202 protein-coding genes, 2 tRNA genes, 3 rRNA genes, 3 pseudogenes and 1 riboswitch (1 of these 211 only partly in view) are annotated in these 230,686 nt (G+C 59.4%); of the genes and pseudogenes, 101 read left to right on the top strand and 109 right to left on the bottom strand.

All coding sequences use genetic code 11. From position 1 onward, the window contains the following. The 3 genes from QMK58_RS12165 to QMK58_RS12155 all read right to left on the bottom strand — a co-directional run bounded on the left by QMK58_RS12165 (position 1) and on the right by QMK58_RS12155 (position 6,013). Positions 1-4,398, bottom strand: a complete 4,398-nt coding sequence (locus tag QMK58_RS12165; protein ID WP_320396354.1) for a response regulator — start codon at positions 4,396-4,398, stop codon at positions 1-3. Positions 4,399-4,455: 57 nt separating this feature from the next. Continuing rightward, positions 4,456-5,613: a two-component system response regulator gene (locus QMK58_RS12160; RefSeq protein WP_320396353.1), complete on the bottom strand. Its 1,158-nt coding sequence runs from the start codon at positions 5,611-5,613 to the stop codon at positions 4,456-4,458. Positions 5,614-5,746: 133 nt separating this feature from the next. Then, a complete protein-coding gene (locus QMK58_RS12155; protein WP_053160264.1) occupies positions 5,747-6,013 on the bottom strand; it encodes a hypothetical protein in 267 nt (88 codons plus the stop codon). Between the two features lie 233 nt (positions 6,014-6,246). On the opposite strand from QMK58_RS12155, the gene QMK58_RS12150 reads away from it, so the two are divergent. From QMK58_RS12150 to QMK58_RS12135, 4 genes are all read left to right on the top strand, one after another. Then, the gene (locus tag QMK58_RS12150; protein ID WP_320396352.1) at positions 6,247-7,521 is read left to right on the top strand and encodes a flavohemoglobin expression-modulating QEGLA motif protein; all 1,275 of its coding nucleotides are present in this window, start codon (positions 6,247-6,249) and stop codon (positions 7,519-7,521) included. Positions 7,522-7,619: 98 nt separating this feature from the next. Further along, a riboswitch (cobalamin riboswitch) is annotated at positions 7,620-7,814 on the top strand. Between the two features lie 143 nt (positions 7,815-7,957). Continuing rightward, positions 7,958-8,971 (top strand): ABC transporter substrate-binding protein, encoded by a 1,014-nt coding sequence (locus QMK58_RS12145; protein WP_320396351.1) that lies wholly within the window; start codon positions 7,958-7,960, stop codon positions 8,969-8,971. Continuing rightward, positions 8,968-9,984 (top strand): FecCD family ABC transporter permease, encoded by a 1,017-nt coding sequence (locus QMK58_RS12140; protein WP_053160269.1) that lies wholly within the window; start codon positions 8,968-8,970, stop codon positions 9,982-9,984. Before QMK58_RS12145 ends, QMK58_RS12140 begins: the two co-directional genes overlap by 4 nt. Continuing rightward, positions 9,981-10,754: an ABC transporter ATP-binding protein gene (locus QMK58_RS12135; RefSeq protein ID WP_053160271.1), complete on the top strand. Its 774-nt coding sequence runs from the start codon at positions 9,981-9,983 to the stop codon at positions 10,752-10,754. Before QMK58_RS12140 ends, QMK58_RS12135 begins: the two co-directional genes overlap by 4 nt. 57 nt (positions 10,755-10,811) lie before the next feature. On the opposite strand, the gene QMK58_RS12130 is transcribed toward QMK58_RS12135, so the two are convergent. Further along, positions 10,812-11,585, bottom strand: a complete 774-nt coding sequence (locus QMK58_RS12130; protein ID WP_156322353.1) for a transporter — start codon at positions 11,583-11,585, stop codon at positions 10,812-10,814. Positions 11,586-11,781: 196 nt separating this feature from the next. Continuing rightward, entirely contained in the window at positions 11,782-12,555 is a 774-nt protein-coding gene (locus QMK58_RS12125; RefSeq protein WP_053160274.1) for a ParA family protein, read from the bottom strand. A gap of 172 nt (positions 12,556-12,727) precedes the next feature. Here QMK58_RS12125 and QMK58_RS12120 point away from each other — a divergent pair, with 172 nt between their 5' ends. The 6 genes from QMK58_RS12120 to QMK58_RS12095 all read left to right on the top strand — a co-directional run bounded on the left by QMK58_RS12120 (position 12,728) and on the right by QMK58_RS12095 (position 20,949). After that, a complete protein-coding gene (locus tag QMK58_RS12120; protein ID WP_320396350.1) occupies positions 12,728-13,003 on the top strand; it encodes a hypothetical protein in 276 nt (91 codons plus the stop codon). A gap of 105 nt (positions 13,004-13,108) precedes the next feature. Continuing rightward, entirely contained in the window at positions 13,109-14,407 is a 1,299-nt protein-coding gene (locus QMK58_RS12115) for a sialidase family protein (RefSeq protein ID WP_172681828.1), read from the top strand. Then, positions 14,404-15,015, top strand: coding sequence for a hypothetical protein (locus QMK58_RS12110; protein ID WP_320396349.1), 612 nt, complete (start codon positions 14,404-14,406; stop codon positions 15,013-15,015). The genes QMK58_RS12115 and QMK58_RS12110 overlap by 4 nt, the downstream gene beginning before the upstream one ends. Positions 15,016-15,045: 30 nt before the next feature. Continuing rightward, entirely contained in the window at positions 15,046-17,082 is a 2,037-nt protein-coding gene (locus QMK58_RS12105; protein ID WP_053160281.1) for an LTA synthase family protein, read from the top strand. Positions 17,083-17,354: 272 nt separating this feature from the next. Then, on the top strand, positions 17,355-19,601 hold the full coding sequence (locus QMK58_RS12100; protein ID WP_053160283.1) for a TonB-dependent siderophore receptor: 2,247 nt from the start codon (positions 17,355-17,357) through the stop codon (positions 19,599-19,601). 175 nt (positions 19,602-19,776) lie between these two features. Beyond that, complete coding sequence (locus tag QMK58_RS12095; RefSeq protein ID WP_053160286.1) at positions 19,777-20,949, top strand: DUF1624 domain-containing protein; 1,173 nt, start codon at positions 19,777-19,779, stop codon at positions 20,947-20,949. A gap of 113 nt (positions 20,950-21,062) precedes the next feature. Here the strand turns inward: QMK58_RS12095 and QMK58_RS12090 are convergent, their stop codons facing one another. Continuing rightward, positions 21,063-21,710, bottom strand: coding sequence for a hypothetical protein (locus QMK58_RS12090; protein WP_053160288.1), 648 nt, complete (start codon positions 21,708-21,710; stop codon positions 21,063-21,065). Between the two features lie 579 nt (positions 21,711-22,289). Here QMK58_RS12090 and QMK58_RS12085 point away from each other — a divergent pair. From QMK58_RS12085 to QMK58_RS12075, 3 genes are all read left to right on the top strand, one after another. Further along, positions 22,290-22,961: a class I SAM-dependent methyltransferase gene (locus QMK58_RS12085; protein ID WP_053160428.1), complete on the top strand. Its 672-nt coding sequence runs from the start codon at positions 22,290-22,292 to the stop codon at positions 22,959-22,961. A gap of 173 nt (positions 22,962-23,134) precedes the next feature. Then, on the top strand, positions 23,135-25,822 hold the full coding sequence (locus QMK58_RS12080) for a hypothetical protein (RefSeq protein ID WP_320396348.1): 2,688 nt from the start codon (positions 23,135-23,137) through the stop codon (positions 25,820-25,822). Positions 25,823-26,270: 448 nt separating this feature from the next. Further along, positions 26,271-27,008 carry a hypothetical protein gene (locus QMK58_RS12075; protein ID WP_320396347.1) on the top strand — a complete coding sequence of 246 codons (738 nt, stop codon included), beginning with the start codon at positions 26,271-26,273 and terminating at the stop codon, positions 27,006-27,008. A gap of 271 nt (positions 27,009-27,279) precedes the next feature. Here QMK58_RS12075 and QMK58_RS12070 read toward each other — a convergent pair whose 3' ends face one another. From QMK58_RS12070 to QMK58_RS12060, 3 genes are all read right to left on the bottom strand, one after another. After that, positions 27,280-29,568, bottom strand: a complete 2,289-nt coding sequence (locus QMK58_RS12070; protein ID WP_053160292.1) for an autotransporter outer membrane beta-barrel domain-containing protein — start codon at positions 29,566-29,568, stop codon at positions 27,280-27,282. A 234-nt stretch (positions 29,569-29,802) separates the two neighbouring features. After that, complete coding sequence (locus QMK58_RS12065; protein ID WP_320396346.1) at positions 29,803-31,746, bottom strand: hypothetical protein; 1,944 nt, start codon at positions 31,744-31,746, stop codon at positions 29,803-29,805. A 228-nt stretch (positions 31,747-31,974) separates the two neighbouring features. After that, positions 31,975-33,948 (bottom strand): hypothetical protein, encoded by a 1,974-nt coding sequence (locus QMK58_RS12060; protein ID WP_320396345.1) that lies wholly within the window; start codon positions 33,946-33,948, stop codon positions 31,975-31,977. Between the two features lie 131 nt (positions 33,949-34,079). Between QMK58_RS12060 and QMK58_RS12055 the strand changes: the two genes are divergently transcribed. The 7 genes from QMK58_RS12055 (at position 34,080) to QMK58_RS12025 (ending at position 39,392) form a co-directional block, all read left to right on the top strand. Continuing rightward, a complete protein-coding gene (locus QMK58_RS12055; RefSeq protein WP_320396531.1) occupies positions 34,080-34,382 on the top strand; it encodes a ChuX/HutX family heme-like substrate-binding protein in 303 nt (100 codons plus the stop codon). A gap of 12 nt (positions 34,383-34,394) precedes the next feature. Next, positions 34,395-35,279, top strand: a complete 885-nt coding sequence (locus tag QMK58_RS12050; protein ID WP_320396344.1) for a heme/hemin ABC transporter substrate-binding protein — start codon at positions 34,395-34,397, stop codon at positions 35,277-35,279. A 50-nt stretch (positions 35,280-35,329) separates the two neighbouring features. Further along, positions 35,330-36,313 carry an iron ABC transporter permease gene (locus tag QMK58_RS12045; protein ID WP_320396530.1) on the top strand — a complete coding sequence of 328 codons (984 nt, stop codon included), beginning with the start codon at positions 35,330-35,332 and terminating at the stop codon, positions 36,311-36,313. After that, on the top strand, positions 36,313-37,080 hold the full coding sequence (locus QMK58_RS12040; RefSeq protein WP_053160297.1) for a heme ABC transporter ATP-binding protein: 768 nt from the start codon (positions 36,313-36,315) through the stop codon (positions 37,078-37,080). The genes QMK58_RS12045 and QMK58_RS12040 overlap by 1 nt, the downstream gene beginning before the upstream one ends. A 54-nt stretch (positions 37,081-37,134) precedes the next feature. After that, positions 37,135-38,019 carry a ChaN family lipoprotein gene (locus QMK58_RS12035; RefSeq protein WP_320396343.1) on the top strand — a complete coding sequence of 295 codons (885 nt, stop codon included), beginning with the start codon at positions 37,135-37,137 and terminating at the stop codon, positions 38,017-38,019. Between the two features lie 256 nt (positions 38,020-38,275). Next, positions 38,276-38,881, top strand: a complete 606-nt coding sequence (locus QMK58_RS12030) for an SCO family protein (RefSeq protein WP_053160301.1) — start codon at positions 38,276-38,278, stop codon at positions 38,879-38,881. Position 38,882: 1 nt separating this feature from the next. Beyond that, positions 38,883-39,392 (top strand): copper chaperone PCu(A)C, encoded by a 510-nt coding sequence (locus QMK58_RS12025; RefSeq protein WP_320396342.1) that lies wholly within the window; start codon positions 38,883-38,885, stop codon positions 39,390-39,392. 101 nt (positions 39,393-39,493) lie between these two features. Here the strand turns inward: QMK58_RS12025 and QMK58_RS12020 are convergent, their stop codons facing one another. Further along, entirely contained in the window at positions 39,494-39,910 is a 417-nt protein-coding gene (locus QMK58_RS12020) for an organic hydroperoxide resistance protein (protein WP_053160305.1), read from the bottom strand. 116 nt (positions 39,911-40,026) lie between these two features. Beyond that, on the bottom strand, positions 40,027-40,356 hold the full coding sequence (locus QMK58_RS12015) for a hypothetical protein (protein WP_320396341.1): 330 nt from the start codon (positions 40,354-40,356) through the stop codon (positions 40,027-40,029). A gap of 183 nt (positions 40,357-40,539) precedes the next feature. On the opposite strand from QMK58_RS12015, the gene potE reads away from it, so the two are divergent. The 5 genes from potE (at position 40,540) to QMK58_RS11990 (ending at position 46,998) form a co-directional block, all read left to right on the top strand. Beyond that, complete coding sequence (gene potE / locus QMK58_RS12010) at positions 40,540-41,949, top strand: putrescine-ornithine antiporter (RefSeq protein ID WP_053160308.1); 1,410 nt, start codon at positions 40,540-40,542, stop codon at positions 41,947-41,949. Then, positions 41,946-44,231 (top strand): Orn/Lys/Arg decarboxylase N-terminal domain-containing protein, encoded by a 2,286-nt coding sequence (locus tag QMK58_RS12005; RefSeq protein ID WP_053160310.1) that lies wholly within the window; start codon positions 41,946-41,948, stop codon positions 44,229-44,231. Before potE ends, QMK58_RS12005 begins: the two co-directional genes overlap by 4 nt. Before the next feature lie 171 nt (positions 44,232-44,402). Beyond that, a complete protein-coding gene (locus QMK58_RS12000) occupies positions 44,403-44,804 on the top strand; it encodes a hypothetical protein (RefSeq protein ID WP_053160312.1) in 402 nt (133 codons plus the stop codon). A gap of 183 nt (positions 44,805-44,987) precedes the next feature. Continuing rightward, positions 44,988-46,256 carry an OmpP1/FadL family transporter gene (locus QMK58_RS11995; RefSeq protein WP_053160315.1) on the top strand — a complete coding sequence of 423 codons (1,269 nt, stop codon included), beginning with the start codon at positions 44,988-44,990 and terminating at the stop codon, positions 46,254-46,256. Between the two features lie 67 nt (positions 46,257-46,323). Beyond that, on the top strand, positions 46,324-46,998 hold the full coding sequence (locus QMK58_RS11990; protein WP_053160317.1) for a DUF3313 domain-containing protein: 675 nt from the start codon (positions 46,324-46,326) through the stop codon (positions 46,996-46,998). Positions 46,999-47,037: 39 nt separating this feature from the next. Here QMK58_RS11990 and ligD read toward each other — a convergent pair whose 3' ends face one another. Continuing rightward, positions 47,038-49,623, bottom strand: coding sequence for a DNA ligase D (gene ligD, locus QMK58_RS11985; RefSeq protein WP_320396340.1), 2,586 nt, complete (start codon positions 49,621-49,623; stop codon positions 47,038-47,040). A gap of 252 nt (positions 49,624-49,875) precedes the next feature. Here ligD and QMK58_RS11980 point away from each other — a divergent pair, with 252 nt between their 5' ends. After that, positions 49,876-54,396 (top strand): Ig-like domain repeat protein, encoded by a 4,521-nt coding sequence (locus tag QMK58_RS11980; protein ID WP_320396339.1) that lies wholly within the window; start codon positions 49,876-49,878, stop codon positions 54,394-54,396. A 147-nt stretch (positions 54,397-54,543) separates the two neighbouring features. On the opposite strand, the gene QMK58_RS11975 is transcribed toward QMK58_RS11980, so the two are convergent. Then, positions 54,544-55,275 (bottom strand): tellurite resistance TerB family protein, encoded by a 732-nt coding sequence (locus QMK58_RS11975; protein WP_053160322.1) that lies wholly within the window; start codon positions 55,273-55,275, stop codon positions 54,544-54,546. Between the two features lie 222 nt (positions 55,276-55,497). Between QMK58_RS11975 and pcsA the strand changes: the two genes are divergently transcribed. Beyond that, positions 55,498-56,220, top strand: coding sequence for a phosphatidylcholine synthase (gene pcsA, locus QMK58_RS11970; protein ID WP_320396338.1), 723 nt, complete (start codon positions 55,498-55,500; stop codon positions 56,218-56,220). Between the two features lie 152 nt (positions 56,221-56,372). Here pcsA and QMK58_RS11965 read toward each other — a convergent pair whose 3' ends face one another. Together QMK58_RS11965 and QMK58_RS11960 are read right to left on the bottom strand one after the other, a co-directional pair. Then, positions 56,373-57,185: a class I SAM-dependent methyltransferase gene (locus tag QMK58_RS11965; RefSeq protein ID WP_320396337.1), complete on the bottom strand. Its 813-nt coding sequence runs from the start codon at positions 57,183-57,185 to the stop codon at positions 56,373-56,375. A gap of 43 nt (positions 57,186-57,228) precedes the next feature. After that, positions 57,229-57,498, bottom strand: coding sequence for a DUF4242 domain-containing protein (locus QMK58_RS11960; protein ID WP_053160327.1), 270 nt, complete (start codon positions 57,496-57,498; stop codon positions 57,229-57,231). A gap of 179 nt (positions 57,499-57,677) precedes the next feature. On the opposite strand from QMK58_RS11960, the gene QMK58_RS11955 reads away from it, so the two are divergent. Further along, positions 57,678-58,670: an AraC family transcriptional regulator gene (locus tag QMK58_RS11955; RefSeq protein WP_053160330.1), complete on the top strand. Its 993-nt coding sequence runs from the start codon at positions 57,678-57,680 to the stop codon at positions 58,668-58,670. A gap of 9 nt (positions 58,671-58,679) precedes the next feature. Here the strand turns inward: QMK58_RS11955 and QMK58_RS11950 are convergent, their stop codons facing one another. From QMK58_RS11950 to QMK58_RS11940, 3 genes are all read right to left on the bottom strand, one after another. After that, positions 58,680-59,894 (bottom strand): cytochrome c biogenesis protein DipZ, encoded by a 1,215-nt coding sequence (locus tag QMK58_RS11950; protein WP_320396336.1) that lies wholly within the window; start codon positions 59,892-59,894, stop codon positions 58,680-58,682. A gap of 167 nt (positions 59,895-60,061) precedes the next feature. After that, the gene (locus QMK58_RS11945) at positions 60,062-60,274 is read right to left on the bottom strand and encodes a hypothetical protein (protein WP_053160335.1); all 213 of its coding nucleotides are present in this window, start codon (positions 60,272-60,274) and stop codon (positions 60,062-60,064) included. 39 nt (positions 60,275-60,313) lie between these two features. After that, positions 60,314-60,577, bottom strand: a complete 264-nt coding sequence (locus QMK58_RS11940) for a DUF2790 domain-containing protein (protein WP_053160336.1) — start codon at positions 60,575-60,577, stop codon at positions 60,314-60,316. 303 nt (positions 60,578-60,880) lie between these two features. Between QMK58_RS11940 and QMK58_RS11935 the strand changes: the two genes are divergently transcribed. Beyond that, entirely contained in the window at positions 60,881-61,621 is a 741-nt protein-coding gene (locus QMK58_RS11935) for a response regulator (RefSeq protein WP_053160338.1), read from the top strand. Next, positions 61,618-62,943, top strand: coding sequence for an ATP-binding protein (locus QMK58_RS11930; RefSeq protein WP_320396335.1), 1,326 nt, complete (start codon positions 61,618-61,620; stop codon positions 62,941-62,943). The genes QMK58_RS11935 and QMK58_RS11930 overlap by 4 nt, the downstream gene beginning before the upstream one ends. A 93-nt stretch (positions 62,944-63,036) precedes the next feature. On the opposite strand, the gene QMK58_RS11925 is transcribed toward QMK58_RS11930, so the two are convergent. Together QMK58_RS11925 and QMK58_RS11920 are read right to left on the bottom strand one after the other, a co-directional pair. Then, positions 63,037-63,792 carry a DUF2063 domain-containing protein gene (locus tag QMK58_RS11925; RefSeq protein ID WP_156322351.1) on the bottom strand — a complete coding sequence of 252 codons (756 nt, stop codon included), beginning with the start codon at positions 63,790-63,792 and terminating at the stop codon, positions 63,037-63,039. Positions 63,793-63,795: 3 nt separating this feature from the next. Then, a complete protein-coding gene (locus QMK58_RS11920; RefSeq protein WP_320396334.1) occupies positions 63,796-64,620 on the bottom strand; it encodes a DUF692 domain-containing protein in 825 nt (274 codons plus the stop codon). A gap of 638 nt (positions 64,621-65,258) precedes the next feature. Between QMK58_RS11920 and QMK58_RS11915 the strand changes: the two genes are divergently transcribed. Together QMK58_RS11915 and QMK58_RS11910 are read left to right on the top strand one after the other, a co-directional pair. Continuing rightward, positions 65,259-66,305 carry a class I SAM-dependent methyltransferase gene (locus QMK58_RS11915; protein ID WP_053160345.1) on the top strand — a complete coding sequence of 349 codons (1,047 nt, stop codon included), beginning with the start codon at positions 65,259-65,261 and terminating at the stop codon, positions 66,303-66,305. Positions 66,306-66,572: 267 nt separating this feature from the next. Beyond that, on the top strand, positions 66,573-67,415 hold the full coding sequence (locus tag QMK58_RS11910; protein ID WP_320396333.1) for an NAD-dependent protein deacetylase: 843 nt from the start codon (positions 66,573-66,575) through the stop codon (positions 67,413-67,415). A 165-nt stretch (positions 67,416-67,580) separates the two neighbouring features. Here QMK58_RS11910 and QMK58_RS11905 read toward each other — a convergent pair whose 3' ends face one another. Continuing rightward, positions 67,581-68,489 carry a LysR family transcriptional regulator gene (locus QMK58_RS11905; RefSeq protein WP_053160349.1) on the bottom strand — a complete coding sequence of 303 codons (909 nt, stop codon included), beginning with the start codon at positions 68,487-68,489 and terminating at the stop codon, positions 67,581-67,583. 50 nt (positions 68,490-68,539) lie between these two features. Between QMK58_RS11905 and QMK58_RS11900 the strand changes: the two genes are divergently transcribed. The 7 genes from QMK58_RS11900 (at position 68,540) to QMK58_RS11870 (ending at position 73,815) form a co-directional block, all read left to right on the top strand. After that, on the top strand, positions 68,540-68,686 hold the full coding sequence (locus QMK58_RS11900; RefSeq protein WP_156322352.1) for a hypothetical protein: 147 nt from the start codon (positions 68,540-68,542) through the stop codon (positions 68,684-68,686). Positions 68,687-68,753: 67 nt separating this feature from the next. Continuing rightward, entirely contained in the window at positions 68,754-69,452 is a 699-nt protein-coding gene (locus QMK58_RS11895; RefSeq protein ID WP_053160351.1) for a CoA transferase subunit A, read from the top strand. A gap of 36 nt (positions 69,453-69,488) precedes the next feature. Beyond that, positions 69,489-70,154 carry a CoA transferase subunit B gene (locus tag QMK58_RS11890; protein WP_053160353.1) on the top strand — a complete coding sequence of 222 codons (666 nt, stop codon included), beginning with the start codon at positions 69,489-69,491 and terminating at the stop codon, positions 70,152-70,154. Between the two features lie 11 nt (positions 70,155-70,165). Continuing rightward, on the top strand, positions 70,166-71,347 hold the full coding sequence (locus QMK58_RS11885; protein WP_320396332.1) for an acetyl-CoA C-acetyltransferase: 1,182 nt from the start codon (positions 70,166-70,168) through the stop codon (positions 71,345-71,347). 255 nt (positions 71,348-71,602) lie between these two features. Further along, positions 71,603-72,385, top strand: a complete 783-nt coding sequence (locus QMK58_RS11880; RefSeq protein WP_053160357.1) for a hypothetical protein — start codon at positions 71,603-71,605, stop codon at positions 72,383-72,385. 82 nt (positions 72,386-72,467) lie between these two features. Further along, a complete protein-coding gene (locus QMK58_RS11875; protein ID WP_053160359.1) occupies positions 72,468-73,139 on the top strand; it encodes a glutathione S-transferase family protein in 672 nt (223 codons plus the stop codon). 109 nt (positions 73,140-73,248) lie between these two features. After that, positions 73,249-73,815, top strand: coding sequence for a hypothetical protein (locus tag QMK58_RS11870; RefSeq protein WP_053160361.1), 567 nt, complete (start codon positions 73,249-73,251; stop codon positions 73,813-73,815). A gap of 3 nt (positions 73,816-73,818) precedes the next feature. Here the strand turns inward: QMK58_RS11870 and QMK58_RS11865 are convergent, their stop codons facing one another. From QMK58_RS11865 to QMK58_RS11850, 4 genes are all read right to left on the bottom strand, one after another. After that, positions 73,819-74,535, bottom strand: coding sequence for an alpha/beta hydrolase (locus QMK58_RS11865; protein WP_053160363.1), 717 nt, complete (start codon positions 74,533-74,535; stop codon positions 73,819-73,821). Between the two features lie 77 nt (positions 74,536-74,612). Continuing rightward, positions 74,613-75,725, bottom strand: a complete 1,113-nt coding sequence (locus QMK58_RS11860) for a succinylglutamate desuccinylase/aspartoacylase family protein (RefSeq protein ID WP_053160365.1) — start codon at positions 75,723-75,725, stop codon at positions 74,613-74,615. A 194-nt stretch (positions 75,726-75,919) separates the two neighbouring features. After that, positions 75,920-76,699: an ABC transporter substrate-binding protein gene (locus QMK58_RS11855; protein ID WP_053160368.1), complete on the bottom strand. Its 780-nt coding sequence runs from the start codon at positions 76,697-76,699 to the stop codon at positions 75,920-75,922. Between the two features lie 265 nt (positions 76,700-76,964). After that, positions 76,965-77,399 carry a rhodanese-like domain-containing protein gene (locus QMK58_RS11850; RefSeq protein ID WP_053160370.1) on the bottom strand — a complete coding sequence of 145 codons (435 nt, stop codon included), beginning with the start codon at positions 77,397-77,399 and terminating at the stop codon, positions 76,965-76,967. A gap of 101 nt (positions 77,400-77,500) precedes the next feature. Here QMK58_RS11850 and ftrA point away from each other — a divergent pair, with 101 nt between their 5' ends. Then, complete coding sequence (gene ftrA / locus QMK58_RS11845; RefSeq protein WP_053160372.1) at positions 77,501-78,475, top strand: transcriptional regulator FtrA; 975 nt, start codon at positions 77,501-77,503, stop codon at positions 78,473-78,475. A 13-nt stretch (positions 78,476-78,488) separates the two neighbouring features. Here the strand turns inward: ftrA and cobF are convergent, their stop codons facing one another. Further along, positions 78,489-79,250, bottom strand: a complete 762-nt coding sequence (cobF, locus tag QMK58_RS11840; RefSeq protein ID WP_053160374.1) for a precorrin-6A synthase (deacetylating) — start codon at positions 79,248-79,250, stop codon at positions 78,489-78,491. Continuing rightward, positions 79,250-79,822, bottom strand: coding sequence for a histidine phosphatase family protein (locus QMK58_RS11835; protein WP_320396331.1), 573 nt, complete (start codon positions 79,820-79,822; stop codon positions 79,250-79,252). The genes cobF and QMK58_RS11835 overlap by 1 nt, the downstream gene beginning before the upstream one ends. A 548-nt stretch (positions 79,823-80,370) precedes the next feature. On the opposite strand from QMK58_RS11835, the gene QMK58_RS11830 reads away from it, so the two are divergent. The 3 genes from QMK58_RS11830 to QMK58_RS11820 all read left to right on the top strand — a co-directional run bounded on the left by QMK58_RS11830 (position 80,371) and on the right by QMK58_RS11820 (position 83,485). Beyond that, entirely contained in the window at positions 80,371-81,387 is a 1,017-nt protein-coding gene (locus QMK58_RS11830) for an arginine N-succinyltransferase (RefSeq protein ID WP_320396330.1), read from the top strand. Between the two features lie 48 nt (positions 81,388-81,435). Then, positions 81,436-82,470, top strand: coding sequence for an arginine N-succinyltransferase (gene astA / locus QMK58_RS11825; RefSeq protein WP_320396329.1), 1,035 nt, complete (start codon positions 81,436-81,438; stop codon positions 82,468-82,470). A 145-nt stretch (positions 82,471-82,615) separates the two neighbouring features. Further along, positions 82,616-83,485, top strand: a complete 870-nt coding sequence (locus QMK58_RS11820) for an isocitrate lyase/PEP mutase family protein (RefSeq protein ID WP_053160381.1) — start codon at positions 82,616-82,618, stop codon at positions 83,483-83,485. Positions 83,486-83,512: 27 nt separating this feature from the next. On the opposite strand, the gene QMK58_RS11815 is transcribed toward QMK58_RS11820, so the two are convergent. Beyond that, positions 83,513-84,586 carry a diguanylate cyclase gene (locus tag QMK58_RS11815; RefSeq protein ID WP_320396328.1) on the bottom strand — a complete coding sequence of 358 codons (1,074 nt, stop codon included), beginning with the start codon at positions 84,584-84,586 and terminating at the stop codon, positions 83,513-83,515. 198 nt (positions 84,587-84,784) lie between these two features. Between QMK58_RS11815 and QMK58_RS11810 the strand changes: the two genes are divergently transcribed. The 3 genes from QMK58_RS11810 to QMK58_RS11800 all read left to right on the top strand — a co-directional run bounded on the left by QMK58_RS11810 (position 84,785) and on the right by QMK58_RS11800 (position 88,715). Continuing rightward, positions 84,785-86,239: a flavin-containing monooxygenase gene (locus QMK58_RS11810; RefSeq protein WP_053160385.1), complete on the top strand. Its 1,455-nt coding sequence runs from the start codon at positions 84,785-84,787 to the stop codon at positions 86,237-86,239. Positions 86,240-86,261: 22 nt separating this feature from the next. Then, the gene (locus QMK58_RS11805) at positions 86,262-87,218 is read left to right on the top strand and encodes an alpha/beta fold hydrolase (RefSeq protein WP_320396327.1); all 957 of its coding nucleotides are present in this window, start codon (positions 86,262-86,264) and stop codon (positions 87,216-87,218) included. Positions 87,219-87,329: 111 nt separating this feature from the next. After that, positions 87,330-88,715, top strand: a complete 1,386-nt coding sequence (locus QMK58_RS11800; protein ID WP_320396326.1) for a VOC family protein — start codon at positions 87,330-87,332, stop codon at positions 88,713-88,715. A 493-nt stretch (positions 88,716-89,208) separates the two neighbouring features. Here the strand turns inward: QMK58_RS11800 and QMK58_RS11795 are convergent, their stop codons facing one another. From QMK58_RS11795 to QMK58_RS11775, 5 genes are all read right to left on the bottom strand, one after another. Then, positions 89,209-89,787 (bottom strand): hypothetical protein, encoded by a 579-nt coding sequence (locus QMK58_RS11795; RefSeq protein WP_053160391.1) that lies wholly within the window; start codon positions 89,785-89,787, stop codon positions 89,209-89,211. A 202-nt stretch (positions 89,788-89,989) separates the two neighbouring features. Next, on the bottom strand, positions 89,990-90,232 hold the full coding sequence (locus tag QMK58_RS11790; RefSeq protein WP_053160393.1) for a hypothetical protein: 243 nt from the start codon (positions 90,230-90,232) through the stop codon (positions 89,990-89,992). Between the two features lie 65 nt (positions 90,233-90,297). After that, entirely contained in the window at positions 90,298-91,371 is a 1,074-nt protein-coding gene (locus tag QMK58_RS11785) for a lipocalin-like domain-containing protein (protein WP_320396325.1), read from the bottom strand. After that, positions 91,361-93,832, bottom strand: a complete 2,472-nt coding sequence (locus QMK58_RS11780) for an ABC transporter permease (RefSeq protein ID WP_320396324.1) — start codon at positions 93,830-93,832, stop codon at positions 91,361-91,363. Before QMK58_RS11780 ends, QMK58_RS11785 begins: the two co-directional genes overlap by 11 nt. A gap of 1 nt (position 93,833) precedes the next feature. Continuing rightward, positions 93,834-94,502, bottom strand: coding sequence for an ABC transporter ATP-binding protein (locus QMK58_RS11775; protein WP_053160398.1), 669 nt, complete (start codon positions 94,500-94,502; stop codon positions 93,834-93,836). Positions 94,503-94,639: 137 nt separating this feature from the next. Here QMK58_RS11775 and QMK58_RS11770 point away from each other — a divergent pair, with 137 nt between their 5' ends. After that, a complete protein-coding gene (locus QMK58_RS11770) occupies positions 94,640-96,613 on the top strand; it encodes an alkyl/aryl-sulfatase (RefSeq protein ID WP_320396323.1) in 1,974 nt (657 codons plus the stop codon). A 245-nt stretch (positions 96,614-96,858) separates the two neighbouring features. On the opposite strand, the gene QMK58_RS11765 is transcribed toward QMK58_RS11770, so the two are convergent. The 5 genes from QMK58_RS11765 to QMK58_RS11745 all read right to left on the bottom strand — a co-directional run bounded on the left by QMK58_RS11765 (position 96,859) and on the right by QMK58_RS11745 (position 104,018). After that, the gene (locus QMK58_RS11765) at positions 96,859-98,238 is read right to left on the bottom strand and encodes a DUF1254 domain-containing protein (protein WP_320396322.1); all 1,380 of its coding nucleotides are present in this window, start codon (positions 98,236-98,238) and stop codon (positions 96,859-96,861) included. Continuing rightward, on the bottom strand, positions 98,235-99,584 hold the full coding sequence (locus tag QMK58_RS11760; protein WP_320396321.1) for a DUF1254 domain-containing protein: 1,350 nt from the start codon (positions 99,582-99,584) through the stop codon (positions 98,235-98,237). The genes QMK58_RS11765 and QMK58_RS11760 overlap by 4 nt, the downstream gene beginning before the upstream one ends. Positions 99,585-99,726: 142 nt before the next feature. Continuing rightward, positions 99,727-101,064: a DUF1329 domain-containing protein gene (locus QMK58_RS11755; RefSeq protein ID WP_053158314.1), complete on the bottom strand. Its 1,338-nt coding sequence runs from the start codon at positions 101,062-101,064 to the stop codon at positions 99,727-99,729. 11 nt (positions 101,065-101,075) lie between these two features. Beyond that, positions 101,076-102,902 carry a DUF1302 domain-containing protein gene (locus QMK58_RS11750; protein ID WP_053158311.1) on the bottom strand — a complete coding sequence of 609 codons (1,827 nt, stop codon included), beginning with the start codon at positions 102,900-102,902 and terminating at the stop codon, positions 101,076-101,078. Between the two features lie 270 nt (positions 102,903-103,172). Then, positions 103,173-104,018 carry an AraC family transcriptional regulator gene (locus tag QMK58_RS11745; protein ID WP_053158308.1) on the bottom strand — a complete coding sequence of 282 codons (846 nt, stop codon included), beginning with the start codon at positions 104,016-104,018 and terminating at the stop codon, positions 103,173-103,175. A gap of 97 nt (positions 104,019-104,115) precedes the next feature. Here QMK58_RS11745 and QMK58_RS11740 point away from each other — a divergent pair, with 97 nt between their 5' ends. Beyond that, entirely contained in the window at positions 104,116-105,033 is a 918-nt protein-coding gene (locus QMK58_RS11740; protein ID WP_053158304.1) for a LysR family transcriptional regulator, read from the top strand. A 66-nt stretch (positions 105,034-105,099) separates the two neighbouring features. Here QMK58_RS11740 and QMK58_RS11735 read toward each other — a convergent pair whose 3' ends face one another. Then, positions 105,100-106,014: a LysR family transcriptional regulator gene (locus tag QMK58_RS11735; RefSeq protein ID WP_053158301.1), complete on the bottom strand. Its 915-nt coding sequence runs from the start codon at positions 106,012-106,014 to the stop codon at positions 105,100-105,102. A 71-nt stretch (positions 106,015-106,085) separates the two neighbouring features. On the opposite strand from QMK58_RS11735, the gene QMK58_RS11730 reads away from it, so the two are divergent. From QMK58_RS11730 to QMK58_RS11640, 19 genes are all read left to right on the top strand, one after another. After that, the gene (locus QMK58_RS11730; protein WP_053158298.1) at positions 106,086-107,126 is read left to right on the top strand and encodes a helix-turn-helix transcriptional regulator; all 1,041 of its coding nucleotides are present in this window, start codon (positions 106,086-106,088) and stop codon (positions 107,124-107,126) included. 152 nt (positions 107,127-107,278) lie between these two features. After that, entirely contained in the window at positions 107,279-109,219 is a 1,941-nt protein-coding gene (locus QMK58_RS11725; protein WP_320396320.1) for an acyltransferase family protein, read from the top strand. A 553-nt stretch (positions 109,220-109,772) separates the two neighbouring features. Next, complete coding sequence (locus QMK58_RS11720; protein ID WP_053158292.1) at positions 109,773-111,125, top strand: UDP-glucose dehydrogenase family protein; 1,353 nt, start codon at positions 109,773-109,775, stop codon at positions 111,123-111,125. Then, a complete protein-coding gene (locus QMK58_RS11715; protein WP_320396319.1) occupies positions 111,122-112,126 on the top strand; it encodes an NAD-dependent epimerase in 1,005 nt (334 codons plus the stop codon). Before QMK58_RS11720 ends, QMK58_RS11715 begins: the two co-directional genes overlap by 4 nt. A gap of 47 nt (positions 112,127-112,173) precedes the next feature. After that, positions 112,174-112,920 carry a sugar transferase gene (locus QMK58_RS11710; protein ID WP_053158286.1) on the top strand — a complete coding sequence of 249 codons (747 nt, stop codon included), beginning with the start codon at positions 112,174-112,176 and terminating at the stop codon, positions 112,918-112,920. Beyond that, the gene (locus tag QMK58_RS11705) at positions 112,921-113,568 is read left to right on the top strand and encodes a CpsD/CapB family tyrosine-protein kinase (RefSeq protein ID WP_320396318.1); all 648 of its coding nucleotides are present in this window, start codon (positions 112,921-112,923) and stop codon (positions 113,566-113,568) included. A 22-nt stretch (positions 113,569-113,590) separates the two neighbouring features. Continuing rightward, positions 113,591-114,616: a polysaccharide biosynthesis/export family protein gene (locus QMK58_RS11700; RefSeq protein WP_053158280.1), complete on the top strand. Its 1,026-nt coding sequence runs from the start codon at positions 113,591-113,593 to the stop codon at positions 114,614-114,616. A gap of 16 nt (positions 114,617-114,632) precedes the next feature. Further along, complete coding sequence (locus tag QMK58_RS11695; RefSeq protein WP_053158276.1) at positions 114,633-116,225, top strand: GumC family protein; 1,593 nt, start codon at positions 114,633-114,635, stop codon at positions 116,223-116,225. Further along, entirely contained in the window at positions 116,222-117,316 is a 1,095-nt protein-coding gene (locus tag QMK58_RS11690) for a glycosyltransferase family 4 protein (protein ID WP_053158323.1), read from the top strand. The genes QMK58_RS11695 and QMK58_RS11690 overlap by 4 nt, the downstream gene beginning before the upstream one ends. Beyond that, complete coding sequence (locus QMK58_RS11685) at positions 117,313-118,680, top strand: O-antigen ligase family protein (RefSeq protein WP_320396317.1); 1,368 nt, start codon at positions 117,313-117,315, stop codon at positions 118,678-118,680. Before QMK58_RS11690 ends, QMK58_RS11685 begins: the two co-directional genes overlap by 4 nt. After that, positions 118,677-119,645: a glycosyltransferase gene (locus tag QMK58_RS11680; RefSeq protein WP_053158270.1), complete on the top strand. Its 969-nt coding sequence runs from the start codon at positions 118,677-118,679 to the stop codon at positions 119,643-119,645. Before QMK58_RS11685 ends, QMK58_RS11680 begins: the two co-directional genes overlap by 4 nt. Continuing rightward, entirely contained in the window at positions 119,638-120,774 is a 1,137-nt protein-coding gene (locus QMK58_RS11675; RefSeq protein ID WP_053158267.1) for a glycosyltransferase, read from the top strand. Before QMK58_RS11680 ends, QMK58_RS11675 begins: the two co-directional genes overlap by 8 nt. A gap of 13 nt (positions 120,775-120,787) precedes the next feature. Further along, entirely contained in the window at positions 120,788-121,789 is a 1,002-nt protein-coding gene (locus tag QMK58_RS11670) for a polysaccharide deacetylase family protein (protein WP_053158264.1), read from the top strand. Then, positions 121,786-123,090 (top strand): lipopolysaccharide biosynthesis protein, encoded by a 1,305-nt coding sequence (locus tag QMK58_RS11665; protein WP_053158260.1) that lies wholly within the window; start codon positions 121,786-121,788, stop codon positions 123,088-123,090. Before QMK58_RS11670 ends, QMK58_RS11665 begins: the two co-directional genes overlap by 4 nt. Next, positions 123,087-125,006 carry a hypothetical protein gene (locus QMK58_RS11660; protein ID WP_053158257.1) on the top strand — a complete coding sequence of 640 codons (1,920 nt, stop codon included), beginning with the start codon at positions 123,087-123,089 and terminating at the stop codon, positions 125,004-125,006. The genes QMK58_RS11665 and QMK58_RS11660 overlap by 4 nt, the downstream gene beginning before the upstream one ends. Positions 125,007-125,089: 83 nt before the next feature. After that, on the top strand, positions 125,090-125,776 hold the full coding sequence (locus QMK58_RS11655; protein WP_053158254.1) for a hypothetical protein: 687 nt from the start codon (positions 125,090-125,092) through the stop codon (positions 125,774-125,776). A gap of 4 nt (positions 125,777-125,780) precedes the next feature. Beyond that, the gene (locus QMK58_RS11650; RefSeq protein WP_320396316.1) at positions 125,781-127,040 is read left to right on the top strand and encodes a GNAT family N-acetyltransferase; all 1,260 of its coding nucleotides are present in this window, start codon (positions 125,781-125,783) and stop codon (positions 127,038-127,040) included. Further along, positions 127,012-127,806, top strand: a complete 795-nt coding sequence (locus QMK58_RS11645) for a ChbG/HpnK family deacetylase (RefSeq protein WP_053158248.1) — start codon at positions 127,012-127,014, stop codon at positions 127,804-127,806. The genes QMK58_RS11650 and QMK58_RS11645 overlap by 29 nt, the downstream gene beginning before the upstream one ends. A 205-nt stretch (positions 127,807-128,011) precedes the next feature. After that, positions 128,012-128,704 (top strand): GNAT family N-acetyltransferase, encoded by a 693-nt coding sequence (locus QMK58_RS11640; protein ID WP_053158245.1) that lies wholly within the window; start codon positions 128,012-128,014, stop codon positions 128,702-128,704. Positions 128,705-128,835: 131 nt separating this feature from the next. On the opposite strand, the gene QMK58_RS11635 is transcribed toward QMK58_RS11640, so the two are convergent. The 5 genes from QMK58_RS11635 to QMK58_RS11615 form a co-directional block, all read right to left on the bottom strand. Beyond that, positions 128,836-129,936, bottom strand: coding sequence for a polyamine ABC transporter substrate-binding protein (locus QMK58_RS11635; RefSeq protein WP_320396315.1), 1,101 nt, complete (start codon positions 129,934-129,936; stop codon positions 128,836-128,838). A 306-nt stretch (positions 129,937-130,242) separates the two neighbouring features. Further along, complete coding sequence (locus QMK58_RS11630; RefSeq protein WP_053158239.1) at positions 130,243-131,484, bottom strand: thiolase family protein; 1,242 nt, start codon at positions 131,482-131,484, stop codon at positions 130,243-130,245. Beyond that, a complete protein-coding gene (locus QMK58_RS11625) occupies positions 131,481-133,364 on the bottom strand; it encodes a feruloyl-CoA synthase (RefSeq protein ID WP_320396314.1) in 1,884 nt (627 codons plus the stop codon). Before QMK58_RS11625 ends, QMK58_RS11630 begins: the two co-directional genes overlap by 4 nt. A gap of 91 nt (positions 133,365-133,455) precedes the next feature. Beyond that, a complete protein-coding gene (locus QMK58_RS11620) occupies positions 133,456-134,904 on the bottom strand; it encodes an aldehyde dehydrogenase (RefSeq protein WP_053158233.1) in 1,449 nt (482 codons plus the stop codon). Between the two features lie 83 nt (positions 134,905-134,987). Continuing rightward, the gene (locus QMK58_RS11615; protein WP_053158231.1) at positions 134,988-135,818 is read right to left on the bottom strand and encodes a p-hydroxycinnamoyl CoA hydratase/lyase; all 831 of its coding nucleotides are present in this window, start codon (positions 135,816-135,818) and stop codon (positions 134,988-134,990) included. 213 nt (positions 135,819-136,031) lie between these two features. On the opposite strand from QMK58_RS11615, the gene QMK58_RS11610 reads away from it, so the two are divergent. After that, positions 136,032-136,520, top strand: coding sequence for a MarR family winged helix-turn-helix transcriptional regulator (locus QMK58_RS11610; protein ID WP_053158228.1), 489 nt, complete (start codon positions 136,032-136,034; stop codon positions 136,518-136,520). Between the two features lie 60 nt (positions 136,521-136,580). Here the strand turns inward: QMK58_RS11610 and QMK58_RS11605 are convergent, their stop codons facing one another. Continuing rightward, the gene (locus QMK58_RS11605; protein ID WP_082344451.1) at positions 136,581-137,903 is read right to left on the bottom strand and encodes an OprD family porin; all 1,323 of its coding nucleotides are present in this window, start codon (positions 137,901-137,903) and stop codon (positions 136,581-136,583) included. Between the two features lie 331 nt (positions 137,904-138,234). Between QMK58_RS11605 and mhpT the strand changes: the two genes are divergently transcribed. Continuing rightward, a complete protein-coding gene (gene mhpT, locus QMK58_RS11600) occupies positions 138,235-139,452 on the top strand; it encodes a 3-(3-hydroxy-phenyl)propionate transporter MhpT (protein WP_053158209.1) in 1,218 nt (405 codons plus the stop codon). Between the two features lie 99 nt (positions 139,453-139,551). Here mhpT and QMK58_RS11595 read toward each other — a convergent pair whose 3' ends face one another. Continuing rightward, a complete protein-coding gene (locus tag QMK58_RS11595) occupies positions 139,552-140,958 on the bottom strand; it encodes a purine-cytosine permease family protein (RefSeq protein WP_053158206.1) in 1,407 nt (468 codons plus the stop codon). Positions 140,959-141,282: 324 nt separating this feature from the next. On the opposite strand from QMK58_RS11595, the gene QMK58_RS11590 reads away from it, so the two are divergent. From QMK58_RS11590 to QMK58_RS11580, 3 genes are all read left to right on the top strand, one after another. After that, entirely contained in the window at positions 141,283-141,768 is a 486-nt protein-coding gene (locus QMK58_RS11590; RefSeq protein WP_053158203.1) for a flavin reductase family protein, read from the top strand. A gap of 160 nt (positions 141,769-141,928) precedes the next feature. Then, the gene (locus QMK58_RS11585) at positions 141,929-142,972 is read left to right on the top strand and encodes an LLM class flavin-dependent oxidoreductase (protein WP_053158200.1); all 1,044 of its coding nucleotides are present in this window, start codon (positions 141,929-141,931) and stop codon (positions 142,970-142,972) included. Between the two features lie 138 nt (positions 142,973-143,110). Continuing rightward, the gene (locus QMK58_RS11580) at positions 143,111-143,464 is read left to right on the top strand and encodes a hypothetical protein (protein WP_320396313.1); all 354 of its coding nucleotides are present in this window, start codon (positions 143,111-143,113) and stop codon (positions 143,462-143,464) included. Between the two features lie 122 nt (positions 143,465-143,586). Here the strand turns inward: QMK58_RS11580 and QMK58_RS11575 are convergent, their stop codons facing one another. The 4 genes from QMK58_RS11575 to QMK58_RS11560 form a co-directional block, all read right to left on the bottom strand. Further along, a complete protein-coding gene (locus QMK58_RS11575) occupies positions 143,587-144,933 on the bottom strand; it encodes a glutamine synthetase family protein (protein WP_320396312.1) in 1,347 nt (448 codons plus the stop codon). 20 nt (positions 144,934-144,953) lie between these two features. Continuing rightward, entirely contained in the window at positions 144,954-145,508 is a 555-nt protein-coding gene (locus QMK58_RS11570) for a helix-turn-helix domain-containing protein (RefSeq protein ID WP_053158190.1), read from the bottom strand. Between the two features lie 25 nt (positions 145,509-145,533). Continuing rightward, on the bottom strand, positions 145,534-146,823 hold the full coding sequence (locus QMK58_RS11565) for an NAD(P)/FAD-dependent oxidoreductase (RefSeq protein WP_053158186.1): 1,290 nt from the start codon (positions 146,821-146,823) through the stop codon (positions 145,534-145,536). A 130-nt stretch (positions 146,824-146,953) separates the two neighbouring features. Beyond that, entirely contained in the window at positions 146,954-148,156 is a 1,203-nt protein-coding gene (locus QMK58_RS11560; RefSeq protein ID WP_320396311.1) for an NAD(P)/FAD-dependent oxidoreductase, read from the bottom strand. 315 nt (positions 148,157-148,471) lie between these two features. On the opposite strand from QMK58_RS11560, the gene QMK58_RS11555 reads away from it, so the two are divergent. Beyond that, positions 148,472-149,029, top strand: coding sequence for an RrF2 family transcriptional regulator (locus QMK58_RS11555; RefSeq protein ID WP_053158180.1), 558 nt, complete (start codon positions 148,472-148,474; stop codon positions 149,027-149,029). Positions 149,030-149,032: 3 nt separating this feature from the next. Here QMK58_RS11555 and QMK58_RS11550 read toward each other — a convergent pair whose 3' ends face one another. Both QMK58_RS11550 and QMK58_RS11545 read right to left on the bottom strand, forming a co-directional pair. Continuing rightward, positions 149,033-149,368 (bottom strand): hypothetical protein, encoded by a 336-nt coding sequence (locus QMK58_RS11550; RefSeq protein ID WP_053158177.1) that lies wholly within the window; start codon positions 149,366-149,368, stop codon positions 149,033-149,035. A 103-nt stretch (positions 149,369-149,471) separates the two neighbouring features. Continuing rightward, a complete protein-coding gene (locus tag QMK58_RS11545; RefSeq protein ID WP_053158174.1) occupies positions 149,472-149,657 on the bottom strand; it encodes a hypothetical protein in 186 nt (61 codons plus the stop codon). Between the two features lie 168 nt (positions 149,658-149,825). On the opposite strand from QMK58_RS11545, the gene QMK58_RS11540 reads away from it, so the two are divergent. Then, positions 149,826-150,089 carry a hypothetical protein gene (locus QMK58_RS11540; protein ID WP_320396529.1) on the top strand — a complete coding sequence of 88 codons (264 nt, stop codon included), beginning with the start codon at positions 149,826-149,828 and terminating at the stop codon, positions 150,087-150,089. A 36-nt stretch (positions 150,090-150,125) separates the two neighbouring features. On the opposite strand, the gene QMK58_RS11535 is transcribed toward QMK58_RS11540, so the two are convergent. Further along, positions 150,126-150,326, bottom strand: coding sequence for an SPOR domain-containing protein (locus QMK58_RS11535; protein ID WP_053158168.1), 201 nt, complete (start codon positions 150,324-150,326; stop codon positions 150,126-150,128). Positions 150,327-150,544: 218 nt separating this feature from the next. Here QMK58_RS11535 and QMK58_RS11530 point away from each other — a divergent pair, with 218 nt between their 5' ends. Further along, the gene (locus QMK58_RS11530; RefSeq protein ID WP_053158165.1) at positions 150,545-150,907 is read left to right on the top strand and encodes an NUDIX hydrolase; all 363 of its coding nucleotides are present in this window, start codon (positions 150,545-150,547) and stop codon (positions 150,905-150,907) included. Here QMK58_RS11530 and QMK58_RS11525 read toward each other — a convergent pair. From QMK58_RS11525 to QMK58_RS11490, 8 genes are all read right to left on the bottom strand, one after another. Then, a complete protein-coding gene (locus QMK58_RS11525; RefSeq protein WP_053158163.1) occupies positions 150,904-151,677 on the bottom strand; it encodes a 1,6-dihydroxycyclohexa-2,4-diene-1-carboxylate dehydrogenase in 774 nt (257 codons plus the stop codon). The genes QMK58_RS11530 and QMK58_RS11525 overlap by 4 nt on opposite strands. A 147-nt stretch (positions 151,678-151,824) precedes the next feature. Continuing rightward, on the bottom strand, positions 151,825-152,838 hold the full coding sequence (gene benC / locus QMK58_RS11520) for a benzoate 1,2-dioxygenase electron transfer component BenC (RefSeq protein WP_053158160.1): 1,014 nt from the start codon (positions 152,836-152,838) through the stop codon (positions 151,825-151,827). Between the two features lie 10 nt (positions 152,839-152,848). After that, positions 152,849-153,337: a benzoate 1,2-dioxygenase small subunit gene (benB, locus tag QMK58_RS11515; RefSeq protein WP_053158154.1), complete on the bottom strand. Its 489-nt coding sequence runs from the start codon at positions 153,335-153,337 to the stop codon at positions 152,849-152,851. Then, entirely contained in the window at positions 153,334-154,698 is a 1,365-nt protein-coding gene (gene benA, locus QMK58_RS11510; protein WP_053158151.1) for a benzoate 1,2-dioxygenase large subunit, read from the bottom strand. The genes benB and benA overlap by 4 nt, the downstream gene beginning before the upstream one ends. Before the next feature lie 218 nt (positions 154,699-154,916). Further along, positions 154,917-155,876 (bottom strand): AraC family transcriptional regulator, encoded by a 960-nt coding sequence (locus QMK58_RS11505; RefSeq protein WP_053158147.1) that lies wholly within the window; start codon positions 155,874-155,876, stop codon positions 154,917-154,919. A 168-nt stretch (positions 155,877-156,044) separates the two neighbouring features. Next, positions 156,045-156,974, bottom strand: coding sequence for a catechol 1,2-dioxygenase (gene catA / locus QMK58_RS11500; protein WP_053158144.1), 930 nt, complete (start codon positions 156,972-156,974; stop codon positions 156,045-156,047). A gap of 53 nt (positions 156,975-157,027) precedes the next feature. Beyond that, the gene (catC, locus tag QMK58_RS11495; RefSeq protein ID WP_008053771.1) at positions 157,028-157,318 is read right to left on the bottom strand and encodes a muconolactone Delta-isomerase; all 291 of its coding nucleotides are present in this window, start codon (positions 157,316-157,318) and stop codon (positions 157,028-157,030) included. A gap of 10 nt (positions 157,319-157,328) precedes the next feature. Further along, positions 157,329-158,477: a muconate cycloisomerase family protein gene (locus tag QMK58_RS11490; protein ID WP_053158142.1), complete on the bottom strand. Its 1,149-nt coding sequence runs from the start codon at positions 158,475-158,477 to the stop codon at positions 157,329-157,331. Between the two features lie 127 nt (positions 158,478-158,604). On the opposite strand from QMK58_RS11490, the gene QMK58_RS11485 reads away from it, so the two are divergent. After that, a complete protein-coding gene (locus tag QMK58_RS11485; RefSeq protein WP_053158139.1) occupies positions 158,605-159,492 on the top strand; it encodes a LysR family transcriptional regulator in 888 nt (295 codons plus the stop codon). Between the two features lie 25 nt (positions 159,493-159,517). Here the strand turns inward: QMK58_RS11485 and QMK58_RS11480 are convergent, their stop codons facing one another. Both QMK58_RS11480 and QMK58_RS11475 read right to left on the bottom strand, forming a co-directional pair. Then, a complete protein-coding gene (locus QMK58_RS11480) occupies positions 159,518-159,745 on the bottom strand; it encodes a DUF1652 domain-containing protein (protein WP_053158136.1) in 228 nt (75 codons plus the stop codon). Between the two features lie 116 nt (positions 159,746-159,861). Then, positions 159,862-160,761, bottom strand: coding sequence for a polysaccharide deacetylase family protein (locus tag QMK58_RS11475; protein WP_053158134.1), 900 nt, complete (start codon positions 160,759-160,761; stop codon positions 159,862-159,864). A 137-nt stretch (positions 160,762-160,898) separates the two neighbouring features. Between QMK58_RS11475 and QMK58_RS11470 the strand changes: the two genes are divergently transcribed. Both QMK58_RS11470 and QMK58_RS11465 read left to right on the top strand, forming a co-directional pair. Continuing rightward, entirely contained in the window at positions 160,899-161,579 is a 681-nt protein-coding gene (locus QMK58_RS11470) for an SOS response-associated peptidase family protein (RefSeq protein WP_053158131.1), read from the top strand. Between the two features lie 262 nt (positions 161,580-161,841). Further along, complete coding sequence (locus tag QMK58_RS11465; RefSeq protein ID WP_082344449.1) at positions 161,842-162,117, top strand: hypothetical protein; 276 nt, start codon at positions 161,842-161,844, stop codon at positions 162,115-162,117. A 46-nt stretch (positions 162,118-162,163) separates the two neighbouring features. On the opposite strand, the gene QMK58_RS11460 is transcribed toward QMK58_RS11465, so the two are convergent. The 3 genes from QMK58_RS11460 to QMK58_RS11450 all read right to left on the bottom strand — a co-directional run bounded on the left by QMK58_RS11460 (position 162,164) and on the right by QMK58_RS11450 (position 163,386). Beyond that, positions 162,164-162,310 (bottom strand): hypothetical protein, encoded by a 147-nt coding sequence (locus tag QMK58_RS11460; protein ID WP_172681818.1) that lies wholly within the window; start codon positions 162,308-162,310, stop codon positions 162,164-162,166. A 66-nt stretch (positions 162,311-162,376) separates the two neighbouring features. Then, a complete protein-coding gene (locus QMK58_RS11455) occupies positions 162,377-162,688 on the bottom strand; it encodes an AzlD domain-containing protein (RefSeq protein ID WP_156322326.1) in 312 nt (103 codons plus the stop codon). Continuing rightward, on the bottom strand, positions 162,688-163,386 hold the full coding sequence (locus QMK58_RS11450) for an AzlC family ABC transporter permease (protein WP_053158122.1): 699 nt from the start codon (positions 163,384-163,386) through the stop codon (positions 162,688-162,690). The genes QMK58_RS11455 and QMK58_RS11450 overlap by 1 nt, the downstream gene beginning before the upstream one ends. A 168-nt stretch (positions 163,387-163,554) precedes the next feature. On the opposite strand from QMK58_RS11450, the gene QMK58_RS11445 reads away from it, so the two are divergent. The 3 genes from QMK58_RS11445 to QMK58_RS11435 all read left to right on the top strand — a co-directional run bounded on the left by QMK58_RS11445 (position 163,555) and on the right by QMK58_RS11435 (position 165,930). Continuing rightward, positions 163,555-164,490, top strand: coding sequence for a sensor domain-containing diguanylate cyclase (locus QMK58_RS11445; RefSeq protein ID WP_053158119.1), 936 nt, complete (start codon positions 163,555-163,557; stop codon positions 164,488-164,490). A 57-nt stretch (positions 164,491-164,547) separates the two neighbouring features. After that, positions 164,548-164,910 carry a DUF2784 domain-containing protein gene (locus QMK58_RS11440; protein ID WP_053158226.1) on the top strand — a complete coding sequence of 121 codons (363 nt, stop codon included), beginning with the start codon at positions 164,548-164,550 and terminating at the stop codon, positions 164,908-164,910. A gap of 102 nt (positions 164,911-165,012) precedes the next feature. Beyond that, entirely contained in the window at positions 165,013-165,930 is a 918-nt protein-coding gene (locus QMK58_RS11435; RefSeq protein WP_320396310.1) for a LysR family transcriptional regulator, read from the top strand. 11 nt (positions 165,931-165,941) lie between these two features. Here the strand turns inward: QMK58_RS11435 and QMK58_RS11430 are convergent, their stop codons facing one another. Together QMK58_RS11430 and QMK58_RS11425 are read right to left on the bottom strand one after the other, a co-directional pair. Next, positions 165,942-167,486 carry a sensor domain-containing diguanylate cyclase gene (locus tag QMK58_RS11430; protein ID WP_053158113.1) on the bottom strand — a complete coding sequence of 515 codons (1,545 nt, stop codon included), beginning with the start codon at positions 167,484-167,486 and terminating at the stop codon, positions 165,942-165,944. 55 nt (positions 167,487-167,541) lie between these two features. Further along, positions 167,542-168,069: a DUF3087 domain-containing protein gene (locus QMK58_RS11425; protein WP_053158110.1), complete on the bottom strand. Its 528-nt coding sequence runs from the start codon at positions 168,067-168,069 to the stop codon at positions 167,542-167,544. A 216-nt stretch (positions 168,070-168,285) separates the two neighbouring features. Here QMK58_RS11425 and ppnN point away from each other — a divergent pair, with 216 nt between their 5' ends. Beyond that, the gene (ppnN, locus tag QMK58_RS11420; RefSeq protein WP_053158108.1) at positions 168,286-169,659 is read left to right on the top strand and encodes a nucleotide 5'-monophosphate nucleosidase PpnN; all 1,374 of its coding nucleotides are present in this window, start codon (positions 168,286-168,288) and stop codon (positions 169,657-169,659) included. A gap of 73 nt (positions 169,660-169,732) precedes the next feature. Beyond that, positions 169,733-170,173: pseudogene (locus QMK58_RS11415) on the top strand (NUDIX hydrolase); the annotation flags it as partial. Between the two features lie 134 nt (positions 170,174-170,307). On the opposite strand, the gene QMK58_RS11410 reads toward QMK58_RS11415, so the two are convergent. The 20 genes from QMK58_RS11410 to QMK58_RS11315 all read right to left on the bottom strand — a co-directional run bounded on the left by QMK58_RS11410 (position 170,308) and on the right by QMK58_RS11315 (position 192,725). Continuing rightward, positions 170,308-171,171, bottom strand: a complete 864-nt coding sequence (locus QMK58_RS11410) for a CsgG/HfaB family protein (protein WP_053158105.1) — start codon at positions 171,169-171,171, stop codon at positions 170,308-170,310. 30 nt (positions 171,172-171,201) lie between these two features. Further along, positions 171,202-171,621, bottom strand: coding sequence for a curli assembly protein CsgF (locus QMK58_RS11405; RefSeq protein ID WP_053158102.1), 420 nt, complete (start codon positions 171,619-171,621; stop codon positions 171,202-171,204). Beyond that, positions 171,618-172,010 (bottom strand): curli production assembly/transport protein CsgE, encoded by a 393-nt coding sequence (csgE, locus tag QMK58_RS11400; protein WP_053158099.1) that lies wholly within the window; start codon positions 172,008-172,010, stop codon positions 171,618-171,620. Before csgE ends, QMK58_RS11405 begins: the two co-directional genes overlap by 4 nt. Then, positions 172,007-172,546, bottom strand: coding sequence for a type II secretion system protein (locus tag QMK58_RS11395; RefSeq protein ID WP_053158096.1), 540 nt, complete (start codon positions 172,544-172,546; stop codon positions 172,007-172,009). The genes csgE and QMK58_RS11395 overlap by 4 nt, the downstream gene beginning before the upstream one ends. Beyond that, positions 172,521-172,895, bottom strand: a complete 375-nt coding sequence (locus QMK58_RS11390) for a type II secretion system protein (RefSeq protein WP_053158094.1) — start codon at positions 172,893-172,895, stop codon at positions 172,521-172,523. Before QMK58_RS11390 ends, QMK58_RS11395 begins: the two co-directional genes overlap by 26 nt. A gap of 4 nt (positions 172,896-172,899) precedes the next feature. Beyond that, positions 172,900-173,373: a type II secretion system protein gene (locus QMK58_RS11385; RefSeq protein WP_053158091.1), complete on the bottom strand. Its 474-nt coding sequence runs from the start codon at positions 173,371-173,373 to the stop codon at positions 172,900-172,902. A gap of 2 nt (positions 173,374-173,375) precedes the next feature. Next, positions 173,376-175,205 carry a secretin N-terminal domain-containing protein gene (locus tag QMK58_RS11380; RefSeq protein WP_053158089.1) on the bottom strand — a complete coding sequence of 610 codons (1,830 nt, stop codon included), beginning with the start codon at positions 175,203-175,205 and terminating at the stop codon, positions 173,376-173,378. Continuing rightward, entirely contained in the window at positions 175,202-175,717 is a 516-nt protein-coding gene (locus tag QMK58_RS11375; protein WP_053158086.1) for a hypothetical protein, read from the bottom strand. Before QMK58_RS11375 ends, QMK58_RS11380 begins: the two co-directional genes overlap by 4 nt. Next, positions 175,717-176,265 carry a GspMb/PilO family protein gene (locus tag QMK58_RS11370; RefSeq protein ID WP_053158223.1) on the bottom strand — a complete coding sequence of 183 codons (549 nt, stop codon included), beginning with the start codon at positions 176,263-176,265 and terminating at the stop codon, positions 175,717-175,719. Before QMK58_RS11370 ends, QMK58_RS11375 begins: the two co-directional genes overlap by 1 nt. Beyond that, positions 176,252-176,803 carry a pilus assembly protein gene (locus tag QMK58_RS11365; RefSeq protein WP_053158083.1) on the bottom strand — a complete coding sequence of 184 codons (552 nt, stop codon included), beginning with the start codon at positions 176,801-176,803 and terminating at the stop codon, positions 176,252-176,254. Before QMK58_RS11365 ends, QMK58_RS11370 begins: the two co-directional genes overlap by 14 nt. Before the next feature lies 1 nt (position 176,804). Then, positions 176,805-177,608 (bottom strand): hypothetical protein, encoded by an 804-nt coding sequence (locus tag QMK58_RS11360; RefSeq protein WP_053158080.1) that lies wholly within the window; start codon positions 177,606-177,608, stop codon positions 176,805-176,807. Continuing rightward, entirely contained in the window at positions 177,589-179,295 is a 1,707-nt protein-coding gene (locus QMK58_RS11355) for a GspE/PulE family protein (protein ID WP_053158076.1), read from the bottom strand. Before QMK58_RS11355 ends, QMK58_RS11360 begins: the two co-directional genes overlap by 20 nt. 84 nt (positions 179,296-179,379) lie before the next feature. Next, positions 179,380-179,913 (bottom strand): response regulator, encoded by a 534-nt coding sequence (locus tag QMK58_RS11350; RefSeq protein ID WP_053158073.1) that lies wholly within the window; start codon positions 179,911-179,913, stop codon positions 179,380-179,382. A gap of 223 nt (positions 179,914-180,136) precedes the next feature. Next, the gene (locus tag QMK58_RS11345; protein ID WP_053158069.1) at positions 180,137-181,090 is read right to left on the bottom strand and encodes a peptidylprolyl isomerase; all 954 of its coding nucleotides are present in this window, start codon (positions 181,088-181,090) and stop codon (positions 180,137-180,139) included. A 13-nt stretch (positions 181,091-181,103) separates the two neighbouring features. Next, positions 181,104-182,654, bottom strand: a complete 1,551-nt coding sequence (locus tag QMK58_RS11340; RefSeq protein WP_053158066.1) for an ABC transporter substrate-binding protein — start codon at positions 182,652-182,654, stop codon at positions 181,104-181,106. Between the two features lie 9 nt (positions 182,655-182,663). Beyond that, positions 182,664-183,296, bottom strand: coding sequence for an SCO family protein (locus tag QMK58_RS11335; RefSeq protein ID WP_320396309.1), 633 nt, complete (start codon positions 183,294-183,296; stop codon positions 182,664-182,666). Further along, positions 183,293-183,949, bottom strand: coding sequence for an SCO family protein (locus QMK58_RS11330; RefSeq protein WP_053158061.1), 657 nt, complete (start codon positions 183,947-183,949; stop codon positions 183,293-183,295). Before QMK58_RS11330 ends, QMK58_RS11335 begins: the two co-directional genes overlap by 4 nt. An 11-nt stretch (positions 183,950-183,960) precedes the next feature. Beyond that, positions 183,961-185,913: a YncE family protein gene (locus QMK58_RS11325; protein WP_053158058.1), complete on the bottom strand. Its 1,953-nt coding sequence runs from the start codon at positions 185,911-185,913 to the stop codon at positions 183,961-183,963. A 160-nt stretch (positions 185,914-186,073) separates the two neighbouring features. Further along, positions 186,074-191,911, bottom strand: coding sequence for a manganese-oxidizing multicopper oxidase MnxG (mnxG, locus tag QMK58_RS11320; protein WP_320396308.1), 5,838 nt, complete (start codon positions 191,909-191,911; stop codon positions 186,074-186,076). A gap of 205 nt (positions 191,912-192,116) precedes the next feature. Further along, a complete protein-coding gene (locus QMK58_RS11315) occupies positions 192,117-192,725 on the bottom strand; it encodes a lytic transglycosylase domain-containing protein (protein WP_053158054.1) in 609 nt (202 codons plus the stop codon). Between the two features lie 195 nt (positions 192,726-192,920). Between QMK58_RS11315 and gspG the strand changes: the two genes are divergently transcribed. From gspG to QMK58_RS11300, 3 genes are all read left to right on the top strand, one after another. Continuing rightward, positions 192,921-193,355 carry a type II secretion system major pseudopilin GspG gene (gene gspG / locus QMK58_RS11310; protein ID WP_053158052.1) on the top strand — a complete coding sequence of 145 codons (435 nt, stop codon included), beginning with the start codon at positions 192,921-192,923 and terminating at the stop codon, positions 193,353-193,355. A gap of 15 nt (positions 193,356-193,370) precedes the next feature. Continuing rightward, a complete protein-coding gene (locus QMK58_RS11305; protein WP_053158050.1) occupies positions 193,371-194,558 on the top strand; it encodes a type II secretion system F family protein in 1,188 nt (395 codons plus the stop codon). 76 nt (positions 194,559-194,634) lie between these two features. Then, positions 194,635-195,378: a hypothetical protein gene (locus QMK58_RS11300; protein ID WP_320396307.1), complete on the top strand. Its 744-nt coding sequence runs from the start codon at positions 194,635-194,637 to the stop codon at positions 195,376-195,378. Between the two features lie 149 nt (positions 195,379-195,527). On the opposite strand, the gene QMK58_RS11295 is transcribed toward QMK58_RS11300, so the two are convergent. The 5 genes from QMK58_RS11295 to QMK58_RS11275 all read right to left on the bottom strand — a co-directional run bounded on the left by QMK58_RS11295 (position 195,528) and on the right by QMK58_RS11275 (position 200,906). Continuing rightward, on the bottom strand, positions 195,528-196,424 hold the full coding sequence (locus QMK58_RS11295; RefSeq protein ID WP_053158048.1) for a LysR family transcriptional regulator: 897 nt from the start codon (positions 196,422-196,424) through the stop codon (positions 195,528-195,530). Between the two features lie 312 nt (positions 196,425-196,736). Further along, positions 196,737-197,363, bottom strand: a complete 627-nt coding sequence (gene ycaC, locus QMK58_RS11290) for an isochorismate family cysteine hydrolase YcaC (RefSeq protein ID WP_053158046.1) — start codon at positions 197,361-197,363, stop codon at positions 196,737-196,739. A gap of 69 nt (positions 197,364-197,432) precedes the next feature. Beyond that, positions 197,433-199,271 carry an amidohydrolase gene (locus QMK58_RS11285; RefSeq protein ID WP_053158043.1) on the bottom strand — a complete coding sequence of 613 codons (1,839 nt, stop codon included), beginning with the start codon at positions 199,269-199,271 and terminating at the stop codon, positions 197,433-197,435. Further along, on the bottom strand, positions 199,271-199,882 hold the full coding sequence (locus QMK58_RS11280) for an antibiotic biosynthesis monooxygenase (RefSeq protein WP_053158041.1): 612 nt from the start codon (positions 199,880-199,882) through the stop codon (positions 199,271-199,273). Before QMK58_RS11280 ends, QMK58_RS11285 begins: the two co-directional genes overlap by 1 nt. Positions 199,883-199,988: 106 nt before the next feature. Continuing rightward, positions 199,989-200,906 carry a LysR family transcriptional regulator gene (locus QMK58_RS11275; RefSeq protein WP_053158039.1) on the bottom strand — a complete coding sequence of 306 codons (918 nt, stop codon included), beginning with the start codon at positions 200,904-200,906 and terminating at the stop codon, positions 199,989-199,991. Between the two features lie 161 nt (positions 200,907-201,067). Here QMK58_RS11275 and QMK58_RS11270 point away from each other — a divergent pair, with 161 nt between their 5' ends. After that, positions 201,068-201,514 (top strand): helix-turn-helix domain-containing protein, encoded by a 447-nt coding sequence (locus QMK58_RS11270; protein ID WP_053158036.1) that lies wholly within the window; start codon positions 201,068-201,070, stop codon positions 201,512-201,514. Positions 201,515-201,527: 13 nt separating this feature from the next. On the opposite strand, the gene QMK58_RS11265 is transcribed toward QMK58_RS11270, so the two are convergent. Beyond that, a complete protein-coding gene (locus QMK58_RS11265; RefSeq protein ID WP_053158033.1) occupies positions 201,528-202,352 on the bottom strand; it encodes an alpha/beta fold hydrolase in 825 nt (274 codons plus the stop codon). A 33-nt stretch (positions 202,353-202,385) separates the two neighbouring features. Continuing rightward, a complete protein-coding gene (locus QMK58_RS11260; protein WP_053158030.1) occupies positions 202,386-202,961 on the bottom strand; it encodes a flavodoxin family protein in 576 nt (191 codons plus the stop codon). Positions 202,962-203,303: 342 nt separating this feature from the next. Here QMK58_RS11260 and QMK58_RS11255 point away from each other — a divergent pair, with 342 nt between their 5' ends. Then, entirely contained in the window at positions 203,304-206,108 is a 2,805-nt protein-coding gene (locus QMK58_RS11255; RefSeq protein WP_320396528.1) for an ATP-binding protein, read from the top strand. Here QMK58_RS11255 and QMK58_RS11250 read toward each other — a convergent pair. After that, entirely contained in the window at positions 206,085-207,557 is a 1,473-nt protein-coding gene (locus tag QMK58_RS11250) for an ATP-binding protein (RefSeq protein ID WP_320396306.1), read from the bottom strand. The genes QMK58_RS11255 and QMK58_RS11250 overlap by 24 nt on opposite strands. 162 nt (positions 207,558-207,719) lie before the next feature. After that, the gene (locus QMK58_RS11245; RefSeq protein WP_053158028.1) at positions 207,720-208,670 is read right to left on the bottom strand and encodes a GlxA family transcriptional regulator; all 951 of its coding nucleotides are present in this window, start codon (positions 208,668-208,670) and stop codon (positions 207,720-207,722) included. Positions 208,671-208,891: 221 nt separating this feature from the next. Between QMK58_RS11245 and QMK58_RS11240 the strand changes: the two genes are divergently transcribed. Then, the gene (locus tag QMK58_RS11240; protein ID WP_320396305.1) at positions 208,892-209,614 is read left to right on the top strand and encodes a pirin family protein; all 723 of its coding nucleotides are present in this window, start codon (positions 208,892-208,894) and stop codon (positions 209,612-209,614) included. A 178-nt stretch (positions 209,615-209,792) separates the two neighbouring features. Here the strand turns inward: QMK58_RS11240 and QMK58_RS11235 are convergent, their stop codons facing one another. Beyond that, entirely contained in the window at positions 209,793-210,920 is a 1,128-nt protein-coding gene (locus QMK58_RS11235; RefSeq protein WP_320396304.1) for a hypothetical protein, read from the bottom strand. Between the two features lie 141 nt (positions 210,921-211,061). Further along, positions 211,062-212,072 carry an AraC family transcriptional regulator gene (locus tag QMK58_RS11230; RefSeq protein WP_320396303.1) on the bottom strand — a complete coding sequence of 337 codons (1,011 nt, stop codon included), beginning with the start codon at positions 212,070-212,072 and terminating at the stop codon, positions 211,062-211,064. 163 nt (positions 212,073-212,235) lie between these two features. On the opposite strand from QMK58_RS11230, the gene QMK58_RS11225 reads away from it, so the two are divergent. The 3 genes from QMK58_RS11225 to QMK58_RS11215 all read left to right on the top strand — a co-directional run bounded on the left by QMK58_RS11225 (position 212,236) and on the right by QMK58_RS11215 (position 214,235). Then, positions 212,236-213,087 (top strand): 3-hydroxybutyryl-CoA dehydrogenase, encoded by an 852-nt coding sequence (locus QMK58_RS11225; RefSeq protein WP_053158016.1) that lies wholly within the window; start codon positions 212,236-212,238, stop codon positions 213,085-213,087. Then, complete coding sequence (locus QMK58_RS11220; protein WP_053158013.1) at positions 213,074-213,733, top strand: TetR/AcrR family transcriptional regulator; 660 nt, start codon at positions 213,074-213,076, stop codon at positions 213,731-213,733. The genes QMK58_RS11225 and QMK58_RS11220 overlap by 14 nt, the downstream gene beginning before the upstream one ends. 88 nt (positions 213,734-213,821) lie before the next feature. After that, positions 213,822-214,235, top strand: a complete 414-nt coding sequence (locus QMK58_RS11215) for a VOC family protein (RefSeq protein ID WP_320396302.1) — start codon at positions 213,822-213,824, stop codon at positions 214,233-214,235. A 196-nt stretch (positions 214,236-214,431) separates the two neighbouring features. Here QMK58_RS11215 and rrf read toward each other — a convergent pair. The 5 genes from rrf to QMK58_RS11190 all read right to left on the bottom strand — a co-directional run bounded on the left by rrf (position 214,432) and on the right by QMK58_RS11190 (position 219,646). Continuing rightward, positions 214,432-214,547: ribosomal RNA gene (rrf, locus tag QMK58_RS11210) — 5S ribosomal RNA — on the bottom strand. Positions 214,548-214,698: 151 nt separating this feature from the next. Further along, positions 214,699-217,590, bottom strand: a 23S ribosomal RNA gene (locus QMK58_RS11205). A gap of 234 nt (positions 217,591-217,824) precedes the next feature. Continuing rightward, positions 217,825-217,900, bottom strand: a tRNA-Ala gene (locus QMK58_RS11200). A 10-nt stretch (positions 217,901-217,910) separates the two neighbouring features. Continuing rightward, positions 217,911-217,987: transfer RNA gene (locus QMK58_RS11195), tRNA-Ile, on the bottom strand. A gap of 122 nt (positions 217,988-218,109) precedes the next feature. After that, positions 218,110-219,646: ribosomal RNA gene (locus QMK58_RS11190) — 16S ribosomal RNA — on the bottom strand. Together the 16S, 23S and 5S rRNA genes with 2 tRNA genes alongside form the textbook arrangement of a ribosomal RNA operon. A gap of 1,484 nt (positions 219,647-221,130) precedes the next feature. Between QMK58_RS11190 and QMK58_RS11185 the strand changes: the two genes are divergently transcribed. From QMK58_RS11185 to QMK58_RS11175, 3 genes are all read left to right on the top strand, one after another. Then, positions 221,131-222,281, top strand: a protein-coding gene (locus QMK58_RS11185; RefSeq protein WP_320394926.1) for an IS3 family transposase whose coding sequence is annotated in 2 segments (ribosomal slippage) — positions 221,131-221,365 and positions 221,365-222,281 — 1,152 coding nt in all. Because the reading frame shifts where the segments join, the coding sequence is not laid out codon by codon here. 181 nt (positions 222,282-222,462) lie between these two features. After that, a complete protein-coding gene (locus QMK58_RS11180; RefSeq protein WP_053161325.1) occupies positions 222,463-222,666 on the top strand; it encodes a hypothetical protein in 204 nt (67 codons plus the stop codon). 157 nt (positions 222,667-222,823) lie between these two features. Then, positions 222,824-223,981: a hypothetical protein gene (locus tag QMK58_RS11175; protein WP_320396301.1), complete on the top strand. Its 1,158-nt coding sequence runs from the start codon at positions 222,824-222,826 to the stop codon at positions 223,979-223,981. Positions 223,982-224,023: 42 nt separating this feature from the next. On the opposite strand, the gene QMK58_RS11170 is transcribed toward QMK58_RS11175, so the two are convergent. Both QMK58_RS11170 and QMK58_RS11165 read right to left on the bottom strand, forming a co-directional pair. Beyond that, positions 224,024-224,203: a hypothetical protein gene (locus tag QMK58_RS11170; protein ID WP_320396300.1), complete on the bottom strand. Its 180-nt coding sequence runs from the start codon at positions 224,201-224,203 to the stop codon at positions 224,024-224,026. A gap of 405 nt (positions 224,204-224,608) precedes the next feature. Beyond that, a pseudogene (locus QMK58_RS11165) lies at positions 224,609-224,698 on the bottom strand (NIPSNAP family protein); the annotation flags it as partial. 209 nt (positions 224,699-224,907) lie between these two features. On the opposite strand from QMK58_RS11165, the gene QMK58_RS11160 reads away from it, so the two are divergent. After that, positions 224,908-225,330: a type II toxin-antitoxin system HicB family antitoxin gene (locus tag QMK58_RS11160; protein WP_320396299.1), complete on the top strand. Its 423-nt coding sequence runs from the start codon at positions 224,908-224,910 to the stop codon at positions 225,328-225,330. A 244-nt stretch (positions 225,331-225,574) separates the two neighbouring features. On the opposite strand, the gene QMK58_RS11155 is transcribed toward QMK58_RS11160, so the two are convergent. Further along, entirely contained in the window at positions 225,575-225,793 is a 219-nt protein-coding gene (locus tag QMK58_RS11155) for a hypothetical protein (RefSeq protein ID WP_082344525.1), read from the bottom strand. Between the two features lie 455 nt (positions 225,794-226,248). Here QMK58_RS11155 and QMK58_RS11150 point away from each other — a divergent pair, with 455 nt between their 5' ends. From QMK58_RS11150 to QMK58_RS11135, 4 genes and pseudogenes are all read left to right on the top strand, one after another. Beyond that, positions 226,249-226,563: a hypothetical protein gene (locus QMK58_RS11150; RefSeq protein ID WP_320396527.1), complete on the top strand. Its 315-nt coding sequence runs from the start codon at positions 226,249-226,251 to the stop codon at positions 226,561-226,563. Positions 226,564-226,797: 234 nt separating this feature from the next. Beyond that, complete coding sequence (locus tag QMK58_RS11145; protein ID WP_053161315.1) at positions 226,798-227,091, top strand: hypothetical protein; 294 nt, start codon at positions 226,798-226,800, stop codon at positions 227,089-227,091. A 213-nt stretch (positions 227,092-227,304) separates the two neighbouring features. Then, on the top strand, positions 227,305-227,598 hold the full coding sequence (locus QMK58_RS11140) for a hypothetical protein (protein ID WP_053161315.1): 294 nt from the start codon (positions 227,305-227,307) through the stop codon (positions 227,596-227,598). Positions 227,599-227,694: 96 nt separating this feature from the next. Then, positions 227,695-228,158, top strand: a pseudogene (locus QMK58_RS11135) (tyrosine-type recombinase/integrase); the annotation flags it as partial. A 13-nt stretch (positions 228,159-228,171) separates the two neighbouring features. Here the strand turns inward: QMK58_RS11135 and QMK58_RS11130 are convergent. After that, entirely contained in the window at positions 228,172-229,365 is a 1,194-nt protein-coding gene (locus tag QMK58_RS11130; RefSeq protein WP_320396298.1) for an XdhC family protein, read from the bottom strand. Between the two features lie 282 nt (positions 229,366-229,647). Between QMK58_RS11130 and QMK58_RS11125 the strand changes: the two genes are divergently transcribed. Further along, on the top strand, positions 229,648-230,331 hold the full coding sequence (locus QMK58_RS11125; protein ID WP_172681839.1) for a TetR/AcrR family transcriptional regulator: 684 nt from the start codon (positions 229,648-229,650) through the stop codon (positions 230,329-230,331). Between the two features lie 8 nt (positions 230,332-230,339). Here the strand turns inward: QMK58_RS11125 and QMK58_RS11120 are convergent, their stop codons facing one another. Next, positions 230,340-230,686, bottom strand: partial view of a molybdopterin cofactor-binding domain-containing protein gene (locus tag QMK58_RS11120; protein WP_053161386.1) — the end only. 3,223 nt of this gene lie beyond the right edge of the window; only the last 347 of its 3,570 coding nucleotides appear in the window; its start codon lies off the right edge, out of view; the stop codon is at positions 230,340-230,342.

The following is a 230,686-nucleotide window of genomic DNA, read 5'->3' as shown; positions in this document are numbered from 1 at the left end:
TCAGGACAGGTTTTCGAGCAACTCCAGCGCCTGATCGAAATCGAAGCTCTCCGCTTGCTGGACCACCCGGTGCAACTGCTCGACGAGCCGAGGGCCTGATGCCAGCCCCTGCAGTTGGTGCAGGGCGGTCAGCGCCAGCGTGTCGCTCTCGGCCAGCAGATGCCGGACGTGGGCCAATTGCGTCTGCCATTCGCTATTGAAAGGTGCGGTGACGGCGTCTATGGGTGCTGTCGGTTCGGTCAGCATCGACAATCCTGCCAGCACGATGGCCAGGCAGCGTTCGACCTCCACCAGCGAATCTGTCAGGTCCTGCCCTGCTCCACCGCTCAGGCACGCCTGTTCCAGGATGCCGGCGGCGTCCGCCAGATCAATAGCACCGATGTTGCCGGCCGTCCCGCGCAAGGTGTGGGCCAATCTGATTGCCATCTGCGGATCGCTGTCAGCCCGGGCCGCCAGGAACTCGGCGCTAAAAGACTGCTGGCTGGTGCGAAACTTGCGAAGCAGGCGCAGGTAGAGCTCGACCTTGCCCATACACGTGCTCAGGCCTGAACTCAATTCAATACCGGGAAGGTTGGCCGGCAGCACGTCTGTAGACTCTGTCGTGAGCGGTGAAATGACCACAACAGGAGCGCCGCGACCCGGTCCCGGATGTATCCACCTGGCCAACGTGGCGAACATGTCATCGACGTTCAAGGGTTTGGAGATGTGATCGTTCATGCCGCAGGCAAGCGCCCGCTCGCGGTCCCCCGCCATGGCGTCGGCCGTCATGGCGATCACCGGCAGCTTCGCCCAACGAGGCTGCTCGCGTATTTTGCGGGTTGCGGTATACCCGTCCATCACTGGCATCTGGCAGTCCATCAACACACCATCGAAGTGCGGGTCCCGCTCCAAGTGGTCGAGCGCTTCCTTGCCATGATTGGCCAGCAACAGCTCGATGCCCGCGCTTTCCAGCAATTCACACGCCAGCTCACGGTTCAGCTCATTGTCTTCCACCAGCAACAATCGCGCGCCACGCAGGCTGGCCATGGCGCTGGCGCTCTGGTCGGTGCGCTTGTTGGCCCGGGTATCGACGTGAGGAATTTTGCCCAGTACTGTGCCCAGCGCCTCCAGCAACGTCGACGGCGTCACCGGTTTGGTCAGTACCACCGGAAATTGAAGGCCGTGCCGACTGGCTTCTTCGCGGACCTCTTCGCGACCGAACGCGGTGACCATGATCACCGACGGCGTTTTCATCAGTTTGGCAGCCTGCATCTGCCGCACCGTCTCCACGCCATCCATGCCGGGCATACGCCAATCCATCAGCACCAGGTCATAGGGCAGCGTCCTGGTTTCGGCTTCCACCAACATGGCCAATGCGGCTCGGCCACTTTGCGCGACGTCCACTTCGACGCCAAAACTGCGCGCCATGTCGGACAGAATCTCGCGCGCCGTGGCGTTGTCGTCGACAACCAGCACACGGCTGCCCACCAATTCGTCGGCGGTCAACATGCGGCGCAGATGGCCGTCGCGCTGCACGCCCACGCTTACCTCGAAATGAAAAGTAGACCCTATGCCCGGCTCGCTCTCCACCCAGATTGTCCCGCCCATCAGTTCCACCAGATGCTTGGAGATGGCCAGCCCCAACCCGGTGCCGCCGTATTTACGCGTGGTGGAACTGTCGGCCTGGCTGAACGGTTGAAACATGCGCGAGCATTGTTCGGCGCTCATGCCGATCCCGCTGTCGCGCATCCAGAAATGCAACTGCGCCTGCTCACCTTCGGCGCTTCGCAGTTCTGCACCGAGCACAATCTCGCCCTGCTCGGTGAACTTCGTCGCATTGTTGCCCAGGTTGATCAGCACCTGGCCCAGGCGCAACGGATCGCCGACTAACGCAGTCGGCAGTTCAGGCGCCGTGTTGAACAGTAATTCCAGGCCTTTGTCCTCGGCTTTCAGGCCAATCATGCTGGCGAAGCCGTCGAGCACGTCCTCGAGATGGAAAGGGATGTGTTCGAGGTTCATCTTGCCGGCCTCGATCCTGGAGAAATCGAGGATATCGTTGATGATGCCCAGCAGGCTTTCGGCCGAGCGATGGACCTTTTCGATGTAGTTGCGCTGGCGGTGGTCGAGTTCGGTGCGCAACGCCAGATGGCTCATGCCGATGATGGCGTTCATCGGTGTGCGGATTTCGTGGCTCATGGTGGCCAGGAAGTCGCTCTTGGCCCGGGTCGCCTCCTCCGCAGCCTCGCGCGCGCGCTGCACCTCGGCCTCGGCGGTCTTGCGATCGGTGATGTCAAAGTACCAATTGGCATCCATGCCCCGCTCGCCCAGTGTCATCGAGACAGCCGACACCAGTACGTCGAAGCGTTCACCACCGGCTCGCTGCATCGTGGTCTCGAAATTCAGCACCTGACCTTGAGAGGCCGCAGCGAGAAAGCGCTGGCGTGCCTGCGGATCGACCCAGAACTGCGCCGGATCCGTCCCCTCAAGTTCAGCCAGACGGGTTCCGAACAAACTGTTGAACTGCGGATTGCAGTAGCTCGGACGCCCATCGAAGTCTCTGATCACCATGGCCACCGGGCTGCTGTCGAGCACGGCGCGCAACTGCGACTCACTGGCCTTGAGCGCCGCTTGCAACTGACGGCGCTCACTGACATCGCGCACCGAAGCGCACACGCAGGTTTCACCCCCGTCCAGACTCGGCAGATGCGACAGGCTGATCTCTGCCGAAAAGTGGCTGCCGTCCTTGCGCACCCCTTGCAGGTCATCCAGATAGCTTCCCATCTGGCGAGTGTCGCCGTGGGCCACGAAGTCCTTGCGCAGCCCCACGTGGCGCTCTCGACTGGCGACCGGCACCAGACGTTCGATTTTCTCGCCAAGCAACTCACCGGCCGCGTAACCGAACAGTTGATCCAGTTGGCGATTGGTTCGCAGGATCTTTCCGTCGGCATCCACCACCAGCATGCCGTCCGGGGCCGCTTCGATGATCCCGCGATACCACGCCTCGGTCGCACGCAAGGCCGACTGCTGGGTTTCGAGCGCCTTGGCCTGTTCTTCCAGTTGCAGCGCCTGTTCCGCCATTTCATTGGCCTGGCGACGGGTTTCTGCCAACAGCGTCTTGACCGCCTGGTTACGCTCCAGGATCGCCATCGCGGCAGCCAGGCGTGGCGTGGCCTCGTGCAACAGCTGTAATTCGCGCTCGCCCAACGGCTCCAGCCCGGCCAGTTCGAGTACGCCCAACAGCCGCTCGCTGCGCACGATGGGTTGCAGCAGCAAACAACTGGCCGTCATCTCACCAAGCGGCGAATGCAAACGCCATTGATGCTCCGGCAGCGCCTGAAACTGACGGGGCTGGCGATCCACCGCGCACTGCCCCAACAGGCCATCGCCGAACAAGACTTTTGCCTGCGGTGGCCGCTCGGCATCGGTGGCATAACGGCCCATCAGCAACAGCGTTCCAGCATCCTCGTTCGCGCTGTAAAGCACCCCTTGGCAGATTCCGTGCAGGCTGGCCATGCATTGCAGAAACACCTGCGCCAACTCGGCGGGCGTTTCAGCCTGTTGCAGATCAACCTGCAACTGGGCGGTATGCGACTTGATCCAGCGCTGGTGCTCAAGCTGTTGCGACTCGCTCTGCAGTTTGGCGATGGCCCGTGCCAGGTCACCCGTTTCGTTATTCATGTCGGTGTGAGGGATCGGCTGGTCAAGCTGCCCGGCGGCCAACTGGTCCACGGCCACCCGCACCCGGTTGAGCGGATTGCGAATCGACTGGCTGACCAGCCAGGACAACAGCAGCGCCAGCGACAGGCCTCCGAACAACAATATGTAGGTCAGCAGAGTGCTGCGTTCGGCATAGTCGGCAATGTCCTTGGCCGTATCGCGAATCGAGGCTTCCTTGATCTGGGCGATCGCGTACAAAAGGGTGTCGGCCTGCTGAGCCAGTTGCTGGAACTCACTGCTATTGAGCAGCACCAACGCCTGACTCTGCTGGCCCTGATCGATCAATTGAAAGGCGTGATCGCCATGGCGCTGCAACTGTTGCAGCAGCAGGTCGAACTCGGCGAGACGCGCCAGATTCTCCGCCCGCCGCAGGGTCACTTTGGCCTGGGCCAGCGAAAGCTGCAGCCGATTCTGGATGTCATGCAACTGCTGCAGGGATTCGACGCGGATCGATGCGCTGTCGGTGCCCACCGCACGCTGCAGTGCTTGCATCATATGGGGCAGTTGCACCCGCGCTTCATGCAAGTACTCCATGCCCACCAGTTCCTGGAGGTAGAGGTTCTGCATGTCCTGCTCCAGCGAATGCTGGGTCCGCAGGCTTTGTACACCGAGCACCAGCACCAACAGCAGTAGCGCGGCAAACCCCAGGATCAGTTTGTGCAGAAGCGCAAGGCGCTCAAGCAGGGTGCGCAATCCGGCCATGGCCTGTCCTCGTGATCCTGATAAAAATACGGGTGAAGGGAGTGGGAAGTACCGGGCTCAAAGCGACTGGCCGCTACGTTCCAGGGCGGCCTGTTTGGCTGCCATGTCCTGATTGGTGTCGGCGAAACGCTCGGCAACAGCCCGAAACTGTTCAACGCAGGCCAGGAAGGCGTCGCAGATGTCCGGGTCAAAGTGGCTGCCTCGCCCCTGCCGGATAATCTCGACGGCTTGCTCGTGGGGCATTCCGGATTTATAGACCCGCCGGCTGATCAGCGCGTCATAGACATCGGCCACCGCCATCAACCGGGCGCTGATGGGAATGTCGTCAGCCGCCAGCCCCTGCGGGTACCCGCTGCCGTCCCATTTCTCCTGGTGACTGTAGGCAATCTCCTTGGCCAGATTGAGGAAGTCGACGCGAATGCCCAGCGCATCCTCGGCATGCTGGATGGCGTCACGCCCCAGCGTTGTATGAGTTTTCATGATCTCGAACTCTTCCTCAGTGAAGCGTCCCGGCTTGAGGAGGATATGGTCGGGAATGCCGATCTTGCCGATGTCATGCAGCGGCGCCGACTTGAAGAGCAGCTCGATGGTCTCCTCGCTGAGGAAGAGACTGAAACGCGGATGTTCACGCAGATGCTCGGCCAGCACCTTGATGTAATGCTGGGTCCGGCGGATATGGTTGCCGGTTTCGTTATCACGCGTCTCGGCCAGTGAAGCCATGGCCTGGATGGCCACGTCCTGGATCGCAATCACTTCGCGAGTCCGGCGCTGCACTTCCTTTTCCAGATAGTCGTTTTGATCGCGCAGGAAGTCTTTAGCGGCCTTGAGCTTGAGCTGGGTATCGACCCGCGCCAGTACCAGCGCCGGCCTGATCGGTTTGGTGATGTAGTCGACCGCCCCCAGCTCCAGGCCATGGATCTCATCGTCGGTCCCGGCCATGGCGGTCAGGAAGATGATCGGAATGTCGCGGGTGCGCGGGTCGCGCTTGAGCCGCTGCGCCACTTCATGGCCGGACATCCCGGGCATCATGATGTCGAGCAGGATCAAGTCCGGGAGCGTATCGCCCTGCAATACCCGCAACGCCTTCTCACCGCTGTTGGCGGCCTTGACCCGGTATCGATCCTTGAGCAGATCGGTCATCAGCATCAGGTTATCGGGCGTGTCATCGACCACCAGGAGGGTCGGCGCAGTGTAATGACGCTGTTCGACGCTCATGGCGGGCGACTCCCTTGTCAGATATCGGCATTCCAAGGCAACAATTGCACCCCGGCGAAGCAAAGCTTAGCGGTCATACCAGCCTGTCGCCTGGCTGCGCGCATCATGATCCAGGCAATCGGTCGCCCGAGGATCAGTATTTGATGTCCCGGGCCTCGCGACGGGTATCCTGCTTGGTGCTGCGCTTTTCCTGGCGGCAATCGACGTTGGTCTTGTCGTTGCTCTTTCTGCAATCCTGCTTGGTTTGCCGTGCCGTGGAGCGCCCATCCTGGCGGGTATCGCGCGCGTCACGCCGCTGTTCACCCTGCTCGGTCGCGTAGACTGGTAGCGATATCCACTGCGCGCCAGCGACAACGATGAACGCTGCTGCCAGAGCCTTCAAACTGTGCGTGCGAATCATGATCGTTCTCCAATTCGAAATCTTCCGGTCGCGTCTCAGGCTCACCGGCGATGTTCAGGGAAATGTGCCTGACATTGTTCGCTCAAAACCCACAAAACTGCTTTGTGGCACATGAGATCTGACGATAGGGCTCCAAGGGCAGTCCCGCAAGGAGCGTTATGTGCAAAGTTCGCAAAATGCCCCCGGGCAGCGACTAAACTTTGGCGATGAACGCTTGCTGCAAGGAGATATCCATGAGCGCCTCGCTGCCCGAACTCGATGCTGCACTGCCCCGACTGGCCTGCAAGATCCGCGTACTGGACGCCCTGGCCTGGCCGGACGGGGTGGAGGAAGACTTCCTGGAGCATTGGCGTGGCGGTAAAGCCCGATTACCTCGCGTCGAACTGCCGCCGCGTGATCACAGTGCCGACATCGCCGCTCTGGAAACGTTTGCTGGCCGCTGCGATCAGCAGCATCCGGCCGGGCATCACCTGGCCGTGACAGCGCGCAGCTATGCCATGGCCGGGCGGATGCTCGGCGCCATAGGCACCCCTGCGTTCACTCAATATTCCTCAGCGTTGTACCGGCGACCGGATTTCGATTACCCGCGCCTGAAACTGACCATGCTGGACGCGGCGCGTTTTTTCCTCGAGACCACCGATGCATTGCTCGGCGGCAGCCGAATTGCGCCGAGCGAAGCCGATATCCCGGCCCAGACCTTCGCCGACTGGATGCAACCGGAACTGGACAATTTTTTCGGTCCGGGTCGAATTTCAGTCATTCTCGATCCCACCCTGGCAGCCAAGGCGATCGCCGGCTCAACGCGCATTCGCTTGCGCGCCAGCGCACTGTTCTCGGAACTGGACAAAAACCAGTTATTGCAACATGAGGCCTTCGTGCATGTGGCGACGGCACAAAACGGCGCACGCCAACCCAATCTGAAGAGTCTCGGTCTGGGAGCTCCCCGCACGACCCAGACTCAAGAGGGCATCGCCACCCTCGCCGAGCTCTTCACCGGCAGCATGGACATCAACCGCCTGCGGCGCCTGGCGCTGCGCGTACTGGGGGTTCAACAGGCGCTGAACGGGGCCGACTTCATTCAGGTGTTTGAAGGGTTTGTGGCGGCCGGTCAGTCACCAGAGGAGTCCTTTCGCTCAACCCAGCGGATATTCCGTGGCGCCGACCTGCGGGGTGGTTCGGCCTTTACCAAGGATGCCGCGTACCTCACCGGCCTGCTTGGCGTGCATACCCTGTTGCGCATCGCGATCCGCGATAATCGCCCGGAACTGGTCAACCATCTGTTTGCCGGACGCCTCAGCCTGGGAGACACCCTGCGCCTGGCGCCACTGTTCGACTCCGGCTGGCTCCAGGGCCCGGTTTATCTTCCGGCCTGGGCCAGCGATCTGCGTCGGCTCGCCGCGAACCTGGCCTTTTCTGCCTTCATTTCCCGGATCCCGCTGGATATCCTCGATCTGGACGTGTTCATGGCATTCGCTGACGAACACGAGGCCGATGCCAGCGCCCTGTGATCAGGGCATCACGCGACGGTTTGCGCGGTATCCACCACCTCTGCCCGCCGCACATGCAGGTTTTTTGTGTGCACTGAATTAGCCCTGCCCGGCATGATCGACTACTATACCGCGCCGGTTTCCAAACGGGATTAATAGGGAATCCGAGATGCGCCTGTCGCATCGAACGGAACTGCCCCCGCAACTGTAGATGCCGAGCCTGCTTCTTTATTGCCACTGGATCGAATCCGGGAAGGCTGGAGCATGGCGATGACGCATCAGTCAGGAGACCTGCCGGCACAGAACATCACTAACCGGCGGGGTGTCCGGAAGGGACATCCTTGCCGCGTGTTTTTTGCCTGAACCCGGCCTTGCTCTGCTCCAGCGGCAGCGTTTGATTGTGTGTTTCCAGACCGTACTCCCCTGCTCCGTGTACGGTACAAATGGAGATTGCATCATGCTGCTGCACCGCGTTGTCGCCCTCATCACCGGTTGGGTCCTGTGCTCGCAGGCCTTTGCAACCTCGACTCACTATCCGTTGACGCTAAAGAACTGCGGCAGCACGCTGACCTTCCAGCACGCCCCGACGCGTACCGTGACCATCGGCCAGGCCGGCACCGAAATGCTCTATGCCCTGGGGCTCGGCGACAAGGTCACGGGGACTTCCCTGTGGTTCAACGAGGTGCTGGGCCAGTACAAGACGCAGAACGACAGGATCGAGCGCCTGGCCGATAACGAACCGAGCTTCGAAGCCGTCATCGGCAAGCGGCCGGAACTGGTCGCGGTGGAACTTGAGTGGATGGTCGGCCCGCAAGGCGCTGTGGGTACCCGCGAACAATTTCACGAACTGAACATTCCAACCTACCTCCTGCCGTCCGATTGCGAAGCCAAGGACAACCTGGTCGGTGCCGACGGCACACGCCTGCAGCCCTTTCGCATCGACAGTATCTACAAGAGCGTCAGCCAGCTGGCAGAGATTTTCGATGTGCCCGAGCGCGGCCATCAACTCAATGCCGAACTCAAGGCCGGCCTTGCCCGGTCCGTCGCGTCAGTACAAAAAAAGGATTTGCGGCACACCAGCGCACTGGTCTGGTTCTCCAGCGCGGATATGGGCCTCGATCCCTATGTGGCCGGCCACAAGGGCATTGCCGATTTCATGCTCAAGTCCCTGGGCGTGCGCAATGTGGTGCAGTCCGATGAAGAATGGCCAACCGTAGGCTGGGAAACCATAGCCAAGGCCAACCCGACGTTTTTAGTGATTGCACGCATGGATCGCCGCCGTTTTCCGGCTGACGACTATCAAAAGAAGCTGGCGTTTTTGCGCAGCGATCCCGTCACCCGCAACATGGACGCGGTGAAAAACGACCGCATCATCATCCTTGATGCCCTGGCCCTGCAGGCCAGTGTCAGGATGTTCGATGGCGTCGAGCAATTGGCCAACGCCATCAACGGCTACGACTTGTCGAAATGACGGCGATCACAATTCGGGTCCTGTTGGCATTCGCCACGCTATTGATAGCAGTGATCGCCGGTGTGGCCATCGGTGAAACGGCAATAGCCCCAGGCGTGGTGTTTGAGGTATTGGCCAACAAGCTGTGGGCGGCGGGATACGTGCTTGATCCGATCGATGAAGGCATTGTCTGGAATTATCGCCTGACCCGTGCACTGGTAGCGGCCGCCTGCGGCGCAGGGCTTGCGACCTGCGGAGTGATCTTGCAATCGCTGCTGCGCAACCCCCTGGCGGACCCCTATCTATTGGGCATTTGTGCGGGCGCCTCGACCGGAGCGGTGCTGGTGGCACTGCTCGGCGTGGGCGCCGGAATGGTTTCGTTATCCGCGGGCGCCTTCAGCGGAGCCGTGACCGCTTTCGCCCTGGTCATATTACTGGCTCGGGTCAGCGGGCGTTCCAGCGGTACTGGCCAGATCATTCTGGCGGGCATCGCCGGTTCGCAGTTGTTCAACGCGCTGACGGCCTTTCTGATCACCAAGTCAGCCAGTTCCGAACAGGCGCGCGGGATCATGTTCTGGCTGCTCGGCAATCTGAGCGGTGTGCGTTGGCCGTCGGTAGGGCTGGCGGTGCCGGTTGCCGTGGCAGGTCTGGTGGTGTGCCTGTGGCACCGTCGGGCTCTGGATGCCTTCACCTTTGGCGTTGACTCGGCCGCATCGCTCGGCATACCGGTGCGTCGGGTGCAATTTCTGCTGATCGGCTGCGCCGCATTGGTGACCGCCGTGATCGTCTCGATTGTCGGCTCCATCGGGTTTGTCGGCCTGGTCATTCCCCACGCTGCGCGCCTGCTGCTGGGGACCGGACATGCTCGTCTGTTGCCCGCCAGTGCCCTGGGAGGGGCCGTGTTCCTGATCGCGGCCGATGTGCTGTCGCGCACCCTGATCAAGGGCCAGGTCATTCCCGTCGGCGTGATCACCGCATTGGTTGGCGCGCCGGTTTTCGCCCTGATCCTGATTGGCCGGAGAAACGCCCGATGAGTGCCACCTGCGTACTGAGCTGTAGCGGTCTGAGTTTCAAGGTGCGCGACGCCGGGTTACTGAGCGATATCGGCCTGGATGTCCACCAGGGTGAAACCCTGGGCATCGTCGGGCCGAACGGCTCGGGCAAATCCACCCTGCTGAAACTGCTCGCCGGTGTACGCCAACCCACCGCCGGCGAAGTTCGGCTGGCTGGCCAACGCCTGGGCGAACTGTCGCGTCGAAGCATCGCGCAAAGCCTGGCGGTGGTTGAGCAGCAGGCCGACACCGACGACGCGATCAGCGTGTTCGACGCCGTCGCGCTGGGGCGCACGCCCTGGTTGTCAGCCTTGACACCCTGGTCGAACGAAGACGCTGCCATCGTCCTGCAAGCCTTGCACGACGTCGATGCCATGCACCTGCGCACGCGCATTTGGGGCAGTCTCTCGGGGGGTGAACGCCAGCGTGTGCACATCGCCCGGGCACTGGCTCAGCGCCCCCGGATCCTGCTGCTCGACGAACCGACCAATCACCTCGACATCCAGCATCAGTTGATCATTTTGAAGGTGGTTCAATCGTTGCCGGTGACCACGTTGGTCGCGCTGCATGACCTGAACCAGGCGCTGACGTGTGATCGTTTGGCGGTGCTTGAGCGAGGGCGCCTGGTAGCGCTGGGCAAACCGCTCGACGTCCTGACCCCGCAACGCTTGCTGGACACCTTTGGGGTACACGCGCACTACCTGACGGACCCTTTCGATGGCGCGCAGATCCTGCGTTTGCGTTCTACCTGACTTTTATGGATTGCCGGCCCGGTCCACCTGGCTTTGACTTGGGCTCGAAGGTTGCCCTCACCGAGGAAACAGCAGCGTAATGGCGAACCGCCCTCCCCAGCCTTGCGCACCATCCTCAGGGGTGTCGAGCCAGTAACGCGGCCCTGCTTGCACCGTCAAGGGCTGGCCACCGATTTTCAACAACTGCGTCACAGTCAAATTGACCGGGACCGACCATTCGCGAGTTTGCCAGTTATAGGTCGACTCGGTGTTCACGCCGAACGTGGTCAGGGTGCTGGTGGTGTAGGAAAGGAAGGGTTGCAGGAAAGTCTGGTTGACCTTGTCCTTGCCATCGGGCGGGCTGCCGTCCAGGCCCCAGACATGATTGGCCAGAATCCCGTGTGTCCAGCCGTTGGCCTGCTTCAGGGCGACCGCCGTCGGGCCGATCCCCCATTGCTCATTGCCGAGCAACTCGTCGCTGCCGGTCGGAATCAAAACCGCCGGGCCGGCACCGAGTATCCAGCCGCTCTCCGTCGGCTGTTTCGGCGAGAAGAAAAAGCTCTGGGTGATGTCACCCACACCGGATCTGTCCGCCGCGCCATCAGGTGCCAGGCCGTGCTGGTCGATCACCGGCAAAATGGTGCGGGAAATGAGGTTCCACTCATCATTGAGAGTGAAAGGCAGCACCGGCTGGATATTGGTGACGCTGTGCATGCCGTCACCGGTCGGGCCGATTTTCTGATCCCAGTTGTACTGCACCGGCAGGCTGTACATCGCGGCCACCGGGTTGAGTGCTTTCCTGGCCAGTTCCGCCGAGTCCTCGGCATGGGCAGCGGGCATGAACCAAAGCATTAGCGCCAAAGTTGCACCGATGCCCTTGGATTGCTTGTCATTCCCCATGCCTGGTCACCTTGAGGTCAAGAGCACACCGCCGCCCCACAGGCTGTAGCGTTAGAGCTTGCCTGGATAGGACTGTGAACGTGCAAAGCGTAGGCAAAAGTCAGGGAAGTGCAATTTTCTGCAGGAAACCCGAGCAGTCATCCTGCGATCAACTGGCACGTTCCAGGGTGGAAAACAGGCTGACAAACTCCAATGAAAGCTTATGGCGAGGCGCCAGATGGATCATGGGCACCGACACTGCATGGGATTCACGCATTTTCACCGTGCTGCTCAGGTAATCCGGTAACACCGGCAAGCCTTCTGCCACCAACTCGTCGATCAGCGTCTGATGCAGGCTGGCTCGCGCCACGAACTGGTTGACCACCACCCCTTCCACGATCAACGACTCGTTATGGTCGGCGCGCAACTCGGCCACTTGCGCGATGACACTGTAGAGCCCCTGACGAGAAAAGCTGTCGCAATCGAATGGAATCAACACGCGCTCGGCGGCGATCAATGCGCTGAACGTATAGAAATTCAAGGACGGCGGCGTATCGATATAAATGCGCTCGTAATCTTCGCTAAGTTCTACCAGCAAACGACGCAGCTTGTTGATCTTGAATTTTGACTCCAGCTTCGACTGCAGGTCAGCAAGCTCGCGACTGGCCGTGACCAGATGCAGATTGTCATAGCGGGTCTCGGTGATGGCCACCCGATTCCTTTTGCTGGCCGGGCCACTGGACAGGGTTTGCTTGAAGAAGTCGGCGATCCCCATGGGGATGTCATCCCCGGTCAGCCCCGTCAGGTAGTGGGTCGAGTTTGCCTGTGGATCGAGATCCACCAGCAGCGTCCTGTAGCCTTCGGCAGCACTGACAGCCGCCAGATTGCAGGCGATGCTGGATTTGCCAACCCCGCCTTTTTGATTGAACACAGCTCGACGCATGAGACAGGCAGCCTGAGAAAAATCCTACATGGATCATAGGATTGAAATATTTCAGTAATATTTCTGCGCGACAATTTTGTTTCACTTTTAAGACAGCGGATGCCGGATCTGACCGCTGCGCCACAGCAGTTAACAAGCGACTTGCCTATATGGCAAAACAAGGAGGTCAACGATGCACTGTTCACTGGCTGAGATACGGCATCAGATTCTGGATGCCGAGTCCGTGTTGAAACGACTCGATATCGAGATGGAAGGGATCGAGTTTGATCCGCTGATACCCTCAAGCGTTACGGCTGCCTATGCCAAAGTCGATCGGGTGATTGAGCATCTGTTGGCGCGGTTCAAGGCGAACCCTATCCTGGGGCCTTTAATCAAAGAGCTGAAATCCCAGTACTCAGAAGCGATCCAGACCAGGGTAGCGGACGCCCTCAGGAGCGAGCAATGGTGAACAGCAACATTTACTTACAATTTCTCTATTTGCCAAAAACCTGCTTTGCAACTATAGATGATAGGTTACGCTCCTCGACCGGGCCAAGAGATGCCTAGCCTAAAAATGCGCATCAAATTTCCCGGTATTCCCGCCCTCGGTGCTTATGTTGCACTGGCTTGCCTCTTTGCGGTCGCATGGTTCATCAACCCTGCCCACACGCACTCATCCTTTGCATTGATGAGTCCAGTGAAGGCGGTGGCCAATCAAGTGGCCAAACCCATTTATACCAGCCGTTTCGCCTCCTCCGGGCTCGTGGACTTCGTGCATTCCTCGGCGGTCACGGCCTTGCCTGACGGAAGCTTGATGACCGTGTGGTTTGCCGGTTCTCGCGAAGGCGCCGCCGATGTGCAGGTGCGTTCGGCCCGTTTCGACGTGAAAACCGGCGAATGGGGCGCCGAACAGGTGTTGGCGACTCGGGAGTCAACCCAGCAGGGAACCCAACGCTATATCCGCAAACTGGGCAATCCGGTGATAGCACTCGCGCCGGATAATCGCCTGTGGTTGTTCTACGTTTCCGTGTCCATGGGCGGCTGGGCCGGCAGCGCGGTGAACGTGATGGTCTCCGACGACTTCGGCGAGCATTGGTCCGCTCCGCGCCAACTGATCACCTCGCCCTTTCTGAACATCAGTACCCTGGTGCGCTCGGCGCCGGTGTTTCATGCCGACGGCTCCATCGGCTTACCGGTCTACCACGAGTTTCTGGGCAAGTTTGCCGAGTATCTCTACCTGAGTGCAGACGGTGATGTGATCGACAAATATCGCATCAGCCACGGCAAAAACTCGTTGCAACCCACGGTAGTTCCGCTGGATGGGCAGCGCGGTATTGCCTTGCTGCGTTATGCCGGCAACACCCATCACCGCGTTCTGGCAACCCGCACCGAAGATGCCGGGCAAACCTGGAGCGAGCCTTATCCGCTCAACCCATGGAACCCCAATTCCTCGCTGGCGGCTGTTGCAACCCCCGAACACGGATTGTTGGTGGCGCTCAATGATTTGCAGGAGGGGCGTTACAAGCTCAGCCTTTATGGTACCGACGCGAAAATGGACGATTGGCGCTCGTTAGGTGATCTGGACAAGTCGCCTGATCCCGAAGGGGACCCGGTTTCACCCAAAGCCTACAAGGAAATCATGGGCAATGAGTTCCGCGGTTCCAGTGGTGCGCTTCGCCAACCGCTGGAGGCGCAGTTCCTGAAAAATCTCGACACCCGTGGCTGCAAGGTCCGGGGGTGCGAGTTTGAATATGAATACCCCTACTTCATCCGCAGTCCAGACGGCATGTATCACCTGGTCTATTCCTGGAACAACACTTTCATCAAGCACGTCACCTTCAACGAGGCGTGGCTTTCCGAGCGTCTCAAATGATCAGCCTTTGGCAAGCCCACCTCAGCTTCGCAATGATCGCCTTCCTCCTGCTGCCGGCGTTTGGCCTGAACCGGGCCTGGCGCATCGCATTACTGTTCGCCTTGCTGGGCGCCAGTTTCATACCCGTGGACGGATTGTCGCTGGCCACGTACCTGCGCAGCCATATCGATGACCTGGCGATCACCTCAATGGTGTTGATGGCCTGGTTCTGCTTGCGTCGGTTGGGCTTTTTGCCAGCGGCCCGGCAAGGGAAAACCTGCGTACTGATCCTGTTCGCCATCATGGCCCTGGTGCTGTACCCGGCAACCATGGGCCTGAGTGACCTGGACCCTTATCGGTTCGGCTACAGCCCGCGCCCGATGCTGATTTTCTTCGCCCTGCTCACCCTGGGCCTGTTTTACCTGCGCAACGGTCTTGCGGTCGTGATGCTGGCCACCGCGACGCTGGCCTTTATCGTCGGGATAAAACCTTCGCAGAACTATTGGGATTACCTGATCGATCCGTTGCTGGGTCTGTATTGCTGCGCCTCCCTGCTGATGCTTGCCACGCGCTGGGCATATGGTTTGCTGAGTAAAAAGCGCACTTCAGTGCCGAATCGACCCGCTTGATTCAACGACATTTTTAACAGGGGAACATTGATGGGTTGGCTGCATTCGAGACGGTTGCATTATTGGCTGGGCGCAACCGCGTGCCTGTTTGCGTTGTTCGCGTTGCTGCGGGTGGTGTTCTTCTTCGGCTTTTCCGGCTTCGACGTCAAAGCCCTGATCGGCGACGATGCCGTCCTTGAGACCCTGGGCATCGGCTTTCGTTTCGATCTGCGCCTGGCCATCCTGGTGACGCTACCGCTGGCGATACTGGCCTGGATTCCTCGCTGGAACCTGATCACCAGCCGCTTGCTGCGCCGAGTCGCGCGCCTGTATATCGTCATCGCCCTGAGCGCCCTGCTGCTGATCTACATCATCGATTTCGGGCACTACGCGTACCTGGGCATGAGGATCAACGCCACCGTCCTGCGTTTCCTCGAAGATGCGCAGATTTCCCGCGACATGGTCTGGCAAACCTACCCGGTTATCTGGATCTCCCTGGGTTGGCTGGCAACCGTCGCGTTGGTGACCTGGATTCTGGTACGCCTGGAACGCGTGACACTGGACCGTCGCAGCAGACCGATTCACCCGCTCTCCGCCACATGGGGGAGCGCATTGATGGTGATCCTGGTGTTGCTGGGCATTTTGGGTCGTGTCGAGAACATGAACCTGGAAAACCCTGTGCCGTTGCGCTGGAGCGATGCCTTTTTCTCGGGCAATAACCAGGTGGCTGCACTGGGGCTGAACCCGGTCATTTTCCTTTACGACACGCTTAAAGTCGGCCAGTCGCGCTATGACGAAGCGCAGGTGCGCGAGCATTACCCGGTCATGGCCAACTATCTGGGCGTCGACCAGCCCGACCCGAACACCCTCAATTTCGTCCGCCACCAGGCACCACAGCCCTACAAAGTACCGGGATCACGACCGCCGAACGTGATGTTCGTCATGCTTGAATCCCTGGGCACCAGCGCCGTCGGGGCCTACGGCAACCCGATCAATCCGACGCCCAATATCGATCGCCTGGCCACGCAGAGCTGGTTCTTCGAGCACTTCTATGTGCCGGTAACAGGTACTGCAAAAACCGTATGGGCGAGTATTACCGGAGTTCCTGACGTCACGCGTCAGGAGACTGCGACACGTAACCCGTTGATCACCCGGCAGCACTCACTGGTCAATGCCTTCACCGGTTACGAGAAGATCTACACCATCGGCGGCAACTCCGGCTGGGCCAACATGAATGCGTTGATTCGCCAAAGCATCGACGGCATTCATCTCTATGAAGAGCGCGACTGGAAATCCCCTGTGGTGGATGTCTGGGGCATTTCGGATCTGGACCTGTTCAAGGAAACCGACCGGATCCTGCAAGCGCTGCCCAAGGACAAGCCCTTCTTTGCGTACGTACAGACGGCCGGTAACCATCGTCCGTTCACGATTCCCAAGACCAACGACGGGTTTGAGGTCAAGCACCCTACCCTCGAGGAAGTCCAGGCCGCAGGATCGCGCAGCGTCGAGCAATACAATGCCGTGCGCCTGCTGGACTTCAACATCGGCCGCCTGATGGAGATCGCCAAGGCCGGCGGCTATTACGACAACACGATTTTCGTGCTGTTTGGCGACCACAACACCCGCATCGCGCAGATCCCTTTCCTGGCGCCGGCTTATGAGCAGCTGGGCCTGGAAAGCAACGCAGTACCGATGATCATCCACGCCCCGGGCTTGCTCGGCACACGCAAGGTCGAGGAAGCGGTTGGCCTGGTGGACTTGCTGCCCACCGTGGCGGGCATGGCCGGGCTTGAGTTCCGCAACAGCGGCATGGGCCGTGACATCCAGCAGCCCGCACCCGAAGGTGAACGCGTGGTGCCGCTGGTATTGCGTGAAGGAACCTTCCCGTTGATCGCCGGTGTGACTCAACATTACATGGTGCAGATGGAACACGACGGCAGCTCGCCAACGCTCCACGACCTGGCTTCGAAAACGCCGCTGGACAACGTGGCAGCGCAAAATCCGGAAGAGTTCAAACGCCTGTCGGAATTGACCCGCGCCATGCATGAAACCTCACGGCTGATGCTGTACCAGAACGTGCGTCAGTAACTTCCCGCGACACCGCGCCCAGGGTTCTCCCAGGCGCGGCCCTCCTTGCCCTCCCCAAAAAAACTTGAAGGCCATCGCCTGCACCGAGGATTTCAATCCTCGGCGTCAGCCTGCGCCCCGCGCTTGAACACTCTCGAACCGGACCATCCGGACATTTGCCGACAGCACGCGTTTGTTAAAGCTTCCCATTTGAGTTCGATTCGTATTCCCAGCCAGAATACATATGCGTATGATAGCGATTCTCAAATAACACAAATTAAATGTGAGTTCGCATGTCCGCCACCGCCCTTCCGTGTTCACAAATCGCCGTTACCCCGCGCTCGCCTTTGGTCATGCGCCCTCTGGCTCTGGCAGTACACATGCTTGCAGCCGGCGTCGCTTTTTCTGCGCCCACTGTGCAGGCAGCGGAACAGACCGAGAACGGAAGCTCGGTGGTTCTCAACCCTATCGCGATCACCGAGACGGCCACCGCCGGGCAAGTCGGCGTTACCGAGGGCACCAACTCTTACACGACGGACGCCGCGCGCACGGCCACCCCGTTGAGCATGTCGCTGCGCGAAACACCGCAGTCAGTCAGCGTCGTCACCCAGCAGCGCATTCAAGACCAGGATCTGAAAACCATCCTCGACGTGGTCAACAATGCCACGGGCGTGTCGGTCAACCGCTACGAGACCAGCCGGGCACAGTTCAACGCCCGTGGCTTTGAGCTCAACTCTTTGATGATCGACGGTGTACCTACCATCTATGAACAGCCCTGGAGCTCGGGGGAGATTTTCAGCAGCCTGGCCATGTACGACCGCGTTGAAGTGGTCCGTGGCGCCAACGGCTTGATGACCGGTGCCGGCGATCCTTCCGCGTCCCTCAACATGGTGCGCAAGCGCGCCTACAGCACAGACCTTAAGGGTTCGCTCGAACTGAGCGCCGGTACCTGGGACACCTACGGCGTCGAAGCCGATGTGTCCACGGCGCTGAACTCCGAAGGCACCGTTCGTGCGCGACTGGTCGGGGAGACCAACGAGGGCGATACCTGGATCGACATGAACTCGAACAAGCGCCAGACCCTCTACGGCACCATGGACATTGACCTGACGCCCGACACCACATTGTGGTTCGGCTTGAGCCATCAGGAAAGCAACGCCGACTCGCCAATGTGGGGTGGCCTGCCCGTCTGGTACGCAGACGGCAGCCGCACCAACTGGAGCCGCTCGAAGACAACCTCCGCCAAGTGGAGCAAGTGGGACACCACCTACGACACCTACTTCGTCAATCTCGACCACACCTTCGCCAACAACTGGCAGGTCAACCTCAGCTACAACCGTGGCGAGCGCACTGGCGACTCGTCCTTGCTGTACCTCTCTGGCAATCCCGGCCAGAACGGCAGCTCCGGGATGTTTTCGTTCCCGGCGACCTACAAGACCGAGACCACCCAGGACGACTACGGTATCCGCTTCAACGGCCCGTTCTCGCTGTTGGGCCGTGAGCACGAAGTGGCCTTCGGTTACGTGGACAGCAAGCAGAAATTCGATGCCGATGCACTCAACGCGCAAACCGGCTTTGACGGTGTGGCCGACTTCGATGCCTACAAGGGTAATTTCCCGGAACCGATCTGGGGCCCGCGGACCGACTACGGCTATAGCGAAACCCGGCAGAAAGGGCTGTATGCGGCGACCCGCCTGAACGTCACCGATGATTTGAAAGTGATACTGGGTGCACGTGAGAGCTGGTACGAAAAGACCGCCGATGACGTCTTCTCGCAAGTGAGCAAGACCGATGTCGATCACGAACTGACCCCTTATGCAGGCGTCGTCTATGACCTCAACGACAACCTCTCGGCCTATGCCAGCTACACCGAAATCTTCCTGCCGCAGTCGGTACGCGACAGCAACGGGCAGGAACTGGACCCTATCGTTGGCCAGAGCAGTGAAATCGGCCTCAAGGGTGAATACTTCGATGGCCGCTTGAACGCCTCCGCTGCGATTTTCCAGATCAAGCAGGATAACCTGGGGCAGAATACTGGCGAGCTGATCGACCCTGAAAACCCGGTCGGCGGCTTCGCGTACGAGGCAAGCGAAGGTGCGACCAGTAAAGGTTTTGAGTTGGAAGTCTCGGGCGAACTCGCGACCGACTGGAATGCAACCGTGGGTTACACCCAGTTCACCGCCGACGATGCCAACGGCGATGACGTCAACACCCTGTACCCGACGAAGTTGTTGCGTACCTTCACCACTTACCGTCTGCCAGGTGTTTTCAACAAGTTGACGATCGGCGGCGGGGTCAACTGGCAAGACTCGATTTACACCTATGCCATCAATCCGGCCGGGAATTCAGAGAAGATCCAGCAGGATGCCTATGCGCTGGTCAACCTGATGGCGCGCTACGAGATTACCGAAAACCTCTCGGCTCAGGTCAACGCGGATAACGTCACCGACGAGAAGTACTTCGACATCTTCGATGCTTACGGCGCCCTCACCTACGGTGCACCGCGCAGCATTACGGCGTCGGCGAAGTATCGTTTCTAAGCCCCTAAGCGCAAACAATACACAAACACAACACCGGCCTTGCGCCGGTGTTGTGCTTTGTGCTGATCGGAGTTTTTGCGCGTCAGTGAGAATCAGGCAACTTTGGATGTTATACTATATCAATTAAGTGCCCGATTAATCGGGGTTGATCTGCTCTCCTGCCAGCGACTTCTGAATGACTACCCACCAACGCCCTTCAACCAAAGCAAAATCAAGCCAGCGACTGTTGTCCATCGATGCCCTTCGGGGTCTGGTCATTCTTTTCATGTTGCTGGACCACGTGCGGGAGACGTTTTTCCTGCATCGCCAGGTTTCTGATCCAATGAACATCGATGCCACCGAGCCAACGTTGTTTTTCAGCCGGACCCTGGCCCATCTGTGCGCCCCGGTCTTCGTGCTGCTCACAGGCCTGTCCGCTTACCTGTTCGCAGAAAAGCACCAGGGTAAAAACGATGTGGCAGCCTTCCTGTTCAAACGCGGCCTGGTGCTGGTGCTACTGGAACTCACCCTGGTGAACTTTGCCTGGACGTTCCAGCTCCCTCCCACTGTGATCTATCTGCAGGTGATCTGGGCAATCGGTATCAGCATGATCGCGCTCGCCGTGCTGGTAAGGCTGCCTCGTTCGATTCTGTTTGCGATCGCGGTGATCATTATTGCCGGACACAACCTTCTCGACGCGTTGCACGTTGCGCAGGGTTCGCCGATGCATGGGGTTTGGGCGATTCTGCATGATCGCGGCTGGATCGAACTCTCGGACAGTGTCCGCCTGAGAACGTCGTATCCGGTATTGCCGTGGATCGGTGTAATCGCCTTGGGCTACTGCATTGGCCCTTGGTTCACCGACTCCGCCTCCCCTGAACAACGCCAGCGAAAACTATGGCTGGCAGGTGTTGGCGCCCTGCTCGGTTTCTTCGCACTGCGTTTGCTCAATGGTTATGGCGAAGCGCACTGGATGAGTTACGACAACACCACACTCACGCTGATGAGCTTTTTCAACATCACCAAATACCCGCCTTCGCTGCTGTTCCTCGCCCTGACCCTGGGAATGGGCCTGTTGCTGCTCCTGAGTTTCGAGCGCAGTCGCCAGCGACAGTGGATCAGCGTTCTGGCCGTGTTCGGTGCCGCGCCGATGTTCTTTTACATCCTGCACTTGTATGTACTTAAAGTGCTGTACCTGGCCTGCGTAGCGACATTCGGTTTGAATCAGGGCAGCTACTGCGGCTTTGATGGAATCCGGGGAGTCTGGTTGATGGCTGTAATACTCGCCTTGGCGCTTTATTGGCCGGTGCGCTGGTTTGCTGCACTGAAGGCGCGCCGTCGCGACATCACCTGGCTCAAGTACTTCTAAAGAGCGCAGAAAGCAAAAGCGACCTTTCTGATACAGGCCTGTGTCACCTGCACAAAAAGGTCGCCAATGATCAAACGCTGAGCAAACCCGCAAGGCTTACCCGCAGAACCGCCTTAGCAGGCGCCAGCGACTGCGCCCTGAGCAGTAACAGAGGTGCCCTGTTGTTTCGCCCGCTGCGTCAATGCCAGCATCGTCAGGAAACCGAACACAATCAGTACCGGATAGGCCATCAACAGTTCCGAAAGGGAATACTTCCATGCCAGAGGACGCCCCACACCCAGCATGGCGGCATACATCCAGGACACTGCCGACAAAGAACCGCAGGCCAATGCCAGCATCCGTGCGCTGAATCCGAGATCGAGCAAAGAGCCTGCCTTTTGCAGTGCCGGCAATACCAGGCGATGCAGCAACACGCCGTTGTAGCTCAGTAGCGCGACAATAATCACCTTGGCTTGAAGCTTGGGATTGGCAAAGTAATCGATGCCTTTTTCCAGGTAATCAATACCAATAATAGCGATGCCCGTTACCCACAGCGTGATCAGTGCAACGATGACAGATTTCTGAAGACTCTCCATGTGTGCATTATCATGTTCAGTCAACAACTTCCGTTTCAACAGGTCTCGCACCATCGCGATATCACTGGTCAATACCAAACCGATGGCAACACAACACGCCAGCAAATGAGCGTAAACAACGCCCAGGCGTACAAACTCCATCAATTCTTTATTTTCGAGCAGGCTCATAATTGTATTTATCGCCACGGTATTTTCTCCACCTTATTGCACAGTACAGATCGATAGCTAACAGGTTTTTTATTAATTAATACCTGCACGACCTTACTTATATAAGATAAGCCAAATCATGGATTTGACACGGTTAGTACCGTTGATTTGCCTGCAAAATCAACGATAGACGGGTCACTGCCTCCTGAATTTCAGATAAAAAACGCCCATCTGCAACTCAATGCCTATGCGGTTCAATTTCCACTTTTAGTCGCAACTGCTGGGGCAAGCCATGGATGACCTGCTGCTGAATCAGAGGCCACAATCGCAGCTTTGTTCATTTTCTGATCAGGCGACCGACAAACGGTGGAAAGATTCAATCTATCTGCAACGAAACTAACGATCCAACTTTTCCGCAAACCCTTATGACCACTGGGCTGCTTGCTTACATGAACTTCAACATTGACTTCATTGGATCCATTAGTTGATGTTCGGCAGACAGGATTCGAAATAGCGAGCAGCGCCCCATTCGCTTCGACCCCATTAAATAATCATACTATTCATCTTGAGGGTTGGTTGTTCTATCCTTGCATCGAACCCACAACGCCGGACATCGAGATGCCTGACCCGCAAACCACCCTCCTCCAAACCTGGCACCACAACGCCCACGCCTGGATCGAAGCGATCCGCAGCGGCGCCATCGCCAGCCGCCAGCAAGTCACCGACCAGGCCATTGTGTTTGCAGTGCTGGGCTGTCAACCCGAGCGTGTACTTGACCTGGGGTGCGGCGAAGGTTGGCTGTTGCGTGCGCTGGCTGAACGGGGTTTTACAGTCGTCGGTGTGGACGGTGACGCGACACTGGTCGAGGCGGCGCGCATGGCGGGTTCTTCTGCGGTGCACCTGGCAAGCTATGAAGCCCTGGTCGAGACGACAGTGGATATCGGTCGCGACTACGACCTGATCTGTGCCAACTTTGCCCTGCTGCATCAGGACATCATTGCGCTACTCGCCGCGATGAATGCCCTCCTTGTTCCCGGCGGCACGTTGCTGATCCAGACATTGCATCCGTGGACCGTTGCAGCGGGCGACTATCAGGACGGTTGGCGGGAAGAAACCTTCGCCGGGTTCGCGGGCCAGTGGCAACCGATGCCCTGGTACTTTCGCAGTTTGTCGAGTTGGCTCAATGCGCTGGACATGGCCGGATTTCAGCTGACCGCTTTGCAGGAGCCGCAGCATCCGCAAAGCCCGATGCCGCAGTCATTGTTGCTAAAGGCCGAACGACGGGGTTGAGTGCTGCAGACAAGCCGCCTGCAGTCACATCTACGACAGCCGGCGCCCCCCCCTCCCACCGTCCATCGGAAAAGCCCCTCAACCTGTTATTTCTGACAGTAGCCAGCCCACGCCCTGCACGCCTTAAATACCTCCACTCGCGCCCCTCTTCCTTCGCGACAGGAGTTCCCGCCATGCTCGTTCAACCGTCGAAAACCCCCGCCCCTCTGGCCCTGCGTGATCCGAACATCCCCGGTCGCACCGAACCGCAATGGCCTTCCGGCGAATGGGGCATCAACCGCGCCGCCGCCCAGGACAACTACCCCGGCAAGGGTTTGAAGGTGGAAATTCTGGAGTGGTCCACCCAAGGCCTGGGCGACAAGGTCGAATTGTTGCTCAACGGCACGACTGTGGTCGACCAACACACCCTGACGGACGCTACGGAAATCGGCCAACCTGTCATCCTGTGGGTCGCGTCGCATCGTTGGCAAACCGGCTCTCACACGTTGAGCTACCGGGTGACCCGGCTCAATCAACAGGCCGAAACCCTAACCCCGCCCGTCAAGCTCTACGTCAAATTCGAACTGCCCGGCGGCCAGGACCTCGACCCGGGGTACGGCCATTCCGAGTTGTTCATGTACATCCCGCAGGAGATCGTCGACGGCGGCGTGGACAAGGAAACCGCTGAGCAGGGCGTGCCCATTGTCATTCGCGCCGAATCCGGCAACGGCAGCCCTTACCCCGACGCCGCCGTGGGGGATGTGATCAAAGTGAGTTGGGGCGGGAAGTACCAGTATTCCGACCCGCTGACGGCACTACAGATCAGCGACCCGGCCAACAACCCGATTTTGATTACCATCACCAAAGACACCATCGAGGCGGCAGGCGACTCCGACAGTGCGGGCCTGGCCGTGAGCTTCATCGTGCACGACCTGGTGAACAACGAGGCAGAGGACTGGTGCAAGGAAACCCGCATCGTTGTTGCCACCGATATCAGCCTGCTGCCCGCCGCGATCGTCGAGGAGACGCAGAACAACGTACTTGATCTTGAGAAACTGGGTGACGCCGACGTCACGGTTCAGGTGTGGGGCACTTCACCGCCTTTTGAGTCGAACGATGAAGTCGTTGTGAAGTTGCGTGGCACCACCCTCGAAGGCGAGGCTGTCGAAGTCACCACCGACCCGCAAACCGTCAACAACCTGCCGCACGTTTACGAGTTCGAAGTCGACAATGCGCAGGTGCGCAAACTGGCGAAAACCCAGGCCATCTTCTCTTATCAAGTGACCCGCGCCGGCAGCCCCGAACCACTGCGCTCCAAAGGGCGGTTTGTCCAGATCGTGGGCGAGGCCACCCGCCTGGCCGCGCCGATTGCCGACGATGCACAGCATGGCAGCCTCGACCCCGATCTGACCAACATCCGCATCCGCATTCCGTTTGATCCGCTGATTGTGCTCGGTTCGGCGATCGAACTCATCTGGTTCGGCACCCGTCCCGATAACAGCAGCTATCAACCGGCCCTGGAGTGGTTCTTTCCGAACAAAGAGGAGGCCGAAGACCCGGCGGGTTTTACCATCCTCGTCGAGGGCAAACACCTCAAGACCCTCGAAGGGGGCAAGCTGGACCTTTCGTACAACCTGCTGATTGACGAGGACGGCGAGATCGTCCGCCGTGGTTCACGGCCCGCCGCCCAGTTGCTCGTCGGCGAGCCGCAATTCGAGCTGGTCAAACCCATTGTCCTCGGCGAAAAGGACGGTGCCCTGGAGCCTGCCGACCTGGCCAACGGCACCAGCCAACTGACCGCCCCGCGTCCCACCGCAACGCCGACCAAATCCGGCGACAAGGTAACCTACACCTGGGTCGGCGAGGTCAGCGGCAAGACCGAAGACACGATTGACATCAATGCGCTGAACGCCGACAAGAATGTGCCCTTCAACCTGAGCGCCGCCTTTGTCGCCCAGCACATCGAAGCCAACCGCGGCAAGAACATCACCGCCAGCTATCGCATCTGGCGCAAGGAGAGCGATACAACCAGTTATTCAAATCCGTTGAAATTTTTGGTCGGTCAGGCGTTCAAGCTGGAAACCCCGCCCGGCATCAAACAAGCCGAAGCCGATGGGAAAACCTTGCAGCCCCTCAAGGCCAAGGACGCACTGACCGCCGTCATTCCTCAGGCGGGTCTGCTGCCCAGCGACCTGCTGAGCGTGACCTGGAAGGGCGCGGCGGGCACCGCGGCGGGCGGTTCGCACACCACTCAAGCCAAGCCGGTCAGCGAAACCGGCTTTGAAGTCGCCTTGCCGGTCAGCGTGCTTGCCTTCAACCTGAGCAAAACAGTCACCCTCACCTTCACCATCACCCGCAACGGCAAGGCCCACCCGTCCCCGGCCCTGTTGCTGAACGTCGGCACCTTGCCGCTGACCTCGCTGAACTCGCCGAAAATCACCGACGCCGATGCCAATGATGTGCTGGATCTCTCAACGCTGGGCAGCAAAAACGTCATGATCCATGCACTGCTCTGGGATTTGATCGCGGCCGGTCAGCAGGTGTGGATGAGCCTGGCCGGGTTCAAGGCCGGCGGTGTAGCCCATGACAAGGTGATCTACGCTGGAGGCGGCGCTATGACCAACGCCACATGGATCACGCAAGGGTTCTGGCCAGCAGATGTAGCCAACAGCTACTTCAAGGAACTGGCCCATGACAGCAAACTGACGCTGAGCTTCAAGGCCGCGCTGGATAAAAGCAACAAAGTGGAAAATGCGCTGACGTTTAAGGATCAGGTGTACACGATCAAGTCTGTCGCGATTGTGACCCCGACCATTACCGAGGTGAAAGACCCCAAAGGCAAACCGAAAAGCCTCACGGCGGGGGGAAACCAGCGACCCTGAGCGGGCGAGCAAAGGCTGGAGTGTGGAGATTTCGATGGCACTCTCAAGCGCGCCCTTCCTCGCGGGAATGACTGCGGTACCGGCTCCTCCTCGGCCATTTTCTCCGCTTTCGCGCGGCGCCTCTCCTCCACCTCGTATCCGTTTTCCCTCATCAGTGCCCAGCTACGACGGTGGAAACCAGCGTGACCCTGAGCGGCTTGGCGAGCAAAGGGCTGGAGGTGGAGATCTTCGATGGCACCGCTACCAAAGGCAAGGCGCCCGTTGACCCGGTGACGGGAATATGGAGCCGGACGGTAACCGCCGGTCCCTGGCCCCCTTTCCCCTGCCCCCCGGCCCCACTGGAGGATACCCCCCCCGGGGGCTCTTTTTCACTCCAGTCGGGCACAGTTTTACCGCCAAGGCGTTATACGGCGCGGGCGCCTCGTCAGCTGCACGAACCTTGACGGTAGTGCCGGTTGTTACCCCGACCATTACCGAGGTGAAAGATCTCAAAGGCAAACCGGTGCCTCACGGCAGTACGACGGTGGAAACCAGCGTGACCCTGAGCGGCTTGGCGAGCAAAGGGCTGGAGGTGGAGATCTTCGATGGCACCGCGACCAAAGGCAAGGCGCCCGTTGACCCGGTGACGGGAATATGGAGCCGAGAGGTGACCGGGCTCAGCGTGTCAGAGCACCGTTTTACCGCCAAGGCCAACTATGGCGCGTCGCCCGTGTCGGAGCCTTGGGTGTTGAACGTAATCGCTGCTGGATTACCAACTGAAGACTTTGAAAGTGGCTTTAGTGGCGACGAGGGGGGCCATATAAGACCGGGTGCTTCAAGGAATTTCCCGACCTTGGTGGTGTTAAATGTAAGTGCTGCTAGTGTGAGTTTTATGAACTTTCATGAACAACTCGAACCTTATTCGAGTGGCAGGCCTTTGTCAGTTATAGGAGGCCTTGTAAAACTTACGTTAAAAATATCCGTAAAGCGTATTAAGTTTGGGGCCGTGGACCAAAGCGCCTACACCGAAGCAAAAGTATCATATTTTGACGAACAGGGTGCAATTGTTCATCAGACACCTATTCAATTTCGCGCTTGGAATGAATACACAGCTCCTGATCTAAAACGAATCAAAACCATAGAAATAGAACACACGCTTGACAAAGGCCAGCATGTGTTCTTTGACAAGTTCACATTCACCTACTGATCTTATCGTAAAGTCATTCATATCCTTTAAGAAAGCTGACTGATTATTAAAGTTCATTGGCGCTCCCTCGGGAGCGCTTTTTTTGCGACTAGAGATAGCCGCCGAGATCCACTGCTACTCACCAAGAAATCCATCCGCACCTGTCATGCCTGACAGGAAAATTTTGGCTTACGCAAATGGCCATTAGGCAGAAGATTCAAACCGCCATCAACCCCATAAAAAAACGCCTCGCACATCGCGAGGCGTTTTTTTTACCTGTCCCCCCAAACATTCAAAACGCCCAGCGCACCCCCAGATTCAACCCGTACGGTTTCTCGATATGCTCGCCCTTGCTGTAGTCGACATCGGCATGCACTTGAAGGTCCTTGGTCACCGCCAGTGCAATGCCCGCCCCCAGCACCCCACGCGAGCCGGACAAGTCGTTGTTGAACTGGTTGTCATGGTTGACCGTGACGCGGTTATTGTTGATGAATTCCTGTTGCAACGCGGCACGCACGTAAGGTTGCGCTTTCATGCCGTTGTCCATGTCGAAGGTTCGGCCGGCGGTGGCGCCGGCCTCGCCGAGCACCGAGCGGGCGCGATCGCCGTCGGCGTTCATGCCGTTGTCCAGGTCGTAGTCTTGCCCTTTGATCACCGCGGTCGACAACTTGGCGTAAGGCTCGACGAAGTAACCCTGGTCCAGTGCGATGTGGCGCCCGAACTCGGCGGAGGCGCTGATACCGGAGCTGCGGTAATCGCCTTTGGCGCGGGTGCCGTCACTCATGCTGACCTTGGCGTCATTGTGATAACGATTGAACTTGAGCGTGGCGTCAAAGTAGTAACCGCTCGCGGCATCCAGCCAGCTCACGTAGGGCCCCAGGTAGTAGCTGTTGATGGTCCCGGAGGTGCCCTGCTCGACGTTCAGGTCGGAGTCGCTGTAACCGGTCATCACCCCCGCCAGCCATTGGCTGTCACCCAGACGGGCATCCGCACCGAGGGACAAGCCTTGCTGGGTTTGCTTATAGGCCAGACCGGACCCGGAAGACACGTTGTATTTGTTGCCGTAGCCGCGCATCCAGAAGCCGGTCTTGCCGCCATTGAAACGCAGTTCGCCCATGCGGCTGCGCAGCGAGGCATCTTCGGCGTACGCGATGGTGATCGGAGCGTAGAACAAGGCCAGCACCGAGGCGGCGCCGGGGCTGATGGTTTTGGTGGTCGGGTCGAGAAACCATTCGGTCTCGCCATTTTCAAAGCTGCGCCGGGTCAGTTCGTAAGACCAGGTCCCCAGGTCGACCGCGCCGCCTTGCAGCGCAAAATTCGCATCGCCGGCGGCGGTGTGCACCAGGGTCAACGCCTGGGGCGATACCGCGTCCAGTCCGGATGCCGTAACGGCCAGACCGAAGTTCCCCGTCGCCACACCAGTGACATTGAGGAAGTCGTGGTCACCATTGGCAAAATCGCCCTTCATGGCAAAGACACCGGTGCCGGCCAGCGTCCCGACGTTCAACTGATAGTAGGTCGCCGGAGCACCGGCAGCGCCAAAGTTCACACGACCGTCATTCATCGCCAGCGTACCGACGCTGTCGTTGCCGGCAAGCGTCCAGCTCGAACCGCTGTTGATCGTCACTCCGTTGGCCTTGTCGAGGCGGCCGGTGAGGGTCGAGCCGTTTTGCAGGGTGACGCTGGTGGTCGAGGCATCGTCGACCTTCACCACATCACCCACCATGTGGCCCGCATCGAACGTCAGGTTCGCGGTACTGCCGCCGGTGGCATTGACGTTACCTTTAAGGGTGCTGTTGGCGACGGTCATGTTGGCGGTGGAGGCGCCTTGCACCAGCAGAAGCTGGTTGTCTTTGCCTTGCAGTGTGGAGTTGTTCAGCACGTCGATCTTCGCGCTGATGCCGGTATCTACCACGATCGCCGCCCCGTTACGGCCTTCCACCGTGGCGTTGTCCAGCGTCAGTGAATTGTTGCCCAAAGCAGAAGGGTCGCGAGCCATGCGTACCCCCGCCCGGTCACCGCTGATGCGAGTATCCGCCGTTGCGCGCACGTCACCACCCAGAATACTCAAGCCAACGCTGTTCACGCCTGTTCCGGTAATTTCGGTATTGATGAGCGTAAGGGTACTCATGCCTGTGACTTGAGCGCCAGCCTCTCCCCCCCGGTAAAAACCACCGGTGGCGGTTACCGTGGAGCCTTGGGTTGATGAGCTCAACCGGTTGACCGCCAAGGCGAGGGTGTCACTGGTGACGTTCGCCTGGTTGAGCGTCCCTCGACTGTTGGTAATGGTGATCCCTTCGATACCGTCTCTTGCGGTAATGGTTGCGCCGTTGATATTCAGCGTCGACCCGCTGGTCGCGGTAATTTCCCGGGTACTTGCACCCGTGACGTTGAGCACACCCTCGTTACGCACCAGATAGTCGATGGCTGGCGTCGTTGCATCAATGTCCAGCGTGGTGTTATCGACAATGGTCGCTGCCAGTACGGCAGGACTCAGAATAAAAAATGCCGGTATCGCTACCAGCATCTGGAATGGGCCTGCGAAGGCAGGTTTTTGCGACGTGTTAATGCCGATATTCATAAAATGGCTCCGATTGTTCAAGGCCTCACGTCTTCCATGAAAAAGACCTAAAGACCAAAAGAGGCGCAAACAATACCCAGTAAATGCAGGATCGAATGTAGGAGTAATCCTTTATTAACCATGAGCAATTCCAGGGTTCATCAGGATTACTCCCGCACAAAAAAATCGCTCAATAGAACACGGTGAAAAGCGGAAGGCGCTTTACGCGCCCTCCACCTGGGCTATCAAATGGCTTTAACGTCGAGTGATCTTGCAAGTACCTCCATCACCCGGGTCGACCATATAAACTCTCACCAGATGGCGTACGGACGGCACTGGAAAACCATCAATAACAGCCGTGTATTGAATGTCTCCCCAGCCATTTTTGGTGAGCTGAATAGGGGCATAAGGGATTTTCACGATAAACCCGTCGACGGCTTCTTGAGCGGTGGGTTTATAGGGAACATCAAGATCCGTTCCGGTTATCTTGACCGTACCTGCAGAGTCGGAATAACCCTGATATTTGAACATCAGGTCCTGGCCTGCAAGTTGAGGTTCGCCCCCCGGGACAAACACTTCGACAACGGTGCCTTTCCCAAGATCCTGACGCAATGAGCCGCAATTCATCCAGTCAGGAAAGTCCGGATCAAGGTTCTGAAATGTAGCCTGTGGGACAACACCGGGAACAATCTGGACATCTACTAACTGGTCAGGCGAGATATCTTTGTTACCGTTCACATCCGGGTGTGAGATTTCGTAGTAGACCGGCGTTTGCTTGCCGTTTTGCCCGGCGGCGATAACTGTCCACTCAACGGTCCAGGTAATTGTGGCTGGAACCGTAGCCGGTACTTTATACACACCGCCATCGGCTTCCAGTACGGGAACGCCCTTCCAGACAAGTTGAACCACGTCTTTTTCTTTGGCCCCAGTGTAAATGACGACCGATACTTCAACAGTCTGATCCTTGTCAGCATCTGTCAACACGTTTGGACCATTACCGCCCTGCCCCTGAACCGTCACCAGATCAAGATCAGGGTTAACAGGGTCCGGCTTACCAGGATCAATCCCGCCACCCGGTTTCCTCATGTCTACATCCACATCCACAGACAACGGCGTTAATGGAAACCGAAGGGTACCGCGCTGCACTTGATACTCAACCTTGACGGTTTTTGCCCCAGGGTCATTATTGAAAACATCCCGAAACGGCACATCAACATAAACGGGAAACCCGACAATCGATTTGGGTGCTTGTGGAATATTGTCCCACGTCACCAGCAACTGATCATTGCTCAGAAAGTTTGTGTACTCAGCCTTGATCCCTACACCTACTGGCGTCTGTGCATCCGCCAGATCGATCAGGCCGTCGACGTACAACGGAATATCCGGATCCACTAGTCCTTCCGGCGGGTCGGTCAGCATGACGGGCAGTTGTTTGAACAGCGAGATGGCACTCATGTATCCTTTACGATTGGTGATGTAGTAAAAGATTGCATGCTGCCCTTCCTTCTCACCCACCACAAGGGCAGTCAACTTGTCGGAAGTTATCGGAACAGTCGTATCGCTTCGAGTAATTGCATCAAATTTTCTGGCCGTTGGTAAGCTCTCGCCAAACCAGAGCTCGATGACATCGCCGATTTTTTTGCCTGCATATTCAGGTACGGTTACCAGCACAAAACCATTGTCGTCCAGGTACTTCTTGGTAATACCGTCACGGTCCACGTCCGGCGGGACTATCGCCTCGCCATTAGTTTCCGGGTGGTGCGTATCAACATTAATATCCAGTGGCGTCACATCAGTGGGGTTGCCCCCTTGTGCCAGGTAGTAACCTAATTTGTTCGTTCCGGGTTGACTGCTTAAATTCTCCGGCAGATCCAGATCAATGAGAAGGATAAGGGGATCCATCGGTGTGGTGTAGATATAGGCTTGCCCTACCCGAGTTCCATTCCATGTCAGTTGAATTATTCCCGAAACAATATTCGGATCGCCCGCCTCGGGAGGCCTTGGCACTTGAACTTTTAGCGCCACCCCTTGATACATGCGATGCAGTTGATTAGGCAAGTCATCAGGGGTATCCGGCAGCAACGGATTATCTGCATGCAGATTAGGTGGTCCAGCAACAACTTTCGGGCTTGCGAGGCGAATTTTTCGATAGTCCGCCCGAGCGAGTTGAGCAGACGTCATTTTTTCCAAACTGGTCATTTCGTATCTCCTGATACAATATATGGGCTTTACCTGCCCCAGGCATTGCAACTTTCACAACCCTATTTAAAACATCACACTGCAGGCACAACACCTCGACAGGCGCAGCAAGCAGCGCGTTCAAACAATAGCTATCTAATTTTTCGTGCCAGACGCACTGCACACAGCAATCATCGCTCCAACAACCACAACATCAACAACAACCCGGATATCCGATATTGCAAGCGATTATTTATTGCAGGGCTCCAGGCAAGTTTCATTCGTGGGTGAACACACTTCACCACTGGGCATAGTTCTGTTGATAATGACAAAATCTTTTTTTGAAACACCCGCCCCGCCATTGAATTTTTTCAAATCGTAATAGCAAAGTGCGGAACCATTGTTCGCCATCGGCGCAATCAACTTTTCATAATCGGCGACATGAACTTCAAAACCATTTCTCGCCTGGTCCAGCGTCAACGTGGTGGGGAATGCATCAACGACGCCGGGAATGGGCGATGTGCCGTTCATGCCTGCGCACCCCTGCCAATGCAGGGTCACTAGATCTTTTTCAGCGAAGTCCGGATTGCCCTCCACTTTTACCCAGACCCCCTTCCAGAGCCTTGGACATGCGCAACAATTGAGCACGCCGAATTTGTCCGCATGGGAAAACGATGGCTCTTTAAGGTCTTCGATCACCACAATCGATACCCGTACCGGGGTGATTCGCGCTTGCTGCTGATTGACACCGTTGCTGGTGGTGTAATAGACCGGCAACGCCAGGTTATCCCGGTCCTGATCTATTGCAGACCAGGGGATTTTGACCGGCACTCTTTTCCCCGCCGAGTCCGTGTCCTGAACGATGTATTGCACAACCGGCGCGCTGATTGCGCCCCAGTACACGTCTATCGTCTGTCCACGTTTCGGATCGTCATGCAAGGTCAAATAAGCATCGGCATCTTCACCAAAGTCTTCGGATAGCAAGGTGTCCAAGGTCAGGGATTTGGCGCCATAGATTTCAAGCAAGGCGAGCGTAGTGTTCAGCAGCGCTGGCGCATTGGCATGATCCTGCCCGGCCACGGTCAAATCCATCGGCACACGTGCTTCAAGCGATGGTGGCGTGTCCACACCGCCGCGCTGCACCTTGTAACTGATGCGCGCAGTCATTGGGCCCAGGCCATTGGCCCGAAGTTTCGACCAAGGCACCGGCGCCTGGAGCGGGAACTGTGCGGGGTCGACATCCAGCGGATCCAGAGGCGTTCCATCCCAATCGATCAGCACCCGATCAGTCGCGTCCGGATTGTCATAGGCATCGATTTCAACCGTTACCGCACCTTGGTTGACCGCACCTTCACGAGCATGCTGACGGTCAATCAAGCCCCTGACTGACAATGGCACGCGGGGAGGCTTGAGATTGCCCGGCGCAGGCAACAGATCGACGGTCACGGGCAAAAAGGTCGAGCGCGGTCCGCGATTGCCGGCCCAGTCCCGCAGCCGGTAATAGATATAACGGGCCCCGTGGCCGCGAGCGCGTATATCTACTTCGTACATCGTGATGATCAGTTGATCATTGTCGATATCTTGCTGACTGAAGGCCTGCTCGCGAATTTCAGCTTCCGACTCCGGTGGATTCGATTCGTCCGTCCAGTAATAAATCGCCCGGTCCCGAACCTGCACGTCTATGTAAAGCGATACCTTGAAGCGCACCTGGCCATGTTGCTTCAAATAGTCGTCCGTGATGTTGCCCACAAGATCCAGCATCTGTACCGCCGACGGTTGCTGGCCGTCGTCGGGCGCAACCCGGTCTACCGTGATTTTTTTGATCTCGGATTCAGCGGGGTTGCCCCCGATGATGAGTTTGTACGACAAGCCATAGACCCCGTGCTCCAACTTATCCCGTGGTACCGATACGATCTTGTCCCCTGGATCAATGGGAATGGGAAAGCGAGATCTGTTGACCTCAACAAAGTCTTGCCCTACCGGCCTCCAGCCAACGGCAACGATGTCTGCCACAAAATTCGGATCGGTGGAAAAGCTCCAGGCCGGTACCGTGACCTGCAGATCACTGTTCAACACACTGCGCGGCAGCTGTCCATCCGCGCTCTCATTGCCGTCTTCATCTTTGAGAATCGCCGGGACGATTGGCGACGGCAGAGCCAAATCTTGCCCGTCGGGGCCAAGGGCATGTCGTTCGGGGTCTTTCGGATATGTCGCGGACGGCATGGCGGATACTCCAAGGCAATAAAAAAGTGCTATGCGCCTGGGCCGTGAGTCACGTGCAACGCTGCCTTCACGGTCATCACATCGGCGCATCTGATGGGCTTAATTAAATGCCTGTCTGAAAAACCTGCCTACTGTCAGAAATAACAGGTATCGCTACCGTTCATCGCACAGATGGCGTTGAACAAGTCGACATTGATCGACACTTGCTGCGTCACTTGCCATCAGGTCTGTTCAACCTGCACCTGAAAACCACCGGTGTGACGCAGCTGTGGCGTGTGCGTAAGCCGAGCGTCGATGGCATCATCACCAGCTATGAAGGTTTCGATGCCGAAGGCGAACTGGTCATCCAGTTGTTCGGCGTGCGCAAGCCAGGCATCCCTGAGCGTGACGACTGGCGTGCCCTGGCTGAAATCGCCACTCCCCTGATCGGCTAAGGAATAGTCCCGATGCGTATGAAAACACTGCTGGCCTGTGCCAGCGTGCTCGTCAGCCAGATGGCCGTCGCCGACGCCCTGCCCCAGCGCTGGATCAGTGCCGGCGGCGCGTTCAGCGAATGGGTGGTCGCCCTCGGTGGCGAAAGCAAACTGGTGGGTGTCGACAGCACCAGCCAGTACCCGCAATCGCTGCACAGCCTGCCCGGCGTCGGCTATCAGCGTGCGCTGGCGGCCGAAGGCATTCTGGCGTTGAAACCGGACATTCTGGTGGGCAGCGTCGAAATGGGGCCACCGCCGGTGCTGGAGCAACTCAAGGCGGCCGGCGTGCGTATTGAGTTGCTGTCGGCCAAGCCTGAGGTGCCGGCGCTGCAACACAACCTGACCGAACTCGGGGAACTGCTGGGTAAAGAGGCCGAGGCGCAAGCGTTGATGGGCGGTTACCTCAAGCGCCTGCAAACCCAGGCCGACTGGGTCAGGCAGGCGCAGCAACAAGCGCCGGCACCGCGGGTGCTGATGCTGCTCAGCCATTCCGGCGGCAACCTGCAAGTGGCCGGCAAAGACACGCTGGCCGCGTGGATGATCCAACAAGCCGGCGGCAACAGCCTGGGCGAGCACAACGGCTACAAGCCGGTTTCCAACGAAGCCATGCTGGCGCTTGATCCGCAGGTGATCATCTTTGCCGGTGGTCGTCTGGAAGGTGAAGCGGCGCGCAAGGCCCTCCTGGAGCAGAACCCGATCCTGGCGCAAACCCGGGCCGGGCGTGACGGCCGGGTGCTGGTGATCGATCCGACATTGCTGGTGGGCGGCCTCGGTCCTCGCGTGCCGGATGCGTTGAACCGTCTCGCCAGCGCGTTCTACCCGGACGTCAACGTACAGACAGCCGAGATCAGCCAATGACGGCGATTTTTCGGCCGCGTCCGACCTTGATCTGTTTGCTGCTGTTGCTGATGCTGGTGTTCTGGTTGTCCCTGGCCCTCGGGCCGGTCAGCCTGCCGCTGGGCGATACGCTACTGGCCGGAATGCGTCTGCTCGGCTTGCCGCTTGAAGGCGGCGACACGCAACAGGCGGAGCTGATCCTCGGTCAGATTCGCCTGCCGCGCAGTCTGCTCGGCATTGCCGTCGGATCGGTACTGGCGCTGTCAGGCGTGGCGATGCAAGGGTTGTTTCGCAATCCCCTGGCGGATCCGGGCCTGGTCGGCGTCTCCGGGGGAGCCGCGCTGGGTGCCGCTTTCGCCATCGTCGGCGGCAGCATGCTCGGTGGAATGCCACCCGCCATGGAGCCCTATCTGCTGTCGGTGAGTGCCTTCGTCGGTGGCTTGATCGTGACGGCGGTGGTGTATCGCTTCGGCCGCCGCAACGGGCAAACCGACGTCGCGACCATGCTGTTGGCGGGCGTGGCGATGACGGCCATGGCCGGTGCCGGCGTCGGTCTGTTCACTTATCTGGCGGACGATGCCACCTTGCGGACCCTGACGTTCTGGAACCTGGGCAGCCTTAACGGCGCCAGTTACCCGCGCCTGTGGCCGTTGTTGATCGTCACCGTCGGCGTGGCGTTGTGGTTGCCACGGCGCGCAGCGGCACTCAATGCGATGCTGCTGGGCGAGTCGGAAGCCCGTCACCTGGGCTTCGACATCGAGCGGATCAAGATGGAACTGGTGCTGTGCACGGCCCTGGGCGTGGGTGCCGCCGTCGCGGCAGCCGGGTTGATCGGCTTTATCGGCCTGGTGGTGCCGCACTTGATGCGCCTGCTGGTCGGGCCGGATCACCGGGTCTTGTTGCCGGCGTCGTTGCTTGCCGGTGCCAGTCTGTTGCTGCTTGCCGATCTGGCGGCGCGCCTGCTGTTGGCGCCAGCCGAATTGCCGATCGGCATCGTCACGGCACTCATTGGTGCGCCGTTCTTTCTTTACTTGCTGGTACGAGGGCGTTCCTGATGCTGCGGGCAAACGACTTGCTGGTACGCCGGGGCAGCCGCACGGTACTGGCGAATATCGATATTCAATTGCGCCCCGGTGAAGTGCTCGGGGTGTTGGGGCCCAATGGCGCCGGCAAAAGCACCCTGCTCGCCGCGTTGTGCGGGGAGCTGGCGGCCAGCGAAGGCAAGGTCAGCCTGGATGAACGCCCACTCGCTGACTGGCCGGGTCAGGAGCGGGCGAAACGGCTGGCAGTCCTGCCGCAAAGTTCCAGCCTGAACTTTGCGTTTTCGGTCAATGAAGTGGTCGGCATGGGGCGCCTGCCCTACGCCAGTGGCCGCGTGCGCGATGCCGCAATCGTCGCCGAGGCGCTGCGTGCCGCCGATGCCCTGCACCTGGCCGGGCGCAGCTATCTGGCCCTGTCCGGTGGCGAACGCCAGCGTGTGCATCTGGCGCGGGTGCTCGCTCAGCTTTGGCCCGGCGCCGAGGGGCAAACCCTGCTGCTCGACGAGCCGACTTCAATGCTCGATCCGCTGCACCAGCACACCATTTTGCAAGCGGTGCGCGACTTCGCCGAACGCGGTGCAGCGGTGCTGGTGATTTTGCATGACCTGAATCTGGCCGCCCGTTATTGCGATCATCTGCTGCTGTTGCAACAAGGTCTGCCCCACGCTTACGGAACACCGGCAGAGGTGCTGACCGCCGAGGCACTCGCGGCGGTGTATGGATTGGAAGTGCTGATTCACCAGCATCCGGAACGCGGCCACCCGTTGATCATTGCGCGTTGATACCCGTCCCCTCCTCTGCGGATCGAGGGGGCCATTGGCTAATAAGGAAATCCCATGCGCTTTCTGTTGCTCTGTGCATTCAGCCTGCTGGCTGCCTGCCAAACCCATCACCTCGCGCCACTGCCGGCATCGATCGCCCCGCAAGGACGTGATCACACCGACCTCGGCGTCATCCGCGAACTTGCCACCGGGCGCACGCTGACCCCGCAAGAACTGGTCGAACGACTGGCCAACGCACCTCGCGTGCTGGTCGGTGAACAGCACGACAATCCGGATCACCACGCCCTGCAATTGTGGCTGCTGCGCGAACTGGCTGCCCAGCGCCCGCAAGGCAGCTTGCTGATGGAAATGCTCAACCCCGATCAGCAGGCCAAAATCGATGCGGCACAAGCCGCCACGCGTGCCGGTGAGCCACCGGCCGACCCGTTCACGGCGCTGGGCTGGCAGGCTAATTGGGACTGGAGCGTCTATGGCGCGCTGGTCACCTACGCGCTGCGTCAGCCGTATCCGCTGATGTCGGCCAACCTCGACCGTGCGCAGATCATGCAGATCTACAAACAGCGACCGGTACTGCAAGGTGAAGCGTCCACCACGCAACAGGTGCAGGTGACGTTACTCGATGACATTCGCCAATCCCATTGCGGCTTGTTGCCCGAAGCGCAGATGCCGGCGATGCTCGCCGTGCAGCAACAGCGCGACCGGCGCATGGCTGAACGCTTGATGGCCGCACCAACGCCTGCGCTGTTGCTGGCCGGGGCTTTCCATGTGCGCAAGGATCTGGGGGTGCCGCTGCACCTGAAGGATTTGGGTGCAGGCGAAGGTAATGCGGTGCTGGTGCTGGCCGAAGTGGGCAAGACCGTGACGGCTCAAAGCGCGGATTACGTGTGGTACACCGCTGCGCAACCCGAGCAGGATCACTGCGCAAAGCTGCGTCGTTAAGCCCCTGTAGGAGCTGCCGCAGGCTGCGATCTTTTGATCTTTTCGCACCCGACATCAAAAGATCGCAGCCTTCGGCAGCTCCTGCAATTGATTATCAAGTCCCTTTCCGGCGCGACACTATGTCACGCCTCACCACCGGTCCAATGGTCGAATCCGATCCTCCAGCACCGGCACAGTTTGCTACCATCCTCGCGATTTTTTCTTCTGTACAGTCATCACGCTGTCATTTCAGCCTGTTCAACAGGATGCTTTTTTCATGAGTACTTTGTATTCCCGCCGAACTGTCCTGCAAGGCATGGGCCTTTTGAGCCTTGGTCTGCTCGCCGGTTGCGACGACAGCAGCAAGCTGTCGTTCAAGTACGGCAAGGACCTCAGCGACAAGATCATGGGGCGTAATTTCAAACTCAAGGACGCCCAGGGCGAAACGCGGATGCTGGGCAGCTATCGTGGCCTGATGCCGATGATTTTCTTCGGGTTCACCCAATGTCCGGCGGTGTGCCCGACCACGCTGGCCCGTGCGGCACAAGCGAAGAAGCTGATGGGACGCGATGGCGAAAGGTTGCAGGTGATCTTCATCACCCTCGACCCTGAGCGTGACACGCCAGAGATGCTCGACACCTATGTGAAGGCCTTCGACCCGAGTTTCGAAGCGCTCTACGGCACACTGGAAGAAACCGCTGCCACCGCCAAGGAGTTCGGCGTGTTCTTCGAAAAAGTCCCGAGCGGCGATACCTATACCCTGTCCCACACCGCGACCAGTTTTGTCTTCGACTCCCGAGGCAATCTGCGCCTGGGCCTGTCCGCGTCCCTGACTGCACAAGAGTGCGCAGACGATCTGCTCACCGTGATGGAGGTTTGCTGAGATGAATTCCCCGTTGGCTACAAGCCGTTTTGCGCAACGTTGCAAGCAACTGGCGCTGGGCGTCGCCCTGATCGGTGTGGCGTTTCAAGTGTCGGCACAAACACGCGTTGATGATGCCTGGGTGCGGGCCACCGTGGCTGGCCAGCCTTCGAGTGGTGCATTCATGACGCTGACCGCGAGCAGCGACAGCAAACTGCTAAGCGTGCAATCGCCTGTCGCCAAGGTGGTGCAGATTCATCAATCGAGCATGAAAGACGATGTGATGAAGATGCAGCAGGTCGACTCTGTCGCGCTGCCGGCGGGCAAGGCGGTGAGCTTTGATCCCCACGGCTACCACATCATGCTGATGGACCTGACGGGCCAGATCAAGGAAGGCGATCACGTACCGCTGACCCTGACCCTCGAAGACGCCAAGGGTGAGAAAGAGACCATTGAGGTCCAGGCCGTCGCCAAGTCGATCGGCACCATGGATCACAGCAAGATGATGCATGATCACAGCAAGATGAACTGATCCGGGCGTCAACGTAATTCCCGGCCGGCACCAGGGATTTCGCGGCCGCCTCCCCCCTGTAGGAGTCGGCTTGCCGGCGAAGGCGCCTCAAGCATCCCGGTTCAAACAAGCTTGAGTTCGACGTTGATGTTATTGCGCGTGGCTTTCGAATACGGGCAATACTGGTGCCCGGTGTCGACGATTTTCTGTGCGGTTTCGCGGTCCAGTCCGGGCAAGCTGACATTGAGCCGTGCCTGGAGCAGGTAACCCCCTTCATTGGTGCCCAGGTCGACTTCGGCATCAACGGCTACATCCTTGGGCAGCGCCACTTTCATTTCCCTGGCCGCGACCTGCATGGCGCCGATAAAACAGGCAGACCAACCGGCGGCAAACAATTGCTCCGGATTGGTGCCTGCGCCTCCGGCGCCCGGGGATGAAAGTTTGACATCAAGAATTCCGTCAGAGCTGCGGGCTGCGCCGTCACGACCGCCCGTGGTGTGGGTCTGCGCGGTGTAGAGCACTTTGTCGATCTGGTTCATGATGACCTCCTGATTGAATGCTGATAAGACCTTTTCAAGCCGGTTTACCGGGGTGGGCACTCAATATAGTCGTCATGGAACCTCACCGTGCTCGAACCGACAAAGTGATGCTGATATCACTTGCGCGCCACTTTGTACCTGACGCAATCCTCATAAAAAATCTTGCGCACCGCTTGCGGTTTCAGCCGTGAAGGGCTGTCATACGTTTGCTCGGTGATCCCCATAGCCATCATGCGCATCCATGTTTTTGCGAACTTGTAGGTCTGGATTTTCTGCCGTGCCGCATATAGCGAAACGCCTGAAAGCTTGAGTTCCTGTGCTCTGGCGGCAGTTCCACCGCCCCAACTGCACATGTAATGGTCATTGGGTTTCAATTCCTTGCCCTGTACTGAAACTGTAATAGTCGCAAAAACCAGTGAACACAACATTATCCCTTTCTTGCGCATATCGACCTGTTTAACCACTTGAAAATAAAGTAATTTTGAAGAGGACTTTCAAAGTTAGGGGCCAGCATCGTGCCTTTTTTTGAAAATTAACGGAAAAGCTAAAAGGATGAGCTCAATTTCTTGCGAGTTTTCAAACCTTTGCTATAGCTAAGTCTCTATCTCGCCAACTAGTGAGGCAACGAAATGTCAGTCGCAAAAAAAATGAGTGTGGGGCAACTGACAATGTTGACCGCCGTCAACATGTTGGGCTCAGGCATTGTGCTACTACCGACGAAACTCGCGGAGGTCGGTGCAATTTCGATTCTTTCCTGGCTGGTGACAGCCACCGGCTCACTCGCTCTGGCTTACGCCTTTGCGCGATGCGGGATGCTGAGCCGCAAGACCGGTGGCATGGGTGGTTATGCGGAGTACACCTTCGGTAAAGCGGGCAACTACATCACCAACTACACCTACGGTCTGTCGCTGTTGATTGCCAACGTCGCGATCAGTATTACCGCCGTGGGTTATATCCAGGTGTTGTTCGGGATAAAACTTGATTCTCTGCAAGTAGGCCTGGCAACCATCGCGCTGTTGTGGATCACCACCTTCGCCAACTTTGGCGGTGCCAGCATTACCGGCCGAATCGGTGCGGTAACGGTTTGGGGTGTGATTGCGCCAGTAGTACTGGTCTCCACCATTGGCTGGTTCTGGTTCGACAGCAGCGTTTACGCCGCCGGCTGGAACCCACATGACAAGGGCTGGTTCGAAGCGGCGGGGGCTTCGGTGGCAATCACGTTGTGGGCTTTCCTTGGTCTGGAATCGGCTTGCGCCAACACCGATGCGGTAGAAAACCCTGAGCGTAACGTGCCGATCGCGGTGCTGGGTGGCACCCTGGGGGCAGCGGTGATCTACATCGTTTCCACCAACGTCATCTTCGGCATCGTCGGCAACGCTGAACTGGTCGAGTCCACCGCGCCTTTCGGTCTGGTGTTCGCCCACATGTTCAATCCCATGGTCGGGAATATCGTGATGGCGGCGATGGTGCTCGCCTGTATCGGTTCGCTGCTGGGTTGGCAGTTCACCATCGCCCAGGTGTACAAAAGCTCCGCCGACACCGGTTACTTCCTGGCGATCTTCGCCAAGGGCAACAAGGCCGGTACGCCGATCATCGGCATGCTGGTCCTGCTGGCGGCACAGACTGCACTGGCCCTGCTCACCATCAGTCCTGACCTGAGCAAACAGTTCGACACCCTGGTCAACCTCGCGGTGGTCACCAACCTGGTGCCGTACATCCTCTCCATGGCCGCTTTGATGACCATGCAGAAAGTCTCCAACGTACCGGAAAGCAAGGCTCTGGCGACCAACGTCATCGCCTTGATCGCAGCGGCTTACAGTTACCTGGCACTGTACAGTTCCGGCGAGCAGGCAATGATGCTCGGCGGTGTGGCAACCATCTTCGGTTACACCCTGTTCGGCTTCGTCAACAACCGTCTGATCCGCCTTGAAGCACTCAACAACAGCGTACCGACGCAAACCGTCAGCGCGCAGCACCTCACGACTGAACCCGTGCCGGTGAACAACTTGAATACAGCCACTATGGGAGCTCAACAATGACGGAATATAAACACTCGCTCGGGATGCTCGCGCTACTGGTCAGCAGCCCGGCGGACAAACGCACCGTATTCGGTCGCGCCCTGGATCAACTGATCCACGACGTGGAGAGCCGTGGCGTCAGCGTACTGGCTTCGGAAAGCCTGACCGACGCCGCGTCGATCCTGCGCTCGGACCCTGCCATCCAATGTGTGATCATCCGATGGGAAATGGACACCAGCGAAGACCACGCCGACTGCACCAAGTTGCTGGTCAAGCTGCGCGAGCGCAACACACGCGTACCGGTGTTCCTGGTCAGCGACCGTACCACCGCGTCGACCATTCCGCTGTTGGTCATGCAGCACGCCGACGACTTCATCTGGCTGCCGGAAGACACCTCGCGCTTCCTCAGCGGGCGCATCCTGGCGGCCATCGAGCGCTATCGTCAGGCCGCACTGCCGCCGATGTTCGGCGCGCTGGTGAAGTTTGCCCGCAACTATGAATACTCGTGGCACACCCCCGGCCATGCCGGCGGTACAGCGTTCCTGAAGAGCACCGCAGGCCGTGCGTTCTACGAGTTCTTCGGTGAGAACCTGCTGCGTTCCGACCTGTCGATCTCGGTGGGTGAACTGGGCTCGCTGCTCGATCACAGTGGCCCGATCGGTCAAGGCGAGCGCTATGCCGCCAAGGTCTTCGGGGCCCACCGCACCTACTACGTGACCAACGGCTCGTCGATGTCCAACCGCGTCATCCTCATGGCCAGCGTCACGCGCAACCAGATCGCCCTGTGCGACCGAAATTGCCACAAGTCCGCTGAGCATGCGATGACCCTGTCCGGCGCGATTCCGACCTACCTGGTGCCGACCCGCAACCGCTACGGCATCATCGGCCCGATCCTGCCGCAAACCCTGAGCGCCGAAGGCGTGAAAGCGGCCATCGCCAGCAACCCGCTGGTCAAGAAAGGCATCGACCCGACGCCTGTGCACGCGATTGTCACCAACTCCACCTACGACGGCCTGACCTACAACGTCACCCGCGTTGAAGAACTGTTGGGCGAGAGCGTCGACCGCCTGCACTTCGACGAAGCCTGGTATGGCTATGCGCGTTTCAACCCGCTGTACAGCGGCCGCCATGCCATGCACGGCGACCCGGCCGATCACGACAAGTCCGGGCCGACCGTGTTCGCGACCCAGTCGACCCACAAGTTGCTGGCCGCCCTGTCCCAGGCTTCGATGATCCACGTGCGCGACGGCCGCAATCCGATCGAGCATGCACGCTTCAACGAGTCGTACATGATGCACGCCTCGACCTCGCCGAACTACGCGATCATGGCGTCCTGCGACGTCAGCTCGGCGATGATGGAAGCACCGAGCGGGCAGATCCTGACCACCGAATCGATCGAAGAAGCGATCAGCTTCCGTCAGGTTCTGTCGCGCATGCACAATGAGATGCAGAGCAAGAACGACTGGTTCTTCACCTGCTGGCAGCCGCCGACCGTGCAAGTGGGCGCAGCGACCGTGCCGTTCCATGAGGTCGATCCGGCTACGCTTAAAACCGATCCGAACTGTTGGGTCCTGCACCCCAATGCGGTATGGCATGGCTTCGGCGACATCGAAGAAGGCTACTGCATGCTCGACCCGATCAAGGTCTCGGTGCTCAGCCCGGGCATGGGCGACGATGGCAACCTGCTTGCCACCGGTATTCCTGCCTGCGTGATCACCGCGTACCTGGGACGTCAGGGCATCGTCGTCGAGAAAACCACCGACTTCACCATCCTGTTCCTGTTCTCCATCGGCATCACCAAAGGCAAGTGGGGCACGCTGCTCAACGCCCTGCTCGACTTCAAGCGTGACTATGACGACAACGCCGAACTCGAGCTGTGCCTGCCGGACCTGTACAACGCCAATTCGCAACGTTACGCCGGTATGGGCCTCAAGGATCTGGCCGACGAAATCTTCGCCGCCATGAAGAAACACAAGACCACCGCCAACATGTCCCAGGCTTTCGGCACCCTGCCCCAGGCCGAGTTCAGCCCGGTGGAGGCTTACGAAAAACTGGTGCGCAACGAGATCGAACTGGTCACCCTCGACCAGGCGGCGGGCCGTCTTGCCGCCACCGGGATCGTGCCGTATCCGCCAGGCATTCCGTTGCTGATGCCAGGTGAAAACGCGGGGCCGATCGATGGCGCGCTGCTGGCGTATCTCAAGGCACTGGAAGCCTTCGACCTATCCTTCCCCGGCTTCACCCATGACACCCACGGGATCGAAGTCGAGGACGGGGTTTATCGGATGCTGGTATTGAAGTGAGTTAAACGAGACCTGTAGGAGCAAGCTTGCTCGCGAAAGCGATCTTTCAGCCAACATTGATGTTGTCTGACACGACGCCTTCGCGAGCAAGCTCGCTCCTACAGTGGATCGCACGTCCCCTCCATAAAGCCTATGGGCAAATTCAATCACCGCGCTCTATGATTGAACCCCATGACCACCCAAGTATCGATCCGCCAACCCTGCCCACCCGGCGCCTGCGACTGCGGGCGTGACCCGTTGCTGGAAACACCGGGGGCCGACCTGCGCATCCTGTTTCTGACCCGCGCCGAAGAAAAACGCCTGATCGAACGCCTGGAGAACCTCCAGAGTCTGAGCGATCTTGCGCACGTGCAACGGCGCATGTTCGAGCAGTTGGGCATTCGCCTGGACATCGCTCCCGGATTCAACGAAGTGCGCACCATGCGCGGCATCGGTATCCGCATCGACGATCTGCCGGGGTTATGCCGAAAAACCCGCGCTGCCATCCCCGCCGCCATTCGCCGAGCCATGGAAAAACGGCCGGAGATTGCCTACGACCTGCTAAACGCCAACGACCTGCTGCGCGATGCCTGAAGGGCAAAAGAAGAAATCTGTTCCTGTCCAAAACTGCGTAATGCAAAATGAATGCAATAACGCGAAAAAACTACCACTCATCGGCAAAATCGACTGGCTATTCTCTGGTTAAAACCTACGCTCTCTGCGGGGGACAACACATTTGTTGCGTTGTCGGTAACTGGTCCGCGGGGAACAGACACCATGCTCAAAAAAACCAGCGCTGTGCCCGCCGCCATTCTGTTCGCCCTGTACGGCCAACATGCCTGGGCGGGCGGCATCATGCTGTACGAAATCGGCACAGATAACGCCGGCCTGGCCAACGCCGGAGCCGCTGCCCGCGCGCAAGGCCCCTCCACCATCGCCAGCAACCCGGCGGGCATGAGCTACCTGCCTGGCACGCAAATCACCGCGGGCTTGCAGGTGCTGTACGGCGACCTGTCGTTCGATAGCGATTCCGCCACCAACGTCAACGGCAGCAACAGTGGCAATGCTTTGGACCCGATACCCGGTGGCAGCTTTTTCATCAGCCATGAACTGGACGATCACTGGAGCGTCGGTTTCGGCCAGTACGGTGACTTCGGGCTGGCGGTCAATTACGACAACGATTGGTCCGGCCGTTACTTCGCGCAGAATTCCAGCCTGCTCGGTTTGTCCCTGGTGCCCAGCGTGGCTTACCGCTTCAACGAACAATGGTCGGTCGGCGTGGGCGTCAAGGCCATGTACGGCATGCTCCAGGCGCAGACCGCTATCGATCGCTCGCCCTTCGGTTTCACCGATCGCGGCGACGGCCAGTACAAGTACAAGGATGGCGCCTGGGGTTTGGGCGCCAACGTCGGAGTGATCTACGCACCGCAACCCGGCACCCGAATCGGTCTGGCCTACACCAGCCAGGTCGACCTGGATTTCGAAGACAGGCTCGACGTCAAGGGCGATGGCCGATTGCTGGAGCGCGTGAACAGCACCAATACCGAACTTGACACAAAGGTGCCGCAGACTGTCACCCTCAGCCTGTTCCACCAGCTGGATCGGCAATGGGCGCTGCTGGCCTCGGCCAACTGGCAGGACTGGTCGGCATTCGGCGACATCGGCGTTCAAGTCGACACTACGGCGTTTGGTTCGCAATCGAGATCGGTCGATGCCGGGTTCAAGGACACCTGGCATCTGTCCCTTGGCGCGCAGTACCAGGCCACCGAACAACTGTTGTGGAACGTCGGTATGGCTTACGACAGCAGCGCGGTTTCGGACAGCGACCGCAGCGTGATCGTGCCGATGAATGAATCCTGGCGCATTGCCACCGGGGCCACCTATGCTCTGAACCAGGACACTGACGTCAACGTCAGCTGGGCCATGGTCTGGCTTGGCGACATGGCGGTGCAACAAACCAAGGCGACATCGGGCAACCAGCTTTCCGGCCAGTTTGACAATGCATGGATTCAAGCTTTGACAGGAAACATGACCTGGCGATTCTGACGCACTAAAAAAACTAAAAAACTAAAAAACTAAAAAAGACGATTTCAACCAAGGAGTAAACACCACTATGATCCTGTCCCGAAAACTGCTGGTCGGCGCCACAATGGCCGGGCTATTGCTTGGCGGTTGCACCTCGAAAGTCACTGAAACCGAGCAATACTCGGGCTATCTGTCCAACTACAACAACCTGCAGAAAGTCGAAACGCCGAGCGGTGGCACAGCGATGCGCTGGGTCAGCCCGTCGTGGAATCCGAATGCCTACGACACGGTGGTGTTCAACAAACTGGAGCTTTATCCAGCGCCCAAGCCGGATGAGCGGGTCAACCAGCAGACGCTGACCGACCTGCAGAACTACATGACCACCAAGGCCAAAGGCACGCTGGGCCAGAAATACCGCGTGGTCTCCAACACCTCCGCCGCACCGGCGGGTTCCAAGCCCCTGCTCATGCGTGCGGCGATCACTGGGGTGAATGCCGAAAACGAAGGCATGAAGTGGTACGAAGTGGTACCGATCGCCGCCGTGGTCGGGGCAACTCAGGCCGCCACCGGCCACCGCGATCAGGACAGCACCTTGTTCATCGAAGCCGAGTTTATTGACGCCAGGACCAACCAGACGGTCGCCAAGGTCGTGCGTAAAGTGTTTGGTTCGACGCTGGAGAACGAAAGCCAGAAAATCACCGCGCAGGACTTCAAAGCGGCTATCGACAAGCTGGGCGTCGACTTCCAGGCGTTCATCAAGTAACCACACTGTAGGAGCTGCCTTCGGCAGCTCCTACAGGTATCAACCGTTTTTCATGCCGATGCGCCGGCGCATCTCGGCGGTGATCGACTGGCGCGTCTTGCGCAGGTCCGCCCAAGGTGCATCCCCCACCTCTGCCAGCCGTTCATGCACGTTGTGCACGTTCCATTGATTACCACCCTTGAGTTCCTCCACTTCCTCCCGAAAGATCGGCACCGACACTGGCAACCCCTCGCGGGTGCGCACGGCGTACGCGCAAATGGTGGTCGCGCCCAACCCGTTGCGCAGGTAATCGATGAAAATGCGCCCTACCCGATTCTTGGGCCCGGACACCGCCGAAAATCGTTCCGGCAGCAACTTGGCCATGTGACGGACAATCGCGTGGCTGAACGCCTTGACCTCGTCCCATCCCAACTTGCGGGTCAGTGGCACCACGATGTGAATGCCCTTGCCGCCACTGGTTTTCAAAAAGGCCTTGAGCCCCAATTCATCGAGCACCGACAGCGTCAACTGAGTCGCTTCAACCATGCGCTTCCATGGCAATGCGGGGTCCGGGTCGAGGTCGAGGACAAAGCGGTCCGGCTTGTCGAGGTTGTCCGCGGTCGCATTCCAGGTGTGCAATTCCACAGTGCTCATCTGCACCGCACCGATCAGCGCTTCGGCGCTGTTGATGATCATGATCGGCTGGCCAGTGAGGTCTTTGTCCAGGGTGGTAATACCGGGAATCGCGAGGCGCTCGGCGTTTTTCTGAAAAAACAGTTCGCCGGCGATGCCGTCCGGTGCCCGGACCAGCGCCACCGGGCGGTCCTTGAGCTCGGGCAGAATCCATTCGGCGACACTGGCGTAATACTGCGCCAGTTGAACTTTGGTGGTGCCGCTGCTGGCGTCGATCACCCGGTCTGGATGAGTGATGCGCACCTTGCCTTCATCGAGTCCGATTTGTGACGGTGCGGGTTCGACTTTACGGGCAGCGGCAGCTGGTTTCGCGGCGCCGCTTTTTTTCGCGGAGGACGTTTTCACGGTTTTTGGACGCTCCTCGGTGACATCTTTGGCGGGTTTGTCATCGCGCAAACCATGGAATACCGCATGGCGCACCGAACCGTCCCTGGTCATTTCGGCGAAGGCCACTTCGGCCAGTAGTGTGGGCTTTAGCCAGTGCACATCCTTGGCCTCGAACCCACTCGGCGGGTTGACCACTGTCGGTTTTTTCGTCTGTAGCGGCTTGAGTTGTCGATGAATGCTTTGCAGGGTCGTCTCGTTGAAACCGGTGCCAACCTTCCCCGCATAGCGCAACTCACCGCTGTCGCGGTCGTGCAGCCCCAACAGCAGCGCCCCAAAGGCATTGCGCGAACCTTTTGGATCAGTGAATCCGACGATGACGAACTCTTGTCGATGCTTGCACTTGAGCTTGATCCAGTCGCTGCTGCGCCGGGACACGTAAGCCGATCCCAGCCGCTTGCCGATCAGGCCTTCCATGCGCATCTGACAGGCACTGTTGAGTAAGGCCTGTGGCTCTTCGGCAAAAGACTCGGAGAAGCGCAGCAACGGATCGTCACAGGGCTTGAGGACCGTCGCCAACGCTGCCCGGCGTTCTTCGACGGGCACTTCGCGCAGGTCCACGCCATTGAGGTAAGGCAGGTCAAACAGGTAGTAGACGATGTTGCCGCTGCGGCCGGAATCGAAGGCGTTTTGCAGGGCCTGGAAGTCGGGCACGCCGTGCTCGTCCGCCACCACCATCTCGCCGTCGAGCCAGGCCGATTCGAGGCCCAGCGCGGCCAACGCCTCGGCTTGTCTGGGCAGCTTGTGGGTCCAGTCGTGGCCATTGCGCGTGATGAGTTTGACCTGGTCATGCTCAATGCGAGCCATGATCCGGTAGCCGTCGAACTTGATCTCATAGCTCCATGAACCGTCCGGGACTTTTTCAACGAGCGTCGCCAGTTCAGGCTTGATCTGAGCCGGCAGTCTGGCCTTGTGCGCCCCGGACAGCTGTGGCGATTTTTCCTTGGTAACGCTCGCCTTTGGTTTCTTGATCGACTTGGGTTTGCCCGCCGCTTTCGGTTGTTTGCTGATGAGGGTGCGATCACTGAGCACGCTGTCGGGCTCGGCAACCAGCACGTCATAGTCACTGTGCGGCTTGGCGGCAGCGTCCTGATGCTTGATCAGAAACCACTGTTCTTTCTTGCCCGGCATGTGCGTGCGCACCAGGTTCCACAGGCCGCCGAGTTTCTCCCCCTGCAGTTCGAATTTGAGCCGTCCTTTGGCATAGGCTTCGGCGGGATCGTCCTGGGGAATCCAGACACCACGGTCCCAGACGATCACATCGCCCGCGCCGTAATGGCCTTCGGGAATGCTGCCCTCGAAAGTCGCGTACTCCAGGGGATGATCTTCGACATGCACGGCCAGGCGCTTGACCTTGGGATCCAGCGACGGCCCCTTGGGCACCGCCCAGCTCTTCAAAGCGCCATCGAGTTCCAGGCGAAAGTCGTAATGCAGGTGCGATGCGTCATGCTTCTGGATGCAGAACTGCAACGCATGGGCCGATTTCTTGCCTTTGCGCTTGACGGCGGCGGGCTCGGACGTCGCCGAGAAGTCGCGCATGCGGTTGTAGTCATCGAGGTTTAGGGTCATGGCTCACCTGCTGCTGGCGCCAAGACGTTGAATCAGAACGTCTCTCTAAAACAGCAGAGCAAACCCCGGGAAGAATAATTCCATCGACATTGAAAGCGCCCGGACGGACGGGCCGACACCCTCTACCATTCGTCGAAAAAACCACTCCACCTGTCATTTGTGACAGTAGTCAATTTCGCCGCCGTCATGCCCAATCGTCTCCATGAACCTGGCGTCTGAAGCCGCCAAATCTTGCCGAACAAGGAGCTCACCATGACCGCTTTTCGCCCTTACCTGTATTTTTCCTTCGATGATGCCCAGGGCACGCTGGCACTGGGTGCCCTGACAATCGCGGGCATGACCAGACCGATCGTCGACGGTGATGGCGGCATCAGCAAGGCAGTGGTCGAAGACAGCGAGAATGGGGTGATATGCGCCATCAATCCGTGGCTTGGCATGCAGGAAGACGACACCGTCACCGTCTTTCTGGACGCTGTAACAGTATTCGACCACACCGTGTTGGCAGACGAAGTCGATAAGCGACTTTTCTTCTTTGTGGAGGCCGAGCGGTTCGTGCCTGGCTGGATCGAGGAGTGCTATTACCTGTTGCACCGCAAGGGTGAAACGGCACCTGACGACCCATCGGTGAAACTGCGTTTACGGGTCAAATTCGATCTGCCGGGCGGTCCCGACAAAGAACCGCACTTGCCGTGGCACTCGGAACTGGGGATCGTACAGCTGCCCGATGAGGTGATAGAGCAGGGAGTCGATGCCGAGTGGGCGGCCAAAGGCGTGCCCATGACGATCGCGCGCTACCCCGCCATCGCCCTGCGCGATACGGTCCAGGTAAAATGGGGCAGTGTGTTTCTCAAACCTTTTGTGCTTGAGCAGGAGCACGTCGACGGCACAGTGCCCATCGTGGTTCGCGCCGAGCAGGCTGACATTCTGGCCGCTGGCGACAGCAATGGGCTGCCGGTGCATTACGAGCTGTATGACGAGGTCTGGAACCTCTCGGAAAAATGGTCCGAGAGAACCACCGTAGGCGTCGATGCCGGCGCCTGGCGCCTGGACGCTCCGATTATCAAGCAGTCGGTCAACGGTGTGATCGATCTCAAAGAGTTGAACCAACAGGACGTCATCGTTCAGATCAAGGTGCAAGCCCCGGACTTCCAGCTCGACGATACCGTCACCCTGACCTGGATCGGCACGCCGCAAACCGGCAAACCCCTGATTAACACCCAGTCGGAGGACATCAAGAATGTGCCCAGCATCATGGAGTTTGAAATTCCGTACGCGCAAGTCCGCGCTCTGGCCATGGGGTCGGCCGATGCCTCTTATGTGCTGACCAAGAAAGACGGCAGTCCGCCCCTCTCATCCAAACGTGAATTCGCCGATGTCATCGGCGATGTGTATGCGCATCCTGCTCCGACGATTCGCGAGGTGCTGGGCGATATCCTCGAACCCGACAACCTGTACGCCACCGTGGATCTCACCTACCCGGGCATGCGCAGCGGTGACCTTGTCGAACTGATCTGGCAAGGTACCCGGTCCAACGGCACGCCCTATCTTCATACCGAGCCTTACACCGTCAGCAAAAACGACGCCGAGGACAAACGCATCACCATTTACGTACTCGGCGAACACATCAGCGTGCTCGCCAATGGTGGTCTCGATCTTTGGTATCGAGTTTCCAATGATGAGGCGGCGATCTACGGGGTGAGCGAGTCCGAACACCTGCTGGTCAAGGTCAAGGCAATAGCGGCGACGCTGCCGGCGCCCAAGGTGCCAGAGGCAGGACCAGACGATGTGCTGGACCCTTCAAAGGTGTTCGATCACGTCACGGTGCGAGTCGAGTATCTGGGAACGGTCAAAGACGACATCCTGAGGTACTACTGGACCGCCATCAGTTCGTCCATCAGCACCAGCGACTGGCTTCCCATCACGAGTGTCAGCGCAGGCAAACCGGTCCCTTTCCGGGTCGATGCCCGTTTTGTCACCCCAAGCATCGGGCAGTACGTCAAGGTGAGATACACCCTCAAACACGCCAGTACCGGCTTGTACAGCTACTCGCAGACGTTGAATTTGCTGATTGGTGAACTGGTCGGTGAATTGCCACCACCTAAGGTGATCCAGGCCACGGGGGCAGATCTGGACCCCATCAAGGCAATCAATGGCGTGGATGTAGTGGTTGAATACGCGAAGATGAATCCGGAGCTGGATACTGTTGCCTTGAAATGGCGCGGAACCCCAGGCGCTGGCACATCGGATGATCTGGAACTGCCGGCGCATGAAAGCGGTAGTGTGTCGTTCCCTCTACCCGCCTCTGTCGTGGGAGCCAACATCGGCAAACCGGTCATGATTACCTACGACGTCAAGCGTTACAACTTCTGGACGGAGTCCGACTCTCTGCCCCTGAATGTACTGACGTTCCAGGACCCGGAAAACGAACTGCCACGCCCTGACGTGCCCGAGGCGGTCAATCAGGTGCTCGACCTGATGGAGTTCGCCGGTAATGCTCAGGTCATTGTCGACAAGTGGCCGTTCATTGCCCTGGGGCAACGCCTGTGGTTACGACTGGAAGGAAAGACCACCGCCGGGGCCTCTCACACCATCGTGTTGCTCGACGGTGCACTGATCAACCAATCGCAGGTCGAGAACGGGCTCAAGGAAAGCCTGTTGCGCACCGAACTGCTCAAACTGGGCCATGCCTCGCCGGCCACGGTGCGCTGCAAAGTGACCTTTGACGGCGCCAGCGAAGAGTCCATGGCGGTCGAATTCCCGTTATTGCCGCTGACCGTCAGAACCCGCTATGACTATCTGACGCCGGTCATCACCAAGGTCGAGGGCATTCGCGGGGACGTGCCTGACGGGGGCATGACCCGCGATGACGAAGTCACGGTCACGGGCACCGCGACACGGGGCGAAACCATCGAACTGTTCGACGCAGATTCCGCATCGATGGGCACGGCCCCCGTCGGCGACAACGGCGTCTGGAGCCGTCTGATCGGCAAACTCACGGAGAAGCTCTACCGCATCACGGCCAAGGCCAAATACGACGCCGACCCGGTGTCGAGCAATGAATGGAGTTTCACCGTCGATTTTGCGATGACCCCCGTCATCCGTTCGGTAACCGACTCCAAGGGGCCGCTGGCAGAAGGTGAGATGACCTATGACAACAGCGTGTTCATTGAAGGCGATGCCAGTGCAGGCGAGAAGGTTCAACTGCTGGACGGCACCACGCCGATCATCACCCTCGACGTTGACGGTAAAGGCATGTGGGAATTCCGCTACAACAGCCTGACGGTCAAGACTTACCGCCTGACGGCAAAAGCCCTGTACGACGTCGACCCCATTTCCAGCCCGCTACGCACCTTCGTCGTGGCGCAGGCAGTGACCCCGACCATTTCCAGGGTCACCGACATCAGAGGCGATGTGGCCAACGGCGCAACGACGTATTACCGCAGCGTGACCCTGAGCGGAAAAGCCAGCAAAAATGAAGAGATCGAGCTGAGGGACGACAGCGCTTTACTGATCAAGCGCCCCGTCGATGCCAACGGTGATTGGACCTGGGACTTCAACAATCTGACGTTGAAATCATACAAACTGACGGCCAAGGGATTGTATGGCAACGAGCCTGTCTCTGGTGAGCGCGTCTTTTCCGTCGCGGCGCATGTTTCACCGACCATCACTGAAATCACCGACTCCCAGGGCCGCCCGGTATCGGGGACCATTTATGACAGAACGGTGAATCTCAAAGGCCGTGCCACCCCTCGCGAAAAAGTTCGGATTCACGACAATGGCTCACCCATCGGCTCGGAGGTCAATGTCGCGGCCAGCGGTGAATGGAGTAGCAGCGCGAGCGGTCTGGCAGTCGGTCCACACAGCATGACGGCCAAAGCACTGTACGAGGTCAGCCCGATCGAGAGCGCGCCAAGAACCTTTACCATTGCTGAACAGGTTGCGCCCACCCTTACCTCTGTGAGAGGCGACGAAGGCGAAGTGCAAAACGGTGGGCAAACCAAAAGCACCACGGTCAGCCTGACGGGCAGCGTTACGTCCGGTCATCAGGTGCAGATTTACGATTTCAGCACGCCCAAACATACAGTTGCCGCCAGCGGCACCACCTGGAGCACGACACTTGCCGTTGCCCTTGGGGACCACTCTATAACGGCGAGAGCAGTCACGACCGGGCAGGTTTCAAATACTCGCGTGTTCAAGGTTGTATCGCCGATACCGCCACTGCAATTCAATACCAATCCGGTGACGCTGAGTGGAAAGATCTACCTCATTCCTGGAAACCCCGAGGTACTTCCAAATTTTGGTCCGGGAACATCCGTGCATCATCGGGCGTCAGGCGGTCAACCGAACTACAGCTATTTCTCCAGTCATCCGGCGGTTGCCGTTGTGGATGGAACAGGACTGGTCACGGTCAGAGGCAGAGGAACCGCAACCATTACGGTGAGGGATGCGGCCAACCAGTCCTTGAGTTACCAGGTGACAGTGACGGGGGTGATTCATTGCATAGGACTCTCGAGCGGCAACTGGGCAGGTATCAATGCAACAGCCAGCCAGGCTGGATGCCGACTCCCCAGTTACGAGGAACTGTATGAAATTTACCAGACCTATAGCTCGCGCTGGCCGATGCCTAATCACCTCTATTGGTCGACGACTCCCAGTAATGCCTTCTGGCCACTTCAAGGCAGAAAAACGATGAACCCTGTGACCAGCGCCAATAGCTCCGCCTCCATAGCCCCATTGTCCAATCATCACGCCTACGGAGTTGGGCTTCGGTAAATATTCAATGGCTGGAGAGCCAGGCGCAAATGATCGCAACCTGCGCAGAATATCAATCTGCGCAGGATCTGCCGCAGGCTGCGATCCTTTGATTCTGATTCTTTGCTCAACGTACCCTGTGGAACAAGGCAAGCATCAAAACGGCATCTACACCGGCTTGCCCTTGGCCTGTTGCTCAAGATGCACTTGCAGGTCCGGCTCGATGCCCAACGCGGCCGCCAACTCATCCAGATAACCGCGCTCGGCGTCCTGCTGGTCATCTACCAACATGACGCTGGCCAGGTACATTTCCGCGGCCATGCCTGAATCCGTCGCCGACTGCGCGACCTCAGCGGGGTCCAGTGGTTTGGCGCATTCATCGTCGAGCCATTGCTGCAATTGCGGGTCATCGGTGTGGCGTGCGATTTCGGCATTGATCATCTGCTTCTCGGCATCATCAAATCGACCATCGGCTTTAGCCGCGCCGATCAAGGCCCGCAGGATCGCATGGCTATGTTCTTCGACTTGCGGACCGGCCAACAGGTCAACGGTGCGCGGCGCCTCTTGTGGCGCCGATGCCTGACTGCGCTGCCAGGCCTGATACGCCTGGAACGCCATCATCCCCAGAGACGCCAGCGCCGCATAATTGGTGCCGCTACCGGAGCGGGTTTGCGCTGCCCCGCCCATCGGTGAACCGCCACCGAGCAAACCGCCGAGCAAGTCGCCCAGGCCAGCGCCGCTGCCGCCGGGAGCACCAGCGCCGCCACCCAACAGCCCGCCGAGCAACCCACCCAAATCGCCGAGCCCACCTTGAGCCGACGCGCCACCGCCGCCTTGTTGTGCCATGGAGCCCTGGCCGGCTCCTCGCAGTAATTGTTCGAGCAGATCACTGGTGTTCATGACCTCGTCCTCTTTGAAGGGTTGGATCCAGTCAGCCAACAATAGTCCTCGTCGGCAAATGTGCCACCACCGTTTGGCTGACTCGCCCTGTAGCCAGGGTTCACAGCAGGTGAACCTTATCCCCGGATTTCCGGTCGATACCTGCAACCCGACCCGGTTTGCCGTCGCCTGCGCTTATAAAGGCTGATGACTGGCCGGCTGCATTTTCTGGAGAATGCCCCTGTGATTTCGACTCTACACATCGCCAGGCTCAAAGCCTGGGGCGCCCATGGTTTCACCGCCACGGGCGTGGTCACGGCCTTCCTCGCGACCCTGGCTCTACTCGACAATCAGCCGACCCATTGCCTGTTGTGGCTGGGCGTTGCGCTGATCGTCGACGGACTGGACGGAGCCCTGGCGCGCAAGGTCAATGTGCAGTCGGTGTTGCCGAGTTTCGATGGATCGATCCTCGATCTGGTGATCGACTACCTGACGTACGTGTTCATCCCCGCGCTGTTCATCTACCGTTATATCCCGCTGCCGGATTACACCCTGCTGCTGACCGTGTCGTTGATTCTGGTGTCGTCGCTGTTCTGCTTCTGCAACGTCAACATGAAAAGCCAGGACAACTATTTCCAGGGTTTCCCCGCGGCCTGGAATGTCGTTGCCCTGAGCCTGTACATCATCGAACCGACACCGTGGATCACCTTTCTCAGCGTCATTGGCCTGGCCCTGCTGACGGTCACCCGAATGAAGTTTCTGCACCCGTTTCGCGTGCGCCGCTTCATGCCGATCAACATTGCCGTGACCGCCGTCTGGCTGTTGTGCAGCTTGTCACTGGTGATCAACCATCCGCTCATCAACCCGCTGGTGATGGGGCTCTGGCTGTTGATGTCGGCCTATTTCCTGGGGATTTGCGTCTGGCGCACGGCACTGGAATGGTTTGACCAATCGCCGAAGACCTAGCCTCGAGGCGCGCAGATTAATTAGCGTACTTTTACAGTGCAGGAGCGAGCTTGCTCGCGATGGTCGTTAACGATAACGCGCGTTTACTGGCTCAACGCGGCGTTCTTGAGTCCATCGCGAGCACGCTCGCTCCTACAGGGATTTTCGCCTCATCAACGCCGGGTAATCACCACCTCCAGGTATTCACTGGGCACCACCAGTGACTTGTCGCCCACCCGGTTCTGATGGTTCAACAACTGCGTCATATCCGCTTCCAGTGCCTTGCCGCCCTCGGGTGGCAGTGCCGCGAAGGCCTTGTGCACCGGACCGTACCAGCTGCGAAAAGTGTCGATGAAATGCGCGGCCGAACGATAGCGAAAATTGAAGGTGCGGCGGGTGACCTGAAGCAAAAATGCGCGCTCGTCGAAATGCTCGTGCAGCCAGGCCTCGGTGCCCCATCGCGAGGGCGGTTGTGCGCCGGGGGGTGGCGGCAGGTGCTGGCCAAGGATCTTGAACATCTGACCGACAAAGCCGTCCGGTGTCCAGTTGGCCAGACCGATCCGGCCTCCCGGCCGACAGACTCGCGCCAGCTCCGACGCGGCCTTGGCCTGATCAGGCGTAAACATCACGCCGAAAGTGGACAGCACAGCATCGAAACTGCCGTCCTCGAAGGGCAAGGCTTCGGCATCAGCCACTTGAAAGCTGACATTCAGATGCTCTGCGCGGGCGCGGTCTTCACCCCGTTCAAGCAAGGCACCGACATAATCGGTGGACGTGACCCGGCAACCGCGACGCGCAGCGGCGAGTGTGGCGTTACCGTTGCCCGCCGCGACGTCCAGCACGCGCTCGTCGCACAACAGGTCGCAGGCTTCGGCCAGTTGTTCGCCGACAATCTGCAAGGTGGTACCGATCACGGCATAGTCGCCGCTGGCCCAGGAGGCCATCTGGCGGTTTTTCAGGGCAGTGAGATCAATGGGTGTACTCATGAAAACGGTCTCTGCGTGGACACATGAATCGAGTGACGAGGGACTATTCCGCCGTCGTGGGATCGATAATATTCATGACCCGGGAAACGCGGCTGGCTGGAAAACCGCTCAACCTCGCGTGTTCCTGGATGAGATCTTCGTTCGGCGCGATGTACACGCAGTACAACCGGTCACCGGTGACGTAGCTTTGCAACCACTGCACCTCGGGCAAATCGCGCAATACACGGCAGGACTTTTGCGAGGCGGCTTTCAAATCCCTTTCCGACAATGCTCCGGCGCCTGGAATCTCGCGTTCGATGACGAACTTCGGCATGGCAACCTCTCATTTCTTGTTATGGATGACAGGACCGGTATGACCCTGCAGGCCAACTATCGCGCTGACGCGGGTTGGCGTCCTGTCCGATCGTCGGCCAACCCTGCCCGATCGTCCGGAGATTTCATGTTGCGCCGCAACGCGCTCACAATCGGAAATCTCCTGCACGGGAAATACCCATGGACGCCCTGTCTCAGACCCTGCGCGTCGTGCATCTGGTCGGCGCGATCTTCATCAACGCCAGGTTCACTGCGCCCTGGTGTTACCAGTCGCCCAGCGCTGAAACGGCCGCCCCCTTTCTCGAACCCGGTGCCGAACGGGTGGTGATCTTTCACCTGATTACCGAGGGCGAGTGTTACGTCGAACTCGGTGATCAGCCGCCCCTGCTCTTGAGCGCCGGTGACGTCGTGGTGTTTCCTCAAGGGGACGCCCATCGCATGTGCTCGCAACCGGGCTTGCCCCCTGCCAAAGGCGCTCGGCTGGACGAGGTATTGGCGCGTCGACCCCGGCAACTCAGCCACGGCGGTGGCGGCGCGATCACGCGCCTGGTGTGTGGCTACCTGGCGTGCGACGCGCGGTTGGCCGGCATACTGCTGACCGGCTTGCCGCCCGTGGTGCGGGTCAATGTGCGCGGCTCGAACGCCGGTATCTGGCTCGAATCTTCAGTGCGTTATGCCCTCGCCGAAGCCCGCTCGCCGCGACCCGGCGGCGAAGGCGTGCTGGCGAAACTGGCGGAGGTTTTGTTCATCGAGGTCCTGCGCCTGTACATGAGCGAACAAGGCGAAGGACGCACCGGGTGGCTGGCCGGTGTGCGCGACCGGATTGTCGGCGCGGCCCTCGATGCCTTGCACAAAAAGCCCTGTCACGCCTGGACGCTCGAAGAACTGGCCCGCACCGCCGGCACGTCCCGATCGGTGCTGGCCGAACGTTTCCAGCAACTGGTGGGGGTTTCACCGATGCAGTACCTGACGCAATGGCGCATGTTGCTGGCGGCCAATCTGTTGCGCAGCAGCAACAGTTCGTTGATGCGCATTGCCGAGGAAGTGGGTTACCAGACGGACACTGCGTTCAGTCGCGCCTTCCGTCGTGAGTACGGCGCGCCGCCGGCTGCGTGGCGGCGCAATCAGGAGAAAAAAACAACGGCCCACGACGCCGCGCCGATGAGCCATTGAAGCATCGCATCAAACTGCCGGAGCGCCGGCCTTTGCTTCCTCCAGCAGCTGCTGAATCATCTTCTCCTGATCGTCATGACTGCCTTCGCCGAAGTGGGTGTAGCGCACCTGGCCCTTGGCATCGATGAGGTAGTGAGCCGGCCAGTACTGATTGTCGAAGTTGCGCCAGATCGCATAGTTGTTGTCGATCGCCACCGGGTAGGTGATGCCGTATTCCTGCACCTTGGCCTTGACGTTGTCGACGATGCGCTCAAAACCGTATTCCGGTGTGTGCACGCCGATCACCACCAGGCCATCCTTCGCGTATTTTTTCGCCCAGTCCTTCACGTACGGCAAGGTGTGCTTGCAGTTGATGCAGTCGAAGGTCCAGAAGTCCACCAGCACTACCTTACCTTTGAGCGACTCGTTGCTCAGCGCTGGCGAGTTGAGCCATTGCACGGCGCCGGACAGTGACGGCGCCGCCCGGCCATTATCCATGGCGCTGTCTGCCTTGACCTTGCTGACGAAGTAATCGACGACCTTCGGCACGCTTTCCAGCACGCTTTTTTCGACACGGCTGCCCCTTTCGGAAGAGGTGTTTGCCAGCAGCACGTCGCCTGCCCCAGTGGAAATCACCGCAGCACCGGCCAGCACCGCCAACCCGGTGCCACGTCGAAGCCAGCCGGTGAGCGCAATCGAAGGTTTCAGGCGATTGACCAGGCCGCGACCGGCAAAGATCAGCGCGCCGAGTGACAAGGCACTGCCCGCGCCATAGGCCAGCAGCAACAGGCTGGTGTGGGCGTTCGCACCTTGCAGCATGGCGCCGGTGAGGATCACCCCGAGGATCGGCCCCGCGCAAGGTGCCCAGAGCAGTCCGGTGGCGACACCGATCATGATTGAACTCAACGGGCCGCAGATTTTGCCGGTGTTCGGATTGAGTCGATTGCCCAGCAGTACGAACGGACGCGCCAGCCCGTCAGCGACTCGCGCCGAAATCAGCGACAAGGCAAACAGCACCATCACGATCAGCGCCACATGACGGCCGGTATTGTTGGCCTGGATCACCCACTCACTGCTGACCACCGCCAGGCTGGAAATCAGGGCGAAGGTCAGGACCATGCCGCCAAGGGTGAGCAGTATTGATACACGCGTACGGTCAGCCCCGGCAAACAGGAACGGCACAACCGGGAGGATGCAAGGACTGAGGACGGTCAACAGGCCGCCCAGGAAAGCGATGAGTAACATGGGGTTCACCTTGTAAGCGAGCGAGAGACCATCCGCGCCCCCTGCAGGAGCGAGCCTGCTCGCGATAGCGCACTGTCAGTCAATGACGAGGTTGAATGTGCAGATGCCATCACGAGCAGGCTCGCTCCTGCAGGGGGCCAGTGTGCTCCTCAGAATCGTGTTCGGCGTCAGGCCGTTTGTTCTTCCTGCATCTGCCCCTGCGGCGTGCGGCTGGCACCGTCCTGGGCGAGGAAGCCGTGATCACCGTTCTGCATCATCGGCGTCAGTTGGAAGCAAATGCTGCTGGCGCACGCATCCTGTTCAACGCCAGCATTGGCATGGGCGGCAGCGCCGGCGACAGAAAACGCGATAGCGGTCAAAAAGCGGGTGAGGTTATTCATGCGGGTCTTCCTGTATCAAAGGGAAAAAAGGCGCGGCACTCAGTTGTCCGAGTTGCAGTGGTCGGCAAACTTGCGATAGTCCAGGACCTGGGTTTTGCTCTGGGAATCCAGGTAAGTCAGCTGGGCATTCACGACGCCGCAGGACGGCGAGGCGTCCTCGGTCAGCGACAGCACTTTCTTGATGTCCAGATGCGTGCCGTAGGTGTAGGTTTGCGGGGTGACATCGGCTTGCGCACGGGCTGACAAGGTGCAGATGTTCAGTGCGGCAAACAGGCAAGCGGCGTAGACGGCTTTGGTGTTCATGGCGGTTACCTCAGGATTTTGATGGCTCGATGGTTCGTTGGTCCGAGGCGTCCGGGCTTGCCTCGATGGAACTCATTTAAAGCCTGCGAGGTATCCCGTATGTGTCGGGAATCGGCGCGGATAAATCGGTACGTATCAGGACCGGGGCGGGATACAGAGCGATACAAAACCCGTGGAAAACCGCGTTTTTGCCTCCCCGTGTATCCATCGACCGACCCGATACACTGCAATACAAAGGGCCGCAGGCGAGCGAACCAAGGCTCGATAGACTGTGCACACTCCCACTTTCAGAGGCTTGGCCAAATGGAGCATGTCGATCACATCCTCATCGTTGACGATGACCGCGAGATCCGTGAACTGGTGGGCAACTACCTGAAGAAGAACGGCCTGCGCACCACCGTCGTTGCCGATGGCCGACAGATGCGCGCCTTCCTTGAAACCACGCCGGTGGACCTGATCGTGCTGGACATCATGATGCCGGGGGACGATGGCCTGCTGCTGTGCCGCGAGTTGCGCGCCGGCAAACACAAGGCCACGCCGGTCCTGATGCTCACTGCGCGCAACGATGAAACCGACCGCATCATCGGCCTGGAAATGGGCGCCGACGATTACCTGGTCAAGCCCTTCGCCGCCCGCGAACTGCTGGCGCGCATCAACGCCGTGCTGCGGCGCACACGCATGCTGCCGCCGAACCTGGTGGTCACCGAAGCCGGGCGCCTGTTGGCCTTCGGACGCTGGCGCCTGGATACATCAGCGCGTCACCTGCTCGACGGCGACGGCACCATGGTGGCCTTGAGCGGTGCGGAATATCGCCTGCTGAGGGTGTTCCTCGACCATCCGCAACGGGTGCTCAATCGCGATCAATTGCTGAACCTGACCCAGGGCCGCGACGCCGACCTGTTCGATCGCTCCATCGACCTGCTGGTCAGCCGCCTGCGCCAGCGCCTGCTGGACGACGCCCGTGAACCGGCCTACATCAAGACCGTACGCAGCGAGGGTTACGTGTTTTCCCTGCCGGTGGAAATACTCGGTGACTCTGCATGACGCTGTCGATGCGCTGGCCACGCACCCTGGCCTCGCGGCTGTCGCTGATCTTCCTGATCGGCCTGATCCTCGCCCAGGCGCTGTCCTTCGGCGCGCAGTACTACGAGCGCTACGAAACGTCGAAAAACACCATGCTCGGCAACCTCGAAACCGACGTCTCGACCTCCATCGCCATTCTCGACCGCCTGCCTGCCGTGGAGCGCGCCAGCTGGCTGCAACAGCTGGAGCGACGCAACTACAGCTATCTGCTCAACGAGGGCGTACCGGGTACGCCCATGGGGGCGGACATGCCCAACGCGCCCATCGCGATGGCCTCGATCAAAGACGCCATCGGGCATGACTACCCAATGACGTTCACCGATATTCCCGGGCCGAAAAAACACTTTCAGGTGCATCTGAAACTCGCAGACGGCAGCCCGTTGACCATCGACGTTCGCCCGTCGATGGTGCCTCTGTCGCCGTGGTTGCCCGTGGTGCTGCTGGGGCAACTGGCCCTGCTGATCGCCTGCACCTGGCTGGCCGTGAGAATCGCGATCCGTCCCCTCACCCGCCTGGCCAATGCCGTCGAAACCCTGGACCCCAACGCTCACCCGGTGCTCCTGGACGAAAAAGGCCCGACTGAAGTCGCCCACGCCGCCAAAGCCTTCAATGCGATGCAGGCGCGCATTGCGGCTTATTTGAAAGAACGCATGCAACTGCTGGCGGCGATCTCCCACGACCTGCAAACCCCCATCACCCGGATGAAACTGCGCGCCGAGTTCATGGACGACTCCAGCGAAAAAGACAAACTCTGGAACGACCTGGGCGAAATGGAACACCTGGTTCGCGAAGGCGTGGCCTACGCCCGCAGCATCCACGGCGCCACCGAAGAAAGCCGGCGCATCGACCTGGACGCGTTCCTCGACAGCCTGGTATTCGACTATCAAGACATGGGCAAGGACGTGCAGCTCGCCGGCAAGTGCGCCGCCATCATCGACACCCGCCCCCATGCCCTGCGCCGGGTGTTGGTCAACCTGACGGACAACGCGCTGAAATTTGCCGGTGCCGCAGAGTTGAATGTGGAAAACCTGGCCGACGGCAGCCTCTCGGTCAACATCATGGACCGCGGCCCCGGAATTGCCGAAGAAGAATTGAAGCAAGTCATGGAGCCCTTCTACCGCGTGGAAAATTCACGCAACCGCAACACCGGCGGCACGGGGTTGGGGTTGGCGATTGCCCAGCAATTGGCGATGGCGATTGGTGGGGCGTTGACCTTGAGCAATCGTGAAGGTGGGGGGTTGTGCGCGCAGCTCAGATTGCCGGGACACAAGGCGGCGAAGTAGAAAAAATCGTGTAGGAGCCGGCTTGCCGGCGAAAGCGTCTTGACGGACGGTGCAAGACGCAAGGCTGCCTTTGCTGCGATGCGGTGACCAAGGTCAAACAATCCCTACCACCGCGTCGAAATGCAACATTTTCAATAACCCCAGCCCGCCCTCGAAAAACGTTGAAGAACCCTCCTGCCCCGCCTCTACCGCCAAGCCCTGCAAATGTTCACGCCCAGTGAGTTCAGGTAACTCCCCGATCCGCTGCAACAACCGCCACGCCAGCGGACTCAACGCGCAAAACTTCACGCTCCAGTCCTCCGTCCGGCGCACCAGGAGCAAAGATGGCTGGTCAGGCAGCACGTGCGGCTGATAAGCGGGACCGACCCGCTGTACCGGCCAGTCATAACCTAACGGCCAAGCCAGCGGCGAAATCCGCAGGGGCCGATCCAGCAACAACAAGGCACTGGTGGCCGGTAAAGGCTCGGCATCGGACTGTTGCAGCGCCATCTCCACCCACTCGTAATGGGCGAGCTCCACCATGAATGGCGGCCAAAGCCCATCAGCCAAAGCCTTGGGATCAACTGCAAGAAACTCGACAAACTCCTGGGCAATTTCTGCAAATTTTGGTGTGCGAGCCCGATAGTCACGCAGAAAAATCCGCACCAGCGAACGCCAGCGTTCATCGCCCAGAATTTTCACCAATACGGGAAAAGTGCCGCTGAGCAGCGACGACAGGTTGGCAAACACCAGATCGCGATACACCTGTGCCCGCACAGGGTCCATGTCGGCTGGCGGAGCACAATGTTCGGGGTCACGCACATATTGGCCCATGGCGATTTGCTGTTGATGCAAAGAGTGATTTGCCACGGTTCAAGCCCTCTCCTGCAAACGGCGGATGGTCTGTAATTCCGTCGCCAGCTCCGTGAATGCAGGAAAGTTGAAATCCCGCTCCAGCAAGGTCGGTTGCGCACCGAACCGTGCGTATGCCTGAGCCAGCAATGACCAGACTGCCGGTTTGACCGAAGCACCATGGGTGTCGATTTTCAGGGTGTCGGACTCGTCGAAGTGCCCGGCGATGTGCATGGCCACCACCCGGTTCGAATCGATGCCCGCGAGAAACGCCTGCGGGTCAAACCCATGGTTGATCGAGTTCACATAGACGTTATTGACGTCGAGTAACAGGTCGCAGTCGGCCTCGCGCAAAACCGCATTGGTGAACGTCACTTCGTCCATATCCTGCTGCGGGGCGGCGTAGTAAGAGACGTTTTCCACCGCCAGCCGCCGCCCGAGAATATCCTGCGTCTGGCGAATTCGCCCGGCGACGTGGTGCACCGCCTCTTCGGTAAAGGGCAACGGCAACAGGTCGTACAGGTGTCCGTCATCGCTGCAGTAACTCAGGTGTTCGCTGTACAGGGGCACGTTGTAGTGATCGAGAAAACCCCGGATTTCCTGCAAAAACTTAACATCCAGTGGCGACGGCCCGCCCAGAGACAGGGACAAGCCATGGCAGGACAACGGATAACGCTCGGCCAGGGCCCGCAATGCTGCACCGTGGGCGCCGCCGATGCCGATCCAGTTTTCGGGTGCCACTTCCAGAAAATCAAAATCGCCGGTCGGGGCGGCTTGCAGGTCTTTCATCAAGCCGCGACGCAGGCCAAGGCCAACGCTGGCTTTCGAGTTGATGGGAGTTTGCATGGTGTCGATCTCGCACAGTGTTCAGGGATGCGAGCCGTTGCCCGCCTTGAGGCACAGTTAATCGACATCCTGTATCTCGACTGTGTTTGGCAGTGCCCATAACTCAAGGCACTGTGTCCGGCGACGGCCTGGATACACAGCGATACACACCATCATTCCCCTGTAGGAGCGAGCCTGCTCGCGATGGTCGTTAACGCTGACGCGTGTCTCCTGAGTTAACGCAGCGCTCTTGAGTCCATCGCGAGCAGGCTCGCTCCTACAGGGTTCGGTGGCGGTCAAAGCATTCGCTCAAGCCCGTGCAGCACAACGCCCGAACTAATCTCCATGCACGCAGATTCACACACCACCATTCCCCTGTAGGAGCGAGCCTGCTCGCGATGGTCGTTAACGGTGACGCGTGTCTCCTGAGTTAACGCAGCGCTCTTGAGTCCTTCGCGAGCAGGCTCGCTCCTACAGGGTTCGGTGGCGGTCGAAGCATTGTCGCTTTCGTCGCTCAAGCCCGCGCAGCACAGCGCCCGAACTAAACTCAATGCACGCAGGATGAGCAAATCGTCCTGTTCATTCCCACGACCACCGCCCAAAGGCGAATGCCTCGAAAAAAGCCTCTGGACCGTGATCCTGCTGAAGGAGCACACGTGATGGACGAGGCCAGACTCAATGATTTCATGGGCAAGCTGGTGAGTGACATGGGCGGCGCGGCGATGCTCGCCAATGTCATCCTCGGCGAAGAACTGGGCCTGTACCGGGCCATGGCCGACAGCCAGCCGATCAGCCCTGAAGCCCTTGCCGAAAAAACCGGCTGCAACCCGCGACTGGTACGCGAATGGCTCAGCGCCCACGCCGCTTCCGGCTATATGGAACACACCGACGGCCAGTTCCGCCTCCCCGAAGAACAAGCCCTGGCCTTGGCCATCGAAGACTCTGCGGTCTACATCGCCGGAGGTATCGGCGTGGTCGCATCGTTTTTCCATGACAAGGACAAACTGATCAACGCTATGCGCGGCAACGGCGCCCTGGCCTGGGGCGATCACCATCCGTGCATGTTCAGCGGTACTGAACGATTCTTCCGCCCAGGCTACAAGGCACACCTGATCGCCGAATGGCTACCGGCGCTGGACGGCGTGGTGGCCAAACTCGAGGCCGGGGCGAAAGTGGCGGACATCGGCTGCGGCCATGGTGCCTCGACGGTGATCATGGCCCAGGCGTTCCCGGATTCGCGCTTCGTCGGTTTCGATTACCACGCACCTTCCGTCACCGTAGCGACCCAGCGCGCTGAAGAAGGCGGCGTGAGCAATCGGGCCCGATTCTTCCAGGGCACCGCGAAAAGCTTCCCCGGCGACGACTATGACCTGGTCTGCTATTTCGACTGCCTGCATGACATGGGTGACCCGGTCGGCGCGGCCAAACACGCTTATGACGCGTTGAAACCCGATGGCACGGTGTTGCTGGTGGAGCCGTTCGCCAACGACTCGCTGGACGACAACATCACCCCGGTCGGCCGGTTGTTCTATGCCGCCTCGACCTTTATCTGCACACCGAACTCGCTGTCACAGGAAGTCGGCCTCGGGCTGGGTGCCCAAGCGGGCGAAGCGCGATTGCGCAAGGTGTTCGACGAAGCCGGTTTCTCGAGTTTGCGCCGGGCCACGCAAACGCCGTTCAACCTGATTCTGGAGGCACGTAAATAGCCGACCCTTGTAACAGCCGGCTTGCTGGCGAAGGCGACCTCAAATCATGCATCGATCTGGAGGCCCTCTTCGCTGGCACGCCAGCGCCTACGAAGAGCCCACGATTGAAGGCCGCGCATACGAAAAGCCCCTTGGCCGGGCATGATGACCTGTAGGAGCCGGCTTGCCGGCGAAGGCGGCCTCAAACAGTGCACTTGTTTCGCGGCCGATCGCGTCATGCTCGGCAAATGCTAGTCTGAAGACACAACGTTTCGCAGAGTATTGAACATGCTCGACCGCCAGATCCGCGAACAACTCGACCGGCTACGACAACTCATGGCCGACGAGCCGTTTGCAGTCCTGACCGGGGCCGGTATCAGCACACCGTCGGGCATTCCCGACTATCGCGACAACCAGGGCGTGCGCCGTGGCCGTCAACCGATGATGTACCAGGAATTTCTCTCGGCGCCGGAATCGCGCCGACGTTACTGGGCGCGGGCGATGCTTGGCTGGCCACGGGTGCGCCTGGCGCAACCGAACGTGGCCCACGACACCCTCGCCCGCTTGCAAAGCACCCGGCAAATCACCGCGTTGATCACCCAGAACGTCGACACCCTGCACGATCAGGCCGGCAGCCACGACGTGATCGAACTCCACGGCAGCCTGCATCGGGTGTTGTGCCTGGATTGCGGAAAGCGCAGCGAGCGCGATTCGATCCAGCAGTTGATGGAATCCCAGAATCCCTATCTCGCCGGTGTCGACGCGGTGCAGGCACCGGATGGCGACACCTTGCTCGATTCGGCGTTCGAAGCACGCTTTCAGGTGCCCCGCTGCCCCCATTGCGCCGGAGAACGGATGAAGCCGGACGTGGTGTTTTTTGGCGAAAACGTCGCGCAGGCCACGGCCGCCAAAGCCATGGCAACAGTCGAGCAAGCGGCGGGGTTGTTGGTGGTCGGCTCGTCGTTGATGGCGTACTCGGCGTTTCGTCTGTGCCGCGCCGTGGTGGATCAGGGCAAGCCGTTGATTGCGATGAACCTGGGCAAGACCCGGGCGGATGAGCTTCTGGATTTGAAGATTGAAGGGTCGTGTGAACAGCTATTGCCCCTTTTGGCCCAACGCCTGAACGCGTGAAGCCAGAAGAACCCGAACAGTGCAGAAACTGCCATGCGGCGATTCGACTTGCCAGCGAAGGCGGCCGAATGGACGCCGCAATGTTTAACACCGCTTTCGCCAGCAAGCCGGCTCCTACGGGACATCATACGGCGGGACTTTCTCGCTTTTCGCAGGAGCTGGCTCCTACAGGGGTCGTCGCGTCATGCGCTCGCCGAGGTTCTCCTCTTTCAGCACATCAAACAACGCCTGCGCCGCCGCCGACAATTCACTGCCCGGCAGCGTCAGCACCCCCAGTGCCCGCTCAACCACCGGGTTGCTCAAGGTAATACAGTGCGCCCCCAGCTCTCGCATCTGCCCGGCACACAACGCCGGCACCGCGCTCACCCCCAGTCCGCTGGCGACCATCCTCCCAACCGTCGCCAACTGATGGCTTTCGAACTCGACCGGCAGCCTCATGCCACGGGCCTGCAGGTGCTCCTCCAGCATGACCCGCACCGTTGACGGTCGTTGCAACGTGATGAAGGGCTCCTTGAGTAACGTCAGCCAATCGATTTCGTCCAGTTCGGCCAGCGCCGAATCCTGAGGCACCACCGCCACGAAGCGGTCGACGTATAAGGGTGTGAACTCCAGCGACGAACTCTGGGACGGTTCAAACGCGACCCCGAGCTCCACTTGCCGGTCACGCACCATTTCCAGTACTTGCTCGTTGATCACGTCATTGACCGTGACGTTGACGTTCGGATAACGGGCGCGGAACCTCTTGAGGATCGGTGGCAGCAGGTTGCCGGCAAACGAAGGCATGGCCGCCAGGGTAATGCGGCCGCGCTGAAGGGTGAATCGCTGACGCAGTTCATCCTCGGCATTGTCCCAATCGGCAATCAACCGGCGCGCCAGCGGCACCAGGGCTTCGCCTTCGGCGGTCAACGCCACATTGCGCGTGTTGCGGGTGAACAACCGCCCGCCCAGCCCCTCTTCCAGCGCCTTGATGGTCAGGCTCAGGGCCGATTGCGACAAGTGCAGGCGCTCACACGCCACGGCAAAACTCAGGCTCTGGGCAACGGCCAGGAAAGCGCGGATCTGCTTGACGGTCATGGGTCGCTTAGCTCCAAAATGGATGAACCACTGAACCTGTAGGAGCCGGCTTGCTGGCGATTGCAATATGGCAGGCGAAATCGATGTTGGCCTTATCCGCCGCCATCGCCAGCAAGCCGGCTCCTACAGGTTTGCATATTTCATCGATTGATGAGTTTTATCAATTAATATGCCATAAAAATCAACTTAACAAATGAATCCCACAGCGAGACACTCTTTCCCATTCGGCTAGCCAGCCGCCCACAAAGAATAAAAGAGGTGCATATGGCAGGTTTCGACAAGCGCGTGAGTTCCTACGAGGAAGCTCTGGCAGGTCTTGAAGATGGCATGACCGTGATCGCCGGCGGCTTCGGCCTGTGCGGGATCCCGGAAAACCTGATCAACGAGATCAAGCGCAAAGGCACTCGCGATCTGACCGTGGTTTCCAACAACTGCGGCGTCGACGGTTTCGGCCTCGGTGTACTGCTGGAAGACCGCCAGATCAGCAAAGTGGTGGCCTCCTATGTGGGCGAAAACAAGATGTTCGAAGAACAGCTGCTCAGCGGCGCTATCGAAGTGGTTTTGACCCCGCAAGGCACCCTCGCCGAAAAAATGCGCGCTGGCGGCGCCGGCATCCCGGCTTTCTTCACCGCAACCGGCGTTGGCACCCCCGTCGCCGACGGCAAGGAAGTCCGCGAATTCCATGGCCGCCAGTACCTGATGGAAGAATCCATCACCGGTGACTTCGCCATCGTCAAAGGCTGGAAAGCCGACCATTTCGGTAACGTGATCTACCGTCATACCGCTCAGAACTTCAACCCGCTGGCCGCCACCGCCGGCAAGATCACCGTGGTCGAAGTCGAAGAAATCGTCGAACCCGGCGAGCTGGACCCGGCGCAGATCCACACCCCTGGCATCTACGTCGACCGGATCATCTGCGGCACGTTCGAGAAGCGCATCGAACAGCGCACCGTACGCAAGTGATTCCCTGCCCCCGGACCGAATGAAGGAATAACAACAATGGCACTTTCCCGCGAACAAATGGCTCAACGCGTCGCCCGCGAAATGCAGGACGGCTTCTACGTGAACCTGGGCATCGGCATTCCGACCCTCGTCGCCAACTACATCCCTGAAGGCATGGAAGTCATGCTGCAGTCGGAAAACGGCCTGCTGGGCATGGGTCCGTTTCCTACCGAAGAAACCATCGATGCCGACATGATCAACGCCGGCAAGCAAACCGTGACTGCACGGACCGGCGCGTCGATTTTTTCCTCGGCCGAGTCGTTCGCCATGATCCGCGGTGGTCATGTCGACCTGACCGTGCTGGGCGCGTTTGAAGTCGACGTGCAAGGCAACATTGCCTCGTGGATGATTCCCGGCAAGCTGGTCAAGGGCATGGGCGGCGCGATGGACCTGGTCGCCGGCGCAGACAACATCATCGTCATCATGACCCACGCCTCCAAGGACGGTGAGTCCAAGCTGCTGGACCATTGCAGCCTGCCGCTGACCGGCGCCGGTTGCATCAAGCGCGTACTGACCGACCTGGCTTACCTGGAAATCGACAACGGCGCGTTCATTCTGAAAGAACGTGCGCCGGGTGTCAGTGTCGAAGAGATCGTCGCCAAAACTGCCGGTAAACTGATCGTGCCGGATCACGTGCCGGAAATGCAGTTCGCTGCCCAGTGAGGAAATTTTCCATGCAAGACGTCGTCATTGTTGCTGCCACGCGCACCGCGATCGGCAGTTTCCAGGGTTCCCTGGCCAATGTGTCCGCGGTTGACCTGGGCGCTGCGGTGATCCGTCAGTTGCTCGCACAGACCGGCCTGGACCCTGCGCAAGTCGATGAAGTGATCATGGGCCAGGTACTGACCGCTGGCGCCGGGCAAAACCCTGCGCGCCAGGCTTCGATCAAGGCGGGCCTGCCCTTCGCCGTACCAGCCATGACACTGAACAAGGTCTGCGGTTCGGGTCTCAAAGCCCTGCACCTGGGCGCCCAGGCGATTCGTTGCGGCGACGCCGAAGTGATCATCGCCGGCGGCCAGGAAAACATGAGCCTGTCCAACTACGTCATGCCCGGTGCCCGCACTGGCCTGCGCATGGGTCACGCGCAAATCGTCGACACCATGATCAGCGACGGCCTGTGGGATGCGTTCAACGATTACCACATGGGCATCACCGCCGAGAACCTGGCCGAGAAGTACAGCCTGACGCGCGAGCAGCAGGACGCCTTCGCCGCCGCCTCGCAGCAGAAAGCCGTGGCCGCCATCGAAGCCGGGCGCTTCGTTGATGAAATCACCCCGATCCTGATTCCTCAACGCAAGGGCGATCCGCTGTCCTTCGCCACCGATGAGCAGCCACGGGCCGGCACCACCGCCCAATCCCTGGGCAAACTCAAGGCCGCGTTCAAGAAAGATGGCTCGGTGACTGCCGGTAACGCTTCCTCGCTGAACGACGGCGCCGCCGCCGTAATCCTGATGAGTGCCGACAAAGCCAAGGCCCTCGGCCTGCCGGTCCTGGCTAAAATTGCTGCCTATGCCAACGCTGGCGTGGACCCGGCAATCATGGGCATCGGCCCGGTTTCGGCGACTCGCCGTTGCCTGGACAAGGCCGGTTGGTCCATCGACCAGCTTGAGCTGGTTGAAGCCAACGAAGCCTTCGCCGCGCAATCGCTAGCCGTGGCCAAGGACCTGGAATGGGACTTGAACAAGGTCAACGTCAACGGCGGCGCCATCGCCCTCGGTCACCCGATCGGTGCTTCGGGCTGTCGCGTGCTGGTGACCTTGCTGCATGAAATGATCAAGCGCGACGCCAAAAAAGGCCTCGCCACCCTGTGCATCGGTGGTGGTCAAGGCGTGGCACTGGCGCTCGAACGGGCGTAAGCCAATAGCGTTCATCAGACGGCGCGGGGACCCACGAAGAACCGCGCCGCCTGGCAACACCCCCCGGTGCGATGCAAGTCGCACCGGGTTTTTTTTGCCTGCGTTTTGTCAGTTGCAGCGCCTTATCGTCATCGCGAGCAGGCTCGCTCCTACAATGGCCGGACCTTACTTTGTATACAAAACCACTTAATCCGTAGAGCAATCAACCCGACGCAATGTTAACGTTACGACCTCACACAAGTCGGAGATGTGCGCGTGTTGATCCTCAAACTGCTGGTGATTCCAGGATTCCTGCTGCTCATTTCGCTCGCCGGCAAGCGTTGGGGGCCAAGCGTGGCAGGCTGGTTGTCGGGATTGCCGGTGGTGGTCGGGCCGATTCTGTTTTTCCTTGCCATCGAACAAGGCGAGGTGTTCGCTGCACAATCGGCGACGGCTGCGCTGTCGGCCATGTTCGCGATGATTGCCTTTTGCGTGACCTACGCCCAGGTCGCGCAACGCGGGGGATGGCCGCTGGCGTTGACGGTTTCGCTGTCGGTCTGGGCTGGGGTGGCAATCGTGCTGTCGCTGATCCCGGCGTCCCTGGGGTTTTCGGTGTGCGCCGCCGGCATCGCGCTGCTCGCAGCGCCGTACCTGTTCCCCGCCGTGCAACCGGTTATCAACGGCCCGGCCCCCAAATCCGACAAACTGATTTTGCGGATGGTCGCGGGCGCCCTGCTCACCTTGTTCGTGACCTTGCTGGCCAGCACTGTCGGTGACCGCTGGAGCGGCTTGCTCGCAGTATTCCCGGTGTTGGGCAGCGTGATGGCAGTGTTTTCCCAGCAAACCCGTGGTCCGGCGTTTACCGCCGCGTTGTTGCGGGCCACCGCCACGGGAATGTACTCGTTTGCCGCGTTCTGCCTGGTATTGGCCCTGACGCTACCGCAGATGGGGATGAATGCGTTTGTGGTGGGCGTCGCGGTATCCGTGGCCATGCTGGGGGTGACCAAACGCCTGCTGGCAAAACCTCCTGCAACCCGTTCGATTATTTCGCACGAGTAGGACAAAAACCTCGTACGTCAATCGAACAGGTTTCGCCCAAGATCAGCCTCAGTTCAAACCCCTACCGACTGAGGCCTACACCATGAAATTCTTTTTCCACCCTTCGCCAAACCCGATGAAAGTTGCCCTGCTGCTCGAAGAGCTGCAAATACCCTACGAATTGATTGGGGTCGATACCTTCAAGGGCTCGCAACATTTACCCGACTTCCTGGCGATCAACCCGAACGCCAAGGTGCCTGCACTGGTAGACGGCGATGCCACTGTTTTTGATTCCCAGGCCATCCTGTTGCACCTGGCACAAAAATATCAGCGCTTTCTGCCAACCACCGCTGCCGGAAATGCCGAACTGCTGTCGTGGTTGATGTTCATCGCCACTGGGTTGTCGCCGTTCTCGGGTCAGGCTGTGCACTTTCTTCATCACGCACCGCAAGACTTGCCGTACGCAAAAAACCGTTACCTCAAGGAAGTCGAACGCCACTATCGCGTGCTTGATCAGCGTCTGGCGGACCATCCCTACCTGGCCGGTGACACTTACAGCATCGCCGACATGGCACTCTGGGGTTGGGCCAACTACGCGCCCTACATCCTTGGAGAAAGCGGCCTGGCGGCGTATCCAAACGTCAAACGCCTGTTCGATGAAATCAGCGCCCGCCCGGCCGCCCAGCGTGCTCATGGCCTGAAAGAACAACTGGTGCTCAAGGCCGAATTCGACGAAGAAACCCGTCGCAACCTGTTCCCGCAGAATCAGGCGTAAACAACGGGTCGCAGTGCAAATGTCGACCGCTGGTTAGCCAACGCTGGAGTCATCGACAGTGCCCATGGGATGATCGCGCCCCACCGCGCGACCGTCCCTGGAGATATCAATGTCACTGTTCACCAAAAAAGCCCTGATCCTGTTGCTGGCAACAGCGGCGAGCCTGGGGGCTTTGAATGCGCAGGCCGCAAAAGCCGCGTCCAGTGATGCCCCAGCGCAGAAAGTTTCGATGCTCAGTGGCAAGTTTGTATTCAACCTGCCGAAGGGCTTCATCGCCAACCCGTTGCCGGCCAGTCCGAACGGCGCGAGCGGCACGATGTACAGCAACGAGACCACCAAGACCGTGGTCATCGCTGCTGAAAACAGCCTGCCCGAAGGTGTCAGCGTCAAAGACAACGACGGAGCGTTTCTCGACGGCACGGCGGCCGATTTCGACACGGCACAACACAAGGCCCTGCCGGACTACAACAAACTCAGCGAGAAAAGCCTGACCCAAAAAACCGGGCTGGGCCTGCGCCAGGTCGACGGCACCGCCACCCAGGGTGGCGGCCTGACCCTGAGCACAACCCTGATGGCGGCGTCCGGCAACCGCATGGCGGTGATTCAGGTGATCTCTCGCCCCGGCGACATGGCGGCGCATGAAACCCTGATCAAACAGATCGTCAGCGGCAAATAGGATTTACGGGTTGAGGCGCTGCAACCAAGCGCTCAAATCCTGTACTTCTGCGGCACTGATGCTATGCCCGAGACCGGGATAAGCGTGGAACTCGGGTTCGAGCGACACGCTCTGCAACAGACTGTTAGCCTCGGTGCCATCACTGAAGGGCAGGCGTGTGTCCTGCTCGCCATGACCGATGAAAATCGCCAGCGACTGGCGCTTTTCATCGGGCTTTAGCTCGGACTTGAGCACCGGCAGAATCCGCCCGCTCAACGCTGCAATCCCGCCGAGCGCCTGCGGATGTCGCAACGCCACTTCGTAGGACATGATTGCGCCCTGGCTGAAACCCACCAGGAATACTTTCTCCGGCTCCGTGTGATATTTCTTCGCAGCCTGTGCGATGAAATCCAGCAGCACCTGACCACTGGCCTTCAGATCATCCGTCTCACCGTTGTAGGCACCTTCGCCCTTCTTGCGAAACCACTGATAGCTGCCCGCTTCCATCACCATCGGTGCCCGCACGGAAAGATAGTTGTATTGCGCAGGTAAATCATCTTTGATGCCGAACAGGTCCTGCTCGTTACTGCCGTAACCGTGGAGAAAAATCACCAGCGGTTGATGGTTCGATTCAGCGTTGGCCTGCGCCACGTATTTGAGCGGCAGATCGGTTTGCAGCGGGGCTTGAGCGTGGACGGCGGTGGACGTCAGGAGCGTGAGCAGAGCGAGCATCTTCAGCATAAATCTTCCTTCACAGAGCGCAGGATTCGGGGAAGAGCCTAACATCTCTGATCATCTATGCCTGTAGGAGAGTTGAGTCAGTCGTTGATCAACTTGCCCGCCCGAATCGGCTCCCGCCCGGCAACCTTCGCCTGCCACGTGCCTGGCTGGGTGTAGCGACCACGGTCAATGGCAAACAGCACACCACTGGTGCCGGCGTTCACGGTGGTGACCTTGTCACTTAACGGGTCGACCACTTCAAACAACGCATCGCCCTTCTCGACCCACTCGCCGGCTTCGCGCAAGAAACTGACCACGCCATGGTGCGGTGCGAACAGGTATTGGGTGCCTTCAAACGGCATGCCTTCGCAGCACTCGCTCGGTGCCGCCGGCCAAGTGCCGTTGATGCAACCTTGCTCAGCCAAAAACCCCAGAATCGCTTCGCAGTTGGCCTGGGCCTGATCGACCCGGGTGTCGCCCATGCTGCCGAGCTCCAGGGTGGTGGCGAGGTTGGCGGGCGCAATCGCTGCTTCGGGAAAGGCTCTGGCCAGGCGCAGCCATGGCGAGGAACACGACTCGTCGAAAGAGCTGCCGCCGGAATCTTCACAAAGCAACGCGACCCCGGCCTTCAAGCGCGCCGCCAAGGATTGCCACTGTGGCCAATGTTGCGGCAATGCGTAAAGGTGAATCGCTGCCTCGAAATCACAATGCAAATCCAGGGTGATGTCGGCATCGCAAGCGTGGCGCAGCAACAGACGGTGCATTGCTTCAAGCTGCGACGCCGCAGCCGGCAAACCGTCGAGAACCTGTCCCATGGTCTGGCGAATCAGGGCGATGTTGGCTTGGGCATCGGTACCCAGGCGATCACCGATCAACTCGGCGACCGGTGCGCTGAGCTCGACGAACGAACGGTTGAAGTTCTTGCCGCTGCCCAGTTCGAATCGGCCCATGTGGCTGCCTTGCAAATGCTGGTCGAGGCCGATGGGGTTGGCCACTGGTACCAGTTCGATCAGCGCATTCAACAGGCCGCGGCTTTCAAGTTCGCCCAGGCGTTTTTTCAGTTCCCAAGCGGTGCGCATACCGGGCAACTCATCGGCGTGCAGGCTGGCCTGGATGTACACCTTGCGCGTGCCCGCGCCGTAACGGAACACACTCAGGGTGCGCTCGCTGCCCAGGTGGCTCCAGGGCAATGTGTGGTCGATACGTTGCATTGCGAACTCCTACAAAACCTGTAGGAGCTGGCTTGCCAGCGAAGACGACGGCACCTTCAAAAAGGATGTGACTGTCAGATCGCTTTCGCTGGCAAGCCAGCTCCTACCGGTTGGAAATGTATGGGCAGGATAAATCATGAACACAAAAAAAATGGCAACCGCGTCAACGGTTGCCACTTTTCTGGACGGCCGGATTACTCGCCGTAAACGTCAAACTTGAAGTACTTGTCCTGCACTTGCTTGTACTTGCCGTTGGCGCGGATTTCGCTGATCGCGGTGTTGAATTGCTCGGCCAGGGCGGTATCGCCCTTGCGCACGGCAATACCGGCACCGCCACCGAAGTATTTCGGATCGTTGTACTCAGGACCCACGAAGGCGAAACCTTTACCGGCGTCGGTTTTCAGGAAACCGTCGTCCAGGTTGACCGAGTCGGCCAGCAGCGCGTCAATGCGGCCTGAAACCATATCCAGGTTGGCTTCCTGCTGGGAGCCGTAACGCACCAGAACAATTGCGGCCGGTTGCAGTACCTCGGTGGCGAAGCGGTCATGGGTACTGGCGCGCAACACGCCGACTTTCTTGCCCTTGAGTTCGGTCAGCGGGTCCTTGACGTCGGAGCCTTCCTTCATCACGAAGCGAGCCGGAGTGTGGTAGTACTTGATGGTGAAATCGACGTTTTTCTTGCGGTCGTCAGTGATGGTCATGGACGACAGGATCGCGTCGATTTTCTTGACCTTCAGAGCCGGGATCAGGCCATCGAACTCTTGCTCGACCCACGTGCATTTCACTTTCATCTGCTCGCACAGGGCATCACCGATGTCCACGTCGAAACCGGTGAGCTTGCCGTCAGGGGTTTTCATCGAGAATGGCGGGTAACCGGCTTCGATACCGATGCGGATCGGCTTGGCGTCTTCGGCCACGGCGGTCAGGGATAACATCGACAGTGCCAGAGCACCGAACATCACTAGCTTCTTCATTTATAACTCCCGTGTGCGGAGACTTTTATTGGCAGCTTCGATTGGCAGCATTCGGTCATCGCCTTGTGGGCGAAAACCGAAGTGGCCGGCAGTCTAGAGTGGCAACGGGAGGGTAAATTGTGTTGAAGCGACAAAAAGTTATAGAGATGAGAACAGTATTTTTTGGCGAGGGAGCTTGCTCCCGTTGGGTTGCGCAGCGGCCCCAGAAAGCGCCTGCTACGCAGCCGGACGAGAGCAAGACCCCTCGCCACATGGCATTTTCAGATCAACATTCGCAACCGATTGCAGCACCGGATGATTTCAGCATATCGGTATTCAGTTCAAACCCCTCATCCAGCCATCCCGTTACGCCGCCGATCATCTCCTTGACCGGATAACCCAGGGCCGCCAGTTTCACCGCAGCCTTGTTGGCACCGTTGCAATGAGGCCCGGCGCAATAAACCACGAACAGGCTGTTTTTCGGATAACTCGCCAACCCCTCGGCAGTGAGCAGGCGTCCCGGAATATTGATCGCCCCTGGCACATGACCACGCTCGAACGCGAGCGGCCCGCGCACATCCACCAGAATGAAATCGATTTCACCCTGCTGCTGGCTGGCGTAGACGTCGGAACAATCGGTTTCGAAGGTCAGACGGTTGCTGAAATGCATCAAGGCAATGGCCGATGGGGCGGCGGGAATGTCGCGAACCAGACTGGTCATAGGCTGTACTCCAAAGTATCGATAGGTGTGAGAAGACTTTATCCGTGCGCCTCTTGCCGCTACAGTGGCGCACGAGACACTCATCGGGAGTTTTCCGCCAAATGCAATCCAACCCAGGACTGGTCGCGATTCTGGCCTACGACGGCCTCTGCACTTTCGAGTTCGGCATCGCCGTGGAGATCTTCGGCCTGGCACGACCGGAATTCGAGTTCCCCTGGTACACCCATCGCATCGTCGCCGTCGATCAAGGCCCGATGCGCGCCATGGGCGGCATCCAGGTGCTGGCCGATGGCGGCATGGAACTGCTCGCACAAGCCCGGACCATTATCATTCCCGGCTGGCGCGACCGCCGCGCTGCGGTGCCTGGGGAGCTGATCACGGCCCTGCGCCAGGCCCATGCCCGGGGTGCGCGACTGCTGTCGATTTGCTCCGGCGTATTCGTGCTCGCCGCCACCGGCTTGCTCGACGGGCATGGCGCCACCACGCATTGGCGCTACACCACGGAACTGGCCGAACGCTTTCCCGACATCCTGGTGGACCCGGACGTGCTCTATGTCGACGCGGGTCAACTGATCACCTCCGCCGGCAGCGCAGCGGGCATCGATGCGTGCTTGCATCTGGTGACGCGGGATTTCGGCACGCAAGTGGCCAACTCCGTGGCACGACGTCTGGTGATGTCGCCGCAACGCACCGGTGGCCAGGCGCAATTCATTCCGATGCCGGTCAGTCCTACACCACGCAGCGATCTTTCCCGCGTCATGCAGTGGGCCCGGGAGCGCTTGCACGAACCGCTCGAAGTGCGCGAACTGGCCAGTGAAGCGGCCATGAGCGAGCGCACCTTCCTGCGCCGTTTCACTGAAGCCAGCGGTCAATCGCCCAAGACCTGGTTGCAACACGAACGCTTGGGGCGCGCCCGCGAGCTGTTGGAAAGCACCGATCAGAACACCGAGCAGATCGCCCAGCGCTGCGGTTATCGCTCGGTGGAAAGTTTTCGGGTGGCGTTCCGTTCCGTGGTGGGTGTACCGCCGTCAGTGTATCGGGAGCGATTCGGGCGTGCGGGCAACGTTCTATCGTGAAGCGCAGCCGGGGTCATTGCTCGGGCTTGCGCAGCAGATAGGTGTCCATGATCCAGCCGTTGGCCTGCCGCGCAACCTTGCGCACCCGCGCTATTTCATCTGCCACATCCTTGAGTTTGCCGCTGATCAGGATTTCATCCGGCGTGCCCAGATAGGCACCCCAGTAAATGTCTGTCTCCTGATCCGTCACCTGACGGTAGGCATCCTGCGCATCCAGCATCACCACCAGGCTGTCGGCATCACTCACCTGCCCTGCCGCCAGGCGCCGCCCCGTGGTGATTTCCACGGATCGGCCGATCTGGTTCAGCGCCACTTTGTGTTGTGCCGTGAGTGCCTGGACGCTGGTGATACCCGGGATCACTTCGAATTCGAATTCGCAGGCACCTGACGCCAGAAGCGTGTGCAAGATACGAACAGTGCTGTCGTACAACCCTGGGTCGCCCCAGACCAGAAAACCGCCGCACTGACCGTCCGCCATTTCCTCGTTGATCAGACGTACAAACGCTTGCTGCCTGGCCAGGTTCAGATCGTCGACACTGGCCTTGTAGTCCACATCACCACGTTCGCGTTCCGGACTGTGGGCCTCTACAAAACGGTAGTCGCGGTCGCTGATGTAGCGCTCGCAGATCTCGCGGCGCCATTCGATCAGCTGGCTTTTGCTCTCGCCCTTCTCCATCAGAAAAAACACATCGACTCGATTCAACGCCTTCACGGCTTGTATCGTGATGTAGTCCGGATTGCCGGCCCCGATGCCGATGACCAACAGTTTTTTCATCACAGCGACTCCTCAGGATCGGTGCCCGGCAAGCGCAAGCGCCAACGCCCCTGAAACCGTAACTCCACGGCCGACAGCGGCTCCACGTCGATCGAGTTGAACGACGAGCCTTGCAACACATGCGTCAGCGCGGCACGAATGACAAACGGATGAGTGATGGCGATAACGTGACCCGGTGTCGATTGCAGGGACACCAGCCATGCGCTCACTCGTTCGCAGAGCCCGGTGACCGACTCGCCACCGTGGGGTGCCGAATCAGGATCTGCCAGCCAGTGCTGAAGTGCGTCGGGTTCGGTCTTTTGCAATTCGCCAATGCGCATACCGCGCCAGCGCCCGAAATCACAATCCTTCAGGGCGTCGACAACTTGCGCCGCGTTGCCGAACAACTCAGCGGTTTGTCGGGCTCGTAATTCGGGGCCGCACATCAAACGCGGACTTCCCTTGAATTGGGCGCAACGCGATTGCCGCGCCGCTTGCCAATCCATGTCCAAAGGCTCGTCGGTAGGAAAATGCGCCAATTTCTGTGCGACGGTTCGAGCGTGGCACATCAGGGTTAAACGAGTCGCCTGCACAAGTATCACTCTATAAACGCAGCGTTAAACACCTTTACGCCACGGGAGGTGCGCAATTGTGCCGTAGAAAAAGCCTTCGCAGCGTATTTCGCTTGCGTCTGTTCAGACTACACCTACTGACTTCTTGCTGAAGACGCTGCGATCTCCGACCCCAATTCAGGCAATCCCTTACAAGGCTGATCCACTTTGGCTTACGCCCGTGCCACGCGGGTTTGCCCCATTTTTGGGCAAGGAAAAACACTGTGAAAATTAACTAGACAGGCCATGCCTGATAAATAAATACTGCTGCCAATTGACCGTTGAAATCCCCTGTCACTCCATCCAGCAGGAGCCCGGATCTCTCTCCCGGATCCTTGAATTCCACCAGGACCCGATCAGCTGTCTGGTCGACATTTTCAACTTCGAATCAACACCGTTAAACGCAAAGTCTCTGAAAAAGCGGGGTACCTGACCCAGTACAGCGACCGCCGATTTGATACGCAAAAAAAACGACAGTGATAGTCAGATTCGGCCCGAAGGCCGAGTCCATTGATACAAGGAGTATCGCCATGCTGGTCTTGCGTCCAGTCGAGTCCGCCGATCTGCATCAGTTGCAGCGCCTGGCTCGCGAAAGCCTGGTGGGCGTAACGTCCCTGACCGACGATTGCGAACGATTGCGTGAGCGGATTGAGCAGTCCTGCGCCTCGTTCGAAAAAAGCGTCCAGAGCCATGGCCAGGAAAATTACTTCTTCGTCCTCGAAGATCTTACGGAGCAACGCCTGGTGGGCTGCTCGGAGATCCTCGCCACCGCCGGGTTCACCGAACCCTTCTACAGTTTGCGCAACCGGCCTTTCACCAGCGCCTGCCGTGAACTGAACATCGAACACGGCGTACCGGCGTTATCCTTGTGTCACGATCTCAGCGACCACACCCTGTTGCGCGGCTTCCATATCAACCGGATGCTGGAACGCACGCCCCATTCCGAACTCTTGTCACGCGCGCGCCTGTTGTTCATCGCCACCCACCCGCAACGTTTTGCCGCGGCGGTGATCACTGAAATTGTCGGATACAGCACCGATGAAGGCCACTCGCCATTCTGGGACGCTGTCGGCCAGCATTTCTTCGATTTGCCCTATGTCGAGGCCGAACGGCTTTGCGGTCAGCAAAGTCGGGGGTTTCTCGCCGAACTGATGCCGCATTACCCCATCTACGTGCCCATGCTGCCCCAGGCCGCACAAGACTGCATCGGGAAAATCCATCCCGATGGCCAGGAAGCGTTCGATATCCTCGAACGTGAAGGTTTTGAAACCAACAGCTACGTTGACCTTTTCGATGGAGGTCCAACGATGTGCGCGCGCACCGCAGCGATCCGCTCAATCGCCCAGAGCCGGGCAGGCAGGGTGCAACCGGGTTGTTCCATCGATGCCCGGGGTCGATATCTGGTCAGCAATGATTCATTGAACGCTTATCGAGCCATTGTTGCCGACCTCGACTACACCGCCGGGCAACCGGTCATTCTGGATGCGGACATGTGCGCGGTGCTAAGGGTGACAGAAGGAAGCGAGATACGGCTGATTCCCCTGTGATCACGGACAGCCCCAACTCATGAGCACGCGCGAAAAAGGAACTTCAGCATGATCGTCCGCCCGGTTCGGATCACCGACCTGCCTGCCGTGATGACATTGGTGCGCCATGCCACCAAGGGACTCAGCCAGCTGCCGACCAACGAAGAACGCCTGGCCCATCGAATCCGCTGGGCCCAACGCACTTTCGCCCAACAGGTCGATCGCGCCGATGCCGACTACCTGTTCGTGCTCGAAGACGATGATCAGCGGGTGGTGGGCGTGAGCGCCCTGACAGGCGGAATCGGACTGCGAGAGCCTTGGTACACCTATCGAGTCGGGGTGACGGTGAACGCCTCACCCGACCTGGGCATTCAACGCCAGCTCCCGACCCTGTTTCTGAGCAATGAAATGACCGGGCAATCGCAAATCCGTTCGTTGTACCTGCCTCCTGATGAGCGCCGGGGATGCAACGCTCGATTGCTTTCCCTGGGGCGCTTTCTGTTTGTCGCCGAATTTGCGCACCTGTTCGGTGAGAAGTTGATCGCTGAACTGCGGGGCAGTGCCGACGAACGAGGTTGTTCGCCATTCTGGGACAGCGTGGGTCGTCATTTCTTCAAGATGGACTTCAGCCACGCCGAGCAACTGTCGGAACTGGGCAACAAATCGTTCATCGCCGAACTGATGCCGCGCCAACCTCTCTATACCTGCCTGCTGACCGAACAGGCTCAGGCAGTGATCGGCAAGGCTCACGCCACGAACGAAGCGACGCTGAAAGTCCTCAGTGCCGAGGGTTTTACCCACAAGGGTTACATTGATATCTTCGACGCCGGCCCCGTCATCGAAGCCCCGGTGTCGAACATCCGCACCGTGCGCGACAGCCAAACGCTGAGACTGGACATCGGCATACCGGACGAGCAGGCGCCGCCGTGGCTCATCCACAACAGGCGCCTGGAAAACTGCCGCATCACCAGTGCCCAGGCACGATTGGCAGGCGGCAACCTGATCGTTGACCGACTCACCGCCAAGCGTCTGCAACTGCAACCAGGCGACTCGGTGCGCGCTGTACAGCAGCTCAAACCACAGCGACGGGCCGTGGCGGCGTAACTGGCCGGGTTGTCATCGGGCTGCGTCTCGACCGGTACGGGTCGGCAAATTCGTCATCATTGTGGCGCCGCTCGCGTGATAGCCTTCTATTTCTTCGGCGTTGACACTTTTGCTCAAGCCTTTCCATTCCATTGGTGGAACTCATATGTCCAGGCTTTCTCATCAAGATTTGCGGCGCGGTTTTCGTCAACTGTTCGCTTCCCGAACCTGTTACCACACCGCCTCGGTTTTCGACCCGATGTCAGCGCGTATTGCCGCGGACCTGGGATTCGAAGTCGGGATCCTCGGCGGCTCGGTCGCCTCGCTGCAGGTGCTCGGAGCCCCTGACTTTGCCCTGATCACGCTCAGCGAGTTCGCTGAGCAGGCCACTCGCATTGGCCGCGTCGCCCAGTTGCCGGTGATTGCCGATGCCGATCATGGTTACGGCAACGCACTCAATGTCATGCGCACCGTCGTCGAACTCGAACGTGCCGGCATCGCCGCCCTGACCATTGAAGATACCTTGTTGCCTGCCCAGTTCGGCCGCAAATCCACCGACCTGATCACCGTCGCCGAGGGTGTCGGCAAGATTCGCGCAGCGCTGGAAGCCCGGGTCGACTCGGAAATGGCAATCATCGCCCGAACCCACGCAGGCATTCTGCCCGTCCAGGAAATCATCAGCCGCACCAAGCAATATCAAGCTGCCGGCGCGGATGGAATCTGCATGGTCGGGGTCAAGGATTTCGATCACCTGGAGCAAATCGCCGAGCATCTGAGCGTGCCACTGATGCTGGTGACCTACGGCAACCCGGCGCTGCGAGACGACCAACGCCTGGCGGAACTGGGCGTACGCGTCACCATCGATGGCCACGGCGCCTACTTCGCCGCGATCAAGGCCACTTACGACAGCCTGCGTGAGCAGCGACAGATCCTCACTCAAACGTCGGACCTGAGCGCGACCGAGCTGACGCACACCTATACCCAACCGGAGGAATACATCCGCTATGCGGAGGAGTTCATGCGGGTCAAGGAGTGATGAGCGTCTCTGGATCCTGATGTCTGCTTACACCGAATCCACCAGTTCATGCCGCGGCTTGCCACAGTCACAACAGATCACCCGATTGCGGCCAGTGGTTTTGGCCTCATACAGTGCCTGGTCGGCATCGTTGAGCCACAGGGTCGCATCAGTATGGTCAGGATTGAAAGCCGCCAGGCCGATGCTCAGGCTGACCTTCAACGCCGGGTCCTGCTCATAACCCAAGGTGGCAAAGCGGTCGCGCAAGGCATCCATGACCGCTGCGGCGCGGTTCAGGGGCAGGTCGGGCAGGATCACACAGAACTCATCTCCACCATAGCGTCCCGCCACATCGGTCGCCCGCAGGTTCTGCTTGAGCATTTTGCTCAGCTGGCGCAGGACGATGTCACCGGCGACGTGGCCATAGGTGTCGTTGATGGCTTTGAAATGGTCGATGTCGATCAGTGCAATCGCCCCGCCCTTTTGCTGGCGTTTGCAACGCTGGAATTCGACTTCCAGTTGATCCTTCCAGGTCCCGTGGTTGAGCAACCCCGTGAGACTGTCGGTGCGGCTCAGTGCGAGCAATTCACGCTTTTGCCGGCCAAGGGTGTGCGCCTGGCGAAAGCAGATCCAGCCCAACGCCAGTGGATACAGGCACAACAAGGGCAAACAGGCGTAGAGCTGCAGCGAGCTGGTGGCAGGAATGAAGGCCGGGGCGAAGATTTGCAGCCCGACGCCTACACCCAGCAATTGCGCAACCGTGCCTGCCAGCAAAAAACGCAGGCCGCCGATCGCCACATTATTCATAGCCATCATGGAAAGGGTTGTTGCGCTGGGCAACGGATTGAAGTGCATGGCGGCGATCCAGAATCCGCCGAGAAAAGAATCAATCAACAAATTGCGGTGTTCGGCGTGATACGGCGTCCTCGCCCGACGCGCCCATTGGTATGCCAGGTGCGGCCAGAGCACGCCATTGAACAACATGAACCCCCAGACCCAAGGCGCCGGGTCGAGCGGATACATCGCCGCGCTCACGCACACCAGGCCGAGAGCGATCCCCAGAATTCGCGATGTGTAGAGCCTCCTGGCCAGTGAAATTCCCTTTCTTCCCGCTTTTTCCATAGGGCCTCTGTGCCACTCAACGGAATCTCGTAAATCCGGCCTTGCCTGTGTGCTGGAGTCTATCAGGGTGAAGTTAAATAGCCATCACCGGCGGGCGGGCTGAACACCCGCCCATAACGCCATGAACGCAATGCCTCGCGCCCACAAGAAACAGCTATACATGAAGAAGGGTTGATCAAAGGCAATAAGCGGAGGCCCATGCAAACCTTTCAAGTATTGATCATCGGCAGCGGATTTGGTGGCCAGTGCGCCGCGATCAATTTGCTCAAGGCAGGCATCGACGATTTTCGCCTGCTGGAACGGCGGGATTTCTTTGGTGGCACCTGGTGCCAGAACACCTATCCCGGTGCCGCCGTTGACGTACCTTCGCCGCTCTATTCGCTGTCGTTCGCGCCTTTTCTCTGGACGCAAATGTTCGCCGGACAGGCTGAACTTCATCGCTACACCCGTTACGTGGTGGAACACTTCGGTCTGGGCGACAAGGTGGAACTGGGCGCCAATGTCGAAGGCATCGAATGGGACGAGGTGAATACGCGCTGGACTGTGCACACCGCTGGCAAAGGCCTGTTTTGCGCGCAATTTTTGATCAATGCCACAGGCCCGCTGAGCCAACCGGTCATTCCGCCCTTCGAGGGACGGGAGCGTTTTCAGGGCAAGACGTTTCACACTAACAATTGGGACCATGCCTACGATTATCGAGGCCAGCGCGTAGCGATCATCGGCAGCGGTGCCAGTGCAGCCCAGGTGATTCCGGCGATTGCCGCCGATGTCGAGCACCTGCACGTGTTCCAGCGCACACCGCATTGGGTGTTACCCCGGGCTGACCGGACCTTCGGCCGATTCCAGCGTTGGTTGCTGGGGCTCAAACCGGCCTACAAACTGCTGCGCTGGATGATTTACTGGCAATTCGAGACCCGGGTCATTGCCTTCAAATATTCGAAACCGGCCGTGCGCATGGTCCAGCATCAAGCGCTGCGGTTCCTTAAACGCCAAGTGTCCGACCCCCAACTGCGGCGCAAACTGACACCGGACTACACCATTGGCTGCAAACGGGTGATTCTGTCGAGCACACTGTACCCGGCACTTGGCCGCTCGAACGTCACGCTGCACAGCCGCGAACAAGGCATCGCCGCTCTGGACGAAAGCGGTATCGTCACCCGGGATGGCCAACACATCGATGTGGACCTGATCGTCTGGTCCACCGGCTATGACGCCACCGACGGGGTGATTTCCTACCCGGTAACGGGAAAAAACGGCACCCGCCTCAAGGACGTCTGGGCGCAGTACCCTCGGGCCTACCTGGGCACCGCCCTGCCAGACTTTCCCAACCTGTTTATCGTGACCGGCCCGAACACTGGAATTGGCCATACGTCGGCGCTGTTCATCATCGAATCGCAGATGAATTACATCCTCGATTGCATTCGGACCTTGAAAGCGCAAGGTTTAAGCAGCATCGAAGTTCGACCGGAGGCAGAACGTACCTACACTGAAATGATCCACCGTGAAATGGAACGAACCGTGTGGAAGTCCGGTGGCTGCCACAGTTGGTATCAAAGCAGGAGCGGTCATGTGATCGCCATGTTCCCGGGTTTCAGCTTCAGCTTTCATCGCTTGACCCGGAAACTGAAACCCACCGATCACATTTTGTCCTGATCAGCAGTAAGGAGACGCAAATATGTTGTTATTGGTCGTCGTTATTGCGGTTTTCCTGGTCTGGAGCTGGCTGACCTACCCCGCCATCGGCTACTGGGTCTATGACTTGAACATGGCGGCCGAAGCCAAGCTGTACAGGCTGCACAAAATTGTCGTGCCCATCTGCGAGATGACGGTTTCGACCTGGCAAGGCGGCCCCTACGAAGCCACCAGCAGTGTCTTGATGCTCCACGGTTTCAGTGCCGACAAGAATCTCTGGCTGCGCTTTGCCCGGCACTTCGTCAGCACGCATCGAGTGATCATTCCCGACATCGCAGGCCATGGCGAAACCGGCTTCAAGGCGGGTGGCGGCTATGACATCCCGTTGCAGGCCAAGCGGATGATTCAGTTGCTGGATGTTTGCGGCGTCGAGAAGGTCCATGTGATCGGCAATTCGATGGGCGGCTTTATGGCTGCCTGGTTGGCCGCCCATTATCCGGAGCGTATTGTTTCAGTGGCCCTGATCGATCCTGCCGGGGTCACTTCTCCCGAACCCAGTGATCTTGAGCGCCATTTGGCCAAGGGCCACAACCCCTTCCTGATTCACTCGCGCGAAGAATTCCAGCGCTTTTACGCCATGACCATGGCATCGCCGCCTTGGGTGCCAAAGCTGGTGCTTGATGCGGTTGCCCAGCGCTACGAACAATCCTGTGATGAATTGGAGGAAATCTTCCGGGATATGCGTGCCAGTCCGCCGATGGAACCGCACCTCCCCGACATCAGCGCACCTGCGCTGTTGCTTTGGGGACGCAAGGACCGGCTGATCGATGTCAGCAGCGTGGCCATCTGGAGCAAAGGCATCGCCGATCTGCGGGTGGAAATCTGGGACGCCGTCGGTCACATGCCCATGGTCGAGGCACCGACAGGGTCGGCTCGCCTTTATCGGGAGTTTTTGTCATCACTGCGCTCGGAAAGCCCTCAGGATCAACGACTGCATTGAAGATGCAGTCCTTTGAAGAATGAAGTTCGTCAGAATCTTCGTTTGTCGGCGTCGTGGAAGGCTGCGATCTTTTCTCCCATCCTTCATGTCACCGCGCCAGGAATCCTGTTCATGAACCACCCGAGCTTCGTCAGCCCAGACCTGATCCGCCAACGCTTTTCCAGGGCGATGTCCGACATGTATCGCGAGGAAGTGCCGTTGTACGGCGCGTTGATGGAGTTGGTGGAGCAAACCAACCGCCACGTACTGGACAGCAATCCGCTGATTGCGCAACAACTGGTCAGCACCGGTGAAATCGAACGCCTGGACCTGGAGCGCCATGGTGCGATTCGCGTCGGTACGGCGCAGGAACTGGCGACCCTCGCCCGCCTGTTTGCGGTAATGGGCATGCAGCCGGTGGGTTATTACGACCTGTCGCCGGCCGGGGTGCCGGTGCATTCCACGGCATTTCGCGCCGTGCACGAAGCGGCGTTGCAGGTCAGTCCGTTCCGAGTGTTCACCTCGCTGCTGCGTCTGGAACTGATCGATGACGTTGAACTGCGGGCGTTCGCCCAGTCGGTGCTTGATCAACGCTCGATCTTCACCCCTGCCGCCCTGAGTCTCATTGAACGCAGCGAAACACTGGGGGGCCTGACCGAACAGGAGGCAGATGAATTCGTCGAGCAGGCACTGGAAACCTTCCGCTGGCACCACAGCGCTACCGTGACCGCTGAGCAGTACCAACAGCTTAGCGCCCAGCATCGTCTGATCGCCGATGTCGTGGCATTCAAGGGCCCGCACATCAATCACCTGACGCCACGCACTCTGGACATCGACATCGTGCAAGCGCAAATGCCGGCCCATGGCATTACCCCCAAGGCAGTAATCGAAGGCCCGCCGCGCCGCCAGTGCCCGATCCTGCTGCGCCAAACCAGTTTCAAGGCACTGGACGAGCCGATTGCCTTCACCGATCAGCACCAGACCCGGGGCAGCCATAGCGCCCGCTTTGGCGAAATCGAACAACGTGGCGCCGCCCTCACCCCCAAGGGCCGGGCGCTGTACGATCGCCTGCTGAATGCCGCAAGGGACGAGTTGAAGGACTTCCCCAACGAAGCCAACGCCGCTCGTTACAACGCCCTCATGACGCAGCATTTCAGCGAATTCCCTGACACCTGGGAAGGCATGCGCCATCAGGGACTGGCGTACTTTCGCTATTTCGTGACGGAAAAAAACCTGGACTCGAACACACTGAAATCCTCGACCCTGGACGATCTGCTCAGCGGCGGTTATCTGCGCCTTGAACCGCTGGTGTATGAGGACTTCCTGCCGGTCAGCGCCGCGGGGATTTTTCAGTCAAACCTGGGGGATGCCGCGCAAACCCATTACGGCGTCCATTCCAATCAACATGCCTTTGAAACAGCCTTGGGGCGATCGACCCTTGATGAACTGGCGCTGTATGAAGAATGCCAACAGCGATCGATCGAACACTGTTTGGCAACACTGGGAAAGTGCCTTTAAATCGGGGAGTGGCCTGGCGCTTGACTTCAAAGCGGGGGCTGGGATGTTCAGGGTGAACATCTGATAGGTGATGCCTGAAGACAAAAGAAGTTACCCGTCGACCGATGTGTCAATACGGAAACAATCAGAAAACCAAAGGGTATATTTCGGCAGGATTCAAAAAAAGGCAACCCTGAGGTTGCCTTTTTGTTCTGCATTCAAGGGCTTGGCATATGAACCAAGAGTCCGCCCAGCGCAATGGCCTCGGCAATCCGTGCACTGGTAAAGAGCCGCGACACTGGGCGAACGAGAGGTATTTTAGTGCAAGTAGCGGAATAAGTCCGTGCTGCGAAGATGAAATTTCTCGACATTACATTTAATTACATTTAACTGCATATCGATTAAATACCCCGCTGGATATGTCCCAAACTCACCTGTTCGTTCATTAATCCGGGTTGTTCTTGTACAAAACTTGCACAAGAACAACCAACACATATAGATCCGCTGTCCGGTTTTACTGTTTGGTGGTAACCGTAAGGATGTCGGTGTACGTCACAACAACCGTCTGGCCAACTTTCAGGTCCTTGAGTTTTGCTTGAATTTCCGGCTTCTTGACGTCGACGGTCTTGGAATTACCCTTCGGCCCCTCGAACGTCACCTGGTTCTTGGCCAAATCGATATGGGTGACTTTCAGCTGAACCTGTACCTGACGGTAAGCTTCGCCACCAGGGTGATCACTGCCCGGCGCGGCGCGGACTTCACCGGCGCGTTCCATGCTGCCCGGCGGAGCTTTGTCGACACTGGTATCGAGGTAGGCGGCGACGGCGCTGGTGACCTGAATGTCGACCGTATCGCCAGCCTTCAGTTTGTCGACGTTTTTCGCCTTGTCGGTGAGTGTTACAGGAAACTCTTTACCGTCCGGGCCCTTGAGCACCACATGATGGTTGGGAGCATCAACCGAAACGACTGTAGTGGTTACCTTTTCAGTCACCACAACCTCGGACAACGGAACGTCTACGGCAAAAGCGTTGAAACTGGCGGCGGACAGCAGAGTGGCGAGGGCAATGGCTTTGGTCAGTGCATGGCGTTTCATAGGCAGAACTTTCCCTGTGATAGATGACAACAGACGGCGTTGAACCCCAAGTTCAACGCCACGTGTGGGATGAGCATAGACGCAGTTCAGAGGTTGTTCGCGGTTTCTTGCTTGGTGAACTCACCACTGGGCGGGTTATTAGCGTTTTTCTTGAGCCAGGTCAGTTCGCAGGCCTGCATGCGCCCGTGTCGCGTTGTTTTTCTCACGCTTCGGGGTTGTCGACTTCACGGGCGACGTTCACGGCCGGTGAGTCCTTGTGGGATTGCTCGGCCTGGTCCCGTAGGGTCTGCCACTGTTCGAGGTCGATGACGCCCTGCCCCAACAACTCATCAGCCAACCGCTGCAACTGACTGTAGTGAGCATCGGGCGATTGTTGCCAGTAGGCCTGGTCGTCGAACAGACGTTGCCACGTGTCGAGGTCAGGGGGTTTGAGGTCGTCGCTCATGGGTGGCTCCAGTGTGGATGGTCATTCGGTAGAAACCCGACCGCCCTGTGGAGTTCCGGCGGATTTCAATACCCGGTCATCTCCAGATACCCCTGCCCCGCATGACTGCCGCTCAAGCGCACGGGGCCTTCCCAGTACGCAATGCGCAAATCCATCCAGGTCTGGGCGTTGAGCGCGATGATCACGATATCAAGGTGTTTGCCAGGGATCTTGATGGCCCAGCGCGTCGGCATTTTGCGACCGGCGACATCGGCGGTGTCCAGTGGAATGAGGCTGATATCACTCGCGTGCAGTAATTGTGTCTGGCCTTGAGCGTCGATCCAGGTCCCCGTGAGGTAAGGCTCCCCGTCCTTTTGACGCATGCGGTAGAGCATCACTTGCTCGCCGCTGTCCAGGTGCAGGGAAAACCAGTCCCAACCGCTCTGATTGGCGGTCAAAGGCTGGCTGCTCCATTCTCGGTCGAGCCAGGCCGGTCCGCTGACCTGAACGGGTTTGCCGTCGATCTCCAGTACACCGCTGGCCTGGAAAAACGGCTGGCTGTAGTAATACGAAGCCTGGCCTTGTTCAGATTTCTGGCTGAAACCCTTATCACCCTGAAGCACCAGCGGGCGCGTCGACGTCAGCTGCAATTGATAGCTGAACGCCTTGTCGCGTGCGCTGAGTTGCATGAGCGCCAGCGGGTTTTCAGCGGTCCCCTGACTGCTGAACTGCCAATCGTCGATCCATGCCTTGAACGGCGTAACGCTGACCCCCGCCTGGCCGACTCCGCCCCGGGCATACCGTTCGGTCGCATGGTGCACCGTCGCCGACGTGACGGCCGCGTGCCCCAGCCAGATCGTTTGATTGCCCCAGCCGGGCTGCTCGGGCGTGGACTGCAAGGCACTGCGAAACAACGTCCATTGCGCACCGAATTCGTTGCCCTGAGCGTCCTTGAGATTAGCGGTGACGTACCACCACTCGATTCGAAACCCGTCGTGAGGCCCATGATCCGCCGGAAAGCTGAACGCCCGGCCGGGTGCCACCGGCGTGAACGTTGCCGCCTGGTTGCCCAGGCCGGCGAAGCCCTTTTCATCCGGCGCGGATTGCTCGCAAGCACTCAACAACAGTGCAATGAGCAACACGCCGACCTTAATCTTCATGGGCAAACGTCCTCAACAGGTCCGCCGGTTGCGTGCGATACAAACTGTACAGCGGCCACGCCGAAGCCAGTAAGGTCGCCAGCATCGCCAACCCCAGCAGTTGCAACAACTGCAGTGGAAACACTCCAAGCGGCAGTTTCCAGCCAAAGGCCTGCACGTTGATGACCGTGTCCAGACACCACGCCAGCGCGATACCCAGCGGCAGCGCCAGCACCAGGGTCAACAACGCCAGCAACCAGGTTTGCCCAAGGTTGAGCAGCATCAGTTGACGACGCGTCACACCCAGCGCCCACAGCGGCGCCAACTGGCCGAGACGGCTCTGGCTTTGGGTCAGCAGGCTGATGAACAGGGCCACGCCGGCCACGCACAAGGTCAGGCTGTTAAGCGCGGCGGTGGCGGCGAAGGTGCGTTCGAAGACCTGCGTGGACCAGCCCTTGAGCCGCGCCTGATCGACAATGCGACTGTCCTCCAGGGCGAAACGCGCCTGAAGCGCCGTGACAAATCCGGGGATTGACGCCGGATCGATGCGCAGATTGAAACGGTTCGGCGCGAGCTGCGGCCAACCGCGCCGCAGATGACTGATGTTGACCAGGACATGGCCCTTGGGATTGCCGTAGTCGGCGTAGATGCCGACGATTTGCGGCGACCACGGGCCATTCGGTGTGGGCAAGGTCAGGCGATCGCCCAGGTGCACCTTCAGCCGCCGGGCCAATTGTTCGCTGAGCATCACGGCGTCGTCCCTGGCCAACTGATCCCAAGGCTGCTCGCCCAGCGCTTCCAGCAATGGCCAATGCTGGCGATAGGTCGGGTGATCAATGATGCCAAACACCTCGGTCGGCCAGCCTTGCAGCTGAATCGACACCTGCCAGTTGGGCAGCGTTGCCTCCAGTTGCGGTTGCTGATCCAGCCACGTTTGCAGCTCCCGCGCCTGCGCCGGGTTTTGTGGGTTGAGGTAAAGTTCGGCGCTCAGGCGTTGTTCGAGCCAGTTGCTGAACGTCTGGCGGAATCCTGCGGTCATGCTGCCGGCGCCAATGTTCGCCGCCAGGGCCAACAACAGTGCCATCAATGCCAGGCTCAGGGCTGGCAATTGTTGGCGGCAATCGGCAAGAAACCATTGGCCAAGAACCGAACGACTGCGTTGCAATGCGAGATTGAGCAGCATGCTCAACACCACCGGCAACGCCAACGCCGCGCCGATCAACAACGCGGCCATCAGTACGAAGCCGCTGACCAGGCTGTCGCCGAAAATCAACGCCAGCAGTGCGATCACCCCCGTCAACATCGCCACCCAACCCTGACGTCGCAACCAGTGCGCGTGAGCCTGATGCCAGGCTTGCGGGTCGGCCAGCGCCAGCAAGGGCAAGCGCGCTGCCCGCAACAAGCTGCTGGCCCCGGCGAGCATGGCGCCGAACAGGCTCAAGCCGATGCCGCTGAACCACCACCACGGGCTCAGACTCAACTGCCCCGCCACTTCGGCGCCATACAAACCGCGCAGGCTGGCGGCGACATCTGGCAGCAACACGCTGGCGAGGACGTAACCGCTGACAACCCCGGCCACACCCCCGAGCAAAGCCAGCCCCCCCAGCTCGACGGCAAGACAGGTCAACAACATCCGTGCACTGCCCCCGCAGGCACGCAGGGTTCGCAACAACCCGCGGCGCTGCTCCAGCGCCAGGCCAATGGCGGCATGCACGATAAACAGACCGACCACAAATGACAGAACGCCCAAGGCATCGAGATTCAAATGAAAGCTTTCGGTCAGGCGCGCCAGGTTGTTTTCTTCGCCACGGGTCCGAAGTTGCAGTTGCCCCTTGAACTGATCGGGCAACGGCGCGGTGAAATCCTTCGGCAGCAGCAGGCGCGACAACTGATCCGGCAACCCCAGAATCTGCTGGGCAAAACCAATGTCCACCAGCAACAGACCGGGAGCCATGTCGGCTTGAACCTGCAATGGCGGCAGCGCCTGACCGTTCACCGCCAGTGGCCGGTCAGCCTCGTGCAGGCCCAAGGCTTGCAAGGTCTGCGGCGAAATCCAGGTCCTGCCCGGCGGGCTGAAAAATTCGACCACCTGCTCAATCGGCAACGCTTGCCCGGCCACCGCAGTCCCTGTCGGCAGCGACACGGGCTCGATGCCCATCATTTGCAAGCGCTGGTCTTCATGGCCCTTGAGCAGCACCCGCCCCTGCAGCACCGGCGACACCGGCCAACCGGCACGGCGCAGTTCGATAAACAGCTGCTGCGAAAACGTTCCGCCACCCGGTGCGCCGAGACTGGCCTGGGGTTCGCCACCGATCAATTGACTGGCCTTGGCGTAGCTTTCCCGTGCCTGGCTATTGAGCGCCTGCACCCCGGTCAGCAGACTGGTGGCCAGCCACAATCCGGTCAACACACTGAAAAACTGCACCGGATGCTGGCGCCAATGACTGAGCAACGCCCGCAGTGTTTGCGCAAAAATGCGCATGTCAGTGCCCGTCCACGTCGGCCAGACGACCACCGCGCAGCACCACTTTTTCCGCCAGCCGTGCGGCCACGCTGGGGCTGTGGGTGACCATCAGCAGGGTCGTCGGGCTGTCGTCGAGCAGCTCCAGCAACAGCTTCAATACCTCGCCACTGGTGGTTTCGTCGAGGCTGCCGGTGGGCTCATCGGCCAGCAGCAGTTGGGGTTTGGAGGCCAGCGCCCGGCCCAGCGCAACCCGTTGCTGCTGGCCACCGGAGAGTTGTTCGGGATAGCGCTCCAGCAAATCACCCAACCCCAGACGCTGCACCAGATGCGCCTGCCAGCGCGGATCATGGCGACCGGCAAGGCGCGCCTGAAAAGCCAGGTTGTCGGCGACACGCAAGCTGCCAATCAGGTTGAACTGCTGAAACACCAGACCGATTTCGGTACGCCGCCAGTTGGCCAGCTGCCCTTCCGTCATCCGCTCCAGCCGATGTTCACCACTGCGGATGCTGCCGCGGTCGACCTTGTCCAGCCCGGCGATCAGGTGCAGCAAGGTGCTCTTGCCGCTGCCGGACTCGCCCATCAGCGCCAGGCTGCTGCCGGGTTTGAGCGTCAAGTCGACACCTTGCAGCACCGGCAAGGGTCCTTGCGGTGTGGCGTAGCTTTTGAAAACACCGTGGACTTCGAGCATGGGTAAACCCGTTCGATACGCGTGGGCCAAGGATAGCGGCCTTGAATGATTTTTGTCCGGTGCTGATGATCGCCCTGACCGAGGGCCGCCCTACCCTCGAGGCTGGTCTAACCATAACGATAACAATCGGAGACGCCATGCCTCGTTTCACTTTGAGCCCTCGTGGCCTGTTGGCCTGCCTGATCACTGCCTGCCTGACGCAATCGGCGGGCGCCGCCGATGCGCCGGTCGCAGCCAGCGCACTCACCGCTGCCAACAACGCCGCGGTGCTGCAACAACTGCCTTTCACTGATCGCACCGATTTCGAGTCAGTCAGCAAGGGCTTGATCGCGCCGTTCAAAGGCCAGGTCAAGACGGCCCAAGGCAAAGTTATCTGGGATATTCAGGCCTACGACTTCCTCGCCAAGGATCAGGCACCGGACTCGGTCAACCCCAGCCTGTGGCGCCTGGCTCAGCTGAGCGCGCATGCCGGCTTGTTCGAAGTCAGCCCGCGTCTGTATCAGGTGCGCGGCCTCGATCTGGCGAACATGACCATCATCGAAGGTGACGACGGTCTGATCATCATCGACCCGCTGACCATGGCCGAAACCGCCAAGGCAGCACTGGATCTGTACTACCAGAACCGCCCGCACAAACCGGTGGTGGCGGTGATCTACAGCCATACCCACGTCGACCATTTCGGCGGTGTACGCGGGGTGATCGACGAGGCGGACGTCAAGGCCGGCAAGGTCAAGGTCTACGCCCCCGCCGGGTTCATGGAACATGTGATGAGCGAGAACGTGTTCGCCGGCAACGCCATGAGCCGCCGCGCACAGTTCCAGTTCGGCAGCCTGCTGCCCCGTGGTGAAAACGGCCAGGTCGATGCAGGACTGGGCAAGAGTTCGCCAAGTGGCGGTACCGTTACCCTGATCCCGCCCACTGACCTGATCGAAAAAGAACTGGAGAGTCGTACCATCGCCGGTCTGGAAGTCGAATTCCAGCTGACACCGGGCACCGAAGCCCCGGCGGAAATGAACCTGTACCTGCCGCAATTGCGCGCCTTGTGCATGGCCGAAAACGCCACGCAAATGATGCACAACATCCTCACCCCACGTGGCGCGCAAGTGCGCGATGCCAAGGCCTGGGCGCAATACCTGGACAGCAGCCTGGCGCGTTACGGCAACCGCTCCGACGTGCTGTTTGCCCAGCACAACTGGCCGACCTGGGGCGGTGAACGCATTCGCACCTTCCTCGCCGATCAGCGCGACATGTACGCCTTCCTCAACGACCGCACCTTGCACCTGCTGAACCAGGGCCTGACGCCGCTGGAAATCGCCGACGCGATCAAGAAGCTGCCGGGCACTCTCGACCAGAAGTGGTACACCCGTGGCTACTACGGCTCGCTGAGTTTCAACACCCGCGCGGTGTATCAGCGCTACATGGGTTTCTACGACGGCAACCCGGCCAACCTCAATCCGCTGCCGCCGGTGGAAACGGCGAAGCGCTCGGTCGAGGCCATGGGTGGTGAAGCGGCGGTGCTGGAGAAAATGCGCACGGCGATGGCCAAGGGTGAATACCGCTGGGCTGCGCAACTGGGCAATCAATTGCTGTTTGCCAACCCTGAAAACGCCGATGCGCGCAAAGCCCAGGCCCAGACACTGGAGCAAATGGGCTATCAAAGCGAGAACGCCACCTGGCGCAACATGTACCTGACCGGCGCCATGGAACTGCGCAACGGCGTACCGCCCAATACCGGCACCTCAGTGTCGGTGGACATGGTGCGGGCCATGAGCCCGGAGATGTTCTTCGACTTTCTGGCGATTCGCCTCGACAGTGAAAAAGCCGTGGGTCATGACCTGATCTTGAACTGGACCTTCGAGGATCAGAACAAGGACTTCAACCTGACCCTGCGCAATGGCGTACTCACCCATCGTACCGGGCTCAATCCCCAGGCGGAAGCCGGTGTCACCATGAGCAAGGCCACCCTGGAACAGATCAGCCTCAAGCAACTGGACATCCCGACGGCCATCCAGAAAGGCCTGATCAAATTGCAGGGCAATGGCCAGAAGCTCGGCGAGTTGATGAGCAGCCTCGATACCTTTGCGCCGCAGTTCAATATCGTGACCCCGTAAGTCAAAGCAAAAGATCGCAGCCTGCGGCAGCTCCTACGAAGAGCCCGCGTGGCTGCGGTATTCCCTGTAGGAGCCGGCTTGCCGGCGAAAGCGGTCTCAAGCATTGCGCCAGTCACACGGCCCTCTTCGCTGGCAAGCCAGCTCCTACGAAGAGCCCGTGGCTGCATGACTCCATGTAGAAGCCGATTTGCGCAGTGAGGTGCAAGACGGTATCTACGGTGGCCGCCGCAGCGGCGATCTTTTTTTCAGACTTGCTCAACCACCGGCATCCGCCAGCGCTGTTCAATCACTTCCTGCTTCGGCCCGTACAACCGCAAAATCACGGTAAACGCGCCCTGCGCCGGGGTCGGCAGCCAGTTGCTCGACGATGATGGCGCCGAAGGTTGCAGGTTCAGCGTCAACCCACCGTCTGCGTCCCTCTGCAAGTGATCGCGGCTGCTCAGGCAATAACGATCAATCGTATTGGCTACCAGTTGCCGGTCCGGCAAGTCGTACAGCGTCAGCGACCAGAATTCGCTGGCCGGTGGCAGTTGCCCCGGTGCGAAGCGAAGTCGATAGCGACGCCCACCTTGCAGTGGTTGCCCTTGATCATCCTGGCGGCTACCGGTGTAGAACGCCTCCTCCACACTGTTGCCGTAGATGCCGAGATTCGCGGCGACAGCACGGTTGAGGTAACTGCCATGCAACGCTTCACGGGTGCCAAACAGTCCAAGGGTACTGCGTGTCTGGCTGATCGCCGTTTGCAATTGCGCTTGCCCGTCCTGGATGCCGGCGATCAATGCCTGACGCACATCGGTCGGCAGTGTCGCCGCATCGAACGCCTGGCCGGGCACGATGCCGATCCGCGCGAAACGTGCACGCAAGCCCTGTTCAGAGGGATGCGTCGGGCACAGGCTGAGGATCAGGTTCAGCGCTGAAATAAAGCCCGGCCCCAATCCAGTCTTGCTGTCCCACGGTTGCCAGGCAATCACCGGCGCGGCAACCGGTGGCGCACTGCCGGTGTATTCATGCAGCGAGCGCAATCGGTACTGCTGCTGTAACGCACGCACGGCGGGCAGGTCATCGGCATTTTTCAGGCCGGTACGCCCCAGTACCATGACGATTTCGGTTTCGCTGCGCAGTACCGCCTTGATCCCTGCTGGCGTCTGGCCTTGCCAGTGCGGCCCGACGATCAGGTAATCCCCCGCTTCGCGACCGGTGCTGAGCACGCCGACATACGCGAAGTTGTGGGTGTATTGGTCGACCAGTTGGTGCACGTAATAGCGGTCTGCATCGACCGCTGGCACGCTCAACACTTGCGGCTCGCTGCGCAGGTCCAGCCAGGCCCAGGAGTACGGCGTGTCGTTGTTCGGGGTGACGATGTCGCGGTTGCTCGGGGTGAACAACTCGCTGTAATGACGAAAGCGATTGAAACCGCCGACGTACTCCGGCGCGGTCGGGTTGAGCGCCTGTTTTTCCAGGGTCTGGTAGTGCATGAGCATCGGATAGGCGTAAACCCATGCCTGCTGCGCGATTGCCCGCAGGTCATCGGAACCGGCGGCCAGTAACCAGCGCGGCAACATCAGGCTACCGCCTAGTACACCCATACAGCCCAACACCTGGCGGCGACTGACGATTGAATTCATGGTTCGACCCTCGCAATCGTCGGCAAGCGATAACGGCCATCCAGCGCCCCGTCTTTCGGCAAGTACAAGCGCAGTAACAGGTTGAATGGGCCTTGAGGCGTTGGCAGCCAGTTGCCCTGCGGCGCAGTCTTCGGCGCATCGGGTTGCAGGATCAGGGTCAGGCCGCCGTCGGCGTCGTACTGCAAGCCCGGGCTGCGATCCCCCAGGGCGTAACGCTGGATCGGGTTGGCCGCGAGCAATTGGGTCTTGCCGTCGTACAGGGTCAGCGACCAGAACGCGTTCACCGGCGGTAATTGCCCGGCCGGGAAATGCAGGCGGTACGCATGCTGGCCATCGAGCAGTTGACCTTGGGCATCACGCAGCGCCATCGGGTACAGCGCTTCCACCGGATCGTTGGCGTAGATGTAGCGCCAGGCGACGGCGGCGCGGGTCAAGTCGTCGTCACCGAACTTGCCGACATTGGTTGGTGAACGCAGCCAGCCCTGCTGCTCCACCGATATCTGGCTGGACGCTTGGCGCACTTGCTCTCGTCCCGCTTCGGCGCCTTGGGCAATGGCTTCGCTCAAGTCCGCAGGCGGTTGGAACGGGACGCCGGGCTTCACACCAATCACGGCGAAACGGTCGAGCTTCTTCTGTTCGCTGGCGGTCCATTGGTGCAACGGTGCCAATGCGTTGAACGTATCGAACAGCGCCTGGGCGGGACCGTGCTTGGTGTCCTGATAGGCGGGCAGTTGCAGCGGTGCCAACGGTTCAGGCGCCACGCGACCGCTCACTTTGGACAGGGGGTGCAACGCATAACTGCTCAACACCTGCGCGGCGTCTTTCTGATCGGCTTCACCCTTGACCTCGGTGCGCCCCAGCAGAAACACCAGACGACTCGGCGAGCGAATCACGCCGCTCAAACCTGACGGCACCTCACCCTGCCAGTCCGGCCCGGCGATGAGGAAACGCCCGGCCTGATGACCGGTGGCGCGAGTGCCGATGTAATCGAGGTTGTCGGTACGCAAGTCGACCAGTTGAAAGCTGTAGTAACGGCCTTGCACGGCGGGTACATCCAACACCATCGGCTCGCTGCGCAGGTCAAGTAACGCCCGGGAGTAGAACGTGTCGTTGTTCGGCGATACGACTTTGTTGTCTTGCGGGCCGAGCAATCGCGGTTCGCTGTAGAGCCGATTGAACGGCAGTTTGGCGGCGATCGCCGTGAGCACTTTGTCGTGCTCGGCGGTGGCGTAGGCGAACACATAGGCCTCTTGGGCCAGCGCTTTCGCCTGGGGTTGGTCGAGGGTTCCCGCGTGAACGGTGCCCAGGCTTGCGCCCAGGGCCAGAGCGGATATCCAGTGGCGCATGGTTGATCTCCTTCCTCATAAACATCAGCACACACCCGTCCCTGTAGGAGCCCGGCTTGCCGGCGATGGCGATCTTACGGACGCCATCGCCGGCAAGCCGGGCTCCTACAAAGGGGTTTGCGGTGCACTTGGGCAAATCGGGTTATTTGGCCCAGCGCCGCAGGTCCGACGGGGTGTAGTCGTCGGTCTTGGCGGCGAAGCCGACGCGCATCGGCTCGGTCTCTTCGTTGGCCAGGCCACCGGCGTAGTAACGCCCGGAGATCAGGTCATAGGAGGTTTCCAGCACGTTGTAGGTAAAGCCATGGTCGTACTGCTGAATCGCGTGCAGCTCGCCGCTGCGCCACAGCTCGCCACGACTGTCGTACTGGTCTGACTGCGCAATCTGCCAGCTGTCCTCGTCGACATAGAAACGGCGTTTGGCATAGATGTGCCGGGCGCCAGGCTTGAGGGTGGCTTCGACGACCCACACGCGATGTTTCTCGTAGCGAGCCAGGTCCTGGTTGACGTGGTTGGGCTTGATCACGGCGTCGTACTTGAGGTCGCGGCTACCGATTTTGTAGCTGTTGTAAGGGATGAACAGCTCCTGCTTGCCCACCAGTTTCCAGTCGAAACGATCCGGTGCACCGTTGTAGCCGTCGATGTTGTCAGCGGTGATCAGGCCGTTGCTGTATCGGGCACTGTTGTCATAGGCAATCATCGGCGCACGGCGCACGCGACGTTGGCCCGGCAGGTATTGCCAGGCGGAACGCGGTTCGGCGACCTGGTCGATCGGTTCATGCACCAGCACCGCTTCACCGGACAAACGCGCCGGTTCCAGCACTCGGCTCTTGAACATGAACAACACGTTGTTGCCCGGTTCCAGGCCGCCCACGGTGTCGGCGAAGTTGATCAACGACTGGTTGCGCACGTAACTGGTCGCGCCGTTTTCACGCACCAGCGCCGAGCTGCTGATGCGCTCGTAACTGCCGCCGCGGTAGCGGGTCATGTGATTCCACATCACCTCAAGACCTTCGGTGGGCAGCGGAAACGGAATGCCTTTGGCGTAGTCATGCAGACCGTTGCCGCCATCGGCCATGCTGGTTTTGGCGACGTTATCGCGGCTCACCGCCAGCACGTCCTTGGGCAAGTTGGCGCTGCGATGGGTCGGGTAGATGTTCATCTTGTAGGTGTCGGGAAAACGCTTGAACAACGCGATTTGCCCAGGGCTGAGAAACTTTTCATACTGCGCCACGTTCTTTGCCGTGACCGTGAACAACGGTTTCTCGCTGGCATACGGATCGCTGTAACCGCCCTTGCTGTCGACGGTGCCGGCATTGCTCATCAGGCCTCCGGTCCAGGCCGGAATACTGCCGTCGGCGTTCGCCGCCATTTCCGAGCCCATGGGGGTCAGGGTCTTGCCCAAGGCAGCCGAATCGGTGCCTTTGGCCTGTGCCAGGCCGACGGTGCAGGCCAGGGCCAGCACGCACAATTGCATACGCATAACGGTTCTCCTTAGAAGTCTGCCTTGAAGCTGACGGATGCGAAGTCGCGGTCGTCGAGGGTGCTGTAGTCGTTGGAACCGAAGAAGGCGTTGTAGGCCAGTTCCACGCTGTAATCGTTCATGTAGACGCCGGTCAGGCTGAGGCCCAGCGCTTGTTGGCCCTCCTGGAACGGTCCTTGCGGATCGTAGGAATAGCCCTCGACGTCATGCCGCCAGTTGACGGCCGGAATCAGGTTGATGCCCGGCAACACGTCGCTGTATTCCAGGCTGGCGCGCAGGCGATAACCCCACGACCAATCGGTGGCAAAACCCTTGTCGGTGCAGTACTGGTTGGTGACGCCCGAGGCCACGGTGTTACACGGTGTGCCGTTGCGCGTCGAACTGCGACCGAACGCGGCGTTACGACCCAGACGCTCATCCCCCAGATCATCGATGTGCACGACACCGGCCTCGCCAAACAGGCTCAGGCGCGTGGCGCCCAGCACGTTGTCGACCGCCTGGGTCGCCGATGCTGTCGCCTGCCACACACCCTTGCGCTCCCATGCGTCAAAGCGGTCGCCGCGGTTGACATTGAAACCGGGCGGCAGTTGTACCCAGGAACTGCCCGCCACACCGGAGATCACTGCGACGTTGACGTCTGGTGCGTTGATCGCCAACGGCATGTTCGGGCGATAACTCACCTCACCGGCCAGGGAAATCCCGGTCACCGGCTCAACCCCGTTGAGGCTGATGCCGTACAGGCGGATTTCTTCCGGAAACGCCGCCGCGTAGCTCGGCCCTTGGATGCCACCGGGGAACGTGCCGCGAATGGCGGTGTTTTTCGCATCGAGGGTGAAGTACGGCAGACGCGAGTGGTAGTTGATGAAGTAGACCGCCGCTTCGGCATCGTTCAGCGCCGGGATCATCTGGCGTAAAGCGAAGCCGAACTGACCGTTGTCAGACGGTGATTCGTTGCCGCGGGACGTGGCGTACAGCCCGGCTGCCTGCATCTGCTGATCGGTCTGCACCTGGCTCAGGTACAACGGCCCGCAGCCCTTCTGGATCGCATCGCTGCTGGCGAAGAACGTACCGCAACCATCGAGAACGCTGGGGCGCCAGTTGTATTGGTAGAAGCCTTCGAGGTTGGTGGTGTCGGTCAGGCCAAAACTGAAGGAAATCATCTCCACCGGCAACTGACCTTCCTTGATTTCCACACCGGGTCGGTTGAACGCGGAAACGTCCAGCGGGTTGATCACGTTGATGCCGTTCTGGATCAGCAGCGCCTCGCCCCAGGACAACACCTGATTGCCGACCTTCACGTTCAATGGATGCTCGGCAATCTGGAAATCTTTCCAGACGTAAGCATCAAGCGTCTCGAAGCCCTTGAATTTCGACAGGTCATCCCAACCCGAATCGTCGAAATCCTTGAAGCGCCCCTGCCGGGTTTCGTAGGCGTGGTCGTACCAGTACTTGAAGCGAACGAACGCGCCCTGGCCCTGACCGTCGAGACTGAAATCGGTGAGGCCCTTGAAGACCTGCGAAATGGGGTCGCCCTTCTCGAAGTTCAGCCGGTTATCGTCGGCGCTGACGCTGGTGCCATTGGCATTCACGCCCTGCGCCTGCAAGGCGTTGGCGCGGGTCATCAGGCTCTTGTCGGGATTCTGCGTGGACCAGCTGCTGCCCAGGGACAGGGTGGTCTTGGTCGACAGGCTCCAGTCTTCGTTGAGGTCGATGGTGGTGGCGGACGCAGGGCCCGCGAGTACAGCAAGCACCGCCAGTGCAAGGGGTTGCGGGCGGTTGTGGCCAAGCCGGGTCAGTCGTTGGCGGACTGGGGCTGTGGCCGAGCATTTTTTTATCATTATTAGGCTCCGATCAGATTTGCTCAGCACTGACACGGTGCCTAATTGTCGGCCTTGATACGCAAGCGATGACCGACAAAAAGTAATCATTGGGGGAGGTTCTGGGTGTATTCACAATCCATTCGAACAACCCCAAACCTGTAGGAGCAAGCTTGCTCGCGATAAGGCCGGCAGCTTCAACATCAATGCTGAATGACAGACCGCCATCGCTGGCAAGCCAGCTCCCACAAGTTTTGCGTCGACCACAAATAATATGCACACGACAAAAAACTACGCCTGCAACCCCAACCGAAACTGCTTGGGCGTAATCCCGAACTGCTTGCGAAACGCCCGAATAAAATTGCTGGGTTGCCGATACCCAAGACGCTCGGCAATCCGCTCGATAGGCTGATCCCCTGCCGTCAACCAATGCCGCGCCATCTCCAGGCTGTCGGTGCGGCTATGCTGCGTCGCAGCCGTTTGCCAATGCCTCAACATGCTCTGATGCAAAAACGGATTGGCCCCCAACAACGATTCATCCAGACAGGCCAAAGGCAGGCTCAGACACGGATGCGGCCCTTCGCGTACATTGACACCGACACCCTGCAACCAATTGCCGGCTGCTTGCTGCCCCGTCAGGCTGACCGAGGCAAACACCTCACCGGGTGCCCTGCCGAGTCGTCGCGAAATGTTGCGCACCAGGCTCAAGGTCGCGGCATCCAGGCCAAAAAAGTGCGGCAGTTGATCCAGACTGCGCAGGTGTAACCGAGCCTGCCCGCCCACCTCTTCGAGTTCGGCGATCACGTAGTTGGTGACCCGTGGCAAAAACTCGGTGAAGCACGCCAGGCTCGCACGCAGGGTCGCGGCAGAGTCCAGTAAAATGTTCAGGCCCTGCAACGTAGTGGTCGCCATGCCATTGACCAATTCGCAGCCGAAGGAAGCCCCCGCGCCTGCGCGTTCGCATTCGCTCCACAGGCGTTCGACCAGGTGTGCCGGGACATGTGCCCCCTGCTCATCCAACAGCGAAAGACTAATGCCGGCACGCTCCAGCAATTGCGCCTGACACAACCCGGACTCCCGGGCATGGCTGAGAATGGTGCGAGTGAACGCGCTGGAAATGAACGGTTGACGGGTCATGGCACGCTACGCAAAGAAGACAGGCGTGTACTTATGCCAGTCTCTGTGATATCGATCCAATGCATTAAAAGTATCCGCTGAATGCAGGAGACGCATGATGGATTTACGACAGCTTCGCCACCTCGTCGCGCTGGCCGATTACCGCAACTTCGGCCGTGCTGCCGAGGCGATCAATCTCAGCCAGCCTGCCTTCAGCCGCAGCATCCAGACCCTTGAGCGTGATCTCGATTGTGCCCTCGTTGAACGCAGCAGCCGGGAGTTTCGCCTCACCGGCCAGGGTGAACTGGTGCTGCAACATGCCCGCCGCCTGCTCGCCGGCAGTCAGGCTCTGCATAACGAGCTGACCCAGTACAACGGCCTGACCGGCGGTGAGTTGAAGTTCGGGTGCGGCCCCTACCCCGCTCAGTTGCTGGTGCCCGAGGCGCTGGCGGAATTTATCCAGGCGCATCCGGCGATCCGCATCAGTTTTGATCAGGGCGATTGGGAGCAACTGGCGCTGTGGCTGCGCGAACAACAGATCGAGTTTCTGGTGGCGGATTCGCGTTACTTCACCGGCGACCCGCAATATCAGGTGCACGTGCTGCGACCCCGGCGCGGGCGGTTCTTCTGTCGCGCCGGGCATCCCCTGGCCCAGCGTGAAAAGCTGTCCCTGCGTGCTCTGCTCGACTATGCGGTGGTCGGTACGCGTATTCCGCCGATGATCCGCAAGATCCTCGCCGACGTACAGGGCGAGCCGGATTTCAACCCCAGCGTCGAGTGCGCACAGTTCGACGCCATCCGCCGTGTGGTCATGCGCTCGGACGCGGTTGGCATCGCCACCGTGGAAGCGCTGGCTGAACTGGTCGATCAAGGGCTGATCCGTTTGCTGGAGTTTTCCGACGTGCCCAAAGATGATCCCGGCCTGCAACTGCATTACGGCATCGTCAGCCGCGCCGGGCATTCACTGACACCGGCGGCGCTGGCGATGGTCGACGCGATCCTGAGCGTTGACCGGCGTTTGCTGGCGTCAAACTAGCCCCTTTGAAAACACCCCCCTGTAGGAGCAAGCTCGCTCCTGCAGGGTTGTGCGTGACGCCGCCAGTCAGGCTCGCCGCGCCAGCGCCTGCAACGCCCGCGGCTCGCCAAGGGCGCGCAACAGGCAATGCATCGCTTCTTCGCGGCTGCGTTCGAAGCGGTAGCGGGCCTCGATGTACAGCGCCAGTTTCAACTCCACCGGTTCGTCCAGCGGCAGCGGCACCTGCTGCATTCCCAGCACACTGGCAACGCGGCTCGGCAGGCTGATGCCGAACGGCTGGCGGTCGGCAATCAGCTTGGCGGCCAGAGTGCTTTGCGTGCTCATCGCCAGGTTTCGGCGCAGGCCTTTCAAGCCCAGATGCAGATCCACCGGGCTGAGCCCGTCGCGGCGGCTGGACACCTGAATCTGCGGTTGCTCCAGATAGGCTTGCAGGGTACGCGGCGGCTCCTTGAGCGCCGCGCCATAGGCGAACACGTAATGATCGACCGGCAGTGATTGCTTGTGCAGGCCAGCGAGTCCGGCCAGGGGCTGGTCGAGGTCGATGAGGATATCGAGTTTGCCGCTGGCCAGATCCTGCAAGGCATCACGGCGCCGCGGCTGGAAATAGCGCACCTGCCAGTCGGCATGGGGTGATTCGAGCAAGGCATCGAGCAATACCGGTTGCAGGCAATCCAGGCAACTGATGCGCAGCAGCGGGTTGTTCTGCCGCGCGGCGGGAATCATGCGCAAGCCGTCGCGCAACGACTCCAGCGCCGCTCGCACATAGTCGGCCAGGCGATGGGCAACCAGTGTCGGGGTCACTCCCAGACGGCTTTTGATGAACAACGGATCGCCGCACAATTCGCGCAGGCGACGCAACGCGTTGCTCATGGCCGGTTGCGACAAACACATCACCTCAGCGGCGCGGGTGACGCTGCGCTGTTGGTAGATCGCATCGAAGGCAAGCAACAGGTTCAGGTCGAGCTGGCGTAAATCAAGCATGGTCTTGCTCCGGCAAATCGCTTAACGTCGGGCAGCCTAACCAGTGTTCCGGAACAAGCTGTGAGCCCTACATGACAAAAAGCGATCAGCCATTGCAGGCTCCACCCTCGACCAATGCGTTCTATGCCCCGACCCTGTTGCCGGCCATTGAAGAATTGCTCGCGCGCGGAATAGCCCGGGAACGTATCGAAGACCTGTTTCGTCGCAGCCTGTTCGAATTGCGCACGCCGTTCATGCGCATACCGCTGTTCATGTCCCGACGCTTCTGGGCGTTTGCCCTGGAGCAGACCGGCGATCCATTGATCGGTCTGGCGGCGGGCCGACGCTTCGTTTCGACCGCCACCAATGGCTTGACCTACCTGTTCGACGTAGCCGCCTCGCTGGACAATGCCTGTCAGTATTTCGTGCGGTTCTTTCCGTTTTTCAACGGTCACTTTCAGGCGCAGATCGTGCGCGGCGAAAACACTGTCGAACTGCGCCTGCTCGAATGCGGAAGCGTCAAGGCCCCTGCGGCGACGGCCGACTACATTCTCATCAGCCTGTGCAGCATGTTGCGGCGCAAATTCCTCGCCAGCGGCCTGGAGCGCGATCCGGTGCGGGCTGTCAGCCTGCCCGGACCTTGGCCCGTCAACCCTGGGGAACATGAGCAAGCCTTGCGCACTTCCGTGCAATGGCAGCAGCCGCTGTATTCGATTCACCTCGACCCACAGCTTTTCGTCATCGCTTTGACGCCAGGCAATCATGAGCTGGAGCAGACCCTGGTCGACCTGCTGGAACAGACCCGGCGCAACAGTGAGCCAACCTTGCTGGAGCAAGTCAGCGACCACCTGATCGCCGACCTTGCCGATGCGAACTGGCAGCAGTTCTGTGCGGCCCATCATCTGCTCGAACGCACCGCGGCGCGGCGCCTGAAGGCGCTGGGCTGGAGCTTTTCAGAGTTGTTGGACGAGTACCGCCATTGCCGCGCCGAAGACTTTCTGCAAGCGACGGACCTGGAGCTGGTGGAGATTTCCGACCGGTTGGGCTACAGCGACGTGCAGAGTTTCAACCGGGCATGTATGCGGTGGTTGGGATGTGCGCCGGGGGCATACCGGGTACGCGGCGGAAAATAAAAGCCAGGATCCTGTGCGTCGGGCGGTTTGGGTTTTGCGTCCCCCCATTTTCCAGCTACAAATGACTAGTGAGGTTGAGTGTCCAGATTCTTGACAGTGTGTCATGGGGCGGACGTCGATGGATGGCTCAAGCATTAGGGATGGTCCGGCACATGAATCAAGGCAAATACCGCTCCGATATTGACGGGTTGCGCGCTGTAGCGGTGATTGCGGTGCTGTTGCATCACCTCAACACCCGTCTGTTGCCAGGCGGGTTCGTGGGGGTCGATATCTTCTTTGTGATCTCCGGTTTTCTGATCACCTCTCAGGTGTTTTCAGAGGTCAAACGCAACGCTTTCTCGCTCAAGGGTTTTTATCAGCGACGCATCAACCGCATCGTGCCAGCGCTGGTAACGGTATTGCTGGCGACCGTCGTGGTCGGGGCCTTCATTCTGTCGCCGGTCGACCTGATCCGGCTCAACGTCAGCGCGCTGTTCTCTCTGCTGGGCGTCTCCAACGTTTACATCTGGATCAAGTACGGCAACTACTTCGCCGCCGATGCCAGTGAAGCGCCCTTGCTGCATACCTGGTCGCTGGGTATCGAGGAGCAGTTCTACGTCATTTGGCCACTGTTCATCGTGTTGCTCTATCGCCTGGCACCACGCTACGTTCTGCCCGTACTGGCCATCGGCGTGGTGGCCGCGGTAGGCGTTTCCGAGTACGCGACAGGCGTCTTCGCGACGGCAGCCTACTACCTGTTGCCGACGCGTTTTTTCGAACTGATGCTCGGCGGACTGCTGGGGATTTACCTGCACCAGCCGCGTGTCATCGGCAAGCTGGCCGCTCACGGATTTGCGCTTGCAGGCTATCTGTTGATCGGTTTCTCGCTGTTTGCCTTGAACCCCTATTCCACCTTCCCCGGACTCAATGCCCTGATCCCCTGCCTGGGCGCCGCCTCGTTGATCCTGGCGGGCAGTGGTGACCGGCACTCGCGCCTGCTGACCAGCCGGCCGATGGTGTTTGTCGGTTTGATCTCTTATTCGCTGTACTTGTGGCACTGGCCGCTGATCGCCTACCTGAACTACCTCGCAATCCCCATCGACCTGCCTGTAGCCACGCTGCTCATCGCGGCCTCGGTCCTGCTCTCATGGTTGTCCTGGCGTTATGTCGAAGTGCCGTTTCGGCGCAGCGGAGCAACCTGGCATTTCTCCCGGGTGTTCACCCGTCGTTTCGCCCTGCCGGCGCTCGGACTGGCCGCGATAGCCGCGCTGAGCCTGCACTTCAACGGTTTTTCCCAACGTTTCAGCCCCGGGGTTTCGGCGCTGGAGGCGATGACCCTGAGCAAGCCCAGCGAGGTCCGCTCCGGCTGTCACGTACCCAATGCACTGTATGGCACCGCACCCAATGAGAACTGCCGCCTGGGCGCCAAAAAGGAAGGGCTGGACGGCATCATGATCGGTGACTCGTTTGCCAATCACTTCACCGGCATGGTCGACATCCTGGCCAAACCGAACAATATCGCACTCATGGATTACACCATGGACTCCTGCCCGCCAATCATCGGCTACACCGCCGAAATGCCGCCGGTGTATGCCGAGCATTGCGCGAAACGCAATGAGCGGGTGTTCAACCTGATCGAGCAAAACAAATACCGTTATGTGGTGTTGGCCGCGATATGGCCCAAGGATGACAGGGCCAGAGACATCGTCGAAGCCAGCATTCAGCGGGTGGTTGAAAACAGCGGCCAGGTGATTGTCATTTTGAGCAATCAACACATCGAAAAGGCAGCGAGCTGTCCGATTCGCCGTTTGATGTTCGGCACCGAGCGCGATTGCTCGGTCTCCCAGAGCGCGCTGCCGCCTTATTGGGCGCACGTGAGAACCCGGTTCCCGCAGGTGCGCTTTATCGACCCCAATCAAGTGATATGCCCCGCAGGCGTGTGCAGCCCGATCATCCAGGGGCAACTGTTGTATCTGGATGACTCTCACCTGAATGAAGTGGGCTCGCGATTTATCGGCAGCACGCTGCTCAATCGCGGCTTCACCTTGCTGCACGATCCGGCGCAGTCGGCGCGCACTGCCGACATCCGGCTGGATAGCTCCACCATGAACTGATGTGATCAATCACCCCTGAGAGGGCTTCGATCGCAGGCGCCATGGACGGCGCTTAGCCCTTGCATCGCCTTCAAGACAGGCGCACCGACGTCACGTACAGGTCTCCCCCCAATACCCCCCGTAACTGCCAGGCTGATGGCGCGGTTTGAGCGTGCGCTTAGCGGATTGGCGATGACTTTCCAGCGCATTCTTTGCCAACAGATTGTCGGCTGTTTCTTGACACTGGCACCGTGCCATAACCACGGCAGAATTGTCGGACTTTTACACAGACCGTCAAAAAAGTGTTGCCTCAAATCTGACACATTCAAGTTCTTACAGCCCTTTAATTCTGGGGCCTACGACCGTTTATCGATTTGTTGGAAGTCGCTGAAAACCCTTTAAATCGGGCCGACCCCAGTAATGGCAAGACTTTGATGGCAAATGGCCCCCCATTTTCGGGGGTGTCTTATGGGCTTAACACGTCATTTTGCTGACACGCTTTGCCAAGGCTGGGCTATACCCCTTTTGACAGTCTTGTTTATCCCTTTTCCACCGTCTTACGAGGCACGCCAAAATGGACGTGAGCGTATTTGGTACGGGCTATGTTGGCCTGATACAAGCAGCCGCACTGGCCGATGTCGGACATCGTGTCCTGTGTGTCGACATCGATCCGAACAAGATCAGACAGTTACAGCAAGCTGTTCCACCGATTAGTGAACCGGGACTCTCCAGTACCCTGGAGGAAAACATCAAAGCCGGTCGCTTGATGTTCACCACCCAGGCCAGCGACGCGGTGGAACATGCCGAACTGATCTTTATCGCCGTCGGTACGCCCGCTGATGAAGACGGTTCTGCAGACCTCAGTCACGTACTGAACGTGGCTCGGCAAATCGCCAATTTCATGGAAGCCGATCACACGCTGATCATCAAATCCACGGTACCGGTCGGTACCGCCGACCAGGTCAGCGCCGCGGCGCGTCAAGAGTTACAGCGCCGGGGCAAGGACGCACTGAAAGTACGGGTGGTGTCCAACCCGGAGTTTCTCAAAGAAGGCAGCGCCCTGGCCGATTGCATGCGTCCGGACCGGATCATCGTCGGTACCGACGACGATGAAGCCCGCACCCAGATGAGTGATCTGTACGCGCCGTTCTGCCGCAATCACGAAAAACTGATGTTCATGGACAACCGCAGCGCCGAGCTGACCAAATACGCGGCCAACGCGATGCTCGCCACGCGCATCAGCTTCATGAACGAACTGGCTAATCTCACCGAGTTGCTGGGGGCGGACATCGAATCGGTGCGCAAAGGCATCGGCTCCGATCCGCGCATCGGTTACCACTTCATCTATCCCGGCTGCGGCTTTGGTGGCTCGTGCTTCCCCAAGGACCTGCGGGCCCTGCTGCACACCGCCGAACACAGCGGCATGCCCCTGCGTCTGCTGCGCAGCGTGACCGACGTCAACGACAGTCAGCGGCACATTCTGTTCGGCAAACTCAAGGCGAAATTCCCTGAAGGACTGGCCGGTAAATCCATCGCCATCTGGGGCCTGGCGTTCAAGCCCAACACCGATGACATGCGTGAAGCGCCGAGCCGCTACCTGATGGAAGCGTTGTGGGCCGAAGGCGCGAGCGTGCAAGCCTACGACCCGGAAGCCATGTCCGAATGCCGACGCATTTATGGCTACCGCGATGACCTGCATCTGTGTGCCACCCGTGACGACACGCTGGAGGATGCCGACGCCCTGGTGATCTGCACCGAATGGAAAAACTTCCGGGTCGTGGACTTCGACTTGCTGGCGAGCAAGCTTCGCTCGCGGGTGATCATCGACGGTCGCAATCTCTATAACCCGGAACATGTCGCAGCGGCCGGCCTGCATTATAGCGGTATTGGCTTGCGCCACATTGTGCCCGAGGCCGTGCGCCCATGAAAATTCTGGTCACCGGCGCCGCCGGATTCATTGGAGCCCATTGTGTGTTGCGGCTGATGCGCGACGGACACCAGGTATTCGGGCTGGACAACTTCAACAGTTACTACGACCCGCAACTCAAGCACGATCGCGTGCGCTGGGTGCAGGAGCAGGTCGGCCATTTCCAGCTCTCAACGGTTGACCTGGCCGATGCCGAGGCCATGGAAACGCTGTTTTCCGATGAAAAACCCGACGTCGTGATTCACCTCGGTGCCCAGGCCGGGGTTCGTTACTCCCTGGAAAATCCACGGGCCTACGTCGACAGCAACTTGAGCGGCTTCCTCAACATCCTCGAAGGCTGCCGCAAGCACCCGGTCAAGCACCTGATCTACGCCTCGTCCAGTTCGGTGTATGGCGCCAACCAGCACACGCCTTATTCGGTGCAGGACAACGTCGATCACCCGCTGTCGCTGTATGCCGCGACAAAGAAATCCAACGAACTGATGGCCCACAGCTACAGCCACCTGTTCAACGTTCCTTGCACCGGCCTGCGTTTTTTCACCGTGTACGGCCCCTGGGGTCGCCCCGACATGTCGCCGATCCAGTTCGCCCGGGCGATCGCCGATGGTCAGCCGCTGAAGTTGTTCAACTACGGCGAGCACCAGCGCGACTTCACCTACATCGACGACATCATCGAGAGCATTGCCCGACTGATCGATCGCCCACCACAAGCCAACGCCGAATGGGACCGGGAACAACCGGACCCGGCCACCAGCATGGCGCCCTGGCGCATCTACAACATCGGCGGCCAGCACCCGGTAGAGCTCAAGGATTATCTGGCGCTGCTGGAAAAACATTTGGGAAAAAAAGCCGAGGTGGAGTTGCTGCCCCTGCAACCCGGCGACGTTCTCAATACCTGCGCCGATGCCTCCGACCTGGCACGCGCTACCGGTTTCCAGCCCTGTATCGAGCTGGATGATGGACTCGGGCGCTTCATTGCCTGGTTCCGCACTTACTACTGACTGCCTGTCGCCCACGCCGCTTGCGGCGGAAGTCTGCGGAGGACGCTATGACTGGACTGGAAAAGAACGTACCGATCAACCAAATGCGCCGTGACAAGCGCCTCGATCCCGAGCACCGCATGCGCATGGATGCGGCGATCCACATGCAAGGCCGGGGCTGGATCACGGGTCGTGACGGCGGCCGACCGTGGACCTTGTCGCGCACCAATCGCGTGGTCGCCTGTTTTGGCGCGCTGATGATCCTGGTGCTGATTTCGCCGGTACTGCTGGGGTTGGCGCTGGCCGTCAAATTCACCAGCCCGGGCCCGGTGATGTTTGTGCAGAAACGCACCGGCTACCGTGGCCGCCTGTTCGGCATGTACAAGTTCCGCACCATGGTCGCCAACGCCGAAGAGCTCAAGGAGTCCCTGCGACACCTGAACAAGCACGGGGCCGATGCCATCGATTTCAAGATCGACAGGGACCCGCGCATCACCGGTATCGGCGGCTTTCTGCGGCGCACCAGTCTGGACGAGCTACCCAACCTGTTCAACGTGGTGCTGGGCGACATGCGCCTGGTGGGCCCCCGGCCGACCTCGTTCAACGCCTACCGCTACAAGGACAGCCATCTTGCGCGCCTGAGCATCTACCCCGGCATGACCGGCCTGTGGCAGATCTCCGGGCGCAGCAACATCGACTTCGACCAGCGCGTTGAGTTGGATCTCAGCTATATCGCCGAGCAGAGCCTGCTGCTTGATCTGAAGATTCTCTTGAAAACCCCTTTCAAAGTGTTCAGCGGACACGGAGCGAGTTAAATGGACGGTTCAATAGCCAAAAGTCTCAGCATTGCCAACCCGAGCGAGTCCAACCTGACCTCGACCGTGCTCGATCAAGATCTGCGGATCCTTTTCCTGACCGCCGCCAACCCCGGCGCTGGCACCAGCACCAGCGCCCTGGCGCTGGCCAGTCAACTGGCGCAGATGAGCAGCGGGCTGGTCCTGCTGGTCGATGCGAGCCAATCGACGACCAACCTTACGCAGCAATTGGGTCTGACCAAGGAAAAAGGCTTTCGCGACCTGTTGTTCAACGATCAGAACCCGCCGTTGTTGCAGGACTGCGTGATGAACGTCTCCAGCCTGCCCTTCCACGTGTTGCCCAATGGCCGGTACTCCCCTGGTACCGAACACCTGACGCCCGAGCGCCTGAGCCCGTTGCTCGATCAGCTCGGCAGTCAGTACCGGTTCGTGGTGATCGACGGTGACGCGGTGTATTCGGCTTCCGACACCCTGGTCATCAGCACCCAGGTGGACGGCGTGATCATGGTCGTACGCTCCGAAGACACCCGCTGGGAAGTCGCCCAGGCGGCGGTCCAGCGTCTGAGCCAGGCCGGGGCGAAACTGGTTGGCAGCGTGTTCAACCGACGCAAGTACTACATGCCCAAGTGGCTGTACAAAAACCTGTGAGCAATCGCCAAAGGATGACGACATGAACGCAAAATTGCTTGTCCTGCTGTTGCTGCCGCTCGCAGGTTGCACCAGTACCACTGATACGGCTCAAAGCATGCCGGTGCAGATCCTGACCGCCGCACCGGCCAATGCCCAGGCCACCGATGTGCCCAAGGTCGAGCAGACCCTGCGCCCGCAGGATGTGCTGGACGTGATTTTCCACATCAGCACCAGTGGCACCGATGCCTATCGCGTGCAGGCCGGTGACCAGGTCGCACTGAACTTTACTGCCGCCAGTCAGCTCAACGGTAGCCAGCTGGTAATGCCAGACGGCACCATCGAACTGCCGGGGGCCAACACCTCGGTGAATATCCAGGGGCTGACCCGTGACCAGGCCCGCGCAGAAATCCAGCGTGCCTACGATCGCAAACAATTGTTCCAGCCCAACCGCAATCAACTGTCGGTGGTCGTCACCAGCCCGCTGACCAATGAACAGAACCTCAAGTCTGTCCTCAACCACCCCGGCACCGGCATGAGCCGGGAGATCACCGTCGGTACCGACGGCTACGCCAGTTTTCCGGAAATTGGCTCCGTGCCGCTGCAAGGCATGACGGTCAATCAGCTGGAAGACTTCCTCAATAAACGCTATGCGCAACTGCCGGGACGGATGACCGTCGACGTGCTGCTCAAGTCCACCGCCGGCAATGAAATCTATGTACTGGGTGAAGTCGGCCAACCCGGCTCCTACCCGATTCGCCGCCCGGTATCGGTGCTCGAAGCGCTGACCATGGCCCGGGGCTCCAACATCAAGGCCCGCCTTGATTCGGTGATGATCATGCGGCGCAACGGCAACCAGGTAGTTGCTCATCGTTATGACGTGGAAAAAGCCCTGTCCGGCGATGCCTCGCAAATCGCCTACCTGCAGGCGGACGACATGCTCTACGTGCCCAAGACCAAACTGGCCAGCGCCGGTGAGCTCGCACGGCAATTGGCGGACGTGGTGTTGTTCCAGGGCGTGGGCATGAGCTTCAGCTACCGCGTCGACAACAAAGACAGTGACGACTAACTCTCAGGTGACCGACATGAATCCAAAGGAAAACTACCTGCACGAGTTCTTCAGGATCTTCTTCGCCAACAAACAGTTGGTGAAACGAGTCTTCCTGGTCTTTGCAGTGATTGCACTGGTCTTGCCGCTGATGCTCAAACAGAGCTTCGACATCACCGCCCAGGTGATTGTGCAGTCCAAGAAAATCTCCCAGGGAGATGCCACCTCCACCCTCAACCAGGAGAATGCCTCATTTATTCCACCGTCGCTCGCGGACATGGAGACCGAGAGCAATATCCTGCGCTCGCCGGCACTGATTCGCCAGACCATCGAACAGCTGCGTGAAAAGGGTGAATACACGCCACCTGTGGGTGTCTTCAACAAACTGGTGCTTTCGCCGATCAAGCAACTTGTGACCGATCCCATTCGCAAGCACGTGACCAATCCGGTGCGCAGCATGCTCGGGCTGGAGACCGATCCGGTGCGCGACACCACACTGGATGCACTGACCCAGGAAGCGTCCGATGCCCTGAAGGTCGAGACTCTGCCGGGATCCAACGTGATCTCCATCGTCTATACCTTTCCGGATCCGGCTCAGGGAACCCGGTTTGTCGCCGCCTTGTTGCAAAACTATCTGGTCAGTCGTCAGGAACTGCAGTCGATCGATCTGCCCCAGAGCTTCTACGAAACCAAGAAACTGCAATATCAGGTGCGCCTCGATGGCCTGGAGGGCAATCGCCTGACCTTGCTTGAGCGTATTGGCTCGTCCGATCCCCGGGAAGAAATCACCTTTCGGCTCAACGCCATCAACACCGAGGAACAAGCGCTCAACCTGTATCAGGATCGTCTGCTGCAGAGCCAACGCTGGCTCGACTACCTGAAAACCAGTTTGGCCACCGCCAACAGCGCAAAACTCAACGATTACACCTTCCCCTACACCTTCACCACCACGGTGGATAACGTTGCCTTCGAGGATCGCGAGATCAAGCAACTGGGTGAGCAACTGACCACCCAGGTCAGCCGCTACATGAATGATCTGGCGGTGTTCCAGCCGAGCAGTGAACCGATGCTGCTGACCCGCGAGCAAATCGCCCGCACCCGCCAACAGTTCCTGAAAGTGGTCAACAACCGGATACAGGAACGAACCAGTGACCTGGCGATTGTCAGCTCGGTGATCGACCAGAAGACCGCGCGCATCGCCGAGTTCAAGAACCGCATCCACCAGTTGCAGGAAACCCAGAGCAAGCTGCGGCAAATGGACACCGAAATCGACGCCCTGCACGCGGCATTCTCCACCTATGCCCAGCGCTTTGCCGAAAGCAGCACCGCACGCTCACTGGACAACGACCTGTCCAACGCACGCGTGCTCAGCCCTCCGTATGAACCGACCGAAGCGGCATTTCCAAAACCGCTGCTGATCATCCCGTTCGGTTTGTTCACCGGTTTACTGCTGGCGATCGCCCTGGTCTATGTGCGTGAGTTCTTCGACCATCGCTTCAAGCACCCTGCGCAAATCACTCAGCAACTGGGCCTGCCGGTACTGTTGGTGATCAACGACCAGAACACCTTGCCGAGCAATCCGCACAAACACTGGGGCGTTCCGAGCCTGATGCATTGGGTGCGCAATTGAACGCGCCGCTCGGTACCGCGCCTGCCCTGCCGATCATTCATTTGCTCAGCAGCGGCGGCTTCTATGGCGCCGAGCGGATGTTGCTGGACCATTGCCTGGCGACGCCGGGGCAGCATCTGGTGCTGTTTCTCGATGCGCCGCCAGAACTGATCGAGCGCTTTCGCCAGGCCGGTGTCGATTGCCAGGGCTGCGCGGGTCTGGGGGAGCTGCTGGGGCATTTGCGCCAGCGGCGGGACCAGCGGCCATTGATCAACACGCACAACTTCAAGGGCCTGCTGTTTGGCTGGGTCGGCGCAACGTTGTTGCGCCTGCCGCTGGTGATCACTCAGCACGGGTTCACTCCACGCAGCCGCAAGCAGAAGTTTTACACCTGGCTGAGCCTGCAACTGTGCCGTACCGCATCCGTGGACCGCGTGGTCTGCGTCGCCGAAAGCATCGCCGCCATTCACCGCCAGGCCAATGTGCGCACAGACAAACTGCAAGTGATTCCCAACGGTCTGCCAGCCGCCAACGACCTGCTGCCGCAAAGCAGCCAACGTCAACGCTGGCTGGTCGGTTACGTCGGACGGTTGAGCAGCGAAAAAGGTCCGGATCTGTTTCTCGATGCCTTGATCCCCTTGTGTCATCAGTACCCGCAACTGGACGCGGTGATGCTCGGCGATGGTCCGGAACGCGAAACCCTGCAGACGCGGATCAACGAGGCAGACCTGCAGGGGCGTATCACACTGCCGGGCTACCAGACGGATATGCGCAAGTGGTGGCGCCAGCTCGACGCGCTGGTGATCAGCTCGCGCACCGAAGGTACACCGATGATTTTGCTCGAAGCCATGCAAGCCGGGGTGCCGGTGGTGGCGTTCGGCGTCGGCGGGATTCCCGATGTGCTGGAGGATCGGCACAACGGTTTGCTCGTCCCCCCCACCGACAGCGCCGCCCTCGCCCGCCAGGTCGGCGCCGTGCTGCGTGATCCGACGCTGGCGCGACAATTGAGTGACAACGCAAAACGTACACAACTGGATCGCTACGACCTCAAGGTATTGGCTGAACGCTGGTCGCAGCTTTACATCCGCACTGCACGGGAGGCACGCGCGTGATTTTTCCGCTCTCGATCGTCAGTTTGCTCGGTCTGGTCTGCCTCGCTTTGCTGGCCAGCCCTTTTCCGTACCTGGCGCCGGGAGCGGTGCTGGGCCTTGTCGGCGTCGCATTGCTCTACCGCAAACCGACCTGGGGTCTGTTGGGCATTGCCGCCATCTTGCCCTTCGAAGGCCTGTTCAAGGACAACGCGTTTTCGGGCTCCAAATTCCTCGGCGCATCGCTGGTGCTGATCCTGATGCTGCAACTGGCGATCCGGCAGCTTCCGTCCGAGCGCTTGCACAGCAATATCTGGCGCTTTTTGATCGGGTTCATGGCTCTGTACCTGCTCAGCCTGATCAATACCGACAACATGGGCATGTCCCTGGGACACCTGCGCGAACTGAGCGTCGGCCTGATCCTGTTTGTGATCACCCTGCTGATCGGCCGTGAGTTGAACCTCGACATCTTTGCCCGGCTCGTGGCCCTCAGCGTTTCCGTGACCTGTGTGATGGCAATATTCTCTGCCAAATACCAGGACGCCGGCCGTGCTTCGGGCTTGCTCAAAGACCCGAACAACTTTGCCCTGATGATCGCGTTCGCCGTTCCCATGGCGTTACTGCTGGTGATCCGCAGCCCGAACCTGTGGCACCGTTTGTTTTGGGGAGGCTGCACCCTCCTGCTGCTGGGTGGCATGACCAAGACCGAATCGCGCTCGGGCCTGGTGGTGCTGTTTCTCAGCCTGATGATTGGCGCATGGCACTACCGCGCGCATCTGGGGCGCTTGCGCCCCCGCCATCTGGGTTTCGCCATGCTGGGCCTGGCGATCCTTGTACCGGTGGGTCTCTATTCCATGCCGGCCGGTTACGTGGAGCGCATCCAGTCGCTGAGCATCTTGAGTTCCGGTGCCAAGAGCCAGGACCCCTCCCTTGGCCGTCGTGCCTCGTACATCGTGGTCGGTGGCGGGATGATTGCCGAAAACCCATTGCTCGGCACCGGTCCCGGCACCTTCCCGCTGCATTACGCCACCACCGGTTACGCCAAGGCATTTTCCATCACCGGCAAAACTGAAGATCTGTACCGTCGCGCCCACAACACCTACCTGGAAATCTTCAGTGAACTGGGTGTTCCAGCCGGACTGATGTTTGTCGGGATGCTGGGCCTGGGGTTTTACAACCTGATGCGCGCCCGACGAGCCTGGATGCTGCGACGAAATTGGCAAGAGGCTGATGTGTTGACCCACCTGAGCATGAGTTTCCTGGCACTGATGTTGTTCCTCATGTTCCTCAGCGCGCCGAACCATAAATACCTGTGGATCATGCTGGCGCTGACCAGTGTGCTGCGTACGAAAGCCGAAGAAGCTCCGTTGCCAGAGGCCCGTGCATGAATCGGATCAGCATCGTCATACCGATGTACAACGAGGCCCGGCACATCGCCCGGACCTTGATCGCTGCGCAACACGCCGCCGACACCGCCAATGTGGAATGCGAGTTGATCGTGGTCGACAACGGCTCCAGCGATCAGGGGCCGCAGATCGCCCGGCAATTTGGCGCCCAGGTGTTGGTGCAACCCGGCCTGCTGATCGGCGCCTTGCGCAATCGTGGAGCGCAAGTGGCCAGGGGCGAATGGCTGGCCTTTATCGATGCCGATATCGAGATGCCCGAGAACTGGCTGACCCTGCTGTTCGGCCTGGAATCCGCTGGACAGGCCGATGTGCTCGGCCTGGACCTGCATACCCCGGCCGAAGCGCCGTGGTTCGCCAATGCCTGGCAACGTCGAACCTTGCGCCCGGACGCCCAACCGCTGCATATCGTGCAATGGTTGCCGACCTCCAACCTGTTGATGCGTCGCCACTGGTTCGAAACGGTCGGCGGTTTCAATGAAATCCTGCGCACCGGCGAAGACAAGGAGTTGACCATGCGCCTGGCCGAGGCCGGAGCGCAGTTGCTCTCGGTCAACCAAAGCGTGGCGCTGCATTGGGGTTACGAAGGCAGTTGGCGCGAGTGGATGGGCAAGGAGATGTGGCGTCAGGGCAGTCATTTGCAACTGCTGCGCAGCCATGGACCCAGCCTGCGCCTGCTGCGTTTTCCGCTGTTGTCGATCGCCGCCTGGTTACTCGATTTCATGGCGATCAGCGCTTTGTTCAATGGATTCCCCCATCACGCGGCAATCATGTTGCTGCTGACCAGCTTGCCGGCGCTGGTGCTGAGCCTGCGCCAAAGTGTCAAACACCGCGACCTGCGCCTGACCTTGCAACTCTGGGGGCTGCACTGGGTGCGCCTGCACCTGGCTGGCGCCGCGTTCATTCTCAGCCTTTGTCATTGGAATGCCAGGAGGCCCGCCCGTGGCTGAATTCATTTTCTGGTTGTGCCTGTTGCTACCGGTTTACGCCTATCTGGGCTATCCCTTGCTGTTGACCTTGCTGGCACCGTTCTACAAGGCGCCTCGTCACGACCCGGCACCGCCGATGGACGTCAGCATCGTGATTGCCGCGCACAACGAGGCGCGGCATATCGAGGACAAACTGCGCACCGTCCTCGCCCAGGATTATCAGGCGCGCTCGCTGCAGATCATTCTGGCCAGCGACGGCTCGACCGACGACACCGTGGCCTGCGCACGTAAAGTCCTCGACCCGCGCATTACCGTGCTCGACCTGCCGCGTCAGGGCAAAGCCGCGACGCTCAACGCCGGTGTGGCGCTGAGCGGCGGTGAAATCCTCGTGTTCACCGATGCCGACAACCAATGGGCGAGCGACACCCTCGGCCATCTGCTTGCGCCCATGGTCGATCCGCAAGTTGGCGGTTGCGCCGGCCACATGTTGATCCCAGTGACCGGCAAAGGCCTGAGCATTGGCGACAGCCTCTATCGGCACTACGAAGGCTGGCTGCGCAAGGTGGAAAACCGCACCGGCTGCATGGTCTCCGCCGATGGCGCCCTGCTCGCCCTGCGCCGAGAGTTGTTCCAGAACATTCCGGCGGAGGTCAACGACGACTTCTTTATCAGCACCTGCGCGCCGGTCGCGTTCAAGCGGATTGTCTACGTGCCCCAGGCTCAGGTGACCGATCAGGGCGTGGACGAAGCCGACAAACAGTTCCGCCGTCGTCAACGTGTCACCGTCGGCGGACTGCAAAGCCTGGCCCAGCGCCGTGAGCTGCTCAACCCGTTCAAGCATGGCCTGTACGCGGTTGCCCTGATCAGCCACAAGTTGATCCGGCGTCTGGCACCGGTCCTGCTGCTTCCGTTGCTGGTGAGCAATTTCTGGCTGTGGGAAGAACACGGTTTCTATCGCCTGAGCCTGGTGGCGCAATTGATCGGCTACACGATAGCCATCGCCGGGCTGCTGGACTCGCAGCATCGCTTGCCCAAACCCTTTCGCCTCGCGGCGTTTCTCCTGGTGACACTCGCCGGAATGAGTATCGGCCTGTGGCAGTTCCTGCGCGGCCAGCGTTATGCCCAATGGAACCCCGAGCAAAATCGATAAGAGGCGCGTGCCAATGGCGATCAAACAATTATTAAAACGCACCAGTGGCTGGCTGTACCTCAACTCCCCGGTGGGCCGCAATCAACTGCACGGCGCCGGGGTGATCCTGATGCTGCACCGGGTGCTGGCCGATGACCGTGCCGCCGAACTGCCCCATCGCAATGAACTGTGCGTCGGCCCGAAGGCCTTCGAGCATCTGTTGGTCTGGCTGAAAAAACACTTCGACTGCGTGCCGCTGATGGAGATTCTGCAACCGGGGAGCGTGCGTTCGGATCGCCCTAAAGTAGCGCTGACGTTTGATGACGGCTGGCGTGACAACGCGATGGATGCATTCGCGCTGCTGCAAAAATACCAGGTGCCGGCGAGCATCTTTCTCTCCACCGATTTCATTGGCAGCCGCCAGCGTTTCTGGTGGGAAAGCATCGGCGAGACCTTGTGGAACAGCCATGGAGAAAAGGCCCGCCTGCACCTGATCGAATGTCTGGCACGACTCGGTCGGCCGCTGCCTGTGCTGTGCGATGACCCGGATGTGCAACGCCGCAGCCTGGCGCTCCTGCACTTTCTGCAACATCTGAAGACCCTGTCTCCGGTCGACCTCAATCGCCTGACCGACGAGTGTCCGCAAGACTCGCTGCCGCAAGCGCTGGACTGGCACCAGGTACGTGCATTGGAAGCCTCCGGCCTGGTACGTTTCGGCCCTCATGGTGCCAGCCACGCGATTCTCACCGGCCTCGACGATCAACGCCTGGACGAAGAACTGAGCCGCAGCCGCGAGGCATTGCTGCAGGGTTGTGATCGGCCGCTGCCGGTCTACTGCTACCCCAACGGCGACAACGATGAGCGGGTGCGCCAAAAGGTGGCGGACCACGACTTCCCGTTTGCCCTGGGCACCGGCACCGGCATTTATCGAGGTACCGAAGACCCGATGGCCCTGCCACGTTTTGGCGTCAGCCAGCGCACGGCGCGTAATCCCGAACTGCTTTCGTGGCGCATTTTCCGAGGGGGTCGCCCATGAGTCGCGGCCACTACCTCAAGCATCTGGCCCTGAGCATGGGCACCAAGCTGGCGATGATCGCCCTGCGCTTGCTGCGCAACGTGTTGCTGGCGCGGATTCTCGGCCCCAGCGAACGCGGTCTGTTTGCCTTGCTCAGTACCCTGCCTGACCTGATCAGCGCCGCCACCAGTGGCGGCCTGAATTCGGCCGTCGGCTATCAGGCGGCCAAACAACGGCCGATGGGTTTGTTGTTGAGTCAGGTGCTGGTCTTCGGCTGTCTGCTGGCGTCGCTGCTGACCTTGTTGGTGGTGGCGCTGACCCGTGAGTTCGGCAGCGAACTGGACATCACCACGCAACTGGGTCTGCTCGCCTGGCTATTGTTGTTGGCGGTGCCGCTGACCGTGCTCAAGAGTGGTTTGCTGACCTTGCACAACGCCTCGGGCGGCGTGGTCGCCTTCAACGCCCTGCGCCTGATTGAATCGCTGACACCCTTGCTGTTGTTTCTGGCGCTGTTCTGGATGTGGAAAACCGCCGCTCTGGAAGCCGCGTTGATCAGCTGGCTGGCGGGTCTGAGCCTGGTGGTGCTGGCGGGCTGGGTGTGGCTCAAGCGCGATCAACCACTGACCCTGCAATGGGACCGCGCCAGCCAGAACGAGCTGTTGCGTTTCAGTGCCCGCAGCCATCCGGATTTGCTGTTCCAGCAAGTGATTCTGCGTTCCGACTACCTGTTCATTGGCGCCCTGCTCGGCACCACTGCACTGGGGCATTACGCCATGGCCAGCGCCGCCGCCGAGTTGCTGCTGATCGTGCCTGAAGCGGTGACGACACCACTGATGAAACGTCTGCTGCAACAGGAGGAAGGCATCGAAAAATTGACACCCCTGGCCCTGCGCCTGACCGCGACCGTGATGCTCGGGGCGTGCCTGACCATGGCGGTGATCGGCGAATGGTTGATCGTGACGTTGTTTGGCCAGGCGTATCAACCGGCCTATCCAGCCTTGCTGGCGCTGCTGCCAGGACTGCTGGGGCTGTGCTACGCAAGCATCCTGCGCCTGGATCTGCTGGGTAAAAATCGCCCGGGTACGATTTCGTTGCTGATGGGGCTCAGCGCCCTGCTCAACCTGGCGCTCAATGTGGTGTTGATCCCGATCTACGGCATTGTCGGCGCGGCCGCCGCATCGTCTATCGCCTACCTGGCAGTGACCCTCGCCTTGCTGGTGATGTATTGCCGACTGAGCCAGGTGCCGATCTGGCAAACACTGATCATCCTGCCCAGCGACATCGCGCCGATGCTGCTGATGCTACAACGGAAGTCGGCATGAAAAGCCTGTTGATGTTGATGAGCCTGGGCCTCGGCCTGGGTGCCGAGGCAGCGCCAATGCGCTGGGCGGATATCCGCGACGGCAGCCTTTATCTGCAGACCGATCGCCCTGACACGCTGACGGTGCTGTGGGCACCGGCCTGGCAGGCCGAGGCCAATGAAGAACACCTCTACCTGGTGGACGGCCGGGGCAAACTTCAGGGCGAACGGCTGATTGCACCCAGCGAACCTCGGGGCAGTCAACGCTGGCCCCTGACACCGGGCGCTGCCAGCTACCGACTGGAAATTCCAGGCTACAGCTTCCGGCGTTATACGGTTGAACACGACGAGCACACCGTCGCCCGGTTCGCACCGGCCAAGGTGCACTTCAGCGCCGAACCCCGTGACGGTGACGAGTTGTATTTCAAGGTCGCGGCCGGCGAGCACGCGGTACTGGCCGGCAAGTTCCACGGAGGTGTCGGCTCCTTGCAAGTACAGCGAGTGAGTGACGGCAAACAACTGTCCATGCCCCTCAAGCCCTATCCAGCCTACTGGCAGTTCGACAAGGTCGAGTTACCTGGTGCATCTTCCGACCAGGTCTGGCGCCTGCGTCTGCGTGGCAGCGGTAAAGTCGCGTTCTGGCTCGACGGTACGGCCAATTTGTTCGCGCAGAACCCGCAACAGCTCCAGCCATTGCGCGAAGAAGAAGGTGACACTCGGCTGACGCTGCACGAAGAGGTGCTTGGCCAAACCCCAAAACTGGCCATCGCCCTGCCTTACGTGTTGCCGCCAGACTCCAGCTTCGCTGTCCTCGATGCGCTCCAGCCACAGGCCGGGACCTATTACAGCCTGGTCGATATCATGGCGACGCGGCCGCACTACGAAGACGCGTTCCGTCGGCTGTATCAAGATCGCTTCGGTATCAGGCAGGACATCACCCTGTTGGCCGGCAGACAGCGCCAGGCCGATCTGCGTGCCGACACCACCAGCAACGCAGGCCTGGACGCCTGGCTTGCCGCCACCCGCGCGCTGGGGGGCAAGGGCACGCACTACATCGGTTTTGCCGACGAGCCGAACCTCAATTACGCAGACTACGCCAGCTACAAACGCATCTTCGACAGCATGGCCCGGCAAGTGCGCAGCAATCGCGCCAATGCCGAGGCCGGCGTACGCATTGCCATGCCGGCCAGTTCACGGTTCGTCAACGGCCCCTTCGTGGACAACGCCTCCGACAAGCGCGGCATCGACTGGGCACGACGCCTACTGGCCGAATCCGGCGATCAGATCGATGCCCTGGCCTGGCACGAATGGATGGTCCGCGACCTGCTGGCCACCCGTGTCTATCGCGATAGCGTACGCCGCGCTGCCGACCTGGTGGGCCTCGACGCACAGGGCCGGCCGCGCAAGGCCTTGTTGCTGGACCAGACCAACATGTCCAGCGGCGCCAGCCTCAGCCCCTACGATCAGGAAACCCATTTCGCTTCGTTATGGTGGACTTCGGTCGTCATCAACTCGGCCCAGGATGGTTTGCTCGACATGCTCGGCTGGTTCCAGGCCGCCGACGAACCCGAGTACCCCAAAGGCATGCTGCGTGTGCTTGGCGAGAATAAATTCGAGCTCAAGCCCGTAGGACTGGCGCAGCAATTTATTCGCAAGCATTGGCTGCACGATGTATTGCGCCTGGAAAACGACGCCTTCGAAGTTGATGTGCTTGCCATGGCCAGCGACCACCAGCGCAGCCTGTTGGGCGTGAACAAAGGCACACGCTTGCAGCATGTGAGTCTGGCCGGGGCCGACTGCTCGTTGACCAACGGATCATTGCGCTATTTCGGTGCCGACAACCGCAGCCGTGACGCACCTTTCAAATGCCTGGACGGCCGCGTCAACTTCGAGCTGCCAGGAGAAACCCTGTTCGCCCTAAGCTGGAGCGTTTCGTGAACCTCATTGATTTTTTACCGCGCAGTCGAATCGTTGCGCGTTGAGCCACTCCACTCACGGGAAAACCCGTCAGGAGTTGAACCATGAATGTCCTGCGTAAACTCAGCGATCACATCAAGCAAAAAGGCCTGCGAGCCACCGTCAGCAAGCTGTGCAAGCACTATGTTTTCTATCACGAGCAATTGCTGTGGATGGAGCGCGATCTGGTGAGCCCGGTGCCACCGCACAAGCTGCGCCCCTATAAACCGCTGCGACTGGAAACCATCACCGCGCAAAACGCCGTGGCCTTCACCCGGCACTTCGGCGACCGAGTGGGCACCATGGCGGAACTCGCGTCCGAAGGGCACACCGGGCACATGTACCTGGATGAGAACGGCGATACCGTGGCCTTCATCTGGGGCAGCAAACGCGACTACTACGACCGCCACTACTACGGGTGCACGTTCCCGGTCAAAGCAGGTGAGTTCTTCGAGTTCGGCGGAGAACAGATCCGCGCCTATTGGGGTACAACACTGTCGGTCGACTTCCAGCTGAACCTGTGGAAAGCCATGGCGGACCAGGGCTGCAACAAAGTGGTGGATGTCTGCGAGTCCCACAACATTCCTGCCCTCAAGCTGCACATTCGCATGGGGTATCAGGAGCAAGGGCGGATCATGAACGTCTATAGCCTTTTCGGCTGGCGCTTCTACCGCGAAACCCGCTACAGCGGCTCACGCCTGGATGCCTTGCGCAAACCGGAACGTGCCCCTGTCCCAGCTTCGGTGACTTGATTACATGAGCGCACGATTCGAATGGCGCACCTCGGTGTGCGCTCCTGACTTCCCGGCAACGGCTTACGAAGCGTTGCGCTTGCGCGTGACGGACCACACGCCGTTCAACACGCTGGCCTGGCTGTGCGCGTCGGAGCAGGCACTCAAAAGTGGCGAGCAACTGCACGTGCTACTGGGTTGGCAGGACGAAGCATTGGCGCTGTGCCTGCCGCTGGTGGCGTCCGTGGAGCGCTTCGCCCGATTGCCGTTTCGGGTCCTGCACCATTTGGGGCATCCGCTGGCCGATCGCCTCGCGCTGCTTACGAGGCTGGACAGCGATGACATCGGCAAGGCACTGGCAGAGATCCGTCAACATCTGCCCCACGCCTTGCTGCAACTCAATGAACTGGCGGGCCCCACGAGTGAGGAACGGACCCTCAAGGCGTGGATGTCTCGCAGCTCGACAGCTGAGCAGCGCCTCAGTTGCCGGGTGCCGGTGCATCTGATCAGCGACGCCGACCATCAGGAAGTCTCGGGAGATCCACGCTACAAACTGCGCCGGGCGCGTAAACGCATCGCCGCGTGCGGGGCCTTGGTGCGGCGGATCACTCCCGATGCAACAACGATGGGACCGTTGCTCAAAGCCATCAGCGAAGTCGAAGCGGTGAGCTGGAAAGGCGATGAAGGGGTCGGGATTTTCTCCGATGAACGCCACCGCCAGTGGATGGACCGCGCCTTCACCGCCCTCGCCGCCCGGGGTCTGGTGCGCGTGGTGGTGCTGGAACTGGAGGGGCGTTGCATCAGTTATCGCCTGGGCTTGCTGGAACAGGGTCGGCTGTACGATTACAACCTGGCGTTCCTGCCGCAATATGCCGATCTGGGCAGCGGCCGGGTCTTGCTCGAAGAATGGATACGCTGGGGCCTGGAAGACAACTGGCGCTGGATCGATGCGTCACGGGTGAGCCTGGAAAACTCCAGCCATCAGTTGCATGAGCGCATGACCGGGCAACTCGAACACTGGCGCTGGAGTTTCTACTCGTGGCGCCCCAGCGGCTTGGCACTAGGGCTGGCGTTGCGGGTCTGGCAGTGGCTCAAGCCGTCATTGCAGCAATGGCGTGCGCGCCGCGCGGCGACAGCGACAGCGACAGCCGCCACTGCCACCGCCACCGCCACCGTTGCGACGGTCACTCCGCCCGCCGTTACAGCACCTGCAAAAAAAACGTCTGCACCTACCGAAAAACTCATGGAGGGTGAACATGCCTCGGCAAGTCATAGTCAACGCTGACGACTTCGGCCTCAGTGCCTGCGAAAACGCGGTGATCCTGGGAGCCTTCCAGGCCGGCATCATCAGTTCCGCCACCGCCATGGCCAACATGCCTGCGTTCGAAGCGGCTTGCGTCCTGGCCCGGCATCCATTGCTTGAAGGACGCATCGGCCTGCATTTCAACCTGACCTACGGCCGCCCTTTGAGCCAAAGCATTCTGCAGCGCCCGAACTTTTGCGACAGTTCCGGTGTGTTCGACCTCAATCTGGCGCGCACGCGCCTCTGGCTCAGCCGCCAGGATCGCCACGCCGTGCTCGAAGAACTCCAGGCCCAATGGCAACGCTGTGTCGATAACGGCATGCGGCCCAGCCACCTGGATTCCCATCAGCATGTGCACAACATCTGGCCTGTCGGCGAGATCGTCGCGCGTTTTGCCGCTCGCCAAGGCGTACCGGTAAGACTGGCGCGCAATCTGGGGCAAAACCTCAGCCTGCCCAAGCGCGTGTTCAAGGACTTGCTCAACCGTCGCCTGAGCCATCTCGCGGGCGCCACCGCCGACTACGTATGCACCCCCGTGGACCTGCGTAATGAAGAGCCACCGACCGATGGCTTGCTGGAGATCGTCGCGCACCCCAATCAGCTTGGCGCCGACTTCGGCGACGCCTATCTGGAGCCGGGCGAATCCTTGAGTGCGTTACTGGAGCAGCGATTGCGCGGCGTCCCGCGGGTGGCCTATAGCGTCGCCGGCAATGCCGCGCAAAACCGTGCTCAGGCCGTTCTGGAATAACCTTCCAAACCCCGTTTTTGCAGGGCTGTTAATACCCGGAAATGGCCTGGGACGGGCACCTTTTTGGCGCCTGAAAATTGTGTCAAAACTGATACACAACTTGATACAACTTGCTGATCACCGCGCTGCCAAGAAATTGCCACCGTGATCTATACCGAACATTACTTTCACACAGCAAGGCCAATCCCTGGCCAAGGAGGGCTCCATGAGCCTGATCGAAAAACTCCGCGAACGAATCAAACAAAAAGGCTTGAGCCGCACGTTCAGCACACTGTGGAAACGCTATGTGTTTTTCCATTGGGAGTTGCTCTGGATGGAGCGCGATCTGGTCAGCCCGGTGCCGCCACACAAGCTGCGCCCCTACCCCCCCGTCAAACAGGTAACGATTACCCCGCAGAACGCCACGGCGTTTGCCAGGCACTTTGGCGACCGCGTCGAAACCATGGCCGAACTCGCTGCCGAAGGTCATACCGGGCACATGTATGTGGACGAGCAAGGCGATGCCATCGGCTTCATCTGGGGCAGCACCCGCGACTACCACGACCGCCACTACTACGGATGCCTGTTTCCAGTGAAGCAAGGTGAGTTCTTTGAGTTCGGCGGGGAAATGATCCGCGCGTTTTTCGGCACCCGGTTGTCCGTGGATGTACAGGTTGCGCTCTGGCAAACCATGGCGGCGCAAGGTTGCAACAAGGTCGTGGACGTCTGCGAAACCCACAACGTTCCGGCCCTGAAACTGCACATTCGCATGGGCTATCAGGAACAGGGTCGCGTCACCCACGTTTATGGCCTGTTCGGCCGCTGGCGCTTTTTCCGCGAAACCCGCTACACCGGCTCGCGCCTGGATCCTCTGCGAAAACCGGGACGGCCGGTGGTCACGGCGGCTGCGGGAGCTTGATTCGAGGTTTTATCCGGGGAACTGATTCGTACTGCTCGTAATGGTGATGGATCAGTCAAGAGGTGTGTTGACTGATCCATTGCTATCGCGAGCAATCAAGCGTCGACCAGCTGCTCATACAGGGATCAGGATTACTGATCGGACTTGATGCTGGTCCAGACACGCGTACGGACACGTTCGAGCTTTTGCGGTAGCGGCTGCACCACGTAGAGCGTCTTCAACGCTTCGCTGGTCGGCGTCAGGTTCGGGTTACCGGTGATGTCCTTGTTGATCAGCGCTAGCGAATCGGTGTTGGCATTCGGGTAGCCGAGGAAGTCGCTGATCGGTGCGATGACTTTCGGCTCCATCAAGTGGTTGAGAAACGCGTGGGCTTCGTCGACGTTCTTCGCGCTTTTTGGAATGGCGAACGTATCGAACCAGATCGGCGCACCTTCTTTCGGCAGACGCCAGTCGACGACGACGCCGTTGCCCGCCTCTTTGGCGCGATTGCCGAATTGATAAAAACTGCCGGAATAGCCGATGGCGACGCAGATATCGCCGTTGGCGATGTCGGTCATGTATTTGGCCGAGTTGAAGTAGGTGACGTAAGGGCGAACTTTCAACAGCAGCGCCTTGGCTTTTTCGTAGTCATCCGGATTCTGGCTGTTCGGGTCCAGTCCCAGGTAATGCAGGGCAATCGGCAGGATTTCGGAAGGCGAATCGAGCATCGCTACGCCACACGCCTTGAGCTTCTCCATGTTCTCGGGCTTGAACACCAGGTCCCAGCTGTCTACCGGCGCGTTTTCCCCTAACGCGGCCTTGACCTTGGCCGGGTTGAAGCCGATCAACACAGTGCCGTACATGTAAGGCATGCCGTACTGGTTGCCGGGATCGTTCTTGTCCAGCAGCTTGAGCAAGGCCGGGTCCTGATGCGACCAGTTCGGCAGCTTCGACTTGTCGAGTTTCTGGAACACGCCGGCTTTGATCTGGGTCTCGATGAACTGGTTCGACGGTACGACCAGGTCGTACCCGGAGTTGCCGGTCAACAGCTTGGCTTCGAGGGATTCGTTGGTATCGAAGGTGTCCCAGGTCACCTTGATTCCGGTTTCCTTGGCGAAATCCTTGGGCACGGACGGCAGGATGTAATCCGCCCAGTTGTACACCCGCAATTCGCGCTCTTCGGCGTGCACCGCGCTGGCCAGCAGCGACAGTCCACAAACAGTGGCGCCCAGCATGCGTTTCATTGTGACCATGGATTTTTCCCCAAGTGTGGCGTGAGTACGATGGTTTTTATGTTCTGTACACGGCAGCGGCCTTGAAAATGGCCAAGGGCAAGGATCTGGAAATTCTAGTTGTGGTTTGGGTGGTCGTTGCGCTATCGGCAACCTGTGCCTGATTCTTGCCGACGGTGTGGCCGGAGCACAGCGTGAGGTTGGCCAAAAGGGGATCGTAATGGCCAATTTCGCTGTCCGGATGGATGCCACCGGCCAAAAGAGCTGCCCATTGCAGGCGCTCCTACCCTCGACGCGGTGACACCCGAACGCATGGATTACTGGCGATCAAGCGCGCCAGACCGGGTTCTCGATCAGCAATGCCATGCCCTGCCCACCGCCGACACAGGCAGCGGCGACCCCATAACGCAGGTTGTGTTCGCGCAATTGCCGGGCCAGTGTCAACACCAGACGCAAGCCACTGGCGGCCAACGGGTGGCCGAGCGCGATTGAGCCGCCGTGGACATTCAGACGGGAGCCGTCCAGTTCCAGCGCCTGTGCCACGGCCAGAACCTGAGCAGCCTGGGCTTCATTGATTTCGAAGCGGTCAATCTGATCCAGACTCAGGCCGCTGCGTTGCAACAGCAGCTGGATTGCCGGTGCCGGACCGATACCCATGAACTCCGGCGCCACACCGACCACCGCACTGGCTCGCAGTAAGGCCAACGGCGTATCCCGGCAAGCCGAAGCACGTGAGACCAATGCCGCTGCCGCGCCATCGACCACTGCACAACTGTTGCCGGCGGTTTGTACCCCACCTTCGTGCACGGCGCGCAATCGGGCCAGTGCCGCCAGGTCTCCGGGGCGTGGATGGCTGTCTTCGCTCACCGCGTCGATGCCGCGTGGCAGGCGAATACCGCGAGGCTGATAGCCTGGCAGCTCAAAGGTCTGAGTGACTACACCAACGATCTCGGGCGCCAGCCAGCCCGCTTGCTGCGCCGCCAATGCACGCTGATGGCTGGCGCAAGCGTAGGCATCCACGGCTTCGCGAGCCAAGCCATAATGTCGCGCCAGATTGTCGGCGGTGGTGATCATGTCGACACCAGGAGCCGGGTCGTACAGCGCCTCCCACAGAAAGTCCTTGAACTGCACCCCGGCGCCCAGGCGAAAGCCACCGCGATGGGTATAAGCGGCAATCGGGTTGCGCGACATCGATTCGGCGGCCACGCACAGCGCCAGTTGCACGCCGTCATCCAATTGCCCGGCTGCCTGACGCAACAGTTCGAAGCCGGTGGCGCAAATACGCTGCACCCCCAGCGCCGGAACCGATTGCGCCACACCGCTGTAGAGGCCGATATGCCTTGGCAGCATGTAGGCATCGAAACTGGCCTGAGCCATGGAACCCGCCAGCACGCTGTCTACCGCCAGAGGATCGACTTGCGCACGAGCCAGCACTTCACGCCCCGCCTTGATGCCCAGATCAATCGGCGAAACCTCGGCCAGCGCCCCACCGAGATCCACCCACGGCGTTCGCAGCGCATCGATGATCGCCGCATCGGCAAAGGCCGAATACTGCCCACCCGCGCTCATGACTTCGCTCCGGCGCGCAAAATGGCCGGGTCGAGTCCGCGATACAGCGCTTCGACCTTTTCTGCACGCCACTGCAAGACCGCACGCTGATTGATCGAGCCCTTGTCGGTGATCTCTCCCCGGTCGATGGAAGCCGGCTCGTCGAGCAAGGCGATCCATTCAAGTCGACTGGCATTGCCCGTGGCCTCGCGGTTGAGCCGTTGCAACCAGTCGGCGAACCACGCGCGCACCGGCGCACTGGCCAACACTTCGCTGTCGCTGGCACTGCCCGCGAGCCCAGACAACCGTCGACATTCGAACATCCGCGCAAACACCAATGCGCCCAGGCATTCACGGTCCGGCGCGGTCACCACCAGGTCCTGGACATAGGGCGAACCTTCGAGCACCGCACGATTGCGCAAAGGCCCGACGCTGACAAACACCCCGGACGACAGCTTGAAGTCTTCGGCGATGCGACCGTCGAACATCAGCCCCAATTGCGGATCACACGGGTCCGCGAGCTTGAGCGCATCGCCGGAACAATAGAAACCCTGATCGTCGAATGCATCGAGCGTCTGCTGCGCTGATCGCCAGTAGCCGGGCATGATGTGCGGTCCACGGAAACGCCCTTCCAGTTTGCCGTCCACCGGCACCAGGCGCACCTCGCAACCGGGTGCCGGCAGGCCGACATAACCGGCCATGGACAACGGTCCGGTGGTGAAGGTGCAGGAAGGCGAAGCCTCGGTCATCCCGAGCCCGGCCATCATGCGGATACGCTCACCGCAGTGCTGTTCGCTGACGCGGTCCAGACGGTCCCAGACACTTTGCGACAGACCGGCAGCAGCGAAGAAGAACAGGCTGATGCGCTTGAAAAAGATCTCCCGCAGTTCCGCGTCCTGCTCCAGTGCCGAGGCCAGCTCTTCCCAGCCTTTCGGTACGGTCAGGTAAGCGGTTGGCGACACGTCCTTGAGGTTACGCAGGGTCTGCGCGAAACCCTGCGCCGTGGGCTTGCCGTCATCCAGGTAAAAGCTGCCGCCGTTGTACAACACGATGCCGACGTTGTGGCTGCCGCCGAAAGTGTGGTTCCACGGCAACCAGTCCACCAGCACCGGGGGTTCTTCGCCGAACACCGGAAACGTCTGCAACAGCATCTGTTGGTTGGCGCACAGCATGCGTTGGGTGGTGATCACTGCCTTTGGCAATTTGGTCGAGCCGGAGGTGAACAGGAACTTGGCGATGCTGTCCGGCCCCGTACTGGCAAACGCTGCTTCGGCCTCGGCCCCGCCCGGTTGTTCAAGCAAGCTGGCAAAGCTGACCTGGCGACGCCCCGCGACTTCACCCTGGACAGTAATCAATGGCGTTTGAGCGGGTAGCACGGCCTCGATGGCGCGTTGGTAGGCGGCGGCATCACTGACAAACACCAGGCCCGGCTGCAGCAGGTCGCAGACGTGCCGCAGCTTGGCGAAATCCTGGGACAGCAGCGAATAGGCCGGCGACACCGGGCAGTAGGGAATGCCCGCGTACAGGGCGCCGAACGCCAGCTGCAAATGCTCGATGTCGTTGCCGGAAAGCAGCACCAGCGGTTTCTCTGCGCACAGGCCGTAACTCAACAGGCTCTGGGCAATCGCCCGGACACTGTCGAGCATCTGGGCGTAACTGACCCGACGCCATTCACCGTCAGCCTGGCGGGCAGCGATGAAGGTTTGCTCGGGACGCACGCTGGCCCAATGCACCAGGCGGTCGAGCAGTCGTGGCGCAAACTCGGCCAATGGCGCCAGTGAACGCATGTGCAATGCGCCCTGCTGCTCTGTCACCTCGACCGCCGCGCGACCGATGGACACGTGACGGTAGCGCGGCGCACTGGTATCGGTGTGGGGTTGCGATCTGAATTCGGAACTCACGTGTTTGTTCTCCATCAAGGCACGCTACCACCCCGCAAGTACGAATGGGCATGGTGGTGGCTGCAGCCTTTTTTATTGTTATTTGTGCAGTTCAGATAGGGTAGTGCCGCGGCCCATGCTGCAGTGTGACCCAGCGTAACTGGGTAAAATGCTCGATGGAGGCCTTGCCGCCAAAACTGCCGTAGCCGCTGGACTTGACTCCGCCGAAAGGCATTTGCGCTTCGTCGTGCACAGTCGGGCCGTTGATATGGCAGATGCCCGACTCGATCCGTTGGGCCAGCGCCAGGGCGCGCCCGGTGTCGCGGCTGAAGATCGCCGCCGACAACCCGAATTCCGAGTCGTTGGCCAGGCGCAGCAGCGCTTCATCGCCCTCCCCGCGCAACATCACTGCCACCGGGCCGAAGGATTCTTCGCGGTACAAACGCATGGTTTCGTCGACGCCGTCGAGCAGGGTCGGCTGCAAAATACTGCCTTGCAGTTGCCCGCCAATCACCAACCGCGCCCCCTTGGCCAGGGCGTCGTCGATCAGCCCCTTGATGCGTGTGCCGGCACTGGCATCCACCAGCGAGCCGAGCACCGAGTCCGCCGCCGCAGGATCACCGGCGCGCAGGGTCTCGACCTTGGCCGCCAGCTTGGCAACAAAGGCATCGGCAACCTTGGCATCGACAATCAGGCGTTCGGTGGACATGCAGATCTGCCCCTGATTGAAATATGCGCCGAAGGCTGCCGCCTCGACCGCCGCATCGAGGTCGGCATCATCAAGCACCAGCAACGGCGCCTTGCCGCCCAACTCCAGCAAGGCCGGTTTGAGGTGGCGCGCCGAGAGCTCGCCGACGATGCGCCCGACATGGGTCGAGCCGGTGAAGTTGACCCGCCGCACCGCCGGGTTGGCAATCAGTCGCTCGACAATCGCCGCGGCATCCGCCGGGGCATTGCTGATGACATTGACCACGCCATCGCCCAATCCGGCATCCTGCAAGACCTGGCCGATCAGACGGTGCACCGCAGGGCTCAGCTCCGAAGCCTTGAGCACCACGGTATTGCCACACGCCAGCGGCATGGCGATGGCGCGGGTGGCGAGAATCACCGGGGCGTTCCACGGGGCGATGCCCAGCACCACACCACAGGGTTGGCGCAGGGCCATGGCGAAACTGCCCGGCACATCCGAGGGAATGACTTCGCCATTGATCTGGGTGGTCATCGACGCCGCTTCACGCAGCATGTTCGCTGCCAGCCGCACGTTGAATCCATACCAGTTGGCCATGGCCCCGGTTTCGCCGGCCGCCGCGATGAACTCGTCGCTGCGCGCCTGCAACTGCTCGGCGGCCTTGAGCAAACGAGTGCGACGTTCATTGGGCGCCAGGGCGGCCCAGACGGGAAATGCCGCCTGAGCGGCAGCCACTGCGGCATCGGCATCTTCCAGGGTGGCTGCGGCCACCCGCGACACCACCTCGCCGGTCACCGGGTTGCGGCGTTCAAAGGTTCGACCGTCGCGGGCAGGCAGCGACTGGCCGCCAATCAGCAGGGGCACGTCCAGCATGGTGATTCCTCTTTATTGTCGTTATCGGGAATGCATTCGATCGATGCAGAGCGCCGGGGTGCAAATGCACCCGGCGATCCGTCTCAGCGCTTGTAAGCCTGAAGACCTGGCTTGATGCTCTTGTCGTCGAGGAACTGCTTCATGCCCTGCTCGCGGCCACCTTCGGTATCGAGCAGACGCGACTGGTCAAGCTTGGCGTACAGGTAATCCTCGTTCTGCTCCCAGGTCAGCTCGCGGCAACGTTTGAAGCCATGCTTGGCCGCACGCAGCACCACCGGGTTTTTCTCCAGCAGGTTGCGCGCCAGCTCGATAGTGACTTCACGCAGTTGCGCCAGCGGCACGCTTTCGTTGACCAGGCCCATCTCGGCGGCTTTCTGCCCACCGAAGGTCTTGCCGGTCATGATGTAGTACAGCGACTGACGATGGCCCACGGTGTCGGCCATGGCCTTGCTCACCAGGTTGCCCGGTGGAATGCCCCAGTTGATTTCCGAGAGGCCGAAGGTCGCTTCGTCGGCGCAGATCGCCAGGTCACAAGCCACCAGCGGGCTGAAACCGCCACCGAAGCACCAGCCGTTGACCATGGCGATGGTCGGCTTGGCGTACATGCGCAGCAGTTTCCATTGCCATTGCGAGGCTTCACGGCGGATTTTTTCCTGAAGGATTTCCGGGCCCGCATCCACTTCGCGGAAGTATTCCTTGAGGTCCATGCCTGCGGTCCAGGCATCACCTGCACCGGTGAGTACCAGTACGCCGGCCGCCGGATCCTGCTCCAGGGTTTCCAGCACATCGATCATTTCGCGGTTGAGCGTCGGGCTCATGGCGTTGCGTTTTTCCGGGCGATTGAGGATGACCCACGCGATGCCTTCTTCGATTTCGACTTTGACGGTTGTCCAGCGACCTTCGTAATTGCTCATGGCGATGCTCTCTTGTTCTTGGCTTGAAGATGACTGGAAATTAAAGGAGCAAATTAGTTATGTCAATTAACTATTAATCAAATAAACCAATTTTTCATCGCCAACCAAAAGCCCCAACGCTCATCATCAATCACCACGACCATAGCTATCAGCGTCCAACCCCGGCAAACTAGATAGCCTTGTTAACCTCTACTTCTTCAGGATTCACCTGCAATGGCCAAGTCTTCTCCTTCCGCCGACCCGAGCGAGACCCCGTCCGCCAATGCCCAGATGCAGGCACCGCTGGACTCAGCGCTGGACGATTTGATCGGGTACGCCATGCGCCGGGCTCAACTCAAACTGTTCCAGAACCTGATCGGCCGCCTATCCGCCCACGACCTGCGTCCGGCACAGTTCTCGGCCCTGGCGATCATCGACCAGAACCCAGGGCTGATGCAGGCCGACCTGGCCCGCGCACTGGCCATCGAGCCGCCCCAAGTGGTGCCGCTGCTCAACAAACTGGAAAGCCGTGCGCTGGCGGTACGGGTGCGCTGCAAGCCGGACAAACGCTCCTACGGGATCTTTTTGAGCAAGACCGGCGAAACCCTGCTCAAGGAACTCAAGCAGATCGCCGCCCAGAGCGATTTCGATTCCACTTCAGCGCTGACCGGCGGGGAACGCGAAGAGCTGTTGCGCCTGTTGAGGAAGGTTTATCAGGACTGAACGCGTGATGCCGGCACACCCCTGAAGGGTGGCCGGCAAGCCACATCGAGCCTGCTCTGGCTACCAGATCGGCAAGGTGTAGAGCACCTGGAAGCGGGTCTGGTTTTCATCACGAAAGGCCGTACCGCTCGGGAAGTCATTGCGGTAGATCGCCTTGCGGGCCAGCAGCCCGACGTTTTTCAGCGGGCCGCTCTGGATCACATACCCCAGCTCCATCTGGAACTCGCGCTCTTTGCGGTCCTCGGCGTTGAAGGCGGCCAACTCGATATTGTCACCGCGCAGGTAACGTAACCTCCCCTTCAAACCGGGCACTCCGGATGCGACGAAGTCGTAGTCGTAGATCGCTTGCCAGGTGCGCTCTTTGGCGTTGAGAAAATCCGAACCCATGGTCTGCTCGCTCATGCCCATCAACTCGGTGCCGGAGATGTAGGGCGTTGCCGAGTCGCCACTGGAATGCATATAGCCGAGGCTCACCCGATGCCCGCCCAAGCGATAGCCGAACAATGCCGAGAGGTTGATATTGTCCACCTCGCCCGCCTTGGCGCTGCCATCCTCACGGCTGAAAAAACTGCGTAAATCACTGGTGAGCACACCGTCCCCGAGCGGCAAGTTGTGCAGCAGCGCGAGGGTGTCCTGTTGGTACAGCTCGGCCACCTCGGCATGATAGGCGCGCAGACTGAGTTCTTTGTTGACCTGATAATCGCCCCCCACGTACGCCAGATGCGAAGTGGTGGCGGCGCCGTTGAATCGTCGGTTTGGCGTGGCGATGCTCATGGCCTGATAGTCGGTGGAATCGCGCTTGTTGATGCGATCGATGTAGCCGGTGTTGAGGGTCAGGCCATCGATGTCTTTGGAACTGAGGGTCGTGCCGCGAAAGGTCTGTGGCAACAATCGCGATGGGCTGGCAAAGGCAAACGGCAGGAAAATCGAAACATCGCCGCTCTTCACTGTGGTTTGGGCAAATCTTAGTTTGGCTGTCGGGGCGAGCCGTGAATATTCATCCGCCGCGCGCTTGTCGCTGGCCGACACCGGCAACAGCTCGGTGCCGCTGCGATCAGGCGCAGAGTCGAGTTTGACCCCCAGCAGCCCGCGAACATCCAGGCCGAAACCCACAACCCCTTGGGTAAAACCCGACTCCATGCCCAGGATGAAACCCTGTGCCCATTCCCGTGCGGCGGTCTTGGCTCCGTCATCCTTGTAGTCCCGGTCCAGGTAGTAATTGCGCAGAGTCAAGTTACCGTGGCTGTCCTCGATAAACCCCTCTGCGCGCAGCGCTGAGGGTAGAACGCTGATGCCGAGTAGCACCATGAGCAATCCTGGATTGACCCTGGACACACAGGAAACTGACGCCGCGGTTTCGACGTTGACGGGGTATTTGGGCATGTTCGATTGTCCATTTTTATTGTTGTTCTGAATGCCTGACGACCACAGGGCAGTCGGCTTCGCAGACAGAGAATGGAAACAGCCGATGGCAATCGTCAACCATGAGTAGCCGATAATCGAACATTAATATTATTATCTATTTATCCACCACATCTTAACCAATGAATTAAACCGTTGTTTTTTATGGTTTTAATTGAATTATTTGTGTTTTTTTAGAGATTATTCATTTTTTAGTTATATTTGTTATCTTAATCACCAGCCATCACATCCATTTGCCCGAGCGCAACGGAATGGCTCGACTCCACAACAAAAACAACAATGAGGTTCACCCATGGACAGTCCATCGCGTCGCTCGACGCTGACAATCGCTTTGTGCTTTATCGTGGCGCTGATCGAAGGGTTCGATCTGCAGGCTGCCGGCACCGCCGCCGCCGGATTGCGCCAGAGCTTTGCCCTGGACCCGAAGATGATGGGCTGGGTGTTCAGCGCCGGAATCATCGGTTTGCTGCCCGGCGCTTTTTTTGGCGGCTGGGTGGCCGATCGTATCGGTCGCAAGAAAATCCTTGTCGGCGCCGTACTGCTGTTCGGCGTGTTCTCGCTCTGCACCGCCTATGTCGAGACCTACACCAGCCTGTTGCTGGTACGCTTCATGACCGGCCTGGGACTGGGCGCCGCCCTGCCCAACCTGATTGCCCTGTGTGCCGAGGCCGTAAGCGAGCGTCATCGAGGGACCGCCATCAGTGTCATGTATTGCGGCGTGCCGTTGGGTGGTGCACTGGCGGCCGTGGTGGCGATGTTTTCCAGTGAACACTGGCAGACCACCTTTATCATCGGCGGCCTGACGCCCTTGCTGGTGGTGCCGTTGATGGCGCTGCTGCTGCCCGAGTCCACGGTGTTCCGCCAGCAACATGTTTCGACTGCCAGCCCACGCGCCTCCACCGGCCAGGCGCTGTTTGGCGAAGGCCGTGCACGCAACACCCTGGCCTTGTGGCTGAGTTACTTCTTCACCCTGACTGTGATGTACATGCTGCTCAACTGGCTGCCGTCGCTGTTGCTGGCACAGGGTTTCACCAAACCTCAGGCGGGCATGGTGCAGATGCTGTTCAATATCGGCGGCGCCATCGGCTCGTTGCTGGGTGGTGTGATGCTCGACCGCGGCAACGGTCTGAAGGTCGTATTGTTCGTGTACGCAGGTTTGCTGGCGGCACTGGCCGGGGTCGGCCTGTCGGTGGGTATCGTGCAAATGGCGATCGCCGGGTTTGCCGTCGGCCTGTTTGTCATGGCGGCGCAACTGGTGCTCTACGCGCTGGCGCCACCGTCCTATCCGACCTCGGTGCGCGCCACCGGTGTCGGGGCAGCGGTGGCCATCGGTCGCCTGGGTTCGGTGGCCGGTCCCTTGGCCGCCGGGCAGATCCTCGCTGCAGGCGCAGGGACTGCGGGAGTACTGCTGGCGACTTCACCGGGACTGGTGATTGCCGCGCTGTCGATCATTACCGTGATTGCCCGCAGCAGTACAAAAACCGAGGCACAACCGCAAGCTCTTCTGTAGGAGCGAGCATGCTCGCGATGGTCACTAACGATTACGCGTGTTGACTGGTTAAACACGGCGTTCATGAGTCCATCGCGAGCAAGGCTCTCCCTCACGTTATCAGTCGGTATAACCCAACCGGCTCGCCACGCTCTCCTGCACCTTGCCCCGAGTCGCCAGACAGTAATACAACGGGCACGTCACTAGCAGTCCCACCAGCCAGGACAGGTCGGCGCCTTCGACCAGGTTGGCGTACGGCCCGACGTACAACGAAGTGTTGGCGAACGGCAGCTGCACGATGATGCCGATGAAGCAGGCGATGATCGCGTGCAGATTGAAGCGCCCATAGATCCCGCCGTCAGCACGGAAGATCGAGGCGATGTCGTAATGGCCACGCTTGATCAGGTAAAAGTCGATCAGGTTGATCGAAGCCCACGGCACCAACACCAGCAGCAGTGCGAGAATCAGGCCGATGAATTGCGAAATGAAATCCGCCGAAGCACCCAACGCCACCACACAGCAACCGGCCAGCACGATGCTCGACAACACCACGCGCACCTTGATACTCGGCGTCCACTGACTGGCGAATGTCTGAATCGAGGTGATGATCGACAGCACAGCGCCATACAGATTCAGGGCGTTGTGGCTGATGATGTTGAGCAAAAACAGGACCATAAGGATCGGCCCGAGCCAACCGGTGGATTGCTTGACTGCCGCCATCGCCTCGGTGCCTTGGGGGGTCGCCAGGACCGCCACGGCGCCGAAGGTAAACGACAGGATCGTGCCCAGCGTCGCGCCCAGGTACGTTGCGAAAAATGGCCGGGCGATGCCGATATCCGCCGGCAGGTATCGAGAATAGTCCGACACGTATGGCGAGAAACTGATCTGCCAGATAATCCCCAGCGACACGGTGGCCAGCCAGCCGGACAGGTTGAAGCCACCGCGAGTGAAGAAGTCCGCCGGCAGGTCATGGGCAAAGATGTAGAGGAAACCGGCCAGCAACGCACTGCCCATCACCCAGGTGCCGATGCGGTTGAGGGTATGGATGAAGCGGTAGCCAATCACCCCGATGGCCGTGGCACTGAGCGCACCGAGCAGGATGCTCGCCGGGACCGGAACCGACGGCGCAATACCGACGATCGATTTGCCCGCCAGCACGATGTTGGAAATGAAGAAGCCGATGTAGATCAGCGCCGCAAAAAACACGATCAACAGCGCGCCGTAACGGCCGAACTGCCCACGGCTTTGCACCATTTGCGGAATGCCCATGCGCGGCCCTTGCGCAGAGGCGAGAGCAATCACCAGTCCGCCGACCATGTGTCCGAGCGCAATCGCCAGCAAACCCCAGAGCAGATCGAGGTGGAACACCTGGACCACCATGGCGCCGGTCACGATGGGCAGTGGCGCGATGTTGGTGCTGAACCACAGGGTGAATAGATCGCGGGCCTTCCCGTGGCGCTCTGCGAGTGGAACGTAGTCGACCGTATGGTTCTCGATCAACGGATCTTGCCGGGACATCTGGGACATATGCATGAACTCGAGTTTGTCTGTTCTTATCTTTGTATGAAGCCAAACCGGGGGGACTCGCTGGCCGCCCCTCAGATGCAAACCATATTATGGTATTCCAAACTTTAAACAAGACTGAGCCGGTCTTTGAAACCGCATCTGCACCGGCATCCTGCCCGATTCGCTTAAGTCCTGCATGCCATAAAACCCAGTAAACATTGACTTTCAGACGAATGTCGTACGTTTATCGGTTCACTTAAAAAGACCTTGCAAACGATGTATTACGGTATACCATCAGACCTACAAACACATAAAAACCGCGTCACACCCCCCGAGGACCGTCCAATGATCGATGCCGCCATCTATAAACAAGTCATGGGTTCGTTCCCCTCCGGCGTGACCGTGATCACCACCCTCGATGACGACGGGCAGATCGTCGGCCTGACGGCCAGCGCCTTCAGCTCACTGTCCATGGACCCGGCGCTGGTGCTGTTCTGCCCCAACTACAGCTCCGACTCCTACCCCGTCCTGATCAAGAACAAACGCTTTGCCATCCATGTGCTGTCCGGCGGCCAGCAAAGCGAAGCCTATGCCTTCGCCCGTAAAGGCAAGGACAAGGCGCAGGGCATCGAGTGGACGTTGAGCGCGTTGGGCAATCCGATCCTGGCCAACGCGACGGCGGTCATCGAGTGCGAACTGTGGCGCGAATATGAAGGGGGCGACCACGCGATCATGGTTGGCGCGGTGAAGAACCTGATCGTGCCCCAACAGAGCAACGGGCCGCTGGTGTATTGCCACGGCAAGATGGGTGCCCTGCCCGTTCTGGCCTGACCATTGAAAGGATCGCAGCCTTCGGCAGCTCCTACAGGAGAGAGCGCCCGTAGGAGCTGCCGAAGGCTGCGATCTTTTGCTCCACAATACGTATTATGGTATACCGAAAAAACATTACCCGAGCCTACAGGCCAATAACAAAAGATCCGAGGTAAGCGTCATGAAGTTTTCCCTGTTCGTACACATGGAACGTTGGGACGAAAGCGTCAGCCACCGCCAGTTGTTCGAGGACTTGACCGAGCTGACGTTGATGGCTGAGGCCGGTGGTTTCAGCACCGTATGGATCGGTGAACACCACGCCATGGAGTACACCATTTCGCCAAGCCCGATGCCGTTGCTGGCTTATCTGGCGGGCAAGACCACCACCATTCACCTCGGCGCCGGCACCATCATCGCGCCGTTCTGGCACCCGCTGCGGGTGGCCGGTGAATGTGCGTTGCTCGATGTGATCAGCAACGGTCGCATGGAAGTCGGCCTGGCCCGTGGCGCTTATCAGGTTGAATTCGATCGCATGGCCGGTGGCATGCCCGCTTCCAGCGGCGGCCAGGCCTTGCGGGAAATGGTCCCGGTGGTGCGCGCACTCTGGCAAGGCGACTATGCCCATGACGGCGACATCTGGAAATTCCCGACCTCCACCAGCGTACCCAAGCCGATCCAGCAGCCGAACCCGCCGATGTGGATCGCCGCTCGCGACCCGGACTCGCACAATTTTGCCGTAGCCAACGGCTGCAACGTCATGGTCACGCCGCTGATGAAAGGCGACGAAGAAGTCCTCGATCTGAAGAACAAATTCCAGGCCGCCCTGGACAACAACCCGGACGTGCCGCGCCCGCAATTGATGGTGCTGCGTCACACCCACGTGCATACCGCTGAAGACGCCGAAGGCTGGAAAGTCGGGGCCAGGGCGATTGCGAAGTTTTACCGCACCTTCGATGCCTGGTTCGGCAACAAGACCACCCCGGTCAATGGCTTCCTTGAGCCAAGCCCGGAGGAGAAATTCGCCGGCCGCCCGGAATTCGAACTGGAAAGCCTGCACAAAACCGCCATGATCGGTACGCCGGAAGAAATCATTCCGCGCATCAAGTACTACCAGGAACTGGGCGTCGACGAATTCAGCTTCTGGTGCGATAACAGCCTGCCCCATGCGGAGAAGAAAAAATCCCTGGAGCTGTTCATCAAACACGTCGTGCCAGCGTTCCGGTAGGCATTTGTCCTGTGGGAGCGACGGTGCGACGATTCGACCTGCTCGCGATGGACGCCAACGATAACGCGTGGCGTTTGAATGACCGAGTTGTCCAGAGTTTTTCGCGAGCAGGCTCGCTCCTACAGGAGATCGATTCCGATGATCACTGATCGTCTCCCCCCACTCGTCCTCCCCTCCGGCGCCGCGCAGGCATACCTGCACGGTGAATGGAGCGCTTCGCACCTGCATTTCAAGCGCCTGCGCGCCAGCGTTTCGGCCAAGCAGGAATTCGGGCTCTTCGTAGGCGCTGGCTTGCCAGCGAAGGCGTCTAGCCTGATGCAGCATTGCATTGCCCGGTTCGCCGGCAAGCCGGCTCCTACAGGTTTAGGCTGCGAGACTGCGTGCTGGAACGAGCCTCGACAGGCTTTGAACAGCCAGGTTCTACCCCTATCAAATTTCAGGCAAAAAAAATCCCAGGCAGCTGATGGACGCCTGGGATTTAAAAATGCATAAACCGTGGTGGTGAACGCGGCGCGGATATTACGGAATATTTCCGGCTGTAACAAGATATTTTTGTTCACTATCCAGTTACTAAGTGCGCCAAGCCCTTAAATATCATCATTTTTCTATGTCTTTCAAAGAAACCAACGGTACTCCCTCGCGTTGATGTCATGCAAAAATGCCAGATGATCCTGTCGCTTGTTTTCGCAATAGACGTCCACAAACTCAGCGCCCAAGCCTTCGCGCAGAGGTGCATGGCTTTGCATGGCCTGCACGGCTTCGAGCATTTCCAACGGAAAATCGATGCCGCTGCTGCGGTCTTCGTTGAGCGGTGCAATCGGCTCACGCTCCCCTTCCAGTCCTTGTTCCAACCCCACCAGGATCGCCGCCAGCGCCAGATACGGGTTGGCATCGGCACCCGCCAGGCGATGTTCGATTCGCAGGTTTTTGAGATCTGACTCGGGCACCCGCAGGCACGCATCACGATCTTCAAAGCCCCAACTGGCACGGGACGCGACATTCACCGTGCCGCTCAAGCGGCGCATGGCGTTGTGGTTCGGGGCAAAAATCGGCATGCAGTGCGGTAGCACGTCCAGGCAACCGGCGACGGCGTGGCGCAATGCGCGCTGGCCGTTCGCCGCCAACAGGTTGTTGCCGGCCTTGTCGTACAGGCTCACATGCACATGCATGCCGCTACCGGGGTGCTGCAAATACGGTTTGGCCATGAAACTGGCGCGGTAATTGTGTTTGAGCGCCACTCCCCGGGTGCTACGGCAAAACAAGGCGGCCCAGTCGGCGGCGCGCAGGCCGTCATCGCAATGACCGAAATTGATTTCGAACTGGCCGGGACCGAGTTCGGCGGTGATCACCGTGGCTTCGATGCCTTGAGCCCTCGCGGTCTCGACCATGTCATCGAGCACCGGGGCGAATCGCGACAGGCGTTCGATGTGCATGTTCGGCTGGTCATCCGCGTCACCGGTCAACTCGTCACGAGGGAACTGCGGCAGACCGTCCTTCAAGCGGCTGTCGAACAGGTAGAACTCCAACTCGAACGCCACCACCGGGAAAATACCTTTACGGTGCAGCCGCGCCAGAACCTTGGCCAGCACTTCGCGGGGTTCGAAGACGATCGGCTTCTCAGTGCCGTCCGAGGTGATCAACATCTGGCCCAACGGCTGTTTTTCCCAGCTCACGCGCTTGAGCGTGCCGGGCACCAGGCGCCGCAGCGCATCCGGATCTCCGTCGTTGAAGCAGTAATCACCAATCTTGAACAAGCCACCCTGGGTGCCGAGCAGCACGCAGTTTTGCGGCAACTTGAGCGCGCTGCCAGCGGCGACTTTTTCGAGCATTTCGACCGGGTAGCGCTTGCCGTAGAAATGCCCGGGAATGTCCAGGGAGATCAGGTCGACGTAACGCACGTCGGGGTTGCAGTGGCGGAAGTTGCGAACCTCGGCCAGCAGTTCAGAGCACACAGCATCCATCGTTTCGTTCCTTGTTGTTATCAGGTGTAAACCCAGAGCACGCGGGTTGGGTGGCCGGAAAGATTGCCGTAGCGACAATGCGCATGGCTGGCCAGTTGAAAGCTGTCGCCGGTGCGCAGGGTCACCGGTTCGTTGTCATCGAGCCACAGGGTCAACTCCCCTTCCAGGACGTAACCGCCCTGCTCGGAGCTGTCCTTCATGTGCCGGTCACCGCTGCTCGCACCGGGCTCTAGCCGGCTTTCGAGCATCGAAAAGGAGGCGCGCATCTTGGGCGAAACCAGGATGTCGGTGATGCCGTCGGCGTAGTACAACGTGCGCCGCTCATCCGGACGGGTGACCCAAGGCAAGGCCATGGGTTTGGGCAGGCTGTAGAAATAAGTGGTCGGCACGCCCAGGGTTTCGCTGATGGCGGTCAGGTCCGCCACGGTCGGGCGCGACAGTCCGCGCTCGACCTGGGACAGAAACCCGACCGAGCGCCCGATTTTGTCCGCCAGCTCCTTGAGCGTGTACTTTTTATGCTTGCGCAGGTCCTGGATCAGGATCGCCAGCGCCGAGATTTCTTCTTGCATGTCCATCGAGAGGCTTCCAGAAAGTGTCGCTTCAAATGCTGTCGCGCAGTCGATACCAGGCCTTGCCGATGGCTTCCAGCGGCGCCGCGAAGTATTTTCCACCGGGAAAACTGCCGTTGCTCAAGCCTTGATACAGGGACAACTCGTCCGGTTGCCCCAGGATCGCATCGCAGATCGCCCGCGCACCGGCCAGTGTCGGCAGCACGCCATGCCCGGAATAGCCCTGCATCCAGTACAGCTCGCCGCGCCGGCCGAGATCCGGAGTGCGCTTGAGAGTCAGGTCGATATGCCCACCCCAGGCAAATTCCAGTTCGACATCGGTGAGCTGGGGAAATACGCGTTCGAGGAACGGTCGGGTGGCGGCAGCGATGTCTTTGGGCATGCCACCCAGATAGGTGCAGCCACCGCCGAACAGCAGGCGGTTGTCCGGCGTGCGCCGGAAGTAATCGAGGACGAACTGGTTGTCGGTGACGCACACATTGCTCGGCAGCAGCGCGGTGACCAGCTCCTTCGCCAGCGGAGCGGTCGCCACCTGATAGGTGCCGACGGGCAACACGCAACTCGACAACTGCGGATCAAGTTGATCGAGGTAAGCGTTGCACGCCAGCACCAGCACATCGGCGCGAATGCGGCCGCGCTCGGTGGTGACCACGAACCCGTCGCCCTCCTCGCGATAGCTCAGCGCCTTGCTGAGTTCATGGATGCGACCACCGGCCTGTTCAATCGCATCCGCCAGGCCGAGGGCCAGTTTCAGCGGATTCAAATGACCGCCTTCAGGGTCGAACAGACCTGCCTGATAGCGCTCGCTGGCGACCCACTTCGGTAAATCGCGGCGCTCGACAAATTGCAGGCCGTCGTGGCCCCACTTGTGACTGGCCTCGTGTTGCCATTCAGTCAACAGGCTCACCCGGCGCGGCATCACCGACGTCCACAGGTGACCGGGGCGGTAGTCGCAATCAAAACCATGGCGTCCGGGCAAGTCGCGCAACTCTCGCGCCGCCCAGCGCATGCCGTCCCACAAACGTCGCGCCCGTTCATAGCCCAGCGCCGCTTCCAGCGGTGGCATGTCGCACGACCAACCGAGAATGGCCTGGCCGCCATTGCGCCCGGAAGCCGCCCAGGCTACCCGGCTGGCTTCCAGCACCGTAACGCGCTTGCCGGCCAACGCCAGGCGCAAGGCCGTATGCAGTCCGCTGAAACCGGCGCCGATGATCACCACGTCGGTGTCCTGCTCGCCTTCCAGCGCCGCGCGATCTACCAGCCGATCAGTGCACGTGTGGGCGTAGTAACTGGCGACATGCTGCGTAGACTGCTGAAACATACGGCCTCATGAAATTTTCTATTTATAATTTCATGAAAAGTTACACGATAAATTTCACACGAGCAATTCGAGCCAAAAAAAATCCCGCCCGGGAGAGTCCGGGCGGGATTTTTGGGTTCAGCCACGCGTATCAGGCAATCGGAATCAATGGATCTGCAGCGGCCCATGCGGCATCGCGGTCAGCGGCCGGCGGATAGATCCACTGGGTGTTGATCTGGGTTTTCAGCGCCTTGGCTTCTTCCTTCACCAGTTTGACCTGACGGTCCCAACCTTCGGTGTACACCGCGCCCCAGGCACCGAGATCAAGGCAGGTCACGTATTTCGGCTGGCTGTACGGCGTCGGGTCCACACCGAGAATCTGCGCGGCCACGTTGTTGCCGGCGTGGCGCCCCAACACAATCGCGTGCTGACAGGTCATCAAGGCGAAGTTGCCGATTGCATCGGAAGCGGCATACGCCACGTCGCCGGTAGCGAAGATATCGTCCTGACCAATGACTTTCAGATGCGCGTCGACATGCAGGCGGCCAAGGTGATCGCGTTCGGCGGGAATCTGCTCGGTCAGGGAGCTGGCGCGCACACCGGTGGTCCAGACCACGGTGTTGGCATCGATGCGCGTGCCGTCGGAGAGGTTCACACCCTTGGCATCCACCGAAACGACCGACGCTTTGAGATGCCATTTCACGCCTGTCGCCACGCTCGCTTCGACGATTGATTGTGCAATTTCCTCGCCCATCGAGCCGCCAATTTTCTCGCCGCGATCGACGACTATCACTTCAATGTCAGCACCCTCTCCAAGAATGGCGCGCAGACGCGACGGCATTTCAGTGGCTGTCTCGATCCCGGTGAAACCGCCACCGGCCACCACGACCGTGTTGCGCGCCCTGCTTGCGGGCTGGTCGGCCAGGGATTTGAGGTGGTTCTCAAGACTCACGGCCTGTTCGATCTGATCGACGTCGAACGCATGCTCGGCGACGCCCGGTGTGTTCGGCGCGGCCAGGCGGCTGCCGGTGGCGAGAACGAGTTTGTCGTAGCTGCAGATTTGCCGGGTACCCGATGCATCAACGTAGCCAACCTGTTTTTGCTCGACGTTGATGGTCTGCGCCGCGCCTTTGATGAACTTCACGCCCACCGCGTCAAACAAATCACCAATCGGAGCGGCCAGTTGATGAGCGTTTGGCTCATAGAAGCGCGGTCGCACCCTCAGCTCGGCCTGAGGCGCCAGCACGGTCACTTCTACGTCGTCATGACCGTGAATGTTGAACAGACGCGTGGCGCTCAAAGCGGTCCACATGCCACCGAAACCTGCGCCGATTACCAGAATGTGCTGCTTCATTTTTGACTCCGAGGATAACCAGGATTGAAACCGTTTAGGGTCACGCTCATCAGGAGCGGGCATGAGATCGACACGACCACACGTGGCATTCGCCTCTGTCGACCGAAGAACTACGACTGTATCGATCCAAGTCAAATGACGCAACACGTTTTTCTTCAGCGTCGCTGTCGAGAATCGTGATCAGCCATCTCGGAACCTTATAGTCCGCGTTTCATGCGAAATATCCCTTAGATAAAAAAAGGGTGGAGACGACCGCTCGTTGCCTGGATGACGGTCGACTGTTAACATTTACGACTAATCAAGTCGGAGATACACATGTCTCTTTACAGCGCGGGTGTCGAATACGGCATCCACTGCCTGCTTTTCCTGGTCGGTAACGGTGGCGATTCGCGCGAAGCGAGCGTGCGCGACCTGGCCGACCTGCAAGGCGTGCCCCAGGATTATCTGGCGAAGATCTTCACCAAACTGGCGAAAGGCAAACTGGTGGTGGCCACGGAAGGCATGCGCGGCGGGTTCAAACTGGCGCGGCCTGCTGACGAAATCACACTGCTGGATGTCGTCAGCGCCATTGACGGTCGAAAGTCGATTTTCGAGTGCCGGGAGATTCGTGGCCGCTGCGCGCTGTTCGAGGGCTCGCCGCCCGATTGGGCGCTGGACGGCCCGTGTTCAGTGCATGGCGCAATGATGGTCGCGCAGAAGCGCATGGAAGAGGCGCTCGCCCAGCAAACCATTCTGGATATCGCCAGAAAGGTCGGACGAAAATCCCCGCCGGAGTTCGGCGTCAAAGTGGAAAGCTGGATGAATGATCGTCGGGAAAAGAAAAGCGCAAGCCAAGACGTCCCGCTGATCCCGGTGACCGATATCGGTGATTGACGCTCAGAGGCAGTCGCGCACCGCTTGGCGCAGGGCGCCGGATTTTGCCCAGGGCGGTCCCTGGTACAGCGAGACCCGGCTGCCGTCCTTGGATTTGACGATGTCGAGAATTTCGTCTGCCGAGATCATGCCTGGCGCGTTGATACGGTAACCGTTTGAAATCGAGGTCTGGCTCGTCTTCGAGACCTCATGCTGCCAAAGAGGCAACACGCACGCCGCATACTCCTTGGGTGGCTTTTCACTGTATTTGCTGACATTCGGCTCACCCGGCACCAGCGATGCCGGCAACGAACATCCGGCCAGCAACGCCAGCACGCTTCCCCCCATCAACATCCGCATGATGTTTCCTTATGTCCTGAAAAAGAAAATGTAGCGCGTCACCGCCTGAACCGCGAATGGTCAAACATTCTTCAGCGGCTGAAATTGATACCGTTTCCTGCGGTTAGTTCCGCTGGTTCAGATACGCCATCCATCTTTCGTGTGCCTCATGCTGCCATTGTGAGACCCGTTCCCATTCAGGCCCGCTGAGTTGATGTTCTGAAACCAGCTTCATCATCTCGTTGGTGGCCGCATTCAAATCAACCATAAGCTCTTGGGCCCGAGCCCTGAAATCATCGGTAGTGGTCATTTCGAACTCGCCCCGCCTGCTGAATTGCCGGCACTTGAGTAGGACAGCGGAGCAGCCCGTTCGCGTGCTTTTTTCCGACCAGTGGAAACAGCGTTGAATCAGACGAACACAACACCGCAATCAGCAAACGGGTCTAAAATTTCGGAGGGCAATATTCGGGAGATCGTCATGTGGCTAAACGAATCGGAACAGCAACTTCGGCGCGATCTGCAAGGTCTTGCTTCGGATTTGCGATGGTCAGCGGTGGAGCTCCTGCGTATTGAGCAACAATTGCGGCAGTCCGGAAATGAAGCCGATGCGCAAGCAATCCAGCGGCTGTGCGCGCTATTTCAGGGTGATGAAGAAAAACTGTCGGGTTATGCCGAAGAAGTGAAAGCCAAACTCATCAGTCGAAACCGGCATGAAGAAGGCGAAACCCTCAAAGATGAATGAAAAAAGCCCCGGCGAACCGGGGCTTCAAAGCTGCTTTCATTTTGTTGGCTGGTTGTCCGAAGACTTGCCAGCGCGGGCTCTGTAGCCAGGCAATGACGCGGCAAACGCCAATGCCTCTTCCCGACTGTCGAACGAGCCAAGCCGGTCACCCTGGGTGCAGACCCGCCAGGGACCGTTGTTTACGCTGAGTACGTCATAACCGTTCATATGCATTTTGTTCAGCATCGGTACGCTCATAGTCACCTCCTTCTCGGCAGTGATATCAGGTTGACTTGCTTACCTTACACCGACCGTTCTCCAAAATACCGACCAGACGTCGCCGCAGAAATTCCGGATTTCGATTGCACTTTGCAGGGCAAGTACAGCTCAAACTATTCCGATGGCAGTCAAGAGGGTTCTGTACCTGATGCTGCATTTTTGTGCCTGTTCGATGACAAGCGTAAATCGGGGTAGCCATGAAAATACGCGCAACGATCATCTGTGAGCAGGATCGGCACGTGCTTCTGGTACGCAAGGCGGGAGGTCGCTGGACGTTGCCCGGTGGCAAGGTCGAATGGGGGGAAACCGTGGCCGGTGCGGCCATCCGTGAATTGCAGGAAGAAACCGGACTGCAGGTCGACGAACTGGTTTACCTGATGGAATTCAAATCAGGCAGCACTCGACACCATGTCTATGAGGTGTCGGTGCTCAATCTGCATCAGGTCCGGGCGCAAAACGAAATCATCGACTGCATCTGGCATCCACTGGAAACGGTGCACAACCTGAACATCAGCGATGCCACGCTGAGCATCGTCAGAGCGTTTGTGCGTCGCCTTTAGCCCTGGTCGCCGCCGCCCACCGGCATGACCATGCCGGTGATATAGGACGCATCATCGCTGGCCAGAAACAGAATGGCGCCCGCCTGTTCATCCAGCGTGCCGTAGCGCTTCATCAAACTGCTGTCGAGGGTCTGATCGACGATCTGCTGATACCAGACCTTCTCCTGCTCACTCTGCTCGGCAGCGTTGCGCGGAACGCGCCGCGGTGGCGCTTCGGTTCCACCGGGCGCCGTGGCGTTGACTCGGACACCCCGATCGGCGACTTCGAATGCCAGGCACGCGGTCAGCGCGTTCACTCCGCCCTTCGCCGCACCGTAGGGCACGCGGTTGACACTGCGGGTGGCGATGGACGAAACGTTGACGATTGCTCCACTGCCCTGCCCCAGCATGATCGGCAGCGCCGCATGGCAGCACCACAAAGTAGGAAACAACGATCGGCGGACCTCGGCTTCAATCTGCGACGCTTCGTAATGCTCGAACGGCTTGGCCCAAATCGTGCCACCGACGTTGTTGATCAGCACATCGAGACGGTCGAAACGTTCGACGGCGGCTTGCATGACTCGATTGCACTCTTCGTACTGTTCGAGATCGGCGGTCAGGGCCAGGACCTCAGTGGTCGGCGCCAATTGCTGCTGCAACTCGAACACCAGTTCGGAGCGATCCACCAGGATCAGCTTCGCGCCCTCTGCGGCCATGCGCTCGGCAACCCGGCGCCCAATGCCTTGGGCCGCGCCAGTGATCAGCGCGACTTTTTCGTGGAATCTGTTCATGAACACCTCAAGATCTGAATGACGCCACCAGACCCCGTAGGAGCTGCCGAAGGCTGCGATCTTTTCCTCTGTTTTTTCAACAACCCAAAAGATCGCAGCGTCGTTACACTCGACAGCTCCTACACGGGGCTTAATCGCGCAGAACGGTCACGCCGCGCTGGCGGCGAATTTTTCGTAGTAGAAGTTCGCAGGTGCGATGCCTTGCTCACGAATGAACTGGCTCACCGCCTCGACCATCGGCGGCGGGCCGCACAGGTACACGTCGACGTCGCCATCGTTCAGATGCTTGGGCTCGATGTGCTGGGTCACGTAGCCCTTGAGCGGGTGCTGACTGTCCGGGCTGGCGACGCAGGCGCTGAAGCTGAAATTGGGGATACGTGAAGCGAAGGCTTCCAGGCGATCAAGCTCCACCAGGTCGAAATCGTGGGTCACGCCATAGATCAGATGCAGCGGATGTTCGCTGCCCTGCTCGGCGATTTTCTCCAGCATGGCAGTGAAAGGTGCCAACCCCGTGCCCCCGGCCAGCAGCAACAGCGGACGGCGGATGTCGCGCAGATAAAAACTGCCCAAAGGACCGGCCAGGCTCATGCTGTCACCCGCCTTGGCCATGCCGGTGAGGAAACTGCTCATCAGGCCGCCAGGGACGTTGCGGATCAGGAAACTGACCTCACCGTCGCGCTGCAACGAGCTGAACGAATAGGCGCGAGTCTGCTCGCTGCCGGGAATCCCCAGGTTCACGTATTGCCCCGGCAGAAACGCCAGTTTGCTCAGGGAATCGCCCTTGATCGACAGCGCGATGGTGCTGTCGGACAACTGGCGCACGGCACTGATGGTCGCGTCGTAGCTGGCCTGACGGGTGCGGCAGACTTCAGAGGACGTCGGTACGCGCACCACGCAATCGCTCTGGGCGCGCATCTGGCAGGTCAGGACAAAACCTTGCTCGGCCTCTTCAGGGCTGAGGGCGTCTTCGATGTATTCCTCGCCCAGATCGTAACGACCGGCTTCGGCAAAACACTTGCAGGTACCGCAAGCGCCATCGCGGCAGTCCAGCGGAATATTGATGCCCTGGCGGTACGCGGCATCGGCCACGGTTTCGCCGACATTGGCGTCGATGAACCGAGTGACGCCGTCTTCGAAATTGAACGCAATGGAATGGGTCATGACGGCAGTCTCACAAGTGGTAAACATCGATGACCTGACGAACGTAGTCGTTCTTCAGGATCACTTTCTTGGCCTTGATCAACGGGTTTTCACCGCGCACATCGAGGGTGTAGAAACTGCTGCCGAAATAGCTGTCGACGGTCTTGTAGCGAAAACTCAAGGTGTGCCAGTTGAAGCGCACCTTGCACAGCCCGTCGGCCTGTTCGAGCAGCTCGATGTTGCTGATGTTGTGCGAGGTGCGAGTGTCCGGCACGCTGGCGCTGGAACGCTCGGTCTTGATGCGGAAGATGCGGTCTTCCAGGCCCGTGCGGTTGCCGTACCAGATCAGCGAGATTTCCCGCTGCGGGTCCTCGGTCAATTCGTCGTTGTCGTCCCAGGACGGCATCCAGTACGTCGCGTCGGGGGCGTACAGCTCCAGCCATTCATCCCACTGGCGATCGTCGAGGTAGCGCGCTTCGCGGTAGAGGAAATCACGCACTGCTTCATAGGAAATGCTCATTGCACGTCCTCCACGGCGATCAGCTTCGACTGCTCGGCCGCCAGGGCCTTGAGCATGGTCTGCTGCCAGTATTTGTGTTGCAGCACGAACAGGCCCTCGTCTTCGGTGCGCACACCACTGAGCAGCGGATGCAGGTCGATTTCCTTGGCTGCCTCGTCGGCACCCTCAATCCAGTGCTCGGCACCCCGGGACATGTCGTTCCAGGTGGTGACGCTGCCCTGGTAACTGGTCTGGCAGGAGCGGAACTCTTCCAGATCGTCCGGTGTGGCCATGCCGCTGACGTTGAAGAAATCCTCGTACTGACGAATCCGGCTGGAACGGGCGTGATCGCTTTCGCCTTTGGGGGCGATGCAGTAGATGGTGATTTCCGTGCGGTTGACCGAGATCGGCCGCGCGATGCGGATCTGCGAGCTGAACTGGTCCATCAGGTACACGTTCGGGTACAGGCACAGGTTGCGCGAGTTCTCGATCATCCAGTCGGCGCGGGCCTTGCCAAAGTCTTGCGCCAGCTCATCGCGGCGCTCGTACAGCGGACGGTCCTCGGGGTTGGACCAACGGGTCCAGAGCAGCATGTGGCCCTTGTCGAAGGAGTAGAAACCGCCACCCTGCTTGGCCCAGCTGCCGGCGCTCATGGTTGGGTTGGTGTCACCGGCTTCACGTTGCTTGCGCTGGTTCTGTGTGGCCGCGTAGTTCCAGTGCACTGAGCTTACGTGGTAGCCGTCGGCGCCGTTTTCGGCGGTGAGCTTCCAGTTGCCTTCGTAGATGTAGCTGGAGGAACCGCGCAGTACTTCCAGGCCATCGGCGGACTGGTCGACGATCATGTCGATGATCTTCGCCGACTCGCCCAGGTGCTCCACCAGCGGCAGTACATCAGCCTTGAGGCTGCCAAACAGGAAGCCGCGATAGGACTCGAAACGCGCAACCTTGGTCAGGTCGTGGGAGCCTTCGCAGTTGAAGCTCGAAGGGTAGCCGGCGTTGGCCGGATCCTTGACCTTGAGCAGCTTGCCGGAGTTGTTGAAGGTCCAGCCATGGAACGGGCAGGTGTAGGAGCTCTTGTTGCCGGACTTGTGCCGGCACAGGGTCGCACCGCGATGGCTGCAGGCGTTGATGAAGGCGTTGAGCACACCGTCCTTGTTGCGCGCGATGAAGATCGACTGGCGCCCCATGGTGGTGGTGTAGAAATCGTTGATGTTGGGGATCTGGCTTTCGTGGGCCAGGTACAGCCAGTTGCCCTCGAAGATGTGTTCCATCTCCAGATCGAACAACCGGGGGTCGGTGAACATCTCGCGTTTACAGCGATAGAGACCCTGCTCGGGATCGTCTTCAAGCAGGGAATGCACATACTCGGGTCGCAGGGTCATGGCCGCCGCCTCCATTGTTATTGTTCAGGCAGGGGTCATGCTAGGACGGGGGGATGGGGTGAACTATCCGCGGGGTGCAGACCTTTATCCGTTTTGTGCAAGTGAACGTTGCGACACCGCTAACTGTAGGAGCCGGCTTGCTGGCGATTCAGGCGATGCGATGTGTCTGGGCTGACGCCATCGCCAGCAAGCCGGCTCCTACAGGGGGTTGTGGTGATTCAGTGGCGGCGTTTGAGGGTATCGGACGGCAATTCGCCGAACTGCTTGCGGTAGCTGTCGGAGAACCGTCCCAGGTGCAGGAAGCCGTAATCCATCGCCACTTCCGTGACGTTGCGCACGTTGCAGGTCGGGTCGCTCAGGCAGGCGTTGATGCGTTCCAGGCGCTTCTGGCGCAGGTAGTTTTTTGGCGTAAGGCCGGCATTGCGCTCGAACAGGCCATACAGCGAGCGCAGACTCATGTGGGCCTGGCGCGCCAGTGCTTCGCTGTCGATGTCCTGCTTGAGGTTACTGGCGATGTAATCGGCAATCGCTTCGAACGTGGCCGTCTGCGAGCACAGCTCCAGACGGCTGACGTTGGTTTTCATCAAGCTGAGCATCTTGCTGACGATGATCTGCGTGTAATGCTCCTGCACCTTGGGGATTTGCTCGCTGGACTCGGCTTCCTGGCAAATCATCGCCAGCAGGTTGACGAAGCCTTCCAGCTCATCGAGTTGATAACGGTTCTCGAGGAACCGTACGCCCTGCCCCGGATAGCGCCAGCGCTGCTCATCGCAAACCGACTCGAACAACCGGGTGGGGACTTTGAGGATGAATTTTTCGCAATCGTCGGAATAGGTCAGGTCCACCGGATCGTCGGGGTTGATCAGCAGCAATTCGCCGGGGGCGAAGTAATGTTCCTGGCCGTGGCCGCGCCACAGGCAGTTGCCGCGCAGCAATACCTGAAGGTGATAGATATTCTCCAGCGCGCCCGAGGTTACCCGCACACTGGCGCCGTAGCTGATACGGCACAGGTCGAGGCTGGCGAACTTGCGATGGTCGAGACTGGCCAGCGGGTTGCCGGCACGGGGCATGAGAATGCAGTGGTTACCGACGTGCTGATTGACGTAGCCGGACACCGCATACGGGTCGGCATGGTCGAATACTCTGCTGCGCTGACTCAACAGTTGAGCTTGCATCATCGGGTCACTCTCATTGTTGTTATAGGTTGCGTCGCTCCATTCTAGAACCGAAACCCTTGTAGGAGCGAGCTTGCTCGCGAGGGTCTCGAGAACGCCGCGTTTAGCCGGTAAACACGCGTTATCGTTAACGACCCTCGCGAGCAAGCTCGCTCCTACAGGATTGTGCTATCAGTCCTCGAGTGCGCGGACCCGCTCGTGGCGCTGCTGTTCTTCAGGCTGCGCGGTCGACTGCAGGGTGAAATCGAATTCGATTTCGGCAAAACGCCCGCTGACGCCATGGGCCGCCGCACGTTCCTGATCGTCGCTGAAGGTGATCTTGGCGATCAGCTCGTCACGGGTGGCGTAGGCGAAATCGTCATGCAGGTACTTTTCACCATCCAGGTTGATCTGGGTGGTCAGGTGGCGATGGTCCGGTGCGGAGATGAAGAAGTGCACGTGGGCCGGACGCTGGCCATGACGGCCCAGTTGATCGAGCAGTTGCTGGGTCGGACCGTCCGGTGGGCAGCCGTAACCCGACGGCACGATGCTGCGGAAGCGGTAGCGGCCTTCAGCGTCAGTGACGATGCGGCGACGCAGGTTGAATTCCGACTGCGTGGCATCGAAGTACGAATAAGTACCACCGGTGTTGGCGTGCCAGACGTCTACCACGGCGCCGGCCAGGGGTTCGCCTGCGGTGTTGAACACACGGCCTTGCATGAACAGGGTCACACCCGGATCGACGCCATCGTCCAGACGCGCTTCGCCTTCAGACAGCGGAGCACCCGCCACGTACAGTGGGCCCTCGATGGTACGCGGGGTGCCACCGGATTTACCGGCCTGTTCGTCTTCGGCATCCATCAGCAGGTCGAGATAGTGCTCCAGACCGAGACCGGCCACCACCAGCCCGGCTTCCTGGCGAGCGCCCAGCACGTTCAGGTAGTTGACCGCTTTCCAGAATTCTTCCGGGGTTACGGCCAGGTCTTCGATGATGTTCACCGAATCACGCAGGATGCGGTAGATCAGCGCCTTGGTCCGAGAATCGCCGGCGTCGTTATGCAGGCCGCTGGCTTCTTCGAGAAATTTCTGGACTTCGGCAGTGTGGGAAATCTTGACGTTCATTCTGGGTTCCTCATCTTGTAATTATTTGGCGTAGCGAGCTGAACAGGCTGGGCTCAGCGGTCATCGTCACGGATGGAAGAAGGATGCCGGCACATCGCATCGATTTCGATGGCCATGTACGGAAACAGCGGCAATTGCATCAACAGGTCATGCAGTTCCTGAACGCTGTCGACATCGAACACGCTGTAGTTGGCGTAGTGTCCGGCGATGCGCCACAGGTGACGCCACTTGCCCTGCTCTTGCAGACGCTGGGCCAGGGCCTTCTCGTCAGCCTTGAGTTTGGCGGCGGCTTCGGGATTCATGTCGACCGGCAGGTTCACGGTCATTTTTACGTGGAACAGCATAATGCTCTCCTCAAGCTTGATGAATGGCGGTGGATGTCTTGTCGCGGCGGAAGAACGCCAGGCGCTCTTCATCAAGGCTCAGGCCCAGGCCCGGGGTGTTCGGCACGTGCAGTTCAAAATCGCGGTACACCAGCGGTTCGCTGAGAACGTCTTCGGTCAGCAGCAACGGGCCGAACAGCTCGGTGTCCCACGCCAGTTTGTTCAGGGTGACGAAGGCATGGGCCGAGGCCATGGTGCCCAGGCCACCTTCAAGCATGGTGCCGCCGTACAGGGCGATACCCGCCGCTTCGGCGATGGAGGCGGTGCGCAATACAGCACGTGGGCCACCGTTCTTGGCGATTTTCAGGGCGAACACCGAAGCCGCACCTTCGCGGGCCAGGTTGAACGCATCTTCCACGCACTCAATGGATTCGTCGGCCATGATCGGTGCCGGGCTCATGGCGTTCAGACGGGCCATACCCGCGCGGTTGTTGCGCGAAATGGGTTGCTCGATCAGGTCGATGCCGTTGGTGCCAAGGATTCGGCAGGCCCGCAGCGCCACCGCTTCGTCCCACGCCTGATTGACGTCGACCCGCACGCTGGCACGGTCGCCCAAGGCTTTCTTGATGGCAATCACGTGGGCCAGATCGCGGTTGACCTCCCCGGCACCGATCTTCAGTTTGAAAATGCGGTGGCGGCGCAGGTCGAGCATTTTTTCCGCTTCGGCGATGTCCTTCTCCGTGTCGCCACTGGCCAGGGTCCAGGCCACCGGCAGCGAGTCACGAACACGGCCGCCGAGCAACTCACTGACCGGCAGGCCGAGGCGTTTGCCCAAGGCGTCAAGCAGCGCGGTTTCGATACCGGACTTGGCGAAGGTGTTGCCACGGATGCTGCGCTCCAGGCGCAACATGGCAGCGTTGACGTTGTTGCTGTCCTGGCCGATCAACAACGGCGCGAAGTGCATGTCGATGTTGGTCTTGATGCTGTCCGGGCTTTCGTTGCCATAGGCCAGGCCACCGATGGTGGTGGATTCGCCGATGCCTTCGATGCCGTCGGCGCACCGCACGCGAATGATCACCAGGGTCTGGTTCTGCATGGTGTGCATCGCCAGCTTGTGCGGGCGGATGGTCGGCAGATCGACGATGATCGTCTCGATCGATTCAATGGCAGTTGCAAGCATGTCGATACCCGTCAGGTTCTTAAAGTTCTGGAATCGATTCTGGTACGGCTTTTTTCGTGACGCCAATATAGAATTGGTCTGACTTGATACCTTAAAGGTATGCAATCCATTTGCGTCTGGAGGCTCCATGGAACTGCGGCACCTGCGTTATTTCCAGGTATTGGCTCAAACCCTCAACTTCACCCGGGCCGCCGAACTGCTGCACATCGCCCAACCACCGTTGAGCCGGCAGATTCAGCAACTGGAAGACGAGCTGGGGGTGATGTTGCTGGAGCGCGGACGCCCGCTGAAGCTGACCGATGCCGGGCGGTTTTTCCATGAACACTCCACCGCCCTGCTCGATCAGCTCAACAAGGTCTGCGACAACACACGCCGCATCGGCCAGGGGGAAAAAACCTGGCTGGGCATCGGATTCGCGCCCTCGACACTGTATGGGGTATTACCGGAACTGATTCGACGCTTGCGCAGCGGCGAGCCGCTGGAGCTGGAGTTGGGGCTGTCGGAAATGACCACCCTGCAGCAGGTTCAGGCGCTCAAGGCCGGGCGGATCGATGTAGGTTTCGGCCGCATCCGCATTGATGATCCGGCCATCGTCCAGACCGTATTGACCGAAGACCGTCTGGTCGCCGCCCTGCCCGCCGGTCACCCGCTGCTCGCAGGCCCCATCAGCCTGCGGGAACTGGCGAAGGAACCCTTCGTGTTGTACCCCGGTAATCCGCGACCGAGCTACGCCGACCATGTGATAGCCCTGTTCGAGACCTATGGCGTGAGCATCCACGTGGCGCAATGGACCAACGAACTGCAAACAGCGATTGGGCTGGTCGGGGCGGGAATCGGAGTCACACTGGTGCCGGCATCGGTGCAGTTGCTGCACCGCGACGACATTGGTTTCACCCCGCTGCTGGAAGACAACGCAACGTCACCGATCATTCTGAGTCGACGGGTGGGCGATGTCTCCCCGGGGTTGAACCATTGCTTGCGGATGATTGATGAATTGTTGGCGCCCGCAAACTGAAACATTCAAGACCTGTAGCAAGCGATCAACCGGCAAACGCCCGACGCCCGGCCTTTATCTCGGTACGCAATTCGCCGATGGCCCGCACGCTGTCCAGATTCGCCGTCGATACGCCACTGATCAACAGTTCCACTCGCCCGGTGACAGGTTCATGGATTTCAATGCGCAGCAATCCGAGGCTCTCGGTGCATTCGCACGACAGTGGCTCGAAACCGGACTCAACAATGCTGCAAAGAACTGAAATAGGAACCATGGCCGGTCCTCGGCGATAGGTGATCGGATTGGATCCGTTTCAGATAGATACACATTGCTGATTTTGCGCCAGTAAATTGCCGTCAATTTTGCTATTTCGCTGGCACCTCGGACATTTCAGTGGGAATTACCCCCCCAGATCCAGTTCCAGAACCCTGGCAACTCAACGGGTTGTGAACCGTCGCGCACAGTTCGCGCCAAGGCTGCCCGCAATACTGCGTCCTGATCGTCGTAAAACGGCTTGTCGGCGATTGTCACACCGCTGGCCTGGGCACTGTCGACGAGAATCTGCAGATACTCGCGGGTATGCCGGGCCGTGTAGCGGTTGAGGTCATGGAACGTCACCACCACTGGAATCACCCCGTCGACCACCGGCAGCTCGCCACGGGCAATGCGCTCGCGCACTTCAGACATCGAACGCAGCATGTGCGAACGACGCCGGGGGCTGGCATTGAAGCCCCAGATCTTGCCGTCGTTGGCGCTCAAATCCGTCAGCAGCACGTGCAGACCATGTTGCTGATAAGCCGCGAAGGTGCGCTTGTCGTAGTTCCAGAACGGCGGGCGCAACAACACCGTGGGCACGCCGGTAATGGCGGCGATGTCGGCGCTGCCGTCGGTGAGGGCCTGCTCCAGTTCTGATGGATCGAGAGAGCGATGATTGGTGTGCGAGGGCGTGGCGGTATGGAATCCCAGAACGTGCCCCTGCGCATGCTCGCGGCGCATGATCTCGCGGCCCAGGTCGCTTCCACCGGCTCGTGGGGCGCGGGTCTGCACGAAGAACACCGCCTTGATGTCCGGTTGCAGCGGATTGCGCGCAAGGCTCTCCAGCACGGTCACGGTCGGGTTCCACCAGCTCGAAGCGCTGGGACCGTCATCGAAGGTCAGCAAAAAGCGGATCGGCGGTTGCGCTCGCAGGCGCTGTTCGGTTTGCGGCGTCATTTCAATCGGCGCCGCAATACACCCCAGCAGACCGACAGCCATGGCGCACAGCGCTAAAAATCTGGATAGCTGTTTCATTTTTTGCCTTGAGCCGGCCCGCACCGGGCGGTGGGCCGAAGTTGGATAGGGTACACAGCGTTTGGTTCCAACACTGCCAGGCCCGTTTCGTTGTCTGCATCTAAACTCAAAACACCGCTTTACCAGAGAGTCAGGCCATGTGCGGACGATTGTCGCAATACCGCGGGATCCACGACTTCGTGGCAGTGCTGAGTCTCCCCGATGCGTTGATCAATCATGTCGGCGCCGCCCCCTTGGCACGCTACAACGCCGCACCCACCACACAGCTTGCCCTGCTGCATGAGGAAAATGGGCGCTTGCATGCCGATGCGGTACGTTGGGGCTGGCGACCGTCCTGGTCGACTGATCGCACAACGCCGATCAATGCGCGGGTCGAGAAAGTCGCCCACGGACCGTACTTTCGTTCCATATGGCCCCACCGCGCGATCTGTCCGATCGATAACTGGTTCGAATGGGTCGATGCCGGCGATTCGACAAAGCAACCCTGGCTGATTCGTCGGCGTGACCGGGCCCCCATTTACTGTGCGGCCATTGGCCAGTTCCCCATCGGCGGCGCGCCGCCAAGGGAGCACGACGGCTTCGTGATCATCACCGCCGACAGTGCTGGCGGCCTGCTGGATGTGCATGACCGTCGCCCTGTGGTGTTTTCCTCCGAACTGGCGCGGGAATGGCTGGACCCGGCCACACCCAAGGAGCGAGCCGAGGAAATGGCGCTGATGCAAGGTGAGGTCAGTGACGTATTTGAGTGGTACAAGGTCGACAGGGCCGTCGGCAATGTCAGGAACCAAAGCGCTGCTCTAATCAATGAAGTTCCATGAACTTATCAATAACGACAGTAAGGCAATCATTAATAACAACTCTATAAACAAGCAACGGCTCTATAACGTGAAAAAAAGCGTTTCCTTGAAGTAACAATAAGGTTTGGTACATACGTACCGCTTGTCAGACTCTGCAGTCAAAATAGATACATTCCCACCTACTGCGGCTAGCATTCGCGCCGAATTTCCAGCAATAGCATTAGCTGACCAAAGAGTCAGCAACTAAGGAAATCCCATACACCAAGCCTTGCAGAGATCCAAATTGCGCGACGACTATACAAACGATCAAGTCGTGGGTCTGGCGTGCGTTCATCTTACAAAGACGGAGCACTACCAACTCGACTGCTTTATCAAGCAATACATACACACCCGTAACCTTCGATCTGTTCCCGATATCCATCAAACCCTGAGTTCAACTCTCGAACATTATCCCGGCAAACCGCCGGTAATGGTCAACGAGCTGAACGCCTGGATCGACAGGACATTAGGACATCGCGCCGCCCACCCCGATTTTCCAGAGATCCTGGAACAAGGGTGATCACGACAAAGCCCCGCTCATGGCGGGGCTTTGTCGTATAGGCCGATCAAAACTTGCGGTCTGGCTCTGACAGTTCCGTTCCATCGTCAGGATGCTTCCAGTCCGGTACCGAGCGCTTCTGTTGCTCAATCTCTTTTTCCGTGGGTTCGTCCACGTCTTCTTCCGGGTCAGGACGTTTGGGTTCATTGGCCATGTTCACCTCTCTTCCTGAAGGGATCGGTTATCAATTGCAAGCGTAGAACACTTTTACGCAGCCGACTCAGAGCCACCAGCGCAGAAAAAAGAAGAATGCCATGCTCAACAGCATGCTCAGCAACGTGTTGCGGGTGTACAGCACCAGGCCGATGGCCACCAGCGAACTGATCAGGTACGGATTGTCCCACTGCAAATTCAGCTGTTTTTCCGGCATGAACACAATCGGCCCGCAGATCGCGGTCAGCATCCCCGGCACTGCAAACCCGAGAAACTGTCGGGCATTGCTGCTCAGGCGAACCGGCAATCTCGGTTCGAGAAACACATAGCGGTTGAGGAACACCAACAGGCCCATTCCGATAATCACTGCCCAGACCATCATGTGCGTCCACCGTAGAATTTGTTGCAGACAAACCCGGCGGTCATCCCCGCCAACCCCGACAGCACCAGGGCCGAACCCCACTGCCAGTAACTGAACAACACTGAGCAAAACAGCGAAACCGCCACGCACACTACGGTCGGCACATTGCGCACCACCGGGGTGATCAGGGCGATAAACGTCGCGGCGATGGAGAAATCCAGCCCCAGATGCTCCAGGCCCGGGATGCTGCTGCCCAACACAATCCCGGCCAGGGTGAAGACGTTCCAGGCGATGTAAAACGTCAGGCCGACACCCAGGGCGTACCAGCGGTTGAACTGCTGCTTGTCGTGCTGGCTGGTCAGGGCGAACAGCTCATCCGTAAGCAAGAATCCCAACCCCACTCGCCAGCGCCCCGGCAACGGTGAGATCACCGAGCGCAGGCTCATGCCGTAAAGCAAGTGCTGTGACGTCAGCAGCAACGTGGTCAGCAAAATCGAAAAAATCCCGGCACCGCCCTTGAGCATGCCGATGGCAACCAGTTGCGCGGCACCGGCAAACACGATGCTCGACAGGCCCTGACCTTGCAGGGGCGTGAGATTGGCCTCGATGGCCATGGAGCCCGCCAGCAAGCCCCAGGGCGCGGTGGCCAGGGACAGCGGCATGATGGCTGCGGCGCCGCGCAGAAAGGCACTACGGGGCATGAGTGAGTTGGACATGACGTTCTACAGACAGGGAGAGACCCGAAACTGTGCCAGCCCTCGCGCCCGTTGGCTTGAACAATCTTGCTCACTGTCACGAACCCCTGCCATTCATCGGCTGCCCGCTTGCTTCGCCACAATAGTAGCAACATGATGGCGCTGCACTTTCATCGAGGCAGCCCCTTTATGAGTTCAGTCGAAACCGACAGCGATGTTTACAAAACCCTGCTTGAGTCGACCAACGCCATTCCCTGGCGCATCGACTGGAAAACCATGACGTTCAGTTACATCGGCCCACAGATCGAGCAATTGCTCGGCTGGAAACAGCACAGTTGGGGATCGGTCAACGACTGGGTCGAACGTATGCATCCGGATGATCGTGCCTACGTTGTGGATTTCTGCGTCTCGCAATCGCGCGCCGGTGTCGATCACGAGGCTGACTATCGAGCGCTGACCGACAGCGGCGAGTACGTGTGGATTCGCGATGTGGTGCACGTGGTGCGCAAGGACGGCGAGGTCGAGGCACTAGTCGGATTCATGTTCGACATCAGCGAGCGCAAGAAAACCGAAGAACACCTGGTTCGCCTGCAAAAGCAGCTCGAAGAATATTCATTCCAGGACGGGCTGACCGGCATCGCCAACCGGCGCATGTTCGACACCGTGCTCGAACGCGAGTGGAACACCGCCCAACGCACCGGTTCGCCACTGTCGGCGCTGGTGCTGGATATCGACTACTTCAAGCAGTACAACGACCATTACGGCCATATCAAGGGTGACGAATGCCTGCGCCGCGTCGCGCAAACCCTGTCCAGGGCGGCCAACCGGCCACGGGACTTCATCGCGCGAATCGGCGGTGAAGAGTTCGTCTGGCTGCTGCCGGAAACCGATGCAGAATCGGCACGACTGGTGGCGCACAAATGCCTGCACCTGATTCGCCAGCAGCAGATCCCCCATGCGTTTTCAAACGTATCGAATCTGTTGAGCATCAGCGTCGGCGTCGGCACCACCACTGTTTCAATGCATGCCACGGCTCTGGAGTTCGTCGAACAGGTCGACCATCTGCTCTACAAGGCCAAGCACAACGGGCGGATGCGCGCCGAGTTCGCTGATTTTCGAGATTGATCAACAGCCAGCCCGAGTACCATGGAGGGAATGATTTACCCGGCCGGGGAGATCGCCATGCTGTACCGAATCGCCGCCGATGGGCTGGTGCTGTTTCATCTTTTGTTCATTGTGTTTGTGCTGTTTGGCGGCTTGTTGGTGCTCAAATGGCGTCACCTGGTGTGGTGGCATCCGCCCACAGCGCTGTGGGGTATGGCGGTGGAGTTTTTCCACCTGCCCTGCCCGCTCACCGATTGGGAAAACCACCTGCGCCATGGGGCCGGGCAAAGCGGCTACGGCGGTGGATTCATCGAGCATTATGTCTGGCCGGTGATTTATCCGGCGGGGCTGACACCGGGTATTCAGCTTGCATTGGGCGCCGTGGTGCTGCTGATCAATGGGCTGGTCTATCTTCGGGTGGTCCGGCGATGGGCGACTTGAAAGATCGCAGCCTGCGGCAGCTCCTACGGGAAACGCCTGTCCTTGCGTAGGAGCTGCCACACGCTACGATCTTTTGATCTTATCCGTTCGAGGATGCGACCCATGCTGTCAATTGAAGACCTGGCGTTGCTTGAGGCCATCCGTGAAACCGGCAGCCTGTCGCGGGCAGCGGCGCATCTGGGCAAGGCGCCGTCGACCGTGTCCTACGCTGCGCGGCAACTGGAAGAACGCTTCGATGCATTGCTCTTCGATCGCCGCCGCTATCGCCTGCAACTGACCCCGGCGGGCGAGTTGCTGGTCAACGAAGCGGCGCGGCTGATGCAGGACGTCTCACGCCTGACTCAACGGGTGCAGCAAGTGGCCAAGGGTTGGGAAAGCCGCTTGTGGATCGTTACCGACGAGTTGCTGGAGTTCGAAACCCTTATCCCGGTGATCCGGCAATTCGATGCGCTGCAATCGGGCGTTGCGCTGCGCATCACCCAGGAAGTGCTCAAGGGTGTCTGGGAAGCCCTGCGCGAAGGCCGCGCCGACCTGATCATCGGCGCTACCAACGAGCCTCCGGCGATCCCGACCTTGCGCTGGATGCAACTGGGCGAACTGCAATGGGTGTTCGCCGTCTCGCCCAGACACCCGTTGGCCAAGGCCAAAGAGCCGATCACCCGGGCCATGGTCGCGCAACACCGGGCGATCGTAGTGGCCGACTCGTCCCGAGTCACCGAGGGCAGCACGTATGGTGTCTCCGGTGGCCAACCTGTACTGGCCGTGCCGACCATGCGTGCAAAAATCCTCGCCCAATGCGACGCGCTGGGTGTGGGCTGGCTACCGAAAAACCGTGTGGGCTCGTTGCTGCAAAACGGCACGCTGATGGAAAAACAAATGGCCGACCCGCGTGAACCGAACATTCTGTACGCCGGCTGGCGCGGTGACCATGACGGTCGCGCTCTGGGCTGGTGGCTGGAGCAACTCAAGCAATCGCACCTGGCCACTCGACTGGTCCAGGGCCTTGACCGGTCGGGTTGAGTAGCCGGTGCTCAGTTAGCGATGACGCTCATGTTGCGGCCGCTGGTCTTGGCCACATAAAGCGCCTTGTCCGCTGCACCGATCAAATCCTTGGGCCCGGCCGAAGAAGCCGCCTCACAGGCACTCACCCCGAGACTGACCGTTACCTGCCCTTCGGGGCTTTCCCCGTGCACAATATTTGCCTCCAGTACCGCGCGGCGGATTTTTTCCGCAACCAGAAAGGCTCCGACGTAGTCGGTGCCGGGCAGTACCACGGCAAATTCCTCGCCACCGTAGCGAGCAGCCAGATCACCGGGACGCTGAATATTGTCGGTGATGATCGCACTGACCTTGCGCAAACATTCGTCACCGGCCAGGTGTCCGTATTGATCGTTGAACGCCTTGAAATGGTCGACGTCGAGCATCAACAATGCAATGCCGGTCTGCTGGCGCTTGGCCCGGCCCAGTTCTGCCTCGATGAAGATATCGAACTGACGCCGATTGGCCAGTCCGGTGAGCGCGTCATTGAGGGCCAGACGTTCGAGATTGCGATTGACCCCAATGAGTTTCTCCTGGGTATCGAGCAGCTCGGCCTGGACTCGGTTCTGCCGCTTCATCAACTTGATCAGTCGATAACCCAACATCCCGAGAACGCCCAGCAACACCACGACAATGCCGGCGCTGAGCAACGTCTGTTTACGCCACCCGCCCAGCGCTTGCTCTTTGTTCAACGCCGCGAAAACAATCAGCGGATAACCCTCGACCCGACGATAGCCCACGACTCGCTCGACATTGTCGAGAATCGATCTGATCGTGGCCGTGCCTGCATCGCCGTTGGGTAACAGGTCGAGAAACAACGGGCTCTTCGCCAGACTGGTGCCGATTTCCGTCTCTTTGAAGGGGCGGCGAATGACAATGGTGGCATTGTCGGCGATCAGGTTGATCACGCCATTACTGCCCATGTCGATGCTATCGTAAAGTTGCAGGAAATGGCTCAGATAGATGGTCGCCAGTGCCACCCCGGCAAAACTGCCGTCCGGATGATTGACCCGCCGCGACACCGGCATGATCCACTCCCCGCTGGAACGGCTTTTGATCGACGGTCCGATGTGCGGCCCTCGACCTGGATTATCGCGGTGGAACAGAAAATACTCGCGGTCGGCATTGTTGAGCCCGTCCTGTTCGACGCCATTGGAATTGGCGATCCAGCGCCCCGTTTCATCGAACACGAACAGGCCGTGGATCTGTCGCAGCTCGCTGCGCTGGGCGCTGAGCAAACGCGGCAGGCGGATTTGATCGACGCCTTCGTGTTCCAGGCGATCGACCAGGGTAAACACCAGTGTATCGGCCTGTTTGATTGAGTCCCTGGCTTGCGACGCCAGGGTCTGCGCAAGGTTGGACATCGCCACTTCCTTGTCATGCAGATGGTACTGGCGCGAACTCCAGGCTTCCCAGATCACGATCAACGTCATCGACAGGCACACGGCGACCATGAGCGTTACCGCCGACCGGACCTTGAGCCGGCTCACGACAGGTAGGCGGTGTTCGACAGGATCGTTGATCAACAGATTTCCCATGCTGTTCCCTGAGTGCAGATGTCGACGCGACAGGTCCGTATCGCTGCGCGGTTCACTATGCCGCCGTTGGCTTCACAGCATCAAGCCAGGCCGGGTGGAATTGCGTCTGCTCGGTGTCGATGCCCAGCTCTTGCATCCTTGTCTTGTGTTGATCCATTTCGTGGAACAACTGGCTGTGATCGCTTGAATTGCCATCGAGCTGATGCATCTGGTTCAACCCCAGATGATAGAACCGTAGCAGCTTCATGGCCGTCGGGTCACCGGCTTGCACGGCGACCTTCACGTGGTGCATGACGTTGGTGATCGCCATCAGCTTGCGCTTGAGCTGCCAACTATAGACGGCCGGGGCCATCCACGGCTGGGTCCAGAACACTTTGCGCATCAGGGCAACCATGACCAGTACGGCGACAAACACACCGCCGACGTTAAAGCGCAGATTGTCGCCACCGGGCTCACCGAACAAGGTCACTGCCGCAGTGGAGAGCACCATGGCCAGCGCCAGGAAAATCAGGGCAATGATGATCGTGCTGCGCCGGGTCTGTTGCCGGTAGGTGTCGGCGTTCATCGGCTGGATTTCGAACATTGCGTCGGGTTTCCTCGGGTCATGGATAAAAAGACGGCGGGCCATTATCGCCTCTGCGAGGGATTTAGCTATGCTGGGGCTCCTTTTCATCTTTTCATCGTCAAACGGGGGACATGGCGAGACCGCGCAGTTCGTGCCATCTTCTTTCATGGATACATATTATTCGGATGTCATTCGCTGGTTCTGCGCGGATGCCATCGTTTTAAGGATCATTGAATGACCCAAAGACAAGTAATCAACGCCTCTGTCAGCCCCAAAGGCAGCCTGGAAACGCTCTCGCAACGGGAAGTCCAGCAACTGAGCGAAGCCGGTTCCGGCAGCACCTACGACATCTTCCGCCAATGCGCCCTGGCCATCCTCAACACCGGCGCCCACGTCGATAACGCCAAGACCATCCTCGAAGCCTACAAAGACTTTGAAATCCGCATTCACCAGCAAGACCGCGGCGTACGCCTGGAACTGCTGAACGCTCCGGCCGACGCCTTCGTCGACGGCGAAATGATCGCCAGCACCCGGGAAATGCTCTTCAGCGCCCTGCGAGACATCGTCTACACCGAAAACGAACTCGACAGCCAGCGCATCGACCTGAGCACCTCCCAGGGCATCAGCGACTACGTCTTCCACCTGCTGCGCAACGCCCGCACCCTGCGCCCCGGCGTCGAGCCAAAAATCGTGGTGTGCTGGGGCGGCCACTCGATCAACACCGAAGAATACAAATACACCAAGAGAGTCGGCCACGAACTGGGCCTGCGCAGTCTCGACATCTGCACTGGTTGTGGCCCCGGCGTGATGAAAGGCCCGATGAAAGGCGCGACCATCGCCCACGCCAAGCAGCGCATCCACGGCGGGCGCTATCTGGGCCTGACCGAACCCGGGATCATCGCTGCCGAAGCGCCAAACCCGATCGTCAACGAACTGGTCATCCTGCCGGACATCGAAAAACGCCTGGAGGCCTTCGTCCGCGTCGGCCACGGCATCATCATCTTCCCTGGCGGCGCCGGGACGGCCGAAGAGTTTCTGTACCTGCTCGGCATCCTGATGCACCCGGACAACGAAGGCCTGCCCTTCCCGGTCATCCTTACCGGGCCCAAACATGCCGCGCCGTACCTGGAACAACTGGACGCGTTCGTCGGCGCCATCCTGGGCGATGCGGCCAAGCAGCACTACCAGATCATCATTGACGATCCCGTCGAAGTCGCCCGCCAGATGACCCAGGGCCTCAAGGCCGTCAAGCAATTCCGCCGCGAGCGTGCCGACGCCTTCCACTTCAACTGGCTGTTGAAAATCGACGAAGGTTTCCAGCGCCCGTTCGACCCGACCCATGAAAACATGGCCAACCTGAAACTGAGCCTCGACCTGCCGGCCCACGAACTGGCGGCCAATCTGCGCCGGGCGTTCTCCGGCATCGTTGCGGGCAACGTCAAGGACAAAGGCATCCGCCTGATCGAAGAACACGGCCCGTACCAGATCCGTGGCGACGCCGCGATCATGCAGCCGCTGGACCAACTGCTCAAAGCCTTCGTCGCCCAGCACCGCATGAAACTGCCGGGTGGCGCGGCGTATGTGCCGTGTTACCGGGTGGTGGCGTAAACCCGCTGCAATGAGCTGACCGTCGCGAACCGCAGTGAAAGCAGCGGTTTGCGACACTCTATGGAAAGAAAAAATGCGCCAACGCAATTCCGCCAGACTGCTGGTGATCAATCCTGAAAAACAGGTTCTGCTGTTTAACTTCCAGCATAAAGGTGATGCCCTCGACGGCCAAAGCCACTGGGCGACACCCGGTGGAGGGCTTGAGCCAGGCGAGTCTTTTGAGACCGCCGCGGTTCGCGAACTGTTTGAAGAGACCGGTCTGTGTGTCGCCAATGTCGGTGAAAGCATTGCCGAGCGCAGCTTTTCAATGATGCTGCCCAGTGGCGAAACGGTCCTGTCCTTTGAGCGTTATTTTGTGGTTCATACCGATGGTGAGTGCCTTTCCCGTGAGGGTTGGACGGCCCATGAAGTTCGGGTGATGGCCGACCACAAATGGTGGTCTGTGGCCGAGTTGCAAGCGACTCGCGAAACGGTGTGGCCTGAGCAGTTGATCGGCATGCTGGAAAGCGCTGGAGCTGCAGGAGCTGTCGAGTGCAACGAGGCTGCGATCTCCGGGATTGTTAAAATCAACGGCAAAAGATCGCAGCCTTCGGCAGCTCCTACGGAGTAAGGCATCCGCGAACCCGGTTGGCCCGAAGGCCGCCTCGGTCACTCCTCCGAACCTTCCGGCACCACCTTGTTCTGCGTCAGGTAACGATCCAGGGTCTCATTCGCAGGTTGGGAATTATCCCCCGCCACCTGCCACAAATGCCGCTCGATTCCCTGCGCCAGCATATGCCCGACCGCCGCCTCGATCGCCGACAGTACGCACAACTGCGCTGGTTCGTTGGTGGTGTAGCCCACCTCCGCCTCGAGCAACTTCTTGAATTCGATGAACTTGAACACCCCTGCACTGCGGGCCACGGAGTAGATGGTCTTGCTGGTCATCACGTTGGCCAGTATCTGCCCGCTGCGCACGTCCACCGCCCGCAGGTTCACTGTCACCTGGTCGACGCGATACTCCCGCGAGATGTCGATGCCCAGATAACGCGCCCCTTCCCCGCCGCTTTTCACATTGGTGTCGTAGGCGATGATTCCGCCTTCGAGCATCATGTTCGCCGCTTGCAGCGGCGGCAATTCACTCTGGATGTTGACCGGGGTGTTGGGCTTCTTCTGCGACGCGCGAATGATCTTGCGCTCGGTCAGCAGGTTCTGCAGGCCTTCGCGCTCCAGCACCACGAACCAGCCGCTGGCCTGCATGGCATCCATCAGCATGCTCGCCGCGCCCTGGGTCACGCTGGTGGAAAACGAGCTGGCTGGCGTCGGTTTGTATTGTCCGGTCTGGTCACGGAAACCGTACACCACCGCCATCAACCGACCCTTGGGTCGTGGCATGTTGATCAAGTCGTAATAGGTCGACGCCCGGGGTGTCAGGGTGGGGGTTTCAGTGTCCTGCTCGGCCCCGACCGGCTCGCGCAGACTGCAACCTTGAAGTGTTGCCAACAGCATCCCTAGCAAAATTATCTTTTTCATGTCCGTTTCTCCCCATCGGCCCGAATCCCCTCAAGGGGCGAGGCCGTTAACCTGAATTTCGGAAATTTCACCGGTCGCTCGGTCGGTCACTTCAATGGTCAGTGCACCGGAGTCATCGAGGACGTTGACGATAAAAGCGTCGGTGGACAGGCTCCCCGTATTGCCGGTGGAGATGTTGTCCAGCAGTTGCCCCAGCAACCGCGATTGCAACTGACTGGAAAAACGCTCCAGGGCTGAGGTACCCGCGATGCTGGTGCGGTCTTTCAGGTCCGGGTCGTCATAGTCATTCTGCGCCTGGGCGTTGTTGAGCAGCCAGGTGCCGTTCAACGGGTTACCCCCGAACGATGGATTGATGGGCGTGTAGACCAGCTCGGTGGCGTGGACCAGACCGCAACTTCCGAGCCCGAGTAACCACAGTCCCGTACGCTGCGAGAAAGTTCTTGTTTTCATAGTTCGTCCCTCTCAAGGTCGGTGGTGTCCTGCAACATGGCTTCGAGCTTGCGCCGCACGATTTCCATGCGCACCAGATCGGCAGCCTCATAAGCCTCGTCTTTCAACTCCACGGTGTTCGGCGGCAGAAAACGCCGATACACCAGTCGTTGCTGAAACTCCACGGTCACCAGGCTGCCCCAGCGCGCCGAAGGTCTTTCGCGCACCACCAGATTGAAATCCATCGGGCTGGTGGCGCGCAGGCGTTCACTGAACGAGTAGTAAAAGTCATGACCGATGTGTGAAATCGTGTCGTCGATGATGAAACCCAGCATCTCGTCTTCTTCGGCGGCCGAAGCGAAATTCGCTATCAGCATCAGGGCCAGGGCGGCCAGCCAGCGCCGGTTCATGGCTGCAACGCCTGGGGTGCGGTGGACTGCCCTTTCGCGGGCCCGGAGGTGCCTTCGAGGAAGGATTTCTCGGCGACGAACTGCCAGTCCTTGTAGCTGGCCATGCCGTTGAAGTCCGACCATTGATTAGGGAAGTTCACTTGCTTGAGCGGCTTCTCCTCGGAGGGGCTATAGACGCCGGTGATGCGTCCATCGAAGCCGCGCATCAGCGCCCATTCGCCCCCGCCGATCGGCTCCGGGTACAGCTGCCGGAGGTGGTGTTTGGCCGATGGAAAACGCTCGTCCTGCAGCAGGTCGGCGAGCTCCTGCGGGTACTGGGCCAGGCCCGGCGAGCTGCGGTAGTAGCTGCGCAATGCCTGGGCGTATTGGGTACCGGCCCAGAGCAGCTGGTTTTCCCGGTCACGGCGCGCGGCAGTGGCCCACAACTCGCCGGCACTGGCCAGGCCCATGCCCATCACCATGATCAAAAACAGCACGCCCAGGTAGGTGAAGCCACCTTCGCTGGACGGCTTACCACTCGGAATAAAGGCTGCCATCACGCGCCCTCCCTGTGGCTCCACTCTTGATATCGCCCACGCCGCCCGCCACGCCTTCCGGCGGTGCGACGAGCACCCAGATGTCCTTGCGTTCGGCAATCGGGTCCATCGGCGGGTTGCGCAGGTAACGCTGTTCGACCAGTTGATCGATGGAATCGGGATAACGTCCAGTGTCGCCGTAGTAATGATCCAGTGCCTCACGCATGGCCGACAGGCTCTGGCGCAAGGTGGTCTCTTTCGAGGCCTCCAGGCTGTTGAAGTAACGTGGCAAGGCGATGGTCATCAGCGTCGCGATGATTGCCATGACGACCATCAGTTCCAACAAGGTAAAACCCTTTTCCCGACGCATAGACTCACCACTCCCGGTAGGCGACGCCGTTGAGACCCTTGCCCCGGGCCTTGGAATAGACATCGAAGATGTCCTCGCCCTCCCGCGGGTTCTCAGCCGAGCTGTCATAGGAACGCAGACCCCAACCGCCTTCGTCGTCACGCTTGACCGTTGCCAGCGGGTCATGGGGGATGCGCCGCAGGAAGTAGAACTTGGCCCCCTTGGCACTGCGCACATCGCGCACGCCATCAACCAGCATTTTGAGGTTCGGCGGGTAGCCGCTGCTGTTCAGCGACTTCTCGATATAGCCCGCGTCGAAGGCCCGTTTGTAGGCGTCGATGGCATCGCGGATCTGGTACAGCGCCATGCGCAGATCCTGTTCTTTGCCCCGGCGCACCACGGTCTCGGTCAGCGGTGCGGCCATACCGGCCAGCAGGCCGATCAGGGCCAGCGTCACCACGACTTCGATCAAGGTAAAACCACGTTGCGAGGCGTTCATGATCAAGGCTTCCCGACGGTCACGGTGGTGGCAATCGATGTGTCCATGGCGTTGGGCTGCGGGACCGACGTGCTCATCGAGCGGTCCGGTGCCTGGATGTGCATGCTGGTTTCGGTGCCGGTCGGGAATTCCATGTCCGACGGGCTCTGGTACGGCAGGTTGCGCACGATCCGCGGCGTGATCGACAGCACCAGCTCGGACTTGGCGACGTCATCGCGATTGCTGCCGAACAAGCGGCCCAGGCCGGGGATGTCACCGAGGCCGGGAATCTTGTTGCCGGTGCTGCCGTGGTCGTTACGCACAAGGCCTGCGAGGATCTGGGTTTCGCCATCGTGCAGACGCAGAGTGGTCTGAGCGTTGCGGGTATCGACCTGGACCGGAATGGTGCCCTGGCGGGTAGGCTCCAGCGGCGTGGCATTACTGACTTCCAGGGCCACCTTGATCGCCACTTCGTTGTTCAGGTGCACGATCGGCTGTACTTCCAGTTTAAGACCGACGTCGAGGTAGGTAACGCTTTCGGTGATCACCGGTCCCTGGGTGGAAGGCACCGAGGTGGCGCTGATGATTGGCACGCGCTGACCGATGTGGATGCGCGCCTGTTCGCGGTTGCTCACCCGGATGACGGGACTGGCCAGGGTGTTGATGCCCTTGTCCGAGGCATTGATCTTGGCCTGTGGTGAAGGCGCGATGCTGATCCGGCTGGAGTCGATGCCTTTGAGTTGATCGAGAATGCTCACCGGCGAACCGTCGCTGTTGACCACACCAAAGGTGTTCGGCCATTGCAGGCCCAGGTCGAGAATCCGCTGGGTGGCCACTTCCATCACTTCCACCTCCAGCACCACTTCAGGGTTGGACTGGTCCTGCGATTGCAGCAGTTTCTCGGCCATGCGAATGGCGTCGCCGGTGTCGCGCATGGTCAGGGTGTTGAGGCGTTCGTCGACAAACACGTCGCGGGTCTTGAGCATGGTCTTGACCATGTTCAGCGCGGTGTTGGCATCGATGCTGGTCAGGTAGAAGGTACGCATCACCAGCTCCTGATAATCCTTGAGCTTCTGCGGCGAGTCGGGGTAGATCAGCAAGGTGTTTTCGTTCACCACTTTCTGATGCAGCTGGTTCTGTTGCAGCAGCAATTCCACGGCGTCTTCGATGCGCACGTCGCGCACGAAGATCGTGGCTTTCATGTCCGGACGCAGGTCCTTGTCGAAGATGAAGTTCAGGCCGGCAACCTGGGACAGCACTTCAAAAATGGTCTTCAGATTGGCCTCGCGAAACTCCAGGGTCACCGGCCGGTCCAGGCGAGTCCGCAGTTGTGGGTACTGCACCACGTTGCGGCTCTGCACCAGACGGATGTTGTCTTGCAGTTCCAGGGCGCCTTCGTTATTGGGGTCCAGTTCGAGGATCTGCTTGACCTGACGGTCGGCACCGTAGATGTCGCCGCGACGCAGGTCGCCACGGGCCAGTTCGAGTTTTTCATCCATGCTGCGCAGGTAGTCGAGTTGGCGCAGAGAGTCCTGGGCGCGACGGTTGTTCGGTTCGATGCCCACCACCCGGCCGTAGGCCATGCGTGCTCCGGCGAAATTGCGCTGGGCGCGGTCCATGTCACCCTGGGTCAACAGCGCTGTCACCGCCCGGCTGCGACCGCTGTTCAGGGCCAGGTGCAATTCAGTATCGCGAGGGTTTTCACGCAACCCTTCTTCGATTCGCGCCAGACCGGCTTCGTATTGACCCGACTCGATCAGGGCAGACGCTTCGTCTCTGGCAACCTGCGCAGAACTGCACGCGGCCAGCGCGGCGCAGATGGCAAGGCTCAACAGCAAACGGGATCCTTTCATTGCGTGCTCCCCACAGACAAGGTCTGCGATAAATGCAGAGGTAGGTAGACCAGGCTCAATTCCTCATCGGAAATCCGCTCGATCCGCCAGGTTTCGTCGATCACATCCCCCTTGCGTACGACGTATATTTTTTCGCCGTTCTGCAAAAAAACCTGCAGATCGGAACGGTCATCCAGCCTGCCGACAAACTGGAACGGCAATGGCGGTGCAGTGGGGGCTTGCACCACCGGGGTTACGTTGACCGGTTGTTCGATGACGGTGCCGAGGGTCGGCGCCGCTTTCCAGCTGCGAGTGGCAAACAGATCGCCTGCCGGGCTCAAGTCCTTGATGGCCACCGCTGCGGTGGCGGGCGTGGCGGTTTGCGCGTCACGGCTTTTGCCTTTGACCGCAGAGGCCACCACGGCAACCTCCGAGTCGCTGTCGCCTGCCTGTTTGAGGTATTCCGGAACCCAGGCCAGTGCTGCCGCGACACCGAAGAACGCCACCCAGCCCACCACGCGTTTGGTATTCATCATGACCTCGACAGGTAAAGGGTCATGCGGATCCGCCCGGTCAGGTCGGTGTCAGCGATTTTCTTGCGCTGCAACTCCACGTCTTCGAGCACCACGGCCGGCAATTGACGGAGCAAGGCATGAAGGAAGCGCCGCAGTTGCGGATAGCTGCCTTTTACCGGCAGCAGAATCTGGTAACGCGCCAGGTGAGTCTTGGGGTCGACACCCAGGGAATATTCACCCCGGGCCAGGGTGATGCGCTCCTGGGCGGCCAGCGCGTAGATCTTGTCGATGGCAACGGTGGCCTGGGGCTGCGATGGCAGCTTGCTGCGGAAGTCATCGAGCTGACGTTGTGGCACCACTGGCGCGGCGACCGTGCCGTCCTCAACCTTGGCCAGGTACTCGCTGGCTTCGCGGGTCTGCTGGTTGAGGTGCTGCAGCGACTGCCAGTCCGGCAACAAGCCACCCAAGCCGTAAGTCAGCATCAGCACCAACATGACCAGACCGGCCAGACCCGGCACGCCGAGGCCTTGCAGGTATTCGTGGACGATCAATCTAGGGATTTGGATTTGCATCGCCGATCTCCCAGGTAGCCGACAGGTTGAATTGCACCGGGTGCTCCGCCACGTTGGCGACGATTTCATGGCTCAGCAGCGACACATCCGACAGCTCGTCGCAGGCTTCGAGGCGGCGGTGGAAGTCGAGCATCGCCTCCAGATCGCGCGCTTCGGCGCTGATCCTGACCTGACCCTTGCGAGCGTCGGGGGTCAGGGTCAGCAAGGCAATGTTGTCGCGCGGCATGGCTTCGAGGGTGGCGAACAGGCGCTCCCAAGGACGACGCAGCTGTTGCGAGACTTTGCGCATTTCCGCCAGGTTCTGCGCCTGCTCGCGGGTTTGCGCCGGGGTCAGGCTGGTTTTGCTGCCGGTGTCGCCGGTGAGTACCCGCTGCGCGGTTTGCAGGTGACCTTGCTGCTGTTCGGCCGCATCGCTCAGGTGCTGCTGCACCAGCAAGCACGTCAGGGTCAGAACCACGCCAGCGGCCAGCAGGCTCCAGCCCAGGGGACCGGAACGGCGGCGTGGCTGAAAGTCGAGCGTCAGGGCGCGCATGTCAGGCCACCGCCCGAGACATCACGTACAGGCAATCACGTACGGTTGTCCGGTCTTCTTCAAGGGTTCGAATGTGTACACCGGGCACCTGTGGGTGCGAGTCGATGCGCGCCGGGGCGTGCAGGTAAACGTTCAGTGATCGCTCGCTGGTGGAGGCCTGCAGATGGCTTTCGCGGCCGATCAACGCGGTCAGCGCCGCATCGCTGTCGTTGCTGCCTACCGAACGCACCGAGGTCCAGCGCCCTTCCCGGGCCAGCAGCAACACACTGCGTACAGGCTCGGCGACGACGAACAGAAAATCCCCCGCGTCGAAGCTTTTATCGAAGTGATTGAACGCCGCCATCAGATACGGTTGCACCGAGCGCAGGCGCAGACCGCGAGCGCTGACCAGGGTACGCAGGCGTTCGAGCAAGTCTTGCGGCAGCGCGGTGGCAACCCGATCGTAACCGGCAGGCTCGGCCGACAACACCAGGCTCCAGGGTTGGGTTGGCGCGCCATACAGGTCTTCGAAGCACAGTTGGGCAAAGCCGAGCAACTCCGCCGGGCTGTTGATCTGGTCGCTCCAAGGCACCAGGCAAAAACGGCTGAAGTGCCCGGAGACCACCACGGTCAATTCCGCTTTGGCAGCGACGTGTTCGGCCAGCAAACGGTCGAGGGTGTCGAGGGCCACGGCCCAGGCCTGGAAGCCTTCGTCGATGTAGCCGACGCTGCCCAGCCAACGGGTGTCACTGCCCTGCCGCTGCCCGAGGCCAACACCGCTGGCGCCGAGCACGGCCACATATTGCTCACGAGATAAAAGTGACACGATTGATCTCCTCGAGAGTGGTCCGGCCTTTTTGCACCAGTTCCAGGGCTGACTCGCGCAGCAGGCGCAAGCCGCGTTTGCAGGCGTGGGCCTTGATTTTCGAAATCGGTTGGCGCTCGACGATCATTTGCCGCAGCTCGTCGTCCAGGTGCAGCAGTTCGGCAATCGCACTGCGCCCGCGGTAACCGGTGCCCCGGCAATGCCCGCAGCCCTTGCCGTGGACGAACTGGTAGTGGCCGACCTGTTGCGGGTCGAGGCCGGACGTTTCCAACTCTTCTTCAGTCGGCGCGTAAGGCGTGCTGCAGCTGGCGCAAACCAGGCGGATCAAGCGCTGGGCCAGCACGGCGTTGAGCGCCGAAACCAGGCTGTAGGGGTCGATTTCCATCTGGGTGAAACGGCCGATCACGTCGAACACGTTGTTGGCGTGAATGGTGGTGAACACCAGGTGCCCGGTGAGTGCCGACTGCACGGCGATCTGCGCGGTGTCGGGGTCACGGATTTCCCCGACCATGATCTTGTCCGGGTCGTGACGCAGAATCGAGCGCAGGCCGCGGGCGAAGGTCAGGCCTTTTTTCTCGTTAACGGGGATTTGCAGGACGCCCGGCAGCTGGTACTCGACCGGGTCTTCGATGGTGATGATCTTGTCCACGCCATGGTTGATCTCGGTGATCATCGCGTACAGCGTGGTGGTTTTGCCGCTACCGGTGGGACCGGTGACCAGCACCATGCCGTAGGGTTCTGCCGCCAGCCGGCGCAGCTGGCGCAGGGTGTCTTCTTCAAAGCCCAGGGCCTGCAATTGCACGCCGCTGACCTTGTCGGCCAGGTCCTGTTTGTCGAGCACCCGCAGCACCGCGTCTTCACCAAAAATGCTCGGCATGATCGACACCCGGAAGTCGATCTGCCGACCGCTGATGCCGATCTTGAAACGACCGTCCTGGGGCACGCGTTTTTCGCCGATGTCCAGTTCGGCCATGACCTTGACCCGGGAAATCACCTGTTCGGCAAACTCGCTGCCCTGGATCTTGCTGATGTTATTGAGCACGCCATCGATCCGGTACTTGATCACCAGGCCGCTGCCGGTGGTGCCGAGATGGATGTCGCTGGCGTGCATTTTCAACGCATCGTAGAGCGTCGAGTTGACCAGCTTGACCACCACGCTGGCGTCTTCGCTGATGCTGGTCAGGGACAGGCTTTGCAGGGTGTCGATTTCAGCACCGCCCTCGGCCTGGGCGTTAAGCGATTCCACCGCGTGGAAGCTTTCTTCGTGACGTGCCAGGTAAGCCTTGAGGTCGTCGGCATGCACCAGGTACAGCGGCGCGCCGTGCAGGCAGTCGTCGATCCAGGCCAGCCGCGCAGTATCGAAGGGGTCGGCAAACACACCGATGACCACGTCATCGTGACGCAGCAGGATGAATTCGCGCTTGAGGCATTGGGCCAGGGTGACCCGGTCGAACACCGGGGTGGACTGGAACAGGGCGTCGGTGTCGAGCACCGGGTAATGCAGGGTAGCGCCAAGGCACTCGATAAACGGCATGGGAGCGAGTTCACACAACTCGCCGAGGGCGCAGAGGACTCTTTCGCCGGAACTGGCCGCCAGGGTTCGGGCCTGGGCCAGTTGCTCACTGGTAAAACGCGTTGGTACAGATTCCAGTTGTGCCGGTTCTACGGCAAGGGATAGACGGTCCATGGCTTGCTCTCCAACGCCCGGGGCTTTGAGCCCTGTCGGCGCGGCGAGCAGTTTCGGTGGAAACCGGAACGTCTTGTCGCGCCACTACTCCCCGGTGAGCAATTGTTCGTCGTCTGGCGCCATGGAGGCCGATAAAATTCGTCGGCGATCTGCAAGCACCCAACTACCGTCGTACAACTGCAGCGGGAAACTCTCGGTCCTGCTCTGGCGTCGTTCGACAAAACCTTCGGAGGTGCTCACACCCGTTTGGGGTTCGCGCTGCCTGCCCAGAAGATCCAGTACTGCTCGGGCCAATTCCGCCAACGGAAACGGTTTGAACAGGATGTGGCTGACTCCCAGTTGCCGGGCCCGCTCGCAGACTTCTGCGGTTGGATGCCCTGTGATCAGCACAAAATGACACTTCCTGTTCTGGCGGACGGCGTCGAGTACCTGAAACCCTTCCATATCGGGCAAGCGGAAATCGAACACCATCACATCGGGTGCGAAATCGTCAGCTTCAGCGATTCCATGTGCACCGTCGTGAGCAATCCGGACGTCCAACTCTTGCGCCTGCAGGTAACCCTGAAGGTTTTCTGCAAGCAGTTGTTCGTCGTCGACAACCAGTACTTTGTTTAACAAGGTGGACTCCTTGAAACCGCAGGTCCGGGGTTTCCGAACCTGGCGAAGTGCGCGCCTTGAGAGGACTAACGCACACTTCATGCCAGGCTGAACGCCGGTAATTTTAAGTCTTCATGTCCTTGAATTTGCTGACAATGCCTTGTCATGCAGGAATACCGTCCCCCAAAGACGGGGAAGCGAGCGGAAGGGCATTGAAAATTTTTCCCCACTCTTGGGGAAAAGCCTATTCGTCGTCAATCCGTTCGATTCGATTGCTTGAACGCAGTTGCGCCAATACCTGTAAACGAGCCTGAACCTTTTGTTGTCGGGCAAGGTAAGCCCGAACCATGTCAAGTCCTTGCTCTTGTGTGACATCGGCTGCCTCCATGTGGTTCTCTACATAAATCAAATGCCAGCCAACCGGGGTGCGCACCGGCTCGCTGATGGCTCCAGGTTTCAGGGCAAATGCCGCTGTTTCGAATTCGGGGTACATGCGGCCCCGCGGAAAATAACCCAGGTCGCCACCTTCGCTCGCGGAGGCATCTTCGGAGCCGCTGCGGGCGACACTGGAAAAATCGGCGCCCGCTACAATCTTCGCACGCATTTCTACCAATCGTAGCCGTGCGGCTTCGTCAGTGGAAGCGTCTGTTCCGGGGGTTACCTTGATCAGGATATGCCGAGCCTTCACCTCTTCGGGTCGGCTCATTTCAGCGCGATGCTCCTGATAAAACGCCCGGACTTGTTTGTCATCGGGTTCGCTGACCTGGGTCAGCTCGGTAAACACCTGCCGGGCCGCCAGCTCGCGGCGGGTGTATTCGGAAAACCCGGCTTCGTCGAATCCGGCATCTTCCAGGCGCCGGGCGAACTTCTCGGCGCCACCCAATGCCTGACGGGTTTGCTCGACCTGTTCCTGTACATCGGCATCGCTGATGACCACGCCACGCTTGACCGCTTCCTGCCAAAGCAATTCCCGGTCGATCAAGGCGTCCAGCGCCGCCTTGCGCAATTGGTTGTAGGCCTTGGGGTTGCGGATGCTGCCCACGGCCCGGCCCTGATCTTCCAGGTACTCGGCAAAATAGCGCTCCAGACGCAACTGGGAAATTTCCTCGCCGTTGACCCGCGCCACGGCCGGACCATTGCTGCACCACGCCACAGGCATCCACAGTGTCAGCAGAACCAGCAAAGTCTTGAGTGTCATGATCGGCCTCCGGTCAGGGTGTGGTGGTAACGGGTTTGTAGGGAGCAACGAGAAAAAAACGCTGGTCGGGTAGATCCACGGTGACGATATGGGCGCCTCGCAAACCCAGGCGTCGGCCCGGGCCAAAGCTGATCAGCGGTGTGAGTCCGGTATCGAAGTCGTGCAGGCCTTCCAGGGCATTGACCAGTTTCTCGCGGCTGGCGTCGCGGCCGGCCTGCTTCATGCCTTCGCTGAACAGCATCATCGAACTGAAGGCGCCGACCTGCAGCACTGCGTGCTGGCCGCCGAGGCCCTGGTGCTCTCGCAACTGGGTCAGCGCCATGCGCCCGGCCAGGGTCCAGTCGCTGGGGACGAACGGATAGGCGAGAAACACCCGTCGGGAAAAACCGCTGGGCACCTGGAACAGATCCCCCGCCACCTGGTTCGATGCCGCGAACAGATAGGGCACCTGCCCCGCTGTCTGCAACCGTGCGGCCAGGCGACTGAAGCCATTGCTGCTGCCCAGGTAAAACACCGAACGCGAACCGAGTGGCAATTCATCCTGTGCCGGGTCGAAGGCTTGCAGGTGTACTTTCTGCCAGGCGTTGTCTTGCAGATACTGGCTCAGGTTCTGCGCCGCGAGCCGTTGTCCGGGCTCGTCGGGATAGGCGATCAGTGTTGGCCCCTGGAGCACTTTCAAGCTGGCCGTGGCGTAATCGGCCAGAGCGATCAGTTGTTCACGCAGCCCTGGCAAGGGTTCGAAAATTTGCGGGCTGGTCAGGGTCAGTCCCTGCAAGGACAGCGGCCCGATCAAGGGAATACCGGCCTGTTCCAGACGCGTGGAGAGGTCTGTGTCCAGCGCCGGCGCCAGCGGTGCGATCAAGGCGAAAACCTGCTCCTGTTCAATCAGCCGGTCCAGGGCCTGTTCGGCGCTGGCGCGGTCGGCGCCCGGGTCGAGGATGGTCAGGCGCAATTGCCGGCCATGAATCCCGCCCGCCTGATTGATCCGCGCCACACAGCCCTTGAGCACCGCCGCGACCGTGGCGCCCTCCTCGCTCAAAGGTCCCGAGGCCGGTAACAACGTGCCCAGGTGCAGGCTGTCAGGCGTCAATCCGGGATCGCGATCATCGGCCAGGCGCTTGAGATAGGCCGTCAGATTGCGCTGATCGTTCATCGACAACACGAAGCGTGGCATCGTCGGGTCCAGCCGATTGTTGCCGGGGTCGCGTCCTTCCTGCACCGCTCGCGCCAGGGTGTTGTCGGTGTAGGCCGGGTAGCTGCGGCCATTGATTTGCTGCTGGCCATAGGTGCTGGCAAGTCGCGACCAGCTCAACTCCGGTGGCCGTACCCCGCCCTCGGGGCGCCCGAGGCCATCGGCACCATGACAGTTGGCACACGGCAGGCTGGTGGCCGGCAGCACCATGCCGGCCGCACCGACCCGCGCCATGATCGATTCACCGCTGGCCGAAACGCCTTCGCGGTACAACCGTTTACCGGCGCTTTCGCTGGGTGTCAGCGGCAGCGCCTGGGCGGTCAGGCTGAGACCGCCAAGGAGGAGCATGCCAAGAATGAGGGCAGTTTTCATGACCCGGGCTCAGCGTTCGGCAACAGGCATTGTCAGCAACTGCAAGCGCTGGGCAATGGCGGCGGCCGGGGCATCTGGCCGAATCTTGCTCCAGCGTTTGTTCGCCACGTCACCGACGATCAATTGCGTGGAGTGCTGCTCGGGGGTCGGCACGATCTGGCCGATACGGCCCAATACAAGGTCCATTTGTGCCTTGTCGCCGGTTAGAAAAAGCCAGTGGGGGCCATCGACGCCCTGCTTCAAGGTGTAAGCCTTGAGTACCGCCGGAGTGTCCCGCAGCGGATCACTGGTAAGGGAAATAAAGGTGATGCCATCAGCCTTGTCGCCCAGCACTTCACGCACTTCCTTGAGCTTGCGGGTAATCAGTGGGCAAGCATCGTTGCAACTGGTGAAAATCACGTTCAGCAGCACCACGCGGTTTTGCAATGCATCGCTGTAGAAGCGCAGCGTGTTGCCGTTCTGGTCCTGCAAGGGTGTGTCGGTAAACCAGGTTTTCGCATCACGGGTGCCCGTGGCCGGTTGCGCGGCAGCCACCGCAGGCGTTGCAGCAGGCGCAGCTTGCTCGTGATCTTCGTGGGCCATGGCCACCGCACTGAACGCCCAGAAACACGCACCCATTACCATCCATTCGAGGGATTTCATTGTTGTTGCTCCATGGCGATGGCCGTGTGTTTGGCGTGGGTGTTGCGTTCACCGCTGAGTTTTTCCACCTCGCGGGCCAGTACGGCCGGGTCGGTGAAGCCGTAGTAACGGGTCCAGTGACGGCTGTTGCCATCGCCCACCAGAATCAGCGGCGAATGATTTTTGAAGTCGCCGCTGTAGGCGCCCAGTCCCTTGAGGGTGGCGGTGACCGATTGCGGCGAACCGGTCAGCCAGCTCCAGCCCGGGCCTTTCTGGAACGCCTGTGCATAGTCGTTCAGGCGTTTGGGGTCATCACGCTGCGGATCGATGCTGATCGACACCAGCTGCACTTCGGTGCCCACCCGCGCCCCCAGTTGTTGCTGCACCTTGCCCATGATCGAGGACACCACCGGGCACACCGTCGTGCAACTGGTGTAAATGAAGCCCATGACCACGATCTTGTTGCTTACCAGGTCTTTTTCCAGGCTCACCGCCTTGCCGCTCTGGTCCACCAGTGCGACGTCGGCGAATTTTATCTGGGCCTTTTCCGAACTGGCGCTCTTGGCGGCCATGTCGTGTCCGGCATGTTCATCCGCCGAATGGGCCAGTGCCTGGCCGATGCCAATGGCCAACAGGCAGAACGTCAGCAGGCTGCGATGTGCGAATCGGTTCATGTCAGTTTCCTCTAGTGGGCATCGCCGGGCAGGACCCGAACGCTGGCAAACGTCTTGTCATCGAAGCTCGCGCCGAGGGACGCTGCACGCACGTGCAGGTACCAGGCGCCGTTCTGGTCGAGGGTGAGCGGGGCTTCATACACACCGTCGGCGACTTCCAGGGCCGCGACTTCCTGCGGCCGGGAGGTCGGGGCGCGGAAGTAGCGCACCTGCACATCCTTGACCCCACTGCGCTGCACCTTCTGCTTGCCCTGGACGATGCGGAAACGCACCACGTAAGGACTGCCGATGGCGGCGGTGGACTTGTCGAGCATGAATTCCACTTTCGGCACGCCGCGATGCTGGTCGAGATTCTTGTCAGCCTCTACCACCGTGCTGAAGCAGTGGATGATGTTCGGTTGATTGAGCAGGAAGGCCACGTCGAAACGCCCCGCCACCGGCAACTTGATGCGCGAGCTGTAGAGCCCCGGCTCGATTTCGCGCAGGCTGCGGTCAATCACCATGGCTGCCCGCGCCACTTGCCCGCGATTGGGGTAACCGGACATCGGCGCGTTCATGCCTTCGGCATAGAAGTAAGTGGTGTTGTCCACCGGGTTGACCACGAACACCGCGTTGTCGTCCCGCGACACCGCAAGGCTCGAGGCCAGCGGCAGATCACCCGCCAGGCGTGGCGGCTGTGGCCCGGCTTCGAAGCCCTGGATGATCGGCGTGCGGCCTTCGCCCAGGGACGACAGGTTGATCATCGTGACCTTCGGCGAAGCCAGGCCGCGAACGTAGGCATAGGCCTTGGTGAACACCACTTGATAAGGCTCGGCGGACACGTCCAGCTCATGGATCAGCGAATCGGTCGAGGTGTCGATCACCGACGCCTGGTTCTCCAGTGTGTTGAGCACCACACCAAAACGACCGTCGGCGCTGAAGCCCATCGGGCCAAGTCCCTGCTTCATCTTGATCACCCGGCGCACCGACTGGCTGTTGCCGTCGACCACGGTCACGGTGCCGTCCTTGCCATCCGCCACATACGCGGCTCCGGACAATGGCGAGTACATCACCGACAACGGGTGCGAGCCGGTCTTGAGCTGTTTGCTGATGGTCAGGCTGGCGATGTCGACGATGCTGAGTGTGCCGTCGTCGCGATTGGTGACAAAGGCAAACCGGCTGTCTTTGCTGAAAGCGATTTCATGGTGGCCGACGCCGGTGGCCAGGTGCTTGAGGGTTTTGAGGCTGCGGGTGTCGATCACCGTGACCCCGGATTCTTCGGCGGACATGGCATTGTTGCCGACCCACAGCAAACGCTCGTCCGGTTGCAGCGCCACACGCACGGGATTGCTGCCGGCGGCCAGCGATTCGATCAGCTTGAACTGCTCACTGTCGAGCACCGCCACTTCACCCGCGGTGGGCATCGACACGAACACGCGTTTGTTGTCCTTGGGCGTGACCCAGTCCATCGGCGGCTGCTTGAGGTCGATCCGCGTCATGGTGCTGGTGATGCCGCCTACAGACACCGAGGGGTCGACCACCGAGACACTGGCGTCGCGGTTCATCACCATCAGGAAATAGCTGTTGAGGTCGAGCAACGGCCGCGCGCCGATGCTGGATTTGAGGAACACGCCGACCCGCGCCTTGCAGCTCTGGTCGCGGCCCTGGGCCTGGTCGGCGGCGACGGTTTCCGGGTCCACCCAGGCGCCGGGGGCGACGCCTGACAAGGGTTGGCCGGAAGCCTTGTCTGTCACGCGAAATTGCACGTCGGCGAAACCGCCTTCGCGCAGTACACCGTCCTCGGCCAGCGGTTTCACCTCGAGCGCCACTGACACGCCGTCACGCTCCAGTGTCTGGCCACTCCAGGTGTTGGGCAACGCCACTTCGTCGAGCAGGGTCGCTGGCGCGGTCCGCCACACGCCGAACCAGATCAGCGCCACACCGACGATCAGCGCGCTACCGGCGATTTTGATGGTCCTGTTCATCAACTTTCTCCACGTCAGATCCATGTCTGTCTTGCTGCCCCACCTGTAGGAGCAAGCCTGTTCGCGATAGCGTCTTGCGCTTCACCCCATGAGTGCGAGGTGACGTCATCGCGAGCAGGTTCGCTCCTGCAGGGGAGGTGCAACTCCCCTTCCATGTCGCCTAGGGTGCTGGTGCCGGCTCAGGCTCGTTGGTTACCCGCAACAGTCCCCACAACCCGGAGGTGTTGCCATAGGCGCCGTAATCGCGGAACAGGTAGTCGCCCGGTATCGCGTTGACACCGCCAGCGCTTGGCATCATGAAACTGAAGTGCGCTGCCGGCAGGACGCTTTCGTGGGCGCCGATGTACATCGACATCGGGTTGTAGCCGAACTTCACCGAACCCACGCCCGGGGTGTACATCGGATAACCACCGGTGTCGCTCTTCTCCGACAGGAACGGGTTGGTCGACCAGACGTGCCCGTCCAGCTGGAAGGTCGTGCCGCGACTGCCGCCGGTAGGCATCAGTATGTGTGTGCGGAACGGCTGCCCCGGTTTGGCGTACAGCACCGGTGTTTGCGGATCGCCCCCCACCAACGCGTTGCTGTAGGCCATGTGCGCGTTCGCCATGTCGGCGTAGCCTGCGCCGTCGGCATGACCGAACGGTGCATCCGGAGCCAGGCCGAAGCGATACCACATCGGTTCGGTCTTGTAGTTGATGGCCATGCTGGAGTTGTCCTGCGGATCGGTCGGCACGCCGAACCCTTCCGCGGCAATCCCTTCCACCGGCCGCCCGTTGGCCCAGCGCATGTTCAAGGCTTTCTGCCAGACCATCGCAAAGTCGCGGTAGGTGGTTTGCCCCGGTGCGGTGACCGTTGCATTGACCTTGCGCGTATCTTCGACCCAGGTGGCGCCGATCGGCAGAACGCTCATCGCCGCAGCCATGCCTTTTTGCGACTGCTTGATCACGTCGGCCGGGGTGAAATTCAACCCGCCGAATTCCACCGCCGTGGCGTTGATGTTGTCGACGCTTCGACCCAGTTGGGTGATCGGTTTGCCTTCACGCTCCAGGTGCCCGGCGTAGTACTGATAGGTACGGGTCGGGTACGCACCGCTGCTGCCGACACGCGGTGGCACGGTCTGGGTCGGGTTGGCGCCGACGTTGGTGCCGTCGGATTTGGTGATGTCGTACGCCAGCAATTGCGCGTGCAGACCCACATGGCTCGATGGCCGCATCAAGTTGTTGCTGAAGGTGGTCGAACCGGTCCCACTGTTGCGGTCGCGTTTGACCATGCCTTGCATCACAGCGGTCTGGGTCAGGTCCGGCATGACAGTCGGCAGACGGTTTTCCAGGGTGATGTTGATGCAGTCACCGGCTGCTGCACGCAGCACCAGCGGTTCGACAGGCACACCAGGCTTGAGCTTGCCGGTGCTCGGGTCGAGGTCGGCCTTGCGTACATACAGGATCGCTGTCGGGTCATGCAACGGCCCGCTTTGTCCGCCGATGGTGATGGTTTCACCGTCCTCAGGGTCGGTCACGGTGACCTGTGGAATGCTCACCGTCCGCGAGTTGAACACCAGGGTGCCGCCCGCCGGATTCAGCGGACCGCCCACGTGTTGCCCAAGCCCGGCCGAATCGCCGATGGACAGGCCCAACGGATTGCTGAGGATGTCGTTGGCCAGTGCCGCCACCACTTCATAGTTGCGCTGCGGGGTCGGCCGGGTGCCGATACCATTGGGGTTGGCGCCGATCCGTGGGCAGGAACCCTCAAACGCCACGGTGTTGCGCATGCCCGCCGGTTTCGCGTTATTGGGCAGCGCGAACAGGTCGTTGCGTTGCGCGGTGTAGTTGCGCATCACACCCCAGATCCCGCTCCAGTAACCTTCAATGGAAGCGTCCATCGAGTACAGGTAGTCACCCGTGGTTGCCGCCGAGCTGGACAGCATCGAGACCGGCGCAATGAAGCCCATCTGTTCGGAGATCCCGATCATTTGCGACGCGCGCCAGCCGGAGTTGGAGCTGTTGCCGAAACCGGAACCGCTCTGCAACCATTTCACGCCGTGCAGGGTGACGTTGTGCTCCTCTTCGTGACCGCCGGCATGCACCCGTAGCCGTACGTTGTCACCGGTGTAGGTGCGCAGCATCGGCGTGAACGGGTCACCCGGTTCTGCACCGCCCTTGTTGATGTGCGGCGGGAACAGCGTGGTGCCGCCGGTTGGCCCGGTGGCTGAAGTCAGCAGGTTCGGCGCCAGGTTCATCGCCGCGATTGCACGGTCGGTACGACTTTGCATGGCATACGCCAGGTCGCCGCCGAGGCCGTCGGCCTGCATGCCGCGCTTGCCGTCCGGGCCGACCTTGTTCGGATCGTAGACCCGCAGGGCCAGCGGTTCGTTGCGGTAATTGACTACGAACATACCTGGGTCATCCACCGAGATTGCCTGTGGGCATGGCCGGGTCGGGCAACCGGGAACCATCCCGCCCTGCACTTCGAGAACACCTTCCAGCAGGTTACTGGCGTTGTTGCGCACCGGCGGGTTGATGGCGTAACGGAAGCTGTCCGCGGTGGCCGGGAACGATTGTGGGTTCGGCACGCCGTTGGGACCTGCGCCTACGTACACACCGGCTTCATAGGCGTGCTGGAAGTCGCTGTACTCGAGGAAGAACTCACGGAAGCTGTCGTTCTTGCCGTCGCCGTCCAGGTCACCGGTAGAAATCACCGCTTGCCATGAAGTCGGCCCGCCGTCCTGCCGCGCGCCGCTGTACAACGGCTCGCCGGTTTCGGCGTGGAACCAGGTGGAACCGGCAGGCTCGGCCAGCACGGTGGCGTACAGGCCAATCTGTTGGTGGGTCGATGGGCCGAGGTGGTCGTGGGTGAAAATGGTCCCCAGGCCACGGTCGACACCCTTGGCGTTGACCACGGGGTCAACGAACCAGCGCTGCATTGCCGTGCGCGCACCGACCCAGTCGGCCCGGCCGTATTGGCCGAAGAACGGGTGGTTCTTGGCTTTCGGGCACGCCGGCGTGTCGTCACGCGGATCGGTCTGCTGGCACTGGTTGAACTGGCGAATGGCGTGGATGCGTTCCTGCACGGCGCCCGGGGAAAGCACACCATCCTCGTAGTTCCAGCCGTTGGAAGAACCATCCGCTGACACCAGGTCCCATTTGGGCAGGTGAATGTGCTGACCGATCACGTCGGTCGGCGTGCGCACCTGATAGTCGTCCATTTCATAGGTGGCCGGCACCAGGTTGGTTTGCTGGTATTGCACGCAGTCGAAGGTGTTCATGCGCATCACCAGAGGCTCTGGCGGACGCTGCTTGGTGATCACCGGCCAGGCGTCTTCCCACAGCGCCAGGATGCGCGCTTGCGGGAAGTGGTAGCCGACTTTGTTGTACACCGCGTCGAACTGAATATTCGCCGCCTTGTAGATGCGCGGGCGGTCGGCGGTGAAGGTCGAGGCACCGATGAACGACATGCCGTCGATCCGCTCGCCACTGGCGAACTCGCCGGTGCCGGCACCGGCGGTCAGGCGTTTTTGCCGGTCATCCATGCAGGGTTCGTAGTAAGGGGCTCCCGCCATCGGCAGGGCACCGTTAGTGCGAAAATTTCGCGCGACGATCTGGTTGCCCGGTAGCAAGGCGAAGCTGGCGTGTTCCTTCTTGGCGTGGAAGGCCATGGCTGCCTGTTCCACTTCAGTGCCCTCTTCGGGCAGGTAGATCGGTTTGGCGCGGGTCACTTCCTTGGAGAAATCCAGCGAAGTGGTCACGGTGTGCGCCTCGCCACCGGCAGACACGCCGTCCAGGGTATGACGCCCCAGACCTCCGTCCCAGCCGCCGGACTGGTTCGGATCAAGATTGGCCCACAGCGCCTTGCCGCTGTTCTTCAAGGCCTGCGCCTTGGCCGCGTCCAGCATGTCCAGCGGTGGGGTCGGAGGGCGCTGACCGACCGAACTTTCCATGCCGCCGATCCAGAAGGGATAGCCAGGGTTTTTCAGGCTGCCATCGGCATTGCGGTTGGCTTCGCTGCGATCGACCAGGGCCAGCGAACCAATGGCCTGTGCGCCACCGCTACCGCCATGGTGTTCGCCGTCGTCATCGTCTTCTTCATCGTCATCATCATGAGCGGCCACCAGGGTCTCGCCGATTTTCGGCACCACGGCCACTTTGCCTGGCATCGGTGCCATGGCTTTACCAGGCAACGGAACTACCGCTGGAATCGGCGTGCCGGCGACGATTTCACCGTCGGGCAAGGCCCGTGCGCCCGACGCTGGTTTACCGCTGCGCAGAGCATAGGGTTCGTTGTGAAAACCGTCTTCGCCCTGCTGGGACACTTCGAGTCTGGTGCCTTCTTCAAACACATCATGCACCCGCCACATGGCCCACATGCCTTGGGCGAAGTGCGGATAGAAGTGGCAGTGATAAATCGCATCGCCCGCGACCCGGTTGCGGTTGCCCGAACCGCCATTGGCGATTTCATAGGTGTAGCCGGCGCCCGGCCCAATGCCCTGGGCATCCACATAATCGGAGTTGTCATCGTTCGGGTTGAACAGCCACTGATGGCCGTGCAAGTGAAAGATGTGCTGCTCGTGGCCGTTATGGGTGTTGCGGAATTTGACGAAGTCGCCGATGTAGCTGTGGTTGACGTTGGACGGTTCCGACGGATACAGCGCCATGGTTGCCTTGACGCCAATCTGGTCGGCACGTGGCGTCTCGCCGGGGGTGATGCCTTCGAGGCCGGCGTTGGCCGGTACGTCCACCAGCATCGCCACGTCACCGACGGTGTGGGAGCTGAGGAAAAACTCTTCGTAGGCGCAGGACAGGCAATCGTGCATCGGACCTACGCCCAAACGGTTGGCGACCACCTCGGCGCCCATGCCGCCGGAGCCGTAGTTGATCATGAACGAATCGCGAGTCGGCTCCAGCACGTGAGCCATTACCGGGTCGGCCCAGTAAGCAGGAAAGGCTTGAGTCGCTGCGGTTTCATCCTGGAACTGCGAGGCAAAATCGCGAAACGGCTCCAGCCGGTTAGGGATCGCCGGGTTGCGTTTGCCCACGGCTTCCAGTGGATACGTCGATGGCGGGAAGCTGCCGTCGGCGTTGCTGCCCATGACAATGGCGTCGCTTTCACTGGAAATGATTTCGTTGCCATCGACCATGTTAATGATCGGCGTACCGGCCTTGCCTTCGCGGATCCACGGCTCACGCTGCGGGTAGCGCGCCTGGTAATCGACGATCGGCTGACCGGCCGGCGTACGGCCGCTGCTGGCCAGACGCATCTCTTCTTCGGTCACGGTGTTGCGGTAGGTGCGCCCGCCCTTGGGCAGTACCACCACTTGACCGAACAAACCGTTGGCCACGTTCCCGGCCGCGCCTTCACCGCCGAAGGTTGCGCCGCGGCTGCTGGCGGCAAATGCGCCCTCGCGCTCGGCGTACAACGTATAGGAGCGAGTGGAGCCAGGCGGGATCAAGCTGTTGGCATTGCGCCCGGTAAACGACGAGATGTCGTCAATGCTGTTGACCGCCTGCATACCATTGACCTGGAAACCGACATGGCGATCGGCGACTTGTTCGTCGACCTTGAATTGATCGGTGTTGCCAGCCGCAGCGCCCTCTTCCTCCTCTTCCTCGCCCTCTTGCTCAAACCCATCGTGGGAACCCGGGTTGGCTTGATAAGCCAGCAGGTTTTGCAGATTGATGGTCAGGCAATCACCGGCGGCAACGCGCAGCACCAGCGGACGCGGGCGCTTGTCGGGCCGCAGCGAAACCTTGCCCGGCACCGCAGAGCCACCTTGGGCGAGCGAGACGTCATGGTCATCGACCACATCGCGACGCAGGGCGAACATCATGCCGTTGACGTTTTGCGCGCCCAGGCGGTTGAACATCAGCGGCTGATCGAGCGCCACGACGTTGGCCACCAGGTTGCGCTCACAGCGTGCAGCGGCTTCAGCCACTTCGATACCGAGCACCGAAGCGGTCAATAACAGCCACTGAAGGATGGATGGGTTATGGAATATGCCGGTCATGATCACGGGCCTCACTGTGGGAGCTCACAGGGAATGGTTCTTGATAAACCCCTAGAGCAATCTGCATGCCATAAATAATTTTGTTATTTTTCAGCAGGTTGCGATTACCACTTCACACGCCGGGGGATATTCCCCACTTATTCCCCACTTTTTCGCCGGGGCCACCATGCCCCAACGTTGGGGAAACTCAGCCCGGCGTCGTCACTCACAACGGAGCGTCCGCCGACAACCCCTGCAAACGCCGGTACTGGTTCAACACACTGGGCACATAACGCTGGGTTTCAGCGAACGGCGGGACCACGTTGCCGCGGCTGAGCACCGCTTGCGGTCCGGCGTTGTAGGCGGCCACGGCGAGACGGATATCGTTGTCGAACATCGTCATCAGGCGCTTGAGATAGCGAGCCCCCCCCTGGATGTTGGCCTTGGGGTCGTAGACGTTGGTCACGCCCATCTCGCGGGCAGTGTCGGGCATCAGTTGCATCAACCCGCCCGCGCCCTTGGGTGATGTGGCTCGGGTGTTGTAGCTGGATTCGGTCTTGATCACCGCGTGCAGCAGCGCCGCCGGCAGTTCGTTGGCCGTGGCCGCCGCCGATACCAGCTCGGCGTAGGGTTGCGAGGCGATCATCTGCGGCTGCTGGTCGAGGCTGACCACGGCTGCAGAGGGCTCCTGAATCACCCGTTCATAGTGGCGTCCGGGGCGGTGGACATTGGACAGGACATAGCTGCCCTTGGCGTCCACCGAAACGAATACATCGGCTTGTGCGGTACCGGTCAGCATGAGCAGACCGAGCAGTCCCGTCGTGATTGATTTCATTGTTATGCCTCCCCTTCCCGGACCCTGAAAATGGGTCTTATGCCCCAATGGCCGGTAGTGAAACAGGCATACGCAAGCACTGTGCCGTAATCGAAAAGGCCCGTAGTACGGGCCTTTCAGACTGATGACCGGACGTGTGCATGGCAATTGCATACATCTATATGACGAACCTTCTGCCGACTGTGTGAGGTCATCATGAATCAGCGTCTGTGTTTCGCCCCGCGTGTCCAACGCGGGTTCACCCTGCTCGAACTGTTGGTGGTGCTGGTGGTGCTGGGGCTATTGGCCGGTCTCGTCGCGCCGAAGTATTTCGCCCAATTGGGCCGCTCCGAAGTGAAAGTGGCCAAGGCGCAAATCGAAGGTCTGGGCAAAGCCCTGGACCTTTATCGCCTGGAGGTTGGCCATTACCCGTCGTCCGAACAGGGCTTGCAGGCACTGGTCAGCGCTCCCAGTGACGAACCGCGCTGGACCGGCCCGTACCTGCAGAAAAAACTGCCGCAGGACCCTTGGGGCCGCAACTACACCTATCGCTATCCCGGTGAAAACGGCGAATACGATCTGCTGTCCATGGGCAAGGACGGGCAGCCCGGCGGCGAAGGCGAGAACGCCGAAGTCACCAGTTGGCAATGACAAGGAATGGCAACCATGCGCTTTCATCTCAAAGCCGTCGGCAAGGCCGGTGTCGTTTCCATGACCGTCGAAGCACCGGGTCACAGCGAGGCCCGGCGCATTGTCGAGGACCAGGGCCTGCGGGTCGTCAGCCTGCACGCCGAGCGACATTGGCGGGCCCTGCGCCTGCAAAAGCGCGAGACCTTCAACCTGGTGTTGTTCAGCCAGGAATTGACCACATTGCTCAACGCGGGACTGCCGTTGATCGATGCGCTGGAAAGTCTGGCGGAAAAGGAAAGCGCGCCACAAGCCCGCAAAACCTTGAGTGAGCTGGTGCGCCTGCTTTACGAAGGCAAATCGTTTTCCCAGGCGTTGGGCCAGTTGTCGGCGGTGTTCCCCCCGCTTTACGTTGCACTGGTACAGTCCAGTGAGAAGACCGGTGCCGTGGGCGACGCCCTGGGCCGATATGTCAGCTATCGACAGCGCATGGACGAGGTTCGCCAGAAGATCGTCAGCGCTTCGATCTACCCCATGCTGTTGCTGGTGGTAGGAGGTGGTGTGGTTTTGTTTTTGATGGGGTATGTCGTACCCCGCTTCAGCCTGGTGTTCGAAGGGCTGGGGTCGAACCTGCCATGGTTGTCACAAGTCCTGATGAGCAGCGGCATGTTCCTGCACGCCCACCAGGGCGAATTCTTCGGTGGCTTGCTGGCCATCATCGTCACCCTGGTCCTGGTCCAGCGCCAGCCATCCTTTCGCCGTGGCCTGGACCGACTGATCGAAAAACTCCCCGCCGTGCACCAGCGCATCTTCATGTATGAACTGGCACGGTTTTACCGTTCACTGGGGATTCTGCTGCAAGGCGGCATCCCCCTCGTCACCGCCATGGGCATGGTGCGTAACCTGCTCACCGTGGCCTCCCGTGTGCGCCTGGATCAGGCTTGCGAACGGGTGCGCGAAGGGCAATCGCTGTCCGCGGCGCTGGAGCTCAATCACCTTGTGACCCCCGTTTCCCTGCGCCTGCTGCGCGCCGGCGAACAGTCCGGCAACCTCGGGCAGATGATGGAGCGCAGTGCCGACTTCTACGATGAAGAAATCAGCCGCTGGATCGAATGGTTCGTGCGGTTGTTCGAACCTCTGCTCATGACATTCATCGGGCTGTTGATCGGGGTGATCGTAATTCTGATGTATATCCCGATTTTCGAACTAGCCTCCAGTATTCACTGACCCCTTGGAACAGGGTCGACCTGCATTTGGCAATGCTCATCGACGTTGCAATCCGAACAACAAGACGGAGAACGACATGCACATCAATAAGCTTTTACTTGCAGTAGCGATTGGCGCAGTTCTGTCGGCGTCTACCGTAATGATTCCGGACAGTTTGTCCGGGGTGTCCAGCGCTCAAGCCAAGGATGGAGGCGGAGGTGGCAGTGGAGGTGGCGGTGGAGGTGGCGGTGGTGGCGGCGGCGGTGGTAGTGGTGGAGGTGGCGGCGGTAGTGGTGGCGGCGGAAGTGGCGGTGGCGGCGGCAGTCACGGCGGAAGCGGCAGTGGTGGTGGCGGAAACAGTGGCAGTGGTGGCAACAGCGGCAGCGGCCACAGCGGCGACCATGGCAGCAACAGCGGCTCCGGCCACAGCGGCGACCATGGCAGCAACAGCGGCTCCGGTCACAGCGGCGACCATGGCAGCAACAGCGGCTCCGGCAGCAGCAACAGTGGCTCGAGCCACTCTGGAAGTGTGTCGTCCTCCGGACGCAGCGGCACCCACGCCGAGCCCGGTGATGATCACGGTGTTCACGCAAACGGTGAGGTGGGCGATGATCGCGGCGTTCACGCAAACGGCGAGGTAGGTGATGATCGCGGCGTTCACGCAAACGGTGAGGTGGGCGATGATCGCGGCGTTCACGCAAACGGCGAGGTAGGTGATGATCGCGGCGTTCACGCAAACGGCGAGGTAGGCGATGATCGCGGCGTTCACGCAAACGGCGAGGTAGGTGATGATCGCGGCGTTCATGTCGGCGGGGAACCGGGCGATGACAAAAGGAGCTGACCGCTCCTAACTCCAGTAACCCTACCCCTGTAGGAGCGAGCCTGCTCGCGATGGCGGAATGTCAGACAACATCAATGTTGAATGACAATTAGCCATCGCGAGCAGGCTCGCGCCTGCAGGGGGCAATGTGAGTCAGATAATCAGCCGCCTCACACGCCACCCTCAACCCGATCCAGCCGCTCACGCAAAAACTCGATCAAGGCCTGCACCGGCCGCGAACTCTGTCGGTGTTGCGGGTAGACCGCCGATAAGGTCAACGGCTCGGGCCGCCAATCGTCCAGCACCGACACCAGCCTGCCCTCTTTCAACGCCGAACCGACAATGAACGTCGGCAAACAGGTGATCCCCAGCCCAGCCATCGCCGCATCCTTGAGCAGCTCACCATTATTGACGCGCATCCTCCCGGTCACGTTAACCGTCATTGGCTTACCCTGCCCCGCAAAGCGCCATTGCACCTGTCGACCGTGGCCGTAAGGCAGGCAGTCATGCGTGTGCAAATCATCCGGTTTGAGCGGTGTACCACGTTCGGCCAGATAGGCCGGACTCGCGCAGTACACCCGTTGAATCGAAGCAATGCGCCGGGCAATCAGCGTCGAGTCTTCGAGCGTGCCGATGCGCAACGCCAGGTCATAGCCCTCCCCCAATAAATCCACGGGGCGATCACTCAAATCGACTTCCACCGTTACGTCACGATAGCGCTGCAAAAATACCGGCAGCAGGCATCCGAGATGCGCCAGAGCAAACGAAAGCGGCGCGCTTACCCGAATGGTGCCGCGCGGCTCGGTGGTCTGGCCGGCGATACCTTGCTCCACTTGCTCGACTTCGCCCAGCAAACGCAAGGCCGATTCGTAGTAGCTGTGTCCCAGCGGCGTAACGTCCAGACGCCGCGTCGAGCGATTGAGCAACCGCACACCCAACCGCTCTTCCAGTTGCATCAGGCGTCGACTGACGAATTGCTTGGACAGGCCCAATTGATCAGCCGCGGCGGTAAAGCTGCCAGCGTCCATGACCTGGCAAAAAATTCGCATGTCTTCGAAAGGGTTCATTGTCACGTCCTGGTTGACAGATGAGCACTTTATAGCGGTTTTCCCCCTGCCACGACACCGACTAAAACATCTAAGCCAGCAGAAGATCTCGCATGTACTCCCAAGCCTGCAGGCGCTGGCTTGCCAGCGAAGGCGGTGCACCTGATACACCGCACCGCCTGTTTCGCCAGCAAGCCGGCTCCTACGGATCCTCATGTATCTACACATCCCCTGCAGGCGCTGGCTTGCCAGCGAAGGCGGTGCAGCTGATACACCGCACCGCCTGTTTCGCCAGCAAGCCGGCTCCTACGGATCTTCATGTATCCGCGCAGCTTACTTGGCCGTGAACTTCGTGTAGCTGTTGATCAGGTTGCGATAGTTCGGCAGACGTTCCGACAGCAGGTTGGCCAGGCCTTCCATGTCGTTGCGCCAGTCGCCTTGCAGCTCGCAAGCCACGGCGAACCAGTTCATCAACTGGGCACCGGCGGCCGACATGCGCGCCCAGGCCGCTTGTTGCACGGTAGTGTTGAAGGTGCCGGATGCGTCGGTCACTACAAACACGTCAAAGCCTTCGGCAATTGCCGACAGGGTTGGGAATGCCACGCAGACGTCGGTCACGACACCGGCAATGATCAGTTGCTTGCGACCGGTGGCCTTGATCGCTTTGACGAAGTCTTCGTTGTCCCAGGCGTTGATCTGGCCCGGGCGCGCAATGAACGGCGCGTCCGGAAACTGGGCCTTCAGCTCCGGCACGATGGGGCCGTTCGGACCGCTGTCGAAACTGGTGGTGAGGATGGTCGGCAGTTTGAAGAACTTGGCGATGTCTCCGAGGGCCAGCACGTTGTTCTTGAATTCATTGGGCGAAAAATCCTGTACCAGCGAGATCAGGCCCGTCTGGTGGTCGACCAACAGCACAACGGCATCGTCTTTGTTCAGGCGTTTGTACGGTACGTTGCTCATGGAAAACTCCTGGATGGATGGTTATTGCTGGCGGTGCTGGCGGTGATCGTCAGCACCTCTTTGAATGCTTCAGAAAGCAAAGCACGAACAGCCGAAAGCGCCCCAGAACCCGACAAAATCACTGACCGGTGCATTCGACAGGCGTGCCCGTTCATGACTGTGGGAGTGCACCACGCACGGGCCGCTGCAATGGTGAACCTGAGCCTGCATCGGCGAGGCCGGGCGCCAGTGGCCCGGCACTTTGACCACCGGCGACCAGTCCGGCAGCACCGGCACGCTGGACGGCCCGAGCTTTTCGAAGTCACCGGCGCCATACACCACCTTGCCGCCGACCACGGTCAAGACGGACTCAATCCACTTGATCGCTTCTTCATCGACGCTGAAAAAGTCCGCGCTGAGCGCAGCGACGTCAGCCAATTGCCCGACCTTGATCTGGCCCTTCTTGCCTTGCTCGGACGAGAACCAGGCGCTGCCGTGGGTGAACAGTTCCAATGCCGTCAGGCGTGACAGGCCCTCGGCGTGCAACTCCATGCCACCGACGGTGCGACCGCTGACCATCCAGTACAGCGAAGTCCATGGGTTGTAGCTCGACACCCGCGTCGCATCCGTGCCCGCGCCCACCGGCACGCCCTCGGCGAGCATGCGCTTGATCGGCGGAGTGGCTTCGGCTGCTTTCGCACCATAACGCTCGACGAAATATTCGCCTTGAAATGCCATGCGATCCTGAATCGCAATGCCGCCGCCGAGCGCCCTCACCCGCTCGATGTTCTGCGGGGTGATGGTCTCTGCGTGATCGAAAAACCACGGCAAACCGTTGAACGGGATGTCGCGATTGACCTTCTCGAATACGTCGAGCATGCGGCTGATGGATTCGTTGTAGGTGGCGTGTAAACGGAACGGCCAGCGCTGCTCGACGAGATGTCGCACCACCGGCTCCAGTTCCGCTTCCATGGATGGTGGCAGGTCCGGGCGCGGCTCAAGGAAGTCTTCGAAATCCGCCGCCGAAAACACCAGCATTTCCCCGGCGCCGTTGTGCCGGAGGTAGTCATCACCCTGGTGAAGCGACACGCTGCTGGTCCAGTTTTTGAAGTCGGTCAGCTCTTCCCGGGGTTTCTGGGTGAACAGGTTGTAGGCGATGCGCACGGTCAGTTGCTCATCCCTGGCCAACTGCTCGATCACCTGGTAATCGTCCGGATAGTTCTGAAATCCACCGCCGGCGTCGATGGCGCTGGTCAGGCCCAGGCGATTGAGTTCACGCATGAACTGGCGAGTCGAGTTGACCTGATATTCCAGCGGCAGTTTTGGTCCTTTCGCCAAGGTCGAATACAGGATCATCGCGTTCGGCCGCGCCACCAGCATGCCGGTCGGCTCGCCATTGGCGTCGCGCACAATCTCGCCCCCCGGCGGGTTCGGCGTGTCGCGCGTATACCCGGCTACCCGCAACGCCGCACGGTTGAGCAAGGCGCGGTCGTACAAATGCAGCACAAACACGGGGGTGTCCGGCGCGGCTTGATTGAGCTCTGCCAACGTCGGCATGCGCTTCTCGGCAAACTGGAATTCGTTCCAGCCACCGACCACCCGCACCCATTGCGGTGTCGGCGTGCGGTCCGCCTGATCCTTGAGCATGCGCAACGCATCGGCCAACGAAGGCACGCCCTCCCAACGCAATTCGAGGTTGTAGTTCAAACCGCCACGGATGAGGTGCAGGTGCGAGTCGTTCAGCCCGGGAATCACACAGCGGCCCTTCAAGTCGATGACTTGCGTATTTGAGCCGCGCAGGGCCATGGCCTCGGCATCGCTGCCCACCGCGACGAAACGACCGTCGCTGATCGCCACGGCACTGGCGAGCGGGTTCTCGCGGTCGACGGTGTGGAAGTGGCCATTGAACAGAATCAGATCGGCGTTCATCACGGTTCCTCCTTGGGCAAAGTGGATTCGGACAACCAGGACGCGAACAGGCGCGTCGCCAACGGCATGAAGACGTACACCACCGACAGCACGATGGTCAGCGTGATCAGGAACGTCGCCACCACATAGTTTGAAAGCAAGGTGTTAACCCGCAGCAGCGGCCCCCAGATCAGCGGCACCAGCAAGGTGTGCGGCAGGATCACCAACAGCGTCACGACTGCCTGCTTCCAGCGCGGCGGCGGTACTCCGGCGTCAGCCTGCGGGGCAAACCAGAACTCGTTGACCGGATTGATTTCGGTCTGGTCGCCATCGGCGAGCATCGGCGCGGCTTCGTCGACCAGTTTCTGCCGTTGCGGCGAATCGAGCCAACCCTGCATGGCCTCGGTGGAGCAAAAGCGTAGCACGCAAGTATAAGTGTCGAGGCCAGCGCGCTTGCCGCGCACGACATCGACACCCAGATGCCCGACATTCTGCCCGGCGACTTTGACAATGTTTCGCAGCCACGCTTCGTAAGGCACTTCAAAACCGGCCTTGACCCGGTGCTTGACGATCAGGGTCACGACCTCATCAGCTCCCGGGCGGGTCGGCTCGAGTCGATTGGAATCAGGCATTTCGCAAGGCTCCGACGAATTGGATATTCAGAATGCCGGTGCGACGGGAGAAAAAATTGAATGTACGTGCTCTTTTCAGCGGTGCCTGGCCGACGGCTTTTGGCTGCTACGAAATATCCAGAGAAGCAGACATGAACTGACCAATGCGCGACCGCAACCACCGCTCCGCCGGATCATTGTCATGCACCCCGCTCCAGGCCATCGACAACTGCGCCGCCTCAATTGCAAACGGCGGATCCTCAGCTCGCAACCCACATCCCTCGACCAAAGCACACGCTGCGTAATCCGGCACCGTCGCGATCATCTCGGTCCCGGCAAGCAACGCCCGCAACCCACTGAACTGCGGCACCCCCAGCACCACGCGACGACTACGCCCGACCTTGGCCAGATCCAGATCGATGTTGCCGCTCAGGTCACCGGAAAACGACACCATCGCATGGGGGCGCTCACAGTACTCATCCAGCGTCAGCGGCCCAGGCCGGGTATCGCCACGCAAAACCTTGCACGTAATATCGCGCAGCTTCTTGCGCTTGGCATTGGCCGGCAGATCCGTGGTGTAGCTCACGCCCACCGAAATCTCCCCCGACGCCAGCAACGCCGGCATCAACAGATAATTGGCCCGGCGCACGATCACGACAATCCCCGGCGCCTCTTCCTGCAACTGGCGCAACAACGACGGAAACAAACCGAACTCCGCGTCGTCCGACAGCCCGATGCGGAACACATCGCAACTGGTCGCCGGATCAAATTCCCTGGCCCGGCTGACCGCTCCGGAAATAGTGTCCATCGCCGGTTGCAGTTCCTTGAGAATTGCCAGCGCCCGCGCGGTCGGCTCCATGCCACGACCGTTGCGCAACAACAACGGATCGTCGAACAGATCACGCAAACGTCCCAGCGCGGCACTCACCGCCGGCTGCCCCATGAACAGTTTTTCCGCGACGCGGGTCAGGTTCTTTTCGAACATCAGCGCTTCGAAAATCACCAGCAGGTTCATGTCGACGCGACGCAGATCGTTACGGTTCATGGGCACGGATTCCTAGTATGTTCGGGCCAGGTGCGAGGAGGTTCGATTGTGTCTGACTTTACTCAAGACATCTCGCGATGGCAGCGCAATTAACAACGATTAACTCGCAAGCCAGAGCCTTCGGGTCCAAAAATGAAAGTCTACCGATACGGACATTCGCCATGGCTCACGTTCAGCAAAATGCCGCTCCCGCGTCATTCTCGCCCGCACCGATGAAAAGTACCGGCCGCCTCAGCCCGCAACGCGAACGACTGATCAAGCAGTTGATCCTCGACCGCCTCGGCGACAGCCTCGAAGTCACTGAACTGGCACGCGCCTGTGCCCTCTCCCGCAGCCACTTCTCCCGCGCGTTCAAGTGCAGCACCGGCCACTCGCCGCAGGACTGGATTCGCCGACAGCGCATTGCCCGGGCCAAGCAGTTGATCCAGCAGACCGACTTGAGCCTTACGCAAATCAGTCTCGAATGCGGTTTCTGCGACCAGGCGCACTTCTGCCATATCTTCACCCGCAGCGAAGGCATCAATCCGTTTGCGTGGCGCGGCAAGATAGTGAAAAGAAAAAGATCGCAGCCTTCGGCAGCTCCTACGGGTATGCACGCGACCGTGTAGGAGCTCCGGCTATTTAACCTTTCAAGAACGCCAACAGGTCAGCGTTGAGCTGGTCCTTGTGGGTGTCCGTCAAACCATGAGGAGCGCCCGGGTAAATCTTCAGGATCGAGCCCTTCACCAGTCCCGCCGAGGCCACGCCCGCTGCTTCGTAAGGCACCACCTGATCCGCGTCGCCATGCACCACCAGGGTCGGCACGTCGAATTTCTTCAGATCTTCGGTAAAGTCGGTTTCGGAGAACGCCTTGATGCAGTCATAGGCGTTCTTGTGCCCCGCCATCATGCCCTGCAGCCAGAACCAGTCGATCATGCCCTGAGACGGCTTGGCATCAGGTTTGTTGAAGCCAAAGAACGGACCGCTGGCGAGGTCGATGTACAGCTGCGAACGGTCCGCCAGGGATGCCTGACGAATGCCGTCGAACACCTCCAGTGGCAGGCCTCCAGGGTTGGCTTCGGTCTTGAGCATCAGCGGCGGCACCGAAGAAATCAGCCCGGCCTTGGCCACACGTGCGGTGCCATGTCGGCCGATGTATCGCGCCACTTCCCCACCACCGGTTGAGAAGCCGAACAGCACGGCGTTTTGCAAGTCGAGCCGTTCAATCAACTGCGCCAGGTCGTCGGCGTAATGGTCCATGTCGTTGCCTGACCACGGCTGGCTGGACCGACCATGTCCGCGACGGTCATGAGCGATGACCCGGTAGCCCTTGGACGCCAGGAAGATCATCTGCGATTCCCAGCTGTCGGCATTCAGCGGCCAACCGTGGCTGAATACAATCGGTTGTCCGGTGCCCCAGTCCTTGTAGTAAATCTCGGTGCCGTCGCGGGTGGTGAAGGTGCTCATGGGTGATGCCTCCTGTACGAGTGTTGGGGTGTTTCAATCCGTAAATGAATTCAGGCGATCGGCCAGGCGTGCCACGCGCTCGCCCAGGTGCGCGGCAGTGCAACGGTCCTCGGCGGGTGGTGCATCGTCAGGGGATTGTTCGACGTTCGACTGGGCCATGGCGCCGAGGGAGCTGCCCAGTCGATTGAGTTGACCGCTGAACACGCCGGTACTGGAGCGCGCCGGCAGCAGGTCGAGGCCGACCCAGATCATCGAGTGCTGAGCGGCAAACACGGCCATCTGCAACAAGGTGTTGAGTTTGTCACCGCACAGGCAGCCGGAATTGGTGAAGCCAGCAGCGAGCTTGTCGCGCCACGGCTGGGCCAGATAGAACGCCGCCGTGGCCTCCATGAACCCCTTGAAAGCCGCCGAGGCGCTGCCCATGTAGGTCGGCGCGCCGAAGATGATGGCGTCGGCGGTGTGCAATCGGTCCCAATGGGCGTCGACGTCCTCGACCGGGATCAGCTCGCAAGTGCTGCCCGGGTGCCGCTCCACCCCGGCGGCCACGGCGTGCGCCAGAACCCGGGTGTGCCCGTAGCCGCTGTGATAGACCACCACCACGTTGCTCATTGCGCCATCCTCCAGAAGTCTTGATCCCTTGTAGGCGCTTGCGCAGGCTGCGATCTGTTGATCCTCTAAAAAATCGCAGCCTGCGGCAGCTCCTGCGGATTTTTGGGGTAAGGCGGACACAGCACGAGTTAATCGTTGTTAATTTTCCACGGCGCGCAAAAGGCTCCGACAGACGCCAAGTCAATGTCTTGCCCAACATTCACGGGACCAACGCCACGCACGGATACGCTACAGTCAATGCGCACACCCGACAGTCAGCCGGACAGTGCATTGCGCCGGATAAAAAACCCGAAGAACATGCTCGAAGAGCGCGAACCAGACGTATTCAGCCGGAGTGAGACATTGATCCTTCCCCTCGAGCAGGCCGTGCATTTCGGTCCCTACCGGATCTACCCTGGACAACGCCTGGTGATGGAGGCCGATCAGCCCCTGCGCCTGGGCCGACGCGCCATGGACATCCTGTTGATCCTGCTCGAACACGCAGGGAACGTGGTCAGCAAGCAACAGCTGATCGCGCAGGTCTGGCCCAACAGCGTGGTCGAAGACATCAACTTGCGAGTGCACATGGCCGCGCTGCGCAAAGCACTCGGTGACGGTCAGGCCGGCCAGCGCTACATCGTCACCGTGGCCCAGCGCGGGTACAGCTTTGTTGCACCTTACTCGCTGGAACAGATCAAACAACCGTCGTCACCCGTAGCGCCCCGACCGGTCGCGCACAATCTGCCCATGCGTCACACGCGCATGATTGGCCGGCAAGCCGTGCTCGATCATCTGGTCAAACAGCTACCGCGCCAACGCTTCATCACCCTGATCGGTCCGGGCGGTATCGGCAAGACCACCGTGGCCCTGCGAGTCGCCGAACAACTGCTCGGGCATTTCCGGGACGGCATTCGCCTGTTGGACCTGGCGCCGATCAACGATCCGTTGCTGATCCCCGCCCACCTGGCGACGCTGCTCGACTTGACCCTGCACCAGGAGGAACTGACGGGCAGCTTCGCGGCGTGCCTGCATGACCGGCATATGCTGCTGGTTATCGACAACTGTGAACACCTGATCGATGCCGTTGCGGTGCTCAGCGAAAACATCCTGCGTGCCGCGCCACAGGTGCACATCCTGGCCACCAGTCGCGAAAGCCTGCGAGCCGAGGGGGAGTATGTTCAGCGCCTCGAACCACTGGACTGCCCACCGCCCATCGCCGTCCTCGACCGCCACCAGGCCCTGGCCTTTTCCGCGCTGCAATTGTTCATTGAGCGCGCCACGGCCAGCCATGACAATTTTGAACTGAGCGATGACGAGTTACCGTTGCTGAGCGAAATCTGCCACCGCCTGGACGGAATTCCACTGGCCATCGAACTGGCGGCGGCGCAAGTGTACCGCTTCGGCCTGCGCGGCTTGCTTGGGCAATTGCAAAGCAGTTTCCGCGTGCTCACCCAGCCCTCTCAGCTGCCCTTGGCTCGACACCAGACCCTGCGTGCCACGCTGGATTGGAGCTTTGATTTACTCAGCGCCTGCGAGCAGACGTGCCTGCGTCGACTGGCGGTGTTCCGGGGCGGCTTCACCCTGGCCTCGGCGGCGGCGGTGATTGTCGGCGGGCACATTGAGCCTCGCGAAGTGTTTGGCTCAATCACGCAACTGGTCGCCAAGTCCCTGCTGAATGTGGCAGTGGGTGACGAAGAGGTGTTCTATCGCTTGCTCGATACCACCCGCAGTTATGCTCTGGAAAAGCTCGCGCTGACCCAAGACCTGCAGGGTACTCGGGAGCGCCATGCCGAGCGCTGCCTGACCCTGATGCAGCAGGCGCAAAACGATTGGGAAAAAACATCGACCGGCCTGTGGATCGAGCGATACGCTCGCGCGCTGGAAGATATCCGCGCCGCCCTGGACTGGGGCTTGAATGCCAACGGTCCGAGGGACTTGGCCATACGCCTGGCCGCCGCCTCTACCCCTCTGTGGCAGGAATTGTCTTTGCTCAAGGAACACAGCGGTCATGTGCGCAAGGCTCTGGCACTCCTGGAAACCGAGCCCGAGTCCTGCCCGCGGCTGAAAATGACCTTGCAACTGGCCCTGGGCAGCGCCTGTTATCACGCCCAGGGCGCAACGGCTGAAACCGTCGCAGTCTTTGTCAACGCCAGAGCCCTGGCGGATCACTGCAACGATGTGACCGGTCAACTACGCGCGCTCTCCGGTCACATGGCGGTCAATCTCAGTTGTGGCAATTATCGGATGGCCCTTGAGCAAAGCCGGCAATTCGATCAATTGGGGTTCAATGGCAACGCGCTGCTGTCCTTGAGCTCTCAACGCTTGCGGGTGTTGGCCCTGCATTTTTACGGCGATCAAGCACAGGCGCGGGCGCATGCCGAACAGGTCCTGCAACGCATGGCCCACAGCGGGCATCTCAATCGCTTCACCCATGGATTCGGCGTGCAATACGACCAGAGCGTCGCAGCCCTGACCATTCTGGCGCGCATCCTCTGGCTACAGGGCCAACCGGAGCAGGCCTGGCGCGCCGCGCGCCAGGCGCTGGACATCGCGCTGCAAATCAATCACGGCACGTCGATCTGCTACACCCTGGCGCTGTCCGGCTGTTTGATCGCCCATTACAACGGCGACACCGGCAACGCCCGCGAACTGCTGAAGCTGCTGATGGAACAGGCACAGAAACATTCGGTCCTGCTGTTCTACAACTGGGCGAAACAGTATGCGCGGGTGATCGGCAGCACCGATAAATACGCGCTCCCTTGTCCTGGTGCGGGCTTGATCAGCGAAATCATGATCACGCTGGACTCAGGCTTCATTGATGACGCTCAACTCAAGCGGGCTGAAACCGGTGCGGCGGGCTGGAGTACGGCAGAAATTCTGCGCGTTTATGCCGAAGGGATGCTCGCGAGAGAATGCCCGACTCAAACCGATATGGCCGAGACCGTGCTGCTGAAGGCACTGAACGTGGCCAGCGTCCAAGGTGCACTGGCCTGGGAATTGCGCAGCGCCACCTCACTGGCGACACTTTGGCGGCGACAGGGCCGTCAACAACAGGCCCATGATCTGCTGGCGCCGATCTACAGCCGCTATACCGAAGGGTTCGCCACTACTGACCTGAAGACTGTTCAGCGCTTACTCGGAGAGTTACAGGCCGACCTGTCGGCCTGACGTACTTCGTGTCTGACTGAAGTAGTGAGCACAACGACTTTCCATGTCGCTCAACTGACCGCTGCCCTCAAGTTTTTCCAGAACATAGCTTCGGGTGGTGTTGAGCAACCGGTAGCGTGCCGTACCACTGCCCTGCTCCAGCGACAACAGTGACTTGAGTGCCAGGTTCTCCATCACCTTGATCAGGTCGGCAGCCGCCAATCCATCGCCGCTGACCATGCCAACCGCGGCGTCCTGGGTGAAAGCCATTTTGAACACCGCCAGACGCTGTAGCACCCTCTGCTCCAACAGGCTGAGTCGCTCATAGCTCCAGTCCAGCGCAGCCTTGAGGGTTTGATGCCGGGGCACGGCCGTGCGGCGGCCCTGGGTCAGTAATTGAAAACAGTTGCCCAGTTGCGCTTGCAGCCCAACCAGCGCCAACGCATCGATCTGCGCTGCCGCGAGTTCGATCGCCAAGGGTAAACCATCGAGCCGACGACAAATTTCGCGCACACTCCGCAGGTCTTGTTCGCGCAGGGTAAACCCCTGTTGGCTCGCTCTGGCGCGACTGACAAATAACTGCACGGCCGAGTAACTCATGGCTTCGGCAACACTGCGCAGCGCCACAACCGGTGGCACCGTCAGCGGAGGTAACCGCAACACGGTTTCGCCGGTGGCCATGAGCGGTTCGCGGCTGGTCACCAGGATCGATACTCGAGGCGCAGCGGCCATCAGCGCTTCACACAAGGTACGGCAGCATTCAAGCAAGTGCTCGCAGTTATCGAGCACCAGCAACGCATGTCGTTGACCCACCGTCGCCAGCGTCGCGCCGACCTCCAGCTCAAGGATGCGTGTGAGCAGATTACTCACTTGTGCAGGATCATCAATCACCGACAGATCCGCCAGCCACACACCATCCTGGTAGTGCTGCAACAACAATTCGGCAACACGCAGTGCCACCGTGGTTTTGCCGATTCCGCAGGGCCCGACCACTGTCATCAAACGTTGCATTGGCAACTGCCGGACCAGATTGCCCACCACTGCATCACGCCCGGTGACGGGCGTGAGCCTGGCCGGCAGGTTGTGCGGCGATTTGTGCAGGGTCTGGATCCGAGTCGGCAGGGTCGCTGGCAAGTGCTGCACCGGTGCGACAAAACTGTAGCCACGCTGGGGAATATTGATGATGTAGCAATGACCACCCTGCCCGCCGCCCAGTGCTCGACGCAACGAGGCAATATGTACCCGCAAATTGATTTCTTCGACCACGGACTTCGGCCAGACCTGCGCAATCAGCGCTTCCTTGCTGACCACCGAACCCGCGTGCTCGACCAGCACTTGCAAGACATCCAGTGCGCGGCCGCCCAGGCGAAGTGGTCGATCGCCTTCCAGGACCAGTCGTTGGCCGAGATGGAATGCGTAAGGACCAAATTGCAGCACCGCTTCACTGCTCGAGTTTCTGAGGCTGTTCATAGGCTGATACCCGCTGGCAACCTGGATCGACACGTGAGTCCTTCCAGGCTCCGCACCTTCCCTGCAATGAGTTACGGGTATCTTGGCAGGCCTCGGTAAGCGTACAACTGCCACGAAGGGAGCGTCACGGTCATTTCGGTGCGCATAACGGACAGATCGGGTTTAACTGAATTGTTCGCGGTATTGGGTCGGTGTCAGGCCGATCTTTTCACTGAATAGAAAACGCATGTGTCGCACACTGCCGAACCCGCTTTTAAACGCCACGGTCTTGAGCGGCAACTCGCTGGTTTCCAGCAGATTGCGCGCGCAATCGATGCGCGCGCTTTGCAAAAACTCCATGGGTGTCATGCTCACCTCCCGGGTGAACACCCGGGCGAAATGGCGTGGACTCATGGACGCCAGACTCGCCATGCGCTCGATGCTGAACGCTTCGTCGAGATGCTCCAGCACATGGTTTTGCACGCGGGTAATCGCGGTCTCAATGGGCGCCACTGCGGCCATCAACGGACTGAACTGCGCCTGTCCGCCCTGGCGTTTCATCACCACCAACAACACCTTGGCCACGTCCTGGGCGACTTTTTTCCCATGATCCTGAGCCACCACCGACAATGCCAGATCGATCCCCGCCGTTACGCCGCCGGAAGTGATCAGATTACGGTCCCGGATAAATATCTGATCGGTCTCGACCGTCGCGCTCGGGAACCCTTTGATCAGTCGTTCGGTGTAGTGCCAATGAGTGGTCACTCGGTAACCATCCAGCAAACCGGCATGCCCCAACACAAACGCGCCCGTGCAGATGGAGCCAAAACCGACGGAGCGCCTGACGTTGCGCTTGAGCCAATCGAGCAATGCTGGATGCTTTTCGTTGTAGGCGCCAGGGCCGCCGGGTACCAGCAGCAAATCAAATCCCTGACTGACCTGGTCGATGTGGGCATCGGCCTGCACGGTCACTCCATTGGACGCTCGCAGCGCACCAGGCTCTGTGCCGATGGTCGACAGCACATAATGGTCATCGGGCTTCAAGTAACGGTTAGCGATGGAAAACACCTCCATCGGCCCGGCCATGTCGAGCAGAAGAAAATTAGGGAACAGCACCATCGCCACGGTTTTCATGAGGTGAACATCACTGGAATCAATAGATAGGAACGAGCAGGCACGCTGAGCATTATGGCCAATTGTGCCGCGAACACGGCAGATAAATACAGGACGGCTCTAATGAAACTGTCAACTTGAAAGAGACAGTATTTCAGTTTCCACCTACTTATTGCATCAATCAGTAAACATTAACCTTCTCCTCACTCGGACGACACTACGTCCCTCCAGGAGAATTCTTCATGCTGACTCTTCGCAAAGCCTCGGATCGTGGTCTGGCCAATCATGGCTGGTTGAAATCGTTTCACACCTTTTCTTTCGCCAGCTACCGTAATCCCAAAGAACAGGGGTTTTCCGACCTGCTGGTGATCAACGATGACCGCGTGGCTGCCGGAAAAGGCTTCGGCCAGCATCCGCACCGCGACATGGAGATTTTCTCTTACGTGCTTGAGGGTGCTTTGGAACACAAAGATACCCTCGGTACCGGATCGGTGATTCGCCCGGGTGACGTACAGTTGATGAGCGCCGGTAGCGGCGTGGCCCACAGCGAGTACAACCACTCCAGCAACCGACCGGTTCATTTTCTGCAAATCTGGATCGTGCCGGATGTCAGTGGCGCCAAACCGCGCTATCAGCAGGAACACTTCAGTACACAGAAAAAACGCGGGCGTCTGCAACTGATCATTTCTCCGGACGGCGCCAAGGGTTCACTGAAGGTACGCCAGGATGCGCGGGTCTATGCCGCTCTGATCGATGGCAAGGAAAGCGCCACCCTGGAACTTGCGGCCAATCGCTATGCCTATGTACACGTCGCACGGGGGAGCGTCGAACTCAACGGCGTGTTGTTGCAGGAAGGCGACGGTGTGCGCATCCGTGAGGAGCAGGTGCTGACTTTGAACAATGGCGTCGATGCCGAAGTGCTGGTGTTCGACCTGCGTCCACAAGAACTGCCGGAAATGCCATGAGCCTTGCGTCGCCGGGGTCTAAATCGACAGGCACCTATTGGTGCCTGGCGGTACCCACACCAACAGCTTGAGCCTTGGAGGCAACCAGTATCAACAAGGCCTCGACGGTTTGATGAACGCCAAACCCGGTCCAGTAGTCGGGCCGAGACAGGCGTTGAAAACAAACCACGCCTGTGCCTTAAGCTGAGGAACTGTCGGTTTGAGCATTTTTGCTCATTTCCCTGGCGCCAGGACAGGCATCGATCCCGGTCAGGCTGGCACGCGGTACAAACTGCACGGCTTTGGATTCGGTCTTCCAGGGCCGAACAAAGTATGTACCGTCAGCCTCGGCGATGATCCGCAACGGGCGACTCAAGCCAGGTCTGTCGGGATCCACTATTGATTCGAACCCTTTACGTTCGGCATCGAAACTCATGATCGTGCAATGGCGGGCCCCAGAGGCGGAGATTTGAAAGGCAAACCCACCGAGCTTGGCACCGGAAGGGGGATACAAGCCCAGTCCGATCACCACGGCTATCACGGCGATCGCTAAAAGGGCGACCGGATTCTCATGGCCGCGCACTTTCACCACGAGCTGCGCACCGAGAAGCTGGATCAACCATACAAGCAACAACTCGCCCAGCATCAGAGGAACAAGCCACAGGACACTACTGACGTACTGACTGGCAATGTTTATTACAACAATGGTGACATTGAGGATGACCCCCAGCTGCACGAACGCCGACATCACACAGGCAAATCGAAACTCCGTCGATATCGGCCCATCCACTCCAAGGGTCATCAGCCAATAATAAGCCGCCAGCGTCAAGACCGTACCCAGCACTGCGCCAGCCCCCCATAGCAGGTTACCCTGCACCTGAGAGCCAATACCGCTCAACAGGGCACAGAAAATCCCCAGAATGAGCAAGCCTCCACCCCAGCGCCCCAGCAATCGCAAATGGCGACTTTTGGATTGAGGGCACTTGTGGTCGAAACTGAAATCATCGCTCAGGCGTTTTTCGGACGAATTCAATCGATGAAACAGAACGAAGATCGGCAGGAGGACGAAGGCCAGCAGCACCGAAATGACGAAAACCAGTATCGCGGACATCACGGGAAGTGCAGTGATGACGGCCGAAGACGTGATGCTCAGCGGAATCTTTTCCTCCAGAATGTACTGATACAAGTACACCCCCGCGGTGAGCAGAATACCGATACTCAACGGCCAGGCACGCTCGCTCAGCCACTTCAAGCAATGGCTCAGTTGCGCATAGCGATTGGATAAGATTTTTTCAGGTCTGGATTCGATGGGTTCAAATTCGGTCATGCCGATGGGCTCCTGTCCATGGGATCAGCGTCCTTGTTTCAAGCAGTATTGAACAGAGACAACGACGGACGACTTTACAGCCTGGGTCCGCCGAAATCATCGGAGCCAGGCAGAATCAGAAACGTCTGACAGGCGCACCTGTCATTGCTCCTGATACCTCGCCCGATAGCGCCCCGGGCTTTCCCCGGTCCACTTCTTGAACGCACGATGAAAGGCACTGGGTTCCTGAAAACCCAACTGCTCGGCGATATCACTGATGCTGGCCCCGCTCTGCCGCAACTGTTCGAAAGCCACACCCCGCCGCACTTCGTCCTTGATCTCTTGATAAGAACAGCCTTCACGTTCCAGTTTGCGGCGGAAGGTGCTGGGGCTCAGGTGCTGCTCCAACGCGAAGGCCTGCAACGTCGGCCACTCGCTGTAATGACTGCCACGCAAGCGTTGATGAACCTGTGACGCCAAGCCGTGCTGGTTGCGAAAGCGGATCACCAGCCATTGCGGTGCCGTGCGCAGAAACACCTTCAGCGACACGAGATCCTGAACCACCGGCAGTCTCAGGTAATGGCTGGCAAATTCGATTTCTGTGCGCTCGGCGCCGAACGTCAGATTGGGCCCCCAAAGCAATCGATCATCGCTGAGCGACAGTCGCGCATGGCGAAAATCGGCGCGGTCGATCGGGATGCGGCGGCCACCCAGCCAGCACAAAATACTGATCATCAACACCAGGAACGTCTCCTCACCGAAACGGCTGGCATTGGAGTCCGACGAATGGGTTTGCAGACTGATGACCGCACGTTTTCCTCGCACCGCCAACGTGCCGCGAAAGTCGCGCAGGAACAGCCCGAAGTTGGCCAGGCATTGACGCATGGCCTTGTGCAAATCGGGCTCCTGAATCAAGGCCCGGCATATCAGCGCGAAACTGCCGGGTGGCATGCCGTGGGAGTCTAGTCCGAAGAACTCGTCGTCGAGTTCGCGAATCTGTATCAGCCACAGCGCGGCAAATGCACTGGCTGGCACTCGCGCCGTCGGCTGGTGCACGACCGCAGAATCGACGCCTGCCTCTTCGAGCACCGCCTTCACGCGGGGTGGATTGTCCCCCAGCCCATGGATCATTGCCTGTACAAAGTAGGCAGCAACCGAGTCCTTTTCCCGCATGTGAACGCTTCTCTCCCCAGAATCTGAATGGCAAAAAACACCAGTGCCCTTGAACAGTTGCGGCATAGGACAACCGCCCCGCCGGCTCTAGACTCGTGGCAATAGTACGCCTTCGGCCGCCGTGGCGGCGAAGGTATCGCAGGGTTTGATCGAAGGACGCAAAATGAATCTGCAAAACATTGGAGTGATCGGTGCAGGCACCATGGGCAACGGCATTGCGCAAGTCTGCGCCATGGCGGGATTCAACGTGACCTTGATCGATATCTCCGAGAACGCGCTACAAAAGGCAGTCGCGACCGTTGGTAAAAACCTTGATCGGCAGATTGCCAAAGAGACCCTGACGTCTGAGCAGAAACTGGCGACTCTCGACAGAATCCGCACCAGCACCGATTACAGCAGTTTGCATAACGCGCAACTGGTGATCGAAGCCGCCACGGAAAATCTCGAACTGAAATTGCGCGTGCTCCAACAAATCGCCGACCAGGTCAGCAATGAATGCGTGATCGCGTCCAATACTTCATCGCTGTCGATCACCCAACTCGCTGCCAGTGTCAAACAGCCTGAACGTTTCATCGGCCTGCATTTCTTTAATCCGGTGCCAGTGATGGGTCTGATTGAAGTCATCCGTGGTCTGCAAACCAGCGACGCCACTCACAAACTGGCGCTGGACATGGCAACGACACTCGGCAAAACCGCGATCACCTCCGGAAATCGCCCTGGCTTCGTGGTCAACCGGATCCTGGTGCCGATGATCAACGAATCGATCCTGGTTTTCCAGGAGGGGTTGGCCAGTGCCGAAGACATCGACGCTGGTATGCGCCTGGGCTGCAATCAACCCATAGGCCCGCTGGCCCTGGCGGACCTGATCGGCCTGGATACACTACTGGCGATCATGGAAGCCTTCTACGAAGGGTTCAACGACAGCAAGTATCGTCCCGCTCCGTTGCTGAAGGAAATGGTCGCCGCCGGTTACCTGGGGCGTAAAACGGGGCGCGGCTTCCATGCCTATGCCTGAGCGTTGTTCGCGTTTCGCCGAGTACCGGGACAAGGTGCTGCAATTGTTTGCCAGCAAAGGATTCGGCCAGGTCGGCATGCGCGAACTCGCCACTTGCCTGGGGCTTTCCCCAGGCTCGCTGTACCATCATTACCCCAGCAAACAGCACTTGCTGCTCGATCTGATCGAGGAGTTTTACGAGGAGTTGCTGGCTACCCTCGAACGCATCCGGCAAAAAGCGCCGGCGAAGCGCGATAAACTCACCAGCCTGATTCGTGCGCACCTGAACCTGCATCGGGACATGCCTTGGCATTTCCGTCTCGTGGAACGCGACAGTGGCTGTCTGAATGCAGAGCAACAGCAGCGAGTACAACAACTGCGAGAGCAATACGAGCACATGCTGCTGAAAGTACTGGGTGTAAAGCCAAGATTCAGCGAGGAAGGTGTCTTGGCGGCAGGGCATGCCATCGCGTCATTGCTCAACAGCGCCCCCAGTTGGCTACCGGCTCATGCGCTGGCTGAACAGGAACGCGATGAACTATTAGAGAGCCTGGTCAGCGGCGCCATTGAGCGAGTGTTGGCGCCGAAACGCACACCAGAGGCAATAAGCCTGGCCCGACCAATCGGAAAAATATCTAAAGAAAGCCCCGCCTTCACCACGATTTAGCGCTTTGATTGTCGGCTCAGTACCATCGGAATTCGTCGAAAAAACCGGCGTCCAATCCGATGTGTACCTTCAACACCCGGAGCCGAACATGAAAATCAATCCTTACCTCATCTTCAATGGCGACTGCAAAGCCGCTTTCGAATTCTACGCACAAAGTTTGCCTGGCCAGATCGAAGCCATGATGACCTTTGGCGAAACACCTGCCGCCGAGCACGTGCCTGAAGACCTCCATAACCTGATCATCCATACCCGCCTTGCCGTAGGCGACCAGGCGATCATGGGGTCAGACACTACCCCTGATCGTCCAACCGAAGACATGAGTGGATGTTCGATCTCGCTTAACGTCGACAGCATTGCCGAAGCTGAACGGGTATTTACGGCCTTGTCTGAGGGTGGCCACGTGCAGATGCCGCTGGAAGCCACCTTTTGGGCCGCACGCTTCGGCATGTTGGTCGACCGGTTTGGCGTATCGTGGATGGTCAATTGCGAAAAGGATCAGTGAAGGGATTTTGTAGGCTGGCTCAGAACATCACCGCCGGCGTAGGAACGAGCTAACTCCTGGTGGCGTTCCGATGACGTTAACTGCCTGCGGCAACGCCGTGTCCTGGGCCTTTTCGCGAGCAAGCTCGCTCGCGCAGGAAAAAAAGGCGCAAAAACAAAACCCCAACTGCTTTCGCAATTGGGGTTTCGGAATTTAATCTTGACGATGACCTACTCTCACATGGGGAAACCCCACACTACCATCGGCGATGCATCGTTTCACTGCTGAGTTCGGGATGGGATCAGGTGGTTCCAATGCTCTATGGTCGTCAAGAAATTCGGGTACCGAATCGTGGCCAGTCGGCCGCGCTTCAGCAAATTGGGGATGTGATAGCTTGGTGTTTTGTGAGTATTTCGAACTTTCGGTTCATTGCGTCTTCACACACCGCAATCTGGCCTTTCGACTCAAATTGCTTGGGTGTTATATGGTCAAGCCTCACGGGCAATTAGTATTGGTTAGCTCAACGCCTCACAGCGCTTACACACCCAACCTATCAACGTCGTAGTCTTCGACGGCCCTTCAGGGGACTCAAGGTCCCAGTGAGATCTCATCTTGAGGCTAGTTTCCCGCTTAGATGCTTTCAGCGGTTATCTATTCCGAACATAGCTACCCGGCAATGCCACTGGCGTGACAACCGGAACACCAGAGGTTCGTCCACTCCGGTCCTCTCGTACTAGGAGCAGCCCCTCTCAAATCTCAAACGTCCACGGCAGATAGGGACCGAACTGTCTCACGACGTTCTAAACCCAGCTCGCGTACCACTTTAAATGGCGAACAGCCATACCCTTGGGACCGGCTTCAGCCCCAGGATGTGATGAGCCGACATCGAGGTGCCAAACACCGCCGTCGATATGAACTCTTGGGCGGTATCAGCCTGTTATCCCCGGAGTACCTTTTATCCGTTGAGCGATGGCCCTTCCATACAGAACCACCGGATCACTAAGACCTACTTTCGTACCTGCTCGACGTGTCTGTCTCGCAGTCAAGCGCGCTTTTGCCTTTATACTCTACGACCGATTTCCGACCGGTCTGAGCGCACCTTCGTACTCCTCCGTTACTCTTTAGGAGGAGACCGCCCCAGTCAAACTACCCACCATACACTGTCCTCGATCCGGATAACGGACCTGAGTTAGAACCTCAAAGTTGCCAGGGTGGTATTTCAAGGTTGGCTCCACGCGAACTGGCGTCCACGCTTCAAAGCCTCCCACCTATCCTACACAAGCAAATTCAAAGTCCAGTGCAAAGCTATAGTAAAGGTTCACGGGGTCTTTCCGTCTAGCCGCGGATACACTGCATCTTCACAGCGATTTCAATTTCACTGAGTCTCGGGTGGAGACAGCGCCGCCATCGTTACGCCATTCGTGCAGGTCGGAACTTACCCGACAAGGAATTTCGCTACCTTAGGACCGTTATAGTTACGGCCGCCGTTTACCGGGGCTTCGATCAAGAGCTTCGCGTTAGCTAACCCCATCAATTAACCTTCCGGCACCGGGCAGGCGTCACACCCTATACGTCCACTTTCGTGTTTGCAGAGTGCTGTGTTTTTAATAAACAGTCGCAGCGGCCTGGTATCTTCGACCGGCGTGGGCTTACGCAGTAAATGCTTCACCCTCACCGGCGCACCTTCTCCCGAAGTTACGGTGCCATTTTGCCTAGTTCCTTCACCCGAGTTCTCTCAAGCGCCTTGGTATTCTCTACCCAACCACCTGTGTCGGTTTGGGGTACGGTTCCTGGTTACCTGAAGCTTAGAAGCTTTTCTTGGAAGCATGGCATCAACCACTTCGTGTTCTAAAAGAACACTCGTCATCAGCTCTCGGCCTTAGAATCCCGGATTTACCTAAGATTCCAGCCTACCACCTTAAACTTGGACAACCAACGCCAAGCTGGCCTAGCCTTCTCCGTCCCTCCATCGCAATAACCAGAAGTACAGGAATATTAACCTGTTTTCCATCGACTACGCTTTTCAGCCTCGCCTTAGGGACCGACTAACCCTGCGTCGATTAACGTTGCGCAGGAAACCTTGGTCTTTCGGCGTGGGTGTTTTTCACACCCATTGTCGTTACTCATGTCAGCATTCGCACTTCTGATACCTCCAGCAAGCTTCTCAACTCACCTTCACAGGCTTACAGAACGCTCCTCTACCGCATCACCTAAGTGATACCCGTAGCTTCGGTGTATGGTTTGAGCCCCGTTACATCTTCCGCGCAGGCCGACTCGACTAGTGAGCTATTACGCTTTCTTTAAAGGGTGGCTGCTTCTAAGCCAACCTCCTAGCTGTCTAAGCCTTCCCACATCGTTTCCCACTTAACCATAACTTTGGGACCTTAGCTGACGGTCTGGGTTGTTTCCCTTTTCACGACGGACGTTAGCACCCGCCGTGTGTCTCCCATGCTCGGCACTTGTAGGTATTCGGAGTTTGCATCGGTTTGGTAAGTCGGGATGACCCCCTAGCCGAAACAGTGCTCTACCCCCTACAGTGATACATGAGGCGCTACCTAAATAGCTTTCGAGGAGAACCAGCTATCTCCGAGCTTGATTAGCCTTTCACTCCGATCCACAGGTCATCCGCTAACTTTTCAACGGTAGTCGGTTCGGTCCTCCAGTTAGTGTTACCCAACCTTCAACCTGCCCATGGATAGATCGCCCGGTTTCGGGTCTATTCCCAGCGACTAGACGCCCTATTAAGACTCGCTTTCGCTACGCCTCCCCTATTCGGTTAAGCTCGCCACTGAAAATAAGTCGCTGACCCATTATACAAAAGGTACGCAGTCACCCAACAAAGTGGGCTCCCACTGCTTGTACGCATACGGTTTCAGGATCTATTTCACTCCCCTCTCCGGGGTTCTTTTCGCCTTTCCCTCACGGTACTAGTTCACTATCGGTCAGTCAGTAGTATTTAGCCTTGGAGGATGGTCCCCCCATATTCAGACAAAGTTTCTCGTGCTCCGTCCTACTCGATTTCATGACCAAGAGATTTTCGCGTACAGGGCTATCACCCACTATGGCCGCACTTTCCAGAGCGTTCCGCTAATCTCAAAGCCACTTAAGGGCTGGTCCCCGTTCGCTCGCCACTACTAAGGGAATCTCGGTTGATTTCTTTTCCTCAGGGTACTTAGATGTTTCAGTTCCCCTGGTTCGCCTCTTGCACCTATGTATTCAGTACAAGATAACCATCTTATGATGGCTGGGTTCCCCCATTCAGACATCTCCGGATCAAAGTCTGTTTGCCGACTCCCCGAAGCTTTTCGCAGGCTACCACGTCTTTCATCGCCTCTGACTGCCAAGGCATCCACCGTATGCGCTTCTTCACTTGACCATATAACCCCAAGCAATCTGGTTATACTGTGAAGACGACATTCGCCGAAAATTCGAATTTCTCAACTAAGAGAACTCACAAATTTTACCTTAGCCTGATCCGTTACCAGTGAAAGTAACGTTCAGTCTATCTTTCTATCACATACCCAAATTTTTAAAGAACGATCTAATCAAAAGACTAGAAATCAATATTCACATCGGAATATTCATTTCTAAACTTTCAGAAGCAGTTATATGGTGGAGCCAAACGGGATCGAACCGTTGACCTCCTGCGTGCAAGGCAGGCGCTCTCCCAGCTGAGCTATGGCCCCATAACAAAATTGGTGGGTCTGGGCAGATTCGAACTGCCGACCTCACCCTTATCAGGGGTGCGCTCTAACCAACTGAGCTACAGACCCAATTTCGAGCGCGCAACTGTTAGCTTGGAGCTATCAGCTTGGAGCTTAAAGCTGCTTCTATCGTCTTCTTCAATGAATCAAGCAATTCGTGTGGGAACTTATGGAGCAGCTGAGTCGTCGATTAAGGAGGTGATCCAGCCGCAGGTTCCCCTACGGCTACCTTGTTACGACTTCACCCCAGTCATGAATCACACCGTGGTAACCGTCCTCCCGAAGGTTAGACTAGCTACTTCTGGTGCAACCCACTCCCATGGTGTGACGGGCGGTGTGTACAAGGCCCGGGAACGTATTCACCGCGACATTCTGATTCGCGATTACTAGCGATTCCGACTTCACGCAGTCGAGTTGCAGACTGCGATCCGGACTACGATCGGTTTTGTGGGATTAGCTCCACCTCGCGGCTTGGCAACCCTCTGTACCGACCATTGTAGCACGTGTGTAGCCCAGGCCGTAAGGGCCATGATGACTTGACGTCATCCCCACCTTCCTCCGGTTTGTCACCGGCAGTCTCCTTAGAGTGCCCACCATAACGTGCTGGTAACTAAGGACAAGGGTTGCGCTCGTTACGGGACTTAACCCAACATCTCACGACACGAGCTGACGACAGCCATGCAGCACCTGTCTCAATGTTCCCGAAGGCACCAATCCATCTCTGGAAAGTTCATTGGATGTCAAGGCCTGGTAAGGTTCTTCGCGTTGCTTCGAATTAAACCACATGCTCCACCGCTTGTGCGGGCCCCCGTCAATTCATTTGAGTTTTAACCTTGCGGCCGTACTCCCCAGGCGGTCAACTTAATGCGTTAGCTGCGCCACTAAGAGCTCAAGGCTCCCAACGGCTAGTTGACATCGTTTACGGCGTGGACTACCAGGGTATCTAATCCTGTTTGCTCCCCACGCTTTCGCACCTCAGTGTCAGTATCAGTCCAGGTGGTCGCCTTCGCCACTGGTGTTCCTTCCTATATCTACGCATTTCACCGCTACACAGGAAATTCCACCACCCTCTACCATACTCTAGCTTGTCAGTTTTGAATGCAGTTCCCAGGTTGAGCCCGGGGCTTTCACATCCAACTTAACAAACCACCTACGCGCGCTTTACGCCCAGTAATTCCGATTAACGCTTGCACCCTCTGTATTACCGCGGCTGCTGGCACAGAGTTAGCCGGTGCTTATTCTGTCGGTAACGTCAAAACACTAACGTATTAGGTTAATGCCCTTCCTCCCAACTTAAAGTGCTTTACAATCCGAAGACCTTCTTCACACACGCGGCATGGCTGGATCAGGCTTTCGCCCATTGTCCAATATTCCCCACTGCTGCCTCCCGTAGGAGTCTGGACCGTGTCTCAGTTCCAGTGTGACTGATCATCCTCTCAGACCAGTTACGGATCGTCGCCTTGGTGAGCCATTACCTCACCAACTAGCTAATCCGACCTAGGCTCATCTGATAGCGCAAGGCCCGAAGGTCCCCTGCTTTCTCCCGTAGGACGTATGCGGTATTAGCGTTCCTTTCGAAACGTTGTCCCCCACTACCAGGCAGATTCCTAGGCATTACTCACCCGTCCGCCGCTGAATTCAGGAGCAAGCTCCTGTCATCCGCTCGACTTGCATGTGTTAGGCCTGCCGCCAGCGTTCAATCTGAGCCATGATCAAACTCTTCAGTTCAAACATCTTTGGGTTTTGAGAAAACCCTAAACTTGGCTCAGCAATCGTTGGTTACATCTTTGATTTCTCGCGGAGTAACTTGTGATGCTGATAATCTGTTGACTAGCAGTCTGACTCCACAAGCACCCACACGAATTGCTTGATTCAGTTGTTAAAGAGCGGTTGGTTAAGATCTTTCGTCTCAACCGAGGCGCGCATTCTACAGCAGCCTCATTTGCTGTCAAGTGGTATTTTTCAGAAGTTTTCAAGGATTTCCTTAACAACTTCAACCACTTGCGCTTCAGATCTCTCGTCAGCGGGAGGCGAATTCTACAGCGTTACACGCTGCTGTCAACACCTCTTTTTCAACTTCTTTCTGGCTTCGATGACCTGAAGCAACCTGCTGCCGAAACTGCGTAACTCTTTGTTTACCAAGGAGTTTTCCGTTTCGACTGCGCCGGAAGTGGGGCGAATTATAGACATCTGAAATCTGCCGTCAAGCACTGATTGTGCTTTTCTATCAATAACTTGCAGAAAGGGTAAAACGTGCTTTTGATCACTGCCTATATATAGAGGCGCAATCCGCCCACCTCAGAAAAAAGAACAAGGGCAGTTATCTCGAAACGATCCGGAGCTCAAGCCAGGCTTGCCCGGGATGAGCAAAGCTTTGATCGCATACGAACAGCCGCCGATTCGTCATGTTGTACGCCAGGTGCTACACGCCGACGGTTAGCAGATCTTCGCCGATCTAGGTGACAGCACCCCACGGACCGGGAGGTGTTCCACCGCCTGCACCAGCAAGGCTGCCAGATCCCGATCCTGGTGTTGACCGCGCAAAGCAGCGAGCACTTTGCCGACTGAGTCCGCAGGCAGCTCGGACTTCATCTGCAAGTGGGGCGACGGGGCAATGAGTTCTACGTAGTTCCTATCGAGATACCCTGCTTTTGCGGGACTAGAATTGCTCGATTTAGCGAGCGCCCCCCTCCTCCATCCAGCGTAATTTGCGCCTTTTTGGGTTTCTTGCCTTGGAAACTGTGATTGCCTTCACCGAATGGCGACTGGCTCCCGTTAGGGGTAAAGCCTTTGTACGCTCACTGCCTAGCCACGCAGTGCGCCCCTGCGAGTCCAAGCCACCTGCCTGCAGCCCTTGCTCAATGCATTAAGTTCAACTCAAAGTGACGGCAGCATTTAGGCAATGGGGACGCCAGTGCGCCGGGCGCCCAAGAGATTCCCACGCAGAACCTCCCCCATATCGAAACCACATCAGCTCTCAGAAAAAAACCTGGAACCCAATTTCTGCAGCCAGCTTGCAGCGCTAGTTACATGCTTTATTGCGAGGGGCACCTCTGCATCAAGCGTCTTCAGTGGATGGGAGAAGAGCGGCTAAAAATGATTTCTGACAATATTAGGCACCCTTCCGAGACCATCAGAGCCGATGAGACTTGAATCGCCCCGGGTTTCGTAGACACCTCTTTGCCTTAAACTGAGGCCAATTAGGAGGTGCCATGAGCAACCCGCGTTACCCCGAAGAATTCAAAATCCAAGCGGTCAATCAAGTGACCGAAAAGAAGCTGCCTGTCGCTGATGTAGCGGCCCGTCTTGGCGTGTCGACGCATAGCCTCTACGCCTGGATAAAGCGCTACAGCAAACCTCAAGAAGAACGGCAGCAGGACGATGATCAGCACGCTGAACTGCGTCGTCTGCGAGCAGAACTCAAGCGGGTTACTGAAGAGCGAGACATCTTAAAAAAGGCCGCCGCGTACTTTGCCAAGGAGTGCGGTTGAAGTACGCCTTTATCAAGCAGCGAGCAGATGACTATTCCATACGACGGCTTTGCCTGACGCTGAAAGTCCACCCCAGTGGGTATTACGCCTGGTTGTCTGAGCCGCAATCTGCACGCGCCAAAGACGACCAACGACTGCTGGGTTTGATCAAGCATTCATGGCTGGAAAGTGGCGGCGTTTATGGCTATCGCAAAATCCATGACGATCTGCGCGAGGTCGGTGAAGACTGTGGTCGCCATCGTGTAGCGAGGCTGATGCGTCTTGAAGGTCTGCGCTCTCAGACAGGGTATCGACGTCGCCCTGGAAAGTACGGCGGTAAGCCAGCGGTCGCCTCACCCAATTTGCTGAAGCGCCAGTTCGATGTCGTGGAACCCAACAAGGTTTGGGTCACCGACATCACCTACATTCGTACATATGAAGGCTGGTTGTACTTGGCTGTGGTGCTGGATCTGTTTTCTCGTCAGGTTGTAGGCTGGTCAATGAAGTCTCAGATGACCAGTGATTTGGCTATTGATGCGTTATTGATGGCGGTTTGGAGGCGTAAACCGAAACAAGAGGTAATGGTTCATAGCGACCAAGGTAGCCAGTACAGCAGCTCCGATTGGCGCAGCTTTTTGAAGGCGAACAATTTGGTTGCCAGCATGAGTCGCCGAGGCAACTGTCATGATAATGCCGTGGCCGAGAGCTTTTTCCAGCTTCTGAAACGGGAACGGATCAAGCGGAAAATTTACACCACGCGGGAAGATGCTCGTAGTGATGTGTTCGATTACATCGAGATGTTCTACAACGCAAAACGTCGTCATGGTTTCAACAATCAGCTGTCGCCGGTAGAGTTTGAAAAGCGTTACGCAATGAGCTTGCAAGGTGTCTAGAGAATCCGGGGCGATTCAACTTTCATCCAGGCGCGGGTGCTTCTGGTTTGGAATGCTCATCTGGTCTGAGCTCTCGCTTTAAGCTCGATAATCTGGCGAGACGGAAAAATCCAGCGGCCTTGCTCTGGTGAGCAATGTATTCGCGTCAAGACAACGCAATACCCAGCATTAGGATTATCGAATGCCGAAGAAACAACCGGAAAGTAACGCTGCGGTCACCGCAGCAGACATCGAAAGATCTATCCAAGCCTTGAACAAAATGGCTGAACGCCTTTGGGGAGATGGTCGAGAGAACGAGGCGAAAGCGCTACTTGATGCTTTGGATTCTTTAAACCGGGCGCTGGACCGGATCAGGATTGGAGAGAGTCGCAGGATTCTCCATTGAGTGGAAAACTCTGCTGACGGCTAGCGGATTATACGGATGAGGTGAAGGTGAGGAGGATTGTGGGGCAATCGACAAGCCAAGCCAGCAGTCGCTTTGAATCTGGCGATAACAGGCTCAATCTCTATGCTCCTTCCTTACACTCATACTGTCCAAGCTAATGAAAATCACAATAGTCGCAACATTTTTGATCTGCGGCCTTACCGGCTACGCATCGGCAGGTAATAGTTATCGCTCTGCCGAAGGCACTGCCGATGGTTTCGACTTCGTAGCTGTCAACGATAACGATCATGTCAAGGTTACCTCGACGGGAGGGCCTTGCTCCGCGTCAGGAATGCCTCGAGTGGAAGCTGTGGATGGCTTTGACGCCGTGCAGAAAGGCACTTGGAATACGAACTATTATTTAACCGGTACGTTGCAGGATGAGTCTGGCGATATCCAAGTGCCGATCTACCCATCCATTAATTTCAAAGCCAATGCGGCAAACAGTAAAAAACTGGCGCTCAAAACGCCAAAAGGTGACCCTGAAAAAGCTTATTTAGACAAAGAGGCTAAGGTCGCCGAGTGCCTGGCCAATCATCGGGGTCAGTATGTAGCAGCCTTTGGCCAATGGATGAATGCCAATATGCAACTTTGCACGGACTGTTTTGAAGGTGCTCGCCGTCAAAAAATTTATGCCCCCGTTCCTGCTCCTGCTCCAGTCCAGAGCAATGTGGCTCAATACAAGCCGCGACCTGACAAGTGGGACGAAGATGAGGAATATAATAATGGTGGCGGGGATGATGACATCACTATGGGCCAGGCCATGCAAATTATTGCAGGCGCTGTCGTAAATTCGAGTAACAAGAAGCTTAGCAACTCCAATAGCCACGCGACCGTGGATACGGCTAGCCGCAGTAGTGCGGTGGCCATTCAAAAAGCAATGCCCAGCCAATATAACGTTGCCAGTGCCGACACAAACAGTGGCCAGTACAACCAAGTACAAACGACCACCAGTACCCCGTATGTCTATGACAGCACTTACAATCAATGTGTCCAATATGGCCCTCATGACACGTTGCGAGCATATAAGCAATTTCGAAATACTTGCGCCTTTAGCGTCAGCGTCTTACGTTGCAGCGTCGACAAAAATGGGCGGGACAATTGCGCAGCGAGAATATTCGGTAGTTTTGAGCTTTCTGCTGGTGAGACCAATATCGCCGAAGGCGGCGACAGGGAAATGAAGTGGATTGTTTGCAAGCTGCCATTCAGGGCTATTGGAGCAAAGGTAAGCAGCGCAAATGGCAACCTCACTGCACCTTGCCAACGAAACCGCTGATACTGCAATCCCACGCCGTCGCCAGTAGCGGGCGTGGGGATTTCACAGAATAGCCTTGGTGAGGACGTAGCGGGACCAGAGCGGGTTAGTCGTCTCTATCGTGACGATCGCGATCGTGATCGTGATCGTGATTGCGTTCATACCCTTGATCATCGTCGCGACGATCATATCTGCGGTAGCGCCCTCGGTCATCGTCATACCCTCGGTCATATCCGCGACCATGATCATAACCCCGATCACGACCGTACCTTTCTCCGTCGTCCCAGTGAGGCCCACAACCAGCCAGCAGCAGAGAGCCTGAAATGGCCATGAACATTATTACTGCACGCTTCATTTGAACGTCCTAAAAGCAAAGGTCGGCGATATGACCGTGAGTCGGGCCAATGATTCACCGGTGGGACACATCAAACCCACATGCCAGAACCGCCGCTGAATTTGCGTCAACCCCCTCCCCGACTCCACCCGCATGCACTCCCCTCCGTGCCCAACGGCAATCGGCGAAATGGATGCGACCACAAACAATTCATCAAGATGACACTCGCGGTGATGATGGAGTCGGAGTGACTGCAACCAACCGACTCTGTTGAAAAAGTCAGCCATGGCTTCCGCGGATGACGCATATCGTCAGGCCGCAAGACAGTCCGGGTCGTACATGGATATTTCACGGTAGGCCTCGTACGCGGCAAGGTCAGGAAAGCTGAAGAGTGCCAAGGCGATTCAGTTAGCCCAAGGGGTTCAGATTTCGAAGACGGCAAAAGGAAGTCACTTCAAAATCTACTACCAAGGCAAGCAGACAACCCTTCCCAACCACGGGACCAAGGAAATGGTCGAAGGGACCAGGTAGGCAATCATCAAACAACTGGGCCTCAAGGATTGATGCTCCACCCTTTGAACTCAGCGTCATCAGCTCCACAAGCGGTAATGCGATGTACGACTATGCAATCAACGTGACCGAGGGCGCATTCTCTTTCTGGTCATCGTGCGACGACATCCCAGAAGCACACAGCGCGAGCGACACGCTCGAACAGCTGCTGCATAACGCCACCGAAGGACTGGAAGTGGCGCTTTGGACCTATGTCGATCAGCTGCGGCACATCCCCAAGGCCTCACCACCGAAACAGGGGCAGCACGTCATTCATCTGTCTGCCCTGGTCAATGCCAAGATCGCCCTATGGAATGCCATGCGCGATAAGGGCATGCGCAAAGCCGATCTATGCCGCCTGCTCATTGCAGCGCAGACCAAGGTGGATCGACTCCTGGATTTCCAACACAGCTCCAAGATCGAGCAGGTGGAAAGCGCATTGGCTGCTCTGGGCAAACGCCTGGCGGTGTCTGTCGAGGCAGCCTGAATAAAAAGGCCGTCAGGTGGCGGCCAAGTGCAGCACAGAGTAGCGAGGGGATCAGAAACGAAAAAGCCCCGCACGATGGCGAGGCTTTGAAATTGGTCCCGCATGCGCGGGCAGTTGGCGTTGGTTGTTCTTGCTACTCAGTTCCGCATGGCTACCAGACGCCCCCCTGCGGCAACAAGTCGTGGTTCACATAGGTATAGGTGGCAAGGCCGTACTTGTCAAACGCCATGGTCGCGCCTCTCTCCTATCGCATATCGTCTGAGAGCGGTGTTTCTTCATCCGCCTCTGGAGTAGTCCTCTCGCCGACATCCTTCCAATCTTCTGGGCGATCGTCGCTTGGATTTTTCAACGGATCGTATTTGTTCGGATCGTCAGGATCTAGAGTCGGCTCATCGGTACCCGGTTCCGGGTTAGTAGGAACAGAACCTTGCGTTTGGTCTTGGAAACTCGAATCAGTAGACATACCCACCTCATCAAAGAGGTCCAGCTTTTCTGGGCCGTAATAGTTTGAAGCTGGCAGGAGTGGCGCGTGCGACTGAGCAGATGAACGGGCAATAAAAAACCCGACGCAGTGGCCGGGTTTCTTTGTGCCAATCCCTAACGCGCAAGATCGACAGGATGGGTAAATATTCTCTCACTCATTACAATGGCTATTCGCTACGCCGCGCAACTTTCAATCAAACCCTCCGCATCCATGACCTCTTGAGCCGCTGTCAGCGCCTCGTTCACCTGATCATCCAGGCTCTTGCGACTCGATGAGCGCCACCGGTACAGAATCCACGGCACTGACGACGCCATCCGCGCTGCCTTCAACTGCCGCGACAAGGTTCGACCTCAATGCCGGCCAATCATCAACAAGGTTATCCGCTGCCGCTCACCGCTGGAGTGGGCCAAGGCCATTTGCGAGGATTAGGAATTATGACGGCTCTCGACGGTAAAGTCCGATCGGAAAAGACTGCGGCGAGGCGAAAGACTCGCGGCCAGGAAGAAATCAGGCTGCACTGCATGGCCGACACTCGGCAGGCCCTGCCTGAACTGATGGCCTGGAGCGGCATCGAGGAACAGGGCGAGGCCATCACGCTGATGATTCGTCATCTTCACGCATTAGGGCCTCAAAAGTCCGCCCCGCTGCTGGCCCCGCCGCGTCACGAATACGAAATTTCCGAAAGCGTGTCGCGCAAACTTCAGCTCGCCTACAATCGCGAAGCCCTGCGCATCTGTCACGACGAATAATGGCAGAGGCATCCCCTCCCTCAACCTTTGGGACACGATCTGTATGGCGCATTTGGAGAATGCACACTACAGTCGAGCGTAGCAACCGCCAGCGAACGGCGTTGCAACGCTCGCGCCAGGGCCAAAGAGGCATTAGCGAGATCGTGTTTAGCAAGGACTTGCGCTAATCATTAGCAATGAGTTGCTCTTGTGCGGCACCCAATCATGATGAGCGGGATAATGGATACATAGGATATGAGCACCACCCAGGAATGTGTCGGCGCTGAAAAAAAGCGCCTGTACAGCGCATGGAAGCTACGCGCAGTGTTGTTTGGTACTGATTTTGTTGTACTGACTGAGAAGGGTAAAATCCCCGTTATTCGAGAGGCCTACATGAAGCGCGGTTGCCTGACTTGCCTCTACGGCAACGGAGATTGGGGGCCCGTCCGCTTGTATGCCAACGGCCATACCTCGGACGCCAATTTTGAATGGGCCCCCCTCACGAAGGAAGTGGCGCAATGCTTTGGCCGCGGTGCAGTGACAGCATGAACACTCCAAAATACGAATAGCCCAGACCCTGTGCCGCCGCGACAACGTCCGTATTCCGTTCGCCTACGTTACGTGACGTCGCCTCACCTACCAGCCGGCACCCGGGAGCAATTAGCGAGATCGTGTTTAGCAAGGACTTGCGCTAATCATTAGCAATGAGTTGCTCTTGTGCGGCACCCAATCATGATGAGCGGGATAATGGATACATAGGATATGAGCACCACCCAGGAATGTGTCGGCGCTGAAAAAAAGCGCCTGTACAGCGCATGGAAGCTACGCGCAGTGTTGTTTGGTACTGATTTTGTTGTACTGACTGAGAAGGGTAAAATCCCCGTTATTCGAGAGGCCTACATGAAGCGCGGTTGCCTGACTTGCCTCTACGGCAACGGAGATTGGGGGCCCGTCCGCTTGTATGCCAACGGCCATACCTCGGACGCCAATTTTGAATGGGCCCCCCTCACGAAGGAAGTGGCGCAATGCTTTGGCCGCGGTGCAGTGACAGCATGAACACTCCAAAATACGAATAGCCCAGACCCTGTGCCGCCGCGACAACGTCCGTATTCCGTTCGCCTACGTTACGTGACGTCGCCTCACCTACCAGCCGGCACCCGGGAGCAGGAAGTCTGCAAGCTGAAATGGGATTGGGAAATTGCGGTACCGGAGCTCGGGACCAGTGCTTTTCTGATACCGGCTGATTTCGGCGGGAGACACGAACGGTCTGGAGTGAAAACGGTGATGAGCGACTGGTCGTGCTAAACAACATGGCGAAGTCGATCATCGACAAGCAACGCGGCCTGAGTAAGGAATGGGTTTTCCCTTACAAAGACACCGCGATGCACCGGATGAATGACTCGGCTTGGAAGAAGGCGCGGGTGAGACCGGCGAAACTCCGACAGGAGGAAAACCTTCGCCCTGCTCACCCAGGTTATGCCTCCATCAGGATTCATAACCTAAAACACACGTTTGGCCGTCGGCTACGCGCAGCAGGCGTAACCGAGGAAGACCGCAAGGCACTTCTGGGCCACAAGAACCGCAGAATCACCAGTCACTACTCGGGCGCTGAGCTCTACCCTGTAGCCGCTACGCTTCCATTTTCGCCTGCAGGCCGCCCATCGCTGGAGAGCGGGTTGGCTCACAAGCTTGGTGAATGGTGGAATTGCGGTATTTCAACATCCCGCCACTGCGTTCATTGAGGTAGGCCGTGATCTCGCCAACAATGGCCAAGGCCACGCTCGCCGGGGTATCGCCCCCCAGATCCAGGCCGATCGGATAGTGAAGCCTGGGCAGGCTTTCTGGCAAACGGGCCAAGGCGCCCATCTCATCGAGCAGTCGTTCTGTTCGCTCTCGAGGGCCCAACTGCCCGACATAGGCGGGAGTACATTGCAAAACGTTTTTAAGCCAATACCGATCCTGTCGATAGCTGTGGGTCATGATCACCACTGCGGCACCGTCGACAGAACTGGATAAGTTAAAAGGCTCGTCGATAGGCGCAACAATGACGTGGCTTGCTCCAGGGAACCGTTCCGGGCGAGCAAAGTGCGCACGCCCGTCCACCACCGTGACATGCCAGTTCAAATCCCTGGCGAACCGCACCAAAGGCTGGGCGTCATGACCCGCGCCAAAGATCATCAGTCGACGCTGTGGCGCGATGTATTCGAGAAAGACCTCGACCTCATCTACACCGCTTCCGTAAATCATCAACTGAGACTTTTTGCGCGCAAGGGTACTGCGCAAATCACCCTGCAGGGCGTGTTGAAGCGCTTGGCAGCGGATGCCCTCACACGCGTTCATAAAGGCGTTCAGTCCCATTCGAGCACCGACTCGCACACGGGCTGTTCGGCCCGCGGCAATGACGGTCGCCAGGGCTGCCGGTTGACCGGTGGCCCTCACCCGCTGAAGCACATCGAGCAACAGACTCCGCTTGCCGGCATCATGGCGTTCCAGGAGTACATGCGCGGTACCGTTGCAGCCCAGGCCAAATGTCAGCGCCGCGTCTTCATCTTCGGCGTCCTCCTCTTCCTGGGCCGCCGTGCTGTAACGACGAACCACTGTCCCGCCGGACTCGGTCAACCACCAGGCCTTCCTGGCCAACTCCTGCTCCAGGCAACCGCCACTGATGGTTCCGACTGACTGGCCAAACAGTGGAATCAGCATCCTCGCACCAGGACGCCGATAGGCCGAGCCCTCGACCTTGACGACCGTGGCGAGTACAGCATCGATCTTTGTGCTGTTGGCTTGATCCAATGCATCGAGCAAGGCGTACAAATCAGACATGGTCACTCTCCCGGGTCAAATTCAGTTGATTGCTGCGCCATCGTCTTCAAGTGATCGGCCCCTCGTTTGCGGGGAAAGACAGCGTTGCCAACAACCCGCCGAACGCATTGAACGGGAGTACTATTCATTCCCTTGCATTCCTCGAAGAACAATGCGGCATCGATCTAATGCATACGGTGTACGAGAAACCCGGGGCGCCCATAGAAACCCTTTGGCCGGAGTGCCCGGTTCAGAGATCGGTGGCGCGCTACCACGAAATGTCATGTCATTTCCTAGCCATAAATGTCGCTACGCATAATCGTCAAGGGCAACAGCGTGAACAAAAAAACAGGTATCAGAGCCCAGCAGGCCGACCAGACCAAGGCTCGTATTCTCCAGGCCGCGGTCAAGGTCTTCACCCGTGATGGTTATGCGGGCGGGCGGATCGAACAGATTTCCAGTGAAGCCGAGTCCAATGACCGGATGATCTATTACTATTTCGGCAGCAAGGAAAACCTCTTTGTACGGGTGCTTGAACACACTTATGAAGCATTCAACCATGCCGAAAGCATGCTGCGCCTGGACCTTTCGAACCCCGTGCAGGCCCTGCGTGAACGGGTGGCGTTCGTCTGGCATTACTACGTAAAGCATCCGGAATTCGTCGCTATCCTCAATATCGAAAACCTGCACGAGGGCACGCACGCCAGGCAGTCCAGTGAGCTTCGTCGCTTGTCCGGCACCACGCTGGGCGTGATCACACCGATCATCGAAGCGGGTCAGCGACAGGGGGTGTTTCGCCAGGACATCGACATCAATCACGTTTACCTGATGATCGCCTCGCTCTGCTACTTCTATAACTCCAACCGGTACACCCTCACCTCATTTCTTGGTCTAAACCTGGCGGATCAAGGCCAGCAGCAGGACTGGCTGGCGTTCATCAGCGATCTGGTGGTGCGCGGTGTGCTGACACTGCCTGCGTCTCAGTGACTCTCTGATCAATGAGTTCCGGGATTGGCCCGCAAGTGCGCGACCTTCTGCTCCAGCCCTTGCCACGCAGGTTCAGCTGAGGCGAAGCGATTGCGCAGGTATGCCGTCAGTTCGGCGATCTGCCTGTTGGACAGGCTGTCCTTGAAACCTGGCATATAACCAAGATCCGGCGTCGCCGGGTTGGAGATGCCTTGCAAAATGACCTTCAGCAGGTTGTCTGGCAACGTACTGTGAAGACTGGTATTAGTCGCCAACGAGGGACTGACACCAAACAGTTTCGGCCCAAGACCATCGGCGTGACAGCCTTGGCAGGAACCTTCAAACACCCGCCGACCATTGTTCAACGACACCTCTG

The sequence above is a fragment of the Pseudomonas sp. P8_241 genome, assembly GCF_034008315.1.
In the GTDB taxonomy this organism is placed as follows: Bacteria; Pseudomonadota; Gammaproteobacteria; order Pseudomonadales; family Pseudomonadaceae; genus Aquipseudomonas.
This window is presented reverse-complemented; position numbering and strand designations above follow the sequence as displayed.

Coding starts and splice junctions, on each gene's coding strand:
- QMK58_RS11125 (WP_172681839.1), top strand. CDS start 229,648: ATGTCGCTACGCATAATCGTCAAGGGCAACAGCGTGAACAAAAAAACA.
- QMK58_RS11285 (WP_053158043.1), bottom strand. CDS start 199,271: ATGAACGCCGATCTGATTCTGTTCAATGGCCACTTCCACACCGTCGAC.
- QMK58_RS12110 (WP_320396349.1), top strand. CDS start 14,404: ATGATCAGCCTTTGGCAAGCCCACCTCAGCTTCGCAATGATCGCCTTC.
- QMK58_RS11175 (WP_320396301.1), top strand. CDS start 222,824: ATGAAAATCACAATAGTCGCAACATTTTTGATCTGCGGCCTTACCGGC.
- QMK58_RS11830 (WP_320396330.1), top strand. CDS start 80,371: ATGCTGGTCTTGCGTCCAGTCGAGTCCGCCGATCTGCATCAGTTGCAG.
- QMK58_RS12045 (WP_320396530.1), top strand. CDS start 35,330: ATGCTGGTGTTCTGGTTGTCCCTGGCCCTCGGGCCGGTCAGCCTGCCG.
- QMK58_RS11815 (WP_320396328.1), bottom strand. CDS start 84,586: ATGGAAAAAGCGGGAAGAAAGGGAATTTCACTGGCCAGGAGGCTCTAC.
- QMK58_RS12165 (WP_320396354.1), bottom strand. CDS start 4,398: ATGGCCGGATTGCGCACCCTGCTTGAGCGCCTTGCGCTTCTGCACAAA.
- QMK58_RS12100 (WP_053160283.1), top strand. CDS start 17,355: ATGTCCGCCACCGCCCTTCCGTGTTCACAAATCGCCGTTACCCCGCGC.
- QMK58_RS11965 (WP_320396337.1), bottom strand. CDS start 57,185: ATGAGTACACCCATTGATCTCACTGCCCTGAAAAACCGCCAGATGGCC.
- QMK58_RS12020 (WP_053160305.1), bottom strand. CDS start 39,910: ATGAACCAGATCGACAAAGTGCTCTACACCGCGCAGACCCACACCACG.
- astA (WP_320396329.1), top strand. CDS start 81,436: ATGATCGTCCGCCCGGTTCGGATCACCGACCTGCCTGCCGTGATGACA.
- QMK58_RS11295 (WP_053158048.1), bottom strand. CDS start 196,424: ATGAACCCTTTCGAAGACATGCGAATTTTTTGCCAGGTCATGGACGCT.
- QMK58_RS12120 (WP_320396350.1), top strand. CDS start 12,728: ATGCACTGTTCACTGGCTGAGATACGGCATCAGATTCTGGATGCCGAG.
- QMK58_RS11755 (WP_053158314.1), bottom strand. CDS start 101,064: ATGCGTATGCAATTGTGCGTGCTGGCCCTGGCCTGCACCGTCGGCCTG.
- QMK58_RS11710 (WP_053158286.1), top strand. CDS start 112,174: ATGACTGGACTGGAAAAGAACGTACCGATCAACCAAATGCGCCGTGAC.
- QMK58_RS11775 (WP_053160398.1), bottom strand. CDS start 94,502: ATGCTCGAAGTCCACGGTGTTTTCAAAAGCTACGCCACACCGCAAGGA.
- QMK58_RS11145 (WP_053161315.1), top strand. CDS start 226,798: ATGAGCACCACCCAGGAATGTGTCGGCGCTGAAAAAAAGCGCCTGTAC.
- QMK58_RS11920 (WP_320396334.1), bottom strand. CDS start 64,620: ATGCAAACTCCCATCAACTCGAAAGCCAGCGTTGGCCTTGGCCTGCGT.
- QMK58_RS12160 (WP_320396353.1), bottom strand. CDS start 5,613: ATGAGCGTCGAACAGCGTCATTACACTGCGCCGACCCTCCTGGTGGTC.
- QMK58_RS11395 (WP_053158096.1), bottom strand. CDS start 172,546: ATGGCAGCCTTTATTCCGAGTGGTAAGCCGTCCAGCGAAGGTGGCTTC.
- QMK58_RS11615 (WP_053158231.1), bottom strand. CDS start 135,818: ATGAGCAATTACGAAGGTCGCTGGACAACCGTCAAAGTCGAAATCGAA.
- QMK58_RS11745 (WP_053158308.1), bottom strand. CDS start 104,018: ATGACCCGTCAACCGTTCATTTCCAGCGCGTTCACTCGCACCATTCTC.
- QMK58_RS12095 (WP_053160286.1), top strand. CDS start 19,777: ATGACTACCCACCAACGCCCTTCAACCAAAGCAAAATCAAGCCAGCGA.
- QMK58_RS11665 (WP_053158260.1), top strand. CDS start 121,786: ATGAGTCGCGGCCACTACCTCAAGCATCTGGCCCTGAGCATGGGCACC.
- QMK58_RS11275 (WP_053158039.1), bottom strand. CDS start 200,906: ATGAACCGTAACGATCTGCGTCGCGTCGACATGAACCTGCTGGTGATT.
- QMK58_RS11575 (WP_320396312.1), bottom strand. CDS start 144,933: ATGGATGCTGTGTGCTCTGAACTGCTGGCCGAGGTTCGCAACTTCCGC.
- QMK58_RS11890 (WP_053160353.1), top strand. CDS start 69,489: ATGGCACTTTCCCGCGAACAAATGGCTCAACGCGTCGCCCGCGAAATG.
- QMK58_RS11865 (WP_053160363.1), bottom strand. CDS start 74,535: ATGCTGAAGATGCTCGCTCTGCTCACGCTCCTGACGTCCACCGCCGTC.
- QMK58_RS12040 (WP_053160297.1), top strand. CDS start 36,313: ATGCTGCGGGCAAACGACTTGCTGGTACGCCGGGGCAGCCGCACGGTA.
- gspG (WP_053158052.1), top strand. CDS start 192,921: ATGAATCAGCGTCTGTGTTTCGCCCCGCGTGTCCAACGCGGGTTCACC.
- QMK58_RS12060 (WP_320396345.1), bottom strand. CDS start 33,948: ATGCCGTCCGCGACATATCCGAAAGACCCCGAACGACATGCCCTTGGC.
- QMK58_RS11460 (WP_172681818.1), bottom strand. CDS start 162,310: ATGGCCAATGAACCCAAACGTCCTGACCCGGAAGAAGACGTGGACGAA.
- benC (WP_053158160.1), bottom strand. CDS start 152,838: ATGACCCATTCCATTGCGTTCAATTTCGAAGACGGCGTCACTCGGTTC.
- QMK58_RS11215 (WP_320396302.1), top strand. CDS start 213,822: ATGAAAATCAATCCTTACCTCATCTTCAATGGCGACTGCAAAGCCGCT.
- QMK58_RS11425 (WP_053158110.1), bottom strand. CDS start 168,069: ATGTTCGAAATCCAGCCGATGAACGCCGACACCTACCGGCAACAGACC.
- QMK58_RS12130 (WP_156322353.1), bottom strand. CDS start 11,585: ATGCTTTGGTTCATGCCCGCTGCCCATGCCGAGGACTCGGCGGAACTG.
- QMK58_RS11605 (WP_082344451.1), bottom strand. CDS start 137,903: ATGCCCAAATACCCCGTCAACGTCGAAACCGCGGCGTCAGTTTCCTGT.
- QMK58_RS11375 (WP_053158086.1), bottom strand. CDS start 175,717: ATGAATACCAAACGCGTGGTGGGCTGGGTGGCGTTCTTCGGTGTCGCG.
- QMK58_RS12140 (WP_053160269.1), top strand. CDS start 8,968: ATGACGGCGATCACAATTCGGGTCCTGTTGGCATTCGCCACGCTATTG.
- QMK58_RS12125 (WP_053160274.1), bottom strand. CDS start 12,555: ATGCGTCGAGCTGTGTTCAATCAAAAAGGCGGGGTTGGCAAATCCAGC.
- QMK58_RS11380 (WP_053158089.1), bottom strand. CDS start 175,205: ATGAAAGGATCCCGTTTGCTGTTGAGCCTTGCCATCTGCGCCGCGCTG.
- mhpT (WP_053158209.1), top strand. CDS start 138,235: ATGGACAGTCCATCGCGTCGCTCGACGCTGACAATCGCTTTGTGCTTT.
- ycaC (WP_053158046.1), bottom strand. CDS start 197,363: ATGAGCAACGTACCGTACAAACGCCTGAACAAAGACGATGCCGTTGTG.
- cobF (WP_053160374.1), bottom strand. CDS start 79,250: ATGAAAAAACTGTTGGTCATCGGCATCGGGGCCGGCAATCCGGACTAC.
- benB (WP_053158154.1), bottom strand. CDS start 153,337: ATGAGCATTTCCTATGAAGCAGTGCGTGATTTCCTCTACCGCGAAGCG.
- QMK58_RS11785 (WP_320396325.1), bottom strand. CDS start 91,371: ATGAAGATTAAGGTCGGCGTGTTGCTCATTGCACTGTTGTTGAGTGCT.
- QMK58_RS11540 (WP_320396529.1), top strand. CDS start 149,826: ATGTGGCTAAACGAATCGGAACAGCAACTTCGGCGCGATCTGCAAGGT.
- QMK58_RS11720 (WP_053158292.1), top strand. CDS start 109,773: ATGGACGTGAGCGTATTTGGTACGGGCTATGTTGGCCTGATACAAGCA.
- QMK58_RS11560 (WP_320396311.1), bottom strand. CDS start 148,156: ATGAAGCAGCACATTCTGGTAATCGGCGCAGGTTTCGGTGGCATGTGG.
- QMK58_RS11915 (WP_053160345.1), top strand. CDS start 65,259: ATGGACGAGGCCAGACTCAATGATTTCATGGGCAAGCTGGTGAGTGAC.
- QMK58_RS11940 (WP_053160336.1), bottom strand. CDS start 60,577: ATGAACACCAAAGCCGTCTACGCCGCTTGCCTGTTTGCCGCACTGAAC.
- QMK58_RS11700 (WP_053158280.1), top strand. CDS start 113,591: ATGAACGCAAAATTGCTTGTCCTGCTGTTGCTGCCGCTCGCAGGTTGC.
- ppnN (WP_053158108.1), top strand. CDS start 168,286: ATGACCCAAAGACAAGTAATCAACGCCTCTGTCAGCCCCAAAGGCAGC.
- QMK58_RS11330 (WP_053158061.1), bottom strand. CDS start 183,949: ATGAACCGATTCGCACATCGCAGCCTGCTGACGTTCTGCCTGTTGGCC.
- QMK58_RS12025 (WP_320396342.1), top strand. CDS start 38,883: ATGAATTCCCCGTTGGCTACAAGCCGTTTTGCGCAACGTTGCAAGCAA.
- QMK58_RS11545 (WP_053158174.1), bottom strand. CDS start 149,657: ATGACCACTACCGATGATTTCAGGGCTCGGGCCCAAGAGCTTATGGTT.
- QMK58_RS11570 (WP_053158190.1), bottom strand. CDS start 145,508: ATGGACATGCAAGAAGAAATCTCGGCGCTGGCGATCCTGATCCAGGAC.
- QMK58_RS11770 (WP_320396323.1), top strand. CDS start 94,640: ATGCCTCGTTTCACTTTGAGCCCTCGTGGCCTGTTGGCCTGCCTGATC.
- QMK58_RS11455 (WP_156322326.1), bottom strand. CDS start 162,688: ATGGTCTGGGCAGTGATTATCGGAATGGGCCTGTTGGTGTTCCTCAAC.
- QMK58_RS11800 (WP_320396326.1), top strand. CDS start 87,330: ATGAACCACCCGAGCTTCGTCAGCCCAGACCTGATCCGCCAACGCTTT.
- QMK58_RS11620 (WP_053158233.1), bottom strand. CDS start 134,904: ATGCTGGACGTGCCCCTGCTGATTGGCGGCCAGTCGCTGCCTGCCCGC.
- QMK58_RS11715 (WP_320396319.1), top strand. CDS start 111,122: ATGAAAATTCTGGTCACCGGCGCCGCCGGATTCATTGGAGCCCATTGT.
- QMK58_RS11930 (WP_320396335.1), top strand. CDS start 61,618: ATGACGCTGTCGATGCGCTGGCCACGCACCCTGGCCTCGCGGCTGTCG.
- QMK58_RS11220 (WP_053158013.1), top strand. CDS start 213,074: ATGCCTATGCCTGAGCGTTGTTCGCGTTTCGCCGAGTACCGGGACAAG.
- QMK58_RS11670 (WP_053158264.1), top strand. CDS start 120,788: ATGGCGATCAAACAATTATTAAAACGCACCAGTGGCTGGCTGTACCTC.
- QMK58_RS11335 (WP_320396309.1), bottom strand. CDS start 183,296: ATGAAATCCCTCGAATGGATGGTAATGGGTGCGTGTTTCTGGGCGTTC.
- QMK58_RS11855 (WP_053160368.1), bottom strand. CDS start 76,699: ATGAAGAAGCTAGTGATGTTCGGTGCTCTGGCACTGTCGATGTTATCC.
- QMK58_RS11250 (WP_320396306.1), bottom strand. CDS start 207,557: ATGAACAGCCTCAGAAACTCGAGCAGTGAAGCGGTGCTGCAATTTGGT.
- QMK58_RS11790 (WP_053160393.1), bottom strand. CDS start 90,232: ATGAGCGACGACCTCAAACCCCCTGACCTCGACACGTGGCAACGTCTG.
- QMK58_RS12085 (WP_053160428.1), top strand. CDS start 22,290: ATGCCTGACCCGCAAACCACCCTCCTCCAAACCTGGCACCACAACGCC.
- QMK58_RS11935 (WP_053160338.1), top strand. CDS start 60,881: ATGGAGCATGTCGATCACATCCTCATCGTTGACGATGACCGCGAGATC.
- QMK58_RS11450 (WP_053158122.1), bottom strand. CDS start 163,386: ATGTCCAACTCACTCATGCCCCGTAGTGCCTTTCTGCGCGGCGCCGCA.
- QMK58_RS11470 (WP_053158131.1), top strand. CDS start 160,899: ATGTGCGGACGATTGTCGCAATACCGCGGGATCCACGACTTCGTGGCA.
- QMK58_RS11245 (WP_053158028.1), bottom strand. CDS start 208,670: ATGAAAACCGTGGCGATGGTGCTGTTCCCTAATTTTCTTCTGCTCGAC.
- QMK58_RS11765 (WP_320396322.1), bottom strand. CDS start 98,238: ATGAATTCAATCGTCAGTCGCCGCCAGGTGTTGGGCTGTATGGGTGTA.
- QMK58_RS11945 (WP_053160335.1), bottom strand. CDS start 60,274: ATGAATAACCTCACCCGCTTTTTGACCGCTATCGCGTTTTCTGTCGCC.
- QMK58_RS11225 (WP_053158016.1), top strand. CDS start 212,236: ATGAATCTGCAAAACATTGGAGTGATCGGTGCAGGCACCATGGGCAAC.
- QMK58_RS11850 (WP_053160370.1), bottom strand. CDS start 77,399: ATGACCAGTCTGGTTCGCGACATTCCCGCCGCCCCATCGGCCATTGCC.
- QMK58_RS11635 (WP_320396315.1), bottom strand. CDS start 129,936: ATGGTCACAATGAAACGCATGCTGGGCGCCACTGTTTGTGGACTGTCG.
- QMK58_RS11695 (WP_053158276.1), top strand. CDS start 114,633: ATGAATCCAAAGGAAAACTACCTGCACGAGTTCTTCAGGATCTTCTTC.
- QMK58_RS11740 (WP_053158304.1), top strand. CDS start 104,116: ATGGATTTACGACAGCTTCGCCACCTCGTCGCGCTGGCCGATTACCGC.
- QMK58_RS11550 (WP_053158177.1), bottom strand. CDS start 149,368: ATGCGGATGTTGATGGGGGGAAGCGTGCTGGCGTTGCTGGCCGGATGT.
- QMK58_RS11170 (WP_320396300.1), bottom strand. CDS start 224,203: ATGGTCGCGGATATGACCGAGGGTATGACGATGACCGAGGGCGCTACC.
- QMK58_RS11235 (WP_320396304.1), bottom strand. CDS start 210,920: ATGACCGAATTTGAACCCATCGAATCCAGACCTGAAAAAATCTTATCC.
- QMK58_RS12030 (WP_053160301.1), top strand. CDS start 38,276: ATGAGTACTTTGTATTCCCGCCGAACTGTCCTGCAAGGCATGGGCCTT.
- QMK58_RS11585 (WP_053158200.1), top strand. CDS start 141,929: ATGAAGTTTTCCCTGTTCGTACACATGGAACGTTGGGACGAAAGCGTC.
- QMK58_RS11140 (WP_053161315.1), top strand. CDS start 227,305: ATGAGCACCACCCAGGAATGTGTCGGCGCTGAAAAAAAGCGCCTGTAC.
- QMK58_RS12080 (WP_320396348.1), top strand. CDS start 23,135: ATGCTCGTTCAACCGTCGAAAACCCCCGCCCCTCTGGCCCTGCGTGAT.
- QMK58_RS11490 (WP_053158142.1), bottom strand. CDS start 158,477: ATGCTTGCAACTGCCATTGAATCGATCGAGACGATCATCGTCGATCTG.
- QMK58_RS11240 (WP_320396305.1), top strand. CDS start 208,892: ATGCTGACTCTTCGCAAAGCCTCGGATCGTGGTCTGGCCAATCATGGC.
- QMK58_RS12035 (WP_320396343.1), top strand. CDS start 37,135: ATGCGCTTTCTGTTGCTCTGTGCATTCAGCCTGCTGGCTGCCTGCCAA.
- mnxG (WP_320396308.1), bottom strand. CDS start 191,911: ATGACCGGCATATTCCATAACCCATCCATCCTTCAGTGGCTGTTATTG.
- potE (WP_053160308.1), top strand. CDS start 40,540: ATGTCAGTCGCAAAAAAAATGAGTGTGGGGCAACTGACAATGTTGACC.
- QMK58_RS11325 (WP_053158058.1), bottom strand. CDS start 185,913: ATGAACAGGACCATCAAAATCGCCGGTAGCGCGCTGATCGTCGGTGTG.
- ligD (WP_320396340.1), bottom strand. CDS start 49,623: ATGACCCTAAACCTCGATGACTACAACCGCATGCGCGACTTCTCGGCG.
- QMK58_RS12005 (WP_053160310.1), top strand. CDS start 41,946: ATGACGGAATATAAACACTCGCTCGGGATGCTCGCGCTACTGGTCAGC.
- QMK58_RS11180 (WP_053161325.1), top strand. CDS start 222,463: ATGCCGAAGAAACAACCGGAAAGTAACGCTGCGGTCACCGCAGCAGAC.
- QMK58_RS11660 (WP_053158257.1), top strand. CDS start 123,087: ATGAAAAGCCTGTTGATGTTGATGAGCCTGGGCCTCGGCCTGGGTGCC.
- QMK58_RS11730 (WP_053158298.1), top strand. CDS start 106,086: ATGACAAAAAGCGATCAGCCATTGCAGGCTCCACCCTCGACCAATGCG.
- QMK58_RS11435 (WP_320396310.1), top strand. CDS start 165,013: ATGCTGTCAATTGAAGACCTGGCGTTGCTTGAGGCCATCCGTGAAACC.
- QMK58_RS12065 (WP_320396346.1), bottom strand. CDS start 31,746: ATGACCAGTTTGGAAAAAATGACGTCTGCTCAACTCGCTCGGGCGGAC.
- QMK58_RS11340 (WP_053158066.1), bottom strand. CDS start 182,654: ATGAAAACTGCCCTCATTCTTGGCATGCTCCTCCTTGGCGGTCTCAGC.
- QMK58_RS11750 (WP_053158311.1), bottom strand. CDS start 102,902: ATGATAAAAAAATGCTCGGCCACAGCCCCAGTCCGCCAACGACTGACC.
- QMK58_RS11345 (WP_053158069.1), bottom strand. CDS start 181,090: ATGACACTCAAGACTTTGCTGGTTCTGCTGACACTGTGGATGCCTGTG.
- QMK58_RS12000 (WP_053160312.1), top strand. CDS start 44,403: ATGACCACCCAAGTATCGATCCGCCAACCCTGCCCACCCGGCGCCTGC.
- QMK58_RS11580 (WP_320396313.1), top strand. CDS start 143,111: ATGATCACTGATCGTCTCCCCCCACTCGTCCTCCCCTCCGGCGCCGCG.
- QMK58_RS11990 (WP_053160317.1), top strand. CDS start 46,324: ATGATCCTGTCCCGAAAACTGCTGGTCGGCGCCACAATGGCCGGGCTA.
- QMK58_RS11975 (WP_053160322.1), bottom strand. CDS start 55,275: ATGAACACCAGTGATCTGCTCGAACAATTACTGCGAGGAGCCGGCCAG.
- QMK58_RS11505 (WP_053158147.1), bottom strand. CDS start 155,876: ATGATGCAAGCTCAACTGTTGAGTCAGCGCAGCAGAGTATTCGACCAT.
- QMK58_RS11445 (WP_053158119.1), top strand. CDS start 163,555: ATGAGTTCAGTCGAAACCGACAGCGATGTTTACAAAACCCTGCTTGAG.
- QMK58_RS12105 (WP_053160281.1), top strand. CDS start 15,046: ATGGGTTGGCTGCATTCGAGACGGTTGCATTATTGGCTGGGCGCAACC.
- QMK58_RS11385 (WP_053158091.1), bottom strand. CDS start 173,373: ATGAACGCCTCGCAACGTGGTTTTACCTTGATCGAAGTCGTGGTGACG.
- catC (WP_008053771.1), bottom strand. CDS start 157,318: ATGCTGTTCCACGTAAAAATGACCGTGAACCTGCCGGTCGACATGAAT.
- QMK58_RS11300 (WP_320396307.1), top strand. CDS start 194,635: ATGCACATCAATAAGCTTTTACTTGCAGTAGCGATTGGCGCAGTTCTG.
- QMK58_RS11315 (WP_053158054.1), bottom strand. CDS start 192,725: ATGAAATCAATCACGACGGGACTGCTCGGTCTGCTCATGCTGACCGGT.
- QMK58_RS11130 (WP_320396298.1), bottom strand. CDS start 229,365: ATGTCTGATTTGTACGCCTTGCTCGATGCATTGGATCAAGCCAACAGC.
- QMK58_RS11440 (WP_053158226.1), top strand. CDS start 164,548: ATGCTGTACCGAATCGCCGCCGATGGGCTGGTGCTGTTTCATCTTTTG.
- QMK58_RS12070 (WP_053160292.1), bottom strand. CDS start 29,568: ATGAATATCGGCATTAACACGTCGCAAAAACCTGCCTTCGCAGGCCCA.
- QMK58_RS11610 (WP_053158228.1), top strand. CDS start 136,032: ATGGCCAAGTCTTCTCCTTCCGCCGACCCGAGCGAGACCCCGTCCGCC.
- QMK58_RS11805 (WP_320396327.1), top strand. CDS start 86,262: ATGTTGTTATTGGTCGTCGTTATTGCGGTTTTCCTGGTCTGGAGCTGG.
- QMK58_RS11810 (WP_053160385.1), top strand. CDS start 84,785: ATGCAAACCTTTCAAGTATTGATCATCGGCAGCGGATTTGGTGGCCAG.
- QMK58_RS11260 (WP_053158030.1), bottom strand. CDS start 202,961: ATGAGCAACGTGGTGGTGGTCTATCACAGCGGCTACGGGCACACCCGG.
- QMK58_RS11735 (WP_053158301.1), bottom strand. CDS start 106,014: ATGCTTGATTTACGCCAGCTCGACCTGAACCTGTTGCTTGCCTTCGAT.
- QMK58_RS11230 (WP_320396303.1), bottom strand. CDS start 212,072: ATGCGGGAAAAGGACTCGGTTGCTGCCTACTTTGTACAGGCAATGATC.
- QMK58_RS11265 (WP_053158033.1), bottom strand. CDS start 202,352: ATGAGCACCTTCACCACCCGCGACGGCACCGAGATTTACTACAAGGAC.
- QMK58_RS11280 (WP_053158041.1), bottom strand. CDS start 199,882: ATGCCTGATTCCAATCGACTCGAGCCGACCCGCCCGGGAGCTGATGAG.
- QMK58_RS12150 (WP_320396352.1), top strand. CDS start 6,247: ATGAGCGCCTCGCTGCCCGAACTCGATGCTGCACTGCCCCGACTGGCC.
- QMK58_RS11640 (WP_053158245.1), top strand. CDS start 128,012: ATGAGCCTGATCGAAAAACTCCGCGAACGAATCAAACAAAAAGGCTTG.
- QMK58_RS11160 (WP_320396299.1), top strand. CDS start 224,908: ATGTACGACTATGCAATCAACGTGACCGAGGGCGCATTCTCTTTCTGG.
- QMK58_RS11155 (WP_082344525.1), bottom strand. CDS start 225,793: ATGTCTACTGATTCGAGTTTCCAAGACCAAACGCAAGGTTCTGTTCCT.
- QMK58_RS11780 (WP_320396324.1), bottom strand. CDS start 93,832: ATGCGCATTTTTGCGCAAACACTGCGGGCGTTGCTCAGTCATTGGCGC.
- QMK58_RS11365 (WP_053158083.1), bottom strand. CDS start 176,803: ATGCGCGCCCTGACGCTCGACTTTCAGCCACGCCGCCGTTCCGGTCCC.
- QMK58_RS11530 (WP_053158165.1), top strand. CDS start 150,545: ATGAAAATACGCGCAACGATCATCTGTGAGCAGGATCGGCACGTGCTT.
- QMK58_RS11795 (WP_053160391.1), bottom strand. CDS start 89,787: ATGAAACGCCATGCACTGACCAAAGCCATTGCCCTCGCCACTCTGCTG.
- QMK58_RS11650 (WP_320396316.1), top strand. CDS start 125,781: ATGAGCGCACGATTCGAATGGCGCACCTCGGTGTGCGCTCCTGACTTC.
- ftrA (WP_053160372.1), top strand. CDS start 77,501: ATGCAATCCAACCCAGGACTGGTCGCGATTCTGGCCTACGACGGCCTC.
- QMK58_RS11895 (WP_053160351.1), top strand. CDS start 68,754: ATGGCAGGTTTCGACAAGCGCGTGAGTTCCTACGAGGAAGCTCTGGCA.
- csgE (WP_053158099.1), bottom strand. CDS start 172,010: ATGAACCGGCGCTGGCTGGCCGCCCTGGCCCTGATGCTGATAGCGAAT.
- QMK58_RS11390 (WP_053158094.1), bottom strand. CDS start 172,895: ATGCGTCGGGAAAAGGGTTTTACCTTGTTGGAACTGATGGTCGTCATG.
- QMK58_RS11410 (WP_053158105.1), bottom strand. CDS start 171,171: ATGAAAAAGATAATTTTGCTAGGGATGCTGTTGGCAACACTTCAAGGT.
- QMK58_RS11705 (WP_320396318.1), top strand. CDS start 112,921: ATGGACGGTTCAATAGCCAAAAGTCTCAGCATTGCCAACCCGAGCGAG.
- QMK58_RS12155 (WP_053160264.1), bottom strand. CDS start 6,013: ATGATTCGCACGCACAGTTTGAAGGCTCTGGCAGCAGCGTTCATCGTT.
- QMK58_RS11875 (WP_053160359.1), top strand. CDS start 72,468: ATGAAATTCTTTTTCCACCCTTCGCCAAACCCGATGAAAGTTGCCCTG.
- QMK58_RS11955 (WP_053160330.1), top strand. CDS start 57,678: ATGGACGCCCTGTCTCAGACCCTGCGCGTCGTGCATCTGGTCGGCGCG.
- QMK58_RS11870 (WP_053160361.1), top strand. CDS start 73,249: ATGTCACTGTTCACCAAAAAAGCCCTGATCCTGTTGCTGGCAACAGCG.
- QMK58_RS11630 (WP_053158239.1), bottom strand. CDS start 131,484: ATGAGCGCGGGTGGGCAGTATTCGGCCTTTGCCGATGCGGCGATCATC.
- QMK58_RS11760 (WP_320396321.1), bottom strand. CDS start 99,584: ATGCGCCACTGGATATCCGCTCTGGCCCTGGGCGCAAGCCTGGGCACC.
- QMK58_RS11355 (WP_053158076.1), bottom strand. CDS start 179,295: ATGGACCGTCTATCCCTTGCCGTAGAACCGGCACAACTGGAATCTGTA.
- QMK58_RS11910 (WP_320396333.1), top strand. CDS start 66,573: ATGCTCGACCGCCAGATCCGCGAACAACTCGACCGGCTACGACAACTC.
- QMK58_RS11535 (WP_053158168.1), bottom strand. CDS start 150,326: ATGAGCGTACCGATGCTGAACAAAATGCATATGAACGGTTATGACGTA.
- QMK58_RS11680 (WP_053158270.1), top strand. CDS start 118,677: ATGAATCGGATCAGCATCGTCATACCGATGTACAACGAGGCCCGGCAC.
- QMK58_RS11995 (WP_053160315.1), top strand. CDS start 44,988: ATGCTCAAAAAAACCAGCGCTGTGCCCGCCGCCATTCTGTTCGCCCTG.
- QMK58_RS11860 (WP_053160365.1), bottom strand. CDS start 75,725: ATGCAACGTATCGACCACACATTGCCCTGGAGCCACCTGGGCAGCGAG.
- QMK58_RS11565 (WP_053158186.1), bottom strand. CDS start 146,823: ATGTTTCAGCAGTCTACGCAGCATGTCGCCAGTTACTACGCCCACACG.
- QMK58_RS11480 (WP_053158136.1), bottom strand. CDS start 159,745: ATGGTTCCTATTTCAGTTCTTTGCAGCATTGTTGAGTCCGGTTTCGAG.
- QMK58_RS11405 (WP_053158102.1), bottom strand. CDS start 171,621: ATGAAAACAAGAACTTTCTCGCAGCGTACGGGACTGTGGTTACTCGGG.
- QMK58_RS11525 (WP_053158163.1), bottom strand. CDS start 151,677: ATGAACAGATTCCACGAAAAAGTCGCGCTGATCACTGGCGCGGCCCAA.
- QMK58_RS11555 (WP_053158180.1), top strand. CDS start 148,472: ATGTCTCTTTACAGCGCGGGTGTCGAATACGGCATCCACTGCCTGCTT.
- QMK58_RS11430 (WP_053158113.1), bottom strand. CDS start 167,486: ATGGGAAATCTGTTGATCAACGATCCTGTCGAACACCGCCTACCTGTC.
- QMK58_RS11905 (WP_053160349.1), bottom strand. CDS start 68,489: ATGACCGTCAAGCAGATCCGCGCTTTCCTGGCCGTTGCCCAGAGCCTG.
- QMK58_RS11305 (WP_053158050.1), top strand. CDS start 193,371: ATGCGCTTTCATCTCAAAGCCGTCGGCAAGGCCGGTGTCGTTTCCATG.
- benA (WP_053158151.1), bottom strand. CDS start 154,698: ATGACCCTGCGACCCGAGTATGTGCATTCCCTGCTTGAAGACGATCCC.
- QMK58_RS11655 (WP_053158254.1), top strand. CDS start 125,090: ATGAATGTCCTGCGTAAACTCAGCGATCACATCAAGCAAAAAGGCCTG.
- QMK58_RS11270 (WP_053158036.1), top strand. CDS start 201,068: ATGGCTCACGTTCAGCAAAATGCCGCTCCCGCGTCATTCTCGCCCGCA.
- QMK58_RS11950 (WP_320396336.1), bottom strand. CDS start 59,894: ATGTTACTCATCGCTTTCCTGGGCGGCCTGTTGACCGTCCTCAGTCCT.
- QMK58_RS11980 (WP_320396339.1), top strand. CDS start 49,876: ATGACCGCTTTTCGCCCTTACCTGTATTTTTCCTTCGATGATGCCCAG.
- QMK58_RS11590 (WP_053158203.1), top strand. CDS start 141,283: ATGATCGATGCCGCCATCTATAAACAAGTCATGGGTTCGTTCCCCTCC.
- QMK58_RS11485 (WP_053158139.1), top strand. CDS start 158,605: ATGGAACTGCGGCACCTGCGTTATTTCCAGGTATTGGCTCAAACCCTC.
- QMK58_RS12050 (WP_320396344.1), top strand. CDS start 34,395: ATGCGTATGAAAACACTGCTGGCCTGTGCCAGCGTGCTCGTCAGCCAG.
- QMK58_RS12145 (WP_320396351.1), top strand. CDS start 7,958: ATGCTGCTGCACCGCGTTGTCGCCCTCATCACCGGTTGGGTCCTGTGC.
- QMK58_RS11885 (WP_320396332.1), top strand. CDS start 70,166: ATGCAAGACGTCGTCATTGTTGCTGCCACGCGCACCGCGATCGGCAGT.
- QMK58_RS11595 (WP_053158206.1), bottom strand. CDS start 140,958: ATGTCCCAGATGTCCCGGCAAGATCCGTTGATCGAGAACCATACGGTC.
- QMK58_RS12015 (WP_320396341.1), bottom strand. CDS start 40,356: ATGCGCAAGAAAGGGATAATGTTGTGTTCACTGGTTTTTGCGACTATT.
- QMK58_RS11960 (WP_053160327.1), bottom strand. CDS start 57,498: ATGCCGAAGTTCGTCATCGAACGCGAGATTCCAGGCGCCGGAGCATTG.
- QMK58_RS11475 (WP_053158134.1), bottom strand. CDS start 160,761: ATGAAACAGCTATCCAGATTTTTAGCGCTGTGCGCCATGGCTGTCGGT.
- QMK58_RS11150 (WP_320396527.1), top strand. CDS start 226,249: ATGACGGCTCTCGACGGTAAAGTCCGATCGGAAAAGACTGCGGCGAGG.
- QMK58_RS12115 (WP_172681828.1), top strand. CDS start 13,109: ATGCGCATCAAATTTCCCGGTATTCCCGCCCTCGGTGCTTATGTTGCA.
- QMK58_RS12135 (WP_053160271.1), top strand. CDS start 9,981: ATGAGTGCCACCTGCGTACTGAGCTGTAGCGGTCTGAGTTTCAAGGTG.
- QMK58_RS11820 (WP_053160381.1), top strand. CDS start 82,616: ATGTCCAGGCTTTCTCATCAAGATTTGCGGCGCGGTTTTCGTCAACTG.
- QMK58_RS11725 (WP_320396320.1), top strand. CDS start 107,279: ATGAATCAAGGCAAATACCGCTCCGATATTGACGGGTTGCGCGCTGTA.
- catA (WP_053158144.1), bottom strand. CDS start 156,974: ATGAACGTCAAGATTTCCCACACTGCCGAAGTCCAGAAATTTCTCGAA.
- QMK58_RS11645 (WP_053158248.1), top strand. CDS start 127,012: ATGCCTCGGCAAGTCATAGTCAACGCTGACGACTTCGGCCTCAGTGCC.